General features: G+C 37.6%; 211 protein-coding genes, 19 tRNA genes and 1 riboswitch (1 of these 231 only partly in view). Of the genes, 173 read left to right on the plus strand and 57 right to left on the minus strand.

Translation table 11 applies throughout. The features are described from left to right. The 6 genes from RYX56_RS11440 to RYX56_RS11465 form a co-directional block, all read left to right on the plus strand. On the plus strand, nucleotides 1–778 hold the 3' portion of the coding sequence (locus RYX56_RS11440; RefSeq protein WP_317122181.1) for a sugar ABC transporter permease. The gene continues 65 nt to the left of window position 1, outside the view; the window shows 778 of its 843 coding nt (coding positions 66–843); the start codon falls outside the window, past its left edge; the stop codon is at nucleotides 776–778. A gap of 143 nt (nucleotides 779–921) precedes the next feature. Further along, on the plus strand, nucleotides 922–1,968 hold the full coding sequence (locus RYX56_RS11445) for a LacI family DNA-binding transcriptional regulator (RefSeq protein WP_317122182.1): 1,047 nt from the start codon (nucleotides 922–924) through the stop codon (nucleotides 1,966–1,968). A gap of 158 nt (nucleotides 1,969–2,126) precedes the next feature. Further along, nucleotides 2,127–3,212 (plus strand): AI-2E family transporter, encoded by a 1,086-nt coding sequence (locus RYX56_RS11450; protein ID WP_317122183.1) that lies wholly within the window; start codon nucleotides 2,127–2,129, stop codon nucleotides 3,210–3,212. Between the two features lie 27 nt (nucleotides 3,213–3,239). Further along, nucleotides 3,240–3,605 carry a rhodanese-like domain-containing protein gene (locus RYX56_RS11455; protein ID WP_317122184.1) on the plus strand — a complete coding sequence of 122 codons (366 nt, stop codon included), beginning with the start codon at nucleotides 3,240–3,242 and terminating at the stop codon, nucleotides 3,603–3,605. 101 nt (nucleotides 3,606–3,706) lie between these two features. Next, on the plus strand, nucleotides 3,707–3,847 hold the full coding sequence (locus RYX56_RS11460) for a lmo0937 family membrane protein (protein WP_317122185.1): 141 nt from the start codon (nucleotides 3,707–3,709) through the stop codon (nucleotides 3,845–3,847). Nucleotides 3,848–3,996: 149 nt separating this feature from the next. Further along, nucleotides 3,997–4,980 (plus strand): hypothetical protein, encoded by a 984-nt coding sequence (locus tag RYX56_RS11465; protein WP_317122186.1) that lies wholly within the window; start codon nucleotides 3,997–3,999, stop codon nucleotides 4,978–4,980. Nucleotides 4,981–4,985: 5 nt separating this feature from the next. On the opposite strand, the gene RYX56_RS11470 is transcribed toward RYX56_RS11465, so the two are convergent. Then, nucleotides 4,986–5,120 (minus strand): DUF3941 domain-containing protein, encoded by a 135-nt coding sequence (locus RYX56_RS11470; protein ID WP_317122187.1) that lies wholly within the window; start codon nucleotides 5,118–5,120, stop codon nucleotides 4,986–4,988. A 123-nt stretch (nucleotides 5,121–5,243) separates the two neighbouring features. Here RYX56_RS11470 and RYX56_RS11475 point away from each other — a divergent pair, with 123 nt between their 5' ends. From RYX56_RS11475 to RYX56_RS11490, 4 genes are all read left to right on the plus strand, one after another. After that, entirely contained in the window at nucleotides 5,244–5,516 is a 273-nt protein-coding gene (locus tag RYX56_RS11475; protein ID WP_317122188.1) for a YbyB family protein, read from the plus strand. Nucleotides 5,517–5,708: 192 nt separating this feature from the next. Next, nucleotides 5,709–6,503: an esterase gene (gene yjfP, locus RYX56_RS11480; protein ID WP_317122189.1), complete on the plus strand. Its 795-nt coding sequence runs from the start codon at nucleotides 5,709–5,711 to the stop codon at nucleotides 6,501–6,503. 4 nt (nucleotides 6,504–6,507) lie between these two features. After that, a complete protein-coding gene (locus RYX56_RS11485; protein WP_317122190.1) occupies nucleotides 6,508–7,329 on the plus strand; it encodes a YitT family protein in 822 nt (273 codons plus the stop codon). Between the two features lie 17 nt (nucleotides 7,330–7,346). After that, nucleotides 7,347–7,835, plus strand: a complete 489-nt coding sequence (locus RYX56_RS11490) for a BsuPI-related putative proteinase inhibitor (protein ID WP_317122191.1) — start codon at nucleotides 7,347–7,349, stop codon at nucleotides 7,833–7,835. A 91-nt stretch (nucleotides 7,836–7,926) separates the two neighbouring features. Here RYX56_RS11490 and RYX56_RS11495 read toward each other — a convergent pair whose 3' ends face one another. From RYX56_RS11495 to RYX56_RS11515, 5 genes are all read right to left on the minus strand, one after another. After that, nucleotides 7,927–8,100, minus strand: a complete 174-nt coding sequence (locus tag RYX56_RS11495; protein WP_317122192.1) for a hypothetical protein — start codon at nucleotides 8,098–8,100, stop codon at nucleotides 7,927–7,929. Between the two features lie 15 nt (nucleotides 8,101–8,115). Next, complete coding sequence (locus RYX56_RS11500; protein WP_317122193.1) at nucleotides 8,116–11,103, minus strand: DEAD/DEAH box helicase; 2,988 nt, start codon at nucleotides 11,101–11,103, stop codon at nucleotides 8,116–8,118. Further along, nucleotides 11,096–12,355, minus strand: a complete 1,260-nt coding sequence (locus tag RYX56_RS11505; protein ID WP_317122194.1) for a hypothetical protein — start codon at nucleotides 12,353–12,355, stop codon at nucleotides 11,096–11,098. Before RYX56_RS11505 ends, RYX56_RS11500 begins: the two co-directional genes overlap by 8 nt. A gap of 93 nt (nucleotides 12,356–12,448) precedes the next feature. After that, complete coding sequence (locus RYX56_RS11510) at nucleotides 12,449–12,754, minus strand: AzlD domain-containing protein (protein WP_317122195.1); 306 nt, start codon at nucleotides 12,752–12,754, stop codon at nucleotides 12,449–12,451. Further along, entirely contained in the window at nucleotides 12,755–13,459 is a 705-nt protein-coding gene (locus RYX56_RS11515) for an AzlC family ABC transporter permease (RefSeq protein WP_317122196.1), read from the minus strand. It lies immediately after the preceding gene. Nucleotides 13,460–13,578: 119 nt separating this feature from the next. Between RYX56_RS11515 and RYX56_RS11520 the strand changes: the two genes are divergently transcribed. From RYX56_RS11520 to RYX56_RS11535, 4 genes are all read left to right on the plus strand, one after another. Next, a complete protein-coding gene (locus RYX56_RS11520; RefSeq protein ID WP_317122197.1) occupies nucleotides 13,579–14,145 on the plus strand; it encodes a helix-turn-helix domain-containing protein in 567 nt (188 codons plus the stop codon). Between the two features lie 24 nt (nucleotides 14,146–14,169). After that, the gene (locus tag RYX56_RS11525; RefSeq protein WP_317122198.1) at nucleotides 14,170–15,921 is read left to right on the plus strand and encodes a LytS/YhcK type 5TM receptor domain-containing protein; all 1,752 of its coding nucleotides are present in this window, start codon (nucleotides 14,170–14,172) and stop codon (nucleotides 15,919–15,921) included. Continuing rightward, nucleotides 15,918–16,652 (plus strand): LytR/AlgR family response regulator transcription factor, encoded by a 735-nt coding sequence (locus RYX56_RS11530; protein WP_317122199.1) that lies wholly within the window; start codon nucleotides 15,918–15,920, stop codon nucleotides 16,650–16,652. Before RYX56_RS11525 ends, RYX56_RS11530 begins: the two co-directional genes overlap by 4 nt. A 162-nt stretch (nucleotides 16,653–16,814) precedes the next feature. Beyond that, nucleotides 16,815–18,263, plus strand: a complete 1,449-nt coding sequence (locus RYX56_RS11535) for a carbon starvation CstA family protein (protein WP_317122200.1) — start codon at nucleotides 16,815–16,817, stop codon at nucleotides 18,261–18,263. A gap of 97 nt (nucleotides 18,264–18,360) precedes the next feature. Here the strand turns inward: RYX56_RS11535 and RYX56_RS11540 are convergent, their stop codons facing one another. The 5 genes from RYX56_RS11540 to RYX56_RS11560 all read right to left on the minus strand — a co-directional run bounded on the left by RYX56_RS11540 (nucleotide 18,361) and on the right by RYX56_RS11560 (nucleotide 20,971). After that, nucleotides 18,361–18,960, minus strand: coding sequence for a YkzI domain-containing protein (locus tag RYX56_RS11540; RefSeq protein ID WP_317122201.1), 600 nt, complete (start codon nucleotides 18,958–18,960; stop codon nucleotides 18,361–18,363). A 159-nt stretch (nucleotides 18,961–19,119) separates the two neighbouring features. Then, nucleotides 19,120–19,575 (minus strand): GNAT family N-acetyltransferase, encoded by a 456-nt coding sequence (locus tag RYX56_RS11545; protein ID WP_317122202.1) that lies wholly within the window; start codon nucleotides 19,573–19,575, stop codon nucleotides 19,120–19,122. 148 nt (nucleotides 19,576–19,723) lie between these two features. Then, entirely contained in the window at nucleotides 19,724–19,951 is a 228-nt protein-coding gene (locus RYX56_RS11550) for a DUF3813 domain-containing protein (RefSeq protein WP_317122203.1), read from the minus strand. Next, nucleotides 19,951–20,091, minus strand: coding sequence for a hypothetical protein (locus RYX56_RS11555; RefSeq protein ID WP_317122204.1), 141 nt, complete (start codon nucleotides 20,089–20,091; stop codon nucleotides 19,951–19,953). Before RYX56_RS11555 ends, RYX56_RS11550 begins: the two co-directional genes overlap by 1 nt. A 70-nt stretch (nucleotides 20,092–20,161) precedes the next feature. Continuing rightward, nucleotides 20,162–20,971 carry a Cof-type HAD-IIB family hydrolase gene (locus RYX56_RS11560; RefSeq protein ID WP_317122205.1) on the minus strand — a complete coding sequence of 270 codons (810 nt, stop codon included), beginning with the start codon at nucleotides 20,969–20,971 and terminating at the stop codon, nucleotides 20,162–20,164. A 147-nt stretch (nucleotides 20,972–21,118) separates the two neighbouring features. Between RYX56_RS11560 and ctaG the strand changes: the two genes are divergently transcribed. The 17 genes from ctaG (at nucleotide 21,119) to RYX56_RS11645 (ending at nucleotide 36,859) form a co-directional block, all read left to right on the plus strand. Continuing rightward, a complete protein-coding gene (gene ctaG, locus RYX56_RS11565; protein ID WP_317122206.1) occupies nucleotides 21,119–22,036 on the plus strand; it encodes a cytochrome c oxidase assembly factor CtaG in 918 nt (305 codons plus the stop codon). A gap of 18 nt (nucleotides 22,037–22,054) precedes the next feature. Next, the gene (locus RYX56_RS11570; RefSeq protein ID WP_317122207.1) at nucleotides 22,055–22,645 is read left to right on the plus strand and encodes an SCO family protein; all 591 of its coding nucleotides are present in this window, start codon (nucleotides 22,055–22,057) and stop codon (nucleotides 22,643–22,645) included. Between the two features lie 69 nt (nucleotides 22,646–22,714). After that, a complete protein-coding gene (locus RYX56_RS11575) occupies nucleotides 22,715–22,915 on the plus strand; it encodes a hypothetical protein (RefSeq protein ID WP_317122208.1) in 201 nt (66 codons plus the stop codon). A gap of 3 nt (nucleotides 22,916–22,918) precedes the next feature. Further along, the gene (locus RYX56_RS11580) at nucleotides 22,919–23,248 is read left to right on the plus strand and encodes a redoxin domain-containing protein (RefSeq protein ID WP_317122385.1); all 330 of its coding nucleotides are present in this window, start codon (nucleotides 22,919–22,921) and stop codon (nucleotides 23,246–23,248) included. A gap of 190 nt (nucleotides 23,249–23,438) precedes the next feature. Further along, nucleotides 23,439–24,476 (plus strand): N-acetyl-gamma-glutamyl-phosphate reductase, encoded by a 1,038-nt coding sequence (gene argC / locus RYX56_RS11585; RefSeq protein ID WP_317122209.1) that lies wholly within the window; start codon nucleotides 23,439–23,441, stop codon nucleotides 24,474–24,476. 15 nt (nucleotides 24,477–24,491) lie between these two features. Further along, complete coding sequence (argJ, locus tag RYX56_RS11590; RefSeq protein WP_317122210.1) at nucleotides 24,492–25,727, plus strand: bifunctional ornithine acetyltransferase/N-acetylglutamate synthase; 1,236 nt, start codon at nucleotides 24,492–24,494, stop codon at nucleotides 25,725–25,727. 14 nt (nucleotides 25,728–25,741) lie between these two features. Then, nucleotides 25,742–26,530, plus strand: a complete 789-nt coding sequence (argB, locus tag RYX56_RS11595; protein ID WP_317122211.1) for an acetylglutamate kinase — start codon at nucleotides 25,742–25,744, stop codon at nucleotides 26,528–26,530. A gap of 13 nt (nucleotides 26,531–26,543) precedes the next feature. Next, nucleotides 26,544–27,701 (plus strand): acetylornithine transaminase, encoded by a 1,158-nt coding sequence (gene argD / locus RYX56_RS11600; RefSeq protein WP_317122212.1) that lies wholly within the window; start codon nucleotides 26,544–26,546, stop codon nucleotides 27,699–27,701. Nucleotides 27,702–27,797: 96 nt separating this feature from the next. Next, nucleotides 27,798–28,877: a carbamoyl phosphate synthase small subunit gene (locus RYX56_RS11605; protein WP_317122213.1), complete on the plus strand. Its 1,080-nt coding sequence runs from the start codon at nucleotides 27,798–27,800 to the stop codon at nucleotides 28,875–28,877. Then, nucleotides 28,870–32,016 carry a carbamoyl-phosphate synthase (glutamine-hydrolyzing) large subunit gene (gene carB, locus RYX56_RS11610; protein WP_317122214.1) on the plus strand — a complete coding sequence of 1,049 codons (3,147 nt, stop codon included), beginning with the start codon at nucleotides 28,870–28,872 and terminating at the stop codon, nucleotides 32,014–32,016. Before RYX56_RS11605 ends, carB begins: the two co-directional genes overlap by 8 nt. Next, a complete protein-coding gene (gene argF, locus RYX56_RS11615) occupies nucleotides 31,946–32,995 on the plus strand; it encodes an ornithine carbamoyltransferase (RefSeq protein WP_439108486.1) in 1,050 nt (349 codons plus the stop codon). Before carB ends, argF begins: the two co-directional genes overlap by 71 nt. 64 nt (nucleotides 32,996–33,059) lie before the next feature. Continuing rightward, entirely contained in the window at nucleotides 33,060–33,239 is a 180-nt protein-coding gene (locus RYX56_RS11620) for a YjzC family protein (protein WP_317122215.1), read from the plus strand. A 144-nt stretch (nucleotides 33,240–33,383) separates the two neighbouring features. Further along, complete coding sequence (locus RYX56_RS11625) at nucleotides 33,384–34,130, plus strand: alpha/beta fold hydrolase (RefSeq protein ID WP_317122216.1); 747 nt, start codon at nucleotides 33,384–33,386, stop codon at nucleotides 34,128–34,130. 48 nt (nucleotides 34,131–34,178) lie between these two features. After that, nucleotides 34,179–35,006 carry an NAD-dependent epimerase/dehydratase family protein gene (locus tag RYX56_RS11630; RefSeq protein WP_317122217.1) on the plus strand — a complete coding sequence of 276 codons (828 nt, stop codon included), beginning with the start codon at nucleotides 34,179–34,181 and terminating at the stop codon, nucleotides 35,004–35,006. Between the two features lies 1 nt (nucleotide 35,007). Further along, nucleotides 35,008–35,187, plus strand: coding sequence for a hypothetical protein (locus tag RYX56_RS11635; RefSeq protein WP_317122218.1), 180 nt, complete (start codon nucleotides 35,008–35,010; stop codon nucleotides 35,185–35,187). 270 nt (nucleotides 35,188–35,457) lie between these two features. Next, entirely contained in the window at nucleotides 35,458–36,123 is a 666-nt protein-coding gene (locus tag RYX56_RS11640; protein WP_317122219.1) for a cobalamin B12-binding domain-containing protein, read from the plus strand. Then, nucleotides 36,110–36,859 (plus strand): STAS domain-containing protein, encoded by a 750-nt coding sequence (locus tag RYX56_RS11645; protein WP_317122220.1) that lies wholly within the window; start codon nucleotides 36,110–36,112, stop codon nucleotides 36,857–36,859. The genes RYX56_RS11640 and RYX56_RS11645 overlap by 14 nt, the downstream gene beginning before the upstream one ends. A 51-nt stretch (nucleotides 36,860–36,910) precedes the next feature. On the opposite strand, the gene RYX56_RS11650 is transcribed toward RYX56_RS11645, so the two are convergent. Then, nucleotides 36,911–38,506 carry a peptide chain release factor 3 gene (locus tag RYX56_RS11650; protein ID WP_317122221.1) on the minus strand — a complete coding sequence of 532 codons (1,596 nt, stop codon included), beginning with the start codon at nucleotides 38,504–38,506 and terminating at the stop codon, nucleotides 36,911–36,913. A gap of 340 nt (nucleotides 38,507–38,846) precedes the next feature. On the opposite strand from RYX56_RS11650, the gene RYX56_RS11655 reads away from it, so the two are divergent. The 4 genes from RYX56_RS11655 (at nucleotide 38,847) to RYX56_RS11670 (ending at nucleotide 40,836) form a co-directional block, all read left to right on the plus strand. Then, nucleotides 38,847–39,809 carry a BMP family ABC transporter substrate-binding protein gene (locus RYX56_RS11655; RefSeq protein WP_317122222.1) on the plus strand — a complete coding sequence of 321 codons (963 nt, stop codon included), beginning with the start codon at nucleotides 38,847–38,849 and terminating at the stop codon, nucleotides 39,807–39,809. A 73-nt stretch (nucleotides 39,810–39,882) separates the two neighbouring features. Then, complete coding sequence (locus tag RYX56_RS11660) at nucleotides 39,883–40,077, plus strand: ComZ family protein (protein ID WP_317122223.1); 195 nt, start codon at nucleotides 39,883–39,885, stop codon at nucleotides 40,075–40,077. Between the two features lie 72 nt (nucleotides 40,078–40,149). Continuing rightward, on the plus strand, nucleotides 40,150–40,482 hold the full coding sequence (locus RYX56_RS11665) for a hypothetical protein (RefSeq protein ID WP_317122224.1): 333 nt from the start codon (nucleotides 40,150–40,152) through the stop codon (nucleotides 40,480–40,482). A gap of 66 nt (nucleotides 40,483–40,548) precedes the next feature. Next, nucleotides 40,549–40,836, plus strand: coding sequence for a penicillin-binding protein (locus RYX56_RS11670; RefSeq protein WP_317122225.1), 288 nt, complete (start codon nucleotides 40,549–40,551; stop codon nucleotides 40,834–40,836). A gap of 23 nt (nucleotides 40,837–40,859) precedes the next feature. Here RYX56_RS11670 and RYX56_RS11675 read toward each other — a convergent pair whose 3' ends face one another. Continuing rightward, nucleotides 40,860–41,147: a hypothetical protein gene (locus RYX56_RS11675; protein WP_317122226.1), complete on the minus strand. Its 288-nt coding sequence runs from the start codon at nucleotides 41,145–41,147 to the stop codon at nucleotides 40,860–40,862. Nucleotides 41,148–41,355: 208 nt separating this feature from the next. Here RYX56_RS11675 and RYX56_RS11680 point away from each other — a divergent pair, with 208 nt between their 5' ends. Both RYX56_RS11680 and fabF read left to right on the plus strand, forming a co-directional pair. Next, on the plus strand, nucleotides 41,356–42,291 hold the full coding sequence (locus tag RYX56_RS11680) for a beta-ketoacyl-ACP synthase III (protein WP_317122387.1): 936 nt from the start codon (nucleotides 41,356–41,358) through the stop codon (nucleotides 42,289–42,291). A 42-nt stretch (nucleotides 42,292–42,333) separates the two neighbouring features. Beyond that, nucleotides 42,334–43,569 (plus strand): beta-ketoacyl-ACP synthase II, encoded by a 1,236-nt coding sequence (gene fabF / locus RYX56_RS11685; RefSeq protein ID WP_317122227.1) that lies wholly within the window; start codon nucleotides 42,334–42,336, stop codon nucleotides 43,567–43,569. Between the two features lie 42 nt (nucleotides 43,570–43,611). Here the strand turns inward: fabF and RYX56_RS11690 are convergent, their stop codons facing one another. Next, nucleotides 43,612–44,655: an LCP family protein gene (locus RYX56_RS11690; protein WP_317122228.1), complete on the minus strand. Its 1,044-nt coding sequence runs from the start codon at nucleotides 44,653–44,655 to the stop codon at nucleotides 43,612–43,614. Between the two features lie 398 nt (nucleotides 44,656–45,053). Between RYX56_RS11690 and RYX56_RS11695 the strand changes: the two genes are divergently transcribed. Next, nucleotides 45,054–46,337 (plus strand): acetyl-CoA hydrolase/transferase family protein, encoded by a 1,284-nt coding sequence (locus tag RYX56_RS11695; protein ID WP_317122229.1) that lies wholly within the window; start codon nucleotides 45,054–45,056, stop codon nucleotides 46,335–46,337. A 23-nt stretch (nucleotides 46,338–46,360) separates the two neighbouring features. Here RYX56_RS11695 and RYX56_RS11700 read toward each other — a convergent pair whose 3' ends face one another. The 3 genes from RYX56_RS11700 to RYX56_RS11710 all read right to left on the minus strand — a co-directional run bounded on the left by RYX56_RS11700 (nucleotide 46,361) and on the right by RYX56_RS11710 (nucleotide 50,436). Beyond that, nucleotides 46,361–48,886 (minus strand): CBS domain-containing protein, encoded by a 2,526-nt coding sequence (locus RYX56_RS11700; RefSeq protein ID WP_317122230.1) that lies wholly within the window; start codon nucleotides 48,884–48,886, stop codon nucleotides 46,361–46,363. A gap of 93 nt (nucleotides 48,887–48,979) precedes the next feature. After that, nucleotides 48,980–49,627: a hypothetical protein gene (locus RYX56_RS11705; RefSeq protein ID WP_317122231.1), complete on the minus strand. Its 648-nt coding sequence runs from the start codon at nucleotides 49,625–49,627 to the stop codon at nucleotides 48,980–48,982. A gap of 218 nt (nucleotides 49,628–49,845) precedes the next feature. Next, nucleotides 49,846–50,436, minus strand: a complete 591-nt coding sequence (locus RYX56_RS11710; RefSeq protein WP_317122232.1) for a cell wall hydrolase — start codon at nucleotides 50,434–50,436, stop codon at nucleotides 49,846–49,848. Nucleotides 50,437–50,791: 355 nt separating this feature from the next. Between RYX56_RS11710 and RYX56_RS11715 the strand changes: the two genes are divergently transcribed. Then, nucleotides 50,792–51,598 carry a CAP domain-containing protein gene (locus RYX56_RS11715; protein WP_317122233.1) on the plus strand — a complete coding sequence of 269 codons (807 nt, stop codon included), beginning with the start codon at nucleotides 50,792–50,794 and terminating at the stop codon, nucleotides 51,596–51,598. 107 nt (nucleotides 51,599–51,705) lie between these two features. Then, nucleotides 51,706–52,833 carry a D-alanyl-D-alanine carboxypeptidase family protein gene (locus RYX56_RS11720; protein WP_317122234.1) on the plus strand — a complete coding sequence of 376 codons (1,128 nt, stop codon included), beginning with the start codon at nucleotides 51,706–51,708 and terminating at the stop codon, nucleotides 52,831–52,833. Nucleotides 52,834–52,874: 41 nt separating this feature from the next. Here RYX56_RS11720 and coaA read toward each other — a convergent pair whose 3' ends face one another. After that, nucleotides 52,875–53,825, minus strand: a complete 951-nt coding sequence (coaA, locus tag RYX56_RS11725) for a type I pantothenate kinase (RefSeq protein ID WP_317122235.1) — start codon at nucleotides 53,823–53,825, stop codon at nucleotides 52,875–52,877. A 157-nt stretch (nucleotides 53,826–53,982) separates the two neighbouring features. Continuing rightward, nucleotides 53,983–54,792 carry a PRC-barrel domain-containing protein gene (locus RYX56_RS11730; protein WP_317122236.1) on the minus strand — a complete coding sequence of 270 codons (810 nt, stop codon included), beginning with the start codon at nucleotides 54,790–54,792 and terminating at the stop codon, nucleotides 53,983–53,985. A 166-nt stretch (nucleotides 54,793–54,958) separates the two neighbouring features. On the opposite strand from RYX56_RS11730, the gene RYX56_RS11735 reads away from it, so the two are divergent. From RYX56_RS11735 to RYX56_RS11750, 4 genes are all read left to right on the plus strand, one after another. Further along, entirely contained in the window at nucleotides 54,959–55,414 is a 456-nt protein-coding gene (locus RYX56_RS11735) for a MarR family winged helix-turn-helix transcriptional regulator (RefSeq protein WP_317122237.1), read from the plus strand. Between the two features lie 5 nt (nucleotides 55,415–55,419). Further along, the gene (locus RYX56_RS11740; protein ID WP_317122238.1) at nucleotides 55,420–56,400 is read left to right on the plus strand and encodes a ring-cleaving dioxygenase; all 981 of its coding nucleotides are present in this window, start codon (nucleotides 55,420–55,422) and stop codon (nucleotides 56,398–56,400) included. A gap of 20 nt (nucleotides 56,401–56,420) precedes the next feature. Then, complete coding sequence (locus tag RYX56_RS11745; protein ID WP_317122388.1) at nucleotides 56,421–57,032, plus strand: alpha/beta hydrolase; 612 nt, start codon at nucleotides 56,421–56,423, stop codon at nucleotides 57,030–57,032. A gap of 117 nt (nucleotides 57,033–57,149) precedes the next feature. After that, on the plus strand, nucleotides 57,150–59,303 hold the full coding sequence (locus RYX56_RS11750; RefSeq protein WP_317122239.1) for a DNA topoisomerase III: 2,154 nt from the start codon (nucleotides 57,150–57,152) through the stop codon (nucleotides 59,301–59,303). 64 nt (nucleotides 59,304–59,367) lie between these two features. Here RYX56_RS11750 and RYX56_RS11755 read toward each other — a convergent pair whose 3' ends face one another. Both RYX56_RS11755 and RYX56_RS11760 read right to left on the minus strand, forming a co-directional pair. Then, entirely contained in the window at nucleotides 59,368–59,658 is a 291-nt protein-coding gene (locus RYX56_RS11755; protein ID WP_047973624.1) for a hypothetical protein, read from the minus strand. A gap of 33 nt (nucleotides 59,659–59,691) precedes the next feature. Further along, nucleotides 59,692–59,832 carry a hypothetical protein gene (locus tag RYX56_RS11760; protein ID WP_317122240.1) on the minus strand — a complete coding sequence of 47 codons (141 nt, stop codon included), beginning with the start codon at nucleotides 59,830–59,832 and terminating at the stop codon, nucleotides 59,692–59,694. Nucleotides 59,833–60,001: 169 nt separating this feature from the next. Between RYX56_RS11760 and RYX56_RS11765 the strand changes: the two genes are divergently transcribed. From RYX56_RS11765 to RYX56_RS11780, 4 genes are all read left to right on the plus strand, one after another. After that, nucleotides 60,002–60,877: a DUF2268 domain-containing putative Zn-dependent protease gene (locus RYX56_RS11765; protein ID WP_317122241.1), complete on the plus strand. Its 876-nt coding sequence runs from the start codon at nucleotides 60,002–60,004 to the stop codon at nucleotides 60,875–60,877. Nucleotides 60,878–60,903: 26 nt separating this feature from the next. Then, complete coding sequence (locus RYX56_RS11770; protein ID WP_047973627.1) at nucleotides 60,904–61,122, plus strand: YuzI family membrane protein; 219 nt, start codon at nucleotides 60,904–60,906, stop codon at nucleotides 61,120–61,122. A 96-nt stretch (nucleotides 61,123–61,218) separates the two neighbouring features. Next, on the plus strand, nucleotides 61,219–61,965 hold the full coding sequence (locus RYX56_RS11775; RefSeq protein ID WP_317122242.1) for a DUF3603 family protein: 747 nt from the start codon (nucleotides 61,219–61,221) through the stop codon (nucleotides 61,963–61,965). Nucleotides 61,966–62,340: 375 nt separating this feature from the next. Continuing rightward, nucleotides 62,341–62,916 carry a hypothetical protein gene (locus RYX56_RS11780; RefSeq protein ID WP_317122243.1) on the plus strand — a complete coding sequence of 192 codons (576 nt, stop codon included), beginning with the start codon at nucleotides 62,341–62,343 and terminating at the stop codon, nucleotides 62,914–62,916. A gap of 54 nt (nucleotides 62,917–62,970) precedes the next feature. On the opposite strand, the gene trpS is transcribed toward RYX56_RS11780, so the two are convergent. Next, nucleotides 62,971–63,960 carry a tryptophan--tRNA ligase gene (gene trpS, locus RYX56_RS11785; protein WP_317122244.1) on the minus strand — a complete coding sequence of 330 codons (990 nt, stop codon included), beginning with the start codon at nucleotides 63,958–63,960 and terminating at the stop codon, nucleotides 62,971–62,973. 197 nt (nucleotides 63,961–64,157) lie between these two features. Between trpS and RYX56_RS11790 the strand changes: the two genes are divergently transcribed. Next, complete coding sequence (locus tag RYX56_RS11790) at nucleotides 64,158–65,309, plus strand: MGDG synthase family glycosyltransferase (RefSeq protein WP_317122245.1); 1,152 nt, start codon at nucleotides 64,158–64,160, stop codon at nucleotides 65,307–65,309. A 49-nt stretch (nucleotides 65,310–65,358) separates the two neighbouring features. Here the strand turns inward: RYX56_RS11790 and RYX56_RS11795 are convergent, their stop codons facing one another. Next, a complete protein-coding gene (locus RYX56_RS11795; RefSeq protein ID WP_317122246.1) occupies nucleotides 65,359–66,450 on the minus strand; it encodes a class II aldolase/adducin family protein in 1,092 nt (363 codons plus the stop codon). Continuing rightward, nucleotides 66,447–67,688, minus strand: a complete 1,242-nt coding sequence (locus RYX56_RS11800; RefSeq protein WP_317122247.1) for a zinc-dependent alcohol dehydrogenase — start codon at nucleotides 67,686–67,688, stop codon at nucleotides 66,447–66,449. Before RYX56_RS11800 ends, RYX56_RS11795 begins: the two co-directional genes overlap by 4 nt. Nucleotides 67,689–67,850: 162 nt before the next feature. On the opposite strand from RYX56_RS11800, the gene RYX56_RS11805 reads away from it, so the two are divergent. Then, complete coding sequence (locus RYX56_RS11805; RefSeq protein WP_317122248.1) at nucleotides 67,851–68,729, plus strand: diacylglycerol/lipid kinase family protein; 879 nt, start codon at nucleotides 67,851–67,853, stop codon at nucleotides 68,727–68,729. Between the two features lie 20 nt (nucleotides 68,730–68,749). Here RYX56_RS11805 and RYX56_RS11810 read toward each other — a convergent pair whose 3' ends face one another. Then, nucleotides 68,750–68,893 (minus strand): hypothetical protein, encoded by a 144-nt coding sequence (locus tag RYX56_RS11810; protein ID WP_317122249.1) that lies wholly within the window; start codon nucleotides 68,891–68,893, stop codon nucleotides 68,750–68,752. A 335-nt stretch (nucleotides 68,894–69,228) separates the two neighbouring features. Here RYX56_RS11810 and RYX56_RS11815 point away from each other — a divergent pair, with 335 nt between their 5' ends. Then, nucleotides 69,229–69,783 carry a TlpA disulfide reductase family protein gene (locus tag RYX56_RS11815; RefSeq protein WP_317122250.1) on the plus strand — a complete coding sequence of 185 codons (555 nt, stop codon included), beginning with the start codon at nucleotides 69,229–69,231 and terminating at the stop codon, nucleotides 69,781–69,783. 39 nt (nucleotides 69,784–69,822) lie between these two features. On the opposite strand, the gene RYX56_RS11820 is transcribed toward RYX56_RS11815, so the two are convergent. Continuing rightward, complete coding sequence (locus RYX56_RS11820) at nucleotides 69,823–70,821, minus strand: sodium:calcium antiporter (protein ID WP_317122251.1); 999 nt, start codon at nucleotides 70,819–70,821, stop codon at nucleotides 69,823–69,825. Between the two features lie 346 nt (nucleotides 70,822–71,167). Then, on the minus strand, nucleotides 71,168–71,689 hold the full coding sequence (locus RYX56_RS11825; RefSeq protein ID WP_317122252.1) for an HD domain-containing protein: 522 nt from the start codon (nucleotides 71,687–71,689) through the stop codon (nucleotides 71,168–71,170). A 171-nt stretch (nucleotides 71,690–71,860) separates the two neighbouring features. On the opposite strand from RYX56_RS11825, the gene trhA reads away from it, so the two are divergent. The 5 genes from trhA to spxA all read left to right on the plus strand — a co-directional run bounded on the left by trhA (nucleotide 71,861) and on the right by spxA (nucleotide 75,818). Then, a complete protein-coding gene (gene trhA / locus RYX56_RS11830; RefSeq protein ID WP_317122253.1) occupies nucleotides 71,861–72,505 on the plus strand; it encodes a PAQR family membrane homeostasis protein TrhA in 645 nt (214 codons plus the stop codon). A gap of 128 nt (nucleotides 72,506–72,633) precedes the next feature. Then, on the plus strand, nucleotides 72,634–72,864 hold the full coding sequence (locus RYX56_RS11835; protein WP_317122254.1) for an excisionase family DNA-binding protein: 231 nt from the start codon (nucleotides 72,634–72,636) through the stop codon (nucleotides 72,862–72,864). 32 nt (nucleotides 72,865–72,896) lie between these two features. Beyond that, nucleotides 72,897–74,102, plus strand: coding sequence for a putative glycoside hydrolase (locus RYX56_RS11840; protein ID WP_317122255.1), 1,206 nt, complete (start codon nucleotides 72,897–72,899; stop codon nucleotides 74,100–74,102). 203 nt (nucleotides 74,103–74,305) lie between these two features. Then, a complete protein-coding gene (locus RYX56_RS11845; protein WP_317122256.1) occupies nucleotides 74,306–74,872 on the plus strand; it encodes a GNAT family N-acetyltransferase in 567 nt (188 codons plus the stop codon). Nucleotides 74,873–75,422: 550 nt separating this feature from the next. Then, on the plus strand, nucleotides 75,423–75,818 hold the full coding sequence (spxA, locus tag RYX56_RS11850; protein WP_317122257.1) for a transcriptional regulator SpxA: 396 nt from the start codon (nucleotides 75,423–75,425) through the stop codon (nucleotides 75,816–75,818). Nucleotides 75,819–75,866: 48 nt separating this feature from the next. Here the strand turns inward: spxA and RYX56_RS11855 are convergent, their stop codons facing one another. Then, nucleotides 75,867–76,538, minus strand: a complete 672-nt coding sequence (locus RYX56_RS11855) for a TerC family protein (RefSeq protein ID WP_317122258.1) — start codon at nucleotides 76,536–76,538, stop codon at nucleotides 75,867–75,869. 397 nt (nucleotides 76,539–76,935) lie between these two features. Between RYX56_RS11855 and mecA the strand changes: the two genes are divergently transcribed. The 4 genes from mecA to pepF all read left to right on the plus strand — a co-directional run bounded on the left by mecA (nucleotide 76,936) and on the right by pepF (nucleotide 82,420). Next, a complete protein-coding gene (gene mecA / locus RYX56_RS11860) occupies nucleotides 76,936–77,586 on the plus strand; it encodes an adaptor protein MecA (RefSeq protein ID WP_317122259.1) in 651 nt (216 codons plus the stop codon). Between the two features lie 106 nt (nucleotides 77,587–77,692). Next, the gene (gene cls, locus RYX56_RS11865; protein WP_317122260.1) at nucleotides 77,693–79,204 is read left to right on the plus strand and encodes a cardiolipin synthase; all 1,512 of its coding nucleotides are present in this window, start codon (nucleotides 77,693–77,695) and stop codon (nucleotides 79,202–79,204) included. Between the two features lie 105 nt (nucleotides 79,205–79,309). Beyond that, entirely contained in the window at nucleotides 79,310–80,509 is a 1,200-nt protein-coding gene (locus RYX56_RS11870; RefSeq protein WP_317122261.1) for a competence protein CoiA, read from the plus strand. A gap of 108 nt (nucleotides 80,510–80,617) precedes the next feature. Beyond that, entirely contained in the window at nucleotides 80,618–82,420 is a 1,803-nt protein-coding gene (gene pepF / locus RYX56_RS11875) for an oligoendopeptidase F (RefSeq protein ID WP_317122262.1), read from the plus strand. Nucleotides 82,421–82,485: 65 nt separating this feature from the next. On the opposite strand, the gene RYX56_RS26540 is transcribed toward pepF, so the two are convergent. The 3 genes from RYX56_RS26540 to RYX56_RS11885 all read right to left on the minus strand — a co-directional run bounded on the left by RYX56_RS26540 (nucleotide 82,486) and on the right by RYX56_RS11885 (nucleotide 84,201). Continuing rightward, nucleotides 82,486–82,683 carry a hypothetical protein gene (locus tag RYX56_RS26540; RefSeq protein WP_498064347.1) on the minus strand — a complete coding sequence of 66 codons (198 nt, stop codon included), beginning with the start codon at nucleotides 82,681–82,683 and terminating at the stop codon, nucleotides 82,486–82,488. A gap of 186 nt (nucleotides 82,684–82,869) precedes the next feature. Continuing rightward, complete coding sequence (locus RYX56_RS11880; protein ID WP_317122263.1) at nucleotides 82,870–83,787, minus strand: ClpXP adapter SpxH family protein; 918 nt, start codon at nucleotides 83,785–83,787, stop codon at nucleotides 82,870–82,872. 39 nt (nucleotides 83,788–83,826) lie between these two features. Then, the gene (locus tag RYX56_RS11885; protein WP_317122264.1) at nucleotides 83,827–84,201 is read right to left on the minus strand and encodes a globin domain-containing protein; all 375 of its coding nucleotides are present in this window, start codon (nucleotides 84,199–84,201) and stop codon (nucleotides 83,827–83,829) included. 191 nt (nucleotides 84,202–84,392) lie between these two features. Here RYX56_RS11885 and RYX56_RS11890 point away from each other — a divergent pair, with 191 nt between their 5' ends. Then, a complete protein-coding gene (locus RYX56_RS11890; protein WP_317122265.1) occupies nucleotides 84,393–86,417 on the plus strand; it encodes a molybdopterin-dependent oxidoreductase in 2,025 nt (674 codons plus the stop codon). Between the two features lie 33 nt (nucleotides 86,418–86,450). Here the strand turns inward: RYX56_RS11890 and RYX56_RS11895 are convergent, their stop codons facing one another. Both RYX56_RS11895 and RYX56_RS11900 read right to left on the minus strand, forming a co-directional pair. Continuing rightward, nucleotides 86,451–87,149, minus strand: coding sequence for a lytic transglycosylase domain-containing protein (locus RYX56_RS11895; RefSeq protein ID WP_317122389.1), 699 nt, complete (start codon nucleotides 87,147–87,149; stop codon nucleotides 86,451–86,453). Nucleotides 87,150–87,227: 78 nt separating this feature from the next. Continuing rightward, on the minus strand, nucleotides 87,228–87,812 hold the full coding sequence (locus RYX56_RS11900; RefSeq protein WP_317122266.1) for a CYTH domain-containing protein: 585 nt from the start codon (nucleotides 87,810–87,812) through the stop codon (nucleotides 87,228–87,230). 170 nt (nucleotides 87,813–87,982) lie between these two features. On the opposite strand from RYX56_RS11900, the gene RYX56_RS11905 reads away from it, so the two are divergent. Genes RYX56_RS11905 through RYX56_RS11920 form a run of 4 tightly spaced genes read left to right on the plus strand, consistent with a single transcriptional unit; the run spans nucleotide 87,983 to nucleotide 90,742 of the window. After that, a complete protein-coding gene (locus RYX56_RS11905) occupies nucleotides 87,983–88,372 on the plus strand; it encodes a UPF0738 family protein (RefSeq protein WP_317122267.1) in 390 nt (129 codons plus the stop codon). An 18-nt stretch (nucleotides 88,373–88,390) separates the two neighbouring features. Then, nucleotides 88,391–89,023: a GTP diphosphokinase gene (gene yjbM / locus RYX56_RS11910; protein WP_317122268.1), complete on the plus strand. Its 633-nt coding sequence runs from the start codon at nucleotides 88,391–88,393 to the stop codon at nucleotides 89,021–89,023. A 23-nt stretch (nucleotides 89,024–89,046) separates the two neighbouring features. Beyond that, nucleotides 89,047–89,841, plus strand: coding sequence for an NAD kinase (locus tag RYX56_RS11915; RefSeq protein ID WP_317122269.1), 795 nt, complete (start codon nucleotides 89,047–89,049; stop codon nucleotides 89,839–89,841). Between the two features lie 46 nt (nucleotides 89,842–89,887). Then, a complete protein-coding gene (locus tag RYX56_RS11920) occupies nucleotides 89,888–90,742 on the plus strand; it encodes an RluA family pseudouridine synthase (protein WP_439108490.1) in 855 nt (284 codons plus the stop codon). Between the two features lie 48 nt (nucleotides 90,743–90,790). On the opposite strand, the gene prpE is transcribed toward RYX56_RS11920, so the two are convergent. Continuing rightward, nucleotides 90,791–91,528: a bis(5'-nucleosyl)-tetraphosphatase PrpE gene (gene prpE / locus RYX56_RS11925; RefSeq protein ID WP_317122271.1), complete on the minus strand. Its 738-nt coding sequence runs from the start codon at nucleotides 91,526–91,528 to the stop codon at nucleotides 90,791–90,793. Nucleotides 91,529–91,743: 215 nt separating this feature from the next. On the opposite strand from prpE, the gene RYX56_RS11930 reads away from it, so the two are divergent. Beyond that, a complete protein-coding gene (locus RYX56_RS11930) occupies nucleotides 91,744–93,807 on the plus strand; it encodes a cation:proton antiporter (RefSeq protein ID WP_317122272.1) in 2,064 nt (687 codons plus the stop codon). 25 nt (nucleotides 93,808–93,832) lie between these two features. Here RYX56_RS11930 and RYX56_RS11935 read toward each other — a convergent pair whose 3' ends face one another. The 5 genes from RYX56_RS11935 to RYX56_RS11955 all read right to left on the minus strand — a co-directional run bounded on the left by RYX56_RS11935 (nucleotide 93,833) and on the right by RYX56_RS11955 (nucleotide 95,880). Further along, nucleotides 93,833–94,807: a glycosyltransferase family protein gene (locus RYX56_RS11935; RefSeq protein ID WP_317122273.1), complete on the minus strand. Its 975-nt coding sequence runs from the start codon at nucleotides 94,805–94,807 to the stop codon at nucleotides 93,833–93,835. 126 nt (nucleotides 94,808–94,933) lie between these two features. Further along, a complete protein-coding gene (locus tag RYX56_RS11940) occupies nucleotides 94,934–95,143 on the minus strand; it encodes a class F sortase (RefSeq protein ID WP_317122274.1) in 210 nt (69 codons plus the stop codon). Between the two features lie 29 nt (nucleotides 95,144–95,172). Further along, entirely contained in the window at nucleotides 95,173–95,301 is a 129-nt protein-coding gene (locus tag RYX56_RS11945; protein ID WP_317122275.1) for a sortase family protein, read from the minus strand. A 252-nt stretch (nucleotides 95,302–95,553) separates the two neighbouring features. Then, nucleotides 95,554–95,718, minus strand: coding sequence for a hypothetical protein (locus RYX56_RS11950; protein WP_317122276.1), 165 nt, complete (start codon nucleotides 95,716–95,718; stop codon nucleotides 95,554–95,556). A 15-nt stretch (nucleotides 95,719–95,733) separates the two neighbouring features. Beyond that, on the minus strand, nucleotides 95,734–95,880 hold the full coding sequence (locus RYX56_RS11955; protein WP_317122277.1) for a hypothetical protein: 147 nt from the start codon (nucleotides 95,878–95,880) through the stop codon (nucleotides 95,734–95,736). Nucleotides 95,881–96,376: 496 nt separating this feature from the next. Between RYX56_RS11955 and fabI the strand changes: the two genes are divergently transcribed. Then, the gene (fabI, locus tag RYX56_RS11960) at nucleotides 96,377–97,156 is read left to right on the plus strand and encodes an enoyl-ACP reductase FabI (RefSeq protein WP_317122278.1); all 780 of its coding nucleotides are present in this window, start codon (nucleotides 96,377–96,379) and stop codon (nucleotides 97,154–97,156) included. Nucleotides 97,157–97,200: 44 nt separating this feature from the next. Here the strand turns inward: fabI and RYX56_RS11965 are convergent, their stop codons facing one another. Beyond that, on the minus strand, nucleotides 97,201–97,602 hold the full coding sequence (locus RYX56_RS11965; protein WP_317122279.1) for a hypothetical protein: 402 nt from the start codon (nucleotides 97,600–97,602) through the stop codon (nucleotides 97,201–97,203). A 146-nt stretch (nucleotides 97,603–97,748) separates the two neighbouring features. On the opposite strand from RYX56_RS11965, the gene RYX56_RS11970 reads away from it, so the two are divergent. Then, the gene (locus tag RYX56_RS11970) at nucleotides 97,749–98,105 is read left to right on the plus strand and encodes a DUF1360 domain-containing protein (RefSeq protein ID WP_317122280.1); all 357 of its coding nucleotides are present in this window, start codon (nucleotides 97,749–97,751) and stop codon (nucleotides 98,103–98,105) included. A 46-nt stretch (nucleotides 98,106–98,151) separates the two neighbouring features. On the opposite strand, the gene RYX56_RS11975 is transcribed toward RYX56_RS11970, so the two are convergent. From RYX56_RS11975 to RYX56_RS11985, 3 genes are all read right to left on the minus strand, one after another. Further along, nucleotides 98,152–98,853 carry a hypothetical protein gene (locus RYX56_RS11975; RefSeq protein ID WP_317122281.1) on the minus strand — a complete coding sequence of 234 codons (702 nt, stop codon included), beginning with the start codon at nucleotides 98,851–98,853 and terminating at the stop codon, nucleotides 98,152–98,154. Nucleotides 98,854–98,971: 118 nt separating this feature from the next. Next, entirely contained in the window at nucleotides 98,972–99,643 is a 672-nt protein-coding gene (locus tag RYX56_RS11980; RefSeq protein WP_317122282.1) for a BMQ_0737 family morphogenetic spore coat protein, read from the minus strand. Between the two features lie 912 nt (nucleotides 99,644–100,555). Then, nucleotides 100,556–101,035: a hypothetical protein gene (locus RYX56_RS11985; protein ID WP_317122283.1), complete on the minus strand. Its 480-nt coding sequence runs from the start codon at nucleotides 101,033–101,035 to the stop codon at nucleotides 100,556–100,558. A gap of 157 nt (nucleotides 101,036–101,192) precedes the next feature. On the opposite strand from RYX56_RS11985, the gene RYX56_RS11990 reads away from it, so the two are divergent. The 6 genes from RYX56_RS11990 to RYX56_RS12015 all read left to right on the plus strand — a co-directional run bounded on the left by RYX56_RS11990 (nucleotide 101,193) and on the right by RYX56_RS12015 (nucleotide 107,526). Beyond that, nucleotides 101,193–102,020 carry a BclA C-terminal domain-containing protein gene (locus RYX56_RS11990; RefSeq protein WP_317122390.1) on the plus strand — a complete coding sequence of 276 codons (828 nt, stop codon included), beginning with the start codon at nucleotides 101,193–101,195 and terminating at the stop codon, nucleotides 102,018–102,020. A 138-nt stretch (nucleotides 102,021–102,158) separates the two neighbouring features. After that, on the plus strand, nucleotides 102,159–103,286 hold the full coding sequence (locus RYX56_RS11995) for a DegT/DnrJ/EryC1/StrS family aminotransferase (protein WP_317122284.1): 1,128 nt from the start codon (nucleotides 102,159–102,161) through the stop codon (nucleotides 103,284–103,286). Then, entirely contained in the window at nucleotides 103,276–104,340 is a 1,065-nt protein-coding gene (locus RYX56_RS12000; RefSeq protein ID WP_317122285.1) for a Gfo/Idh/MocA family protein, read from the plus strand. The genes RYX56_RS11995 and RYX56_RS12000 overlap by 11 nt, the downstream gene beginning before the upstream one ends. Before the next feature lie 12 nt (nucleotides 104,341–104,352). Continuing rightward, entirely contained in the window at nucleotides 104,353–105,051 is a 699-nt protein-coding gene (locus RYX56_RS12005) for an acyltransferase (RefSeq protein ID WP_317122286.1), read from the plus strand. Nucleotides 105,052–105,165: 114 nt separating this feature from the next. After that, nucleotides 105,166–106,422, plus strand: a complete 1,257-nt coding sequence (locus RYX56_RS12010; RefSeq protein ID WP_317122287.1) for a nucleotide sugar dehydrogenase — start codon at nucleotides 105,166–105,168, stop codon at nucleotides 106,420–106,422. Between the two features lie 30 nt (nucleotides 106,423–106,452). Beyond that, nucleotides 106,453–107,526, plus strand: coding sequence for a glycosyltransferase (locus RYX56_RS12015; protein WP_317122288.1), 1,074 nt, complete (start codon nucleotides 106,453–106,455; stop codon nucleotides 107,524–107,526). Between the two features lie 19 nt (nucleotides 107,527–107,545). Here the strand turns inward: RYX56_RS12015 and RYX56_RS12020 are convergent, their stop codons facing one another. Further along, nucleotides 107,546–108,208 (minus strand): HD domain-containing protein, encoded by a 663-nt coding sequence (locus RYX56_RS12020; RefSeq protein WP_317122289.1) that lies wholly within the window; start codon nucleotides 108,206–108,208, stop codon nucleotides 107,546–107,548. Next, nucleotides 108,205–110,565: an ATP-dependent helicase gene (locus tag RYX56_RS12025; protein WP_317122290.1), complete on the minus strand. Its 2,361-nt coding sequence runs from the start codon at nucleotides 110,563–110,565 to the stop codon at nucleotides 108,205–108,207. The genes RYX56_RS12020 and RYX56_RS12025 overlap by 4 nt, the downstream gene beginning before the upstream one ends. A 122-nt stretch (nucleotides 110,566–110,687) precedes the next feature. Between RYX56_RS12025 and RYX56_RS12030 the strand changes: the two genes are divergently transcribed. Continuing rightward, on the plus strand, nucleotides 110,688–110,870 hold the full coding sequence (locus RYX56_RS12030; protein WP_317122291.1) for a hypothetical protein: 183 nt from the start codon (nucleotides 110,688–110,690) through the stop codon (nucleotides 110,868–110,870). 54 nt (nucleotides 110,871–110,924) lie between these two features. Continuing rightward, on the plus strand, nucleotides 110,925–111,230 hold the full coding sequence (gene hlpB / locus RYX56_RS12035) for an HNH nuclease-like protein HlpB (RefSeq protein WP_317122292.1): 306 nt from the start codon (nucleotides 110,925–110,927) through the stop codon (nucleotides 111,228–111,230). Here the strand turns inward: hlpB and mscL are convergent. Both mscL and RYX56_RS12045 read right to left on the minus strand, forming a co-directional pair. After that, nucleotides 111,222–111,734 (minus strand): large conductance mechanosensitive channel protein MscL, encoded by a 513-nt coding sequence (gene mscL, locus RYX56_RS12040; RefSeq protein ID WP_317122293.1) that lies wholly within the window; start codon nucleotides 111,732–111,734, stop codon nucleotides 111,222–111,224. The two genes, hlpB and mscL, sit on opposite strands and share 9 nt — an antisense overlap. Nucleotides 111,735–111,845: 111 nt before the next feature. Beyond that, nucleotides 111,846–111,917 (minus strand) — tRNA-Gln (locus RYX56_RS12045). 106 nt (nucleotides 111,918–112,023) lie between these two features. Between RYX56_RS12045 and comGA the strand changes: the two genes are divergently transcribed. The 18 genes from comGA (at nucleotide 112,024) to RYX56_RS12135 (ending at nucleotide 115,693) form a co-directional block, all read left to right on the plus strand. After that, on the plus strand, nucleotides 112,024–113,064 hold the full coding sequence (gene comGA, locus RYX56_RS12050; protein ID WP_317122294.1) for a competence type IV pilus ATPase ComGA: 1,041 nt from the start codon (nucleotides 112,024–112,026) through the stop codon (nucleotides 113,062–113,064). Nucleotides 113,065–113,093: 29 nt separating this feature from the next. Next, nucleotides 113,094–114,104 (plus strand): competence type IV pilus assembly protein ComGB, encoded by a 1,011-nt coding sequence (gene comGB, locus RYX56_RS12055; RefSeq protein ID WP_317122391.1) that lies wholly within the window; start codon nucleotides 113,094–113,096, stop codon nucleotides 114,102–114,104. A 159-nt stretch (nucleotides 114,105–114,263) separates the two neighbouring features. Then, nucleotides 114,264–114,339: transfer RNA gene (locus RYX56_RS12060), tRNA-Ala, on the plus strand. Between the two features lie 10 nt (nucleotides 114,340–114,349). Beyond that, nucleotides 114,350–114,442, plus strand: a tRNA-Ser gene (locus RYX56_RS12065). A gap of 36 nt (nucleotides 114,443–114,478) precedes the next feature. Continuing rightward, nucleotides 114,479–114,555 (plus strand) — tRNA-Met (locus RYX56_RS12070). 4 nt (nucleotides 114,556–114,559) lie between these two features. Continuing rightward, nucleotides 114,560–114,636, plus strand: a tRNA-Asp gene (locus RYX56_RS12075). A gap of 16 nt (nucleotides 114,637–114,652) precedes the next feature. Continuing rightward, nucleotides 114,653–114,737 (plus strand) — tRNA-Tyr (locus RYX56_RS12080). 12 nt (nucleotides 114,738–114,749) lie between these two features. Beyond that, nucleotides 114,750–114,825: transfer RNA gene (locus RYX56_RS12085), tRNA-His, on the plus strand. A 10-nt stretch (nucleotides 114,826–114,835) separates the two neighbouring features. Next, a tRNA-Gln gene (locus RYX56_RS12090) sits at nucleotides 114,836–114,910 on the plus strand. 7 nt (nucleotides 114,911–114,917) lie between these two features. Continuing rightward, nucleotides 114,918–114,989, plus strand: a tRNA-Gly gene (locus tag RYX56_RS12095). A gap of 9 nt (nucleotides 114,990–114,998) precedes the next feature. Further along, nucleotides 114,999–115,075, plus strand: a tRNA-Arg gene (locus RYX56_RS12100). A 21-nt stretch (nucleotides 115,076–115,096) separates the two neighbouring features. Next, nucleotides 115,097–115,167, plus strand: a tRNA-Gly gene (locus RYX56_RS12105). Between the two features lie 15 nt (nucleotides 115,168–115,182). After that, nucleotides 115,183–115,259, plus strand: a tRNA-Ile gene (locus tag RYX56_RS12110). 1 nt (nucleotide 115,260) lies between these two features. Beyond that, nucleotides 115,261–115,335 (plus strand) — tRNA-Asn (locus tag RYX56_RS12115). A gap of 1 nt (nucleotide 115,336) precedes the next feature. After that, nucleotides 115,337–115,427, plus strand: a tRNA-Ser gene (locus RYX56_RS12120). Between the two features lie 11 nt (nucleotides 115,428–115,438). Continuing rightward, nucleotides 115,439–115,513: transfer RNA gene (locus RYX56_RS12125), tRNA-Glu, on the plus strand. 9 nt (nucleotides 115,514–115,522) lie between these two features. Then, nucleotides 115,523–115,598: transfer RNA gene (locus RYX56_RS12130), tRNA-Lys, on the plus strand. 13 nt (nucleotides 115,599–115,611) lie between these two features. Then, a tRNA-Leu gene (locus RYX56_RS12135) sits at nucleotides 115,612–115,693 on the plus strand. A gap of 109 nt (nucleotides 115,694–115,802) precedes the next feature. Here RYX56_RS12135 and yidD read toward each other — a convergent pair. Beyond that, a complete protein-coding gene (gene yidD, locus RYX56_RS12140) occupies nucleotides 115,803–116,039 on the minus strand; it encodes a membrane protein insertion efficiency factor YidD (protein WP_317122295.1) in 237 nt (78 codons plus the stop codon). Between the two features lie 161 nt (nucleotides 116,040–116,200). On the opposite strand from yidD, the gene comGC reads away from it, so the two are divergent. From comGC to RYX56_RS12180, 8 genes are all read left to right on the plus strand, one after another. Further along, nucleotides 116,201–116,506, plus strand: a complete 306-nt coding sequence (comGC, locus tag RYX56_RS12145) for a competence type IV pilus major pilin ComGC (protein ID WP_317122296.1) — start codon at nucleotides 116,201–116,203, stop codon at nucleotides 116,504–116,506. Continuing rightward, nucleotides 116,484–116,951: a competence type IV pilus minor pilin ComGD gene (comGD, locus tag RYX56_RS12150; RefSeq protein WP_317122392.1), complete on the plus strand. Its 468-nt coding sequence runs from the start codon at nucleotides 116,484–116,486 to the stop codon at nucleotides 116,949–116,951. The genes comGC and comGD overlap by 23 nt, the downstream gene beginning before the upstream one ends. Further along, the gene (locus RYX56_RS12155; RefSeq protein ID WP_317122297.1) at nucleotides 116,932–117,255 is read left to right on the plus strand and encodes a type II secretion system protein; all 324 of its coding nucleotides are present in this window, start codon (nucleotides 116,932–116,934) and stop codon (nucleotides 117,253–117,255) included. Before comGD ends, RYX56_RS12155 begins: the two co-directional genes overlap by 20 nt. Then, nucleotides 117,242–117,682: a ComGF family competence protein gene (locus RYX56_RS12160; protein WP_317122298.1), complete on the plus strand. Its 441-nt coding sequence runs from the start codon at nucleotides 117,242–117,244 to the stop codon at nucleotides 117,680–117,682. The genes RYX56_RS12155 and RYX56_RS12160 overlap by 14 nt, the downstream gene beginning before the upstream one ends. Then, the gene (gene comGG / locus RYX56_RS12165) at nucleotides 117,672–118,061 is read left to right on the plus strand and encodes a competence type IV pilus minor pilin ComGG (RefSeq protein ID WP_317122299.1); all 390 of its coding nucleotides are present in this window, start codon (nucleotides 117,672–117,674) and stop codon (nucleotides 118,059–118,061) included. The genes RYX56_RS12160 and comGG overlap by 11 nt, the downstream gene beginning before the upstream one ends. Continuing rightward, nucleotides 118,054–118,554 (plus strand): shikimate kinase, encoded by a 501-nt coding sequence (locus RYX56_RS12170; protein WP_317122300.1) that lies wholly within the window; start codon nucleotides 118,054–118,056, stop codon nucleotides 118,552–118,554. Before comGG ends, RYX56_RS12170 begins: the two co-directional genes overlap by 8 nt. Nucleotides 118,555–118,601: 47 nt before the next feature. Further along, a complete protein-coding gene (locus RYX56_RS12175) occupies nucleotides 118,602–118,790 on the plus strand; it encodes a YqzE family protein (RefSeq protein ID WP_317122393.1) in 189 nt (62 codons plus the stop codon). 209 nt (nucleotides 118,791–118,999) lie between these two features. Then, nucleotides 119,000–119,245 carry a DUF2626 domain-containing protein gene (locus RYX56_RS12180; protein ID WP_317122301.1) on the plus strand — a complete coding sequence of 82 codons (246 nt, stop codon included), beginning with the start codon at nucleotides 119,000–119,002 and terminating at the stop codon, nucleotides 119,243–119,245. Between the two features lie 64 nt (nucleotides 119,246–119,309). On the opposite strand, the gene RYX56_RS12185 is transcribed toward RYX56_RS12180, so the two are convergent. After that, entirely contained in the window at nucleotides 119,310–119,945 is a 636-nt protein-coding gene (locus RYX56_RS12185; protein ID WP_317122302.1) for an MBL fold metallo-hydrolase, read from the minus strand. A gap of 334 nt (nucleotides 119,946–120,279) precedes the next feature. Here RYX56_RS12185 and RYX56_RS12190 point away from each other — a divergent pair, with 334 nt between their 5' ends. Beyond that, nucleotides 120,280–120,459 (plus strand): DUF2759 domain-containing protein, encoded by a 180-nt coding sequence (locus RYX56_RS12190; RefSeq protein ID WP_317122303.1) that lies wholly within the window; start codon nucleotides 120,280–120,282, stop codon nucleotides 120,457–120,459. 42 nt (nucleotides 120,460–120,501) lie between these two features. Here the strand turns inward: RYX56_RS12190 and RYX56_RS12195 are convergent, their stop codons facing one another. Both RYX56_RS12195 and RYX56_RS12200 read right to left on the minus strand, forming a co-directional pair. Then, nucleotides 120,502–121,299 carry a YqhG family protein gene (locus RYX56_RS12195; RefSeq protein ID WP_317122304.1) on the minus strand — a complete coding sequence of 266 codons (798 nt, stop codon included), beginning with the start codon at nucleotides 121,297–121,299 and terminating at the stop codon, nucleotides 120,502–120,504. Beyond that, nucleotides 121,277–122,959: a DEAD/DEAH box helicase gene (locus RYX56_RS12200; RefSeq protein WP_317122305.1), complete on the minus strand. Its 1,683-nt coding sequence runs from the start codon at nucleotides 122,957–122,959 to the stop codon at nucleotides 121,277–121,279. Before RYX56_RS12200 ends, RYX56_RS12195 begins: the two co-directional genes overlap by 23 nt. Nucleotides 122,960–123,170: 211 nt before the next feature. Further along, nucleotides 123,171–123,267, plus strand: a riboswitch (glycine riboswitch). A gap of 190 nt (nucleotides 123,268–123,457) precedes the next feature. On the opposite strand from RYX56_RS12200, the gene gcvT reads away from it, so the two are divergent. The 3 genes from gcvT to gcvPB are packed head-to-tail and all read left to right on the plus strand — an operon-like array spanning nucleotide 123,458 to nucleotide 127,377. After that, a complete protein-coding gene (gene gcvT / locus RYX56_RS12205; protein ID WP_317122306.1) occupies nucleotides 123,458–124,561 on the plus strand; it encodes a glycine cleavage system aminomethyltransferase GcvT in 1,104 nt (367 codons plus the stop codon). A gap of 15 nt (nucleotides 124,562–124,576) precedes the next feature. Further along, on the plus strand, nucleotides 124,577–125,920 hold the full coding sequence (gcvPA, locus tag RYX56_RS12210; protein ID WP_317122307.1) for an aminomethyl-transferring glycine dehydrogenase subunit GcvPA: 1,344 nt from the start codon (nucleotides 124,577–124,579) through the stop codon (nucleotides 125,918–125,920). Further along, a complete protein-coding gene (gene gcvPB / locus RYX56_RS12215) occupies nucleotides 125,917–127,377 on the plus strand; it encodes an aminomethyl-transferring glycine dehydrogenase subunit GcvPB (RefSeq protein WP_317122308.1) in 1,461 nt (486 codons plus the stop codon). The genes gcvPA and gcvPB overlap by 4 nt, the downstream gene beginning before the upstream one ends. Before the next feature lie 35 nt (nucleotides 127,378–127,412). Here the strand turns inward: gcvPB and RYX56_RS12220 are convergent, their stop codons facing one another. Further along, a complete protein-coding gene (locus RYX56_RS12220) occupies nucleotides 127,413–127,790 on the minus strand; it encodes a rhodanese-like domain-containing protein (RefSeq protein ID WP_317122309.1) in 378 nt (125 codons plus the stop codon). A 197-nt stretch (nucleotides 127,791–127,987) separates the two neighbouring features. On the opposite strand from RYX56_RS12220, the gene RYX56_RS12225 reads away from it, so the two are divergent. Then, nucleotides 127,988–128,821 (plus strand): lipoate--protein ligase family protein, encoded by an 834-nt coding sequence (locus tag RYX56_RS12225; protein WP_439108488.1) that lies wholly within the window; start codon nucleotides 127,988–127,990, stop codon nucleotides 128,819–128,821. A gap of 45 nt (nucleotides 128,822–128,866) precedes the next feature. On the opposite strand, the gene dat is transcribed toward RYX56_RS12225, so the two are convergent. Then, nucleotides 128,867–129,700 carry a D-amino-acid transaminase gene (dat, locus tag RYX56_RS12230; protein ID WP_317122311.1) on the minus strand — a complete coding sequence of 278 codons (834 nt, stop codon included), beginning with the start codon at nucleotides 129,698–129,700 and terminating at the stop codon, nucleotides 128,867–128,869. Between the two features lie 428 nt (nucleotides 129,701–130,128). Between dat and RYX56_RS12235 the strand changes: the two genes are divergently transcribed. The 4 genes from RYX56_RS12235 to RYX56_RS12250 all read left to right on the plus strand — a co-directional run bounded on the left by RYX56_RS12235 (nucleotide 130,129) and on the right by RYX56_RS12250 (nucleotide 135,390). After that, the gene (locus RYX56_RS12235; protein ID WP_317122312.1) at nucleotides 130,129–132,687 is read left to right on the plus strand and encodes a vitamin B12-dependent ribonucleotide reductase; all 2,559 of its coding nucleotides are present in this window, start codon (nucleotides 130,129–130,131) and stop codon (nucleotides 132,685–132,687) included. A 107-nt stretch (nucleotides 132,688–132,794) separates the two neighbouring features. Beyond that, nucleotides 132,795–133,820, plus strand: a complete 1,026-nt coding sequence (gene splB, locus RYX56_RS12240) for a spore photoproduct lyase (RefSeq protein ID WP_317122313.1) — start codon at nucleotides 132,795–132,797, stop codon at nucleotides 133,818–133,820. Nucleotides 133,821–133,958: 138 nt separating this feature from the next. After that, entirely contained in the window at nucleotides 133,959–134,384 is a 426-nt protein-coding gene (gene mntR, locus RYX56_RS12245) for a transcriptional regulator MntR (RefSeq protein WP_317122314.1), read from the plus strand. A gap of 109 nt (nucleotides 134,385–134,493) precedes the next feature. Beyond that, the gene (locus RYX56_RS12250; protein ID WP_317122315.1) at nucleotides 134,494–135,390 is read left to right on the plus strand and encodes a patatin-like phospholipase family protein; all 897 of its coding nucleotides are present in this window, start codon (nucleotides 134,494–134,496) and stop codon (nucleotides 135,388–135,390) included. A 14-nt stretch (nucleotides 135,391–135,404) separates the two neighbouring features. On the opposite strand, the gene RYX56_RS12255 is transcribed toward RYX56_RS12250, so the two are convergent. After that, nucleotides 135,405–135,818 carry an SA1362 family protein gene (locus tag RYX56_RS12255; protein ID WP_053073975.1) on the minus strand — a complete coding sequence of 138 codons (414 nt, stop codon included), beginning with the start codon at nucleotides 135,816–135,818 and terminating at the stop codon, nucleotides 135,405–135,407. A 268-nt stretch (nucleotides 135,819–136,086) separates the two neighbouring features. Between RYX56_RS12255 and RYX56_RS12260 the strand changes: the two genes are divergently transcribed. The 32 genes from RYX56_RS12260 to RYX56_RS12415 all read left to right on the plus strand — a co-directional run bounded on the left by RYX56_RS12260 (nucleotide 136,087) and on the right by RYX56_RS12415 (nucleotide 163,179). Beyond that, nucleotides 136,087–136,605 carry a YqhR family membrane protein gene (locus tag RYX56_RS12260; protein WP_317122316.1) on the plus strand — a complete coding sequence of 173 codons (519 nt, stop codon included), beginning with the start codon at nucleotides 136,087–136,089 and terminating at the stop codon, nucleotides 136,603–136,605. A gap of 113 nt (nucleotides 136,606–136,718) precedes the next feature. Continuing rightward, a complete protein-coding gene (gene aroQ / locus RYX56_RS12265) occupies nucleotides 136,719–137,153 on the plus strand; it encodes a type II 3-dehydroquinate dehydratase (protein ID WP_317122317.1) in 435 nt (144 codons plus the stop codon). Between the two features lies 1 nt (nucleotide 137,154). Next, nucleotides 137,155–138,225 carry a M24 family metallopeptidase gene (locus tag RYX56_RS12270; protein WP_317122318.1) on the plus strand — a complete coding sequence of 357 codons (1,071 nt, stop codon included), beginning with the start codon at nucleotides 137,155–137,157 and terminating at the stop codon, nucleotides 138,223–138,225. Between the two features lie 90 nt (nucleotides 138,226–138,315). Continuing rightward, nucleotides 138,316–138,873 (plus strand): elongation factor P, encoded by a 558-nt coding sequence (efp, locus tag RYX56_RS12275; protein ID WP_317122319.1) that lies wholly within the window; start codon nucleotides 138,316–138,318, stop codon nucleotides 138,871–138,873. 113 nt (nucleotides 138,874–138,986) lie between these two features. Further along, entirely contained in the window at nucleotides 138,987–139,268 is a 282-nt protein-coding gene (locus tag RYX56_RS12280) for a YqhV family protein (protein WP_317122320.1), read from the plus strand. 15 nt (nucleotides 139,269–139,283) lie between these two features. Next, entirely contained in the window at nucleotides 139,284–140,216 is a 933-nt protein-coding gene (gene spoIIIAA / locus RYX56_RS12285; RefSeq protein WP_317122321.1) for a stage III sporulation protein AA, read from the plus strand. After that, complete coding sequence (gene spoIIIAB / locus RYX56_RS12290; protein ID WP_317122322.1) at nucleotides 140,213–140,725, plus strand: stage III sporulation protein SpoIIIAB; 513 nt, start codon at nucleotides 140,213–140,215, stop codon at nucleotides 140,723–140,725. Before spoIIIAA ends, spoIIIAB begins: the two co-directional genes overlap by 4 nt. A gap of 28 nt (nucleotides 140,726–140,753) precedes the next feature. Then, nucleotides 140,754–140,960 carry a stage III sporulation protein AC gene (gene spoIIIAC / locus RYX56_RS12295; protein WP_031311554.1) on the plus strand — a complete coding sequence of 69 codons (207 nt, stop codon included), beginning with the start codon at nucleotides 140,754–140,756 and terminating at the stop codon, nucleotides 140,958–140,960. Nucleotides 140,961–140,974: 14 nt separating this feature from the next. Further along, complete coding sequence (spoIIIAD, locus tag RYX56_RS12300; RefSeq protein WP_317122394.1) at nucleotides 140,975–141,367, plus strand: stage III sporulation protein AD; 393 nt, start codon at nucleotides 140,975–140,977, stop codon at nucleotides 141,365–141,367. Between the two features lie 36 nt (nucleotides 141,368–141,403). Continuing rightward, on the plus strand, nucleotides 141,404–142,588 hold the full coding sequence (spoIIIAE, locus tag RYX56_RS12305) for a stage III sporulation protein AE (protein WP_317122395.1): 1,185 nt from the start codon (nucleotides 141,404–141,406) through the stop codon (nucleotides 142,586–142,588). Nucleotides 142,589–142,604: 16 nt separating this feature from the next. Then, nucleotides 142,605–143,246: a stage III sporulation protein AF gene (gene spoIIIAF / locus RYX56_RS12310; protein WP_317122323.1), complete on the plus strand. Its 642-nt coding sequence runs from the start codon at nucleotides 142,605–142,607 to the stop codon at nucleotides 143,244–143,246. Nucleotides 143,247–143,251: 5 nt separating this feature from the next. Beyond that, nucleotides 143,252–143,920: a stage III sporulation protein AG gene (gene spoIIIAG, locus RYX56_RS12315; RefSeq protein ID WP_317122324.1), complete on the plus strand. Its 669-nt coding sequence runs from the start codon at nucleotides 143,252–143,254 to the stop codon at nucleotides 143,918–143,920. 3 nt (nucleotides 143,921–143,923) lie between these two features. Continuing rightward, nucleotides 143,924–144,514 carry a SpoIIIAH-like family protein gene (locus tag RYX56_RS12320; protein ID WP_317122325.1) on the plus strand — a complete coding sequence of 197 codons (591 nt, stop codon included), beginning with the start codon at nucleotides 143,924–143,926 and terminating at the stop codon, nucleotides 144,512–144,514. A 153-nt stretch (nucleotides 144,515–144,667) separates the two neighbouring features. Further along, the gene (locus RYX56_RS12325) at nucleotides 144,668–145,036 is read left to right on the plus strand and encodes a hypothetical protein (RefSeq protein WP_047974096.1); all 369 of its coding nucleotides are present in this window, start codon (nucleotides 144,668–144,670) and stop codon (nucleotides 145,034–145,036) included. A gap of 213 nt (nucleotides 145,037–145,249) precedes the next feature. Further along, nucleotides 145,250–145,732, plus strand: a complete 483-nt coding sequence (gene accB / locus RYX56_RS12330; RefSeq protein ID WP_317122326.1) for an acetyl-CoA carboxylase biotin carboxyl carrier protein — start codon at nucleotides 145,250–145,252, stop codon at nucleotides 145,730–145,732. 20 nt (nucleotides 145,733–145,752) lie between these two features. Continuing rightward, a complete protein-coding gene (gene accC / locus RYX56_RS12335; RefSeq protein ID WP_317122327.1) occupies nucleotides 145,753–147,120 on the plus strand; it encodes an acetyl-CoA carboxylase biotin carboxylase subunit in 1,368 nt (455 codons plus the stop codon). Nucleotides 147,121–147,140: 20 nt separating this feature from the next. Further along, nucleotides 147,141–147,545, plus strand: a complete 405-nt coding sequence (locus RYX56_RS12340; protein ID WP_317122396.1) for an Asp23/Gls24 family envelope stress response protein — start codon at nucleotides 147,141–147,143, stop codon at nucleotides 147,543–147,545. Between the two features lie 204 nt (nucleotides 147,546–147,749). Beyond that, nucleotides 147,750–148,160 (plus strand): transcription antitermination factor NusB, encoded by a 411-nt coding sequence (gene nusB, locus RYX56_RS12345; protein WP_317122328.1) that lies wholly within the window; start codon nucleotides 147,750–147,752, stop codon nucleotides 148,158–148,160. Nucleotides 148,161–148,186: 26 nt separating this feature from the next. Continuing rightward, nucleotides 148,187–149,032, plus strand: a complete 846-nt coding sequence (gene folD, locus RYX56_RS12350) for a bifunctional methylenetetrahydrofolate dehydrogenase/methenyltetrahydrofolate cyclohydrolase FolD (protein ID WP_317122329.1) — start codon at nucleotides 148,187–148,189, stop codon at nucleotides 149,030–149,032. A gap of 11 nt (nucleotides 149,033–149,043) precedes the next feature. Further along, on the plus strand, nucleotides 149,044–150,399 hold the full coding sequence (xseA, locus tag RYX56_RS12355) for an exodeoxyribonuclease VII large subunit (RefSeq protein ID WP_317122330.1): 1,356 nt from the start codon (nucleotides 149,044–149,046) through the stop codon (nucleotides 150,397–150,399). Between the two features lie 29 nt (nucleotides 150,400–150,428). Further along, entirely contained in the window at nucleotides 150,429–150,680 is a 252-nt protein-coding gene (gene xseB, locus RYX56_RS12360) for an exodeoxyribonuclease VII small subunit (RefSeq protein WP_317122331.1), read from the plus strand. Further along, a complete protein-coding gene (locus RYX56_RS12365; protein ID WP_317122332.1) occupies nucleotides 150,677–151,567 on the plus strand; it encodes a polyprenyl synthetase family protein in 891 nt (296 codons plus the stop codon). The genes xseB and RYX56_RS12365 overlap by 4 nt, the downstream gene beginning before the upstream one ends. Nucleotides 151,568–152,280: 713 nt before the next feature. After that, nucleotides 152,281–152,889, plus strand: a complete 609-nt coding sequence (locus tag RYX56_RS12370; RefSeq protein WP_317122397.1) for a hypothetical protein — start codon at nucleotides 152,281–152,283, stop codon at nucleotides 152,887–152,889. A gap of 10 nt (nucleotides 152,890–152,899) precedes the next feature. Beyond that, nucleotides 152,900–154,789: a 1-deoxy-D-xylulose-5-phosphate synthase gene (gene dxs, locus RYX56_RS12375; RefSeq protein ID WP_317122333.1), complete on the plus strand. Its 1,890-nt coding sequence runs from the start codon at nucleotides 152,900–152,902 to the stop codon at nucleotides 154,787–154,789. A gap of 5 nt (nucleotides 154,790–154,794) precedes the next feature. Then, nucleotides 154,795–155,607 (plus strand): TlyA family RNA methyltransferase, encoded by an 813-nt coding sequence (locus RYX56_RS12380; RefSeq protein WP_317122334.1) that lies wholly within the window; start codon nucleotides 154,795–154,797, stop codon nucleotides 155,605–155,607. Nucleotides 155,608–155,750: 143 nt separating this feature from the next. Next, nucleotides 155,751–156,200, plus strand: coding sequence for a transcriptional regulator AhrC/ArgR (gene ahrC, locus RYX56_RS12385; protein WP_317122335.1), 450 nt, complete (start codon nucleotides 155,751–155,753; stop codon nucleotides 156,198–156,200). A 16-nt stretch (nucleotides 156,201–156,216) separates the two neighbouring features. Further along, complete coding sequence (recN, locus tag RYX56_RS12390; RefSeq protein ID WP_317122336.1) at nucleotides 156,217–157,941, plus strand: DNA repair protein RecN; 1,725 nt, start codon at nucleotides 156,217–156,219, stop codon at nucleotides 157,939–157,941. 136 nt (nucleotides 157,942–158,077) lie between these two features. After that, entirely contained in the window at nucleotides 158,078–159,388 is a 1,311-nt protein-coding gene (gene spoIVB / locus RYX56_RS12395) for a SpoIVB peptidase (protein ID WP_317122337.1), read from the plus strand. Between the two features lie 277 nt (nucleotides 159,389–159,665). Next, nucleotides 159,666–160,463, plus strand: coding sequence for a sporulation transcription factor Spo0A (spo0A, locus tag RYX56_RS12400; protein ID WP_317122338.1), 798 nt, complete (start codon nucleotides 159,666–159,668; stop codon nucleotides 160,461–160,463). A 130-nt stretch (nucleotides 160,464–160,593) separates the two neighbouring features. Then, nucleotides 160,594–161,718, plus strand: coding sequence for a putative cytokinetic ring protein SteA (steA, locus tag RYX56_RS12405; protein WP_317122339.1), 1,125 nt, complete (start codon nucleotides 160,594–160,596; stop codon nucleotides 161,716–161,718). Further along, entirely contained in the window at nucleotides 161,711–162,376 is a 666-nt protein-coding gene (locus RYX56_RS12410; RefSeq protein ID WP_317122340.1) for a glycosyltransferase family 2 protein, read from the plus strand. The genes steA and RYX56_RS12410 overlap by 8 nt, the downstream gene beginning before the upstream one ends. Next, the gene (locus tag RYX56_RS12415; RefSeq protein WP_317122341.1) at nucleotides 162,373–163,179 is read left to right on the plus strand and encodes a M12A family metallopeptidase; all 807 of its coding nucleotides are present in this window, start codon (nucleotides 162,373–162,375) and stop codon (nucleotides 163,177–163,179) included. Before RYX56_RS12410 ends, RYX56_RS12415 begins: the two co-directional genes overlap by 4 nt. Before the next feature lie 11 nt (nucleotides 163,180–163,190). Here RYX56_RS12415 and RYX56_RS12420 read toward each other — a convergent pair whose 3' ends face one another. After that, nucleotides 163,191–163,445 carry a DUF2627 domain-containing protein gene (locus RYX56_RS12420; protein WP_317122398.1) on the minus strand — a complete coding sequence of 85 codons (255 nt, stop codon included), beginning with the start codon at nucleotides 163,443–163,445 and terminating at the stop codon, nucleotides 163,191–163,193. Nucleotides 163,446–163,621: 176 nt separating this feature from the next. On the opposite strand from RYX56_RS12420, the gene RYX56_RS12425 reads away from it, so the two are divergent. The 13 genes from RYX56_RS12425 to RYX56_RS12485 all read left to right on the plus strand — a co-directional run bounded on the left by RYX56_RS12425 (nucleotide 163,622) and on the right by RYX56_RS12485 (nucleotide 176,944). Next, nucleotides 163,622–165,673 (plus strand): sigma 54-interacting transcriptional regulator, encoded by a 2,052-nt coding sequence (locus tag RYX56_RS12425; protein WP_317122342.1) that lies wholly within the window; start codon nucleotides 163,622–163,624, stop codon nucleotides 165,671–165,673. A 176-nt stretch (nucleotides 165,674–165,849) separates the two neighbouring features. Next, on the plus strand, nucleotides 165,850–166,944 hold the full coding sequence (bcd, locus tag RYX56_RS12430) for a branched-chain amino acid dehydrogenase (RefSeq protein WP_317122343.1): 1,095 nt from the start codon (nucleotides 165,850–165,852) through the stop codon (nucleotides 166,942–166,944). A gap of 30 nt (nucleotides 166,945–166,974) precedes the next feature. Next, nucleotides 166,975–168,396, plus strand: a complete 1,422-nt coding sequence (gene lpdA / locus RYX56_RS12435) for a dihydrolipoyl dehydrogenase (RefSeq protein WP_317122344.1) — start codon at nucleotides 166,975–166,977, stop codon at nucleotides 168,394–168,396. Between the two features lie 27 nt (nucleotides 168,397–168,423). Next, nucleotides 168,424–169,416 carry a thiamine pyrophosphate-dependent dehydrogenase E1 component subunit alpha gene (locus RYX56_RS12440; protein ID WP_317122345.1) on the plus strand — a complete coding sequence of 331 codons (993 nt, stop codon included), beginning with the start codon at nucleotides 168,424–168,426 and terminating at the stop codon, nucleotides 169,414–169,416. A gap of 15 nt (nucleotides 169,417–169,431) precedes the next feature. Further along, on the plus strand, nucleotides 169,432–170,415 hold the full coding sequence (locus RYX56_RS12445) for an alpha-ketoacid dehydrogenase subunit beta (protein ID WP_317122346.1): 984 nt from the start codon (nucleotides 169,432–169,434) through the stop codon (nucleotides 170,413–170,415). A gap of 13 nt (nucleotides 170,416–170,428) precedes the next feature. Next, nucleotides 170,429–171,739, plus strand: coding sequence for a dihydrolipoamide acetyltransferase family protein (locus tag RYX56_RS12450; protein WP_317122347.1), 1,311 nt, complete (start codon nucleotides 170,429–170,431; stop codon nucleotides 171,737–171,739). Nucleotides 171,740–171,852: 113 nt separating this feature from the next. After that, the gene (locus RYX56_RS12455) at nucleotides 171,853–172,356 is read left to right on the plus strand and encodes a hypothetical protein (protein WP_317122348.1); all 504 of its coding nucleotides are present in this window, start codon (nucleotides 171,853–171,855) and stop codon (nucleotides 172,354–172,356) included. Nucleotides 172,357–172,489: 133 nt separating this feature from the next. After that, the gene (locus tag RYX56_RS12460) at nucleotides 172,490–173,611 is read left to right on the plus strand and encodes a metal ABC transporter solute-binding protein, Zn/Mn family (protein ID WP_317122349.1); all 1,122 of its coding nucleotides are present in this window, start codon (nucleotides 172,490–172,492) and stop codon (nucleotides 173,609–173,611) included. Nucleotides 173,612–173,736: 125 nt separating this feature from the next. Then, complete coding sequence (locus RYX56_RS12465; RefSeq protein WP_317122350.1) at nucleotides 173,737–174,165, plus strand: BrxA/BrxB family bacilliredoxin; 429 nt, start codon at nucleotides 173,737–173,739, stop codon at nucleotides 174,163–174,165. Between the two features lie 141 nt (nucleotides 174,166–174,306). Then, the gene (locus RYX56_RS12470) at nucleotides 174,307–174,666 is read left to right on the plus strand and encodes a hypothetical protein (RefSeq protein ID WP_317122351.1); all 360 of its coding nucleotides are present in this window, start codon (nucleotides 174,307–174,309) and stop codon (nucleotides 174,664–174,666) included. A gap of 80 nt (nucleotides 174,667–174,746) precedes the next feature. Then, nucleotides 174,747–174,821: transfer RNA gene (locus RYX56_RS12475), tRNA-Arg, on the plus strand. A gap of 191 nt (nucleotides 174,822–175,012) precedes the next feature. Continuing rightward, nucleotides 175,013–176,755 (plus strand): PAS domain S-box protein, encoded by a 1,743-nt coding sequence (locus RYX56_RS12480; RefSeq protein WP_317122352.1) that lies wholly within the window; start codon nucleotides 175,013–175,015, stop codon nucleotides 176,753–176,755. A 116-nt stretch (nucleotides 176,756–176,871) separates the two neighbouring features. Beyond that, nucleotides 176,872–176,944, plus strand: a tRNA-Val gene (locus RYX56_RS12485). 121 nt (nucleotides 176,945–177,065) lie between these two features. On the opposite strand, the gene RYX56_RS12490 is transcribed toward RYX56_RS12485, so the two are convergent. Together RYX56_RS12490 and RYX56_RS12495 are read right to left on the minus strand one after the other, a co-directional pair. Continuing rightward, nucleotides 177,066–178,184 carry a site-specific integrase gene (locus tag RYX56_RS12490; protein ID WP_317122353.1) on the minus strand — a complete coding sequence of 373 codons (1,119 nt, stop codon included), beginning with the start codon at nucleotides 178,182–178,184 and terminating at the stop codon, nucleotides 177,066–177,068. Beyond that, nucleotides 178,185–178,394 carry a helix-turn-helix domain-containing protein gene (locus tag RYX56_RS12495; protein ID WP_317122354.1) on the minus strand — a complete coding sequence of 70 codons (210 nt, stop codon included), beginning with the start codon at nucleotides 178,392–178,394 and terminating at the stop codon, nucleotides 178,185–178,187. It abuts the gene before it with no gap. A gap of 507 nt (nucleotides 178,395–178,901) precedes the next feature. Here RYX56_RS12495 and RYX56_RS12500 point away from each other — a divergent pair. The 17 genes from RYX56_RS12500 to RYX56_RS12580 all read left to right on the plus strand — a co-directional run bounded on the left by RYX56_RS12500 (nucleotide 178,902) and on the right by RYX56_RS12580 (nucleotide 197,694). Next, nucleotides 178,902–179,363, plus strand: coding sequence for a hypothetical protein (locus tag RYX56_RS12500; RefSeq protein ID WP_317122355.1), 462 nt, complete (start codon nucleotides 178,902–178,904; stop codon nucleotides 179,361–179,363). Nucleotides 179,364–179,420: 57 nt separating this feature from the next. Then, on the plus strand, nucleotides 179,421–179,831 hold the full coding sequence (locus RYX56_RS12505; protein WP_317122356.1) for a hypothetical protein: 411 nt from the start codon (nucleotides 179,421–179,423) through the stop codon (nucleotides 179,829–179,831). Nucleotides 179,832–179,966: 135 nt separating this feature from the next. Then, nucleotides 179,967–180,110 carry a hypothetical protein gene (locus RYX56_RS12510; RefSeq protein ID WP_317122357.1) on the plus strand — a complete coding sequence of 48 codons (144 nt, stop codon included), beginning with the start codon at nucleotides 179,967–179,969 and terminating at the stop codon, nucleotides 180,108–180,110. A 280-nt stretch (nucleotides 180,111–180,390) separates the two neighbouring features. Then, complete coding sequence (locus RYX56_RS12515; RefSeq protein WP_317122358.1) at nucleotides 180,391–180,720, plus strand: HNH endonuclease; 330 nt, start codon at nucleotides 180,391–180,393, stop codon at nucleotides 180,718–180,720. Between the two features lie 384 nt (nucleotides 180,721–181,104). Then, nucleotides 181,105–184,965 carry an SIR2 family NAD-dependent protein deacylase gene (locus RYX56_RS12520; RefSeq protein ID WP_317122359.1) on the plus strand — a complete coding sequence of 1,287 codons (3,861 nt, stop codon included), beginning with the start codon at nucleotides 181,105–181,107 and terminating at the stop codon, nucleotides 184,963–184,965. Nucleotides 184,966–185,327: 362 nt separating this feature from the next. Continuing rightward, complete coding sequence (locus RYX56_RS12525) at nucleotides 185,328–186,650, plus strand: MBL fold metallo-hydrolase (protein ID WP_317122360.1); 1,323 nt, start codon at nucleotides 185,328–185,330, stop codon at nucleotides 186,648–186,650. Nucleotides 186,651–186,693: 43 nt separating this feature from the next. After that, nucleotides 186,694–186,960, plus strand: a complete 267-nt coding sequence (locus tag RYX56_RS12530; RefSeq protein WP_317122361.1) for a DUF3006 domain-containing protein — start codon at nucleotides 186,694–186,696, stop codon at nucleotides 186,958–186,960. A 108-nt stretch (nucleotides 186,961–187,068) separates the two neighbouring features. Continuing rightward, nucleotides 187,069–191,046, plus strand: coding sequence for a YobI family P-loop NTPase (locus RYX56_RS12535; protein ID WP_317122362.1), 3,978 nt, complete (start codon nucleotides 187,069–187,071; stop codon nucleotides 191,044–191,046). Between the two features lie 553 nt (nucleotides 191,047–191,599). Continuing rightward, nucleotides 191,600–192,550, plus strand: a complete 951-nt coding sequence (locus RYX56_RS12540; RefSeq protein WP_317122363.1) for a sugar-binding transcriptional regulator — start codon at nucleotides 191,600–191,602, stop codon at nucleotides 192,548–192,550. Between the two features lie 70 nt (nucleotides 192,551–192,620). Beyond that, entirely contained in the window at nucleotides 192,621–193,064 is a 444-nt protein-coding gene (locus tag RYX56_RS12545; protein WP_317122364.1) for a transcriptional regulator GutM, read from the plus strand. A 1-nt stretch (nucleotide 193,065) separates the two neighbouring features. Beyond that, a complete protein-coding gene (gene srlA / locus RYX56_RS12550) occupies nucleotides 193,066–193,611 on the plus strand; it encodes a PTS glucitol/sorbitol transporter subunit IIC (protein ID WP_317122365.1) in 546 nt (181 codons plus the stop codon). Nucleotides 193,612–193,622: 11 nt separating this feature from the next. Then, entirely contained in the window at nucleotides 193,623–194,654 is a 1,032-nt protein-coding gene (srlE, locus tag RYX56_RS12555) for a PTS glucitol/sorbitol transporter subunit IIB (protein ID WP_317122366.1), read from the plus strand. A gap of 57 nt (nucleotides 194,655–194,711) precedes the next feature. Next, nucleotides 194,712–195,074, plus strand: coding sequence for a PTS glucitol/sorbitol transporter subunit IIA (locus RYX56_RS12560; protein ID WP_317122367.1), 363 nt, complete (start codon nucleotides 194,712–194,714; stop codon nucleotides 195,072–195,074). A gap of 24 nt (nucleotides 195,075–195,098) precedes the next feature. Further along, nucleotides 195,099–195,881: a sorbitol-6-phosphate dehydrogenase gene (srlD, locus tag RYX56_RS12565; RefSeq protein WP_317122368.1), complete on the plus strand. Its 783-nt coding sequence runs from the start codon at nucleotides 195,099–195,101 to the stop codon at nucleotides 195,879–195,881. Nucleotides 195,882–195,953: 72 nt separating this feature from the next. After that, a complete protein-coding gene (locus tag RYX56_RS12570) occupies nucleotides 195,954–196,619 on the plus strand; it encodes a transaldolase family protein (protein ID WP_317122369.1) in 666 nt (221 codons plus the stop codon). Nucleotides 196,620–196,641: 22 nt separating this feature from the next. After that, entirely contained in the window at nucleotides 196,642–197,319 is a 678-nt protein-coding gene (locus RYX56_RS12575) for an HAD family hydrolase (protein WP_317122370.1), read from the plus strand. Between the two features lie 24 nt (nucleotides 197,320–197,343). Next, nucleotides 197,344–197,694 carry a hypothetical protein gene (locus RYX56_RS12580; protein WP_317122371.1) on the plus strand — a complete coding sequence of 117 codons (351 nt, stop codon included), beginning with the start codon at nucleotides 197,344–197,346 and terminating at the stop codon, nucleotides 197,692–197,694. Nucleotides 197,695–197,888: the final 194 nt, after the last annotated feature.

The raw sequence follows: 197,888 nt of genomic DNA on the forward strand, positions 1-197,888 counted from the left end.
CATCATCATTGGTTATCCATTACTTTGGACGATTGGTTTATCATTGAACCCTGGAACTAGTTTATACGGAGCTAAAATGTTTCCTGAAAATTGGTCATTCACTCACTATGAATGGTTATTTACGAACCCACGTAGTAATTATGTAACGTGGTATAAAAATACATTAATAGTAGCAGTATGTACGTCAGTTTTATCAACTTTTACAGTGGCGCTAGTAGCCTACGCTTTCTCGCGTTATCGCTTTAAGGGCCGCACATACGGACTGTACGCATTCTTGATGTTACAAATGTTTCCAGTGTTAATGGCGATGGTAGCCTTATATATTCTACTTAATACAGTTAACTTATTAGATACGCTTACTGGTTTAATTATCATTTATGTAGGGACTTCGATTCCGATGAATGCCTTCTTAGTAAAAGGCTACTTCGATACGATTCCTAATGAATTAGATGAATCTGCAAAGCTTGATGGGGCAGGGCATTTCCGCATTTTCTTTACGATTATGTTACCACTTGCAAAGCCCATTTTAGCTGTAGTAGCTCTCTTTAACTTTATGACACCGTTTATGGACTTCATTTTGCCAAGGATTATTTTAAGAAGTCCAGAAAACTTTACTTTAGCACTAGGATTATTTAATTTTGTAAATGATCAATTTGCTAATAACTTTACACGTTTTGCCGCTGGTGCGATTTTAATTGCGATTCCAATTGCAACCGTGTTCTTATTATTACAACGTTACCTTGTTACAGGCTTAACATCAGGAGCAACAAAAGGGTAAAACAAGATGCGGTGGGGGGATCCATCGCATTCTCTATGTATCGTTTTAGAATAATCTCATACAAAGCATTGTTCTTGCGTGAGAAGCTAGTTACAATAAGAATAAGAGAAGATGACTGGTAGACTATAAAGGTGGGATTTGATATGGCGGTTACCATCAAGGATGTTGCTAAGCTTGCTAATGTGGCTCCTTCAACCGTTTCTAGAGTAATTGCAAATAGTTCAAGGATTAGTGAACGAACAAAGGAACGTGTAAGAGAAGCAATGGAAGAGCTTGGCTACCATCCGAATTTTAATGCGAGAAGCCTTGTCAATCAACAAACGAATACACTTGGTGTGATTATCCCAAGCTCAGCAAAGATTGCCTTTCAAAACCCATTCTTTCCTGAGGTCATTCGTGGCATTACTTCTAAAGCATATCTTGAAAAATTCGGACTTTATTTATCAACGGGTCAAACAGAAAATGAAATTCTAGAAGAAGTTAGACAGATGGTCCAAAGTCGACGCGTAGATGGCATTCTACTGCTTTATTCAAAAGTTGATGATAAGGTCATTAACTACCTGATTCAACAAGACTTTCCGTTTGTCTTAATTGGCCGACCATATGAAGCTGAAGCTATGAAGGTTAGTTATGTGAATAATGATAATTTAAAAGCTGCAAAAACAGTTACAGAATATTTATTGTTATTAGGCCATGAGCATATTGGATTCATTGGTGGGAATTTAGATTATGTGGTGACAAGAGATCATAAGGAAGGGTATCAACAAGCACTGCATAAAGCAGGGTTTGAATCCAAACAGGAATATATCGTCTACTATGATGAAATACAAGAAGGTGGACAAGAAGCTGTTATTGAATTGATGTCGTTAAAAACGCCACCAACTGCTTTAGTCGTGGCCGATGACTTGATGGCACTTGGAGTGCTTAGAATGTTAGATGAAATGGAGATTTCTGTTCCTGAAGAGATGTCAGTCGTAAGCTTTAATAATGTCATGCTCTCGGAACTATCATCCCCTCCGTTAACTACAGTGGATATTCATATTTATGAATTAGGCTTTCAAGCAACGGATTGCTTAATCAAGAAAATTCATGATCCAAAGCAACCTACAAAAAAGGTTATTGTGCCTCATAAATTCATCAAACGCCAAACTTGTCGTAAGCGTGTTGCGCAGAAGGAAATCAGCTCTTAAGCTGTTCCTTCTTTTTTTATTGTTATAAGGTTTTGAAGTGTTGAATAAGTGGTATATAAGAGGATTCAAATAATGCTTTCATTTAAGTGTTTTATTCAGTATTCTCACAAGGCTATGCTATAATATGACTAAATGTAAACAGGAAGGAATTAGAAAATATGCCTCAAGGTAAAGCATTTCGCGTCGGAATAGGAATTGTATTAATTTTGTTAATCATTTACTTAGGTTCTTTAGTTGACTGGATCTTTAAGCCAATCGTTGTACTGGTTCAAACTCTTTTTGCACCGATTGTTCTAGCGGGTGTATTATTTTATTTACTGCGACCATTTGTGAACCTTCTTTCTAAAAAAATGCCACGTAGTTTATCCATTTTAATCTTGTATTTAACAGCTATAGGGTTAATTACGACTTTAGTCTTAACGGTAGGTCCGGAATTACAGAGTCAATTTACGAGCTTAACAATGAATTGGCCGCAATTTATGAATGAAATTCGTGGCATGATTATTGCCGTTCAAGAAAATGAATACATATCACGTTTCCAGGAAAGTGAAAATTTTTCTCTAGAAGATATAACATCTAGACTTGAGGAATATTTAACTGGACTCATGTCTAGTATTGGTTCGAATGTGGCTAGCTTAATTGGTATTATTGCAAATATTATTATTATCATGATCATCATTCCTTTCATTTTGTTCTACATGCTTAAAGAAGGGGAAAAAGCACCTAATCAAGTTATACGTTTGCTACCTAGAAAGCATCAAAAAGAAGGCGAAAGCATCTTATCAGATATGGATTATGCCTTAAGTTCCTATATACAAGGTCAAATCATCGTTAGTATTTGTGTTGGGATTCTAGTGTATATTGGTTACTTAATTATTGGCATCGAATATCCACTTGTATTAGCGTTAATTGCGATGTTTACAAATGTTATTCCTTTTATTGGTCCATGGATTGGGACGTTTCCGGGTGTCATTGTAGGATTTCTTGATTCCCCCTTTATGGCATTACTCGTAATTATAGTAGTGGTTGTCGTTCAACAAATTGAAAGTAATCTTATTTCTCCACAAGTAATGGGTCGGAAATTGGATATTCATCCATTAACGATTATTTTATTGCTCCTAGTAGCGAGCCGCTTTGCAGGATTACTTGGTTTATTGTTAGCAGTGCCAACGTACGCTGTTGGGAAAGTAATTGTTTTGCATGTATATCGCTTATTCAGATTACGGAATCGCCCAGTGGATTAATAGCACATGAAAGGTATGAGGTGAAAAATGAGTACAGAATTAAATGGAATTAAACAAGTTGGAACAGATGAATTAAAAGCCATGTTAAAGCATGAAGAATCTCCAATCATCATAGATGTTCGTGAGCATGATGAATACGAGGAAAGCCATATAAAGGGAGTACCTCTAGTCCCGATGCATACGATTCCTCAACATTTAGACAACCTTGATCAATCGAAGTCTTACGTGTTTGTTTGTCGTAGTGGGGTTAGAAGCCAAAATGTTGCGTTGTATTTGAAGGATCATGGATTCATGGATGTAAGAAATTACGATGGTGGCATGTTAAGTTGGGACGGAGAGCGTGAGATCGGCCTTGAATGGGTTATCAGGGAAATAAAAGAATTATATCGCTAACTAAGAAGCACTGCGCATATCGGCGCAGTGCTTCTTGATGAGTAATCCTCTTTGTTAAGGACAAACTAAGCTCACCGATTAAAGAAAGGGGGCTTACTAAAATGTGGACGATTTTAATTGTCTTGCTTATTCTTTGGATACTCGGGTTTAGCTTTGAAATTGCGGGAAACTTGATTCACATCCTGCTCGTTATTGCATTAGTACTCTTCATTTTCCGTCTTATCAAGGGTAGGAAGGCATAGTGTACTGATCTGAAGAACTCAGGTATTTCCTGGGTTCTTTATTTTGATTAGCTTGTGAACAAATTGTAAAAAAAGAAGAATGTTGTAGGAAAAAAGGCTCTACTCTAGTAAACTATTGTAAATAGAGAATAATAATAGGAGTTGGGTACATGAAGAGAATGAAATGGTTATTAGCCGCATTCATTATTACTTTTATATACATAGCTAATCCTGTTCATATCGAAGCAACTGAGGAGTCAAAAGTTTGGTTCTATATAGATGGGCAGGAACAAAAGTATGTCGGTGATCCCATCTTGCATAACGGGGAGTGGTGGCTTCCATTACGCCCCGTATTAACAGAAGCTGCTATGTTTAATCCAGAATTAAATGAAGGTTCGATAGATGTGCAAAACATAATGAGAGTGTTAAATGAAGAACGGAGAAGGGCTTTACTTGAGGAGGAGGAAGAGCAACGTGATGAATGGGTAGATCAAACAGAAGAAGAAAAGGAATATGATGAAATTCTCTATTTTTTAGCTCACTTTACTTTAGATTTTATTCAGAACCGTGACGTGATTCGGCTATCAGACGTAGGTACATTGGGTTTTGACCATTATTTCTATGAGGAGCAGCAGGTTATTCATTTAAGTTCCCCTCATTTAATGACGATTGCCAATATTAACCTTGGAGAAAGACGCACTACTGTAAATAGTGTTTTACCAGGTATCCATTGGAACACTGGCTTTGGAGTAAAGGCTGATTATATTGGGTTCTACGGGGATGAAAATCAGTTAACGTATAGAGATCGATATGGGTATGACCGTGTTGAGAAGGCATATGATATTCAAATCGAGATAATCGAGGATAGATTATCCCATATTTTTGTAACTGACTCTGCCTATGAGACTTCAAAAGGAATAAAAGTAGGAGATCGCATGAATGAAGCAATTCGAGCATACGGAAATCAATTTATACGTGAGTCAATTGATGGCAAGCAAGTCGTTATATACGAGGTGGAACTGGGGTCGATATGGTTCATTATAGATGCTGATCAAACAATTGAAAGAATCGGTTTTTGGGATCATCATTTACGTGGATTCGGAGAAATAGAGACAGCAGAGAATGTAACGAATGAACACCCCTCTGCTGAATAATGAATTTAAAGATGATCTGGTTCTTTTGAAGCAGCATGTTTTCCATGACGAGCATTTTCTTCTGCTTGTCTATTTTTCTGAGCATTAATGGCATTTGAATCTTTTTTCTTCTTATTTGCATCACCGGTATGTGACATCATCTCACCCGCTTTCTTAGTTTGAAATTAGTATGTGCAATTTCAACAAAAACATGAATGATGTTTATAATATCGTTATAAGGGAAAACATACACTAACGATTTAGAAAAGGTGGGAGATCATTTTATGAAGAAGCGAACTTTAGTAGCAACTTTAGTAGCAGGTGTAGCAAGTGCAACAACTGTATTGCTGAGAGATGAAGAAAGAAGAGAGAAAGCGAAACGTCAATTCAAGCAAATGTATACGAAAGTGACTAATCAAAGAGCTGAAGAATCACCTGGTCAACCACAAGTCAAAGCAGGACACCCTGACCCTTATGATATAGAAGATAATGAAATGGTCAATGAAGGAGCGCTAACCAGCGTCCAAAAATACAATGAAAAACAACAAAATCAATAAATCAATAAATCAATAAATCAATAAATCAAGAAATCAATATAAAGTCACCAATTTTGGTGGCTTTTTGTTTGTCTAACCTCTTTGAAGGGCAAGGTGGTAGAAAAGGAAACTAAGCTTAAATGTATATAGGATGAAATGTATTGGTAGGGGTGCTATAATTATGAAATCAATTTTAGAAGGAGTTTGATCGCATTGATTACAGTACAAAATGAAACCTTTCGAAACATTCCTACGTTACATGTAGTGAAGGCGAACCAAAAGCAAAACAACGAACTTCCAACGGTCTTTTTCCTTCATGGGTATACAAGTGCAAAAGAACATAATCTACCAATTGCTTATTTGTTAGCTGAAAAAGGCTTTAGAGTAATCTTGCCCGATGCTATCCATCATGGTGAAAGAGAAGGAAGCATACAGGGCAAAAAAAGAGATGCCCTATTTTGGAACATCGTCCTACAATCTATTCAAGAAATTGAATATTTAAAAGAAGAGCTAAAAGAAAGATCGCTCATTCATAAAGAGCGTATAGGGATAAGTGGTACATCAATGGGCGCGATCACGACCTACGGAGCCCTGTCTCAGTATAACTGGATTGATGCAGCTGTTGCTTACATGGGGACCGCTTACTTTCAATCATTCGTAAACGTACAAATTCAGATGCTAGAGGATGCAGGATATCCTTTAGATAAAGATGTGGTAAATAAAACATTACAAAAGCTTCAATCGGTTGATTTGTCACAACGGTTCGAGTCTTTAAATGAACGTCCTCTATTTATTTGGCATGGTGAACAAGATGAGGTAGTACCTTTTGAGTATTCGAATACTCTCTATAAAGATTTGCAACACTATTACAAAGCGCAACCTGAAAATTTAAAGTTTCTAAGTGAGCCTAAAACAGCCCATAAAGTGTCGAGGGTTGCTACGTTAGCAGGGGTTAATTGGTTTTCAGAGCACCTTTTAACAGAACAGGTAAAGGCGACAGTATGGTGATTGAATGATAAATGAATTTAAAAAACTCACAGTCATTATTGTTTCGGCTTTTTTACTTTCGGTTTCATTGAACTTCTTCCTTATTCCAGCGAGTGTATTCGCTAGTGGTTTTACTGGCGTTTCTCAGTTGCTTGCGACACTTTTACCTCTTTCTACCGGTGTGATCTTATTTCTATTAAACGTACCAGTCGCCATTGTTGGTTGGTTGAAGATCGGAAAAAGTTTTACCGTTTATAGTTTCTTAAATGTTGCATTTACGACATTTTTCCTGGAAATTGTTCCTGTTACTAATTACTCTTCAGACATTTTACTTAATGCTGTTTTTGGGGGCGTGATTGCAGCGATTGGTGCTGGGATTACATTAAAAGTAGGGGCATCTACTGGTGGAATAGATATTATTGTATTGATATTATCAAGGCTTAGCGATCGTCCTGTTGGAATCTATTTCTTTTTATTAAATGGAATTATTGTGATTGCTTCAGGATTTTTATTTGATCCTGAAAAAGCGTTGTATACATTAGTTACTCTGTATGTAACTTCGCGAGTCATAGATGCCATTCATACTCGTCATGTGAAACTGACTGCGATGATTGTAACGAAAAAGCCTGAAGAATTACGACAAGCTATCCATGAAAAGATCACTCGAGGAATTACGAGATTACCGGCTAAAGGAGGATACTTGGCCGATGAGAAAGAAGTTCTTATGACGGTGATCACAAGATATGAACTTTACGACTTAAAACATGTTATCGATTCGGTAGACCCTGAAGCATTTACGAATATCGTAGAAACGGCAGGAATATATGGGTTGTTCCGGAAAGAGTAAGGTAAAGGGGGAAGAAGATGAAGAAATTATTTTTTATACTTTTTATAGGTAGTCTGATTGGTCTAGTAGGTTGCGGTCAAACAGTCACAAGTCCAACTACGGAATCGGGTGAAGGAGAAGATGCTACAGTGAATAAAGAATGGGTGGTAGAGGCTGAAGCCGAGCAAAAGGACAAGGACATTATTGTAACGATCCATATTACGAATCAAATGGAAGAAGCAGTGACCTTGGATTTTACTTCAGGACAGAAGTATGAAATTGTCGTAGTCAATGAAGAGGGGTCTGAAGTTTATCGTTTTTCTAACGAGATGATGTTTACAATGGCATTAACCTCGGAATCATTTGAGGTGGGGGAAACGAAGACATACCAAGAAACAATTAATGCCGACGGTTGGTCGACGGGTAACTACACTTTTTATGTAGATGTCACAGCTGCAGCTATCAATGGAGAAGAAACATCTGGAGATGAACAGCTTAAAGCTCAAACTGAACTAACGATTGAATAAGAAAAGAGGACTAAGCAATTTTTGCTTAGTCCTCTTTTTATCTATCTTTTAAGCATGTAGGCCCGTGGAGAAAAGGTTCTCGCTTTTCTTATTATCCCCACTTTTTTTGGGCAGTATGTTGGAGGCTTTGTTTCATTTTTAACCATGTATCTGTTTGGTTTTCAGTTTGTTCTTTATTAATTGAGTGTTCTCTAGGAAGTAAGGGTGGTTTTTTCGCTTTTCCATTCCAGTAACTTTTAAAAGGTTCCTCTAATTTAGTTAACATGAAACTTTGGCTCCTTTATTTAGCTGTCGTGAGTTGAATTAATTCAACGATCTCCTCGTTGGTTAGTTCAGTAACCTGGTTTTCCCCTGCTTGAAGTACTTGATCTGCTAGGGCTTGTTTCTGTGTTAGCATTCGGTCAATTCTTTCTTCAAGTGTACCTGTTGTCATTAATTTATGAACAGTTACATTTTTAGTTTGTCCGATTCTAAATGCCCGGTCAGTTGCTTGATTCTCAACAGCAGGATTCCACCAACGGTCGTAATGAATAACATGATTGGCAGCAGTTAAGTTCAATCCGACTCCTCCAGCTTTTAATGATAAGACAAAGGCCGTTACATTCGGATCTTGTTGAAATCTTTCAATAGCCTCTTGGCGTTTTGGTCTAGTCAAGCTTCCATGAAGAAAGGGAACCTCTTTATAATAGCGGCGTTTTAATTCTTCTGTTATGTGGCGACCCATTTCTTTGTATTGAGAGAAAATAAGGACTTTCTCATTCTTTTGATGGATTTGATCAATTAAGTCAAAAAGCTCATCCCATTTTTTTGAGTCATGTTGGTGAACATCATCTGTTTTTAGAAATTGAGCTGGGTGATTACAGATCTGTTTCAATTTCGTCAGACTTTTTAATATTAAGGCTCGTCTTTCAAGTTGCGATACTTGTGTAAGCTTTGAAAGAATATCATCAACGACTGCTTGATAAAGTGCTGCTTGCTCAACCGACAAACTTACTTTATGAACCAGCTCGTGTTTTTCTGGTAATCCTAATTGCAGTACCTCATCTGATTTCTTCCTTCTAAGGATAAAGGGATAAATTAGCTGCTGTAACCTCTTTAGGCGATCTTGATCTTGATCACGTTCAATAGGCTTTATAAAGGAGTCTTGAAAATGTCTGAATGACCCTAAAAAAGAAGGGTTTAAAACATCTATTAAAGACCAGAGTTCTTTTAAGCGATTTTCAATGGGTGTCCCTGTTAATGCTAATCGATGCGTTGCCTTAATCTTTTTGATCGCACGTCTTTGTTTCGTATCGACATTTTTGATATGTTGAGCTTCATCTAAAACGAGTCCATTCCATGATACTTGTCCTAAAAGCTCCACATCTCTTACTGCTAATTGGTAAGAAGTTAAAATAATATCCCATTCAAAGTAGGAAGAGTCTTCTAAATCAGATAAGCGAGATTGCCCATGATGCACAAATACACGTGCTTCAGGAGCAAATTTTTCACACTCTTGCAGCCAATTATAAATGAGAGAGGTCGGACAAATTAATAAAAAGGGCTTACGCTGAGACTTAGGTTGACTCTCTAGTGTATGAAGCATATAAGCAATAGTTTGAATAGATTTACCTAAACCCATGTCGTCAGCTAAACAGCCACCAAATCCAGTCCTTCTTAATTGGGCAATCCATGAAACACCTTGATGCTGGTAAGGGCGTAATTCACCTTTTAATAATTCTGGAAGAGGGACGAGAGGTGGTACTTGATTGTATAAGGTCTCTAAAGATTTTTGAAGTGTTTCTCCCCAAGTGACATCCCATTCAATATCAAGTTCTTCTAGATCTAGATCCTCTGCTTCTTGATCCAGTTTAAGTGCTTCAAAGTAGGTTGCTTCATTTAAATGGTTCTGCAAATAGGATTGAAGTTTTGTCGCCAATTTCGGGTCCCAACTAATCCATTCCCCATTGGCATATATAAATGGTTTACTCCCTTTAACAAATTGCTCGAATTGTTCGGCGCTTAGCGTTGAATCACCAATGGCAACTTCATATGTGAATGAGGCTAAACTTTGCCAATCTAATAATGGTTCGCTTGAAATCGTTTGATTGATCCCTTCCATCTTTAAATCGACTCTCATCTTTTTCTTTTCTTTCAACCATTTAGGTACAATGAGGTGAAAGCCGATTGATTTTAATAAAGGGTGGTGAGAAGTGAAAAGTTCATAGGCATATTCAGCTTCGAGTTGAATGGTTGGTGAGGAGACAGTTAATTTTTCAAGTACAGGAAGACGCTGTCTCAGTTCTTCGATGTCTTTTTTTAGTTGACTAATTGGATTGCTCCTCCAAGGGTGTTCGCCACGTTCTAATTCCTTCATCTCAATGATTTGACTAGGAGAATGACGATCAACCACACACAAAGCGATACTCCATTTGCCATTTTCAGTATCTGGCTCTAAAAGGGCAATTGCTGATTTGAAAGGTTCCACTTTGACTGTGCCAAGGCGCTGACCAAAAGCTTGATCGGATAAGTGGATTTTTGTATTTTCGGAATGGGCCAGTGCCTGAATAGATGGTTTAAGATCTTCGTCGACAGTGTCTACCCACTCTTGGTGAATACGCTTTGATTCAGGATCATTAAGTAGCGATCGAACGGCTGCATCACTAACTTGGTCAATCACATATATCAATTCATCTCTTGTCGTATACGTACTTGTTTTTGATTGGATGTAAGCTGTTGTCGGTCTCAATGAGAAACTTACAGTAGGAAGTGCCTTTAGCCACTCATTCAAACGAAAAGAATTCAATTTCCATTCTCCATTTGGCTTTGGTTGTATGTCCCCTCTTATAATAGAGGCTTTAATATCTTCAAATATTTCTAACCAATAGATAAAGTCCTCAGATAGCTCGATATCCTCTTGTGATTTCCATGAAGAGAATAGCTCCCATTGACTGATGACTTCATTAATGGTTAGGACGACACCTTCAATTGGAAATGAGTAAGTTTTCATCTGTTCTTGAGCTTGATAAATAGTCATTTTTCCTACAGGTGAGACAAACTCACGTTGACTTAGTGGAACATCTATTACTGCTTTTTCCATATCAACAAATGTTCCATAAAAACTAGTTGGATCATGTCTGAATAAAGCAAGCTTTAATTCAAAAGCAGGTACAAGAAAAGGATATTGGAAGCTGACAATTTGATCAAACTTGGAACGATAAAGCTTCTCTGCCCAAAGGAAAAAACGTCCTTCAAGCCAACCGCAATGTAACATGATTCGTTTATTCAATCGCTTTCAACTCCTCAACAAAAGCTCGATACGTACGGTATTGTTTTTTCATTTTAGCTAGGTAATGGAAGAATCGTTCACGCTCATCTAATTGATCATACACTGTTTTTAGAATACGAATGGAGGCGACTGCAGCCTCGTAGTGAACCCGTGATTTTTTTTCCACTAATCTTACGACAAACTGGTGATGAATTGGTTTTGCAAGACTAGGGTGATGGTCTTCAATTTGCTTTAATAGCTTTTTCTTTTCCTGATGAAGCCGTAGTGGATCATGTTCGTGAATAAGGAAATAATTAGCTGCTTCCTCGTACCTCTTATATTCGTTTAGAATTCGTATATATGTAAGAGTCGATTCTGATTGATGAAGCGTTTTTTTCAGTTCCTCTGTTAATTCATCAATTAATGCCTGCTGTTCTTCAGCTGGTACATGAGTTAGTAGTGACTGGAAACGTTGAAAGCTAGGTGATAATAACCACCGTTTCCAAATGGCATTTAATTCATGAGTTGATTGACGCAAAGAGGCTTGCATTTCATCGGCTATTCCTTGTAAAGACCCGTACCCTCTTTCTCCACGATTAGGGAATAAGAACGTTAACCATTGTTGAATGGTTTGCCAGCGTTGCCGTTTTTTTAAACAAAGAAAATGAGGCGTGACTTCTTGCTGACTAACAGGAATCTCTTTTTGTAAGAGAGCAAGAGCCTTGTCCTCTTTTCCTATTAACAATTGGATATAACTGTATGAGATTTTCGTTGATCTAGCATAATCTTGTTTTTGAAATGCTTCTTCTAAAAATTCATTCATTTTTTCTAGTTGCCTTGGTGGAACGATATCTGCTAATTTTTGTACTAAATAAGGCCAGGGAGATTTTGTTAGATATGCATCGTATACATAATAGAAGAGAACCTGTTCTAGTATTTGGTTATACTCTTTACTCTCTGGGTCTAATCCTTTAATAAGATCAGTGATTTCGTCTAACAAAGAAGAGAAAAATTGAGAGAAACGTCTTTCATATTCGTCATGTGTATTAAATTGAATAGCTAATGATAAGATCCCTTTAATATAAACAAGTACTTGTTTAATGTGAGTTGTGTGAGTTGGATGACCAATATGTTCTTTAGTATCCATCACAATTTGTTCAATTTGACTCTTGGTGAAATATCTCGATGTGACGAGCTTTTTATAGGTGGAAATCACCTGTTGCTCCAATTCTTTTTCTAATTGAGTTTCTGTATGTTTTGGAAAGTGGTTCACCCATCTTCACCCCATTTCATTCTAATGAGCATTCTTTTATTGTATCGCTTTAGACAACAGAATGAAAGGGAAGAGGGGAGGAAGGTGAAGGAGTTAGAAGAATATGGTTAATGTCATCAAAATAAGGATGCTACTTAAAACAACAATAATTAAATTAGCACCAAGATATGCAACTAGAATGGCAGTGAGGGCACCAATTAAACTGAAATAGACATTCTCATGGGCAGTTAAAATCCCTGGGAAGATAAGTGCACCTAGTGCTGCATATGGTACATTTCTTAGAACCGCTTGAAGCCACGAAGGAAGTGGAAGGGTATCCATGAAAGTAAGTGGGAGCATTCGCGGGATATATGTAACAATAGCCATGCCTGCTATTAATAGAAACATTGTAGGTGACATTTATGAATCTCCTTTCTGAGGGAGAATATATTCAACCGCAAGTGAGGCGAATAGAGTAGCTAAAATAATGGACCACCCACTCGGTAGCATAATGGAAAATAAGCTATTTAAAACAGCGGCACTAGAAGCTAAGATAACGACTTTCCTTTGTTTTTTTAAGGATGGCATTAACAGAGCAATGAACATTGCATACAAAGCAATCGCCATACCTTGTTGAAGGGAATCAGGCAGAGCAGAACCTACCACGTAACCGACACCCGTATTAAGAACCCAACTAAAATAAGCCATAATAGCTACACCGAAAATAAACCCTGTTTTTACTCTCCCTTCCTGGGTTGACGTGACCGCAAAAACTTCATCCGTTAATCCAAAAGAGTAGCAGGCTTTTATTACAGGGTGAGCATCTTCTACCCGTTCATTCACCGAAGCGCTCATTAGTAAATGCCGGATATTTACAATAAATGTTGTAAAGATAATTTCAAAAGCCCCCGTGCCAATTGCTAGTAAATTTAGGGCCATGTACTGAGCCGCGCCAGCGAATACAAACATACTCATAGCCATAGCTTCTATAAAAGTTAAACCAGTACCTTTTGCTAACAACCCAAACGTAATAGCTGCGGGTAAATACCCAATTGCTATACTTGATCCAGCTAGAAGTCCGCGTGAAAATTCAGTTTTTTGATGAGTTAGTACAGTTGAAGCCATTGTAATCTCCCCTATTTAAGAATTGTCATGGTACACTTATTACAAGATGACATCTTAAATTCGTATGTAATAATATATTATTGTATGCTATAAGATACAAATACACAAGGAGTTTTTAAATGGAAAAAGAACAATTATCAAAGTTAATCGGAGCCAGACTCAAATCATTAAGAGCCGATCGTGGCTATAGTCTTGATCAATTATCTAAATTAACAGGAGTAAGTAAACCGATGCTTGGCCAAATAGAAAGAGGAGAGTCAAATCCAACTGTCGGGACTTTGTGGAAGGTCGCAAAGGGCTTGAACGTTTCATTTACTTCCTTTCTAGAGGAGGAAGAAGAGGATGTTACGGTTGTGAAACGAGAAGAGATCGAACCATTAACCGGTCATGATGAAGGATTTAGTGTGTATCCACTTTTCCCTAAGCCTTTGGATAAACCATTTGAGTTATTTTCATTTACATTAGCTCCTGGTTATACCTATTGTTCAGATCCTCACCAAAAAGGGGTAGAGGAGTATTTAATCGTGGAAGAAGGAAACTTAGAATTACTAGTTGGGAAAAATTGTTACCAATTATCAAAAGGACAAGCTATTCATTTTAGAGCAGATGATATTCATAAGTATAAAAATCTAGAACATGAAAAAAGCTGTATTGTAACAATGATGATTTATTACCCAACACAATAAAAAAATAAAAAGGGAGTGAGCCCGATGTGGGAATTGTTACTTGTCATGCTAGAGCGACTTGGAATTATCGTTACAGTTGCCTTTTTGGTTACTCGCTTTCGTTTTGTACGTAATATTATTGAAGAGAAAAATGTTTCTACCATTCAGCGTGTTAATTTTATTTTGATGTTTGGTTTGTTTGGCATTATCGGGACATATACAGGGTTAACGATTAACGCAGAAGAAGGCGTCTATTCAAGATGGACTCTTTCTTTAGCGGATGATGAGGCGATTGCGAATGCTCGTGTCATTGGCATTGTTATTGCCGGGCTTTTAGGTGGATGGAAAGTAGGGGTTGGTGCAGGGTTAATTGCTGGTATACACCGTTACACTCTAGGTGGATTTTCAGCCCTAGCTTGTGGAATTTCTACTGTCTTAGCTGGTTTAATCGCAGGCTATTTTTTTAAGAAGTACCGTAGGCGTCGAGTGGTCTCATGGCAGCTTGCCTTATCGATAGGGATGTTAGCTGAAACGGTTCAGATGCTGATTATTTTAGTCATTGCCAGACCATTTACTGATGCTTGGGCACTCGTATCGAGTATTGGTGTACCAATGATTATTGCTAATGGAATAGGTACTGCTATTTTCATTCTTATAATCCGAAACGTCATCAATGAAGAAGAACGGATGGGCAAATTTCAAGCTGAACGTTCCTTTAGATTAGCCAATCAAACTTTAAAATATATGAGGAAAGGTTTGTCTAGTGAATCAGCAAAAGCGACATGTTCTATTTTATATAAAGAAATAGATGTTGCAGCCGTATCTATAACGAATCACAACACAGTGTTAGGATACGTAGGAAGCGAGAAGGGAAATGAAGATAAGGCAATTAAAACACTTGCTACAAAAGAAGTGCTTCAAACGGGTGAATTAAAACTAGCTAATGAGTCTGATATGATTGGTCTTCACGTAGAACAGCCACTTCGAGCGGCTATTATAGCCCCGCTAATTCAAAATAATAAACCGATTGGAACGTTGAAGCTCTATTTCCAATCAGAAAAAGAGAGAACACCGACTACTGTCGAGCTTGCAAAAGGGTTAGCTGAATTATTAAGCGAGCAACTTCAATTAGCCTATGTCGATGATCAACTGGAGCTAGCGAAACAAGCAGAAATCAATGCTCTTCAAGCCCAAGTTAATCCACATTTTTTATTCAACGCATTAAATACAATCGTTTCGTTAATTCGAACAGATCCAAATAAAGCAAGAAAATTACTCATCTCACTTTCACGCTTCTTTAGGCAAAATTTAACAGGTATACAAGCTAGGGAAGCAACAATTGAAGAGGAGTTAAATCATGTAAAGGCTTATTTGCAAATTGAACAAGCTAGATTCAGTGATCGATTACATATTCAATATGAAATAGATGATAAGGTGCTTGGATTTCTTGTTCCGACAATGACATTACAACCGATCGTTGAAAATGCCATGAAGCATGGGTTAAAAGATAAGATAGGCAGAGGCGAAATAACGATTAAGATAAAGAAGAACGCTGGTCAAGTATGTATGAGTGTAGAAGATAATGGAGTTGGAATAAGTAATGTAAGACAAAGCGAGTTATTAGAAGAACCTGTTCAATCAAAAACTGGTACAGGGATAGGCCTTTTTAATTTAAATAAAAGACTTGAAATGATGTATCAAGATCAATTTGACATTAAGATAGACAGTGAGGAAGAGAGAGGAACTGTGTTTACTATATGTTTGAAACATATGGTCAGAAAAGAGGTACGTATATGAAAGAAATTAAAACAATCATAATAGATGATGAACCTCATAGTCGAGATGAACTACATCATCTACTTAGTGAACATAAAGATATCAATGTGGTCGCAATGTGTGAAGAAGCCCAATCAGGCCTATTAGCCATTATGGATAAAGAACCAGATTTGGTGTTCTTAGATATCGACATGCCTAAAACAAATGGACTTGAATTAGCCTCTTCGCTTTCAAAATTAAAAAAGAAGCCTAAGGTTGTATTCGCTACAGCTCATGAACATTACGCTGCCAAAGCCTTTCGTGTCCAGGCTTTCGATTATTTGCTGAAGCCATTTGATGAGGATGAATTAAGTGGAACTCTTAAACGTTACCGAGAGCAATGTCTATCAAGTACAAAGGATAAAGAGCCTACTAGTAAGATGCTTACTCGTCTTGCTATAGATGAGAATGATAAGATCCATTATATTGATCCCCTTTCTATTTTATATATGGCAAGAGAAGAGCGGGAAACCGTTATTCGTACGAAGGATAAAGAATACCGAATAAGAACGGCTTTAAAAGAATTAAAACAGAAGTTAGCAGGATATCCATTTGTTCAAACGCATAAAAGTTACATCATCAACATCGCTGAAATAGATGGCTTAATTCCATGGTTTAACGGTGCTTATCAAGTGAAGCTAAAGGGAATAAAGGATGAGGTTCCTGCTAGTAGAACTTATGTGAAGACATTAAGGGAGCAATTAGAGTTATAGGAGGATTCTGAAAGTTAATAAACTTTTTAGCCAGAAGAATGCATCTTAAAATTAATAAAAAGCATGTCAGTCCTATATTTCGACATGTTAAACCGCTTACACTCCGTTTCTTGTGCCAAGCTGATACAATAGTCACAAGAAAACCTAAAGAGGTGAGCAGAAATGATAACGTTTGCAATATCAATTATTCTTTTAATTATAGGTTATTTCACATATGGAAAGTTTGTTGAACGGGTATTCGGAGTTAAAGAAGAGCGACCAACACCCGCATACTCACAGCAAGACGGTGTCGATTATGTACCGATGGGCACAAAACGAAATTCACTGATTCAATTGTTGAACATCGCTGGGGTTGGGCCGATTTTCGGACCAATAATGGGTGCTCTTTATGGGCCTGTAGCGTTTTTGTGGATTGTACTTGGTGCCATTTTTGCCGGGGCTGTACATGATTATTTAACAGGAATGATATCTATACGTAATAAGGGAGCGCATTTGCCTGAACTTGCAGGGAAATTCCTCGGAAAAGCAATGAAGCATATTGTGAATGTATTCTCTGTATTACTTCTATTACTAGTTGGAACCGTTTTTGTAAGCGCTCCAGCCTCATTAATTGATAGTATTGCTCCTGGCTGGGTAACACTAGGAATGATTATTGCGGCCATCTTTATCTACTATGTCATTGCAACGATGCTTCCAATCGATAAAGTGATTGGGCGCGTGTATCCAATCTTAGGCGCATTACTTTTAATCAGTGCTTTAGGTATTGGTGGAAGTTTAATTGTCACTGGCGCACCCATTCCTGAATTGACGTTAACAAACATGCATCCAGAAGGATTGATGATTTTTCCTTTATTATTCTTAACGATTTCATGTGGTGCATTATCTGGTTTCCATGCAACACAATCACCGATCATTTCTCGTACTACAATGCGTGAGAAAAATGGACGTAGCATTTTTTATGGAATGATGATAACTGAAGCAATTATTGCGATGATTTGGGCTGCAGCTGCTATGAGCTTATTTCACGGAACAGATTTAAGTGCATTACTTGCAGCAGGTGGTCCAGGGGCAGTTGTAACGGAAGTTTCTATTACGATGCTTGGAGCAATAGGAGGGACTTTAGCCATAATTGGTGTCATTGTTCTACCAATTACTTCAGGAGATACAGCTTTCCGTAGCGCTCGAATGATTATTGCAGATTACTTTAAAATTGGTCAGAAGAAAGTGATGAACAGATTTTATATTGCACTTCCTATGTTTGCAATTTCAATGTATTTAACGACGATTAACTTTGATATTTTATGGCGTTACTTCTCATGGGCTAATCAGTCTACAGCAATGATTGCCTTATGGGTTGGTGCAATGTATTTAATTTTAGCTCGTAAATTGCATTGGATTGCCAGTATCCCAGCGGCGTTTATGACAATGGTAACGTTAACTTACATTGCGAATGCACAGATTGGATTTGGGTTATCAATAGAAGTTTCTTACATTGTCGCAGCAATTGGTACAGCTGTTGTTATTGTACTGTTTGCCATAACTGCTAAAAAGCGTCTTTCGATGAATTTAGAGATTGATGAAGTAGTTGAGAATCATCATTCAGCGGCATAATTAAATGATGAGTTCCCGAAAAAATGCAAGCACTCAATCGAGATGTGCTTGCTTTTTTCGTTGCTTAGTGGCAACGGATTAAATTTTAGGAGGATGCTTACAATAATTGTTCTACTTGTTTTCGTCTTTGGAGAAGTTTTTTAAGCCTTCTTTTATGAGATTCTATTTGCGAATCATCTTGGTCAAGTAATGCCTCGTGAAGTTCCATTAATACATAATCAATCTCTAAATTCATCATATTAAAAATAGTTTTAGGCTCAAGGGATTTTCCATCATCTTTGTATTGAATCATAGATCCATTTCGATTCATCATTACTTTTTCACTCCCATCAATTTCAATCATAGATTCAATGTCACCGGCTTGATACGACGTAATGTAGAGAGGACCTTCAGTTACACGTTTGACAATAGCGTTTCCACGTTCACGTTGAAGTAATTTCTCAAGAGCACTGGCTAGGACATCATCATAAATGTGAAGACACTCGGCAGAAAGCGTGAGAAATTCTGTGTTGCGAATGAAAGGAAGTTCATGAACGGAGTCCTCAAGTTCAATCAACAGATAGATCGTCTTAGAATCGTATCGCCAAAACAGTGAATAGTGGTGACTCATCATTCTTTTAATAAATTGATGGAGTGCTGGCTTAGTTAGCTCAATGTATACATCTGAAAATTCAACATCAACAAACGCTTCTCTCATTATTGTCCACACTCCTTCGCGAGCTTGCGGTAACCAATTTTTAAGGTTGCTACATCATATGTTGAATAGTCAGAAAAAAGAAGCAATTAGCCCAGTTTCTCCATAAATGGGCGTAGGTGAAAATACAAAAAAACTGATAGGAGTCATCCTCCTATCAGTCTAAAATCGAAACCCATATCGTTTTGAAATAATGTCATAAAAACCTAGTGAATTATAGAGAGCTTTTGTAGCTTCATTGTTGATGCCGGTCTCAAGTTCGATCCCTTTAATCTTCTCTTGCTCAGCCCAGTAAATAATTTTGAGAAGTAATTTTTTGGCGATACCTTGATTCCGGTGTTCTTTGTGCACATATAAATCGTTTAACCATATATAATGTCCGCCCTTATCCATGCTAATCCCGACATTAAAAAAAGCTGCGCCAACAAGCATATGATTTTTTTCAGCAACAAAGATATGAGCTTGTGAGCCATCTTTTAAAGCTAGTTTGATAGAAGACAAAAGTTGTTCATAAGGATTAGGTGCCCACATTGATTCCATTTGTCCCATTAATAAGTCAGCAATCCGATGTTGCAATTCATCATCTGCATCTTTTGATATTTCATAAACCTTAACCATGATCCGCTCCCCCTGCACATTAATACGTGTTTGACCACTATAGCGTAACATAAAAAAAAGAAGGAGAATAGTAGATAGATAGTTGGTTGATTGCGTTAATTAAAAAAAAGAGCACTAATTGAGTGCTCTTCTTTCACTAGGTGATCATCTATTCAAATTGACCCATAGTGGTCAGGTTATGAAGCTGGGATTGCATCTGACCAAGTTGTTCCTGTTCGGCTGTACTTGAGTGGTGGAAAGCTGAATTTAATGCATTTTTCGCTCGTTGAATTTCTTTTTGAACGGCTTCTCTTTGAATATCTGTCTCAGCAGCAAGCGCAAGCAATTCTGCTCTGGCCACTGCTTCACGCGCTTCTTGATAGAGCATGTTCCCCATTAGCGATCACCTCGCTGCTGGTTTCTTTCCTGTGATTGCTCTTTGGATTTCATGCTTGTTAAACCTTCAGTTTCATTTGCAGGTTGTACAGCATCCTTACCTTGTTGAATTGCTCGTTTTGAGCGTGAATGTTTACTCATAACTATCTCTCCTTTGGCCATAAGAATTCTGTCATAACTTGTCCAAAGAAGGCGTTATTCATGCAATTTATTATAGATTTAATGCCTCTTCTAAATATAAGGCAATACCATCTTCTTCATTTGATTTCGTAGTTGTATTAGCTAACCTCTTTAACTGGTCGATTCCATTTTCCATGGCTACACCTTGACCAGCAAATTCAATCATTTCAAAGTCATTATCCTCATCACCAAATGCGATGATTTTTTCACGTGGGATTCCGTAAAATTCTGATACTTTCTTCAGGCCTACAGCTTTATTCATTCCAGCTTTAACAATCTCAATCACATTCCAAGGAGCGCCCCATGTACGTTGGTCGATCACTTCGGCGTGAGCATCTTTTATCAGGTTACGTAATTGTTTTTCATTTGAAGCATCAGGATGAATTAAAATGGCAGTAGGATCGTCCTGGAGGATATGTAGTAAATTCCCGTGATCGACTGGACTTGTTCCTGCTGTAAATGTGTCGACAAAGACTTTATCGAAATAGCGTAAATAGTAATCATCAATGATTTCTACCATAATATTACTCACATTAAATGCTTCACATGTTTCAATAACAGTTTTGGCTGTTTTTAAATCGAGTGGTGAGTGGTGCGTACCGAAACTAGTGTCATGTGGGTGGTGGACAAAAGCCCCATTAAAATTCACCATTGCAGTATCAAGATTTAATTCTCTATAATATTGCATACTTGCACGGTAAGGGCGACCTGTAGAGATCACAACGATATGACCTGCTTGTCTTGCTTTTTTAATTACTTCTTTTGATCGTGGTGAGATCGTCTTTTTGTCTGTTAATAAAGTTCCATCAAGATCTAGAGCTATTAAGTGTTTATTTGTCATTATTTTATCTCCTTACTTATCTTTAATAGGTAACAAAATGTCCTTATTCCTCCAAAAAAAAGATCGTCTTTCTATGATATAGTAATCATGTATACAGTACATGCTGTTACTAAATACATTAAAACTCCATAAAGGAGGAAGCACGCGATGGAAGTATTATTTGAGAGCTTTGGTTTTCGTGCACTTTGGACACCAGAGTTGATCATCGTTCTTCTAGTAGTTGGCGCCATTTATACTTATATTGTAACTAAAGGGCGTGTTCACTTTAAAGATGCTGCACCAGTGGCATTAAGGAAAAAAATATATTTCATCCTCGGGCTAGTTGCCTTATATATAGGGTGGGGAAGTCCATTATATGTGGCAGGTCATATTATGATTACATTTCATATGACTCAAATGGTATTTGCTTACTTTGTAGCAGTACCGCTATTCCTTTTAGGCACGCCTAAATGGATATTTACAGCCATTATTGATAAGTTTAAGCACACAATGCTTGGTCCCATGTTTAAAGTAGTATGGAGTCCTATTATGGCTTTATTCTTATTTAATGGACTGTTCTCATTGTATCATGTCCCATTTATGTTTGACACGTTGATGCAATCGGAGCTTTTGCACAGTTTATATCAACAATTCTTATTTGTAGCAGCTACACTTATGTGGTGGCATATGCTTGCACCGGTCCCGTCCACATCTCAGCTATCCGATTTAAGAAGGATTGGCTATATCTTTGCAAATGGAATTCTAATTACACCAGCTTGTGCATTAATTATTTTTGCCCCAGAGCCGCTATATCAAACCTATACAAACCCAGCAGTATGGGCCTCAGTTATGGCCTATTGCCTACCTGCAGGAGCGGAGGTTCCTATGTCCATCTTTAGTGGGCCTAATTCTTTTGCTTTCCTCGAGACAAGAATGGATCAGCAATTAGCGGGTGTATTAATGAAAATCATGCAAGAGATAACGTATGGGATTACAATTGGTTATGTGTTTAAGCAGTGGTTACAAAAAGAGAAACAACAAGATGGTGCATTAACAATTAGTGATATTCCTGTTCCAAAAACTTAAGCTAGAAAGAGGATTAAAATGAAAAAGTGGATTGTAGCAGTAATGAGTATGATTTTACTATCAGGATGTGGTTGGTTATACGAAATGGGAGGGAGTTCAGAATATGACATTTCTGAAGCGAACCTAGAAGTTCCACCATTTGAATTTACAAACCAAGAAAATGAACCTTTTGGAAAAGAAGATCTTGAAGGGGACTATTGGCTAGCGAATATGATTTTTACCCAATGTCCTTCTGTGTGTCCAACAATGACACCGAATATGCAACGATTACAAGATGCTATGCTTGAAGAAGGGGTTGAAATGAAATTTATTTCCTTTACTGTAGACCCTGAGCAAGATACACCAGAAGTTCTTCATCAATATGGAACAAATGTAGGTGCAAACTTTAATTACTGGAATTTCTTAACAGGATATCATCAAGATGAGATAGCAGAGCTAGCTAAAGAAGCATTTGCCACAATTGTGGCCGATGTAGAGAATAGTGATGATATTACGCACAGTACCAGGTTTTATTTAGTAGATCCGGATGGTGTAGTTATTCGACAATATGATGGCATGCAGAGTGATCAATCGGATATCATTGATGACATGAAATCAGCAGTGAACTAATCAAATTATTTGACGGTTGTTCATTCTTTTCATACACTTTTAGCAGGTCCTTTAATGGAGGTGAAAGAAATGAAAAAATGGCTTCACCACCGCACCTATTTAGTGATCCTTAGTGCCGTATTTATTTTAATTGCGCTTTCTGCATGTGGAACAAATGAACCAGGTGGGGCGAATGATGGTCTAACACTTGTCAATGAAGATAATCAAGAGATCCAGTTGACGAATAAAGATCGTGCGACAATCTTATTCCACTTTACTGAAGTTGGTTGAGGAATTTGTCAGCAGCAACTGGTTCAGTTGCAGGAAAATATTCACTTGTTTGATGATATCGATGCAGATCTATATGCGATAAGTGTTGATAGTCCAAGTAATCATAAGCAACTAAAAGAAGCAGGCGCATTCACATATTCTTTCTTAACAGATTCTTCTTTAGAAGTGTTAGATCATGTGAATATGAAGAATGATCAAATCTCTTATCGAGGTGTAAGTATTCTCGATAAAGATGGTGCGTATGTGTATCACGAAATTAACGATTTATGGGGCGAGCAGATTGAAGAAACATCTGCAAAGATTCATGAACAGATTAAAGAATTAAATGATTGAGAATAGACGCGATGACTAATCGCGTTTTTTTGTGCTTATTTTTCTATTTCTACCTCATCAGAAATAGGAAATGGGTAAAAATTTAGATAAATTAAAAATAAAATAAAAATACAGTTGAATTTATTTTTATTCATATTTATAATGGGTAACAAGATAAAATTGCGTGAAGCGGAAATGGAGAGAATGGATTGTGAAGATTGGAATTATAGGTGCTACGGGGTATGGTGGAGCAGATTTACTTCGCTTACTTTGGCAACACCCAAAAGTCAGTGAAATCATCACGTATACATCCTCACAGCAAGATTTGCATATTCATGAATCGTATCCACACTTAATATCGATTTATGAACAAAAATTAGAAGAATTGAACGCAGATAAAATTGCAGAGGATGTCGATGTTGTTTTTCTTGCTACTCCTCCAGGCGTATCCAGTGAATTGTCAGCGACACTTGCTAGGAGCGGAGCACAAGTGATTGATTTATCAGGAGATTTGCGTTTAGCTAATCCTGCTATTTATGAAGCGTGGTACAAACGCCGAAGTGCTCCAGTCGAATTATTAAATAAAGCGGTATACGGTTTAACGGAGTTGAATCGAGATCAGATTAGGCAGGCAAAGATTATTTCGAATCCGGGCTGTTACCCTACGGCAACGTTACTGGGATTAGCTCCTTTGATCAAAGCACAATTAGTTGAACCAGAATCCATCATTATTGATGCAAAATCTGGAACATCTGGTGCAGGGAGATCTCCATCGTTAATGACACATTTTAGTGAGATGAATGAAAATTTTAAAGCGTATCAAGTGAACACTCATAAACATGTTCCTGAAATTGAACAAGTATTGCATTCATGGAATGAACAGATTGACACGGTAACGTTTCAACCCCACTTAGTGCCGATGGTTCGAGGGATTATGGCTACGATTTACGCCAAATCTACTAAACCGCTTACTGAAGATTATTTACGTAAACTCTATCAAACTAGTTATCAAGAAGACAGGTTTGTACGAATAAGACCGAGTGGCTTGTATCCAGCTACGAAAGAAGTTTATGGTAGTAATTTCTGTGATATTGGCATCACATATGATGAAAGAACAGGGCGTATAACCATCGTTTCTGTGATCGACAATGTGGTAAAAGGTGCATCAGGTCAAGCAATACAAAATTGGAACGTGATGAATGGTTGGGATGAGTCAACAGGATTGAATGTGGCACCAACCTATCCATAAAAAGAGGTGAACCGGATGAAAATGATCAGTGAAATAGAGCAGGTAACAAAATTAGATGAAGGAGGAATAACTACTCCAAAAGGTTTTCAGGCAGTTGGGATTCATACAGGTGTCAAACGGAAAAGAAATGATCTTGGAGCCATTACAAGTGAGGTCCCTTGCAGTGCAGCTGCAGTTTATACGCTAAACAAAATGCAAGCTGCACCCTTGAAAGTGACACAGGATAGTATTGAAAAAGAAGGTAAAATTCAAGCTCTTGTTGTTAACAGTGGTAATGCCAATGCTTGTACGGGAAAAAAAGGATTAGCAGATGCATATGAAATGAGACGCTTATCTGCAGAGCATTTTGGGCTTGAAGAGCACCTAGTAGCAGTCACTTCTACTGGTGTAATTGGTGAATTTCTACAAATGGATAAAATATCTGAGGGGATTAAGCAGCTTTATCCACAAGCTACTGCTGAAGCAGCCTATGATTTTAATCAAGCCATTTTAACTACAGATACGATGCAAAAACATACATGTTATCAGACTGACGTGAACGGGAAAAAAGTAACAATTGGTGGAGTTGCAAAAGGTTCGGGGATGATTCATCCGAATATGGCTACCATGCTCTCTTTTGTAACGACTGACGCTGTGATAGAGCCAGATGTCTTACAAGGAGCACTCTCTCAAATAACGAATAAAACATTTAATCGAATTACAGTGGACGGGGATACCTCTACTAATGACATGGTAGTTGTCATGGCTTCAGGTCTTGCTGGTCACACTTCTCTAACACCAGAGCACCCAGAATGGGATTCCTTTTATCAAGCATTAGAAGAAACATGTGAGGATCTTTCAAAGCTGATTGCGCGTGATGGTGAAGGAGCTACGAAGTTAATTGAAGTGCAAGTCTCCGGTGCTAAAAATGATGAGGAGGCAGGGATGGTTGCCAAACAGATTGTCGGTTCCGACCTAGTGAAATCTGCAGTCTATGGAACAGATGCAAACTGGGGACGTATTATTTGTGCAATTGGCTATAGTGATTGTGATATTAATCCAGATGCGATTGATATTGCTATAGGTCCGATTCAAACATTGTCTCAAAGTAGCCCCGTTTCTTTTTCTGAGGAAGAAGCCACTGCATATATGAAAGACAGTGATACGGTAGTGATAGCAGTAGATCTACATGTAGGAGACGGTTTTGGAAAAGCTTGGGGATGTGATTTAACATATGAATACGTGCGAATAAATGCGGGTTATCGTACATGAGGGAGAGAGAAAAGATGAAAGAACTCATTGTCATTAAATGTGGGGGGAGTACCCTTGATCAACTCACTTCTTCTTTCTTTAGATCCATTATCGAAATGAAAAACAGTGGCAAGAACATCATAATTGTACATGGTGGGGGTCCTCATATTAATCAAGTTCTAGAGCAAATGAATGTAGAATCCACTTTCGTAAAAGGTCTAAGGAAGACAACAGAAGATGTACTAGAAGCTGTTGAAATGGTCTTATGCGGTAAAGTAAATAAAAAATTAGTGACTTCCATTCAACAAGTTGAGGGACTTGCGGTTGGATTATCAGGTTGTGATGGAAAGCTACTAACGGTTAGACCAGTAGATCAAGAGAACTTAGGTTTTGTTGGAGAGCCAACGGACATTAACACTACACTAATTGATTCTTTACTTGCTGAAGGGTTTATCCCAGTCATTGCGCCAATTGGAGTAAATGAAGAAGGGACTCATTATAACGTGAATGCAGATAGTGTTGCGGCGGCGATAGCCAATGCGTTTGGTGCTCATGAATTGGTTTTTGTAACGGATGTTGATGGAATTCTTCAAGATGATCACCTTCTTCCTAAGGCTTCTTGCGAGGAGATTGAACAATTAATTACAGATGGCACGATCTATGGTGGGATGATTCCAAAAGTAGTAGCTGCAATGAAAAGCTTAACTGGAAACGTTAAATCTGTTGTCATTATGAATGGTGAATCAGATCAATCTTTATATGACGGTGAATTAATAGGAACAAAAATCTTCAAGTCTGAAAATACTCAACATGTAGTGATGTAAAGGAGGAATTGTAATGAGCGCACTATTTCCTACATATGCAAGATGGGGAATTCATCCTGTTAAAGGTCAAGGTGCTGAGCTTGTCGATGCATCTGGAACTACTTATTTAGACTTTGTTGCAGGAATTGCTGTATGTAATCTTGGTCATTGCCATCCAAAAGTCAATCAAGCTCTGAAAGATCAAGTGGATAAATTGTGGCATGTATCTAATTTATTCGAGATAGAACAGCAAGAGAAAGTTGCAAAATGCTTAACTGACAATAGTGTAGCCGATTATGCATTTTTTTGTAACAGTGGGGCAGAGGCAAATGAGGCAGCTATTAAGCTAGCGAGGAAAGCGACTGGGAAACATAAAATTGTATCATTTCAGAAGAGTTTCCATGGTCGTACACTAGGCAGTATGTCTGCTACTGGTCAGGAAAAAGTGCATGAAGGATATGGCCCCTTATTACCTGAGTTTACTTACTTACCTTTTAATGATGAGGAAGCTCTTACAAAGACAATGTCAGAAGATGTCGCAGCAATTATGGTAGAAGTGATTCAAGGTGAAGGTGGCGTGGTGCCGATGACTCCATCATTTGCACGCCATATCAGATCGATTTGTGATAAGTATAATTGTTTACTAATTATAGATGAGGTGCAGACGGGGATTGGTCGCACAGGAACTCTTTTTGCTTATGAACAGTATGACTTAGTACCAGACATCATCACACTAGCTAAAGGACTCGGGAATGGCTTTCCAGTTGGGGCATTACTTGGTCAAGAATCGTTAGTTGATTACTTTCAACCTGGAAGTCATGGGTCAACATTCGGAGGAAATCCACTAGCAATGGCAGCTGTAAATGCTGTATTAGAAGAAGTAACAAATGATTCATTCTTACAATCGATAAAAGAAAAAGGGGAATGGTTAATTAAGCAACTAATTGAACTGAGCAACGAGTTAGATGAAATTGTAGAAGTTCGTGGCATAGGGTTAATGATTGGGATTGAGTGTAAACATGAAGTAGGCCCTATGATTGCATCCTTAAGAGAAAAACACTTACTCGTTCTCCAAGCAGGACCGAATGTGATGAGGTTGCTTCCTCCATTGATTGTTAAAGAAGAGCAGTTAAAGCAAGCTCTGCAACTAATCTCGAACGTATTAAAAGCTAATGCAACAGTGGTTAAGTAAAGAACTAATTGTGGTAACATGGTCTTTTTTTTAAAGTCTTAATGAATAAAAATACTAAATAAAGAATATAAATTCGTTTTGGGGTGGAGGGGTTTCATGAAAGGCTATATAGTACTTGAAACAGGAGAGATATTTGAAGGGGAACTGTTAGGAGATCAAAAGCAGGTACATGGAGAAATCGTCTTCTTTACAGGAATGACGGGCTATCAAGAAGTGATGACTGACCCGTCTTTTAAAGGGCAAATGGTCGTGTTTACGTATCCGTTAATAGGTAACTATGGAGTGAATCATCTGGATCATGAAAGTAAGCATTCGCAAGCTGCAGCTATCATTGTCCATCAATTAAGTAATCAAGGTTATCACTATGATGCAAACAATACTCTATCTGATTGTTGTAAAGAAAACGGAACACCACTTTTAACGGGGGTGGACACACGAGCGATTGTGAAACGAATTCGTGAAAAAGGTGACATGAGGGCGATTTTAACGACAGATTTAAAAGATGTTGATTTTACGATCATTCCTAACTTAGCCGATCAAGATGTTGTGGCAGAAGTATCTATACCGAAGAAAATAGAACTTGGATCAGGTGATCATCATATTGTCTTATTAGATTTTGGTTACAAAAAATCAATTGTCGATCAGCTTCTTGAACTTAAGTGCAAAGTGACAATCATGCCATATGATTCATCATTTGAAGAAATTGAGGAGATGAAACCAGATGGAGTGTTGTTATCTAATGGTCCAGGTAATCCGAAGAAATTAACTGATTTACTCCCAACGATTAAAAAGATTGCCATACGTTTTCCCACCCTTGGAATCTGTTTAGGGCATCAATTATTAGCTCTAGCATTTGGTGCGGATACGGAGAAGTTGCGTTTTGGACATAGAGGAGCTAATCAACCAGTAATAGATTGTGTGACAAATAAGGTCTATATGACCTCACAAAATCACAGTTATGTTGTAAAGCCACAATCATTAGAATATACCGGTTTCAAACCGAAATTCATCAATATAAATGACCAATCGATTGAAGGGTTACTTCATAAAGAGTTGCCAATTATCACACTTCAATTTCATCCAGAAGCACACCCTGGACCTAGTGATAGTGCGCATTATTTTACCGATTTTATAGAGATGGTAGAGAAGAAAGGGAGAGAGAAGACATATGCCTAAACAAGAACAACTTCATTCTGTGCTAGTCATTGGATCAGGTCCCATTGTGATCGGCCAGGCAGCAGAGTTTGATTATGCAGGCACGCAAGCATGTCTTGCACTTAAAGAAGAGGGGATCAAAGTAATCCTCGTTAATAATAATCCAGCAACCGTTATGACAGATGAGGCATGTGCTGATGTCGTTTATTTCGAACCATTGACTGTTAATAGCATTAAGCAAATTATCGACAAAGAAAAACCAGATGGTTTGTTAGCGACATTAGGAGGCCAAACGGGATTAAACTTGGCATTGGCTTTACATGATCAAGGCATTTTAGATGAGTATGATGTTGAATTACTGGGTACACCAATTGATTCTATTAAAAAAGGTGAAGATCGAGAAGCATTTCGAACATTAATGAATGAACTAAATGAGCCAGTTCCAGAAAGTGACATAGTCAATACAGTTGAAGGTGCAATTAGGTTTGCAGAGAAAGTAGGATACCCGATTATCGTTCGCCCTGCTTACACATTAGGGGGAGCTGGAGGGGGAATAGCAAGTGATGAACCAGAATTGTTACGAATTATTAAAGGTGGGTTAGCGCTAAGCCCAATTAACCAATGCCTGATCGAAAAGAGCATCGCTGGCTTTAAGGAAATTGAATATGAAGTGATGCGCGACGATAATGATACATGCATTACGATTTGTAACATGGAAAACATTGATCCTGTTGGCATACATACAGGAGATTCAATTGTTGTAGCTCCTTCGCAAACGTTAACAGACATAGAGTACCAAATGCTACGGTCAGTCTCAATAAAGATTATTCGTGCATTAGGAATAGTAGGCGGCTGTAACATTCAATTTGCGCTTGACCCTTATAGTAAAACGTACTATTTAATCGAGGTAAATCCACGTGTTAGTCGTTCATCAGCATTAGCTTCAAAAGCAACTGGATATCCAATTGCAAGAATGGCGGCTAAGCTTAGCATCGGATATCAATTACATGAATTAATTAATCCTGTGACTGGACACACGTATGCAAGCTTTGAGCCAGCCCTTGATTATGTAGTGGTGAAGTTCCCGCGTTGGCCTTTTGATAAGCTTGTCCATGCAGAGCGTCAGCTTGGAACACAAATGAAAGCAACAGGAGAGGTAATGGCAATTGAACGGAATCTTGAAGCTGGTATTCAAAAAGCTGTAAGATCGCTTGAAATTAAAGTAGAGGGATTAACATTACCGATCCTTAAAAAAATGACTGAATCGGAGCTATGGGAGCTGGTGATAAAGGCTGATGATCGTCGCTTTTTTGCCATTATGGAGCTATTAAGAAAAGGAATATCGATAAATGATGTCCACGAGGCGACTCAAATTAACCTCTTTTTCTTAAATGCTTTTCACAATTTAGTTGTCCTAGAAAATCAAATAAAAAATAACACCTTAAATTCTGTTACCAAAAATGAATTAAGCCTATATAAAACGAACGGTTTTCAAGATTATTGGATAGGAATGATGTGGGGGGTGTCTGAGTCAGCAATTAGACAAAAGAGAAAACTTTTCGGCATCGTCCCTCGTTATAAAATGGTCGATACCTGTGCTGGTGAATTTACGGCTTCGACTTCTTATTATTACTCAAGTTGGAGTGGGGAAGAAGATGTTGAACTGACAAAAGATAAGAAGAAAATCATCATTCTAGGCTCAGGACCTATTCGTATAGGTCAAGGTATAGAATTTGATTATTGCTCAGTTCATGGCGCACTAAGCCTTAATCGCTTAGGATATGAAGCGATTATTATCAATAATAATCCTGAAACGGTAAGTACCGATTATGCTACTGCAGATCGTTTATACTTTGAGCCTCTAACTGTAGAAGATGTATTAAATATTATCGACCTTGAACAACCAGAGGGTGTTGTCGTGGGACTAGGTGGCCAAACTGCCATCTCTTTAGTAGAAGGACTCGAAAAAGCAGGTGTGCATATATACGGCACAACCATTAAGACGATTGATCAGCTTGAGGATCGCGGGAAGTTTTATGAATTTATGAATGAAGTGAATGTTCCACATATCCCAGGAGTTACAGCAGAAAATAGCCAAGAAGCTATTCAGCAAGCGATTGATATTGGTTTTCCGGTTTTAATTAGACCTTCCTACGTCATCGGCGGGCAGGGGATGATGATTGCCACTTCCAAAGAAGAATTAGAAGAAATTCTTGCAGTTAATCATCATGATTTAGCGTATCCAATACTAATAGATGCTTATTATCCAGGGGTTGAATTAGAAGTTGATGTTTTAACAGATGGTGAAGACGTCTATATTGCCGGTTTATTTGAACAAGTTGAAAAAGCAGGTGTTCATTCTGGAGATAGTATTGCTGTGACACCTACCTATTCAATCTCAGATTCAACGAAAGAGTTGATCTTACAGTATACAAAGCAAATGGCTAATGGCATGAACTTACGTGGGATTTTCAATGTTCAATTTGTACATTATGAAGGAGCTTTATATGTGATTGAGATAAACCCGAGAGCCTCACGAACGGTTCCCATTCTCAGTAAAATTAACGGAGAACCATTAATTGAGTACACGATCGATCTCTTATTAGGGAAGACGTTAAAAGAGATTACCCAAAAAACCGGATTTGCTCCTACACCACCCTTTTATACGGTGAAGGCCCCTGTGTTTTCTTATCAAAAGCTCTCAGGTGTTGACCCAATCCTAGAGGCTGAAATGAAATCAACAGGTGAATTAATCAGTATAAGCTCTGACTTAAACGAGGCATTCAAAAAGACATTTGAAGCTTTAGAAGGTGGGTCTTCTTTTGTTGGGGCGAAGGGAACAATATTTATTGAAGTCGATGCGTCTTATCTTCAGCAATTTGAGAAATACAAACAAGTGCTTCTAGATGAGGGCTTTACAATCATTGAAGATGAGTTTGACCAGTGGATTCATTCAAATGAAGCTGCACTTCTCATAAGTCTACCAAAAGCAGGCTATAAAACAGGTATGGATAAACGTATTGAAGCCTTAAAACAACGTGTCGGTGTTATTACAGAGCTAACAACGTTAGATGTGATGTTAAGAGGAAATGAATCAACGTCTAGTCATTTGTTATCCATTGAGGAATGGAGAGCTAGAACGAGTGAGCTCGTACAATAAACAAGTAAAGGTAGTGTTGCAAGTGAGTGGTCAAATAGTATATAAAAAAACGAATCTTAAAGGAAGAGATTTTTTAACCTTATTAGATTATACTCCTGAAGAAGTGAATCAACTACTAGATGAAGCGATTCAACTAAAGAATGCGACAAAAGAACAGCCTATAAAGCCGATTCTCTCAGGAAAATCATTAGGAATGATCTTTGAAAATGCCTCAACGAGAACACGCGTCTCATTTGAGGTTGGAATGACCCAATTAGGAGGTCATGCTCTTTTCTTAAGCCCAAGAGATTTACAAATTGGCCGAGGTGAACCCGTACAGGATACCGCTAAAGTTTTATCGCGTTATGTAGATGCCATTATGATTAGAACCAATTCTCATGAAATGGTAGAAGAGATTGCTGAACACGCAGATGTTCCTGTTATCAATGCATTAACGGATGCCTTTCATCCATGTCAAGGGCTTGCTGATCTATTAACGATTAAAGAGCATAAGCCAGGAGCTCTTAAATTAAAATTAGCCTATGTTGGTGATGGGAATAACGTTGCCCATTCCCTTCTTGTTGCAGGAGCCAAGGTGGGTATGGATGTTTCTGTTGCCACTCCAAAAGGCTATGAAGTAGATCAAGAAATCTTTAAAAAGGCAAGTGAAGCAGCAAAGGAAACGGGAGCGATTTTAACTCAAACGACTGACCCTGTTGAAGCAGTAGAAGATGCAGATGTTATTTACACAGATGTATGGGCTAGTATGGGGTTTGAGGCAGAGCAATCAGAGCGAGTAAAAGCATTTCTCCCTTATCAAGTAAATGAAGCCTTAACGGCGCATGCTAAACCCGATTATTTATTCTTACATTGTTTACCTGCTCACCGCGGCGAGGAAGTCACGGCTGATGTAATTGACGGAGGTCATTCTGTAATTTATGATCAGGCAGAAAATCGACTTCATGCCCAAAAAGCCATTTTAACTTCAATACTTTCGTAAAAAAGTGAGCACCACTCATGATTCTTCTTAATCTGGAAACTCTAAGGGAGAAGGAGGGATCATTATGGGTCAAAACAAACAATTTGATCATGGTCAAAAAGCGCCTAACAATGGTATTTATGTTGAAATTGGTGAAACAGGCAGCATGGTTCAAAATCCAAAGTCAGTAAAGCTTGAAGCTGGGGACACATTTCCGGAAAACACAAACCACAATCGAAAGTGGACTCAAAAGCCCAAGCCATAATAAAAAAAGCAGCAAGTACGGACATATGTCTATACTTGCTGTTTTTTTGATAAAAAGAATATCATCATTTGTCTCATTCCGTTTTCTTTAACATATGCATAGGGTAATAAGAAAGTATCTTAAAGGAGAGGAGAGGTTGATAATATGTTATTAAATGAAACCTTCTTTAAAATTGAAAACCAGTGGAATCTCCTCTTTTTTCCTGAGAGACCAAATGGGTTTGCAGTGTTAATTATTGGAGAGCATCCAAAGAGTGTAGAAGCGGATACAAGTATTTGGCATCAACATCCTGAACGGTTTTCTTTTATACATTCTTTACTAAATGAAGGCTATACAGTCTTCACCTCTGAATTATTTGGTAAGCATTGGGGAAGTAGTCGTGCGGTTGATTATATGGAGCAGCTGTATCATTTAATTTATAAGCGTGCTCTTTTAAATAAAAAAGTTCATCTTATTGCAGAAGGAAGTGGAGCCCTTGTCACTCAAGCACTTCTTAAAAGAAGGCCCGAAGTCATTCGTTCTGCATTTTTTATTAATCCTTGCATGTATCTAGACGCATTTGCAAAGCAAGAAGAGCAGAACAAGCTTTATTATAAACGCTTCATACGCGAATTTTTGACGGCACATGGTTTATCACAAGACGAACTAGATCCTTCATTATTTAAAAGACAGCTTTCTTTAAATGAACCCAATGAATGCCCACCATTGCATATCATACATGATGTCACAAATAAACGGTATCCCTTTGAACAACATAGTCGACCTTTTACAAAGGAATGTGAAGATAATAACATTCCAATCACCCTCAGTTTACATGGAGGTAGTAAAAGCTATTCTTCGTTTATCCATCCGGCACTAAAGTTTTTTAAGAAAACTGAAATGAAACTGTAACTCCTCTTGCCCCTAGGTCAAGAGGGAAGATACATAGGAGGGATACAGATGGAACGTGTTTGTGTCACAGGTGCATTAGGTTTTATAGGATTTCATTTATGCAATCGACTGTTGAATGAAGGAATCGAAGTGATTGCTGTAGATCATTTACAAAAAGACCGTACACTAGAAGAGGAAGAAATGGAACTTAGAATGGGGAGGAATGCCCAATATCATTTGCATAAACTAACATTGGATTCACTTCATACTATAAATGATTTCAATAAGATCGATGCAATCTTTCATATAGCTGCAAATGATCAACAACTATTAAAAGAAACAACTGAATCAGAATTAGCTATGATCGAAAAAATGATAAAAAAGCTTCCTGCAAATACGAGGCTCATTTATGTATCCAGTACAGAGGTGTACGGAGATCAAGAAGGAGAAATATCAGAATCAGCTACTTTAAGACCAGACACACTATTAGGTAAGCATAAACAAAAAATGGAAAAGAGTATTGCTCAGTTTTCAATGGAACAGTCAGTTGTATGCTCGATCGTACGAATGCCAGTAGTGTATGGACCTTGGCAACCAGAACATGTAGAAAAGGTCGATTATAACAGGGCCATCTATATTTCAGATGCAGTAAATGGTCTTATGTTAGCGGCTATGAAAAAAAAGGGAAATGAGGTTTTTCACCTGCCTTCCTTTTTTGATATTGATTGTTCAGAGCAACGTCCACAATCTTTAGAAGGTTCTTTTTTATCGACATCTAAGTCAGAAAATCAATTAGGATATAAGCCACAAGTTCGGGTGAAGGAAGGGCTTGCCAAATATAACGAGCATGTGAAACAATGGCTAAAGCAATGTGAGTTTCAAAAAGGAAGTGGCTAAGATGGAATTATTTCGCTCATTTATGGGTATCATTATTTTTGCACTTTTTGCTTTGACTTCTTTTTTTATAGGTCAGATGCTATTCGGATTAACTGATGGCATAAGCGTGTTAATAGCGATTGTGATAGGGATTGGTGCTGAAGTGATTTACAGACGATTAAGTAATAAGAGGAACGATTAAAACAAAGACTCCTATTAAAAAGAGTCTTTTTTATTTTGTAATGTATGGTTAAAAAGAAGAAAAAAGAGGTTTGGCTTTATTTAGAAGAGGGTTTGCTTCTTTTTTTTTTACAACTATGACATAATAGAATGATATTAACTGAGAATAAATGATTCCTAGTGGGTTAAATCTTATTATTCGCATCTACTCATGACCCTAGACGAAAACTTGATAGAGAATAAAGCACCTTTTTATTCAACCTAATCGAGCATTAAAAGAGGTGAAAGTAGAATGCACAAAATGACTACATTATTCGTTCACGCCTTGTTATCAGGTGATCAGTTTGAAGCTTGGAGAATCGTCCAAATGTATCAACAACATAAGAATAGTAGCTTAGACTTGTATGAGGATCTAATTACTCAATCAATGAGAGAAATCGGTCATCTATGGGAAACGAATCAAATTACTGTAGCAGAAGAACACTTAGCGACATCTACTTGTAATTTTATCCTTGCTTATCATCATTCAAAACGAACGTCAAACATTCTCTATATGACAGAGCGACCCAAGGCGATGTTTTTATGTATTGAAGAAGAGCAGCATGACATTGGATTGAAGTTGACTTCTCATTTGTTTGAACAAAGTGGGTGGAGTACCAAGTTGTATGGAGCAAACCTTCCTTTAGATGCTTTATTGGATGCTGCTCATGAATGGAAGCCTGATATCATTGGTTTATCCATTTCGATTCCTTATCATTTAGTGAATCTTAAAAAGTACGTATCTCAATTAGAAAATATAGAACACCAGCCAACTGTGTTGGTAGGGGGGAGATTAGTAGAGCAATATGATTTATCTGCACATTGTTCAAACAAAACCCTACTTATAAAAGATATCAAGCAGCTAGAAGAGTGGCTACTAAATAATTCTGCTGGAGTGAAAGTGAATGTTCAACATTAAATATATACCTGTTCCATATCTTATTTTTGATCGTAGCCTTAAAGTCATTGAAACATCAGAGGATGCTGATAAACTATTCCCCCATTCATTAACGGTAGAAGATTTAATTGATGAAGGTAGTAGGAATAAATTCAAACATTTATTAGGGGGTAATGAACGACAAGAGTGTGAGCTAGTTTTAAAAACGGAAGAAGTCCCTATGGCTCTCTTCAATTGTTCCTTTCAATGGAGAGGCGATGCATGTCATATGGTCTGCATAAAAAAAAATAGTGACATTGAACGTCTTGAAGAGTTGGTTAAACAACATAGTAAACGTCTAGCTAATACAAACTTTGAGCTATTAGAGAATAAGGAAAGCTTAGAGAACTCGATCATGAAAATAAAACAACTCTCAGCTCCTTTTATTAAAATTTCCAAAACGACTGGTGTTGTGATGCTTTTTGGGGAATTAGATAAAAGCTTAATTGAAGTTAACCAAAACGTATTATCGGAAAGAGCGTTTAAAGGTGAGTATGAACAGATACTATTCGATTTTAACGGAATTGGAGAATTTGAAGAAGGTGGAATTGAGGCATTTTGTTATTTGCTTCAACGACTGCAAGTAATGGGTATTGATTCAAGTGTAATAGGATTAAAACCCAACCAAGCCTTTCACTTTAATAGACAAGGAAAAGAGCTTCAAGCATCTTTTAAGACTAACCTACATGACGTGATTCACACCTATTTAAGTTCATAAGAAGAAAAAGGATGGCTCTTTGCAGCCATCCTTTTTTGTTTGTTTTTTTACTTAAGATTGAGATTTATAAAATGAGTTTTCGTAGAATTTAATATTTGGATATTTGTCGATGGCTGTTCTCATTTGGAAGTCATTATCAAAGAGGGCGACCATTCGGCCATCACGGTCTGTAACGAGATTTCGTTGCATTTTTTTAAACGTATTCATCTCACTCTCTGGTCCATCCACCCATCGTGCAAAGGAATAAGGAAGACGCTCTAATTGGATATCTGCATGATATTCATTTTTTAGACGATGTTCTAACACTTCAAACTGCAGCACACCAACAACTCCGACAATTTGTTGTTCACTAAAACGATTGAATGTCTTAAATAATTGAATAGCGCCTTCTTCAGTTAATTGTTGGAGGCCCTTCTCAAATGACTTATGCTTTAGAGCTTCTTTTACAGAAATAGCCGAGAAATACTCTGGTGAGAAGTGTGGCATCTCATCAAATTCAAATTCTTGTCCTTCAACTAATGTATCACCAATTCTAAACGTACCTGGATCAAAAAGTCCGATAATATCACCAGCGTGAGCCTCATCAACTATACTTCTACTTTGGGCTAAAAATTGTGTAGGCTGAGATAGCTTTAAATTCTTACCAAGCCTTACGTGCTTTACTTGCATTCCTCGTTCGAATTTACCAGAAGTAATTCGTAGAAAAGCAACTCTGTCACGGTGAGCTGGATTCATATTAGCTTGAATTTTAAAGATAAATCCCGAAAAGTCTTTATGGGTAAGGGGGTCAATGATCCCCTTTGTACTTTCACGAGGTGTAGGCCATGGAGAAAGTTTGAGCATATGTTCAAGGAAAGTTTGAACACCGAAGCTCGAAATCGCACTACCAAAAAAGATTGGTGTTAACTCTCCATTTTTTACTTGATCAAGATCGAACTCATCTCCTGCGACATCTAAAAGCTCAAGTTCTTCTCTAAATTGAGCAACAAGGTCTTCGTCGTTTATTGCTTCATCTAGTTTAGGATCATCTGGTCCTGATAATTGAATGACATCAATATCTTTAGGGTTTTTAGGATTGTACAATTCAAGCTTCTTATTATGGCGGTCATATACACCAGTGAAGGATTGCCCCATACCTATCGGCCAACCCATTGGGTAAGAACGAATACCTAATAAGTCTTCTAATTCCTCCATCAATTCAAATGGATCTCGTCCTTGGCGGTCAAGTTTATTCATAAATGTAAAGATCGGAATTCCGCGCATTTTACATACTTTAAATAGTTTCTTTGTTTGAGCCTCGACCCCTTTAGCGGCATCAATTAACATGGTTGCAGAGTCAGCAGCCGTTAATGTTCGATACGTATCTTCACTAAAGTCCTCATGTCCAGGTGTGTCTAATATATTTACATGATATCCGTCATACAAAAACTCAAGTACGGAGCTTGTAACAGAAATACCACGTTGTTTCTCAATTTCCATCCAGTCACTCATAGCGTGTTTACTATTTTTGCGTCCCTTTACTGTTCCAGCTTCGCGGATAGCACCACCAAATAAAAGCAATTTTTCAGTAAGAGTTGTTTTACCAGCATCCGGATGGGAGATGATCGCAAATGTCCGTCTCGATTGTACGGCTTGGTTTTCGTTCATATTGAATTCCTCGTTTCTTCAAATCAGTATCATTTCATTATACCAGTCTTATGGAGGGGATTCATCCATTAAAAAGAGTTGTATGAGCCAATAATGTTTGATCCTACTTAATAACTATTTATTTTCCAGGCTGAAATAAGAGAGTATCTTACAATTTGATTACAAAACGAAAGATATAACAAGTTTGGCAGGTGTTTATAATAAAAATAACGAATACTAACTTGTCCAAACCAATTAGGTTAAACTAGGACTTTTATAACGTATCTTTAAACGAAGCAGAAAAAAATCTCTGAATGTTTTATACTATTTTATAGTGGGGATTTATCAGGAGAGTGCCAACATGCATATTCAACGATTGCTTATTTTAATATTATTACCATTATTTATGTTTGTTATGGGTTGTTCAAGTGAAGCAAGCGAACCAACTTTAGACGGTGTGGGATTATTAATTGAAGATACAATTGATGATCAAGGGTGGAACAGCAAAGGGTATCAAGGTCTATTAAACATTCACTCTTCTTTGGATGTGCATGTAGACTTTAGAGAAGAAGTAAATTCAAGATACGATGTTATTTCAGCAACCAACGCTTTTATTGATCAAGATATTAATTTGATCTTTGGTCACGGACATATTTTTGCTGAGTATTTTTCGGAGATAAGTGAGGACTATCCAAGTATTCACTTTGTTAGTTTTAATGGTGAGGTGAATGGCGACAATGTGACGAACCTAGAGTTTGATAGTTATGCGATGGGTTTTTTTGCTGGTATGGTTGGGGCAGCTAGTACGCAATCAAATCATATCGCGGCTATAGCTGCATTTCCATGGCAACCTGAGTTAGAAGGTTTCAAAAATGGTGCTATACATATGGACCCAAATGTTGACGTCACAATTAAATATGTAGAAGATTGGACCGATGTAGAGAAGGCTTTAGATTACTTTGATCAATTAAAGCAAGAAGGAATTGATGTTTATTACCCAGCAGGGGATGGATTTCATGTGGAGGTCATTGAGCAAGTAAAGCATGAAGGGCTTTATGCTATTGGATATGTAGGGGATCAATCTGATCTAGGAGAAGCAACGGTTTTAACGAGTACAGTCCAGCATGTTGATCAACTGTATGAACTGGTAGCTCAACAATTTAAGGCAGGTGCCCTGCAGCCCGGAAATCATACATTTGATTTTTCAGATGGCGTGATCTCTTTAGGAAGTTTTAGCCCTCAAGTCCCGACTGATCTCAAAGAAGATATTGAAGAGGCTATAGATGCATATATCCGAAACGGTACCCTTCCAAATGAAGAGTAAACGCGTCCTCCTTGCTTTCCTTATCTACTCATAGTAAATTTAAAGGTGAGTCTAAGAATGAAGAGGTGGAATAATGAATAATCAAGAACAAAATATGAAATTTATGCAAATCGCAATGAAGCATTTACCAGAAGGAAAAAAAATCTTAGATGATAAAGGGATCGAGCTAAATATGGACGATCTTCAACCGATGCTTGAACTACTGTTAAACGTTATGTCTGAAGCATATGAACTTGGAAAAGAAGAGAGTATGGAAAATAAATCATAAATCTAAATAAATGAAGAGGCTCGCCTGAATGACTAAGGTTTGAGCCTCTTTCTATGAAAAGGAGAGAGACTATTGACAAAAGAAGAAAAGCTACAAGCATTTGCTGATAAAATGAAGGAAGGATTTAAACTCGTTTCTGAAAAGAGAAATGAGGAGGCTATTGAAACGCTGAAGCCATTTGTAGAGTTGATGAAAAAAAGTGGTGGAGAGCATATTCGTTTGTATGTTCATTATAGTCTAGCTCAAATTCGCACGGGTGATTTTAAAGGCTTTTTAGAAACGTATGAAGCAGTTAAGACTATGAAAGCCAAAACAGAAGAAGAAGAGAGATTAAAAGAACAATTAGACGGTTTTTTTACTGAGCTTATGGAACAGCTCGGGAATGCTTCAGGACAATCGGAGTGAGGACACGCTCAAAAAGAGACTACCTTCCATAGGATGTAGAGAATCTATGTGAAGGAGTTGGGATGGATGAACTATCAGCCTTACCAGCCATATCAACAAATGGCCCGTTCAGGTCATGGGCATCATCATGATCAGCGCTATTTCCCTTTTATCCCGTTTTTGGGCGGATTAGCGATTGGTGGCTTGTTGTTTAATAATTATGGTCGACCACCCGTTTATTATAGCCCGAATTATGGACCTAATTTTGGCCCGAATTATGGTCCTGGTTTCGGCCCGAGTTATGGACCTAGCTACGGACCTAATTATGGTCCAAATTTCGGTTCGAATTTTGGACCTGTATACTACTATCGTTAAAAACAAAAAGAAAGCGACAACCGTTATGCGTTGTCGCTTTCTTTTTGTTCATCATTTTCGATATTTTTTGAGGGTGGGGCTGACGTATCTGTTTGTTTTTGTTGTTGAGTGAAAAACGTAGTGATGACCCCCATGAATGGAGCAAGTTTTTCTAATGTTGGTGCAACTGTTTGAACAAGTGTTAAAATTTGTTCTAATTGAGTAGGTGGTGCCTTTATCTCCTCTTTTTTTGGAGCGGGCTTAGGGGGTGCTCCAAACATGAGTTGGGAAAAAAGATCTGTTTGTGGTTCTTCACGATTTTTGTCGCTCATATTGATCCTCCTTACTACAAAACCAAGTTGACTCTTTATTAGTGTATGGGCCAAACCCCTTTTTTGTGTTCAAATAATCGCCCGTTTTAAAGTGGGACGGAACAATTACATCTAGACAGATATATATTGATAAGATAAAATTAGTAGTAGGTACTAATAATAACTCGTAAATAATTGAATTTTTAAATAAAGGGGGATTCAATGCATGGTGAGAGCTGGGATTTATGGTATGGGGAGCTATATTGGAAATCAACTAGTGACAAATGCAGATTTTGAAAAGAAACTTGATACTTCTGATGAGTGGATTAAAACTCGTACAGGAATTGAAGAGCGTCGCTTCGCTACAGATGATATTGATACTTCAGATATGGCTTTTGAGTCGGCACAAAAAGCTTTAGAGCATGCAGGAGTTTCAGCAGAGGAGATCGACTTAATTTTAGTCGCTACAGTGACACCAGATATGGCATTCCCAACAGTCTCTTCTTTAATCCAAGAGCGTCTTGGTGCTAAAAAAGCAGCTGCTATGGATATAAGTGCTGCGTGTGCTGGTTTTATTTATGGATTGGCAACGGGGCAGCAATTTATTGAAACAGGAGCATATAAGCATGTGCTCGTTATCGGGGTTGAGAAACTATCTAAAGTAACGAATTTCTCTGATCGTAATACGGCTGTCCTTTTTGGAGATGGTGCAGGGGCCGCTGTTTTAGGACCGGTTTCAGAAGGTAAAGGGCTTCTAGCTTTTGAACTTGGAGCTGATGGTGCTGGTGCAATGCATATCAATAAAAAAGGTGATTTCTTAGAAATGAATGGCCGTGAAGTGTTTAAATTTGCCGTAAGACAAATGGGAGAATCTTCTCTTTCAGTCCTACAAAAAGCTGGCTTAACGAAGGAAGATGTTGATTTCCTCGTTCCTCACCAAGCAAATATCCGTATTATGGAAGCTGCTCGTGAACGTTTAGAGCTTCCTATAGAAAAGATGTCAAAGACCGTACATAAATACGGTAACACTTCCTCAGCTTCTATCCCGATGGCTATGGTAGATGAGTTGAACAGTGGTAAAATTAAAGATGGAGATATTCTAGTCCTTGTAGGTTTTGGTGCAGGATTAGTATGGGGATCGGTTGCCCTACGTTGGGGACGTTAATAGTATAAAATAGAATTAGTTAAAGAAAAGGAGAGAATCGTTGTGGAAAAAAGACGTGTCGTAGTTACAGGTATTGGTGCAGTAACACCACTTGGATTAAGTGCAGAAACAACTTGGGAAAGAGCGATTCAAGGAGAGTCCGGCATTGGTTTATTAACTCGTGTGAACGCTGAGGAATTTCCGATGAAAGTAGCAGCAGAAGTAAAGGATTTTGATCCTAGTGAATTTGTGGATAAAAAAGAAGCTAGAAAGATGGATCGCTTCACTCAATTTGCAGTTGCTGCCTCTCTTATGGCTTTAAAAGATGCTAATCTTGAAGTGACTGAGGATATTGCAAATCGTGTAGGTGTATGGATTGGATCTGGGATAGGTGGAATGGAGACTTTTGAACAGCAATTCCGTACGTTTATTGAAAAAGGACACAGACGAGTTAGTCCATTCTTTGTGCCGATGTTAATTCCTGATATGGCTTCAGGGCAAGTATCGATTATCACAGGAGCAAAAGGCATTAACTCATGCTCGGTTACAGCTTGTGCCTCAGGAACGAATTCAATTGGTGATGCCTTTAAAGTTATTCAGCGCGGTGATGCCGATGTTATGATCACAGGTGGGGCAGAGGCTCCAATTACGAATATGTCAGTAGCAGGTTTCTGTGCTGCTAAAGCTGTGACGACAACTGATAATCCTGAAAATGCTTCACGTCCATTTGACGCAAATCGTGATGGTTTTGTAATGGGTGAAGGAGCTGGGATTTTAATTCTTGAGAGTCTTGAATCAGCTGAAAAGCGTGGTGCTACGATCTATGCTGAAATCGTTGGTTACGGTGCAACTGGTGATGCTCACCATGTGACTGCTCCTGCACCTGAAGGAGAAGGCGGAGCTCGTGCGATGAAACAAGCCATCGAGGATGCAGGATTAACTCCTGAAGATATTGATTACATGAATGCACATGGAACAAGCACCCCTTACAATGATAAGTTTGAAACAATGGCTGTAAAGACCGTTTTTGGTGAGCATGCAACTAAGCTTGCTATTAGTTCTACAAAATCTATGACGGGTCACTTACTTGGTGCTGCAGGAGCGATAGAATCAATCTTTTCTGTCAAAGCCATTAAAGAAGGGGTTATCCCTCCAACGACAAATTATGAAACCCCTGATCCTGAATGTGATTTAGATTATGTACCGAATGAAGCGAGACACCAACAAGTTCGAGCTGTATTAAATAACTCACTAGGGTTTGGTGGACATAACGCTACTCTAGTATTTAAACAATATTAGAGAAGTGAAAAGCTCATTGCCGCTATAGGCAATGAGCTTTTTTTACAAGTTTTTCCCGTCTTCATCTTCTGTTTGTGAGTCATTTGCAAATCCTTCTGAAGTGTTAGAGAAAAATGAATTTATTGCTTCACGATTCTTTTCGAAATCAAGCTCTAAAACGGATCCCGCATGACTGTAGTATTCATCATAATATCCATCTTGAACAGGAATACGTAATGTATCGATATCATCTACTGGGTTCAACAAAAAATCACGACCAAGACTAAGTAATCTAGTTGTTTTGATATTCGTATCTAAATACGGTTCAATTGAACCGATCAGACGAGGAACGCGAGTGATACCGGAAACCGATAATACTTCATCTTTGATATGAGAGATCATTTCTTGTTGACGTTGAACACGCCCAAAATCATTATTAGCATCGCTTCTAAACCTCACGTAATTTAATGCTTCCTTACCATCAAGTTTTTGAAGGCCTGGTTTGAAATTTATCTCTGTACTCCCTGAAGAGTAATACATTGGATCTTTAACATCAACTTCTATGCCACTTGGGGCAACTGTATCAACTACTTCCACAAATCCATCAAAATTCACCATCGCATAATAGTGCAGGTCTAAACCGAAATTATGTTCTATGGTTTCACGCAACAAATCAGGTCCGCCTAGAAAGAAGGAAGCATTAATTTTATTATCACGATAACCTGGAATTTCTACATACGTATCACGCATGATAGAAGCTAATTTAGCATCACCATTTTTAGGGTCATATTGAGCAACCATAATTGTATCTGTTCTTGCTGGTTCATCATCAGCAGTATCCACGCCGATTAAGAGTACATTAATTGGTTCATTATTTTCAGGTTCTTTGGATTGGAATTCTTGTTCTTCCCTATTTTCCGTAGTTGTATTTGTGTTTTCAGATAAATTTTGATTTGCATTACTTTTACCCATTTCATATTGAAGTACAGCGAATGCAGCGGTCGAAAGAAATAGGAAAGAGAAAAGTAAAAGGAAAGAGACAAATAATTTCTTTCGCTTTCGAGGTCTGCGTTTACGTCGCACTGATCGTTTCGTTCGTGTGTCCACCAAAAGTCCTCCTATCTAACAATAAAGAGCAATTAAATCATTCTCTATTCTCTGATTGTTTTCATGCCCTTCATTATATCAGATTGTATTTGTATCGCTGTGGAAATTTATCGAAATTTGTGGAAAACCGTCATTAATCCTAGTTATATTTACTTTACAGATTGGGATTATTTTCGTGTGTGGTTTCTTTGGATTCGTAAATAATAATGAATGAGACTAAATAATGATAGAAAAGTTAGACAATGCTGAAAAGTATTACTTTAATCTGGAGATAAAAAAGAAAGATGATTGTCTTGGTTACAAGTGTAGAACGTAGTATTATTATTGCTTGAGGGGATTCAAAACATAAGATGAAATATTGGGGAATTCTTTCTCGATAGGATGTAGGAGGATTAGTCATGAATGTGCAAGACCTATATAATCAAAAACAAACTGCAACTTCCTTGGAAGCGGTATCAGTTATTGAACCACGTGAAGATATCATTGTACCGTTAGCGGTAGGCGAGCCACCAGCATTGATGAAGGCTTTGGCTGACCATGATGGATTGGAAGGGAATCGACTGTTTCAAATGTTGTCTCTTCATCCAGTCTTATCGTTAGACCCATCTAAAGTTAAAATTATTTCGATGTTCTTAAATAAAGATGAACGAAGAGCGTTTTACGATCATGAAGTAGATCTTTTACCTAATCATTTTTCAGACCTACCAGAAATTTTGAAAGAGGCGACAAATGACCAAGTCATTATGGCTACAGTATCGCCAATGGATGAAGAAGGCTATTTTAGCTTAGGAACAAATTGTGATTATGTTGCGCCCTTATTAAAGGAGGCAAAACGTATTATTTTAGAAGTGAATGAAAATATGCCGAGGACGTATGGTCTAAATCGTATTCATATATCGCAAGTAGATGCCTTATATGAACATCACGTTGAGTTGCCAGCGACACCTGAAATTCCTCTTCGTCCTGAAGATGAAATCATCGGGAAAACCGTAGCTGATCTTATTCAAAATGGAGACACTTTGCAAATCGGATTTGGAGCGATTCCAAATGCGATCATGAATTTCCTAAAAGATCATCGAGATCTCACCATTTTTACAGAAATGATTCCAGATAAAGTAGTGGATTTATTTGAAAGTGGAGCAGTTTCTAATATGTCTAATCCACTACATAAAGGAAGTATGACAGCGACTTTTGCTTTTGGCACAAAAAGATTATATGACTTTATGGACCAAAACAAACAGGTGCAAATGTATCCAGTGGACGAGACAAATGACAGCCGTTTAATTTCAACGATTCCTCAACTCGTTACAATTAATGCCACGATTGAAGTTGATTTTCTAGGGCAATGTAATTCTGAATCCATTAGCGGAAGGTATTATTCTTCGACGGGTGGTCAAGGAGATTTTGGTATAGGTGCTCGAATGGCTAACGGAGGGAAAGGTATTATTTGCCTCCATTCAACGACTAAAGGTGGGACGATATCAAAAATAGTCCCAACTCTTGCAAAAGGTTCAGTCGTCTCAACTTCAAAAAATGATGTTGATTATATTGTCACTGAATATGGGGTTGCCAGATTACGTGGAAAAACAATACGTGAGCGTGCACAAGCGCTCATCAATATTGCACATCCTAACTTTAGAGATGAATTAATAACACAAGCCAAAGAGATGGGTTATTTATAAAAAAATAGAAGCTAGCCGTAGCATTAATGGCTAGCTTCTATTTTATTTACTTCTTTTAAAACCCATTCGACAGCTTCATTTTTTGTTAAGAGACTCTCTTCGATTTGTTTACTCTCAAGCGACAATAGAAGCTCCCGAAACGAAGGTCCTGGCTTTAAACCAAGCTCAATGAGGTCATGGCCTGTTAATAAAGGAGTAAGCTCACGGCGCTTCTTTAAATAAAGCTGAAGCGTTGCTTGATGTGGGTAGAGCGGATCTAAGCTAATAAATTCTAACACATCATCTTTTATACCGTGTAAGAGTTCGTGCCAGTCATTTAAACGATTAGTGGAGTCTAATTGTAAGGCTCGAAAGCTTTTAAGACCTTCTACATATGATTTTGATTTAGCAGTGGTTATGAATGAAGTGATGAGCGTTTCCCAACTTGATAAAGGAAGACAAAGAGCTAAAATGACTTCGAAAACATCTACATTAGGTTTGGTCAGAAGGTTTTCTACATGCTTCCAAGAGGATTTCCTTGGTTGGTGACCAAAGAGTGTATTCCATACATTTAGATCTTCTAACATTTTATATGGAGTCAGGTCTGCTGCTTCCTCATGAATTAAGAATAATTCATGGAGTAATCTTGTTTGGCTTAACTGACCAAGGGGAGTGGCGGCTTCTTTTGCTAACCTTGCTGTCTCCTTATCCAGATTGTAACCAAACCTAGTAGCAAAACGAACAGCACGAAATATTCGAGTCGGATCTTCAACAAAACTCATAGGATGTAGGATTCTAATTTTTTTGGCTTTAAGATCTTTAAGTCCTTGGTAATCATCTAACAGTTCTCCAAAAGAATGTTCTGATATGGATAGAGCCATTGCATTGATCGTAAAGTCTCGCCTTGTTAAATCTTCATGAATATTTGAAGCTTTCACAGTAGGAAGTGCAGCTGATTCCTCATAATACTCCGTTCGACAGGTGACGATGTCAATTTTTAAATGATTCTCAGTAGTCCAAGTTGCGGTACCGAAAGTTTCATGAGGATTGACTTCTCCTCCATATGTAGCTGCAAGAGTTTGAGCAAATCCAATACCATCTCCTTCAATGACGACATCAACATCTTCATTTGGACGCTCCAAAAATAAATCTCTTACAAATCCCCCAACTAAATATGCTTTAACTCCAAAACGATCTGCTTCTTTTCCAATCAATGAAAGCAATTGATATTGTTCGCTGTCAAGAGTGCCTTTCAGTTTTTCAATCAAGTCTGACTTGGAGTCTTTAAGGTTATTCTTCTGTAAGTGACTAATGATGTTTGATCTTGAAACAATTCCTACTACTTTATCATCTCCCATAATAGGGATACGACCAATGTTGTGAGTCATCATGTCCCGTTGGATTTCTTCCATTGTTGCTGTATGTGGAAGAGTGATAATATCTCGTGTCATATAGCCTTTGATGGGAGCATGTCCATAGCGATGGTGCATAGCTTTGTCTACATCTCGTCTAGAAATGATTCCAACGAGTTGGCTATCCTCATTTAATACCGGAAATCCTGTATGTCCAAAACGAATCATCGCTTCTTTGGCATCAGAGATTTTCTCATCTTCACGGATCGTTTTCACTGGTGAACTCATAATATCTTCCGCTAATACAGCCTTTTCGATAATAGTAGCTAACTGCTTTCGCACGGTTGCTACCGATTCCTCAAGTGTGGCATTTTTTAACATAGCAGAGGCTGCTTGTGTATGCCCACCGCCTCCTAAATTTTTGATGAAGTTTTGAAAGTTTATACGTGAGGAACTAGCACGACATACGATATGTACATGTTTACCCATTTTCACGATGACAATGATGCCATCTGCTGCCGAAGATGTATCAAGTAATTTTTCAGTTAAACTTGATAAGCCATTTTGAAAACGATCTTGCTCGTAGGAAGCAATAATAATATGTAGTCCATCTAGATAATGAGTGGTTTGAGATTTAAATAAGGTGTTAAATAATTGTTGCTCCCCTTCAGTTAATACAGGTGTTACAAAGCGATTGACTATTTCAATATCTAAGCCGTTTTTCATTAAAAATGCAGCAGCTTCAAAATCCCTTGAAGTCGTGGAATGAAACGTGAAATTTCCTGTATCTGAATACAAGCCTAATCCAAATAAATTAACCTCATCTTTTGTTAGTGAAAGGTTCTTATTAATAAGATGCTCTATTAATAGAGTAACAGTTGCACCTACTTCTTCAATTTGATGGTTGGTTTGATAGGTGAAAGGAGGGTGGTGATCATAAATTTTAATAGGAACGTCGTCAATAAGCTCATCAGTAGGTATCCCTGTACGACTAATTGAAGCCACATCGACTAAGATTAACGTAGTAACAGTATCCCAATGAACATCTTGATAGGAAGAAAACTGAAAAAGGTCTCGATAAATAGCCATATATGGTGTTACACTGCGGTCGAGCTTATCTGAAATCGCTAGAATGGCATCAGGGTATAGCTTTTTAGCGGCTATCATCGATGCAATGCCATCAAAATCAATATTTTGATGTGAAAGAATAACCTTCATGTCCATGCTCACTCCCTAGTTTTTCCTTATTGTATCAAACTTTTTCGATTAGAGACATAGAGCGAGCGATTACACACAAAAAAAGAGAGGCACTTATAGCCTCTCTTCAATCAATAGCCCTTTTTCATAAATCGGAACTTTGTCATACGGATTACTGTGTGAACGGGCAGCTTCTTTATCCCGCAAAATGAATTGATATTGTTCTAAAATCTGCTTCATAAAATCAGATATAACTTCTGATTTTAAACAATCATTCGAATCCTTTAGCTGATTAAATCTATGCTCATTGAAAGTTAATAAATAATCTTCGTTTTCAACTATACCATTTAATTCTAAACTTTCTGCAAATTCATCATAAACTTGATGAAGACGCGCAGTATATTGATCACATGTAAGTTGATCTGAATGTTTTAAAGTGAGAATAAGCTGATTATAGCTTTTAATGAATTTAATAAAGAGTTCTTTTACTTCGTTTACTTGTGGTTCATTTTCAGGTTCATCCTCAATGGATTTAGGTTGTTTTTGAATCAATGAGGAGGTTTGGGATCTTAGTTGTTTTTCATAGTAATAATCAAAACTACTAAGGTGGTTTTCAGTTGAGTGTTTTGTTGGATTCTTAGTTGGTTCTATTTTTTCTACTGGAGTAATAGGGTTGACTCCACTTGAATTAGACATTTTATTGACAAAGCTTGTATGAATTCGATTTGCTCGAAGTGAACTCACTTTAGATAATCGGCTCATGCGAAACACCACCTTATCTGTTTCTTATTATGTATATTCTAGGTTATGCCTCTTATTCCCTCTCTGCATCGTTCTAATCCAAAAAAACTACGTATGATAGAAATAAGTTTAAAGTCATGCAACTTAAGCCTATGTTAATGGAAGAAATGTAAAGTTGCTTTAAGGATATGTAAATAGAAGCCAACACTTTGAGTTAGTGTTGGCTTCTTATTGATTGTTTATTTAGCAAAGACATGTTTTCCAATCCGAATTGTTTCTGTTTGCGTGCCGATCCAATGGTTTGTTGCGATTTCAGGATTATAAAAATAGATCGAGCCTTGACTATTGCCTTGGTAAGCAATCGCTTCTTGGACAGCATCTTGAGCTTCTTGATCGGCAGCTTGGTCAATCATACCATTTTGAACAGGTGAGAAAGCATAATGACCTGAAGGTCCTATTTCGTTAATAACTTCTTTAATTGAATTAGGGAAGTCGGTATGATCAACACGATTTAGAACCACAGTTGCCACCGCTACTTTTCCTGCATAGGGTTCACCCTGTGCTTCAGCATGAACTAAACGAGCTAATAGTTCACGTTCTTCGCTTGAAACGGCTGCAGGTATTTGCAAAGTCTCTCCTTCTGAGATAGAAGCTGACTGTTTGTTATTTAATTGTTTAATCGCTTCAGTAGAAACGCTATAATCTTGTCCTAATTGATAGAGTGTATCTCCAGTTTGTACAGTGTGACTGTGAGATGCAGCTTGTGCTAAGTGAGTGCCAGTAAGGGAAAGAGCGATTCCTGCACAAGCAGTAATGAAAAACTTCTTCATTGAAAAAACCTCCTGTTTTCTAAGCTATTTACTAAACTAGCAAAAAAAATTGAACATTACTCCCTGAAATCTTTTCCAATCTGCTTGAAAAAGGAGTGAAACCTTTTAGGTATCAGCCTCAACTCGCTTTTTTACATTTCTGTAACGAACCTTGTGTAAATCTATAAAAATATGAATAAAAGAATAATACATATCCATATGAAGAGCTTTTTTTCCTTATAATATAAGGGTTCTTGGGAAGTGTGAAGAAGTTTGATTATACAATTATATGCATGATTTACCATAGGATCGTGATAGATTCTATGCTAGGATTTTGATGTACCAAAAAAACAACTACCTTCAAGGAGGCATTTTCATGAAGAAATTTCTTGTAACAACAATCGCAGCTGCAACAGTTGCAGCAGGTTTTGCTGGATCGGCTAGTGCAGCTGAACAGCCAAATAAAAATGTATACACTCAAAAGCACGTGATTGCACTTAATGGTGCAGATCAAGAGTCTATTCAAAAATTATTAGATCAAGTGAAACAATCTAGTAATCTTGAAGACTTGTTAAATCAATGGAATGTAACACTTCCAGAATTGGAAAAAGAAATCAAAGCTGAACAACCAGCTCCAGAACAAAAGGTTGAAGAACCAGCAGCTGAACAACCACAAACAGAAGAACCTAAAGAAGAAGCTCCAACACAAGAAGAGCAACCGGAAGCACAACCGGCTCAGCCTGCACCACAACCTGCACCATCGCAGCAACCTGAGCAAAATGCAGAGCAAAAAGCTGAAGGTTTAACTGCTGAAGAGCAACAAATGGTAGACCTAGTAAATGAAGAACGTCAAAAACAAGGTTTAGCTCCTTTGAAAGCAGATCTAGAATTAACAGAAGTTGCACGTGTTAAAGCTCAAGACATGATTGATAACAATTATTTCGCACACCAATCTCCAACTTACGGTTCTCCGTTTGACATGCTGAATCAATTTGGTGTCCAGTACAATACAGCTGGTGAGAACCTTGCTGGAAACCAAACTGTAGAGGCTGCTCATCAAGCACTTATGAATTCTGACGGTCACCGTGCAAATATTCTAGGCGGTAACTACACTGAAGTAGGAATCGGAATTGTTGATGGTGGTCCTTATGGTAAGATGTTCGTTCAATTATTTAAAGGGTAATGTAGCCATTAGATAGTCTGCTAGTAAGAACTTGGTCATGTGGCCAAGTTCTTTTTTTAAAGGGAAACTGGAGGGTAGGCTTTCATGGATAAAAGGAGGAAAAATAAGTGAGCAAGCTAAGCAACATAAATGGTACAAACATCTTGTTCTTTTTTACTATTATCTTCTTTATGATGTCTTTTCACCAAAAAACGAATGCATCTACGAAGGTAGATATAGAAAGTGAAACAGCGATTTTGATAGATGGAACTACTAATGAAATTCTTTGGGAAAAAGATAGTGAGAAAAAGATGTACCCTGCAAGTGTAACTAAAATGATTACAGCAATTGTAGCCATTGAAGAAGGGAATCTACATGATGTGGTTACCGCAAGTGAAGATGTAATGGATGTGATAGGGACACGGGTCTATTTGTTACCGGGTGAAGAAGTGAGTATGTTGAAGCTTATTCAGGGACTTATGATTAACTCTGGAAATGACGCAGGTCTAGCCATTGCTGAACATATAGATGGCAGCGAGGAAGCTTTTGCTAAAAGGATGAATCGATTCGTAAGAGAAGAAATTGGTGTCACTAATTCTAACTTTACCAACCCTCATGGTCTTTTTGATGAAGAGCATTACACAACAGCGCATGATCTCGCTTTAATCACACAATATGCAATGGAGAATGATACGTTTAGAGAAATTGTACAAACAAAAGAGATGGAGTGGATTGGAGAGGGCTGGGAGACAACGATTTACAACCATAATCGAATGTTATGGGAGTATGAGGGTGTAACAGGAGTGAAAAATGGATTTGTTCAACGCTCTGGCTTTACACTTTCTACAGCGGTTGAACGTGACGATACTGAATTAATTGCTGTCACTTTAAATGCACCCACATCCCAGGCATCCTATCATGACATGAAGATGTTATTTGATTATGGATTCGATACGTACAAAACCCATACGCTTAGTGAAGAAAAGCAATTCAAGGATGAGACTGGGCAGAAATATGAGCTGTTGAGCGATGTTTATTTTGTTACTAAACAGGAGGAAAGAATAGAGTATGATGTAACAAGTAAAGGCATGCTAAAAGTAAGAGGCGAGGGTGATAGGTTAATCAAAGAAGTTCAATTAGAACCACATCAGAATGAAACAAAAGTCGTACCACTCGTTGAACAACCAACTGAGCAAGGATTTATTCAGTGGCTGCTTCAATTTTTTCCTCTGTTTGTAAATAAGGTGTCAAATTAATTAAAGTCGAGCGCTGAAGGGAATTCAACGCTCGGCTATTGTTATTTTTTCTTTACTTGAATCTCTTCTACTTTATGCCCTTCGCCTTTTTTTAAGATCAGGTCTGCACGATTTTTAGTAGGTCTAATGTTTCTTTCAAGATTTACTCCATTAATACTTTTCCAAATATCAGTGGCAAAATGAACGGCCTCTGTATCCGATAAATGTCGATAACGATGGAAGAAGGATTCTGGCTGTTGAAAGGCTGTATTTCTTAGTAATTTAAATCTTTCAATATACCAGCTTAAAATGTTGTCTTCTTCAGCATCTACGTAGATCGAAAAATCAAAGAAATCGGAAACGAACATTTGAGGGATTTTTTTGTTTTTCTTATTCACTTGAAGCACATTGATCCCTTCGACGATCACTACATCTGGTTCCTCTACAATTTGTTTTTCAGTAAGTCGGTCATACTTAAGATGAGAATAAAGAGGAGTTTCAATGTAAGCGGAACCAGATTTCAAATCTGTAAGAAAACCAAGTAAGCTCTCAATATCATAACTTTCAGGAAATCCTTTACGCTTCATTAACCCACGTTCTTCTAAAATGGCATTAGGATAAAGGAAGCCATCGGTTGTAACAAGATCTACTTTCGGCTTTGTAGGAAAGCGAGAGACGAGAGCTTGAATAAGACGTGCAGTCGTACTTTTTCCGACTGACACACTGCCTGCGATCCCAATAACAAATGGAACTTTTTTGGTTTTCTTTTGGAAAAATTGATTCAAGTCATTGTGTAGATGATTTGAATGTTTAATATGCATGTATAAGAGCTCTGATAATGGCAAGTAAATATCTTGAACTTCTTCTTTTGAGATAGTCTCATTTAAGCCTTGGAGCTGTACTCTTTCTTCAGCTGTTAAGGAAATGGACGTTTTATCCGATAGATCCGCCCATTCTTTTCTCGTAAAAGTGGTAAAAGCAGATGGTCGGGAAATCATTTGGTAGGTAGTCATGATTGTCTCCTTTTCATACCGACGAATGTTACGTACTATTGTACACCATTCATAGGGAATCGATAAGGATCAATTTCATTTTGTTAAAAATGTAGAAAAAATCGCCAGGCTTCTTGTATGAAGTCTGGCGATTTCTGAGTGTTGAAAATATGACCATTTAGCGGGCATCTTCCCAGTAGACAGGACGGTTATAATGAGCATAAAGCTTTGCTTCGTATTCTCTCGTAATCGGTGCATCAGAGGTGAATTCAGGTGCTTGCTCAATCAATTCATTATCAAGATCAATCGTGATGGTATGCTCGCGCCAATTAACATCTTTTAACCATTCAATTGAAACTAGAACTAATTCTTTATTTAGAAATCCACCAACATTTACTACAAAATAGCGTATTTTCCAATCTTCATCATCAATGACACAATCATGGATTTTACCGACTTCTCCACCAATGGAGTGAACTTTATAGCCTTTAATATCCTCTACGCTTACAAGTAATTGATCTTCACCGTATTGATTATCTCGTGCTTGGTTAGCATCAGCTTGTACGCCAGGATTAGAATCACGAGGTCCATCAGGATTAAAAATAGGCGGCATCATTGGAGCATGAGCTTGAAAGCCGGTCATATCTCTTCTTGTAGCTGCACCGGCCCAATAGCCTTCCCATCCGTAATATGAACTTAGTTCTTGCTCATACTTTCTTGTTATTGGTTCGTGGGACTCAGGTTTTGGACTATCCTTGATTTGGTCTTTCGTTGCATGAACAGCTATTCGCTCGTTTGAACGATCCACTTCCTTAAATGAGAGCGGACTTAAAAGTACTTTGCCTCCAAAAAACCAAGTTCTTGTATCCCCTACAAAATAGCGTATAGTAGCTGTGTCTGAATCAAAATAAAAATCATCTAATGAACCTAATTCACCATCGCTAGCTAACATAGAATACGATTTTAACGTTTTAGCACGTAACAACATCCAATCAGCCCTCTCTATTATTCTGAATTTGTTCTTACTTGATAAGTTCCCGAACAGCGCTTTATTAAACATCTAGAATTTTATCTAGGATATAAAATAGTTGAGCAGAATTCTTTACTTTTAATCAGTTTAGTACTAAACTGATGCTAGTTAGGGGGGGGTAAAAGTGGTTAATCAATCAAAACATCAAGAAAAACTGAATTTATTGATCTGGTTTCGCCTGGCTCGTTTGTACCATGCAAGTATTCGCTTATCCAATCAACATTTAAGTCAATGGAACTTAACTACCTCTCAATTTGATTTACTCGTACAAATTGGTACGCATCAACCTTTATCACAACAAGAATTAGCAGAAAAGCTTTTTGTGACGAAAGGGAATATTACACAATCGATCGTAAAACTTGAAAAGTTAGAACTAGTCAAAAGAGAACAAGAGTGGAGAACAAAAATTCTCCGTTTAACCAAAAAGGGGGAAGAACTTTTTGGAGTAGTAGTGCCTAAGCAAGAACTATTTCAAGCTTCTCAATTTGAAGGTCTAAATAAAGAGGAACAAAAGGAATTGCTTAGATTGTTGAAAAAAGTGGAAGTGCATAATACTAAAACAACATTTATTAAGGAGTGAAAAACATGACTAGAAAACCATTAAAAGGCCAGCATCATGTTTCAGCTATTACAGCAAACGCAAAAGAGAACTATCGTTTTTATACAGAGATCTTAGGGATGAGATTGGTGAAGAAATCCATTAATCAAGATGATCCATCTGTTTATCATTTATTTTACGCAGACGAGCGCGGCAATCCTGGGACTGACTTAACTTTTTTTGAAATTCCTCATGCAGGTCAAACGTATCCTGGAACAAATAGTATTACAGCTACCTCATTACGGGTGCCTAATGATGCGGCGCTTGATTATTGGAAAACTCGCTTTACTGAGTATGGTGTAGAGTATGATGAGATCACTAGACATTCTGGAAGAGCTACTTTATCGTTTAGAGACTTTGAAGGGCAGCGCTTAATTTTAGTTTCAGATCAACATGACATTGGCGTGAAGGGTGGAAAAGCTTGGGAAGATAGCCCTGTTCCAGTGGAGCATGCGATTTATGGATTAGGTCCAGTGACTCTAACGGTATCTCGACCAGACTTAACGGAAAAAGTGTTAACGTCTATTATGGGCTTTAAGGAAACGAGACAATATGCGCCACTTGAGGAAGGTCAAAAGCCTGTTCGAGTATTTGAAACGGGAGATGGTGGATCTGGTGCTGAAATCCACCTTGAAGAGCGTCGGGACCTTGATCGTGAGCGTCCAGGTAGAGGAAGTGTACATCATGTGGCATTTCGCGTAGAAGATGAAGAAGACATGCACAAATGGGTAGAGTATATTAAAGAAATTGGTATACCGAATTCGGGATTTGTTGAGCGATATTATTTTAGATCTCTATACTTCCGTGAGCCAAATGGAATTCTTTTTGAATTAGCAACGGATGGTCCTGGATTTGAAGGAGATGAGTCTTTTGAAACGTTAGGGGAACGTTTATCTCTTCCACCTTACTTTGAGGATCAACGTGCCGAAATTGAAGCGAAATTAAAGCCGCTAGATACAAAACAATAATGAGATAGGAGGAATCTATGTTGAAGCATATTTTTAAGGAAGCAACAGAAGAAAATCTGCCTACTTTAGTATTACTGCACGGTACAGGTGGGAATGAAGAAGATCTCTTACCACTTGCAGATATTATTGCTCCAAAAGCCGCTGTATTAGGGATTCGTGGAAATGTTTTAGAAAACGGGATGCCAAGGTTTTTTAGAAGACTTAGTGAAGGAGTCTTTGATGAAGAGGACCTGATCTTTCGCACGAAGGAATTGAATGAATTTCTTGATGAAGCCGCAGAGAATTATCATTTTAATAGAGAGAATCTCGTGGCCATCGGTTATTCAAACGGGGCAAACATTGCAGCTAGTTTACTTTATCACTATCAGTCTTCACTGAAGGGTGCTGCCCTTTTCCATGCTATGGTGCCAAGAAGGGATGTTGAGATACCGTCTGCTAATGAGGTCCCTATCTTTATAGGGGCAGGTAAACTTGATCCGTTAATCCCGGCTAAAGAAACGAAAGAACTTATTGATGACTTGAACCGAGCAGGAGCAAATGTAACAGAGTATTGGGGTGAAGGTGGCCATCAGTTAACAAGGGATGAAGTAATCGATGCTAAAAGATGGTTTGAAGAGAACTTTATAAAGTGAAATCGAGCATACAAGGTTGATATACCTTGTATGCTTATTTTGAATGAAAATAGGAGTACGGATGTTCCCTTTATTCGGTGTTTTACGTTATACTTGTTCTAACAAGGGGGAGTATAAATGAAGTTAATTATTGCGGAAAAACCTGATCAAGGAGCAAAGCTTGCAGCCCCTTTTCCATCAAAGAAACAACAAGGTTCGATTGAAATAAAGCCTTGCGCCACCTTTCCACGTGGAGCATTTGTCACGTGGGCTGTGGGACATCTTTGTGAGCTCAGACCCCCGGAGCACTATCATCAAAAATGGAAAGCATGGAAGCTTGATACCTTGCCAATATTGCCAGAAACGTTTGAATTTCAAGTAAGTAAGGGCAAGTATAAACAGTTTCAAGTGGTGAAAAAGCTCATTGGAAATCCGGCTGTTTCTGAGATTATTATGGCAGGGGATGCAGGACGAGAAGGGGAATTGATCGTTAGGCTTATTATTGAACAATGTAAGTCCACTAAGCCGCTAAAAAGATTATGGTTGTCGTCCTTAACGAAGCAAGCTGTAGAAGAAGGTTTTCAGCATTTAAAATCGGAACAAGAAACACGTCCTCTTTATTATGAGGCGTTAAGTCGTGCGTGTGCTGATTGGATGATCGGAATGAACGCCTCTCGTGCGTATACCTTACTTTTAGGTGAAAAAGGGATAAATGATGTCTTTTCAACTGGACGTGTTCAAACACCAACTTTAGCATTAATTGTAAAGAGAGAAAAAGAAATAAAAGCATTTAAATCAGAACCTTTTTGGGAAGTAAAGGCAACCTTTCAAATGGAAGAAAAAATCTATGAGGGGACTTGGCATAAAAAAGGTGAAACAAGAGTACAATCGGCTAAACAAGCACAGCAAATAGCTCAATTTTGTGAGGGGAAATCGGCAGCTGTAACGGCAATCAAGGAAGAGAAAAAACGTTACCAACCACCGTATTTATATAATTTATCAAGCTTACAAGCAATGGCAAACAAACGATATAAATTCTCGCCAAAAAAGACATTGGACGTTGCTCAGAAACTATATGTGAAAGGATATATCTCTTATCCAAGAACAGACTCCAGCTTCATTACCAAAGGAGAAGCTGATACCTTTTCTACAATTTTATCTAAATTGGCTCAATTTAAAGAGTATCAAGCTTACTTTCCCTTACCGATTAAAAGCTTAAAAGCAAATCGGCGATATGTAAATGATCAAAAAGTGAGCGATCATTATGCGATTATCCCAACTGAACAAGTGCCAAATGTTGAAAAGCTTACAGGTGAAGAGAGGAAAATTTATGACCTTATTGTACGATCCCTGCTTGCAGCGCATGAACAAGAAGCAATAATAAGTCATAGTCATATTGAAACAACGGTAGAAGACCGGGCAACTTTTCAATCGAAAGGAAAGCAGATGCTTCAAGAAGGATGGCGTAAGGTTATTTACAATGAGTCGAAAAATAATCAAGATGTCCTCCTTCCACCACTCTCTAATGGTGAAGAAGGAACGGTTGTGAAATCCATTGTAAAAGAAAGTATGACCCAACCACCAAAACGTTACACGGAAGGTCAACTGATTACTGTAATGAAAGCTGCTGGAAAGTCGATTGAAGATAAAGAGTTAGAGAAAGTATTAATGGAGGCTCAAGGACTTGGTACAGAGGCTACAAGAGCTGGAATTATATCGATCCTAAAAGATCGTGGTTACATGATTGTAGAGAAAAACATTGTATCTCCTACTCCTAAAGGGTGCTTATTAATAGAGGCTCTTGGCTCTAGTATTCTTGCTTCTCCTGAAATGACAGCAAAGTGGGAACAACGCCTAAGCGAAATTGGAGAAGGTGTTGCTTCTTCACAGGCATTTATGGAACAAGCAAAAAAGCTATCTATTCATTTGATTGATGAAGCCGCATCGCAATCTAAGAATTGGGATTTTACTCAGTTTGATACATCTTCTATACAAAGACGACCTTTTAAACAAAGAAGTAAAGGAACTAAAAAGGTAGTTGGGACCTGTCGCTTGTGCAAAGGGGAAATAGTTGATAGGGGAACGTTTTATGGGTGTTCAAATTACAAAGCTAAAAAATGTGCCTTTACCTTATCTAAAACGTTGTTGGGTAAAAGGATGACGGAGCCAATTATAAAATCTTTACTTGAAAAAGGGAAGACAAACTCAATCAAGGGCTTTAAAAAAGGAGAGCAATCGTTTGATGCTGTTTTGACCATAACGAATGAAGGAAAGATCAACTTTGAAAAATGATATAGTTACAAGCAGAAAGCCCCTCCTTGAGTGGGGCTTTTTCATTGTTCTTGGACTAGTATGATTATTTTTTTCGATTCATGAATGCATCTATCACGTCCCCAAACGGCATCTCACTTACTTTGTCGATAATCTTTTCTAATTGTGTTTGTTGGCGAAGATTGCCTTGTAAGACAATCTCCACATTTTGTTCATTATCGACAAGTACCGCTCGAACGGTCAGGGCATTCGTAGCTAAAGCGGCAATAACTGCAATTTGTTGGGGGGATAAATTATAGGATTCTTTTTTTTGATTATTATTGTTATAACCATTCTGACCATGATTGCAATTATAGGGGCCGTTCTGTCGATTCATATTGATTACCACCCATCCTAGCCATTGTGAAGATTAACCTAAGAGGATGACATCTTCAGTTAGTGAACCAGAACTAGTAGGGATATCTTTACCAATACCTAAGGCAAAATAACCAAACAAAATGGCTGCCACTATAAAAAGTATTGTCCTCCGTGCTTCCTCTTGGTCGGACATAACTTCACCTCCATGCCCATGATTCTTCTTACATCTTATGAAAAGGTGGGCAACTAGGTGCATAATGACTTCCCTATACTATGCATAGCAAAAATAAAAGAGTAATTTTCTTCTATATGCGGAATCATTTTTTCTAGTGGCAACATAGTGTAGTAATAGAGAGGGTGTGATGATGATTGGTGTTGTAAGAACGGACAAGTGGTTAAACCATTATAAAGGTGAATGGGCGAACCGACTCACTTTAGAACAGAAACAACAGTGGCATCAGAAAATGCTGATCGCTCCCTTACAGCCGCTATTCAAAAACGCAGAGTTCTCACTGCAACGACATTTTATTCATTTAGGTCTCATTTCTCCTCATGAAGACTGTGAAAAGGTCACGAAGCATTTTATTGAACATCATTATTGGGCGATTATTTCAGAGCATTTTCACAGTTTAAAGAAAAAATGGAAAGCTCCAGATATTCCTATATATATTTTGCCAGCTAGTTCAAATCAAGAAACGATTAAAAACCTAGGAGGTAAGAATGGACTGACTGTAGATAATGCAATCATCCTATTTCTCGATGAAGGATTGTCAGATGCAGAATTAAAAGCAATGATCACGCATGAGTTCCACCATCGATTTAGACTTTTTATCACGAAGGAAAAAGAAGAATCGATCTCTCTATTAGAATCGATGATTATGGAAGGACTCGCGGAATTAGCTGTTCAAAAGGAAGTGGGGGAAAAGTATATAGCCATTTGGACGAATATTTATAACATAGAAGAAATGATCCCATTGTTTCAGCAGTGGATAGAGCCTCATTTGTTTACCAAAGGAAGAGGGAAACATCTTCATTATTTGTATGGTGGTGGAATGAATGATGTGCCCCGATGGCTTGGTTATTGTTGTGGATATCATATTGTTCAGTCGGCACTAAGGCATTTTAAAGGGAGATCGATAGAAGAACTTACCACTATAAAATCCGTAGATTGGCTCAAGGCATCTTGTTTTTACAACTATGTGAGGGGGCGTAAGGATGGAACAAGTAAGTTTATATGACATTGCAAAGAATGGTGGGGGTGAATATGGTTAGGATTTTCATTATGTTGGTTGGGTTTGGATTTGCTGTTGCAGGAGGTGTTAGCTTACTCGCTTATTTAAATATTTTAACTCTCGGATATGAGTTCTCTTATTATATGCATTTCATCGCAACGAGACCTGAGCTGTATTTATTTATCATAGGGGTGATAATGGTGATTGGGTCTTTGGCTATCCCTGACCGAAGAGAACGAAAAAATAAATAGTTGAGAATATGGAATCAATCTACAGAATGTGGAATAAACTACCTTAAGCTTGCCCATACTGTGGATACAAATCGTTAACAGTAAGGGGGGCTTTATATGGTTCATATTAGGGACGTATGGGTCAATTGGTTTGAAGGGGAAGAAAACGGTTATAATGTGTGTGATTTTTTTGAATGGCGAAGTGATGATCGAATTGAAGTTCTCGATCAAGCAATCTTAGTAAAAGTCAGTCAGGAATTATATGATTATATTGAAAACCAATTAACAGATCTACCTGAAGATTTACTTGAAGCTGTGCATCAACAAAGTTATTTAAGAAAGAATATGTCACGTATTCAACTTGATTACTGCTTTATTGCCACAGATGGAAAAGGGATTATTGCTGTTGACACCATGGGCTACAAAACACCGATCCGAAAAAGTCGACTTACCCCAAGACAGGATCAAATTGTCTATGAAATGCTTGAGCAAAATGAATTTGAAACATTTGAATTAATTGAACGTCATGAGCAAAAGGAATATCATATCCTTTCACCTGACCCAGATGAGATGCGCGGGCTGACTCGTAAAGAACGTCAACTCAAACAATTATTATATATGGCGCTTGATCAGCTTTATCATTCAGGCCATGATGCTGAAGTGCGTTATTGGTATACAGAATGGAACCCACGCGACTATGTTCGTATTCAAATGCTATCAAGGGATGAAGCATGGCATGAATTATATAATGAAGTTAAAGGCGGCTGGTCACCACGTCACCATCACTTGTGTGAATCAATGGTCAAAGGACAAGCCTTTTTTGAAAAGTTATGGGAACTTGAGCATGGCGAGAGTGTAAAGTAACTTAATTTATGTTCATCAAGTGAACCATTAGATTCTCACATTTACAAGAAACATCAACTCTCCTATAATAAGTAGGAAGAACGAATATATGGGAGGGGTAACGATGGACGGTTTTGCGTATTTAGTCATGCAAATTCTAACAATTGTACTTCTAGTTGGTACATTAGGTTTATCATTTTTTGTGGGTAAGATCTGGAAAAAGAATAACGGGTATTAAAATAGAAAGCGGACGAGCATATTCGTCCGCTTTTTATTTTGATCATGTGGAAAACAGAAGATAGTATATCTCATTTCAATGTAATAATTGACAAAAAATAACAGTTAGATAACTTAAATAATGATAAAAATGACAAATATAGGGTTGGATTAGACATTATGAATGTATTTAAAATGTGTCAGGCCTTCTTACTAATGACTTTTCTAATAGTTGTTTCAGCTTGTAGCAGTGAGGAAACATCTACTACTGAAGAATTGGACGAAGGTCAAGAAGTGGTTCATGAGGAAATGGAAGAGAATGAAGAGAGTTTAGAAAGTGAAGAAGGAACTGATTCACAAGCTGTAGCCCCTTCTGCTGTGGAAGAAACTGTTTCATTCACTCGCATTAGATGGACGTTTGGCTCTCCTAATAGAAAGCCACATGCAGGAATTTGGTTATATACAGATGAGGACCATCCAAGTGAAAAAGCAGACACATTTGACTTTGAGGAAAGCGATTATTTGCTTTACCAGGTAAGTGATGAAGAATTACGCGGACATGATTTACATGCAAAACGCATTGTTCTTGAGGAAAATGACACTGCAAAAATTGTAGTTGAGATCTTTTCCGAACCTAGCGATAGCGATGAATACTTAGAGATGCCAAGGCAATATTTAGAAGTTGAAAAGGATGTATTAAGAGGAAAGAGCTTTAATGTTGAATTAGAAGACGGTACCCCTCTTAGCTTGCAATAATAAAAAGCAGCATGGCCATTAGTTGGCATGCTGCTTTTTCTATCGTCATAAATATTAACGTTTCTTTCTTCCAAGGCCCATTGCTCGTTCAGCTTTTTCAACCATTTTTGAGGCCACAAAATTTGCTTTCTCGGCACCTTCATCTAGAATGCGGTCTAATTCTTCAGATTCTATCAGTTCATTGTAACGTTGTTGAATCGGTTCTAGTGTTCGTACAACAACATCAGCTAAATCTTGTTTAAATTCTCCGTAACCCTTACCTTTATATGCTTCTTCTAGTTCTTCAATTGATTTCCCTGAACATAAGGAGTAGATTGAAAGCAAGTTTGAAACAGCGGGCTTTTCCTCTCGGTTAAAGCGAATATCACCATCAGTATCTGTAACAGCACTTTTAATCTTTTTAGTAATAGTGTTCGGAGCATCTAACATGGAAATATAACTTTTAGGATTAGGGTTTGATTTACTCATTTTCTTTGTAGGGTCATTTAAAGACATAATACGAGCACCTACTTTTGGAATGCGCACTTCTGGTACAGTGAAAATATCATTGAATTTTTTGTTGAAGCGTTCAGCTAGGTCTCGAGTAAGCTCAAGGTGTTGTTTTTGATCTTCTCCAACAGGGACGATATCAGTCTTATAAAGTAAAATATCAGCAGCCATCAATGGCGGATAGGTTAATAATGAAGCAGAAACAGCTTCTTTCCCGTCTGACTTATCTTTAAACTGCGTCATTCTCTCTAGTTCGCCAATATAAGCAACGCATTGCATCATCCAACCTAGTTGTGCATGTGCAGGAACCTCTGATTGTATAAATAAAGTTGCTTTATGGTGATCAATACCGACTGCTAAATAAAGAGCAGCTAGACTGCGAATATTCTCTCGTAATTTTAGCCTATCTTGAGGAACCGTAATCGCATGTTGATCGACAATACAGAAATAACAATTTGCATCATTTTGCATCTCAACAAAATGTTTCATGGCTCCTAAATAGTTTCCAAGTGTTAACGTCCCACTTGGTTGAATACCTGAAAAAACCGTTTTCATATGGCACAACCTTCCTTATCTTAAGCATTGTTTAGTATGTAGAGTATTTTTTAATATTAAAATCATAACAAATTGTTCCTTAAAATCCTAGTCGATTTCTTCATCAAGCTTTTCTATACGCATGTTCTCAGAAAAAAAGTAAACAATATAGAGGATAGATAGGGTTGGAATAGAGACGAGAGAGGAAGTTGTTTGAAATGAGTCATATTACAATTTTTTCAGCTTCAATTGGGAGTGGGCATAATGAAGCGTCTAAAGCGCTAAAAAAACAACTTGAAACCAAAGGGCATAGTGTGACTATTGTTGATACATTTTATGCTATTCATCCCCTTCTACACAAAGTTTTTTTTGTACTTTACTTAAGTATGATAAAAAGAGCCCCGAACTTATGGGGGCGCTTATATAAGTATGGAGCTGATTATTCTTGGTTTTTAATAATGGATAAATTAGGTGGTTTTTTTTGTGATAAATTATATTCCATTATTTCTGAACAGAACACCAACATCATGGTTTCTACACATCCCTTTGTAACAGCTTTTCTTTCGAACTTGAAAAAAAAGCATTGCTTACATATCCCACTCTATACTGTTATAACAGACTTGGATTTGCACCCGGGTTATATTCGACCTGAAATAGACGCTTATTTTACAGGGGCGCCAAATTACGAAGTATTTGCTAAAGAATATAACGTTCCTTGTGCAAAATTTCATTTTACAGGAATACCAATAAAGACGGTTCCAGATCCATTACTCTCTCGGTATCAAGTTAGAGAAAGACTAGGGTTAGTGCCCAATGAAAAAACAGTGCTATTAACTGGTGGTGGACTAGGTCTAGGAAAGTATGTTGAAATTATTAAATCATTAGAAGGTTTGAATAGCCCTGTTCAGTTAGTGTGTATGACGGGAGTCAATAAAAAAATAACCAGGAAGGTTAAATCTATTGTGAGTAAACATAGAATACACGTTCTTGAATTCACAGACCATTTTATTGATTATCTTCGCGCAAGTGATGTGATATTGTCGAAAGCAGGGGGGTTAACAATGTCTGAAGCACTTGCTTGTGAAACCCCAATTCTAGTTTACAAACCTGTACCAGGACATGAAGAAAATAATGCTACGATTTTGACGGAGATGGGGACCGCTATAAAAGCAGATAAATTATCGGATATAATTGTCTTACTTGAACGTTTACTATTTGATCATTCTTTTTATAAGAGTCTTGTTCAAAATGCTAAAAAAACTAAAACGCCACATGCTGCTTCTCATATTGCAAATGTAATCACGAGCATGCCATGTTCAAGAGTAATGCATATGGAGGGGTTGCACCCCCCTCATTTAAGAAAACCATAACCTATTCCTAAATAAGGAGTAGCAGGTTATGGTTCTTTACCATCGGTCTTTAATTCATAGGTACTTGTCGTTGAACTTTACCTTCAATACGTTGAAAGATATTCTCAAGAGAAGGACCTGTAATAGTTAAACCATGATTTTTAAGTCCGATTATAGTTTCAGCAGGATTATCTGCCTCACGAACTAATTGGGCCACAGTTTCAGCTAATTCAAGGGTGCCACAAGGATAATTTATTTCGGTTGCTTTTACATCATCCATCCACGCATGTATGTGTACAATTGCGCCAACTTCTGGATGTTCTTTGTATATCATCCAATGCTCAATCGCATCAACTGAAGCTCTTTTAGGTTTAACATTGGGAGGGATGCTAACCTCCATTTGATTTGCATCACTGTTGTATCCTTTAATGTAGAGGATATCTTTTCCAACATCGTTCATATTAGATTTATCGATACCACTTGCACTCATCCAAAAATGATTTTGGTCAGAGCGAGCACTTAAATTTCCATAACTTAGCCCCCCGATACCGTAGAGTTTATTTAGATGTCGCATATCTCTTTTATTTAAATAATGTTCAAGAGGGAAAGGAGCAGGAAGTAAATCCATCTTATCTAACCTTTTGCCAGATTTGCTAAGTGCTTCAGTGACATGATCTCCGTTCCACTTGTCAGATGGTAAGTCTTCAGCAAATCCATTATCAATAACCAATTTAGAAGTGGATAGAGGTTGCAGGCGTTGAAAGATTTTCATGAAAAAATCTTTTTCCTCCTCGCCCCTTTTATATTGAATAGAATAACAACCTTGCTCTGGCGTGAGAAAATGGATATCGACTTGCTCATCTCGATGATTTATATACATAAGGTGGTTAGCTAAAGACCTAATTAGGAACGGATACACTTCTTTAAAGATATCATAGGGTGCCCCTTTACTTTCAAGTACAGCTACCACAAATGTTGCTTGTGCTTTACGGCGATATGGTCTTACATTATCCTCATCTAAAAAATGAAAAACGAGCTTTATTTGATTATCAGAGGGATCCCTAAATACAAAATTTCTTTCTGTAAACGTAGAGATTATTCCATCAGATAACCACTTTAAAATGGAGCTGGATGGAGAAGAACTAAATGTGAAATTATTCATAAGGTACCTCCGATTTGCTTATCATGATCAAAAACTACTTTCATTACGTTTATTTTTCTTTTATTTGAGATTGTATGAAAAGCACGTTTATATTCTTGTAAAGGAAATTTATGTGTAATTAACGGAGAAAGGTCAACACTTCCTCTTTTCATAAGTTCTATTGAAATGTCTAATGAGTCCATTTTTTTCCCTTCAAACTCATTCGTACTATACGCAAAACAACCTTTTATGGTTAATTCGTTTAACCAGACCGTTGTCCAATCAATTTTTTCAATCATGCCAGCCAAGCCCAATAACACTACTTTCCCACCACTATGTGCAAATCTGAGAGAATCGTTAATGCTCTTCTTTTTCCCCACACATTCATAAACAATGTTAGCGCCACCTTGTATAACTTCATCACCAATAACGGGTTTTAGGACTTCGGCATTTAATATTTCAGCAGTCTCATTAACATATGAGTGGTTTAGTTGAACTACATGATCAACCTCATACAATTTAGCTAACTCTCCTTGGAATGAATGTTTAACGAGAATGGTAATGGAACACTTAAGTCCTAGAGCTCTTATCGCAGCTAATACAGATAATCCAATTACCCCAGCTCCAATAATCAACACCTTATCATTATCTTTTGGAGGATTTCTTAATACAGCATGTAAAGCACAACTGAACGGTTCAACCAAAACCCCATTTAGGTCATCCACTTCATCAGGTAAAATTTTGATTTGGCTTTTGTGAGCAACTAAATAAGGACTCCAGCTACCACCTGTGTTACGACATGCACCAATTAGTAAGCCAGGCTCAATCGACCCCTTGGTTTTATGAAGGCAGAGACTTTGGTCACCGCGCTTGCATGCTGAGCAAAGCTCAACATTCCTACTTTCACAAGACAGAACCGGATTAACAACAACACGTTGCCCTTTTTCTAAAGACGTTACATTCAATCCTAGTTCTGATATTTGTCCAACAGCCTCATGCCCTATTGTAAAAGGAAAGGATACATAAGGGGACGTAGAGGGACTGTCGTGTAAGTACAATAGATTCATATCACTGCCACAAATCCCACCATACTTCACTTTAACTTTGACCCAATCCTCATTTGGTAATGTAGGCTCTACTGTGTCATTCCACTTTAAACAAGAAATATGGGTGTTCCAGTAAGTAGAGGGGATCCACCTTCCTAACAATTTTGATAGGATGTACTTTGGTATTTTAAAGTCAAATTGTAGTGCCTCCACAATAAAACCTCCTTAGAAAGCAAATCTTGAGCTTGACTTTAATATATCCCTCCATAAGATAATTATGTATATGGTTACCAAAATAAAGGATTATTTGGTAGGGAATAGATAATCTAATAATAGGAAACGATGTATCTTACATGAATACAGGAGTGAAGTAAAATGTTCATATTTGTTGTAAATAAAAATTCAGGTAAAGGAAATACCTTGAAAGTTTGGGATGAAGTACAACTCTATTTACAATCAAAAAAAATAGACTATCAAGTATTAGTCACTGGGTCTAAAGAAGATGTACTACAATTAAGGACACTAATAAAGAATGTTCATACTAAAATAAGTGGAGTTATAGCATTAGGAGGGGATGGTACAAGTCAAGAAGTAATAAATCAATTGGTTGGTACAGAATACCCATTTAGTGTAATTCCCACTGGTTCAGGAAATGATTTTGCTAGAGCACGAGGAGTAGATAGAAACTTAAGAAGAGAAGTTGAGCGCATTATAGGAGGGCGTCAAGAAAAGATTGATCTAATGAAAGTGAACAATAGGTACTGTCTAACCGTTATAGGTCTGGGATTTGATGGGATGGTTGCACAAGTTACAAATCAAATGCGATTTAAAAAATGGTTTGGAAGCTTGTCTTATATTTTAAGTGTGTTCAAAGTATTACGGACCTACAAACCATCAAGTGTTAGATTAACTATAGATGGGGAATATATACATTATGATAAGGTTTGGTTAATCGCAATCGCTAACTATCCTTATTATGGAGGTGGTATGAAAATTTGTCCTTATGCCACAAGTCAAGATGGGCTAGTAGATATATGTATTGTACACGGGTTATCTAGATGGAAGTTACTATTACTGTTTCCTTCTGTATTTAAAGGGGGGCATGTGAAGCAGAAAGGGGTTAATATGATTCAAGGAAGGGAGATTATTGTAAATTCTGATAAGCAATTAATCATACATGGTGATGGGGAGATCATTGGGTCAACACCCATCACTATTACGATTGAGAAGAATGCTTTAAATATAATCTCCTAATAAGGGCTATACTCTTTCTGTTAGTTTGAATTAATATTTGCTTTTAATTTAGAACCGTTTTTTGGAGGTTCCTTGGTTAATTTACATTCTTCGTATTCAAGGAGAAAAAGCAACTCGACAAGTTCATAGAAGAAGTGTTTTACTTTGTTCAGGATATCATTCATGTTTAAGCCCCCTGTTTCAATGATTAAGTTTAATATAATCAAAATAGGCCGAAAAAATACACCTAAACGCTTGAAGATTAATTCATTCTTTTTCTTTCACGTAAACGTAGGATCCACAAGAGGATATTAATACTTGCTAAAATAAAAAACAAAATACTGGTTTCTTTATTATTCATATAAGCTGTAAAGACGTAAATAGCTAATAAGATAATGAAAATTAATTGGAAGGCTTGTAGCTTGGTTATTTTCTTTCACTCCCTTCGCATCATTCTAGTTAAATGGACATATTCTACATTATAGCAACCTTGTCAGAGAAAAAGAAGGGAGGACAAAAGATGACGATACGCCAAGCTTTTTTTAGAAGCGCACTTATCATTATCCTTTGTTCAGTCGGATTTATGTACAGTCAATCAGATAGTGTATTTAAACAAGTAGAAGAGGCGGTTGCCGCATCTGTTAAAGAAGGGGTTCAAGTAGGGAATGAAGCTACGTCATTTGAACTTACCACTTTAGGGGGAGAGACGGTTGCCTTAAATGATTATCACGGTACACCAGTAGTCATTAATTTTTTTGCAACATGGTGTCCACCTTGTCAAGAAGAAATGCCTGTCATTGTAGAAATGGAAAAAAGATTAACCAATCAAGGAGCTAAATTCATAGCGGTAAATATGACAAGTCAGGAAACGAGTAAAGCAGAAGTTACTCCATTTCTAAAACATTTTGGTGCAAACTTTGATGTCCTCTTAGATGAATCTGGCGATGTGATGAATACGTATCAAATTATTGGCATCCCAACAACGATTGTTATTGATGAGAATGGCATTATTGTCCAACGTATTAATGGAGGGCTTTCTTATAGCATGATGGAAGACCTTTATCTATTTAGATAAGAAAAGAGAAGGGGCCCTTGTAGGAGGGCCTCTTCTTCATTATTGGACAAAGATTAAATAGGAGGAAACAAAATAGAGAGCAATTAACACAATTGATGGTAGCGCATAACGAAACGTTGATTCAATTGGCTTTCTAACTAAAGAATATAGGACAACCACACATAAGATCCCAACACCGGCCGCGGTTATTTGGTGCACACTTGATATCGATGCAATGATGGAACCTTTTTGATAAAAGATATCTGATGCACCTAATATTAAAATGTTGAATAGATTACTACCAAGAATAGAACCAATAGCTAAATTATAGTTTCTTAACTGCAAAGCCACTAACACTGAAACGGCTTCAGGTAAAGAGGTTGTAGCAGCAATGAGAAAGCTACCAACAAAACTTGATCCGAGACCAGTAACAACAGCAATCTTATCCCCTGAAACTGTTAGGAGTGTGCCAGCCCCCATAATGACGAAGGCAGCAATAATGAACCCGATAATCGCTTTTTTTAGTGAGATGGCAGAAAAATCATGTTTTGATTCTTCCACCTCTTCGACAGGTTCACTAGGCTTACTCGATTGTTTTTTAGAAAGGATGGAGATATACCACACACCAGCCCCATAAATAGCTAGTAAAATCCACATATCAACACCTATACCAAGGAAGGTGATATCGATTCGAATCGTAAGTGCCAGCAGCGCAACGATTGCTAGTAAAAGTCCAAGGCTCGCTGTATAAAAGTGGGAATGGTGAGCATGTCTAAATATCTGCTCTTTTCTAAAGTACAAATCAAAGCATGCAATAATTAACAGGTTAAACATATTACTACCAAATACATTTCCTACTGCAATATCAGGGTTATCTAGGACAATAGCTGAAACACTTGTTGTGACCTCCGGTAACGACGTTGCACCTGCAAGAAAGATTGTACCAACCACCATACCGCCAAGCGATGATTTTTCACCGATTGTATCAGCATATGTGGAGAGCTTGATTGCTGAAATAACAGTGACGATTGCAGCAAGTAAAAACCAAACAAAAACCATACCTCATACCTCCCTAATAGTCATACCGCAAGTAAAACGGGATGATTAAAACCATAATCGATTGCTAAAAGCACAAAAAAAGACCTTTTTATGAGAGTTTGCCCAATAAAACGAACTCTCATAAAAAGGTCTTGCGTACTTTGTATATACAAAGCTCAATGAACCGAGTGGAATATCCACTGTCATGACGACTCATTGACCATAGTGGTCGCTACTCCCCTTTTTAGGGATGTTACATATTTAATTCCATTTAAATGTAGCATGAGGAGGGAATGCCGTCAATTATTTTATTTTAAAAAGAAATGAGGAAAGGTAAACGTAGGAGTTAACCTTTCCTCCTCAAGACTTAAGTGGTTTGAGATAGAGCTCGCTCCACTTTTTCGTCTAGTTCTGATAACATCTTTCTTGCCCGTTGGTCTGAAATGGTTCTGTAATGGTGTTCGCCGCTAGGTTCCTCATCCGCTTCATCTGCAAGAGCCACAACCTGTTGTAGAGGATTTAGATGGAGTTCTCCTTGTGGCAAATAGGAATCGGTATGAAGGAGGATAGCTAAGGCAATTTCTTTCGCTGATTGAGGGTGTTCACCTAAGCGTATAAGTAATTTATGTGCTCTCTCAGCCCCCTTGATTGCATGTATATCATTTTGTTTATACAAATTATAATCCCATTTGCCATTACGATACCAAGTGTAGTGACCTATATCATGAAGAAAGGCAGCTTTTGTTGCGAGGTCAGGGTTCACATTGTAGGTTTCAGCTAATTTATAGGCATGGAAGGCACAAGCAATTGCATGGGCCATACCAGAACGTTTAACAAATTTTTGCGTGATGGGATGATCAAAAAGTTGAATTAATTTGACATGTCTCATAGAACGAGCTCCTTTCGAGATGGAATATAATCTTACAAGTGAAAAAAGTATTTTTTCTATTATATAGAGCTCCTAGTAAGGTTGCAACGATAATGATACAGATTGTTCATTATTCTTTTACCCTTTTCTCTGTTATAATAAAGCAATTATTAGAAATTAAGGGAGTGAATTATGGGCACAACACATACATTTTCAAAAAGCGAAGAAATTGCAAATGCGGTTACTCACGGAATCGGTGTATTATTAAGTATTGCAGCCCTTGTTTTATTAATCGTATTTTCTAGTCTGCATGGTACAGTCTTGCATGTAGTTAGTTTCACAATTTATGGTGTAACGATGCTTCTCCTATATCTTTCGTCTACAATGCTTCATGCACTGCCACCTGGAAAAGCAAAAAATGTATTTGAAATAATGGACCATGCATCGATCTATTTATTTATAGCAGGGACCTATACTCCTATATTATTTATTGTCGTTCAAGGAGCGCTTGGTTGGACGCTATTTGGAATAGTATGGGGACTTGCAACGTTTGGAATCGTCTTTAAAGCTTATTTTGTAAAACGTTTTTTGTTTCTCTCAACATTGTTTTATATTTTAATGGGATGGCTTGCTTTGTTTGCGATCAAACCAATCATTGAAAATTTAGGATATACTGGGCTTATCTTTCTGATCGGAGGAGGCCTTTGCTATACTATAGGAACCATATTCTATGTGTGGAGAGGGTTTAGATATCATCATGCAGTGTGGCACTTGTTTGTGCTAGCAGGGAGTGTCTTGCACTTTTTCCTCGTGTTGTTATTTATTCTGCCACTTTAATTTTAAGGTCGTTTGACGTACAGTCATTCGACTTTTTTTGTACAAATAAAAAAGATAAGATGATTTTTAGGCTCAAGGGTGACATGAGTGAAAGGGAGACGTTATACTTCTAGTTGGGAGGACTAGACATGTATGTAAATAGTAAGGAATTAGCAGATTATTTAGGTGTCACTTTGCAATATGTCCTAGAACAGGTTGGAAAAGGTAATATTAAGCCGGTGCATGATGGGGAAGAGTATTTGTTCAATAAAGAACAGTTTACTTGGTATAAGGAGCAACTTGATTTAAAGAGAAAGCAAATCGCACACGAGCTTTCTGAGCCTTTGCCTGATGATTGGGATGCCAAAGATGAAGACTAATACATAAGAGAGAAGAGAAAGGCTGTGGGATTGTGAAGAAAAGAACACTTTTACTTTTCGTATTGCTAATAGGTTCGTTTTTATTTGTATTATCACCAGTAATCGCTGAGGATTCAGAGAAGAGTCCTGCGCGTGATCATCAAGAAAAAGTAGTGGAACGCACCACTCTAGAGCTTCCTGAGCGCCTTACTCGTTTTGTTTATGATTCTGGGTATCATTTTGATTATCCTGAAGATGGAGTAAGAGGAATATATGTGACTGGAAATTCAGCTGGTGGAGAACGATTTGAATCTTTACTTGAGTTGTTAAATACAACGGATTTGAATTCAATGGTTATTGATATTAAGGAAGATCATGGTTATCTTACATATCGACCTGAAGAAGATTCTCCTTTCTATGGGATCTCTCAAAACTTTATCTCTAATCCTGACCAAATGATGGAAACGCTTGAAGAAAACGAAATTTATCCGATTGCAAGAATTGTTGTATTCAAAGATTCCGTTTTAGCTGAGGAAAGACCAGATTTATCTTTCACTGATAATGGACAAGTTTGGAAAAATGGTCGTGGAGAAGCTTTTGTTAATCCATTTTTAAAAGAAGTATGGGATTACAATATCGACATTGCTGAAGAAGCAGCAAAAATGGGTTTTGAAGAAATACAATTTGACTATGTACGCTTCCCTGAAGGGTTTGAGCATCGAGATGAATCGTTGGGTTATTCTGTAGGAGAGTATGAAGGTGGGGATGGAGATAATATTCAAAAGCGAGTATCTGCCGTTACTGACTTTGTAGCTTATGCAAGAGAGAGATTGGCCCCTTATGATGTTGATGTCTCTGTAGATATTTTTGGATACGCAGCTACAATCTCTGAAGCTCCGGGAATTGGTCAAAATTTTTCGAAGATCTCTGAAAATGTAGATGTTATTTCATCGATGATCTACCCAAGTCACTGGACACCATATTTTGGGATTGACAAACCAGATCTTTATCCATATGAACTAACGAAAGAATATGCTAAAGTAGAAAATCAAGTGTTGGGCGCTCTAGAAGAACCTCCTGTATCTCGTCCATGGATTCAAGATTTCACTGCTCGTTACTTAGGTGCAGGGAATTATTTGGAATATGGGAAGGATGAGGTAGAGGCGCAGATTAGAGCATTGAACGAAGAAGGCATTAATGAATTTTTATTATGGAATGCATCCAATCGCTATACTGAAGGAGTTAACTACAAGCCTTAATGAATCGAGCACCCATAACGGTGCTCTTTTTTGTAATAGAGAGTATAGACTAGGAACTTAGATGTATTCTATGGGAAAAGGGTTTAACAGCGGATTTCTTTACCATGTCAGGTTATTTTACAAAAGAAGCTATAATGTGCGAGTTTAAGCTTTGTTAAAAGAGGAATATACTATAAGAAGAACAATTTACGGAGGTCATAACATTGAACTGGTATGAAAAGCTTAATAAATATTTTCCTGTAGAAGAAATGAAGTCAAGAGAGCATATGGAATTATTATTAAAAGAAAAAGCAGATATTTACCATAAAGATGAAGGCCCTAATCATGTTATGATGTATGTAGAAACGGATGACTTCTCTTTTGTCGATTATTTATTCGTTTCAAAAGATGCCAGAGGCCAAGGCTTGGGAAAGAAGCTTCTCAATCAACTTAAAGCAAAAAACAAGCCGATTATTTTAGAAGTAGAGCCAATTGATTACGAAGAAACAGACACAGAGAAACGTCAACGCTTTTATAATCGTGAAGGGTTTAAACACGCAGAGTCGATCGGCTATCGTCGTCGTTCACTTGCAACGAATGAAGTGAATGAACTAGAAATCCTCTATTGGTCACCTACAGATGAATCTGAGCACAGTATTTATGAAAAAATGAAGCATACGTATGAAAATATTCACACTTACAAAGATAAAGAACTTTATGGATCTTCATATGAAGACGTTGACCAAGTGCTTACTTACAAGCAAGAGGATGATGATCAACCGACTGTGTGAGTGAACTCAAGACGCCAAGTGAAGGATGGTGTTTTAGATGAAAGGTTCACAAAAGAACAAATTAAAGAGAAGAAAAAGGGACATGGTGAAGGATTTCTTGAAAAAAAATCTTAAAAATTGGAAGGGTCGACCAAGCAGAAAACCAATGACTCATTCTAAACGTACACCTGCCTCTTAGTAGTAATAAGTTATGAAGCTATGTACAAAATGTGCATAGCTTATTTTTATATGAAAAGACCGAAGAAATCTCTTGAAATTAAAATGTCTACTTATAATGTGTCAATCTTGTGACAACTAAAGCATGGAGACAAAGTTCATCGTATAATAGACTAAGTAAACCTAAATGTTTAAAAACTTTAGGTTTAGCTTCTAAATAGTAGGGGTAAAGAAACACTGTGTATAAGTAGCTTTCATCAATGTTTAACAAATGTACAAAAAAGATTAAACTTTACCTATACAAGAAAGAAATATTGTATTATAATGGATCTATAAGACAAATATCAACAATCTTCATCAATAGATCTCAATTCTGGAAGGAGAGGTCCACACGATGGTTACTTTATTAACTTCACCTAGTTGCACATCTTGTCGTAAAGCAAAAGCATGGTTAGAGGAAAATGACATTCCTTTTGAAGAGCGTAATATTTTTTCATCTCCTCTTACAGTAGAAGAAGTGAAAGAAGTAGTACGTATGACTGAAGACGGGACAGATGAGATTATCTCTACAAGATCTAAAGTATTTCAAGAGTTAAATGTTGAGCTTGAAACACTACCACTTCAAACTTTATTTAAAATTATTAGTGATCACCCCGGCTTACTTCGTCGTCCGATTATTTTTGATGAAAAGCGTCTACAGGTTGGTTACAACGAAGCGGAAATTCGTCGTTTCTTACCGCGTAAAGTTCGTTCTTTTCACTTGGAAGAAGCAAAACGACTTGTTAATTAATAAAAAACCTTCTAGTTCACTTTTGATAACTAGAAGGTTTTCTTTGTTTTAATGTAAATTTGCTCTTTGAAGGCGCTGATTTGATAACCATCCTACTAATAGAACACCAATAATAACGATTAATTGGAAGGCGATTGAAAATGATGGATGGTGAATAAACAAAGGAGAGAGCATTTGTTCATGTTTAATCATACGTGTTGCTGTAAAGGCTAAAATACCTGCACCGACGTAGATGATAATGGGAAATCGATCGAAGGCTTTTAAGATAATTTTACTACCCCAAATGATAATGGGTACAGAAAAGATTAATCCAATCATCACAAGAGTAGTATCCCCGTGTGCCGCTCCGGCCACAGCAATGACATTATCAAACCCCATGACAAAGTCAGCTATGACAATTGCTTTAATCGCAGTCCATACATTCGTTCCTCCATCGATAGCAGTCTCTTCTTGATGAGATGCTAAAAGAGAATAGGCAATATAAATTAAAAGCGCACCGCCTATAGCCAATAAGAATGGAATTTCTAATAACTCCACTGCTACTACTGTGAGGAACATTCTGATTACCAATGCTAAGGTAATTCCTAAGATAATCGCTTTGTTTCGAATAGAAGGATTAAGATACCTACAAGCAAGTGCAACAACGATTGCGTTATCTCCTCCCAATATAATATCGACACCAATAATTGTCCCTAACGAAATGAACCAATCTAATTCCATTTTTTATATCAGCCCCTACACCGTTAAACAATTCATAATTTACCTTGACAACTCATAAGTTGATCTGTAACAATGAAAAGTCATACTAGAATTAAAGCTTGTCTAAAATCCCTATAGAAAACGTATATTTAAGAAAAGCAAAATATATGAATGGAAATTTACCTAGCAGTATGAACAACGATGCTTTTTTCTGAAAAATCTTAGAAAAATAGGTTTTTAGATTTCCATTTTGAGCTGATATGTCATAAAATAAGAGAAACAGATAATAAGCTCTTAATGTATAACAACATATTTGGTTATTCTATTGTTAAGTGGGGCAAGCTGAGTCGATAAAAAAATGATGAAGGCAGGCTCAATTAATCTGTTTAAGTGAAGTTTGATAGGAGGGAGAGCGAACATGGACATTGAACGCGTGAATGATACAACAATTAAATTCTTTATAACGTATAAAGATATTGAGGACCGGGGATTTGACCGAGACGAGATTTGGTATAATCGTGAACGTGGGGAAGAGCTCTTCTTCGAAATGATGAATGAAGCAAGTGACCGTGACGAATTTGAATTAGATGGACCATTATGGATTCAAGTTCATGCATTGGATAAAGGATTAGAAATCGTTGTAACCAGAGGGCAAGTTACTGACGGAAATGTAAAGCTTGAAATTCCTGTGAGCCAGGATAAAGAAACTCGTGATGAGAATATGGTCGACTTGATGACCGGTCATTCAAGTGAAGAAGACCTTGATATAACTGATCAGCTTGAGCTAGTCATTGGCTTTGCAGATTTTGAAGATATGATTTCTTTAAGTCACAATTTCTTTATCGATGATCTAGAGAATGAACTATATCATTTCGAAGGACGTTATTATTTACATGTGCTATTTAATGACGAACAATATAACGAAGATGAACAAGATGACATGCTAAGTCAAATGCTTGAATATGGATATGAATCCGACCTTTCAATTTATCGTATGCAAGAATATGGGAAAGAGATTATGCCTGAATTTGCGCTTAAAAATTTAAGAAAACACTTTCCAAAAAAGTAATCAATTAAGCCGATTTCATAGGAAGTCGGCTTTCTTTAATAGTTGAAAATGTTAAAATTAGGTTATCTTTAATGAGAAAGCTATTTTAATGTCATGGGAGATTAAAATGAAAAACCGTTTAAATGTTCTAGCTTTTTTTGCCGTAATTTTGGTCATTCTATACATATCAAGAGGACTTTTGCAAAATTGGATGGTAGGAACTCTTAGTGTTGTATTCACGTTATCAGTAATCTTTATTGGAATTATTATCTTTTTTGAAAATCGTCACCCTACTAAAACCTTAACTTGGTTACTCGTATTAGCCGCTTTTCCAGTTATTGGTTTTTTCTTTTATTTAATGTTTGGTCAAAATCACAGGAAGAGTAAGCGCTTTTCAAAAAAGGCAATTGAGGATGAACGAGCATTTCAAAAAATTGAAGGCCAAAGACAATTAAATGAAGAACAATTGAAAAAAATGGCTGGCCATCAACAGTTATTATTTAGACTTGCTCATCGACTCGGTAAAAATCCTATCTCTTTTTCAAGTGAAACCAAAGTATTAACAGACGGTAAGGAAACGTATGCTCATATTTTACAAGCCTTGAAAATGGCGGAACATCATATCCATCTTGAATACTATATTGTGCGTCACGATGAGTTAGGGAATCAAATTAAAGACATTTTGATTGCAAAGGCGGAGGAAGGGGTTAAAGTCCGTTTCTTGTATGATGGCGTTGGGAGCTGGAAACTTTCAAAAGCATATGTTCAAGAGCTAACAGAGGCAGGAGTCGAAATGGTTTCCTTTTCGCCAGTGAAATTACCTTTCTTAACCCATGCTATTAACTATCGAAATCACCGTAAAATTATAGTGATTGATGGCGTTATTGGCTTTGTTGGTGGATTGAACATTGGAGATGAATACCTTGGAAAGGACTCTTATTTTGGGTACTGGAGAGACACGCACCTCTATGTGAGGGGTGAGGCAGTTCGAACGCTTCAATTAATCTTTTTACAAGACTGGCATTATCAAACGGGGGAGACGATATTAAATCAAACGTATCTTTCTCCATCTCTTTCTATGACAAAAGGGGATGGTGGTGTACAGATGATTGCAAGTGGACCAGATACAAGGTGGGAAGTAAATAAAAAATTATTCTTTTCCATGATTACATCGGCGAAGAAATCGATTTGGATTGCAAGTCCTTATTTTATCCCTGATGATGATATACTCAGTGCTTTAAAAATTGCAGCGTTAAGTGGAATTGATGTGAGGATCCTCGTACCTAATCGTCCTGATAAGCGCATTGTCTTTCATGCTTCTAGATCCTATTTCCCTGAATTACTTGAAGCTGGAGTGAAGGTATATGAATACAACCGTGGATTTATGCATAGTAAAATCATTATCGTTGATCATGAAATAGCTTCAATCGGCACATCAAATATGGATATGAGGAGTTTTCATTTGAACTTCGAAGTGAATGCATACTTATATCGCACAAGTAGTGTCACAACGCTCGTTAGTGATTATGTCTATGACCTAGAACATTCTAATCAAATTAATCACTCGTTGTTTGAAAATAGACCGTTCTTTCATCGCCTTATTGAGTCTACCTCGCGATTATTGTCACCTTTATTATAATCAAATCAAAAATCTCTCTTTAAAATAAGGGAGATTTTTTTGATGGTTTTAAAGGGAAAGCAGTGTAAAGTGTCGAAACTTATCTATATTAGGAGGTGTAACCACTTGCTCACTGCAAAATTAAAAGATGGTTCTTTAATTTCAATGGCAGATAGTTGGAGCTTTGAACAGTTAATTGAAATGAGAAAGGATGTATTGTTTTATTGTCCATGTTGTACGTCAGAACTTCAATTAAAAATAGGTTTAAAAAAACAATGGCATTTTGCTCATAAAAAGAATGCTCTATGTACAATCCAAGGCGAACCAGAATCGCTATACCACCTTAAAGGCAAGAAGCAGTTGTATGAATGGTTAAAGAATCAAGGGGTTAAGGTTGCACTTGAAGTCTATTTACCGCTGATTAGACAAAGACCAGACATATTATTTAAGGTAGGAAGTCAACTGTATGCATTAGAATATCAATGTTCTCCGATCGATCACTCTCAACTCGAAAAAAGAACGCGAGGGTATGAACAGCTTGGAATTATACCTATCTGGATATTTGGTGGTAATCGCTTAAAGCGGTTGGGGGCCAATGTTTTTTCAATTAAATCGTTTGAGTGGTATGCAAATACAATCCAAAAATCATCTTCACCGACAATCCATTACTATTGTTCAGAACAGAGTAAATGGATGAGTCTCTATCACACAACTCCGTACTCCTCGACAAAATATTTAGCTAGTTTAATTGAAACCTCCTCATCTTTATTTCCACTATCCAATCTCCTCAGGCAACCAACTTATTCTCTTCCTTCTTACGAGCATTGGCTATTTGTTAAAAAGAATTGGCGTTACGTTCAACCCACACCCTACCCTTCCAAAACACAACGGTTCTTTCAACAATTATTGTATTATCATCACTTGTCACCTTCTCAATTTCCAATTGAAGCTGGATGGCCGAGCTCTTCCCATTGCCTCATCGAAACTTCTCCACATATTTGGCAAAGTTATCTTCTCTTTGCTTGTCTTCTTCAAAAGCCCCTTCATCAACCAATCACCCTTACCTCAATTCAAGCTTGTTTTCTGAGGAAAGAATTGTATAGATGGTTAAAACTAAGACCTTCCTATCATCCCTCACTCATTGAAGATGCCATTTTAGGGTATGTTACTTTTTTAACAGAAATAGGATTTCTCAAAGAAATTTCAAATAAGCCTAAGACATATGTCAGACAAAGAGATCTAGAGGTGCCAAAGTCAACAGAAGAAGCCATAAAGCTCGACCGTCAATTAGCCAATCTCTGTTCAGAGCAGATCTTTGCCAAATAGTAATTGCAGAAAAAGAGAGGAAAACCTTTTAATATGGCGAATAGTTTATATGGTAGGGTAAGGGAAAAGCCCTTACTATCGATTGGACCATATTTGGAGGGATAGAACTTGGCAAAGCAGCGTTTAAAACGAGAAGAAGTACCTGAACAAGCAAAGTGGAATCTTGAAGCAATTTTTAATACAGATGATGAATGGGAAAGTGAATTTCAAGCTGTAAAGGCACTATATCCCGAGATAACTTCATATAAAGGAAAACTTGGTGAGTCTGCAGAGTCTTTATTTAAAGCACTTCAAAAACAAGATGAATTAAATGAGAGACTCAATAAGTTGTATACGTATGCTCATATGCGCAATGATGAAGATACAGCCACTTCTTTCTATCAAGGGCTACATGATCGAGCGATGGGGCTGGCTGCACAGGTTTCTCAGGCAGTGTCGTATATGACTCCAGAGTTATTAAGTTTAGACGAGAAGCTCATTATGCGATTTGTTGATGAACATGAAGGACTTAAAAAGTATGAACAGCTGTTAGAGGAATTGAGTAAGGAAAGGCCTCACGTCTTAACTGAAGCAGAAGAAGCGATATTAGCTCAAGCAAGTGAGGCATTGCAAAGCTCAAGTCAAACGTTTGGGATGCTCAATAATGCAGATCTAACATTTCCGACAATTAAAGATGAAGATGGTGAGGATGTTGAGATCACTCACGGACGTTTTATCTCATTGTTAGAGAGTAGTGATCGCTCAGTTCGAGAAAATGCGTTTAAAGCTGTATATAGAACGTATGGTCAGTATAAAAATACATTTGCACAAACATTGAGTGGTCAAGTAAAACGTGATTTGTTCTATGCAAATGTTCGTAAATACCGTTCGTCACGAGAGGCAGCTCTTAGTCAAAACCATATTCCTGAAGTAGTCTATGATCAATTAGTTGATACAGTTAATAAACACTTACATCTCCTTCATCGCTATGTCAAACTACGTAAAAAAGTACTCGGTGTAGAAGAGTTGCATATGTATGATCTATATACACCGTTAGTAGCAGATAGTAAGATGAAGGTGACATATGAGGAGGCTAAAGACCTTGTCATTAATGGGGTTGCTCCTCTAGGAGAAGACTATGTCAATATCCTTACTGAAGGTTTTAGTAAACGCTGGGTGGATGTAGAAGAAACAATTGGTAAGCGTAGTGGAGCCTATTCTTCTGGAGCATATGGTACAATGCCTTATATTTTGATGAATTGGCAAGATAATGTTGATAATTTATTTACTTTAGCTCATGAATTTGGGCATAGTTTACACAGTTATTATACTCGTAAGCATCAACCATTTGTCTATGGGGATTATACGATTTTTGTAGCAGAGGTTGCCTCGACGTTAAATGAATCTTTATTAAATGATTATCTAGTTAAAACAACGACCGAAAAGAAACAAAAACTATATTTACTCAATCATTTCCTAGAAGGGTTTAGAGGAACGGTCTTCCGTCAAACGATGTTTGCTGAATTTGAGCAGCAAATTCATGAACTCTCAGCAAAAGGTGAAGCACTTACACCTGAGTTATTAACAAATACGTATTATGAATTAAATAAGAAATATTTTGGAGAGGATATGATAGTGGATGAAGAGATTGGCCTAGAATGGGCACGTATACCTCACTTCTATTACAATTTCTATGTTTATCAATATGCTACAGGTTATAGTGCAGCTGCTGCTCTATCTAAACAAATCCTAGATGAGGGTGAACCTGCTGTTGAGCGTTATTTAAACTTCTTAAAAGCAGGTAGCTCAAATTATCCGATTGATGTACTAAAAGAAGCGGGAGTCGATATGACATCTGCTAAGCCGATTGAACAAGCGTTGAGTTTATTTGAAGACACGCTGGATGAAATGGAACGTCTGTTAGAAGAATAAAGTTGAAAAGCCTGAAGCTCTGTAAAAAAAGAGAGCTTCAGGCTTTTTATCAACTATAAAATTGTTCAACGGAAGCCTTTAAAGCGATTTTGTTTAAGGGAAGGACTCAGCGTAAAAAGAATAGATATGAAAAGAAGAGGTGCAGCAAGTAATAGAGGGAACATATTTAATAAAGCTAATACGTACAAGTAAAAAGTTATTACAATAAAAACAATACCTATTAATCGTTTTACCTTATTCAAGTCAATCCTTCCTTTCTGCATTTATTTTATTCATATGTACTTTCGTAAGGTTTAAGACAAGTTTTTACACATATGACGATCTGATGAACGATCAATGATAATCATTGTCAGAGGAATTAGAGTTTGGTATTCTAGACATGTGAAACAAATCACATTCTCTCCCCCCATAGAGGATGAAAAAGAGCGTCTGCTTAAGACGCTCTTTCATTACACACTCATATATCTCCAAAACGTTCCATACTTAACAGGAACTGCTTCAACTTTTTGCTGGAGCTTTAAAAGTTTGAGTTGTTTTTCTGCTTCTTCTTCTGTTAAATCAAACACCATAGCTACTTCAATCGTGGCTACGAAGTTGTAGCGTTCTAAAAACTCTTCTATTGAAATTGGCGCTGCTTTTTTAGGTGGATGCCCTAGTAATTCCTCGATCATTTGTACATAAACGTGATAAGGATATAAGCCTGTAACACTAATCCCTTCTTCATCGGCATTATTGTTAAAAAATACAAATGTGGGTACGACTTCAACACTCATTTCATTTGTTGTTTTAATATCACATTGCAGAGCTTTTTTCGCCAGTGGTGAATCGAGATCCTTTTTAAATTCCTCTAGGTCAAGTTTAGCAGACTTGGCACACTTCATAATGATTTCATCTTCGGTGATGTTTTGCTTTTCAAGAAACAAGTATTCACGAAGTTTTCTTAAAAAACGAGCTCCAGCACGAGGACCTTGAAGCTCGGCTGCTTTAATCGCTATAGATGCTTTATAAGGTGAGGACCATTCATGCTCTAACCATACATCTCCGTCACAAGACATACCTGTTTCATTTGAAATTTTCTCCCAAATAGCAGCTAATTCACTTTTTCTAGCTAGTCCTTTTTTTGTTTCTTGGCAGAAATTCCAAGCTTGGAGCCGACCTGCGACTAAAAACCTAATTTTAAAATAGGCACCATATTCCACTTGCAATTTCTTGAAAATGGGTTCGAAAGCCCAGCATTCTGCACACAGAGGATCAATAAATGTATATACTTCAAGGGGTTTTCTATTAATTTGAAAAGGATGCTCAGGATCCAGACCACAAATGCCTTGTTCGTTATCACAAGTTGATTGAAGCTCTTTTGGTTTCAATGGTCATTCTCCTTTCTTTGTTACAGTTTTTCCTTCATTTTATTGGTTGACCATGTGGTAAGCAGTCATGGTTAAACGTTCCATTATATACTCTCGAATTAACCCCGTTATCTCTAGATCATCCATAGATTGATTCATACATGCTAACCAAGCATCTGCTTGTGTGTTAGTGATTGTAAAGGGCATATGCCTAGCTCTTAACATAGGGTGACCATGTTCTTCAGTATAATAAGTTGGGCCTCCGAGAAATTGGGTTAGAAATTGTTTTTGTTTACGAGCCGTTTCAGTAAGGTCATTAGGAAATAACGGAGCTAGGTCCGGGTGCTTTGCTACATAGCTATAAAACGTATCGACTAACTCCGAGAGAACAGCTTCTCCACCAAGGGCTTCGTATGGGCTTTTTTGAGTAGACATATTTCTCGCTCCTTATAAGTTCAGCATTTCTAATATTAAAAAGGTATAGCGACTTTTCTCTGCGTTACTGTTACATATTGTAGCAACCCTAGAGAAGATGGGCAAATAATCTGATTGACGATCATCTATTTTATAAAAACAAAAAAGTGAAAAAGTTTGATAAACTATAAAGGATTGGATGGGAGGTTTTAATGGTGAGTAGGACGTTATATACAGTGTGTCCTCATAATTGCCCCGATACTTGCGGTCTTCAAGTGAATGTTTCAAAAGGGAAGGTCGTGGCTGTAACTGGCCAAAAGGATCACCCTGTTACAAAAGGTTTTATTTGTGAAAAGGTAAGACATTACCCCGAGAAAGTACATTCATATGAACGGATTAGAAAACCTCTAAAACGTGTTGGAGACAAGGGCAAAAATGAGTTTATAGAAATCAGTTGGGACGAAGCGCTCTATGAAATTTCAACTAAGCTCAAGGAAACTCATGAACGTTATGGGGGGAGAAGCATCTTACCATATAGTTACAGTGGGACAATTGGTGTCATACAAAATGCGAGTATGGATCGTCGTTTTTTTAATCGCTTAAACACCTCGATTATTGACCGGACCATCTGTTCAGCTGCAGGTAATGCTGCATTTACCTATACAATGGGGGATCAGGTTGGTCTTGATCCAGAAGATACTAAGGATTCAGCTTATATCATCATATGGGGGACCAATACGATCTTAACAAACATTCACCAGTGGATGTATATAGAAGAGGCGAGAAAGAAAGGAGCAAAACTAGTCGTTATTGATATTGAACGTACAGAAACAGCCCAAAAAGCTGATTGGTTTATTCAACTTCTTCCGGGTACCGATGCTGCACTTGCTTTAGGCCTCATTCATGTCCTTATGGATGAGGGATTAATCGATGAAGCATTTATAGAGGAACAGACAATCGGCATCGATGAACTAACCTATCGTGCCAAGGAGTATACCCCTGAATATGTGGAGCAGGTTACAGGTATTCCTGCTGCGCATATTCGCAAGCTAGCTAGAGAGTATGGTTCATCCAAAGCTTCTTTTATCCGAATTGGTAACGGTCAGCAGCATCATATAGGTGGAGGGATGAGTACTAGAGCGATCTTATATTTACCTGCACTAACAGGCGCATGGCAGTATCCCGGTGGAGGGGCGATTTACTTTAACTTATTACAAGGGAAAGTAGATAGAACTGAACTTGAGCAGCCAGATCTTAGAACTGAAAAAGCAATGGTCGTAAATATGAATCTTCTAGGCGAAGCTCTACTTGAAAAAGCAGACCCTATTCGATTGTTATTTGTCTATAATAGTAACCCAGCATCCGTTACTCCAGATCAAACAGCTATTTTAAAAGGGTTAGGAAGAGAGGATTTAGTTACGATTGTCCATGAGCAAACAATGACTGAGACGGCTAAATATGCTGATTATGTTTTACCTGCAACTACAGCAATGGAACATACTGATCTATATAAGTCTTACTGGCATCGTTATTGGCAAGTAGGCAGGCCTGTAATATCTCCTATTGGCGAAGCACTTTCTAATACGGAATTATTTAGAAGGTTAGCTAGAGCTTGTGGATTTACGGAAACATGTTTTAAAGATACTGATGAAGAACTAATGAGGCAAGCCGTTTCATCAAAGCCAAGTGAATGGAAAAATGATTTGTTTTCGGGAAGAGTAATGAAGTGGGATCCAGAAGATAGAGAACGGGAAGAAGTTGAGCCTTGGGTGAAAGGGACATATTCTACTCCATCTGGAAAAATTGAATTCTATTCTGACAAGATGAAGGAAGTAGGTTTAGATCCTCTTCCTCATTATGCTACAGTAAAGCCAAAAAAAGATCATTTATGGCTAATTACTTCTCCACACCGGCGAGGGTTGAATAGTCAATTCCTTTACCAATTCTATCCTGAAAAAGAAAAGCCTTTTGCTATCATTCATCCAGATATCAGTAAAAGATACCAATTAACTGAAGGTGATTGGATTGTTTTGTACAATAATAAGGGTGAAATTAAGGTGAAAGTGAAGATTGATCAAAAAGTCTTTCCGTCCGCTATTATTGTAAGAGGAATATGGCCTTTTAAAGCATTTCAAGGTAAAAATATGAATAGTTTAACCTCAAGTCAATTATCTGATTTTGGAGGAGGAGCGACTTTCTTTACAACATTTGTCCAACTCCGCAAAGTGGATAACTAATACCCCAACCATTTGGTTGGGGTATTAGTTATTTTAGGCATTCAAAAACGTGTTATATACTTTTGGAACGTACGCTTGAGTTTCTTTAAAGGGCGGAATCCCTTTATAGCGATCGACATTACCTGGACCTGCGTTGTAAGCGGCAAGAGCTAGCTTGATGTCTCCGTCATATTTATCAAGCATTTGACGTAAATATTTTGCTCCCCCGTTAATGTTTTGGGCTGGGTCTAGCATATTATCAACCTTTAACATACGAGCCGTTGCAGGCATTAATTGCATCAATCCCGTAGCCCCTACATGACTCTTTGCTTGTGGATTGAAATTAGATTCATGCTTAATAACCGAGTAAATGAGTTTTGGATCAAGATTGTATTTTTTGGCCGCAGCTTCAATCAGGTGAGCGAACGGAGCTTCCTTACCCGCAAGTTGAAGAGGCTTATTCGATTCACTTGAGGGTGATGCTGTACTACTTTGATTTTGAGTTGTTGTTATTTTATGTGAGCTACCAGTTGAAAATGTTTGCAATGCTAAATAACGTTCTCTTAATGAATCATTTATAAATAAGTGACTATTTTTTGTTCGTTGAGTATTATCACTAGTTGATGAAGAAACTTCATGCTGAAGTATGGTCGAGAAAAGAGCTCTTAAAGAAGCAGAACTACTTTGACGATCTCCTGAAATGTTCGTTTGAAAAGGGGAAGAATGTACAGAGCTTAAAAAAGATATGTCCATCATTTGACCTCCGTATTAAAATCTATCCTAACTTTACCAAATAAAACATGTAGTAACAAACCTTTTTTTCACGACGATTCAGTCGTTTAAGGCTTGTTTTCGTTCGAAAAAGCGTTGGACTTTATTAGGTGTAGGAACTTGTTTAATTCCATTCTCGGAAAATAAGCTCTCAAGCGAATGTGTAGCATGCTCAAGCGAATTGCCTTCAAACTCGATTTCATAATCAACTTGTCCTAAATATGTACTTTTATCAAAGCATAATGCTCCATTTTTATAGTCGCATTCTAGTCTCTCTGTTGTTAACGTTCCAAGGTAGCTTAATGTTGCTGGGTTAATGTCAAGTTCCTTTAATTGGTGCATGACTTCACCCCTAGGAATATCACCCTCCTTAATCGCTCTATCTACTTCTAGTGAGGAAAGGGTTTGATGCGTTTCCAGTAAGCCATCTTGGTAAGGTTCTTTTAATGTAAGAGTAAACGTATTATTTTTTTCTCGAATTCTAAGTGCTGACTTGGCTTGTTTTAATGCTTGATCAGTTGTTTCAAAATAATGATTTTTTTGCATGACTGCTTGTTTCATCGACTTATTTAGAAATTGAAGTAACTGACTAAATGCCGGTTCATCAACGAGTGATTTTACTTCTATTTCAATTTCCTGTGTCATGGGAATTTTCACGCCCTTTTTTTATGAGATTATGCTATTATCTCATAGCTTGGAAACAGGCTCAATCATCGATAAAATGAAAAAGGCTTCTTATGGGAATGACCATTAAAAGTATGATAAACTATTGGTTGAATAAAGTTTAGGAACGTGATTAATGTTGGAGGGTTATCATGCAAAAATTAAATGTTACTGAAATTAATAAGACTGATGAGAAGTATGTGGTCGCGTGTAAACACACATTGAGTGAAGAAGAGATTCAAGGAATCAAAGCGGGGGAAAGGATGCTCGTCGATTCTGATGGTTTGGCATTTGTTTACATACTAGAAGATGCGTCACAATTTTATTATCTTGCGTTTGAACAAAATTCTTGGTCTGAACTGTATGAGGCTTATAAAACAGAACTGCTATTAGTAGTGGAACTTGGAAATAACAACCTTATTGAATTGTCCCAATTACATGCTGAATTAGACTTTTTACTGGAAAATATTGAAGGCAATAGCAATTACGGAGAAGAACTTGAAACTGCAGTGCGGGAAGTGTTTTTAAAGACTGTTGAGTAGAGAACGGATGGTGATTGAATGAGCGATTGGGGCACTTTTTTAATGCCTTATAAACAGGCAGTGGAAGAATTGAAGATCAAGTTAAAAGGTATCCGCGAACAATATCAACGATCATCTCATCACACCCCAATAGAGTTTGTTACGGGAAGGGTCAAGCCAATATCAAGTATTCTTGACAAGGCAAAACGCAAAAATATACCACTTAATGAACTTGAAGATAATATGCAGGATTTAGCTGGCGTACGGATTGTGACTCAATTTGTAGAGGACATCGAGACCGTAGTAAAGTTGATTCGCACTCGTGGAGACTTTGAAATCATTGAAGAACGTGATTATATTATTGAAAAAAAACCAAGTGGCTATCGTTCTTACCATTTGGTACTCCGTTATCCGGTGCAAACGATTGAGGGAGAGAAGAAAATTCTTGTTGAACTTCAAGTGAGGACGCTCGCAATGAACTTTTGGGCTACAATTGAGCATTCCTTAAATTATAAATATAGCGGGGAAATACCCGAAGATATAAAGATACGTTTAAAAAGAGCGGCCGAGGCTGCTTTTAAGTTGGATGAAGAAATGTCGATTATTCGAGACGAAGTAAGGGACGCACAAGAGATCTTTATTCAAAAGCAAGAACAAGGAAGAAAGCTATAGTGAGAGGGAAGGAATGAATATGAATGAAATTTACTGTCACATCGCGCGGGGATGATCTATCAAATACTTTGCAACAGCGCATTAAACGTTACTTGCTAGACTTTGGGTTAGTGTACGATGTAGAATCTCCCGAGATGGTGGTGACGGTGGGTGGAGATGGTACATTACTTCAAGCCTTTCATGATTACAGTGAGCGTCTTGAAGATACAGCATTTGTCGGCATTCATACAGGGCATCTAGGTTTTTATGCAGACTGGGTTCCTGATGAAGTCGAAAAATTAGTTATTCATATTGCAAAAACTCCTTACCAAATAGTTGAATACCCTCTACTCGAAGTGGTGATAAGGCATAAGGGAGAAAGCAAGTCTGAGCGTCACTTGGCTTTGAATGAATGTACGGTAAAGAGTTTAGAGGGGTCGCTTGTAAGTAACGTTGAAATAAAAGGCGATACTTTTGAAGTGTTTAGAGGAGACGGATTATGCATTTCTACACCTTCAGGAAGTACAGCATATAACAAAGCTCTTGGAGGGGCTATTTTACACCCTTCGCTTGCATCGATCCAAATTGCAGAGATGGCTTCTATTAATAACCGAGTGTATCGTACAGTAGGCTCTCCTCTTGTTTTACCACAGCACCATACCTGTTTATTAAAACCACTTAATGATGTTGATGTTCAGGTGTCAATTGATCACTATACACTTGATCATAAAACAGTAAAGTCGATTCAATGTCGTGTCGCTGAAGAAAAGATTCGTTTTGCAAGATTTAGACCATTTCCTTTTTGGAAACGGGTAAAGGAGTCCTTTATCGGTGAGTAACAAGCAAGTCAAAATAAACTGGTCTGTGTCTCCAAAAGAGGATGGGATGTTATTGCGTTGTTTTTTAAGAGAGGTTAAAGGACTTTCAAAAAAAACGTTAGCTGACATTAAATTTAAAGGTGGATTCATTTTTCTAAATGGAGAAGAAGTAACGGTTAGAACGACTGTGTGTACAGATGATGAAGTAGAGATTCATTTGCCAGAAGAAAAGAAAAGTGAGTCGCTTAAGGAAGAAGTCATCCCTTTTGAAATTTTATTTGAAGACGACCATATGTTAGTAATTAATAAGCCTCCTGGCATGCCAACGATCCCATCGCGGCAGCATCCATCAGGCACATTAGCTAATGCAGTAATGGGGTATTACCATAAGGGAAATATCTCTTCGACATTTCATGCAGTAAATCGATTAGATCGTGATACTTCAGGATTGCTCGTTGTCGCTAAGCATGGGTTTGCTCATGATCAGTTAGCAAAAGCGCAAAAAGCGGGGAAGTTAAAACGGTTTTATAGAGCGATTGTTGAAGGTTGTGTACAGCCTTCAACTGGTACTATTCATGCACCTATTGGAAGAAAGCCCACAAGCATTATCGAGAGGATGGTCACTCCAAATGGTCAAGTGGCCATTACCCACTATAAAGTGATAGCGAGTAATGAACACTTCTCAGATGTAGAGGTCGATTTGCAAACAGGTAGAACACATCAGATTCGTGTCCATTTTGCTCATCTTCATCACCCATTAGTTGGTGATGAGCTCTATGGTGGTGAAACTGCTCTATTGAATAGACAGGCACTACATTGTGCACGGTTAGAATTAATTCACCCTTTTACTGGGTATAAGCACGTTTTTGTCTGTCCTCTTCCACAAGATATAAAGATGGTAAAAGAAGCAGCCTGCTTATAATAGCGGCTGCTTCTTTACTGTAGGCTGGTTCAGGACATTCAAAACACCTTACTCAAAAGAGCGAAATTTCTCTGGTATATAGGGAAGGGAAGAAGAAACGTGAAAGGTCTCAAGCTCAGGGTATCTTAAACTAGTTAATTTCCCTCCGAATACACAACCTGTATCGATGTTTACCGTCTGATGAATAAATCTAGGTTCCTTAACTGGGGTATGCCCATACACAACTAGTGCTTCTCCGTAGTAATGCTTTGCCCAGTCTCTTCTAACCGGTGTACCATCAGGGTTTTGTTCCCCTGTAATATCACCGTACAGAACAAATGTCTTAATACGTTTATTGACATCTCCTATATCCTTTGCTTGAATACCAGCATGGGCAATCACAAGCTTTCCTCCGTCCAAAACGTGATAAAGAGGAGATTCTTCTATTAATGATATAAATTGAGTGCGAATCTTATTAAATTCGTTTTTAGGTAAAGCTTCTAGTTCAGCAACGGTTGTTTCTAAACCATGCTTTTGCTGCACTTTACGTCCAAGAAAATAACGATATAACTTATCACAATGATTCCCTGGTACATAATACGCTTTTTGATCCTGTACTAGGCTGTAAACAAGTTTGATGACATCTATAGAATGAGGCCCTCGATCCGTTAAATCTCCAACAAAAGCAATTTTTCTTCCTTCAGGGTGTGAATAACTCGTACTTGTTTTTATATAACCTAATTGAGAAAGGAGCAAAATTAACTCATCATAACATCCGTGTACATCACCTATACAATCAATTTTCATTACTATCACTCCAATTAAGTGCCGATTTTTATGACAATGAATGTATTTTAGCATAAATCCTTCCTAGAGAGATAAGGATATACTACATGTATAAAAAGGTTAAAGGTAAAAAGGTTAAATTGTAAGGGTATTCATTTAGCTTGCTCGTTGACAGTTGTTCTCTTGTTTCTTTAAGATGATAAAGATACTAAAATTGATTAAAAGGTGTGCTTATTTTGTTTGAACAACCCGTGACGAATCCCGTCCTTATATTTGCAATAGCCATGGTCATATTCTTGATTGCTCCTTTAATCATGGCAAAGCTTCGTATTCCCGGTATTATTGGTTTAATCTTATCAGGTGTTATTATCGGACCTAACGGATTAGGCATGTTAGATCGTGATCCGACGATTGTGTTATTAGGTACGGTTGGTTTACTTTATATCATTTTTATAGCTGGACTTGAAATTGATTTAGATGGATTTAAGAAATACCGTACGAGAAGCTTAACCTTTGGGACGATGTCATTTACGATTCCATTTATACTCGGTACGTTCGTTGTATATTTACTTGGATATTCGGTTGCTGCAGCGATTTTGCTTGGGTCCTTACTCGGCTCTCATACATTGCTCGCTTATCCGATTGCGAGCCGTATCGGTATTACTAAAAATAAGTCTGTTACCACTACTGTAGGTGGGACAATTATGACCGATACGTTAGCTCTTCTTATTCTCGCGGTCGTAGCAGGAGCAACACAAGGAGAACTCACAGCTAATTTCTGGTTTATCCTGCTCATATCCTTAGCTCTTTATGTAGCCGCAGTGCTCATTTTAGTTCCAATCATTGCAAAATTTTTCTTTCGTACTTTAAGTAGTGAAGGAGCCCTTGAGTTTATCTTTGTGATGACCGTCCTTTTTGTATCTGCCTACTTTGCAACAATTGCTGGTCTTGAACCAATTATTGGTGCGTTTTTAGCCGGACTTGCATTAAATCGATTTATTTCTGAGCAAGGAACATTAATGAACCGTATAAAATTTGTTGGGAATGCATTATTTATTCCGTTCTTTTTATTATCGGTTGGAATGTTAATGGACATACGAGTACTTTTATCTGATCCCACGGCTTGGCTAATGGCCACAGTTGTTGTCACATTGGTTATTGGAGGGAAATTCTTGGCTGCTTGGATTGCTGGGAAACTTTATCGTTATTCATCCGATGAAATTAAGCTGATGTTTGGATTATCGATTCCTCAAGCTGCCGCTACTTTAGCTGCTACCCTTGTAGGCTATGATTTAGGATTATTTAATCAGGCAACTGTAAATGCCGTTATTGTCATGATACTTGTTACTTGTATGATTGGTCCTTATATGGTTGAGATATATGCTCGGAAAATTGCGTTAAAAGAAGAGCAACGTCCGTATGAGCCGTCATTAGCACCGCAAAGAGTATTAGTTCCTGTTGCTAATCCGAAAACAATGGAGTCTTTATTAGAGCTTGCTTTTATTATTCGTGGTCCTTCGCAGGAACCTTTATACACCTTATCTGTTGCACAGGGTCAAGGGGAAGAAGCGCCGGAAAAGATTGTAGAAGCGGAAAAAACATTAGGGAAAGCAGTGAGTTATGCGGCTGGTGCAGAGGTTCCAATCCAAATGCTGACAAGAGTTGACCCTAATATTTCATCAGGTATGATACGTGCGATGCAAGAATCACGCATTACTACAGCGGTGATTGGATGGAATGGAAAACTATCTACACCGCAAAGGATATTTGGTAGTATTTTGGATCAATTATTAGAGCGAACAAATCAGATGATCTTAGTTTCTAAATTAGGGCATCCTTTGAACACGACGAAGAGGCTAGTTGTTATTATCCCTTCAGGTTTTGACCATAAAAGAGCAGCCTATGAGTCGATTCGAACAGCGAAGCAATTGGCTAGTCAGATAGGGGCAACTCTAACAGTTTATGTCATTCATGATACGATCGGTAGTTATGAATCGATGTTTGAAAAAGTTAAGCCAGATGTTCAAACTCAAGTAGTAGGAGTTCCATCTTGGAATGAGTTGCATCGTTCATTTATGCCGATATTAAGAAAAGATGATCTTGTAGCGGTTTTGAGTGCTAGAAGAGGGTCACTTGCATGGCATCCTCAGTTAGAGCGTTTACCTAGAATTCTAGCTGTTGCAAAGCCTGAGAGCTTCATTATGATTTATCCACCTGATAAAGATCCTGTAGACTTACGTGGTTCAAGAGGGACTGATGTGCCCCGTACAGTATTGTCTAATAAATCGTACGAAGAATGAGACTAGGCAAACCCTATAAGTTTGCCTAGTTCTTTTTAAGAAATTGTTGAATGCTAGAGATAAACTCTTTAGCTCTAACTTTATTGGTGTGCTTAGTTTGAATAAAAGTATGACCGTTTTCAGCAATTTTCCTACGTTCTTCTTCATTTTTCAGATAATATTTTGCTTTGTTATAAAAATCTTCAGTGTTACAGGAAATAAAGTTTTCTCCATCTAGAAACCCTAAATCTAAAACATCCTGGTTTGGTTCAGCTAGAAGCAAAGTATTACAACCTAAGACTTCAAAGTATTTTAATACTGCAAATCCACCTAATTCACTCGTACATCCACAAGTGAAAAACATTTTGGAGCGATTGATTTCTTTAGCATAAGTTTCGTTTATTAAAATACTACTGGATTCTTGAGCATTATGACCAGGGTGAGGGTGAAAAACAAATCCCTTTTCTAAGCGCATTTTTTGAAGTACAGCATCTCTAAATAAATATCTTCCTTTTAAGGGTTTTACTCTCAGTTCCTCTGACCATACTAATCCCATTAATAAATAGTCTATTGTTTTGGGTTGTTTCCAATCTTTAATGATATCTGGATTGATTGACCATGGTAGCCATACCAATTTATCATGGAATTTTGGGAAGACCTTTAAAAAGGGATTTTTACTGGCTGAAAAGATGAGATCAATTTTATTATTCTTAAAATAAGCTAGCCTTTTGACGTTATCCCAGTGAAGATCAATCACATAGCAGCCTTTAGGGATATTTATTTTATCTAGACCCGTGATTTTGGGAGCGAGGGCATAATTCCAAGCAATATCATAATGAAAGATAAAGTCGGGTGAAAACTTAAGTTGCTCGAGGACATCATTGATATCTGCGTCTTTATGCCAATACTTAACGTTGGCGAATTCTTCGATGGCATTAATGATATCCATTTTGATCTTATGTTTTGGGTGGGTGATGTGAAAATTTTTAATTAATATTAACACATTTAATGGTTTGTTCATTCATATTACACCTCTTGTCGATATGAAGTAGGTCTTTATTTAATATGTATATGTAAGAACATCAAGAGTGGGTCGCCTAATAGCATAATTAAAATAAAGTAAAGGGACTACTGCAATAAGCCCCTGTTACTGTGTTTTAGTTATCTGATTTTGCAGTACAACAAGACGCTCTCTATGAGTTCGCTCCACTCTATCAAATTCTCCAGTACACGTTATGAGGTTCAGTCGTTTAGCAGATGTATAGCCAAAAATAGTTTCGATTGGCGCATCATCATAAGGATAAACTGCCATATTTATGCCTGAAAAAGTCATTTGTTCACCGTTCGCACCAGTCAATTCAACTTGATCTCCTATAGAAAGTTTCTCTATGTCAAAGAAGATTGCTGGTCCGTTCGGCTATCAACATGACCTGCTAATACAGCATTTCCTTGATTACCTGACTTTGGATCACGATTAAACCATCCGACTTCAAAATCATCTTTAGGTACATCCATATGACATTTCTCATTTAAACCCACTATGTGCCTCTACCTCAATTTTAGGAGTTGAGATAGGAGTGGGAATTAATGAGGAATTGATTTGTGTGATAGGAGTAACATCTTGCTGTTTTGATTGGGTGAGATCCTCATCTAAAGAGGAGTACTTGAATTTCGGTCATATTAAATTCCTCTTGTACTCATGAGAAGATGTTATTAGGTGCACAAACAACCACAGTGAATAGCCCTAGTAAGAATGAGAAAAGAGAATTATGCTTCTTGCTTACGTCGAAAGTTAAGAAAGAAAAGAGCTGCACCAAATGCTAATGCTCCAGCAAATAAGATAAGTAAGACTCTAGTTGTAGTTGAAATACCACCCATACCTGTTGCAGGCATTGCATCAAGAGACATGTCACTTAAAATCAGCTCCCTCAACAACTACATCTCCATTTAAAATAACATCATCTCAGGTGCATCTGGTGAATCATGAGCAACACGTACTTTGACATCTTCCTCTGAATGATCTGCTGCAAAACCTGTTGCTTTAAATGATAATGTTAATGCCCCAACTAATGAAAGTAAAAATCCGTTTCTCAACTAGTTTCATTTCCTCATGTATGGTTATTTTTAGTTTGAATCCACTGCTTTGAACCGGGATGAACAAAAATGACCAACCTTTTCAATCATTATTTAATTTTTTTTTATGCTAATGTACAAGGTGAAGTTTATCCCCCCCTTAAAACATTCTGTCAAAACATTAACTCTTTTCTTTGAAATAGTTAATAAGTCCTAAATGTTAATCTGATTTAATAAGGGTATGTTATTAGGTAAGGAGGGATTAAGATGGAACCATTAATTATTTGTCCTAAATGTCATAAGAGCAAAGAAATTAGACATCTGCTAACTGCTCAATCGAATCAAAATGTGATATTTGAGTGCCCAAATTGTGAGTTTACCCTACGAAATATAGAAACAAAGAAGGGATAAGTTAATGATTTGTTGAAAGAGATAGAATGTGGTACCAAGTAGGGGAGAGGTATGATATAATAATTAGTACTTGGTACTAATAACTACCTATAACGGAGGAGATTTCATGATTCAACTTTCATTAAAAGATCGTACATATGTTGTAATGGGTGTTGCAAATAAAAGAAGTATCGCTTGGGGAATTGCTCAATCATTAGCAAATGCTGGAGCGCGATTAATTTTTACATATGCAGGGGAAAGACTTGAAAAAAATGTTCGCAGTTTAATGGAAACACTCGAGCGTGAGGACCATTTGATTTTACCGTGTGATATCACAGATGATTCTGAGATCGAAAAAACATTCAATGAAATTAAAGTAGAAGTAGGAACGATTCATGGTCTTGCTCACTGTATCGCCTTTGCCAACAAGGATGAACTAGAAGGAGAATACTTAAATACCACTCGTGATGGATTCTTATTAGCACAAAATATTAGTGCTTATTCACTTACAGCTGTTTCTAAAGCTGCACGTCCTCTTATGTCAGAAGGGGGCAGTATTGTAACATTAACGTATCTTGGTGGAGAAAGAGTCGTTCGTAATTATAACGTTATGGGTGTGGCTAAAGCATCTCTTGATGCTAGTGTGAAGTACTTAGCTAATGATTTAGGAAAAGAAAACATCCGTGTTAATGCGATCTCAGCAGGCCCAATTCGTACTCTAGCCGCTAAAGGGATTGGTGGATTTAATGATGTTCTTCGTGAGATTGAAGAGCGTGCACCTCTACGTCGCACAACTACTCAAGAAGAAGTTGGGGATACGGCTCTATTCTTAATGAGTGATCTTTCTAGAGGGATTACAGGGGAATTACTTCACGTCGATAGTGGTTACAACATTCTATCCCTATAATGGAGAAAGCAAGCATCTAGTATGAGATGCTTGCTTTTTTTAATTTACCTAGGTTGTTGTTGACTTCCAAATCCGATCGGCCCTGATGAACCAATACCCCAGATCCACCATGGAAAATATGGGGGTCTAGGACGTGGTCGTGGTGGCCTTGGCCCAGGACCCGGTTGAGATGGCCGGGGTGGAATTGGTCCATAGTAAGGAGCAATTCCCACTAGGTCACTGTTATGAACTTGGATAAATTGAGGCTGATAGTATGGAGACTGGTAAATAAACATGGATACCATTCCATTGCGCGGGTTAAAGTCTGTAACATAAGCGACTACTTGACCATAGCCTGGAATAGCTGTCGTAATCCATTGACCTACATACTGGCTAATAACACTTGGTGGTAAAAATTGCACAGATGGTTGTTGACGAAAATGATCGTCTGAATAGTAATAATGCATCTAAGCACTCCTTTCAAGCTTATAACACTTTATATAGTAGCCTATGTAGATTTTGAGAAAGGGTGTTTGTCTCTAAAATAAAGTGATCATTACTGCTCAATTCGGCGTATGTATAGAGAAAAAGGGTGAGGGATGTGTTTAATTTTATGACGGAATTAACAGGATTTGAATTTTTATTGCTCTCTTTAGCTGTTTTTAGATTTACACACTTAATTGTTTTTGATAGCATTACAGAATTTATGAGGAGCCCATTTATCGAAATAACAGAAGAAGAACAAGAAGGAGGGGAAGTGTATTACTATATCTCTAGCCGAGGAACTGGCATAAGGAAATTTGTTGGGGATGTGTTAAGTTGTTACTGGTGTACAGGAATATGGGCTTCTATTATCATATTTACTGGATTTATTTGGTTATATGATTTTATGATTTTTCCTGTATATCTGTTAGCAATTGCAGGAGTAGCAGCGATAGTAGAAACAATACTAAAGGCTATTAAGAAGTAAATAGATTTAGCACTTATCCAGCAGGAGGATAGGTGCTAAAAAGATATTAATGGAAATTAAATATTATTTTATTGTTTGACGGTTTCCCCTCCGGCATTTCTTCACTATATACATAACCTTGAATTACTAAATTTTTTTCTATTTGATGACTTGGTAATAAAACCTCAAAATTGAAGGTAGATAACGTTGTGTTGCCTAATAAAATATCTGAATTAGTAGGCTTTAACCAATATCTACCTGTTTTTTTTGCTTCTTTCTGTGATGTTCCCTCTATAAACGCCCATATTTCTTCAAGTGTGTCTTCTTCGAGTAAAAATTGAGAGGATGAGGATTGTTTACTGTGCTGAATCTTTCCGGATAAATTTGCATATTCAGGCTGATTAAACTCTAAGCAAATCACTGGGGAGTGAATTGATTGAGTTCCAGTGTTGACTATCGTGAACAGACCTTTAATAATAATATGTTCTTCTTCATTCTTTCTTTTGGGTATGATAACTGAATATGAAAAAAAACTATGAAACTGAAGATTCAGTTCAGCATTTGATTGATTGTTAGGTAAAATTTCAGCATTTTCTTGTATTTCTGATAATCGTTTCATTAAAGATTGAATAGATTCCTTTTGATTTTTGATTTCATTTTCTTGACGTTCAATAATTTGTTTCGAACGGATGACCTCAGACCTGTAGTGAATTAATTTTTGTTGAAGTTGAACTTCTTTATCCGAAGTAACTTTAGATGAACGAACCATTTTATCCCTCCTAAAATGCTTGTGTTATATAACTATGTATTGATTATGAACAAAAGAAGAAAAAATCGAGCAGGGAAGCGATTAAGCTTTTGCTCGATTTCTCTAGGGGCGGTCTTATTTATTTGCAGTTTTTACCTGGAAAGATAAGTGGGCATTGAGGTGGCGATTTTTCAGGTCTGCAAACAACAATATCACTAATTGGAAACTCATTCCGTGGTTTGCAGTATGCCCCTTCAATCTCTAATTTAACAAAGTCTGTTGCATGAACGTCTAAACAGAAGTCAATATCAATATTTAAATGAGCTGTATCGTTGCAGCAAATTAGTTCTGCGTCACATTCCCCTTCTAGTACTCGTGCATACACACACGTACCTTTTGGTGCACAGAGAAAAAAGGTCTGGGTCGTGCAGAAGTCAATGACTCTAGATTCACTTACACATTGTTTCCCATCAAAAATAAACACTTTTACTTTTCCTGATACAAGTATCTTTACTTTATGGAGTTTCACTTCTTCTCCACTAGGAAGAGTTACTTCTATTTTTTGGCGACCATTCGGTTGGATAATCTCCTTTGCTTCAAGACATTGCTCTAGGACTTTACATTCTGTAGTGATGCCTGGGTTTTCTTCTAGAAAATCACATAAACCATCTTCCAAAAGGTCCCTGCTCTCACCGAATAACTCTTCTAGCTCTTCACCGCAAAAAGTTTTTGTTTGAATATCTACTGGTCGAATGACCCAGTCAAAGACTTTTTCTGCATTGATACACAAGTTGTGTTTTTTATGACTCATCATTGTACCTCCTATTTTTTTACCCTACTTTAATTTTTTGATTATTTAAGTGGGTATTCAGACTACTGTATAGTATGACAGCCCGCTAAATTTGTGATTTTTTATTTAATTGATTGTTAGAAAACAGGCGAATGCATAATTGGAATCGGTAAATAGGCCAATGCCTAGACCATTTTCTTAGATTAACATAGTGTATTTATAAAAAAGAAAAGAGGAGTCTATTATGGAGCGTGGGAAGAAGAAAGAGTTCGTAAAAGGTAAAAAGGAAAAAAAGAAAGTTGAAAAGGTTGTAAAGGAAAGAATATTCAAACGAAGAGAGGAAAGAGTTGATGATTCCTCTTGTTGTTCGAGAAAATATGTAGCTAAATAACAAAACTCCCTGCTCTGATCTCACCCCTGTAAAGTAGACAGCTAAAAAAGAATAGCAGCTAGCGCGCATCGATGTTCTATTGGTGCGCGTTTGTTTATTTGTCTTGACCTGCTTTCCTCCCCCGCCAGATTTGGATACCGCTTATTTAAGTAATCTACCTGAGCTTTCAAATAGTCTCATTCTTCTTCCACAGACTTAAATTGTGTTCTCGTCCGCGTCCTTTAAGTGGATTAGATACCCCAAATCGAATGTCAAATGACTCACCCGCTCTCCACTTTTCACCCATACTTTAAGCTGAGAACAATGACGAATCCAAAAGTCATCAGTAGCTTGTGTATAACTTACAGATCCACTTACATATTTCATTACAGCCTTTAATTTGAAGTCATTTGTATACTAACGAAAGGTTTGCCCTTTTTTTCCATTAGAAAATCCCCTCCAAGTCTCATTCTCTAGCCTCATCATATCTGAGGTTTTTTTCGAATGTCTCCTTAAAGGGGATAATATCACTATGACAGCTTTTTTGGGGGAATATAATTTCGCTAGTCCTTTTTGTGTTGCTTAATAATTTCATTGAACCAGTGCGGTGTGCCCGCTTCTTCTTGTTCATTTGTTTCAACTGAATCATTTTCAGCAGGCTTCGGAACAGACTCCTCACTACTCTCCTCTACTATATTCATCTTTTTCAATTTATCTGCTTCTTCTAACCATTGTATCTTTTCTTCTTTAAAAGCATCTAATGTCGTTGCGTGCTTTTTTTCTAATTCTAGAAACTGTTGCTTGACACTCATCAATTCTTGTACTATCGCTTGTTTCTCATTTATGTGTGTTTCTTTTATTGCTTGCATTTCCGAATGTAGTAATTTGTTCTTTTCTTGAAGCTCATCAATGAGGCTGTAATGGTAATTGTTTTGGTATTTATCAACCTCTTTCTTGTATTTATTAAGTTCAGATTGGGTGTAAATGAGACGTTGTTGTAATTGAATGGGAGTTAATTTAGATAACTGCTGTTGCTTATTCAAGAAAATCTCCTCCTATTTATAACAGACATTTACACAAACATATGCTTTTTAAGGAATAAATATGTGAGATGTTCAATGAAACTGGTTATAAATACAGGCGTTTTTTTCATTGCTTAATAACATAGAGAAGACTAGATAAAAGGAGGTTATTATATTGATGTTTTTTGGACGCAATAAGTGTTGTTCTAATCAATCTAGAGCTAATTGGAACTGTTGTAGTAACTCTGCGAGTAAACGAGGGAAAAGAGGGAAGCGTGGAAGGCAAGGTCCTCCTGGTGCTCCCGGTCCAACAGGTCCAGCAGGAGCAGATGGAATAGATGGAGCAATAGGTCCAGCAGGTCCAACAGGTCCAGCAGGAGTAGACGGAATAGATGGAGCAGTAGGTCCAGTAGGTCCAACAGGTCCAGCAGGAGTAGACGGAATAGATGGAGCAGTAGGTCCAGCAGGTCCAGCAGGTCCAACAGGTCCAGCAGGAGTAGACGGAATAGATGGAGCAGTAGGTCCAACAGGTCCAGCAGGTCCAACAGGTCCAGCAGGTCCAACAGGTCCAGCAGGAGCAGATGGAATCGACGGACCAATAGTAACAGCTACTTCTGGTTTTGCAAGTAATACAGAAGGTACGATTATTACAATTGGTCTTGGAAGTGCTCCGATTCCTTTACCTAATGCTCAAAACTTATCTTCTGATATTACACCAAATGCAACTAGTACAGAATTCACAGTAGAAACTGCTGGTCGTTACTTCATATCATTTAATGTAAGGTTGACTGCTGCTCTTTTACTTGGAGCGAGGTTAGTAGTAAACGGTGAGCCGCTTCCGCAAGGGACACTAGATGCCCTTTTAACAGTAAGTTCTTTTACTGGAGATGTGATTATAACTCTACCAGCAGACTCGACCATCTCTTTAGAGCTTTATGGGTTATTAGAAGTTGTAACTTTGCAGGACGGAGCAGGAGCGACTTTATCAATTTTAAGGTTGGAGTAAAAAAAGTGTGAGTGAGGTTTCTGATTAATAAAGCAGAAACCTTGCTTATTAGCAGAAGTGTAATAGACATTCAATGCTGGAAGTTTAAGCGATACCAGCTATCTTTATGGAAAAGTATGAATTTAAGGATGTGGAAGAATGGAAGAGCATATTTCATTAATACATGTTGATAGGCAATTTCAAAGCATAAAAAGGGAAGTACTTGCATCCATTGAGAATGTGTTAAATAGCGGACAATATATCTTAGGAAAAGAAGTAGAACAATTTGAATTAGAGGTTGGTCAATATTTAAATACTGCCTATTCAGTCTCTGTAGCAAACGGTACAGATGCACTTGTTTTGAGTTTGAAAGCATTAGGAATTGGTAAGGGAGATGAAGTGATCACCACACCATTTACTTTTTTTGCAACTGCAGAAGCAATATCTAGAATAGGGGCAAAACCCGTTTTTGTTGACATCGATCAAGACTCATTGAATATAGATGCTTCCTATATTGAAGCGGCTATTACTTCAAGAACAAAAGCAATTTTACCAGTTCATTTGTTTGGTCTGTCATGTGACATAAACAAGGTATGTCAAGTTGCAAAGAAGCATAATTTATTTGTGGTCGAAGATGCTTGCCAAGCCTTTGGAGCAACTAATCATGAGTTAAAACTTGGTACAGTAGGAGATATTGGTTGTTACTCATTTTTCCCTACAAAAAACCTTTCTTCTATAGGGGATGGTGGGTTAGTAGTGACAAACAATGAAGAGATTGCAAGAAAAATTAAAAAGCTTAGACATCATGGTTCCACAAGGAAATATTATCATGATGAGATTGGATACAATAGCCGATTAGATGAAATACATGCAGCTATTCTCCGTATTTGCTTAAAGAAAATTGATTTATGGAATAGTGTACGAATTAAACGAGCTAAGAAGTATCAATCACTAGATGGGATAAATGGAATGAAAACCCCTAAAATCCCAGCTTCAAATGGGTCACATATTTACCATCTTTATTGCATAGAACACGATCATAGAGATGATTTAATGGATTATTTAAAGCAACATAATATAGCAAGTGGGATTTATTACCCGATTCCGCTTCATTTACAAGAAGTGTATAAGAACCTTGGATACAAAAAAGGTGATTTTCCGGTATCTGAACAAAAGGCTGACGTGCTATTAGCTCTACCAATGCACCCTTTCCTTTCTGATGAAGAGCAAGATAGAGTAATCAAGGTTCTTCAGGCATATAAGGAGCCTGGTAAAGATGACGATTAAAGTTGGTATTATTGGTTGTGGACGTATTGCTCAAAAACATGTGAATACGATTAATAAGTTAAAGGGTGTTAAAATTACAGCTCTTAGTGATATTTCAGTAGAGAGCATGGATAACTTACTTTTAAGAATCCAGTCATCAAGCGAACAAAAGATAGCGACCTATTCTTATTATAAAAGTCTCCTTCATGATTCTAACGTTGATTTAGTCATTATTTCGACCATCTCGAGTTTACATGCAGAAATGACTAAAGAAGCGCTTTTAGCAAAAAAGCATGTTCTAGTTGAAAAGCCTTTAGCACTTACACTCGACCAATCAAGGAATTTGCATCAGCTTGCCAATCAATGTGGTAAGAAATTGTTTGTATGTTATCAACTCCGTTATATAAAGACGATTTTGATGATTAAAGAAATGCTTAACCAAGGGCTATTCGGAGAGCTTTATTATGGTGCAATCACAATAGAGATTAACCGATCTGAACATTATTACAAGGAGGCGAATTGGAGAGGCAAATGGGATTTAGATGGAGGTATGCTTATTAATCAAGGAATTCATCTAGTTGATTTGTTAGTTTGGTTTTTAGGGGATGTAGTTGATGTTGATGGATGTCTGATCAAGAAGAATGATTCAAAAGAAACGGAAGATGCGGCAATGGGTATCTTTACTTTTAAAAGTGGCGCTAAAGGGATCCTTCATGCAAATACTATAACCTTGCCTACTAACATCGGTTACTCTATCAGGCTTTTTGGTGAGAAAGGAACTGTAGCTTTAAAGGGTACTAAATTACAAGAGATTGAACGTTTTGAGGTTGAGGGTGTAACTCTAACACAAGAAGAACTTGAAACCTGGATAGAAGATCAAAATGAACATACTAGAATGTATGAGGCAGTCATAGACTCCATACAAGGTAACGAGCAACCATATGTAGTCAATGGGAAGGAATCTGAGCGGGCATTAGAGGCTATCTTTGCTCTGTATCAATCAGCTATTGATAAAAATAAAACGTACTTACCGCTATCCACATTCGAAACGAGTTGGATGAAAGGTAAAATATGAGGGGGAGTATGATTGCATATTCATCAAAGTGCTAAAATAGGATCGGACACTAAAATTGGCGAATATACTATTATCGAAGATGGAGTAATTATCGGGGACCACGTTGAAATCGGTCATTATTGTATGATCAAAAAAGATACAGTGATCGGTAGTGATGTGAAAATTGGGGATTTAACTATTCTTGGTAAAAGTCCTAATTCGAATAAGAAGATGGCTCGTAAACCAAAGGGAACACTTCCACCCTTGGAAATTGGAAATAATGTGATAATTGGAAGTCATGCTATTTTATATAGAGGTTCCATAGTAAATGACGGTGTTCTTATTGCTGACCAAGTAAGTATGAGGGAACAAATCAATATAGGCACACATACAATTCTCGGCAGACAAGTGATGGTAGAACCTAATACGAGTATTGGGTCTTATGTAACTATACAAACAGGTTCTTATATTACGGCAGATACAACCATTGAGGAGCGTGTATTCATAGGACCTTGTTGTTCGATGTCTAATGATAAATACATGGCTACTGGTAGAGGTATTCATAAAGGTCCCACAATAAAAGAACAAGCGAAGATTGGTAATAATGCTACTTTGTTACCTGATATCGTAATTGGGAAGCAATCTGTTGTTGGTGCGGGTGCGGTTGTGACAAGAGATGTGCCGGACAATATGACTGTAGTTGGTAGTCCTGCACGCGAAATAAAAATGTAATTATAGATGAATCACCATTTTTAAGTAGTTGTGTGAGTATCCAGATCCCTTCTTCTCTCTCAAACATACTAATACAAGAGTATGTGAAGCTTTGGAAAAAGGAGAGGGAGAATTTTGAAAAGAAAAGTAGGAATTATTGGGCTAGGTTATGTTGGATTACCTTTAGCCATGTTATTTCATTCAAAAGACTTTAATGTCATAGGGATTGATATAGATCCATTTAAACTAAGTGAATACAAAAAAGGTAAATCTTATCTTTCAACGATTACAAATGAAGAAATGACTGCACTAAGAAATACGGCAACCTTTTCTTTTACAGATGATTTTTCAGCTATAGGAGAGGTGGATGTGATCATATTATGTGTTCCTACGCCATTATCTGAAACTCATCAGCCTGACTTAACGTATATACAAGCTGCACTTAACGCCGCAACCCCGTACATTAAAAGAAATCAAGTTATCATTTTAGAAAGTTCAACTTATCCAGGTACTACAGAAGAAGTTATTAAACCAACTCTTGAGAAAATGGGAAGAACCGTTGGAGTGGATATCTTTTTAGGTTATTCTCCAGAACGTATTGATCCAGGTAATCAAACGTTACCTTTTGAACAAATACCAAAGATTGTTAGTGGAGTTACCGAGGCATGTTTAAATCAGGTGGAATCGATTTATGAAAGTGTTTTTGAATCACTAGTGCCGGTCACTTCACCAAAAGTTGCAGAAATGACTAAGCTAGTGGAAAATACCCAAAGATTTATTAATATCTCTTTTATCAATGACATAGGGAGGCTTTGTCATGTAATGGATATAGACATATGGGATGTAGTGAAAGCAGCAAGTACGAAGCCATACGGATTCACACCATATTTTCCAAGCGCTGGTATTGGAGGGCATTGTATTCCAGTAGATCCCTTATATCTAAAGTGGAAAGCAGAGCAATTAAGGTTGAAAACGCCATTTATTGATTTGGCGAAGAAAATAAACGATGAGCAGCCTCGTTACGTAGTGAACAGGATAACCCACCTTTTAAAAAGGAATATGGTAACCCCTCAAAGTAAATTACTGCTTATTGGTTTAACATACAAACCTAATACAAATGATGTCCGTGAATCAAGTGCTATCACTATTTTTGAAGAATTGGTCTCAGCTGGATATCTAGTCTCCTATCATGATCCGTATATTGAAAATATCACTATCAATAGGGAAGAAAAGAAAGCGAGCAGTTTGGATAACTTAGGTGACTATGACTGTATAGTTTTACTCTGCAACCATTCGCAACTAGATTATCAAAGAATCCTCAATGAAGCTCAATTAATTTTTGATACAAGGAATTGTTTTGAAGACAATTATTCACATGTTTACCGACTCTAAGTATTTTCCCTTGCTTAAAAAGGAGGAAAAATGGTTACAATTAGCCTCTGTATGATCGTAAAAAATGAAGAACTATTATTAGCTAGATGTTTAGATTCTGTGGTAGACCTTGTTGATGAAATAAACATAATAGACACAGGGTCTACTGATAACACTGTTCAGATAGCGAAAGAATATACAAACCGAGTGTTCTTTTATAAATGGAATGGAGATTTTGCTGCTGCGAGGAACGCATCATTTGATCATGCCACCAAAGATTATATTTTATACCTTGATGCAGATGATGTAATTGAGAAGAAAGATCAACTGAAATTAAATAAGCTTAAAGAGACATTGGATCCCTCGGTTGATTCGGTTTCCATGTATTATCATGCGGGTTTAGATAATTATGGTAATGTCACCTTGAAGTACCGTAGAAATAGATTGGTAAAAAGAACGAGGAATTTTAAATGGTGTGGAGATGTTCATAATTATTTAAAGGTCCATGGTACTATTATTCATTCCGATGTAGCGATTACTCATAAAAAAGAAAAACACTCAGTCAGTCGAAATCTTGATATCTATCAAAAGAAAATTGAGCGTGGGGATACCTTTTCTGCTAGAGATCACTTCTATTATGGCAATGAACTAAGAGAAAATAAAAAATTTAACCGAGCCATCAAGGCATATGAATCTAATATAGCTTCTGAAGATGGATGGAGTGAAGATAAGTTCTTCTCATGTATTTTCAAAGCGGATTGTTTTAAAATGCTTGAGCAGCCAGAAGAAGAACGAAAAGCTTTGATTGAATCTCTTCAGTTTTCTAAAAAAATTCGCCCAGAAATGAGCTGTCGCTTAGGGGATTATTATTTAAGGAAAAAAGATTATGCATCAGCCATTGTCTGGTATAATGAATCATTATCAATAAGGACGGATAGTAATCAATGGAGCTTCAGTTTTCCGGCTTATTCATCTTGGTACCCACATTTGCAATTGTGTGTATGTTATTACAAGCTTAAGCAATATCAACAAGCGTTTGACCATAATAAAAAAGCGTCCATTTATTTGCCTGACCACCCAAAAGTTATCTACAACCATGAGTTGCTTGCAAGGATAATTGAATGATTGTAAGGGAAGGAAGGGGTTAGCCCCTTCCTTCTTCAAGTGTGCCATTCCATTCGTTGTGAAATTGATCAAGGAACTGTTCCATAAACTGATGGCGCTCTTTGGCTAATGACCTCCCTGCATCAGTGTTCATCAAGTCCTTTAGCTTTAGTAGTTTCTCATGAAAATGATGAATGGCAGATGAATTTCCATTTCTATATTCATCTAGCGTCATCGATTCTCTAGTAGGTAAGCTGGGATCATACATCGGTTGACCTTTACTCCCGGAATATATAAATGTACGTGCAATTCCAACTGCCCCTAATGCATCAAGACGATCAGCATCTTGAACAACTTGACCTTCAATAGTAGCCATCGGTTCTCCGTTCCCACCTTTAAAGGACATGGAAGTAATAATAGATAAGATATGATCAATCGTCTCTTTATCTAGTTTTCTTTCGCTGAACCAAGCTTTGATAGCCTGTAAACCGCCCTCTTCACTTTCTACCACTTTATCATCTGCCAAATCGTGAACAAGGGCAGAAAGGGTAACAACGACAAGGTCAGCGTGCTCTTTTAGGGCCAATGCTTTTGCTGTTTTAGTAACACGTTCTATGTGATGCCAATCATGACCTGTATGCTCATTCCATAATTGTTCCCTCACCCATTGGGTGGTTGCTTCTATAATATCTTGATGTTTCATCGTAACCCTCCTGATAACGTAGCACTTCTCTTTTTTTGCTGTGTTTGAGCTAAGCGATTCACTTCACGGACAAATCGCGAAGGATGTGCTCGTTTTCCCCGTCTCATCGTAGGGACTGAGATGGATAGTGACGTTTCAGCTCTTGTCATCGCCACATACATCAATCGTCTTTCTTCTTCTAGTGGTTTATCATTTCCTTCACGCCAAGCGTCTAAGGCATAATCATGTGGGAGGGACCCCTCAACTGCTCCAAGTATATAGATATGTTTGTACTCTAATCCTTTGGCTCGGTGAATGGTTAAAAGTTGAACAGCTTCACTATTTACAGGTTGCTTCTTTGCTTCTTCTTGTTTCGCAATCATATGGTCAACATGCTCAAGGAACGATTCGATCGTAGTGTGTTGTCTTGCTGAAACTTTTAAGTCGCGTACATCGTCTGAACCGCGTTCTAGCTTATTTCCTTCGTTTCCTTGTTTCTTAAGATAATCCTTTAATCCCATTTCCTGTTCAATAAAACTGATGGCATCTTCAGGCGTTTTCTTTTTGATTTGTCTAAATTGATCCGGAAGCTTTTGTAATTTCTTCTGTTGAAAGGACTGTAGCCCACTTAAATGGGTAAGAGCTTCAACAAATGTACAGTCTTCTGTAATCGTTAATGCTTTTAAATCTTGTAACACCTGTTGCTTCAAAAATAGCGCACCAATTAGGTCTTGGATTGCTTGTCCATTATCTGGGTTTAAACTAAGGCGGAGATAGGCAAGCACTTTACGAACCGTTTTTCTGCGATAAAAAGAATCACCATCATTTTCAATTGAAAAAGGGATGCTTGAGGTAACCATGCGCTCAAATAAAGCCCGTGAGGTTACATTCGTGCGGAATAGTATTGCAAAATCGTTAGGGTTTTCCCCTTTTTCTATTCGGCTCTTAATATCATTGACGATCATCGTTGCTTCTTCCTCTTCATCATAAGGATAAAAGAGTATAGGTGGAAGTTCCTCTGTATATTGAGCAAATAATTGTTTGTTAAAACGAGTCCGGTTCGTTGCAATCACATTATTTGCAGCTTGGACGATTGGGTGATTGGAACGATAATTCTGATTAAGGATGACTACTTTTGCCTCTGGGTAGGAAGAAGTAAATGAAAGGATATAATCAGGGTCACTGCCGCGAAAAGCATAAATCGATTGATCATCATCCCCAACTACACAAAGGTTTTTAGATGGATTTGTAAGTAGGCTGATAAGTTCAACTTGAACCTTATTTATATCTTGAAATTCATCGATTGAAACGTATGAAAAACGTTCTTGGTATCGTTCTAAAAGCTTTTGATTAGTGCTCAGAAGATCATAACAACCGATTAACATATCATCAAAATCAAACAATCCTTTTCTTTGTCTCATTTCTTCATAACGTTTATACAAATAGGCTGCACGCTCTTCCCAAATGTCTTGAGGTTTGATTTGGCTTGGGTTTTGCATATGGTTTTTCCACCAACTTATTTGAGTCAGGGCTTGATCATAAGCAAATTCTTTTTCATCTAAATGAATTTCGCGTCCCGCTTCTTTTAGCATCTGGTCTCTTTGCCAATCCCATTTTAATAAGTGGGTACTATTCCATTGTTCCGGACTATGATGCATGAGCATTCTATAGAAGATGCTGTGGAAGGTTCCTACGACCAATTGTTGCAACATTTGACGATTTAGACCTGGGTAGATCGTCATCCGCTCTTTCATTTCCTTTGCTGCTTTGGCAGTAAAGGTGACTAAAATCATTTCTTTTGGTGAATAATCTTTCTCAGTGAGCATATATGCTGCTCTTGTTGTTAAGACACGCGTCTTCCCACTTCCAGCTCCCGCTAAAATTAACAATGGCCCCTCCGTCGTAGTAGCCGCCTGCCATTGTTGATCATCTAATAATATATCCTGCTCTTTTAAAGAAGCTCTGTAGCCGGTCAACGATTCATTTTTCTCCTTTTTAGTAAGAGGGAAAGGGGGTATCGCTTTTACGTTTTCAGGACCACGCCACGGGTCATCAGCGTGTATTTCAGATGTAGAAATCGATCTTCTTTTTGGCATACTAAAGCCATTTGTATTAGTTACAGGAAGTAGCTCCTTTGGTTGTATCTGTTTTTTTATCAAGCTTTCTTCATAGGCTAGAACTTCTTTTTGACAATCAAGAGTAGTGGTGGGGTGGATGAATGATGGAGCATCATAGATCCCTATATGAAATCGCATTGGCTCACCACAATGCATACAAGTTGTCTCTTGACGAATACTAGCATTATGAAATTGTTGCCATTCACTTCTGTCAAGTGATGGAATGTGAATAATTTTTTGTTTATATAAAGCTGTTTTCAAGTGGGAGCCTCCTAACTTTAAAAATCATAAACGAATTAAAATACCTTTCTATCCTAGCAGATTTCATGCTAAAGGTGGGCTGATTTTAGAAAAGACATCATCATACGTAAGGAGGAATTAGAATGATTACTTTTTTTTCTGCAGGAATCGTTGTAACACTGCTATCCCTTTCTTTGTTTGGTTACGGTTGGATAATAGGACAGGAATTTTTGTTCGGTCCATTCATCGCTTCGTTAATAGGGTTAAACTTCCTTTTCATTACCTACATCCAATATAAACAAATGAAAGAGGACGGAAGTTTATAGAGGTTAAGAGAGGGTAGAGGTCCGATATGAAATAAAGGTGAAGGAGCTATTTCGATGAAGAAACAGCGTGTCGGGACATGTGAACTTTGCGAGAGGGTAAATGTAAAATTAACGATTCACCATCTGATACCGAGAGAGGAAGGTGGGGCTCATTTAGAGAAAGCTCAGCTATGCATCCCCTGTCATAAACAAATTCATGCCTTGTACACGAATACAGAAATAGCCATTCGATTGACGACCATTGATCGTTTAAAGGATGACGAGCAATTAAAGAAATTTATAAGATGGATTAAGAAACAACCTTCTACTACTTTAATTCGCATTAAAAAGTCTAAGGAAAGGCGATGGAAATCAAAGTGATTTAGATCGCCTTTTTATCGTTGTTTTAAGAGGAGATGGCTTTAAAGCATTCAGTCGTCTAGCTTCTAATTCAGAGGTGCAGTGCGGACATCTGGTTGCTTTATAAGCAATTGATTTAAAGCAAAAGGAGCAAAGCTTTGTTTTCATATCAATCAATGGATCTTCATTAGGTCTTCTTATTTTATTCATTTGTCTTACAAATAAAAAAAGGATAAAAGCAACAATCATAAAATGAACGATGTGATTGAGGAAGGAACCATAATTAAGCATAGGCACCCCAGCAGCTTCAGCTTCTGAAAAGGTGTCAAAGCGACGATTTGATAAATTAAGGTATAGATTAGAAAAATCAACTTGTCCGAATAACACGCTAAATGGCGGCATGATCACATCATGCACTAATGATTCTACAATTTTAGCGAAGGTTGTGCCGATAATAACGCCTACACTCATATCAATTACATTTCCACGAACTGCAAACTCTTTGAATTCTTGTAGGATCTTCATATATACATCACCCAGCTAACATAGGAAGTTTCTATAGCCTATGCAAAAAAAATGACGACATGATTAAAAAGGAGGACATGAATGATAAGATTCATGTCCTCCTTCGGTATACTGGGCTAGCTGGATTCGAACCAGCGCATAACGGAGTCAAAGTCCGTTGCCTTACCACTTGGCTATAGCCCATCGCTCTGTACTTATAGATTACCCTGATTGCAATTTCCTATACAAAAATGATAAAGGATTTTTTTAACACATGTCGAATAACAAGGGAACGAAAGGAGTGATGTGATTGTATGAAGTTGAAAAAATAAGTGCAGGGCTCATTAATGAAGCCGTTGGATTTTTTGCTTCCGATATCCATCTAGTTCCAATTGATCAAGCTTGGCTCATCCAATTGCGAATAAATGGCAAGCTATATGATTTTAAACAAATTCCACTCATCCTAGGTGATCGATTAATGGGCCACTTAAAATACACATGTGGCATGGACATAGGGGAGAGGCGCTTGCCTCAAAGTAATTCTATGACCATCGAAGTGAAACAGCGCTTATATAATTTACGATTATCCACTCTGCCCACACGATCTAAAGAAAGTCTAGCTATTCGAATTCTCCCTCAAAGCTCCGCTCAACCATTATCCACCCTTCCTGTTCTCTACTCAAATCGTTCCACATTGAACAATATTACTGCCTTGCCTTATGGATTGTGTTTAATTGCTGGTCCAACTGGATCTGGTAAAACAACGACCCTTTATGCTTTATTAGATGATATTTTATTGAAGCATCATAAGAAAATTATTACCATTGAAGACCCTGTAGAGAGGTCCTTACATTCACTCATTCAAATTGAAACCAATGAAAAAGCTGGAATATCATTTGAAGTAGGCTTGAGGGCTGCTTTGAGACATGATCCGGATGTTCTGATGATTGGAGAAATACGTGATGCAGCTAGTGCAAAGTTGGCTGTGCGTGCAGCACTCACTGGACATCTTGTTTTTGCTACTATTCATGCGAACAATAATTATTCTGCACTCTTAAGGTTACGTGAATTTGGTGTTTCAGCACATGACATAAAGGAAGCGTTACAATCGGTTGCTATGCAATATTTAGTAAATGTCAAAAGCTCTGAAGGAGATGAAGGTGTCTATTTTGGAGATGTTCGAATTAATAAGAGAGCAGCCTTATACACATTTGATAATCGATTGCACATTCATCAAATGATTGAATCAGGTCATACTCGAAAGCTTAACACTTTACCTCACCAAGCTAGGAAGGCATGGGCTCTAGGCTTCATTGATCGAGAAGAGCTAGAAAGAGGGTGGAAGGGGTGATAGGGCTATTTAAAAAACATTCAAACCATATGTCTTATGCAAAATGTTTTCGTTTACTAGGAGTATTGCTTAAACAGGGATATTCGATGGAAGATGCTCTTTCCTTTATGCTTATTCACCAGCCGATCGTTATAGTAGAAAGGCTCAGTGAAGTGAAACTAGCTTTAAAAAGTGGTCAAGAAATTCATAAAGCTTTTTCTCTTTTACCGATACCTAAAGACATCGTTTCCTTTCTTTATTTTTATCAATTCCACGGTGATGTAAGTGATGGCTTTATTCATGCAGGTACTTTATTAGAAAAGCGTCTTCAAACAACACAACAATTATTTAAATTAATGCGTTATCCTATTTTGCTTATTTGGATTTGTCTAGTGGTCCTTTTGGTACTACATCAATTTGTAATTCCTCACTTCAATTCACTTTTTTTGTCAATGCAAGGAGAGCCCCCATTACTTACAGTGATGGTACTAAAATTTTTAGTTTTGATGCCATATCTTGGCTTTGCCCTTCTTTTATTTACACTGAGTGGATTAAGTTATTTTCTTCTTTTTAAGCATAAGTGGTCACCAAAAAGGCGTGTGGAATCCTTATTGAAGATTCCTTGGTTGTCTGCTTGGGTTAAACAGCTATGTACCTACTTTTTTTCTCTTCAAGTCGGACGCTTACTTCGATCCGGTACCTCTCTTCAAGACGCATTGAATATTTTCGAGCAACAACCTCATCTACCTTTTTTTCAACAAGAAGTGATTTCAATAAAAGTAGAACTTCAACTTGGTAGGCCTTTTTATGAATTAGTCAGAGAAAGAGATTATTTTTTAAGAGAACTTTCGTTTGTGGTGGAAAACGGAGAACGGACAGGGCATTTAGGAAGCGACCTCGATAATTTTAGCGGAATTATTTATAGTGAATTAGAAGAAAAGTTAAATAAGATAATGGATTTCTTGCAACCAGTTATTTTTATTGTGTTAGGAGCTTTTATTTTTATTTTATTTTTAGCGATTATGCTGCCGATGTTTCAAATGATCGGGACATTGCAATAAGGATCAGAGAAGGTAGGACACAAGCCTTTTTAATGAAAATAATTTTTTTTGTAAAAAAGGCTTGTGTTTGTATGTTGTTTCATGGTACATTATTAATCGTCGCTGGTGAACAAAATTCACCATACAGACAAGCCTTTAAGATATAGCCTTTTACATAGGGGGGCCTTAGCTCAGCTGGGAGAGCGCCTGCCTTGCACGCAGGAGGTCAGCGGTTCGATCCCGCTAGGCTCCACCAATTATATAGCGGAGGAATACCCAAGTCCGGCTGAAGGGATCGGTCTTGAAAACCGACAGGCGGGTTAAACCGCGCGGGGGTTCGAATCCCTCTTCCTCCGCCATATTTATTTAAATTTTATTCTATATGTATCTAACGTCGCGGGGTGGAGCAGTTCGGTAGCTCGTCGGGCTCATAACCCGAAGGTCGGAGGTTCAAATCCTTCCCCCGCAACCAAAATGGTCCGGTAGTTCAGTTGGTTAGAATGCCTGCCTGTCACGCAGGAGGTCGCGGGTTCGAGTCCCGTCCGGACCGCCATTTTAAAAATTATAGTGGAGGGGTAGCGAAGTGGCTAAACGCGGCGGACTGTAAATCCGCTCCCTCCGGGTTCGGCGGTTCGAATCCGTCCCCCTCCACCATTTATAATTATGGCGATTGTGGCGAAGTGGTTAACGCACCGGATTGTGATTCCGGCATTCGTGGGTTCAATTCCCATCAGTCGCCCCATTTTTATTTTTGGGCTATCGCCAAGCGGTAAGGCAACGGATTTTGATTCCGTCATGCGTAGGTTCGAATCCTGCTAGCCCAGCCATTTCTTTGCGGAAGTAGTTCAGTGGTAGAACACCACCTTGCCAAGGTGGGGGTCGCGAGTTCGAATCTCGTCTTCCGCTTAGTCTCTAGCGCCCTTAGCTCAGCTGGATAGAGTGTTTGACTACGAATCAAAAGGTCGGGAGTTCGAATCTCTCAGGGCGCACCATTTGAAATTTAAAAGAAACATGCGGGTGTAGTTTAGTGGTAAAACCTCAGCCTTCCAAGCTGATGATGTGAGTTCGATTCTCATCACCCGCTTTTTATTTTTTTCATGGGCCTGTAGCTCAGCTGGTTAGAGCGCACGCCTGATAAGCGTGAGGTCGGTGGTTCGAGTCCACTCAGGCCCACCATTCCACAGTAGCTCAGTGGTAGAGCAATCGGCTGTTAACCGATCGGTCGTAGGTTCGAGTCCTACCTGTGGAGCCATGGAGAAGTACCCAAGTGGCTGAAGGGGCGCCCCTGCTAAGGGTGTAGGTCGCGTGAGCGGCGCGAGGGTTCAAATCCCTCCTTCTCCGCCACTTTTAAGTATGGCCCGTTGGTCAAGCGGTTAAGACACCGCCCTTTCACGGCGGTAACACGGGTTCGAATCCCGTACGGGTCACCATTTTAGTTAGAGCCATTAGCTCAGTTGGTAGAGCATCTGACTTTTAATCAGAGGGTCGAAGGTTCGAGTCCTTCATGGCTCACCATATATTTTAATATGCGGGTGTGGCGGAATTGGCAGACGCGCTAGACTTAGGATCTAGTATCTTATGATGTGGGGGTTCGACTCCCTTCACCCGCACTTTTAAAAACTTGTACTCATTATGAGTACAAGTTTTTTTGTTACTTTTAACGTTTTATAAAATAGGGTTCCTCCTATAGGAAGCTAGCTATACACTAATTATGTTTAGCTAGCTTTTTGACGTCTCTTTTTCTTTTTCTGGTACATAATCAATTCCACCTGGATGAAAAGGGTGACACTTACTTAATCGTTTTATCGTCAAGTAGACCCCTTTAAGTGCGCCAAACCGTTGAATTGCTTCAATGCCGTAATGAGAACATGTAGGATAGAAGCGACATGTTGGAGGCTTTATCGGTGAAATGAATTTTTGATAGATACGGATGAAAAACAATAATAAATTTTGCAACTGAAAAAACCTCGCTTTTTTTGAGATGAAGAAGGAATTTGTTTGCTTGATGTCTAATTATAGCAAACAATGACAAAAGAAAGGAGGGAAGGAGCTTTAAGATTCCTCTATGTTCTTCATTCAGTTTCCCGCAAGATACCCTATCCCCGAGGTGATGCCAATTGAAAAAGTATTTATTTAATCAAAAAGGATTTACACTTGTTGAAATGTTGGTTGTTTTAATGATTATTTCGATCCTCTTATTAATTGCTATTCCTAATATGACAAAAAATAATGATGTTGCGGGCTCAAAAGGGTGTGAAGCCACTATAAAACTTCTTCAAACACAAGTGCATGCTTATGAAATTGAAGAAAATGCAAAACCATCTACACTCCAAGCTCTTGCAGATGAGGGCTATACTGAGACGACAACATGTCCTAATGGAGAACAACTAAAGCTTGAAAATGGTAAAGTTGTTTCCGATTAATAGGCAATCCTCACAATCTGGTCATACGTTGACTGAATTACTTGTCACTCTTTTAATCTTATCAATCCTCTTATTACTACCCATCATTTTTCTTCCCAACTCCTGGAACAGTTATAAAACAGAAGAAGTAGCTAAACAATTTAAAGAAGACTTACTTCTAGCCCAACACTTAGCGATGGCACATGGACGCACAATCGAAGTGTCAATAAACCAAACAGGGAAAGAATACATCATTCGAGGTACTTCCAACGATATTCTTTTACGACGATCTTTTATGGATGAAACAATGATTTTTCACTCCAGTAGCCTTCCACTTACTAATATTAGATTTTTGTATAATGGAAACCCGATGTATTCTGGAACGATGTTATTAGAAGTGGGCGGGCATACGTACCGGTTTACCATTCTATTAGGAAAGGGGAGAGTTGATTATCGGAAATTCTAAAGGGTTCACGCTAGTAGAAGTGATGATGTCCTTCCTGCTATTAGCAATATGCTCAATGGTGATCCTGCCTGCATTTTTGGTTGTATATAATGAAAGGTTAACTCTTAAACAAGAGGAGAAAGTCCTTCATCATCTTCAAGAATTAATTCAACTCTATTTAGTGGATCAACCACCGATTGAATTAGATTCGTGGGTTAAAAAAGAAGAATTCACAGATCCTGCCACGAATGTTTACCTCGTTTGTTTATCTTTTGTTGGTGAAAATAAACGGGATTACAAGAGGTGTCTGCATGCTAAAAGATGAAATGGGCTTTACGTTACTTGAAAGCTTAATTGTTATTAGCCTCCTTGTAATCATAATAAGTCTTTTTCCTCTTATGACAAAGCTGATCGGTTCTTCAAAAAATTTTGATACTCATGGACAATTTGAATTAATGATATTTATGAACCAGTTAAATGATGATCTGCTAGAATCTGTTGAGATGCGCGTTTTGGACAAAGAATTAATCCTTATAAAAGGAGATGGCCGTGATATTAGTTATCGACATGTAGAAGGCATGCAAGTTCGGCGGTTTGCAAAAAATACAGGCTATGTTCCCATGCTTTTTCGGGTTGAATACTTTCAATGCGTAAAGGATTTACCCCGCCTAAGATGCGATGTGAAGCTAATTGATGGTCAGGAAGCGAGTCGTGTGATGATGCCTATGTATGGGGTTAGGGATGAAGAATGAACGAGGATTTGTGTATCCCATCGTTTTAATATTGTGCACCCTTTTACTGTTTGGTTTTCTAACTCATACAAATATCTATCTACAAGAAAAGAGGTTTATTGCAGAACAAAATCATATAATCCAATTAGATTCATACTTGCAAATGAGTATAGTGGATTTTTTAGAGGAGGTAAGTTCTAACGGAAACTCTTCAACATTTTCCTTTTCATATGATGGTGGGGTCGTTACACTTGTAGTAGTGACTAAAAACGAAAGTGAATGGCATGTAGCGATGCGAGCGACTCTTAAGGAGCCTTCTCGTACTCGAAATGCGCAATTTTATTATGATCCTAATCATCATGTGATAAAGGAATATTGGGGGGTATCAAGGCGTGAATGAGAAAATTTATCTTACAGGATTTATGGGTTCTGGAAAAACGACTGTAGGCCAAGCCTTAGGGAAGGCGATTGGCTATCAAGTAATTGATACGGACCAATGGATTGAGCAGACCTACAGGACGTCTATTTCGACTATTTTTGAAGAAAAAGGGGAGGACTATTTTAGATCCCTTGAAACAGAGGCACTTCGCAATCTTTTGAATAAAAGAGCTATTATTACGACTGGGGGAGGAATTGTAGTACGTGAAGAAAATCGACAAATCATGAAACAATCAGGTAAAGTCGTCTTTCTTGATTGTGAAATAGAAGAAGTGATTCGCCGTACTTCAATGGATCACTCTAGACCATTATTAAAACAAAAAAACAAAGAACAGATTTCAGCAATGTTTAAGGAACGGCTTCCCTTTTATAGAGAGGCTGATATTCAGATCGACACAACCGGTAAGTCGATTCTAAATTTGGTTGAAGAATTAAAATCACTTATGCTTAAGTAGATTGAAATATGGTCATACTAAAACGAATAATCGTTGAGGTGATGATCGTGTCATTGAATGACTATGTAAAGTTTTTAACACAACAATTTGTTTTAAAGCTTGATCAACCAAAAGAAGTTAGAAAAAAAGAGAAAGCTGCAAAGAAAGCAGAACGTCCTCCATTTGCTTATCGTACTTTTGGAATTGTACCACTAGCTATCAGTCTGTTTTTTAAAAAAAGAGCATCAAAAAAATAGGCAAAAATCACCAAGTAATTAAAGTGAATCTTGATAAATATGTTAGTAAATGTCGTTTTAAATCCATGTGACACACATTTGCCACTGATCAAGCATTTACAATCAAAGTTTATCTCGTATATAATAAGTTTGTACTCTATAATTAGATAACCAGCATTATGACTTCCAATTGACGGATAGTGATTGCAAAAGAAGGAGGGAGTAAGCAAATGGAGCGCATGTATCGTGTTTTAGCTTTCTGGACAGGTATCTTCTCAGTCTTGTTCTTTGTTGGTGATATGCTTAACATGGCTTTGCTATTCTTTGCCCAAACAGGTGCATTGTTAGCACTAAGCTATTTAAACTTATCAGAACGTGTGTATATTTACATTTTTGGTGCGTACTTAACGATTTTCTTCGTTGGTTTTACGTACTATTCAACTTTCTTATTAGTACCAAGTTTTGGAGGTCACTAGGATCTTCGGTACATATACACACAAAAGAACGTTGCTCCGTATTGGAACAACGTTTTTTGTTTGCTTAAAATCCGGATAAGAAAGGGTTTTCATCCATTTCTTCTCCTATTGTTGTTGTAGGACCGTGTCCTGATGCGACGGTAGTTTCTTCGGGTAACTCTAATAATTTTGAATGGATACTTTTTATTAACTGTTCGTGGTTTCCTCCGGGTAAATCAGTTCTTCCGATACTTTGTTTAAAAAGAGCGTCTCCTGAGAACACGATACCTTCTGAAGCAAGATAATAGGAGACACTACCTGGTGAGTGACCAGGGGTGTGAAAAACCTCGAATGTAAACTCGCCGATATGTATGGGGTCTTCAGTAGTTAAAAGATGATCAGCAGGTTGAGTTGAAATAGCAGCATCACCTAAAAAGCGTGATGAACCATTTTTATTGGGGTCTGTTAACCAATGCTTTTCTTCTTGATGGATGTATACAGGGCAATTGAATGCATCTCGTACCTCATCTACTGCACCGATATGATCAAAATGAGCATGGGTTAATAAAATTGCTAACGGTTTAATGGATTGATCTTTTAGCCATTTAATAAACTCAGGTCCATTACCACCTGGATCAAAAATAACAGCTTCTTTATTTTTATTCATTAGTACGTATGCGTTTGTTTGCAATGGCCCTAGTGGGATTTGTGTCCAGTTCATTTTATCTCCTCCGTCTTCCTTTTCTCATACTATCACCTTTATCTTACTATCTTCTATCAGATGTTACAAAGGTATGCTCATTTTGTTATCGACTTAAAACGTTCACAGGTACCAATTTTTTTGTCTGTAATTTTCCTTGCTTTTTGAGTATACTGAAGGTAAGAGGGTGAAGCTTATAAGAAACCTTTACTCAATCGGATGATTTTTTGTTCAGTGCTTTTTCGCTATTGTACCGTGTTAAGCTTAATATCCTCTTGTTTGAGGACATGGTTTTGTTTATAATAAGATGTACAAACTGGGTACTGAGTTACATACATAAGGAGGGTGAGACCATATGTTTTTAGCAATTACTTTTCTATTAGTAGCGATCCTTTCTGCAGTAGGAATTGTGCGCGAAATGCGTAGAAAGAACTTCTTTGCAGTAGGTTTTGCTGCATTATCACTTGCTGTATTTGGCTGGTTCTCAGTCATGACTATTATCTCAATCGTCGCTGGTGGCGGCGCAACAGCTTAATGAAAAAACTCCCTTATCTATCCGATGAGGGAGTTTTTTTGTTTAGTGGAAGACTTGTTGTTGTAAATAAAAAATTCCACCATTAATGATCTCAACGATAATTTTAGGTTCATATTGTTCGGTGAGGGCCTGTTTTTCTAACTCATAACTCTCAGGTTTTTCATCATATTCTTCATAAAATTTCTCGAGTAAGGCAAGATCTGCTCCCCACCTGTTCATTGCATCCTCAGCCCAAGTTGAATCTTCATTTTCAGCATACGTTTGCACCATTTTCTGTAAGCGAATAATCCCGCTTTTAGGTGTGATGAGTGGTGATAAAGTAAAACAATAATCTGGAATTGTTGATTTTAATTGTTTTCCTTGAATTGAATCATAAAATCCTGGCACGATTTGACCATGAATTAAATTAAGACCAAGAGATAGAATGACGTCTTTCTTTCGATCACATTGAAAAGATACTTTGGTATTTAGACATAACCATGGTTGAAGGGGTGTCGAAGTATGTCCTTGAATAGGAACTTGTTCATACAACCTAATAAAACCGCCTAACGTTCTAGTCGAAGCAAATAATTGATGAAGGCGAGGAGATCCAAAATGAATCGGTTCTCCCCTTAGATCCTCAGGAGCATTTGCTTTGTCAGTAATAAAGGTAACTTGCATTGGGTTAGGTGTACCGCCAGTCTTTTCTAAATAATGCCAATAAAAGGGTCGATTCATTAATAATTTATCAAGCTCAATCGAGAGCTGAATGGTTAAGTGGGTGGATGAATTTTCAAGGACTGAGCTATCATTTGCAATAAAATAACGTTCTAGGAAATTATGAATTTGTTGCTGTTGCATCGAGCTCATCACCTCCATCATTTTCTTTCTCGCTTGCTGCTTCGGTCATAATAGCGGCAAGGTGATCTAATTTTATTTTTACTTCTCCATCAGAGTCTGAGTGGACGATAATATCTTTTACATGTTCTTCAATTGAAGGAAGATCAATCCTCGTTAAGATTTCATCGAGTTCACCGATAACTGCTTCAAACAAATGGATTTTCTCATAAAGTAATTTTAAGATATGTTGTTCGACGGTGTCTTCTACAGCAAAATTATAAATGTGAACATCATTTTTTTGTCCGAGTCGATGGATACGGCCTATACGTTGTTCGATTCTCATTGGATTCCACGGCAAATCAAAGTTTATTATATGACTACAAAACTGTAGGTTAATGCCTTCTCCACCTGCTTCTGTGGCAATTAATACCTGTGCATGAGATTCAAACAATTGTCTCATCCAATCTTTTTTTCCTCGTTTAAATCCGCCTCTAAATGGGACAGAAGATATACCATTTTGTTTTAAGTACCATTGGAGATAAAGTTGGGTTGCTCGATATTCCGTGAAAATGATGACTTTATCATTAATGGATTTTACCAGCTCCAATGCTTTTTCTGCTTTTGCATGTCCATCAATTTCACCGATCATGTTAAGCAGTTTTTCAGCTTGTGGGATGGCCCGGTCTTCTTTGTGAGCTTTCTCAATCATATTTTTTAATGTCATAAAAGCAGCTTCACGACTACTACAAATTTCTCTTTGGAGTGTAATCAAAGAAAAGTGGCTAGAGTCCCCTTTAAGAGTTTGCAAAGCATCGTAGAATTCACGTTCCTTTTGACTAAATGTGATAGGAATCGTTTCTACGACTCTTTTAGTCCACTGAATACCTGTTTCTTCTCTTCTATTACGGACCATTACTTTACTGACCAGCTCTCGAAGTTTTTCATCGTTTTTCGGTGAGCGCTTATTCGATCTAAACTCTTTTTCAAAACTAGAAATATCACCAAGATGACCCGGTTTTAACAGAGAGACAAGGTTAAAGATTTCTTCTAGTTTATTTTGTACGGGAGTTGCCGTTAATAATAAACAAAACTTCTTCTTAAGGTTGCGAATAAATTCATAGTTTTTTGTTTTTGGATTTTTGAGTTTATGCGCTTCATCAATAATAATAAGGTCATAGGATTGGCTCATCACTATATCTCGATGGGGTTGCCTTTTAGCCGTATCAATTGAGGCCACAACGACATCACATTGTTCCCACACATACGTTTTCCGTTGAGGGGTGGCTGGAATAAAAAACTTTGTGTTAAGCTCGATTGCCCACTGAGAAACAAGAGAGGCAGGCACAAGGATTAAAGCTTTTTTCACAAGTCCACGAATCATATATTCTTTTAAAATTAGACCCGCTTCAATTGTCTTCCCAAGCCCAACTTCATCAGCGAGAATCGCTTTTCCATTCATCTGTTCAATTACTGTATTAGCAACTTCTATTTGATGAGGGAATGGACTTAATTGTGGGAGATGGTTAGGAGCTATGAGTCCTTGGAAAGCTGGAATCGTTTGATGTTGCTCAGCTTCATAAGCTAAACGCGCTAATTCCCAACTAGCAAAGGGACCATCTTGATCTAGGCGTTCAAAAAATTGTTCTTGCCAATCATTGTCAAATTGAATGTCGATTTTCATGTGTTGTACATCCTTTCCTAAAAGAAACTATTGCACCTTTTGAATCGTCTTGGTAGGATATGAGTAGAAGAAAACAGACAATTCGTCGAATTCTGTAAGTTATATTAAGATAATGTATGAATAAATTAGATTTATGACTTTCTTTTCTAGTATGTACCAATTAAAGATAAAACATGAAAAACTGTTCTAATAAAAGTAAAACGATCAGCGGATGAAGGTAGGGGGAGAGACTGTGCGATGGTTGCGCAGCGCCGAAGGAGCAAGCAAAAGTTGCGAATCTCTCAGGCAAAGAAGACTCTTACGGGACGCAGCTCTGGAGAGTGCTCTATAAAAATAGAGCCACCTACGAAGACAGTTCTATTTAGAACGAAACTTTCTGGTTAAAGGACAGGGTTATACATTCATTGTATAACTCTGTCTTTTTTTGTTTATTTATAATCACTTATTACGTTTGAAATTTCAGAATAGTGTAGGTTTTTGAAATAAAGGAGGAGAAGGATGACGACATTAAAACGTACCCCGTTATTTGAGCAATATGCTGAGGCTGGAGCAAGAACAATTGATTTTGGTGGTTGGGATCTTCCGGTTCAATTTTCTAGCATTAAGGAAGAGCATGAAGCTGTGCGTACCCAAGCAGGTTTATTTGATGTATCTCATATGGGAGAAGTTGAAGTGAAAGGTGAAAATGCACTAATTTATCTTCAAAAGATGATGACAAACGATGTTAGTAAGCTTGTTGATAATCAAGCTCAATACACGGCTATGTGTTATGAAAATGGTGGAACAGTCGATGATCTATTAATCTACCGTAAATCAGAACATGACTACTTGTTGGTCATTAATGCCTCTAATATTGACAAAGATGTTGATTGGTTGAAGCAACATCTCATAGATGGGGTAGAGGTTACAAATGTATCTGATGATATGGCACAGTTGGCGATTCAAGGCCCGAAGGCAGAGGAGATTCTCCAATCGCTTACAAAAACAAACCTAAACGAGATTCGCTTTTTCCGTTTTCAAGATGAAGTGAATGTCGCTGGGGTGAGTTCACTTGTTTCTAGAACAGGTTATACAGGTGAAGATGGCTTTGAGATCTATTGTTCATCTACTGATGCAGTAACGCTTTGGAAAAAGATTCTAGAGGCTGGTGCAGAGTCAGGATTAGTACCTTGTGGACTTGGTTCTCGTGATACGTTGCGTTTTGAAGCTAAACTACCTTTATATGGGCAAGAGTTAACAAGTGAGATATCGCCACTTGAAGCCGGAATTGGATTTGCAGTCAAATTAACAAAAGATGAGGACTTTATTGGTAAAGAGGCGTTGAAAAAACAAAAAGAAGAAGGATTAAAACGTAAGCTTGTAGGGGTAGAAATGATCGATAAGGGTATTCCACGTACCGGATATGAAGTGTTCGTAAATGAAGAGCGTGTTGGATTTGTCACGACTGGCACCCAATCACCTACGTTAAAGAAAAATGTCGGACTAGCCATTATTGATAAAAAACTTACTGAGGTTGGTACAGAGGTTTACATTCAAGTGCGTAAAAAGAGATTGAAAGCTGAAGTTACTCAAACACCATTTTATAAGCGTCCGAAAGCATAAGGAGGATATGGCAATATGACAAACCGCTATTTACCAATGACTGAGCAGGATCAAAAAGAAATGCTAGAAGTAATCGGAGCAAGCAGTATTGAAGAACTATTTTCAGATATTCCTGAAGGGATCAGGTTCAAAGGTGAACTTGATATTCCAAAAGCACTAAAAGAACCTGAACTAGTCCGGTATTTTCAAGGATTGGCTTCTAAAAATACTTCTCTTAAGCAAAAGCCTTCTTTTCTAGGGGCTGGAGTATACGAGCATTATATCCCTTCAATTGTTGATCATGTGATTTCTCGTTCGGAGTTTTATACAGCCTACACTCCTTATCAACCTGAGATCTCTCAAGGTGAACTTCAGGCAATCTTTGAATTTCAGACGATGATTAGCGAACTAACTGGGATGGATCTTGCTAATTCATCCATGTATGATGGACCGACGGCTTTAGCAGAAGCTGCGATGATGAGTGCTGGTCAGACGAAGAAAAAAACCATTCTTGTTTCCAAGGCTGTACATCCAGAAGCAAGAGAAGTATTGAAAACGAATGCGTACGGCCAGCGTTTAAATGTCATTGAGCTTGATGTGGTGAACGGTGTAACAGACGTAGATGGGCTAAAACAGGCTTATAATGAGGATACAGCTTGTGTAATTGTTCAGTACCCTAATTTCTTTGGCAACTTAGAACCACTAGATAAAATTGAGGAAATTACCCACTCAGACAAGTCAATGTTTGTTGTTTCAAGTAATCCACTTTCTCTAGGTTTGTTAAAATCACCAGGCGATTACGGGGCAGATATTGTGATTGGGGATGCACAACCATTTGGAATTGCTCCACAATATGGTGGACCTCATTGTGGTTATTTTGCCACTACCAAAAAATTAATGAGAAAAGTACCGGGGCGTCTTGTGGGTCAAACAACGGATGAAAATGGTCAACGTGGATTTGTATTAACCTTGCAAGCGCGTGAGCAACATATTCGTCGTGAAAAAGCCACGTCTAACATCTGCTCTAACCAAGCACTGAATGCATTAGCAGCTTCTGTCGCTATGACATCTCTAGGAAAGGCTGGTATGAAAGAAGTTGCTTATCAGAATCTCCAAAAAGCAGCATATGCCAAAAAGCAATTAAAGGAAAATGGTATCGAAGTTTTAGAGAGAGCACCATCTTTTAATGAGTTTGTTATAAAGCTTCCTAAAACAGTCGAAGAAGTAAATAAAGTGTTACTAGAGAAAGGCTTTATCGGTGGATATGACCTAGGTATTGAATATCCAGAGCGTAAAGGCCAAATGTTGATTGCAGTAACTGAAGTCCGTACAAAAGAAGAAATCGATCAATTTGCAAAAGAATTGGGGGCATTAGTATGAACAACCAAGACCAGCCACTCATTTTTGAACTAAGTAAGGAAGGTAGAATTGGCCATAGTCTACCAGATCTTGATATTCCTGTGGAACCATTAGAGAATTTATTACCTGATGAATATATCCGGAAGGAAGAAGCTGAGTTACCGGAAGTGTCCGAGTTGCAAATTATGCGTCATTACACAGCTCTTTCTAAACGTAACCATGGAGTGGACTCAGGTTTTTATCCACTCGGTTCTTGTACAATGAAATACAATCCTAAAATCAATGAAAATGTAGCACGGTATGAGGGACTTGCATATGTTCACCCTTATCAACCAGAAGAACAAGTTCAAGGCTCACTTGAATTGCTATATGATTTACAAACATCCCTTGCAGCTATCACAGGTATGGACGAGGTTACGTTACAACCAGCAGCAGGAGCGCATGGGGAATGGACTGGACTTATGATGATTCGTGCTTTCCATGAAGCAAATGGAGATACACAACGCACGAAGGTGATTGTGCCTGACTCTGCTCATGGAACAAACCCTGCATCAGCTACGGTTGCTGGATTTGACTCCATTACTGTACGTACGAATGAAGAAGGCCTTGTTGATTTAGATCACTTGAGAGAAGTCGTAGGTCCTGATACAGCGGCCCTAATGTTAACAAACCCTAACACGTTAGGTTTATTTGAGTCCAATATTGAAGAGATGGCCTCTATTATTCATGAAGCTGGAGGAAAGCTTTATTATGATGGAGCAAATTCAAATGCGATCTTAGGTATTGCAAGACCGGGGGATATGGGATTTGATGTTGTTCATTTAAATCTCCATAAAACATTTACAGGGCCACATGGTGGTGGTGGTCCAGGATCTGGGCCAGTCGGAGTGAAGAAAGACTTAATTCCATTTTTACCTAAACCAGTACTTATTAAGGCAGACGAAGGTTTCCGCTTTGATTATGATCGTCCACAATCTATTGGAAGGGTAAAGCCTTATTACGGAAACTATGGAATTAATGTACGTGCTTATACGTATATTCGAACAATGGGACCTAAAGGGTTACGTCAAGTTTCAGAGTATGCTGTATTAAATGCAAACTATATGATGCGTCGTTTAGAGCCGCATTTTGATTTACCTTATACACAGCACTGTAAACATGAATTCGTTATTTCTGGACGTAGACAGAAGAAATTAGGGGTTCGTACACTAGATATGGCAAAACGGTTACTCGATTTCGGTTATCATCCGCCAACGATCTACTTCCCATTAAATGTTGAGGAATGTATGATGATTGAACCAACAGAAACAGAATCAAAGGAAACGCTAGACGAATTTATTGATGCTATGATTCAAATTGCTAAAGAAGCAGAGGAGACACCTGAAGTTGTTCAAGAAGCACCGCATCATACGGTCATTAGCCGTTTAGATGAAACAACAGCAGCAAGAAAACCCATTTTGCGTTACCAAAAAGCGTAAAGAAAGAGGCTGAGATATCTCAGCCTCTTTTTATCTTATTTCTTTTTGATTTTCCCCGTCCACTTCTTGAAGCCACCTTGTAGATGGTAGATTTCTTGTACACCGCGCTTTTTCTTTAAAAACTGAGCAGCTTGTCTACTTCTAGCTCCTGATTGGCAGTATAGGTAAACAGGTTGGTCGACACGTACTTCATTCATACGTTGGCGCATTTGGGACATTGGAATATTACGGGAGCCAAGAATATGACCGCCCTCGTATTCACGTGGTTCACGAACATCGATTAGCTGCGCTTTGCGATATCCTTTAATAAAATCCTCTTGCGTTAGTGTTGTTAAGTATTTTGGCGTATAGAAACGTTTAAATACTGCAAAAATAACAAGCGCTAGTAGTATGAGCCATAAGTAAATCATCATAAATCTCCGTACACTCCTTCTGCATAGACAATCATTCTAGTTAAATTATAATCATCTCATGCTCATTTAGCAATTGCATTATAACAATCTCTCTAAAATGGACACAGTTTAAACAGTCAATCCACTTGGTTCTTTTCTATGGTTTTGTTACACTTAGTTGGAACTTTGACGAATGAATATAGAAAGAAGCGATGGATATGAACGAAACATGGCGTTTTATTGATTCAGGTAATTGTTCACCTGCTTATAATATGGCTTTAGATGAAGCATTACTTGAATGGCATAGTAAAGGGAAGATTCCCCCAACGATTAGGTTTTATGGATGGGACCCGGCAACATTATCAATTGGCTATTTTCAAAAAGTAGAAAAAGAAGTAAATATGGAAGCAGTTAAGCAATATGGATTAGGGTTTGTCAGAAGACCGACCGGTGGAAGAGGGGTCTTGCATGATCAAGAACTTACATATAGTGTAGTCGTTTCAGAAAAACATCCTGCGATGCCTGCAACTGTAACTGAGGCGTATAGAGTGATTTCTGAAGGGATACTTGAAGGTTTCAAAAAAGTAGGACTTGATGCTTACTTTGCAGTTCCTCGTACGGATGAAGAAAAAAATGCACTTAAGAACCCACGTTCAGCGGTGTGCTTTGATGCCCCGTCTTGGTATGAGCTTGTAGTAGAAGGACGTAAAGTCGCTGGAAGTGCCCAAACAAGACAAAAAGGTGTTATTTTACAGCATGGTTCAATCATTTTAGATATTGATGAGGACAAGTTGTTTGATCTGTTTAATTATCCAAGTGATCGGGTTAGAGAGAGAATGCAGAGGAACTTCAAAAATAAAGCAGTAGCGATTAACGCTTTAAGAGAAACACCTTTAACGATGGACGAAGCGAAACAAGCATTTCATTATGGTTTTGAAAAAGGGTTAAACATTACTTTAGAGCCCTATACTTTAACAGCAGAAGAAGATGCTGAAGTATGGGAAATTGCAAAAACTAGATATGAGCAAGATAGTTGGAATTACCGTAAATAACAGGAAAAGGCCCTGGAGAAAATCCAGCGCCTTTTTTAATGGTCGTTATGAAATAAGGTTATTAAATGCTTCTTGTAATTTCTTTGTCAGTGGCCCTACATGTATGGATGCATCGACGTCACCTTTTATGGAGCGAACGGGCGTAATTTCCATTGTGGTGCTTGTAATGAAGGCTTCATCCGCTATAGCCAAAACATCTATTGGAAAAGCTTCCTCTACAACGTTTAATCCAGCTTGTTTCGCAAGCTTAATGACCACTTGTCTTGTAATCCCGTTTAAGATTAGGTTTGTTGCAGGATGGGTATAAAGTGTTTCATCTTTGATAAGGAATAAGTTTGATGAGGAACCTTCAGTGACCGTTCCATCACGGTGCATAATCGCTTCATGACAGTCTTGGTCAGCGGCCTCTCTTTTCGCCATAATATTTCCTAGTAGGTTAATGGTCTTAATATCACAACGAAGCCAGCGAACGTCCTTTGTAAGCCACAAGTCAATTCCATTTTGCATAACTTCGTGTTTGCGATCAAGTGATGCAACATATCCAGTGAGGACGGGAGAAATTTCCCGAGAGTAGAGGTGATTTCGGTCTTGGACACCTCTAGTGACTTGAAGGTAAACAATACCTGTCTTTAATTGGTTTTTTGAAATTAATTGGTTAATCAGACTAATTAATGTTTCACGGCTGATAGCGAGATCCATATCTAGCTTTTTTGCACTTTCATAAAAACGATCGAGGTGTTCTTCTAAGGCAAAGGGTGTTCCGTTGTATGTACGTACCACTTCATAAATCCCGTCACCAAAGTGGTAACCTCGATCATTAAAATCAATACTAGCTTCATCACGTTGTAAAATATCATGTTGTTTCAGCACATAATCCATAGGTTAAACCTCCAGCTAATGTTTTTCATTTCATCTAAACATTGTCTTCATAATCTGAACATCATAAAAAAAATTTGTCAATCTTTTTTTATGTTTTTGTCGAATCAAGCTAGATGAAGACTTTGACTTGATTGGTTTTTTGGCAACAAAGAAATTGGTTCAAATTAACGGGGAAATCGAATTGAATATCTGTTAAACTCATATATGCTTGCTTTTTTTGGCTGTTTCAAGTTTGACAAATTAAATTAAAAACGAATCTAACACAATATATAGTGTTTATTTTCAAAAAAGGAGTACTATATATTGAATACGGGTAAAGAGTTGTGGTAGACTTACCCAAGAATATAATTCTTAGAGATGGACATGCATCAAAAGCTATTCCATTTGCAGACATTTGAAAAGGATTGAATATAAAGGAGGAGTCATGAATGGCGATGACGATGACAAACGTGATGCGTGTCAATGTTGATGCACTAAATGAAGACATTGCACAATTCTCACAAGTTCATCCAATAACAGAAGACATGCATATTACAAAAAAAGGTGTGTCTAGACTTGTGATGCTTGACCGTTATACATTTAAAGATACAGAAAAGAAGACATTAAAAGAAGGAGACTTCGTTGTTTTAACGGTTAAAGCAGATCCTAAATTTCCTGCAAGAGGCTATGGCTTTGTTGTGGAACTAGATTGTGAACAAAATCAAGCGAAAGTATTAGTGGATGAAGAGTTTAGAGGAGTATTAGAGGGAGAAGAAGCGGAAAGTGGGTTAGTGACGCGTTCACTAGACACAATTGAAAAGCCCCTTGAATTGTTCTATGAGCAAATCGCTAAACGGAATGCAACTGGGCTTGCTTCAGTAGAAGAAACCGCTGAGAGAAGACAACAATCATATGAACAATTCTATCAGGAACTTGTTCATATGAATTTCATACCTGCAGGACGTGTTCTCTATGGTGCAGGGGCAGAGACAGATGTAACATACTTTAACTGTTATGTAATGCCATTTGTAAAAGATTCTCGTGAAGGGATCTCAGAGCACCGTAAACAAGTGATGGAGATTATGAGTCGCGGTGGTGGTGTCGGAACGAACGGTTCTACCTTGCGTCCAAGAAACACGCTTGCACGCGGAGTAAACGGGAAATCTTCTGGTTCTGTTTCGTGGCTTGATGATATTGCAAAACTGACTCATCTAGTAGAACAAGGTGGGTCAAGACGTGGAGCGCAAATGATTATGCTCTCAGATTGGCATCCAGATATTTTAGAGTTTATTATTTCTAAAATGCAAAACCCACGTATTTTACGTTTCTTATTAGAGCAAACAAGCGATGAGCAAATCCGTCGTTTAGTTAAGGATAAATTAAGTTTTACACCACTTACTACCATTGAAGAGTCCATGTATCAAGGAATCGTCAATTTCAAGACAATAGAAGGTAATGGTGGATTCGACCCTAAAGTGATCCAAGAAGCAGAGGAAAAGCTAATCACAGGGGGCACATATCAGGTTAACAACCCAGAATTTTTAACGGGTGCGAACATTTCAATCACCTTAACAAAAGAATTTATGGAAGCTGTTGAAAATGATGAAGAATACGCTCTTCGTTTCCCAGATGTAGAAAACTATTCAGCAGAAGACATGAAAACATACAATGAAACTTGGCATGAAATTGGAGATGTGCGCGAATGGAAGAACATGGGATATGGCGTTCGTACGTATCGTCTTATCCGTGCCAAAGAACTTTGGAATCTCATTAATATTTGTGCAACGTATAGTGCCGAGCCAGGAATTTTCTTCATCGATAATGCTAATGACATGACGAATGCCAAAGCATACGGTCAAAAAGTAGTAGCAACGAATCCGTGTGGAGAACAACCGCTTGCTCCATTTTCAGTTTGTAATTTAGCTGCGATTAACTTAGCTGAGATGGCGGATAAGGAAACCAAAACAGTGAACTTTGATAAATTAAAGCGTACTGTGGAGGTAGGCGTACGTATGCAAGATAATGTTATTGATGCTACACCTTATTTCCTTGAAGAGAACACAAAGCAAGCTAAAGGTGAGCGTCGTGTCGGGCTTGGTGTCATGGGGCTTCATGACTTATTAATCTATGCAGAAACAGTATATGGCTCAGAGGAAGGCAATAAGCTTGTTGACCAAGTATTTGAGGCCATTGCCGCTACTGCTTATCGAACAAGTATTGAGTTAGCAAAGGAAAAAGGAAGTTTTCCATTTCTAGTTGGAAAAACAGATGAAGAAACAAGTAAGTTAAGAGAAGCATTTATTAATACGGGTTATATGAAGAAAATGCCTGAAGATATTCGTCAAGGCGTGCTTGATTATGGTATCCGTAATTCTCATTTACTTACTGTTGCTCCAACAGGAAGTACAGGAACGATGGTCGGTGTTTCAACAGGACTTGAACCGTACTTCTCCTTCTCTTACTTCCGTAGTGGCCGTCTTGGAAAGTTCATTGAAGTGAAAGCTGGAATTGTAGAAGAATATTTACAAAGAAATCCAGAAGCAAGCGCTGATCAGCTACCAGAGTGGTTTATTTCAACGATGGAACTTAATCCAGAGGCGCACGCAGACGTTCAGTGTATTATTCAACGTTGGGTAGATAGTTCTTTATCCAAAACCGTTAATGCACCCAAAGGGTATACAGTAGAACAAGTTCAAGGTGTATATGAGCGTCTATACCGTGGTGGAGCTAAAGGGGGCACGGTGTATGTAGATGGTAGCCGTGATGCCCAAGTACTTTCATTAAAAGCTGAAGACAATAGTTTTGATCAAGTTAAGACAACAGAGCAGGTTCCAGAAAAAAGTAAAGTGGTCCTTATTGATACCATTTCTGAAATCAGATCAACCAATGTAACAATTGGATCGGAAGTTGGGAATACTTGCCCAGTTTGCCGAAAAGGTCAAGTAGAAGATCTTGGTGGATGTAATACATGTACAAGTTGTGGTGCACAACTTAAATGCGGATTGTAATTTTATATAAAAAAAGATGGGCATGTTGCTCATCTTTTTTTTGTCCTAAATAATGTCATCATGTTCTCTTGTCTTTTGTACATTCTAAAAAAAAAGGAGGAGAGATAATGAAACCATTCTCACCACAACTTGTTTATTTTGAACCAGGAGCACTAAATTACCCTTTAGGTAAAACATTGAAAGAAAAATTTGAAAAGATGGATGTTGAAATTAGAGAGACGACTTCCCACAATCAAGTAAGAAATATTCCAGGAGAAAACGATCTACAGAAGTATCGTAATGCTAAATCAACATTGGTTGTTGGTGTTAGAAAGACTTTAAAGTTCGATACATCCAAGCCTTCAGCTGAATACGCGATTCCACTAGCTACAGGCTGTATGGGACATTGTCATTATTGTTATTTGCAAACAACACTTGGAGATAAACCATATATAAGAACGTATGTGAATTTAGATGAAATTTTCGATGCAGCTGATAAGTACATAGAAGAGCGAGGAACTGAAATTACTCGGTTTGAGGCAGCTTGTACATCAGATATCGTTGGAATTGACCATTTAACACACTCGTTAAAGAAGACGATTGAACATATAGGACGAACGGATAATGGACGCTTACGTTTTGTGACAAAATACAACCATGTCGATCACTTGCTTGATGCAAAGCATAATGGGAATACTCGTTTTCGATTTAGTGTGAATTCTGATCATGTTATTAAAAGCTTTGAACCCGGGACCTCTTCTTTTTTAGAACGAATTGAAGCTGCTGGAAAAGTAGCTAAGGCAGATTATCCTTTAGGATTCATCGTAGCGCCTCTGATTTTACATGATGATTGGGAGAAGGGTTATTTGGATTTATTTGAACGTTTAGAAGCAACTTTGCCTCATTATGCTAAAAAGGATTTGACCTTCGAGATGATCCAACATCGATTTACTAAAACGGCAAAGCGTGTCATACAAAAACGTTACCCGAAAACTAAATTAGAGATGAACGAGGAAGAACGTAAGTACAAGTGGGGGAGGTATGGAAGAGGAAAGTATGTCTATAAGGATGAGGAAGCCGGCCCCTTAAAAGAGACCATACAAACCTATATTGAACGTTTTTTCCCTGAAGCTAAAATTGAATACTTTACGTAAGTGACCCAAAGTTAAGGTATAAAGAACATTGTCTCATGCTCCCCTTCTGTAGTAATATAGAAATGATGGATAATGTACGAGTTGACGGTGGGCAAACGCGTCTCTTACGTGTTTGTTGATTAATTGGAGGGGACCCTTATGCCGACACCTAGCATGGAAGATTATTTAGAGCGAATTTATATCTTAATAGAAGACAAAGGGTACGCTAGAGTATCAGATATTGCAGAGGCACTGGAGGTACACCCTTCTTCTGTAACGAAAATGGTACAAAAGCTTGATAAGAGTGATTATCTTATTTATGAAAGATACAGAGGATTAGTTTTAACCGCTAAAGGGAAAAAAGTTGGGAAACGTCTTGTGTATCGACATGAATTATTAGAGGATTTTATGAAGTTAATTGGTGTTGAAGCAGAGCATATTTATCAAGATGTTGAAGGGATTGAACACCATCTCAGTTGGGATGCGATTGATCGAATTGGTGATCTGGTACAATTCTTTCAAGAAGACGAGCGCAGAATTGAGGCATTGAGAGAAGTACAAAAAAAGAATGAGGAAGAACAATGACCATAGCCATTTGCTATGGTTGTTTTTTTATGTAGATTCATTTACTCATTTTATTGGAAAGAACCAAGCAGGTTCCTACATAAGGTAACGTAGTGGGGGGATGATCATCATGAAGATTGATGGTGTGTTTGCAGGTGGTGGAGTGAAAGCCTATGCGTTCGTAGGTGCGCTAGATGTAATGGAGGAAAGAGGGTATGAATTCACTCGAATAGCTGGTACAAGTGCAGGTTCTATCGTGGCTGCCTTAATTAAAGCTGGATATACAAGCAAGGAGCTCCTTTCATTACTGAATGAATTAGATATCGAAGCATTCAAAGATGAGCGCATGTCTTGGTTACCCTTTCCAGTTGCCAAATGGATTCATATGTATTTTAAGCTAGGCATTTATAAAGGGGATGCTCTTGAAGCTTGGCTAAGTTGTGTTCTTCAAAAAAAGGGAATTAAAACATTTGCGGATCTACCGAAAGACTCACTTCGCATCATAGCATCAGATCTATCTCAGAATCGATTAATTGTACTGCCAGATGACTTACCCTTATATGGACAAATACCTGAAAAGTTTTCTGTGGCAAGGGCCGTGAGAATGAGTTGTAGCATCCCATTTTTTTTCGAGCCTGTAAAAATTTACGATCGAACAAAGAATGGAGCACGTTCCTATGTAGTGGATGGCGGGATCTTAAGTAACTTTCCGATGTGGTTGTTTATGGACGGTAAGACAAAGAAGTGGAGACGACCTGTTATTGGGTTTCAACTCTCTCCTTCACTTGATCAAGTACAACCAAATGATATAAAAAATGCGATTGCATTATATAGAGCATTGTTTGACACAATGACAAAGGCACATGATACGAGATATATTGCAGCAGATCATGCTAAAAATATTGTATTTATACCTGTAATGGATGTCAGTGCAACGGATTTTGAAATGTCAGAACAGGAAAAAGAAAAATTGATGAACCTTGGACGCATAGAGACTGAGCAATTCCTACGAGGATGGCGCTATTAAAAAAGAATCGAGCTTTAAAAGAGAGCTCGATTCTTTTTCTTATTCTTTTTTCCTTCAATAACAGTAAAATTGTGTTCAGGTCGTTTTTTTATAGGTGATTTAGGAAGTGGAGATTTTTTCTTTACTGCAGTACCACTTGTTGATCTGAAGAATGATGCATTTCTAGGAGATGTAGGTCTACTAGCTGTACTGGTACGCTTTGCTTTTTTTAGTTGTGATCGACTCGGTCCTTGACGCTTCGGCCAAATACTCGTTCCAAAACGTTTAGCAAGATAAAGACGATACAAGAAGAAAATGACGGCGACAAAACCGGCGATAAATAAGACTCGCGTTAACAACCCGATCGGATTGTAAATCATTTGATAACCCAGTCCAATAACAGCTAAAGCAACGACAGCTAAAACAATCATCTGCATAGTACGTTGCATACGAGCTCACCTCCATGAAAAAGTAAATAAGATCATGATGAAACTAACGACAGCATGTAATTTCTATTCATTTCCCTTTAGGGAGGATTTTCAAACAATCGTTATATGTTTTATTCTACACGAATTGTCTTAATTCCTCTATTGTAAATCCATCACCCTTACATTCTACACAAATAAAAACCTATTCATTCGACTGATTTGGAATTTCACTAAATTTTTGGATGAAGCGTTTATTCCTCTGGACATACTAGGGATGGAGGTGCTATGAATGGAACAACGTGAACAGCTAGAACAACATGAAGCAGAACAACAAATGTCTTTTCCTACAAAAGTGGTATTAATCGGATTTTTTGGTGGGCTGATTTGGTCGTTAGTTGGTTATTTTGCCTTTTACTTTAATTTTATTCGAGTAGGTCCGGCACTCGTATTTATGCCATGGGCTTTTGGAGGATGGAAAGAAACCCATCTTGGACAATGGTTAGGTGTACTAGTTATTGCCATTTTATCAATTGGGGTAGCATTTTTGTATAAAGCTATTTTACAAAAAGTGCTGAGCGTATGGGCGGGTCTCGGTTTCGGCTTGATTTTATGGGGACTCGTTTTTTATGTGCTGAATCCATTCTTTCCTGGGTTGAAATCCGTTCAGAATTTAGATTCAAATACGATCGTAACCTCTATTTGTCTCTATCTATTATATGGTGTCTTTATTGGCTATTCAGTTTCGTATGAATATGCGGAACAACATCATGGTTTATCTGACAATCAGGAAGATCCTAAAGAAGACTAAATATTTTGTACAAACCCTGCTAACTTCTTCCTATAATCCATTGGGAAATGTTACACTTAATAAGAAGTAAGCTAAACGCGGGTATATCGTGTCATAAAAGTGAGGGGATTTGTATGAAACGTTTTATTGTGATTAATGGACCGAACTTAAATCGCTTAGGTAAGCGGGAACCATCAGTATATGGTCATGAGACGTTAGGGGACCTAGAAGCATTATTAACAAAAACAGCTATTGATTTAGAGGTTGAAGTAAGCTGCATGCAGTCAAATCACGAAGGGGAATTAATTGACTGTATTCATCGTTCGGTTGATGAAGCAGATGGTATTATTATCAACCCAGGTGCCTTTACTCATTATAGCTATGCTATTCGTGATGCAATTGCCAGTGTTGATTTACCAGTGATTGAAGTTCATATCTCCAATGTTCACAGACGTGAGGCGTTTCGTCACCATTCCGTTGTATCACCTGTGACAAAAGGTCAAATTGTTGGGTTGGGATTATATGGTTACGTCCTAGCTTTAACCGCGCTTGCAAAAGGAGAGGAATAATATGAAACGAGTTGAAGCGTTAAGAGAGCAATTGAAACATGCAGAAGTAGATGGCTTATTAATTACAAGTGCTCACAACCGTCAGTATATGACAACGTTTACTGGAACGGCCGGAGTCGCGATAGTAACACAATCAGCAGCCGTTTTTATTACAGATTTTCGTTATATGGAACAAGCCCGAGAACAAGCAAAGGGATTCGATATTGTTCAACATTCAGGACCTATTTTTGAAGAGGTAGCTAAGCAAGTAGAGTTATTAAAGGTTAAGACATTAGGATTTGAACAATCACAACTTACATATGAAGCACATCAGCTCTATAGCAAATTCATTGAATCAGCTACACTTATTCCGGTATCTGGCTTAATTGAGAAACTTCGCTTGATAAAAGATTCCGCTGAAATTAAACTTATTTCAGATGCGGCTGAAATAGCGGATGCTGCGTTCCAACATATTACAACATTTATCCGCCCAGGCCTATCAGAGCTTGAAGTTTCTAATGAACTTGAATTCTTCATGCGTAAACAAGGCGCTGCGAGTTCTTCATTTGATATTATCGTAGCTTCAGGTTATCGTTCTGCTCTCCCTCATGGTGTGGCAAGTGAGAAAATCATTGATAAAGGAGAACTCGTTACTCTAGATTTCGGTGCTTATTATAAAGGATACTGCTCAGACATCACAAGAACACTTGCTGTAGGTGAAGTGAGTGATGAATTAAAAACTATTTACCATACCGTTTTAGAAGCTCAATTACGTGGTATGGAAGGAATAAAACCTGGTATAACTGGGAAACAAGCAGATGCTCTTACTCGTGATTATATTACAGAGAAGGGTTATGGTGAGTATTTTGGACACTCAACGGGTCATGGTCTAGGAATGGAAGTACATGAAGGGCCTTCCCTTTCTGTTAAATCAGAAACGATCCTTGAACCTGGAATGATTGTTACGGTAGAGCCAGGTATTTACGTTGCGGGTGTCGGTGGTACAAGAATTGAGGACGATACACTAATTACAGAGAATGGAAATCAATCATTTACTAAGTCTACAAAAGAACTTTTAACTGTTGGGGTATAAAATCTACAGGAAACTTTGATTCGGCTATGGTATAGTAAAGATTGTGATTGCCCACTTTAGAAAAAGGTGGAAAGATGGAGGAAGATAATTATGATTTCAGTAAATGATTTTAAAACAGGATTAACAATTGAAGTTGACAATGGAATTTGGCAAGTCATTGATTTCCAACATGTAAAACCAGGTAAAGGAGCGGCATTTGTCCGTTCTAAGCTTCGTAACCTACGTACGGGAGCTGTTCAAGAGAAAACATTTCGTGCTGGTGAAAAGGTTTCTAAAGCCCATATTGAAAACCGTCGTATGGCTTATCTATATGCTAGTGGAGACATGCACAATTTCATGGATAATCAATCATTTGAACAAATTGAATTACCCACTTCTCAAATTGAGCATGAACTTAAATTTCTTAAAGAGAACATGGAAGTTCAAATTATGTCGTACCAAGGTGAAACTCTAGGAGTAGAAGTTCCTAATACAGTTGAACTTGAAGTGACAGAAACAGAGCCAGGTATTAAAGGCGATACAGCTTCAGGCGGAACAAAGCCTGCAACACTTGAAACAGGCTTAACCGTTCAGGTTCCATTCTTTATTAACCAAGGCGACATTCTTCTAATCGATACACGTAGTTCTTCTTATATGTCAAGAGCATAATAAAAAATAGTAAGACGAGCACACTTGATCAAAAGTGTGCTCGTCTTTTTTTGTTCTGAATTGGCATAAGATCTCATAGGTTGTACAAAGCGAGCTATGCAGAGGTGAAGAAGTTGAAAACATGGTTTTTATCAATAGAAGCTGCACTTTTGGCTATGGTTGGACTAAGATTTCTCTCTGGTCTTATTGAAATTTCAGCAGCTACTATAATGTTGAAGTTAAATAGTGTTGAAAAGGCAGTGGCCATTAATGCCATGTTAGCCATTATCGGACCTACTATCTTTATTTCTTCCATACTAATAGGGCTAACTGGTTTATCCGATCGGTTGTCGGTGGGGAAATTTCTTTTCATAGGAGCAGGGGTCGTATTGATATTAATTGGACTTCGTAAATAGAGAGGGGGGAGAGTTGTGCTAAAAGATATTCTACCAGTTGTGTCACAACCGATTCGAACAATTCTACAACAACTTCCTTTGGCTATTAAGGAAGATATTGAAGAAATTCGTATACGCATCTCTCGCCCGCTTGAAGTGATTGTTCATGGTAAACCTTATTATCCAGAAGAAAATGGAGCGATGTACATTGTCGAGCCTAAAGATGGACAACAGTTATTAAGTCAGTTAAGTCAACATTCACTTTATGCGTTTGAAGAAGAAATGAAGAAGGGTTTTATAACCATTCGAGGAGGACATCGTGTTGGTCTTGCAGGAAAAGTCATTCTAGAAAAAGGTGAAGTAAAAACCATTCGCGATGTTAGCTCCTATAACATTCGAATTGCTAGGCAAACAATTGGAGTCGCAGAACGTTTAGTTCATGATTTGTATGATGGTAGATGGCTTAATACGTTATTAATTGGTCCTCCTCAAACAGGGAAAACAACCCTGCTTCGTGATTTAGCAAGGTTAATTAGTGAAGGTGTTGCAGTGAGGCAGATTGCTCCACTGAAGGTAGGGATTGTCGATGAACGTTCTGAAATCGCTGCAAGTATGAGAGGAGTTCCGCAACATCATCTAGGAGCAAGAATTGATGTGTTAGATGGTTGTCCGAAAGCAGAAGGAATGATGATGATGATTCGTTCAATGAGTCCGGATGTATTAATTGTAGATGAGATAGGTAGAAAAGAAGATGTAATAGCGATTCAAGAAGCTACTCACGCTGGGGTCAAAGTTATGACCACAGCACATGGTTTCACCTTAGAAGATGTTCTAAAACGGCCTGCAATCAGTGAATTATTTCAATTTGGTGCATTTGATCGTTGCATCGAGTTAACAAGGACAACAAAGCCAGGAGTTGTGAAGAGGGTCCGTCGAATCAACGAGAAAATGACGGTGAAGTATCCATGAAATTGCTAGGGGCACTTCTTATCATCATTGTCACAACAGCGGTCGGGTTTGAGTTAGCTAGGAGATTAAGTGAACGACCAAGGCAACTAAGGCAGTTGAAAGTAGCTATCCAATCTCTAGAAGCTGAAATCTTATACGGCTTGACCCCTCTAGCACAAGCTTCTAAGCACTTAGCTAAACAAACGCCAAAGCCCATTTGTTACTTGTTTGAACATTTTGCATACAAGCTAAAACAAACGGAACAACCTGCTTATGTTGCTTGGGAAGAAAGCATAAAAGAGATGTGGTCGCTCACTTCCCTTTTACAAAATGAACAAGAAATCCTTAAGCAATTTGGTCAAACGCTTGGCCAACATGATCGCGAACAGCAACAAAAACAAATTAAATTAACGCTTGCTCATTTAGAAAGAGAAGAAGGGGAAGCAAGAGACCGCCAGCATCGCTACGAACGAATGGTCAAAAGTTTAGGATTTTTAACAGGATTACTAATCGTTATTTTACTGATGTAATAGTAGCGGTTTATAGGAGGAGGAGAACATCGTGTATGATGTGAACACGATTTTTCAAATCGCAGGAATAGGAATAGTCGTTGCTATGATTCATACCGTATTAAAACAAATGGGAAAAGAAGATTGGGCTCACTGGGTAACATTAATTGGATTTGTGGTTGTCTTATATATGGTTGCAACCATTGTTGATGACTTGTTCCAGAAAATAAGGACTGTTTTTTTGTTTCAAGGTTAGGGAGGTGAGTTGCGATTGATATTATTCAAATTGTGGGCCTGGGACTAATCGCAACCTTCCTTGCCCTTGTAGTGAAAGAACAAAAGCCGATGTTTGCCTTTTTGTTAACCGTGTTCGTTGGCGTAGTTATTTTTTTATTTTTAGTAGATGAAATCACTAAAATTATAACGATGCTCGAACAAATCGCAACAAATGCCCAAATTAATATGGTTTATTTACAAACTATTCTTAAAATAATCGGCATTGCCTATATTGCCGAATTCGGTGCTCAAATTGCAAAGGATGCCGGACAAGCTGCAATCGCTACTAAAATTGAGCTTGCGGGAAAAATTCTCATCTTGGTAATGGCCATCCCCATACTCACGGCAGTCATTGAAATGGTTTTAGCATTGCTTCCTACATCATAATCCATAGAAATAATACAAGAAGGGAGGGATGAGATGATGAAGCAAACCATATCAACCATCCTTCTTCTTACCCTGTTTTTACTACTACCAATGGATGCGCATGCTGAATCAAACGGGGAGGAACCAGTTGATGAGAATACCTTTGTGGAAAAACAATTAGAAATGTTGCAACTTGATGAAATTAGAAGCTACTGGGAGGAGATCTCGACAGAGTATGGTGGGTTTTTACCTGAGAGCCAAAAAGGAAGTTTTCTAGAGTTTGTAAAAGGAGACAAGCAGTTTTCCTTTAAAGAGTGGGGAATTGGACTTGTGCGTTATCTGCTTCATGAATTAATTGTGAACGGCAAACTACTCGGAACGCTCATTTTACTAACCATTTTTTGTATGATTTTACAGTCGCTCCAGAATGCTTTTGAACAACATACTATAAGCAAAGTGGCTTATGCGATTACGTACATGGTCTTAATGATCATTGCACTAAACAGCTTTCATGTAGCCATTTCATATGCCCAGGATGCCATAAATAACATGATTCACTTTATGATCGCTCTCCTCCCTTTACTATTAGCAATCATGGCGGCGGTTGGTTCCATCACATCAGCAGCTTTATTTCATCCGCTGATCATTTTTCTAGTTCATACGAGTGGATTATTAATTCAATTTATTGTTCTTCCTTTATTATTCTTATCGGCTGTGTTGGGGATTGTGAGTACATTAACAGATCATTATAAAGTGACGAAACTAGCAAATTTTTTACGAACGATCGCAGTTGGTGCTCTTGGTGTCTTCTTAACCGTCTTTTTAGGTGTTATTTCTGTGCAAGGGGCGTCTACAGCTGTCGCTGATGGAATTACAGTACGAACGGCTAAATTTATCGCAGGTAACTTTGTACCAGTCATAGGACGGATGTTCACTGATGCAGCAGATACGGTTATGAGCGCTTCTTTATTACTCAAAAATACAGTAGGAATAGCAGGCTTAGCCATACTACTCATGCTTTGTGCATTTCCAGCGATAAAAATTTTATCTTTAGCTATTATCTTTAATTTGTCAGCTGCCATCTTACAACCATTAGGTGGAGGCCCCATAATTGAATGTTTATCCATCATCGGAAAGGCAGTCATCTACGTTTTTGCAGCGTTAGCCATTGTATGTTTAATGTTTTTCTTAGCGATTACCATTATGGTAGCAGCTGGTAATCTATCCTTCATGATCAGGTGAGAGAAAGGGGTCTGTCATGGATTTCCTAACAAGCTGGATAACCAATATCATACTTCTTATCTTATTGGCTACTATTTTAGAGCTAATGATCCCGAATTCAGTTTTGCAACGTTATGTGAAAATGGTTGTAGGGTTATTATTATTAGTCATGATTTTGCAGCCTTTATTATCAATTTTGACAAAGGATGTCGACCAATGGCTTGTTTCGATTACTCAACATTCAAACCAAATGGAAAAGTCGCTGGAAGATGAAATAAATTTACAAAAAAGTGATATAGAGCTCGGACTTCGTGCATATATTTCAGAACAGATGGCTGTCCAATTGGAAAATGAAGTGAAAGATACGTTAAGGGAGCAACATGATGTGTCTATCGCTCGGGTGGAAGTAAAAATGGCTGAGTCGGTTAATCAGACGCCGACTGCAGAGGACGTAGAAGAGGTCATTGTTCATTTACATGAATTTGGGAAAGAAGTCCCTAGTGACCAAGAAAATAACGCGGTATCTCCGGTCAGCGTTGTGAAGATTGATACGACTCGACCCATTCCACAAGAAAGTGTAGAGGTAAAGATGGATCTATCCTCGATACGTACCTTTCTTTCAACCAATTGGGAAGTTCCAGAAGAAATGATTTCGCTAGCGTGGGAAGGAGGGGAATAAGCAGAATGAGTCAACATGAACAGAAGGATCGCCAATGGTTAAGTAAAATATTAAAAAAGCCAGATGCAGGTCAAAAAAAGCGAAAATTACCTCTCCATTATGTAGTTCTTATCGGATGTGTGGGAATTGCTTTAATGATTGCTGGTAACCTTCTAACCAACCAACCAATGGATCAAGCACAATCCTTACCTGTCTTTAACGATAAGGAAACAGAGGAAGATACCGAAGTATTTGGTAGAAACGAAAAACCTGAACCTTATTCGATGGAAGATTACGAGATGCGCTATGAAAATCAATTACGCGACACGCTAGAGCAAATTGTTGGTTTGAGTGACGTCTCGGTGATGATTAATTTAGCTGAATCCGAGCGAAACATCTATGAAAAAAACATCAATGCTAGACAACAAAATACGAATGAAACGGATCGTGAGGGGGGGACGCGAACTGTTGATGATGTCACTAAAGATGAACAACTGGTGATTGTACGTAGTGGTGACAAAGAAGAGCCGGTCCTTGTAGCAAAGGAAAAGCCAACAATAAGAGGCGTCTTAGTTGTTGCTGAAGGTGTAGAAAATGCACAAGTGAAGTCTTGGGTGATTGAAGCAGTTAGTCGAGTTCTAGATGTACCATCTCACCGAGTAAGTGTCATGCCTAAAAAAGTTGAGGAGGAATAAAGAATGGTCTTGAAAAAACAAACAGTATGGTTGTTAACAATGCTTAGTTTAATTGTGGTATTATCTGCGTATTACTTAATGACACCGGGGCAAACAACAGTTGATGTAGCATTTGTTGAGGATCAAGAAGTAAGTGAGGGACAGCAGGAAACTGGGGATTCGGAAGATGTCGTGGTCAATGTTGTCGAAGAGTTTGAAACGGTTGATGAGGCTGGAGAAGACATTGGTACAGAAGTGAATTCAATGAGTGGTAGTGAATTTTTTGCGACGATGCGCATGGAGCTTCAAGAGAATCGCGATCGTATGGCAGAAGAATACACAAAAGTTCGTGCAGCTAGCGATGTGCCTGCTGATAAAGTAGTAGAAGCACATGAGAAGAGCATGGAGCTACTAGCATTATCTCAACAAGAATCAATGCTTGAAACATTAATTAAAACAAAAGGATTTAATGATGTACTTGTTATGTCTGAAGGTCAAGAAGTTAAAGTCATTGTGCAAGCTGAAGAATTAACAGGGGCCCAAACAGTTGAAATTATGGATATGGTAACAGATCAACTTGGAAATGGAAAAAGCGTGGTCGTAAGTCACGAATAATAGTAAAGACATCAGCTACTAATCTAGCTGATGTCTTTTTGTTTGAAATGAATGTTCTAAAGAAAATAGATTGAACATCGTCAAAGAGGTGCAATGAGAAGGTGAGCATGATATAATACGACAATGTAACTTGAATATGAGGAGCGATTTTACATGGAATGGACGGATTTAACAGAAGGTGCCAAGGCGGTACTTGAGCAAACACGCAACCTGAAAAATGATAATATCCAAATTGTTGAGTTTGAAATTGGGTTTGAACAACATGTCGATAATGAGGAAGGTCATTCATATACGGTATCAATCCAAGAAGAAGACTATCAAAACTTAAAAAAATATACTCAAGAAAATGAGTACGGCGATAAATTCCACATGGCTAGAAATAAAGATATTGTTAAAATTATTCTTCTAGAAGATGGGAAGATTCCTGAGAACCTTTCAGAATTCCCTGTATTCCGCCAATACAAAAAAGAGGCGCTTATTACAGAAGAATCAGAATCTCAAACAGAAAGTGCTCCCGAATAAACCATCTAAAAACTCTTTTATTCTAAAGGATAGAGGAGTTTTTTTGTTTGCGGCGAATACATTCCTGTATTATCAGAACAATCCCGCAAATTGAAGAACTTGTAAGGGAGGATCTTGAAACGGTATGATATAATATAAATGATACTATGTAACAACATGCTTCACCCTTTAAAGTGATGTGAGGGTGCTAGTAAGAAAAAGGAGAGTACATATATGTTAAAGGTACAAGAGATCAAGGAATTAATTCGTGCAATGGACCAATCTAGTTTAGATGAAATGAAATTTGAACAAGAAGGAACAAAGATTGTTCTTAAAAAACAAGTAGCTGAAGCAACGACAGGACAAGCTACTGCACCAACGCCAGTAACAGAGGTGAAACCAGCAGCACCTGCAAAGGTAGAAGCGGCTGAGCAAGCACCTAAACCGGTTGCAAAAGAAACGAAAGAAGAATCAAACCTTCATACAATCACTTCACCAATGGTAGGTACTTTTTATTCTTCGCCTTCACCTGATGCAGATGCATACGTAAAAACGGGTGATTCGGTTGAAGAAGAAACAGTGGTTTGTATTGTTGAGGCAATGAAATTAATGAATGAGATTGAAGCAGAAGTAACAGGTAAAGTGGTCGAAGTGCTAGCTCAAAATGGAGAGCTCGTAGAATATGGACAACCATTATTTGTCGTAGAACCTAGCTAACTAATAGGAGTGGGGATAGTATGATCAAAAAATTATTAATTGCCAACCGAGGAGAGATTGCGGTTCGAATTATTCGAGCTGCTCGTGAAATGGGTATTGAAACCGTTGCCATATATTCAGAGGCTGATAAGGATGCTCTGCATGTACGTTTGGCTGATGAAGCTTATTGTATTGGGCCGACACCATCAAATAAGAGCTATTTGAACTTTACTAACATTATGAGTGTTGCTACTTTAACTGAATCTGATGCGATTCATCCTGGATACGGCTTTCTAGCTGAGAATGCTGATTTTGCTGAAATTTGTGCGGCTTGCAAAGTGACTTTTGTTGGTCCAAGCCCACAAGCTATTAATAAAATGGGAACAAAAGATGTAGCGCGAGATACGATGGAACAAGCAGGTGTGCCTATCGTTCCTGGTTCAGACGGGATCGTGGAGGATGCTGAAGCGGGTATGAAAGTTGCAGATGAGATTGGCTTTCCAGTCATTATTAAAGCAACAGCTGGTGGTGGAGGTAAAGGAATTCGAGTTGCTCGCACACCAGAAGAACTAAAAAAAGGAATGAACATTACTCAACAAGAGGCAGCAACTGCTTTTGGAAATCCAGGCGTTTATATTGAGAAGTATATTGAAGATTTCCGCCATGTAGAAATTCAAGTTCTTGCTGATAACCATGGTAATGTGGTTCACTTAGGTGAACGCGATTGTAGTATTCAGCGACGATTACAAAAATTACTAGAAGAAACACCATCTCCGGCCATCTCACCTGAAAAGCGTGCAGAAATGGGAGAAGCAGCTGTTGCAGCAGCAAAAGCGGTTAATTATTCTGGTGCTGGTACAGTTGAATTTATTTATGATCATAATACAGGCGAATTTTATTTCATGGAAATGAATACAAGAATTCAAGTTGAGCACCCTGTCACTGAGATGGTTACAGGTGTTGATCTAATCAAAGAACAAATACGTGTAGCAAGTGGGGAAAAGCTATCCTTTACTCAAGAAGAGGTAACGTTTAATGGCTGGTCGATTGAATGTAGAATTAATGCTGAAAATCCTTCTAAAAACTTCATGCCTTCACCAGGGAAAATTACAAGTTATTTAGCACCTGGTGGATTAGGTGTTCGTATTGATTCAGCGGTATATCCGGGTTACGTTATTTCACCATTTTATGATTCTATGGTTGCCAAAGTCATTACGTATGGTGCAACACGAGAAGAAGCTATCGGCCGTATGAAACGTGCGTTAGCTGAATTTGAAATAGAAGGGGTAGAAACAACGATTCCTTTCCACTTAAAGCTCCTTAATCATGAAACATTTGTATCTGGAGATTTTAATACAAAGTTTCTAGAAGAGCATGATGTTATGGGAGTTAAAGCAGTTACTAAATAAATGATTTGGAGGAATGGATGATGAATGAAAATCACATTCTAGAACTTGAAGATCAAAAATCTGAGCTTGGAACAGTTGAGATCTCACCTGAAGTAATCGAAGTTATTGCCGGTATTGCTGCCTCAGAAGTTGAGGGTGTAGCGACGATGCGTGGGAATTTTGCAGCAGGTGTGGCAGAAAAGCTTGGCCGCAAAAATCATGGTAAAGGCGTGAAAGTAGAACTAGATGAAGATGGGATTACTGTTGATGTCTCAGTTGTCATCTCTTATGGCGTTCAAGTGCCAGAAGTGGCAAAGTTGATTCAATACAATATCAAACAAGCCCTACAAACAATGACTGCTATTGAATTACAAGCAGTTAATGTTCATGTTGTAGGAGTGCAATTTGAAACAACAGAAGTTATCGACACTGATGCACTTTCATAGTTTCTAGGAAGAGCGACCAAGATCCATTTCTTGGTCGCTCTTCCTCATTTACTGCTTCATTAATAAAAATATTTATAAATCAAAGGAAAGAATATTGTGAAAACGAAGATTTGGGTAGACTAAATTCTAGATTGTTCTGTTTTCATGAAAGGTGTTATGCTATTATCAACATATATTAATGACTTATAAAGGGGTAAGAACTGAATGAATCGAAGAGTGGCACGATTACGAGCAGCACAAGCGCTATATCAAATGGATTTAACTAATTCGGATATAGAAAGTGCGATAGAAAGTGTATTAGATGATAACGAAGAACAAAGTGAGTTTTTTAAACAGTTGATCTTTGGTACAACAGAAAAAATAGAAAAAATTGATGAAACAATTTCAGCAAATCTAAAAGGGTGGACAATTTCTAGAATGGGGCATGTGGATCGAGCAATTATTCGCATGGCGATGTTTGAGATGCTTGAAGTTGAAGATATTCCTGTAAATGTAACATTTAATGAGGCGATTGAATTAGCCAAAGCTTTCGGTGGAGAAGAGGCTGGAAGGTTCGTAAATGGAGTTCTCTCCAAATCAATTGAAACATTAAACCTAGATCGTAAAAGAAATTAAAGACATCTATTAAGGGAGTGGAAAACATGAGCGCAGCATTATTGAATGGGAAAGAATTAGCAGCTAAAAAAAGAGAAGCAATGAAAAAAGAGGTCTCAGCTTTAATTGAAGGTGGGACAACTCCCGGACTTGCCGTTATTTTAGTAGGTGATAACCAAGCTTCCCAAACATATGTAAGGTCGAAACAAAAATCATGTGAGCAAATTGGTATTCATTCGGTTTTAATCAAATTACCAGAAGAGACAACAGAAGCAACATTACTCACTGAAATTGATCGCTTAAATGAGGATCCTACAATTGATGGCATCCTCGTTCAACTACCACTCCCTCCACAAATACAAGAAAGAGCTGTTATAGAGAAAATCACACCATCAAAAGACGTCGATGGTTTTCACCCTATAAATATTGGGAAAATGATGACTAAAGATAAGACGTTTCTTCCATGTACGCCATATGGCATTGTTGAAATGCTTAAAGAAGCGGATATCACGATCGGTGGTAAGCATGTAGTTGTGATAGGACGTAGTAATATTGTCGGCAAGCCAGTGGGACAATTACTTCTAAATGAAGATGCAACTGTTACATATTGTCACTCTCGTACAAATGACCTTGCTACCTTTACAAAGCAAGCAGATATTTTAATTGTGGCGATTGGTAAAGCGAAATTTATTAAAGCTAGTGATGTCAAAGAAGGCGCCGTAGTTATTGATGTTGGCATGAATCGTGAAGATGGAAAATTATGTGGGGATGTTGATTTTGAGGAAGTGAAGGAAGTAGCTTCTCATCTTACTCCTGTTCCTGGCGGGGTAGGACCAATGACCATTACAATGTTGCTTGAAAATACGATTCAATCAGCAAAAGACCGTACATAAAGGAGGTCTTTATGAGCGTAAAAGACATTGTCTCAGTATCGCAGTTAACTCGATATATAAAAGGATTAATGGAACATGATCACATTTTGACGGATGTGTGGATTCGTGGTGAGATATCTAATTTTAAATTACATAGTCGCGGCCATATGTATTTCACTGTTAAAGATGCGCAATCACGAATTCAAGGAGTCATGTTTGCTGGTCATAATCGTTATTTGGCTTTTAAACCTGAAAATGGAATGAAGGTTCTAATACGTGGTGAGATCAATGTATACGAGCCTTATGGTCAATACCAACTTTATGCTAAAGAGATGCAGCCAGATGGTATCGGAAGTTTATTTTTAGCCTATGAAAAATTAAAGAAGAACTTGGAAGCTGAAGGTTTATTTCAAGAAGAGCGGAAAAAGCTGATTCCACGTTTCCCTAAAAAAATCGCCATTGTAACCTCTCCAACAGGGGCTGCGATCCGTGATATGTTAGCAACTGTTAAGCGAAGATATCCTCTAGTACAAATTACCCTTCTGCCAGTGCTAGTCCAAGGGGAAGACGCTCCAGCATCCATTGTTCATGCCATTAACCAGGCAAATGCAATTAATCAGTTTGATACTTTAATTGTTGGTCGAGGCGGAGGGTCTATTGAAGAGTTATGGGCATTTAATGATGAAGCTGTTGCTAGGAGTATTGCTCAATCAACCGTTCCAGTCATTTCAGCTGTAGGACATGAAACGGATTTCACAATAAGTGATTTTGTAGCTGATCTTAGAGCACCTACCCCAACAGGAGCGGCAGAATTAGCTGTACCGGATGTAGGAGAATTACTTCAAACAAAACAAGCGTTACATAACCGTCTCACTCGTCAAATGAAGCAGCAGGTAAATGATTATCATTTACAGCTTACCCGACTCAATCGTTCATATGCCTTTCGGTATCCAGGCCAACTTATTAGGCAGAAAGAACAAGAGCTTGATACACAATTAGAGAGATTACGGAGAAGTGCAGATAGGCTAGTTACCGATAAGATGAAAAAGCATCAACAACTTGCAAAAGACTTAAAGAGGCTTCACCCTAAGCAACAACTCAACCAGGCAAAAGAGACTCTTGAGGATAAAAAGTTGCGTCTGAAGCGAGTGGTCATGCAACAGCTTTCTTCAAAAGAGCAACGCTTTAAACATGTACTTAGTGAGTTGAATTTAGTTAGCCCACTAAGAATTATGGAACGTGGTTATAGTCTAACGTACCAAGAAGGTAGTAGAGAGTTAGTGAAATCTACAAAACAAGTAGAAGTAGGGTCGAATGTGGAAGTGCGGGTGACAGACGGCATTATTTTTTGTCAGGTTGAAGATAAAAAGTCAAATCAAGATTCGTAGAGCAGAGTTTGTGAAATGGAGGAGTTAAAATGGCAAAATCAACAGAAAAGAAAGTAGATGAACTTAGCTTTGAAGACGCAATGGAGCAGCTAGAAGTAATTGTAGAAAAGCTTGAACAAGGAGATGTACCCCTTGAAGAAGCAATCTCAATGTTTCAAGATGGCATGCAACTTTCAAAAGACTGTCATAACAAATTGACGAGTGTTGAAAAGCAAATGGATCAAATTCTTCATGCAGATGGTGAACTTGAGGAGACTGATTTTCAGGAGGAGGAAGAGTGAACGAACAATTAAAACAGTTAGTTACTGAATACAAACAGTTAATTGACACAAAGCTTCCTTTTCATATCGAAAATTTAAAGACTCCCGATACATTAAAGCAAGCGATGATTTATTCATTAAATGCTGGCGGGAAGCGAATTCGACCAGTTCTATTACTAGCTACGTTAGATGGGTATAATAAGCCTGTAGAAGATGGCCTTGACTTAGCATGTGCGATTGAAATGATCCACACATACTCTCTTATTCATGATGACTTACCTGCAATGGATGATGATGATACTAGAAGAGGACAACCTACAAATCATAAAGTTTTTGGTGAGGCGATGGCTATATTAGCCGGAGATGCCCTACTTACATATAGTTTTGAATTAATAACTAAAATGAATTGTGCACCAAGTGAGCCTTCAAAAGCCCTTACTCTGATTAGAGAACTTGCTCATGCAAGCGGACCAGAAGGTATGGTGGGTGGTCAAGTTGCAGATATGGAAGGCGAAAATCGTATGTTAAGTGTTGAAGAGCTTGCAGCCATCCATCATCATAAAACAGGTGACTTGCTTGCTTACTCTATTTTAGCAGGCGCTATTTTAGCAGATGCAAGTGCAGAGGACTTAGAAAATTTAAGGAAATTTGCGATTGAGTTAGGTTTATTATTCCAAATCAAAGATGATATTCTCGACGTTGAGGGAGAAGCAGAAAAAATTGGTAAGCCTGTAGGAAGTGATGATGGCAATAATAAAAGCACATATCCTAGTTTACTTGGGCTAGATGGGGCAAAAAAAATGCTTGACGTGCATACTATAAAAGCAAAAGAATATCTTAGTAATGTAACCATGAATAAAGAAAAGCTTCTTGCTTTAACGGATTATGTCATCAGTCGAGACCATTAACTGGAAAGGTCCGGACTTCTTTTCCATTGAGCTTCTTATCTAGTACATGTTATAATGATGAATACCGAGAGTGGTGCAGTATTCTAGTCAGTCCTCCATACTTGAAGGCGGGGCTAAAAATCCGCCAAAGGGCACATCGATGAAGCTCCTTGTCTTGGCTTGAGGCGCCCAGCTTTGGGTCTTGATTGGGAGAAAAGGTAGTAGGGCGATCCACAAAGGCATGTGGGCGATGACCCTCCTACTGTGGAGGCCTTTTGTTCATGCCATGTTAGAACATGGTTTTAAGAGCAAAAGGTATGAACCTGCATAGGCAAACTAGGGAGTTTGTCTGCAGCGTAGCCTGCCTTGAGTGGAGTCAGAGGGGATTATGGATATGTGTTCTCTTCATTGTCGGCCAACAATGAGGAGTTCTTACCATATGAAATCTGCTCTGCAAAAGAGGATAAAAGAATGGCTCGGGACTGTTGAGGAAATCTCCTAGACTGTTCGATAGACATTTAAAGAGGATTACAGTGTAGACTAAGTGGTAATCTAGTCTGGCGTTTGGTGACAGCGCTAAATTCAGCATAATGGGAAACCACCATTGCGGCGACGCGTGGGGCTGAGTTGGGAAATCCTACTAGACCTAAGCTACAGAGTTTACTCTTTAAATGACCACTCCATTATTATATGTTAGATACATAACTGAGTATAAAGGTGATACAGATACGAATATGAAACCTCTATTGAAATCGATACATTGGAGTTTGGGAATTGCCGTTATCACACTAGTGTTAGCGGCTATTTTTTCAGTTATATCCACGTTTGTTTTGAGTGGAGTAACTTGGGCTGTAGGAATGATCATTGTTCTTATTATTGTCTTTTTTGGGGTGTTTTTTGATACAATCGGTGTAGCAGCGACAGCTGCAAGTGAAAAGCCCTTTCATGCAATGGCATCAGAGAGATTAAATGGTGCAAAGCAAGCAGTCCTCATTACACGGAATGCAGATAAATTCGCCAACTTCTGTAATGATGTAATTGGTGATATTTCTGGTATTATAAGTGGTACAGCATCGGCGTATGTCGTGCTGCAATTGTCTATTCAATTAGGGTATGGTGAAACCTCAATCCAACAATTTTGGGTTTCCGTCTTATTTACAAGTGTTATAGCAGCTTTGACGGTAGGTGGAAAAGCCATAGGCAAAACGATTGCTATCCATTATGCAACCCCGATCATTTACCAAGTAGGTAGATTGTTGTACCTTTTAGAGGTAAAATTAAATATAAAAGTTTTTCAAAGCAATGGAAAAAAACAAAAAAAAGACAAAATGACACGAAAGTGAGGGTTTCTGCATGAAGCTAGAAGAATTTAAAAACCCGAGCGTATTAAAAAATTACTCAAAACAAGATATGGCTGATTTAGCAGAAGATATTAGAAGCTTTTTAATTGAAAAGCTTTCAGTAACTGGTGGACATCTAGGTCCTAATTTAGGCGTGGTTGAATTGACATTAGCGCTTCATCAGCTATTTGAAAGTCCTAAAGACAAGTTTTTATGGGATGTAGGGCATCAAGCATACGTTCATAAGATCTTAACTGGACGAGCAGATCAATTTGATCAATTAAGACAGTATAAAGGTTTATGTGGGTTTCCAAAACGTAATGAAAGTGAGCATGATGTCTGGGAAACTGGTCATAGCTCAACATCTTTATCTGCTGCAATGGGTATGGCTGTAGCTCGTGATCTTAAGGGAACCGATGAAAACGTTGTCGCAATTATTGGGGATGGTGCCTTAACGGGTGGTATGGCTCTTGAAGCGTTAAATCACATCGGTCATGAACAAAAAGATTTAATCGTCGTGTTAAATGACAATGAAATGTCGATTGCACCAAATGTAGGGGCTCTTCATAGTGTACTTGGACGATTAAGAACAGCAGGAAAGTACAAAAAAGCTAAAGAAGAGTTAGAACAATTAATCAAAAAAATCCCAGCTTTTGGTGGAAAAATTGCAACGACTGCTGAGCGTGTTAAGGATAGCTTAAAATACTTACTAGTCTCAGGTATTTTCTTTGAAGAAATGGGCTTTACATATTTAGGTCCTGTTGATGGTCACGATTTAGATGACCTTAAAGAGAACTTATTATATGCCAAGAAAACAAAAGGCCCTGTATTGATTCACGTTCTAACGAAAAAAGGAAAAGGCTACGAGCCAGCTGAAAATGATGAAAAAGGAACATGGCATGGTTTAGGACCTTATAAAATTGAATCAGGTGAAGTAGTGAAAAAGCCAGGGCCTCCAAGTTATAGTGGTGTCTTTGCTGAAACTCTTAAAAAAGTAGCTAGAGATGATAAGCGCATTGTGGCAATCACAGCAGCCATGCCAGGCGGTACAAAACTTGATGTGTTTGCTAAAGAGTTCCCTGATCGCATGATTGATGTTGGAATTGCTGAACAACATGCAACGACGATGGCTGCTGGTCTTGCCACTCAAGGGATGAAGCCTGTGTTTGCAGTCTACTCAACATTTTTGCAGCGTGGATATGATCAAATTGTTCATGATGTATGTCGTCAAAACTTAAATGTGTTATTTGCGATTGATCGAGCTGGACTAGTTGGTGCTGACGGAGAGACACACCAAGGGGTTTTTGATATTGCTTATCTACGACATTTACCAAATATGAAGATCTTAATGCCAAAAGATGAAAATGAATTACAGCATATGATTTATACAGCCACTCAATACAATGACGGTCCTATTGCGGTACGCTACCCTAGAGGAAATGGGTACGGTATAAAAATGGACGAGACATTAAAGGTACTACCTATTGGTAAGTGGGAAACACTTCACGAGGGAAGTGAAGCCTGTATCTTATCATTTGGTACAATGCTACCAGTTGCACAAGAAGCAGCAGATCAATTAGCATCTCAGGGAATTTCAATTAAACTTGTGAATGCAAACTCAGCAAAACCGTTAGATGAAGAATTGCTTCATGAAATAGCAAAAGCAAATATGCCAGTTCTTACACTAGAAGAAGCATGTGTACAAGGCGGATTTGGAAGTGCTGTACTTGAGTTCTTCCATGATCACAAGTACCATTCTATGCAAGTAAAGCGTATGGGAATTCCTGATGAATTTATTGAGCATGGCAGTGTAGGGCAATTATTAGAGGAAGTTGGTTTAACTAGTGCTGGAGTTGTTGAACAACTAACGACTATGTTGCCAAGAAAACGACAAAGGGCGTAAGACGAATGGCAAAAAAAGAACGTGTAGATGTTCTCCTGGTAGAGAGAGGTTTACTTGAGACTCGTGAAAAGGCAAAGCGATCGATTATGGCAGGTCTTGTCTTTACAGGAACAGAACGGATTGATAAAGCTGGGTTGAAAATCGATTCAGAGGCTCCATTAGAAGTAAAAGGAGTGGTGATCCCCTATGTAAGTCGAGGTGGATTGAAACTTGAAAAGGCCATTAAAGTTTTTAATTTAGACTTAAAAGACAAAGTGGTTCTAGATATTGGTGCCTCTACGGGTGGATTTACAGATTGCTCTTTGCAAAATGGTGCAAAGAAAGTATATGCGCTGGATGTAGGTTATAATCAATTAGCTTGGAAGATCCGTCAAGATGAGCGTGTGATTGTAATGGAACGTACAAACTTTAGGTATGTAAAACCTGAAGATTTAACAGAAGGTCTTCCTCAGTTTGCTACCATCGATGTATCGTTTATCTCGTTAAAAATCATTTTACCTGTGTTGAAAACGATGTTAATGCGTGGAGGAGAAGTAGTTGCTCTTGTAAAACCGCAGTTTGAAGCAGGGCGCGAGCAAGTAGGGAAAAAAGGGATTGTACGTGAGCCTTCTATCCATAAAGAAGTGCTAACAAAAATGACTTCATTTGTACAAGCAGAAGGATATAACATCGAAGGAATTGACTTTTCTCCCATTCGAGGGGGAGAGGGCAATATCGAATTTTTAATGCATTTAAGTTATGAATCAGATTCTTCAAGCCCATTGAGTCATTTACCTGAAGCAATTGATGAAATCGTCAAACGAGCTCACGAGCAATAAAAGCTATCCAAGAAAAAGAAGGGAGATATTCCTTCTTTTTCTTTTGATTAAAGCGTTAAATATCAGGAAATTAAGGGTACTAGTTGTATAATCATTCAAAGTTGTGGATAATGAAGATAAACGGATAGAAATAGGTGGTAACGATGAATAAAGGGCAACGTCATATTAAGATTCGCGAGATCATAGCGAATCATGAAATTGAAACTCAAGATGATTTAGTTGAACAACTTAGGGCAGAAGGATATTCCATCACTCAAGCAACAGTTTCAAGAGATATAAAAGAATTGCATTTAGTGAAGGTTCCTATGCTTGATGGGCGTTATAAATACAGTTTACCTGCAGATCAACGATTTAACCCCTTACAAAAGTTGAAAAGAGCATTAATGGATAGTTTTGTCAGCATTGATCGTGCAGATAATATGATTGTTATGAAAACTCTTCCCGGAAATGCAAATGCGATTGGTGCTCTAATTGATAATTTAGATTGGACTGAGATCATGGGGACCATTTGTGGCGATGATACAATCTTAATTATTTGTAAGCATAAAGAAGAGGGACCGGCAGTAACAGAGCGATTTTTAGAGATGTTGTAAAGGTGGGTGGTGTGAGATGTTAATTGAATTATCAATCAAACATTTTGCAATCATTGATGAATTAACAATTCCCTTTGAAAAAGGCTTAACTGTATTGACCGGTGAGACGGGAGCTGGAAAGTCAATCATCATTGATGCAATTGGGTTATTACTTGGAGGTCGCGGCTCAGCGGAATTTGTTCGTCATGGAGAAAAGCGAGCAGAGATTGAAGGGCTTTTCAGTATTGAAAGAAGTCATCCTATTGTAAAAAAAGCAATAGAATTAGGTATTGACGTTCAAGATGACATGTTTGTACTCCGGCGTGATATTACAGCTCAGGGTAAGAGTATCTGTAGGGTGAACGGAAAATTGGTTACACTTGGTATATTAAGAGAAATAGGTAGTGCTCTTGTTGATATTCATGGACAACATGAACATCAAGCTCTTCTTCAAGCTGAGCACCATCTGGGCATGCTCGATAGTTATGCGAAAGATCCGTTAGGAAATACAATGACGGAATATAAGCAGCTGTATGAGCGGGCTAATCAATTAGAAAAGCAAGTTAAACACCTAAGCCATAATGAACAAGAGATGGCACAAAGAATTGATTTGCTTACATATCAATTAAATGAAATTAATGAAGCTAAACTTGAACCTGATGAGGATCGTTCTTTAGCAGAGGAACGATTTAAGCTAGCTAATAGTGAAAAGCTTTTTCAATCACTAAAGGATAGTTATGCCAATTTATATGGGGATGGCAAAGGATTAGATTATTTAATGAATGCGATGATACATCTTGAAGAAGCTGCATCTGTTGATAAAAACTTACAATCCTTACATGAATCGATAAGTAGCTGTTATTACGTAATTGAAGAATCTACATATGCGATTCGTGATCAAGTGGATAGCGTTGAATTTGATCCAAACCGTCTAGATTTTATTGAAGCTCGTTTAAACGACATTCAACTTTTAAAGAGAAAATACGGTGAAGATGTTGAAGAAATATTAGAGTATGCATCTAAGATCGAAGAGGAGCTTGATACCATCCTTCATAAAGATGATCGAGTCCTACAATTACAAAAAGAACTTGATATGGCATGGCGTGATCTATATGTAGAAGCTAAAGCTATTACGAATATACGAAAGAAAGCTGCAGAAAAGCTGACAAAAGCCATTCATAAGGAACTAAAAGCGTTGTATATGGAAAAAACAGTGATGGAAATTCGAATAGAAGATCGCACGCCTACTAAAAATAGCCCGATGATTGATGGCAAGTCAGTCTCGTTTGGCCTCGATGGAATCGATCAAGTTGAATTTTACATCTCCACAAACCCTGGCGAGCCTATGAAGCCACTTTCAAAAACAGCTTCTGGAGGAGAAGTTTCAAGAATTATGCTTGCTCTAAAGTCTATTTTTCAAAGTCATCAACAAATTACTTCTGTTATTTTTGATGAAGTGGATACAGGGGTTAGTGGGCGAGTCGCACAAGCAATTGCAGAACGAATTCACTCAATTGCAGTAGGATCTCAAGTTCTTTGTATTACACACCTACCTCAAGTAGCAGCCATGGCAGATACTCATTTATACATTGCTAAATTTGAAAAAAGTGATCGTGTTAAAACGTCTGTAACTCCACTTGAAGTCAATCAAAAAGTGGATGAATTAGCTCGGATGATATCAGGCGTTGAGGTGACTGATTTAACAAAACAACATGCAAAAGAGTTACTTGAACTTGCAGAACAACTAAAGGAACCAGTATAACAATTATGTCTTGAAAAGCTAGCCAATTGAGGGTAGCTTTTTTCTTTTGCGAGCTGTTATAAATGTTCTTCTAGAAGGCAACATTAGTAATACAGCCATCATGGAGGTGTGGGCTAGAGCTAGGAGAGTGAAGTGAGTGAGAGGCGATGCAGTAAGAAAAATGATTGGAATAGGATGTCTTCTGTTTCTTCTTAGCTTGGGTTTTCAAACAGCTCTAAAGGAGTGGATTGCAATTCCAACATCCATTACCGTATTTGAAGGAGAAGAAACAACACTTTATCAGACAAGTCAATTTAAGGGTGCAGTACCTGTAATGAGTAACCAACCAAATGTAGCATTTTCATTGAAAAATGAAGATCAAGGAAATGAAGTAACTATAACCGGAAATGAAGGCGGGCAAACGGAGCTTAGCATGGAAGTTGCCGGGTTTCCTGTAAAGCACATCGATGTTAATGTACTTCCAAAAATTGAAGTTATACCTGGTGGACAGTCAATAGGGGTAAAACTGAATACTGAGGGAGTCCTTGTAGTTGGACATCATTTAGTTCAAACAAAAGATGGCGATGAATCACCTGGGGAAGATGCGGATATTTTAGTCGGTGATATGATTACCCGCATTGATGGTCATGATATACAACGTATGAGTCAAGTGGCTGAATATGTACAAGCTGCGGGTGAGGAAGAGCGGGCTCTAACGATAACAATAAAACGTGACCAACAAAGTTTTACAAAGGAATTAACACCTCTAAAAGCACAAGGGGAACATTCGTATCGGATGGGATTATATATAAGAGATTCAGCAGCAGGAGTTGGGACATTGACTTTTTATGATCCGATTTCCAAAAAATATGGTGCGCTAGGTCATGTTATCTCAGATGTTGACACTAAAAAACCAATCGTAGTTCACGATGGTCAAATTATACGATCTTCTGTAACAGCTATTGAAAAAGGTAGTAATGGGGATCCTGGTGAGAAGCTTGCGAATTTTTCGCAACAACGCGATATTCTAGGCTCAATTGAAAAAAATAGTCCTTTTGGAATTTTTGGGACACTAGCTAAAGATTCGATCAAGAATAATATTCATGATGAAGAAATGCCAGTTACCCTATCGAGTCATGTGAAAGAAGGTCCGGCGAAAATTCTAACCGTAGTAAATGGTGAGGGTGTAGAAGAATTTGACATTGAAATTGTCAGTTCAGTGCCACAAAAACAACCAGCTACAAAAGGAATGGTTATAAAAGTAACTGACCCTAAATTATTAGAAGCAACAGGAGGCATTGTTCAAGGAATGAGTGGAAGTCCTATTATTCAAAATGGAAAACTAATTGGGGCTGTGACTCATGTTTTTGTCAATGACCCTACGAGTGGATATGGTTGTCATATTGGGTGGATGCTGCAAGAAGCTGGAGTCTTAGATCAAATTCAACAAAAAGCCAAAGCGAGTTAACATTCGTTTTGGCTTTTACTAATTACCTTTTTTCTAGAAAATATGGGGGACTTTATTAGCAAGGTATGATAAGCTGATTATAGAAATAAAGATTATTCGACATTTGAAGAAGTAGTAACTGATTAATTATCGAATATGGTCGAAAATAGGAGCAAAACTTAGCAAAACTAAGTAAAACAGAAAAGAACGATAATTTCACAAAAAATAAAAAGGATTATCACACTCGTTGTCGAAAATGTAACTATGACAACATTACAGGAATCAAGGAGGTTGTATTGTGCAAAAAATTAAAGTGTGTATTGCTGATGATAATCGGGAGCTAGTACATTTATTAAATGAATATATTTCATCTCAAGAAGATATGGAAGTGGCTGGTGTTGCTTTCAATGGACAAGAATGTCTATCTTTGGTCGAAGAAGAACAACCAGATGTGTTGGTATTAGATATTATTATGCCCCATCTAGATGGATTAGCAGTGCTTGAGCGCATGCAACAAGCCGGGTTACGAAAAAAACCGAATATCATTATGCTGACGGCATTTGGACAAGAAGATGTAACGAAAAAAGCGGTGGATCTTGGGGCTTCATACTACGTCCTTAAACCATTTGACATGGAAGTGTTAATTTCAAACATCCGTGATATTGGTGGAACGAAGCGTTCATTTGTTCAAAAGTCATCGAGCTCTTTTTCTTTTGCACAATCTAATCATGCAGATAGAGGTTTTAACCTTGATGCGAGTATTACAAATATTATCCATGAAATTGGTGTGCCTGCGCATATTAAAGGGTACATGTATCTCCGCGAAGCGATTACGATGGTATACAATGACATTGAGCTACTAGGATCAATTACAAAAGTACTCTATCCAGATATTGCGAAGAAGTTCAATACGACAGCTAGTCGAGTTGAACGTGCCATTCGTCACGCTATCGAAGTAGCTTGGAGTCGCGGGAACATTGAATCGATCTCGAGCTTGTTCGGATACACGGTCAGTCATACGAAGGCAAAACCTACAAACAGTGAGTTTATCGCAATGGTTGCTGATAAACTACGCATTGAACATAAGGTGTCTTGAAAAAGTAAGAATCAAGGACCTAGCAAATAACCGTAGCCTGCACTTGCAGGCTACGGTTTATTGTGTTTTCTGCTGGTATTTTTTCTAGAAATGCTCATACTAAGACAAACGTATGAGAGAGGGTTATGTGATGAGTAAAGTAATAATGGGACAGATTTATGAGCATAAACAAACTAAAAAATTAATTCATCATATTCCAAAGGGAGCAATTGCCTTTGTTTGGCATGAAGACCTCGATTGTGTCTCGGTAAATGGTTTAATTGATTGCGGAGTTAAAGCTGTTGTTAACGGATCTACCTCAATGACCGGAAGGTATAACCATTCAAACGTTCTTACCTTGCTTGAGGCGGGTATTTCTGTATTCGATGTTGTGAATTTAAAAGCTAAAGATGAAATTCTTGAGGGTGAAGAGGTTCTGATCATTGAAAATACACTTTATATAAAAAAAGAAGGTGAATTTTGTGAGTTAGCTATGATAGCTCCTTATGATGAGGAGGTTATTTTTCAATTAAAAGGGTTAGCCCGTGCTTCATATGCTCAACGCTTTGATGATTTTCTATCGAATACCATTCAATATGCCAAAAAAGAACAAATGAAATTTATCCATAACCCCACCTTACCGAATGAGTTTGAACAATTGAATGAAAAAGAAGTAGTAATTGTCGCAAGGGGTGGCAATTATGAAAAGGATTTAGCGTATTTAAAGAAATCATTTGTAAAACAGAAGTTAATCATTTTAGCTGTTGATGGGGCAGCTGATGGCTTGTTGAAGATGGGTATGAAACCAGACTTTATTATCGGAGACATGGATTCAGTTAGTGAAGAATCATTAATGTGTGGCGCGATATTAATATGTCATCAGTATCAAGATGGTCGCTCACCTGCAAGTGAAAGAGTAGAGAGCTTAGGTTTGCCGTTTCAACTTGTTTCTTTAATCGGTACTAGTGAGGACATGGCCATTCAAGCGGCCTTTTGGTCAAGGGCGAAACATATTTATTTGGTAGGATGTCGCTTCGGGATGAAAGACTTTCTTGAAAAAGGAAGAGATGGAATGGCATCTAGCGTATTAACACGTATTCAAGCAGGCGATTGTTTGACCGATTTAAAAGGGATTCATAAGCTCAAACAAAATCGAACATTTGCATCACCTAGATGGCTAAAAGAAACTGAGCAATCACTGAATGAAGTAATTGGAAAAGTATTGATTGAAGGAAAAGGATGGCTACGGAAAAAAGGAGCCTTACGACATGAATGATGTTTCAGTTATTATTCCTGCCTATAACGAGGAGGCAAGAATTGAACATACAATCAAAGCGATTCGTCGTATACCAGGAATACATGAAGTGATTGTCGTTAACGATGGGAGCGTTGATGGGACGAGTAGGATTGCTCATCTCTATGCAGATGTTACCATCGATATAGAAAAAAATGTTGGTAAGGGGAATGCGCTTTTAGTAGGATGGAGAATGGCTCAAGGTGAGTTGATCGCATGCGTAGATGCAGACCTAGAGGAAACCGCTAGTGAGTTAGAGAAGTTGATTGTTCCAATTAGAGAAAACCGAGCAGACCTAGCTATATCTACGATTAAAACAGGTGAAAAAGCAGGATTTGGCCTCGTGAAAAGGCGTGCACAAGCGATTGTTTATAAATATACGGGAATGAATGTTATCTCCCCATTATCAGGACAAAGGGTATTTCGTCGTAAATGGTTAACTCTTCTGCTAGAACAAGAGTATAGAGGGTTTGGAGTAGAAATTAAAATGACAGTGGATTTTATATTAGCAGGAGCAAAAATAATCGAGGTGGAAACATGTATGGCTCATCGAGAAATGGGAAAATCATTTGCCGGATTTTATCATCGATTCAAGCAATGGGTTGATATTGAGCGACATATGAAAGTGGTGCGAAAATGATTGTCTTATTACTTACCATTCCTCTTATCGCTTATATCAGTATGATTGCCTTTCGCACATTAGGATGGACGGTTATTAATTATGAAGGTTACTCCGTTCCTTATAGTCTAGGTTCAGTCATTTTGTACGGATATGCCACTTTTAGTGTGATCGTGCCAAGTGAAATGTCTTATATTGCTTTTTCATATCCTGCTCTTATGTATGTAGTTGGAATCTGGATACTTGGGTTCATAGATGATCGATACGGGTCAAAGGAGCCTAAAGGTCTAAAGGGGCACCTCTATTTTTTCTGGAAAAAACGACTCCCAACTACCGGTCTAATAAAATTACTAGGTACATTTACTCTAGCACTACTTTTTGTCTATTACCTACAAGTAACTTCTTTATATGAAGCTGTCCGCTATTTCTTGTTATTAAGCTGGATGCCTCATATGATGAATTTATTCGATACAAGGCCACTTAGGGTGTGGAAGTTGTCAACTTTGATTATTGTCCCGATGTTATTAAGTTATCCTGCTCCTGCTTTCTTTCTACTCATATACGGGCTTGCAATTTATTATTTGTTATTTGTCCTTGAAGGTCATCGTCAAGCACTACTGGGTGATAATGGATCGACCACAATGGGTGCTATTATTGCTTTGATGTTCATTCAATTTTCTCCCCCTTCTGTTCAGTGGGTTGTCCTATTCTTTGTGGGGCTAATGATTTTTATTGCAGAAAGAATTTCATTTTCAAAAGTAATTAGTGAATCTGGGTTTCTACGGTGGATAGATGGCATTGGTGTCCCCTACCAACAAAAATAGACGAGAAAACCTTATTTCTTAAGGCTTTCTCGTCTTTTTTTAAATCGTGGAGCAATTTTCCCGTTTTTCTTATCTCTATAAAAGATAAAGCCGCCAATAAAGCTTAATCCAGCTAAAAATAAGATGAACCCGACAATAAATTGAATCGATAAATTCGGATAAGGTGTATTAACCAAAGTAAATATGGTATCTCGCATAAGTTTAATGCCATAACCAGCAATAACGGCTGGAATGACCATTATCATTAAAGCAATAAATCGTCCCATCATCAATCCTCTTTCATTAGTCTGCCTCTGTTTATCTAATAGTAACGGAAAATGGGCTTCTTGTACATGATGGAGGTTGCATGTTCTTCACTTTTACGTAATAGTGGATAATAGAGAAAACGTTTTAATTAATATATTTTTATACGCACGACTGTCTTAGAATGAGGAGGGGTTGTATGAAAAACGTACTTCTTATCGGTGCAGGAAGAGGAGGCACAGCTCTTTTACACATGCTTTTAGAGATGGAACATATCGAAGTGTTAGCTGTTGTAGATATAGATCTTCATGCTTTAGGAATAGAAGTAGCGAAAAAGCATCAGATTAAAACAAGTCATAATTGGTTAGATCATTACACAGAGGAAATCGATATTGTATTCGAAGCAACGGGTCGAAATGATGTGTTGCAATCTTTAAGAGAGCATGTAAAGGAAGGCACGACGATTGTTCCTTCACGCATAGCAAGATTATTTTTTACTTTACTTGAAGAAAAAGATTTCTTGATCCAAAAGTTGAATCAACAGTCTTCTATTCAAGAAACGATATTGAATTCGACACATGACGGAATGATTGCTGTAAATGCAGAGTCACAAGTTTTGTTTTTTAATCAAGCAGCCTCTAAGATGTCTGGCATTCAATCAGAAGATGCAATAGGGGTTCATATCCAAGAAGTACTTCCAAGTAGTGGGTTACCAAGAGTAATAAAAAGTAAAAGAGAAGAACATAATCGTACGCAACGTTTTGAGAACGGTACCACAATCTTAACTACCCGTGTGCCGATGTTTGAAGAGGATCGTTGTATTGGTGGGCTTGCGATATTTAAAGATGTCACTGAAATCGTTGAAATGGCTGAGCAAGTGACCAATCTAAAAAGTATTCAAACGATGCTTGAAGCCATCATTCATTCATCAGATGATGCGATTTCGGTTGTAGATGAACATGGAAATGGGATCATGATCAATCCCGCATATTCCCGTTTAACCGGACTTAAAAAAGAAGAAGTGATTAATCAACCAGCCACTGCTGACATCTCAGAAGGAGAGAGCATGCACTTGCGTGTATTAGAAACGAGAAAGGCTGTTCGTGGTGTTCCGCTTAAGGTTGGTCCAAATAAAAGAGATGTCATTGTGAATGTTGCCCCTGTGATTGTGGATGGTGAAATTAAAGGCAGTGTGGGTGTGCTTCACGATGTATCAGAGATAAAGTCGTTAAATCGTGAACTAAAGCGTGCTAAACGATTATTAGAATCACTTAAGGCAAAGTATTCATTCGATGAAATCGTGGGGTCCTCATCAGAAATGCAAGTGGCGATTGAACAAGCAAAAATTGCTGCTTCAACTCCAGTAACCATTCTTTTACGTGGTGAGTCTGGAACGGGTAAAGAGCTATTTGCACATGCAATACATAATGAAAGTAACCGAAGAAGCTTCCCTTTTATTCGGGTTAATTGTGCTGCATTATCAGAAACTTTATTGGAAAGTGAATTGTTTGGGTATGAAGAAGGTGCTTTCTCAGGAGCCCGTCGTGGAGGAAAGAAAGGATTGTTTGAAGATGCGGAACAAGGAAGTATTTTCTTAGATGAGATAGGAGAACTTTCAAGCAATATGCAAGCAAAACTTCTTCGTGTCCTTCAAGAAAAAGAAATTGTAAGAGTTGGCGGAACAAAGGCGATTTCAATCGATGTAAGAGTAATCGCAGCAACAAATGTTCATCTTGAGCGAGCCATTGTAAAAAAAGAGTTTCGTGAAGATCTATACTATCGACTTAATAAAATGCCCATCTATATCCCGCCGCTAAGGGAGCGAGTAAATGACCTCCATCAATTGACTCAGCATCTCCTTACTAAATTGAATCAAGATTACGGGCGCTATGTTCACGAACTTACCAATGAAGCTCTTCACTATTTAAAGGCTTATCATTGGCCAGGAAATGTGCGAGAGCTTGAGAATGTACTGGCTCGAGCGATGATTTATATGGAAGCTGGGGCTACAAAGATTACCAAGCAACATTTACCTATATTAAACGAAAAAGTACAATTACCCTCTCCAAATGAGAGAATGGTGAAGGTTGATGAAAATAAAACGTTACAAGAAATGATGGAAGAGTATGAGAGAAACGTTCTCAAACAAACCATTGAACAATGTGGAGGAAATAAAACTGCAGCTGCTAAGCGATTAAATATATCGATACGCTCTTTGTATTATAAATTGGATAAAGCTAATATTGATTAATATTGCATGCAAATAATTGCGTGGTATGATAAAATTTGCATGGTTGGCTAAATGTGAAAGCTGTAAAGTGAAGAATAATCAACCAAAAATAGCTGTATTAGGTTGGCACAGTTTTTGCAATACTAATATGTAGTATGAACAAATGAGGTTTCATTTGTATTTGAGGAGGATGTAAGATGCAACTTTTTAAAGATATGGAATTTCACGACTATGAACAAGTCGTAGTATGTCAAGATAAATTATCAGGCCTAAAAGCCATTATAGCCATTCATGATACAACACTTGGACCAGCTCTAGGTGGAACTAGAATGTGGATGTATGACACAGAGGAAGATGCGTTTGAAGATGCACTACGACTAGCTCGTGGAATGACATATAAAAACGCTGCCGCTGGATTGAACCTTGGTGGTGGTAAAACGGTTATTATTGGAGATCCTCGTAAAGATAAGAATGAAGAAATGTTCCGTGCATTCGGGCGATATATTCAAGGATTAAATGGACGTTATATTACGGCAGAAGATGTTGGGACAACCGTTCAAGACATGGACATTATCCATGATGAAACGGATTATGTAACGGGCATCTCACCAGCATTCGGCTCTTCTGGTAACCCATCTCCTGTAACTGCATATGGCGTTTACGTTGGGATGAAAGCTGCTGCTAAAGAAGCATTTGGTTCAGATGACCTCTCAGGTAGAACAGTGGCTGTTCAAGGTGTCGGGAATGTTTCCTATAATCTTTGTAAACATCTTCACGAAGAAGGTGCAAACTTAATTGTGACAGATATTCATAAAGAGTCAGTTGATCGAGCTGTAAATGATTTTGGTGCAAAAGCAGTTGACGTAAATGATATTTACGGAGTAGAGTGTGATATTTTTGCACCATGTGCACTAGGTGCCATCATTAATGATCAAACGATTCCACAATTGAAAGCAAAAGTTATTGCTGGTGCTGCTAATAATCAACTGAAGGAAGAACGTCACGGAAACTTAATTCACGAAATGGGCATTGCTTATGCACCTGATTATGTAATCAATGCAGGTGGAGTTATTAATGTCGCTGATGAATTAAATGGATACAACCGTGAGCGTGCCATGAAAAAAGTAGAAGGTATTTACGAAAATGTAGCAAAAGTATTTGAGATTGCTAAACGTGATCACTTACCAACCTATAAAGCTGCTGATCGTATGGCTGAAGAAAGAATTGAACGTATGCGTCGTTCTCGTCGTCAATTCCTTCAAAATGGACATAGCATTATTTCACGTCGATAAAATTGAGTTTGAAATAAAGGAGTGAATAGGATGGCTGAAGAATATGATCTTGTCATACTAGGTGCAGGGACTGGCGGTTACGTCGCCGCCATCCGTGCTGCTCAACATGGCTTGAAAGTGGCTGTAGTTGAAAAAGAAAAGCTTGGTGGCACCTGCTTACATAAAGGATGTATCCCTAGTAAAGCATTACTTAGAAGCGCTGAAGTATATGAAACAGCCAAACGTTCAGATGACTTTGGTGTAGTAACAGGTGATGTATCACTTGATTTTTCTAAAGTACAAAAGCGTAAGGATTCGATTGTTGAGCAATTACATCGCGGAGTTCAACACTTAATGAAAAAAGGTAAAATTGATGTATTTGAGGGAACTGGCCGTATCTTAGGACCTTCCATCTTTTCACCAACTCCTGGAACCATTTCTGTTGAAATGAACAATGGGGATGAAAATTTGATGTTGATCCCACAAAACGTTATTGTGGCAACAGGTTCATCTCCTCGAACCTTACCAGGTCTTGAAGTGGATGGGAACTATGTATTAACATCTGATGAAGCTCTTCAACTAGAAAGCCTTCCCCAATCAATCATTATTGTTGGTGGTGGTGTAATTGGGATCGAGTGGGCTTCTATGTTGAATGATTTTGGTGTTGAAGTAACTGTCGTTGAATATAGTTCTACAATTCTTCCGACAGAAGATAAAGATATTTCAAAAGAAGCAACGAAAATATTAAAGAAAAATGGTATTAAAATCGTAACGGATGCTAAGGTGATGGCTGATACTTTAGAAAAAGGTGATAGCGTTTCCATTAAGGCTGAAATCGATGGGAAAGAAGAAACATTTACTGCGGAGAAATTACTTGTTTCTGTAGGTCGTTCTGCAAATGTGAAGGATATTGGACTTGAGAACACTGATATTATCGTTGAAAATGGTGTTATTGAGGTTAACAACTTTTATCAAACAAAAGAATCTCATATCTATGCAATTGGCGATGTAATTGGTGGTTTGCAACTAGCTCATGTTGCTTCTCATGAAGGAATTATAGCAGTTGACCATATGGCACGTAAGAATCCTGAGCCAATTGATTATGATACGGTTTCAAAATGCATTTACAGCCATCCAGAAATGGCGAGTGTTGGAATCACAGAAGATGAAGCGAAAAAGCGTGGTCACAACGTTAAAATTGGTAGCTTCCCATTTAAAGCGATTGGTAAAGCGCTTGTATTCGGTGAAACCGATGGATTTGTCAAAATTATTGTTGATGCAGATAATGATGACGTATTAGGAGTCCATATGATTGGACCGCATGTAACAGATATGATTTCAGAAGCTGCACTTGCAAAAGTACTTGATGCTGCTCACTTTGAGATCGCGCACACCATTCACCCTCACCCAACACTATCCGAAGTCATTGGTGAAGCTGCATTAGCAGTAGAAGGGAAAGCGATACATTCGTAATATACTTCGTTTAAAGGAGGAAATATAATGGCTGAAAATCGTCATCAATCATTAGGCCTTTCCGATGAAAAGGTGCTAGAAATGTATGAAACGATGTTACTTGCTCGTAAGATCGATGAGCGTATGTGGTTACTTAACCGTGCTGGAAAAATTCCTTTTGTAATTTCTTGTCAAGGACAAGAGGCTGCACAAGTAGGCGCTGCATTCGCCTTAGAAAGTGATAAAGATTACATCTTACCTTACTACCGTGATATGGGTGTGGTTTTAACCTTCGGAATGACGGCAAAAGACTTAATGCTCTCTGCTTTTGCAAAAGCTGAAGACCCTAACTCAGGTGGACGTCAAATGCCAGGACATTTCGGCCAAAAGAAAAACCGTATTGTTACAGGGTCATCTCCAGTTACGACTCAAGTTCCACATGCGGTCGGAATTGCACTTGCTGGAAAAATGCAAGGAGAGGATTTTGTAACCTTTACTACATTTGGTGAAGGTTCATCTAACCAAGGTGACTTCCACGAAGGTGCTAACTTTGCGGGGGTTCATAAATTGCCTGTCATTTTAATGTGTGAAAACAATAAATATGCGATTTCGGTTCCGATTGAAAAACAATTAGCTTGCGAGAAAGTATCTGATCGTGCAATCGGTTACGGTATGCCAGGGGTTACAGTAGATGGAAACGATCCACTAGCTGTTTATGCTGCAGTGAAAGAAGCTGCTGAGCGTGGACGTAATGGTGATGGTCCATCATTAATTGAAACGGTTTCGTATCGATTAACTCCGCATTCTAGTGATGACGATGATCGTGCATATCGTCCTCGTGAAGAAGTAGAAGAAGCGAAAAAGCTTGATTCCATTCTTACATTTGCACAATATTTACGTGAAGTAGGATTGCTGACAGATGAGTCTTATGAAGAGATGGAAAAACGAATTGCTAAAATTGTTAATGAAGCAACGGAATATGCTGAAAATGCACCATACGCTGATCCGGAAAGCGCAATGAATCACGTATACGCAGAATAGAGGGGGGGATTTCACATGGCAGTCATTTCATATATTGAAGCTGTTACATTAGCGCTTAAAGAAGAGATGGAGCGCGATGAAAAAGTATTTGTTCTTGGTGAGGACGTTGGTGCACGTGGAGGAGTATTCCGTGCAACGAATGGTCTTTATGAGAAGTTTGGAGAAGAGCGTGTAATTGACACACCTCTAGCAGAATCAGCGATTGCTGGTGTAGGAATTGGAGCAGCGATGTATGGTATGAGACCTGTTGCTGAAATGCAGTTTGCAGATTTTATAATGCCTGCTGTTAACCAGATTATCTCTGAAGCAGCAAAAATTCGATACCGCTCAAACAATGATTGGAATTGTCCCATTACAATCCGTGCACCTTATGGTGGTGGAGTTCATGGAGCACTGTACCACTCACAATCAGTTGAAGCGATTTTTGCTAGTGTTCCGGGACTAAAGATTGTAATGCCTTCAACTCCTTATGACGTAAAAGGCTTATTGAAAGCAGCAATCCGTGATGAAGATCCAGTTCTTTTCTTTGAACATAAACGTGCTTACCGTTTGATTAAAGGAGAAGTTCCTGAGGAAGATTACACACTTCCAATTGGTAGAGCAGATGTAAAACGTGAAGGTGAAGACATCACAGTTATTACATATGGCCTTTCTGTTCATTTTGCTTTGCAAGCAGCTGAACGCCTTGCTAGTGATGGCATTTCCGCACATGTATTAGACTTACGTACCGTCTATCCGCTTGATAAAGAAGCCATTATTGAGGCGGCAAGTAAAACAGGTAAAGTGTTGCTTGTTACAGAAGATAATAAAGAAGGAAGCATTATGGGTGAGGTTGCAGCTATTATTGCAGAACATTGCTTATTTGATCTAGATGCACCTGTTCAACGTCTAGCAGGACCTGATGTCCCGGCGATGCCTTATGCTCCTACGATGGAGAAGTATTTCATGATTAACCCAGATAAAGTTGAAAAAGCAATGCGAGAGCTTGCAGAATTCTAATCGGAGGGATCCTATGGCTACTGAAATTACAATGCCACAGCTTGGCGAAAGTGTGACAGAAGGTACGATTAGTAAATGGCTTGTTCAACCAGGCGATAAAGTAAATAAATATGATCCGCTTGCAGAAGTGATGACGGATAAAGTAAACGCAGAAGTACCATCTTCATATACAGGTACAATTAAAGAATTACTAGTGAAAGAAGATGAGACGGTAGAAGTTGGCGTTGCAGTTTGTACAATTGAAGTAGAAGGTGAAGACTCTGCTGAATCAACTGAATCAACTGAGTCGACAACCAAGACAACTGAACCTGCAGACTCTGCACCAAAAAACGAGCAAACAGATACATCTCAAAAAGCTCGTTATTCACCAGCCGTACTAAAAATGTCTGCAGAGCATGGCATCGAACTTTCACAAGTTAAAGGTAGTGGCAAAGGCGGAAGGATCACTCGTAAGGATCTGCAAAAGATTATCGATAATGGTGGTCAGACGAGTACTCCAAAAGCAGAGGAAAACCCTGCTTCAGAAGCAAAGTCTGTGGCAAAAGCTCCTGCTGTCTCATCAGCACAAACGCAAGTACCAGCTACTGAAAAAATAGATATCCCAGTTGCACAAGGTGATATTGAAATTCCAGTTTCAGGTGTACGCAAAGCAATAGCTGCTAACATGGTGAAAAGTAAGCATGAAGCTCCACATGCATGGACAATGGTTGAAGTCGATGTAACAAACCTCGTTCATTTCCGTAACAGCGTGAAGGGTGAGTTTAAACAAAAAGAAGGCTTTAATATTACATTCTTGCCATTCTTTATTAAGGCGACAGTTGAAGCATTGAAAGAATTTCCACAATTAAACTCTATGTGGGCTGGCGATAAGATTATTCAGAAGAAAGATATCAATGTTTCAATAGCAGTTGCAACAGACGATGCTCTTTATGTTCCTGTTATCAAGCATGCTGATGAAAAATCGATTAAAGGAATTGGTCGTGAAGTTCAAGAGCTTGCAACAAAGGTGCGTACAGGTAAACTATCTGGAGCTGATATGCAAGGTGGAACATTCACAGTGAATAACACAGGCTCATTCGGATCTGTACTATCTACGCCAATCATTAATCATCCTCAAGCTGCGATTCTTTCTATTGAGTCAATCGTAAAGCGTCCAGTGGTAGTTGAAAGCCCAACAGGAGACATGATTGCTATTCGTAGCATGGTCAACCTTTGCTTATCACTAGACCATCGAGTCTTAGATGGACTTGTTTGTGGACGATTCCTGGCACGTGTGAAAGAAATTTTAGAAAATATGACAGAAGAAACAACATCAATTTATTAATGAGTAAAGCCAGAAAGAAGTTTTCTCTAAAACTTCTTTCTGGCTTTTTTTACATTTTTCATCCTTTTCTCGTACATACTACAACTAAGAAAACGGGAAAGGGTGACTAAATAATGAAGAAACTACATGGTTTATTTATCGTGGCACAATTAGTTAGTGTGTTAGCCTTTATTCAGCAGCCACTCATAGATAGTGTTAGTGCAGAAGAAAATATTGTAGCACAAGAATGTGATTGTGATAAGCATCACACAAAGCACAAAGAATTTCATCAGTACATGCGCATACACAAAGATTTTTATTACGAATTGCTTACAGATAAATATGCACCAGAGCAAGCTGAACAATGGAAGGACATTCGCTCTGAGCGTGATCTCTTATTAAAGAAACTCACTGAAGCAAAAAAGAGAGGAGAGCTTCTGCACGGAGATGTGAAATCAAAGGAGTGGATGGAGCAGCACCATTTTCTGCAAAAGCAATTAACAAAGGCAGTAAAAGAACGGGATGAAAAGAAGATAGCAGAGGTACTTCCACATGTATTTGCTCATTATGAAGCACTAAACAATGAGTTTCAACAGCGAGTAAATGCCTTATCAGATACTCAAACTGAAGAAGAGTAAAAGCTGTGCCTATGCACAGCTTTTATTTTGATTAATTGTTGTTCAAAATAAAGAAGAAACCTTTACAAATCGTAGTAATTCCGATATAATTCATAATCGTGATAAAACGTAATCGTTACGAAAGGGGTACGTCATGAATTTTAAATCTAGTTTATTTGCTTTTATGCTTGTATTATCATCTTTTCTAGCTGCTTGTGGGGGGCAAGATGAAGCTGGAGATTCTAGTCAAACAGAAGGCACAGAAGAAGAAAGTTCAGAAACATTAGAACTCTATACTACCATTTTCCCTTTAGAGGATTTTGCTAATAAAATTGGTGGAGAGTATGTGAATGTAACAAATATGGTTCCAGTTGGAGCAGACGCTCATACATTTGAGCCGACAGCACGTCAAATGATTGAAGTGGCTGAAGGAGATGCGTTTATTTACAATGGAGCTGGCCTGGAAGGGTTTGTTGATGCTCTTATTAACACAGTTGAAAATGAAGATGTAGCTATCGTTCAAGCTTCAGAAGGCATAGAACTAATTGATTTTGATCAAGATAGCGCACATGGTCACGAGGAACACGATCATGAGAACGAAGAGCATGGTCATGAAGAAGACGATCATGAGCATGAAGAGCATGGTCATGAAGAAGATGATCATGAGCACGAAGAGCATGGTCATGAAGAAGACGATCATGAGCACGAAGAGCATGGTCATGATGACGAAGATCATGATCACGCACATGATCACGATGAAGATCCACATGTGTGGTTAGATCCAATTCACTCCATTACACTAGCTGAGAATATAAAAGCAACTTTAATTGAGTTAATGCCTGAGCAAGAAGAGTATTTTACTACAAATTTTAATCAAGTGAAAGAAGATCTCGAAGCATTAGATAATGAGTTTCAGGCTATGGCTGATGAGGCGAACAAAGATACATTTCTCGTATCTCATGCGGGATATGGCTATTGGGAAGAACGCTATGGTTTAAAACAAGTCGGTATTTCAGGACTTTCACCAACAAATGAACCATCTCAACGTCAACTACAAGATATTATTCATTTTGCGAATGAGTATGAAATAAATTACGTACTGTTCGAACAAAACATTACACCAAAAGTTGCACAAGTGGTTCAAGATGAAGTAGGAGCAGAAGCATTATATTTACACAACCTTGAAGCACTAGTAGAAGAAGATGTACAGAATGGGGAAGACTACTTTAGCCTTATGACTAAAAATATCGAATCCCTCCGTACAGCACTTCAATAAGATTTGTCATGAAGCTGGTGGGCTGAGTCTCACTGGCTTTTTCTATCTATACTTTAAGTAGTTTATGTTGTTCATTGGATAGGGAACAGGTACAATGGAAGAAACATATTTAGGAGGTTCTCGTTATGCAACAATTTAATTTTTATATGAATGACGTAGTAGAAATTGCACGGAAAGAAATGGTTGAAGCTGGTTACAAAGAATTAAAAACACCTGAGGATGTTAATGGTGTAATGAATGAGGATGGCACGACTTTAGTAATGGTTAACTCTGTGTGTGGATGTGCAGGCGGTATTGCACGCCCAGCAGCTGCATATATGAAGAATTATGAAACGACACCTGATCGGTTTGTAACGGTATTTGCAGGTCAAGATAAAGAAGCAACAGCAACAGCTCGTGATTATTTCAAAGGGTATGCTCCTTCTTCTCCATCGTTTGCCCTTTTAAAAGATGGAGAAATTCAAATGATGGTAGAAAGACATGAAATTGAAGGTCATGAGCCAATCCAAGTCGTTCAAAAACTTGAGAAAGCCTTTGATCAATATTGTAAATAAACAACTAGAAAACAGCTGTAGCTAAAGCTTCAGCTGTTTTTGTTTCCACTTTTACTGTTAAGCTTAATCTAAGAAATGGTTTCGCTTCCCCCCATGAAATATGCTATAATAGGCCAGAATAGAAAAAGGAGTTGGCATGACATGCAATCATTATATGATCAAATACAAGTATATCTAAATATGGAAGAAGAAATTCCATTTAAGGAATTCAATAGTTACTATCAAAAGGTGATCAAAGAGCTAGGAAATTCTCATGAGCAATTTGATGAGGAAACACTTTGGAAAGCCTTATTCATCGTTGAGAATGTAATGTCTAACGCTGAAGGTCGTGCAAAAGATACAAAAGGCAATGAAGCGAAGAAATACGCAAAAATGGCTCAGCGTCTTCAATTATGGGCGAAGAATTTTGCAACCCGTCTAGGACAAGCTGGCTACACTGAAGATGATATTAACGAACGCTTTAATACAATGTTTGAAGAAGGCGCAGCTGCAAATTCTTAAGGCGATAATGTTTAAAAAGGGGAAAGTCTTGACAACTTCCCCTTTTATAAGCTACATTATATGATGTTGTCTTATATCTAGCGCCTATGGTGAAAGGGATATCATACGAGATTCCGATTCTCGCGTTGCAGGTTCGAGTCCTGCTAGGCGCACCAATAATTACATAACAACCACTTCTAGTCGACTCTAGAAGTGGTTTTTTTTATTCCTATAAGCGTGTAAAGGGAACTTTTAATAGGAAAAGAGGAGTTTTCATTCAAGTGGCGAATTTTATCTAGAAGCAGGAATAAAAAGATAAAAATGTAACCACAACATAGTTTAGGAGTCAAAGATAGGAGGTGGAGAGATGAGCGTTGTCTTACAAGGAAAATGGAACCTAACCGTGTTTAAAGAAATGGTTCTAGGTTCATCTTCTCCTACAGTACTCTGTTGCTGGAGGGAATCAAATCAGGAGCTAGAATTGATTTGTGTAAATGACGTGACAAAGGAATGCTTATTAAAACAAAAATTAACGATAAATGATTTAAAAGAATTAATCTATGCATTCGCACCTACGAATTTTTATGATAAGGCTGAATGGAGTGGGCAGTTTACATTTCCAAATGGCTATTGTTCGATGGAAGCAAACTTATTATTTCGCTCAAAAGGAGAAAGGTACTATCTTCTCTATTTAAAAGAAGATCCTACATTAACAGAGCCTGCTTTAAGTCTTCACGATGTTTTTAATCAAAATGATGATGCAATATTTCTCCTCAACCAAGATGGTTATTTTGTTGATATGAACAAAAAAGCAGAGGAATTGTCTGGTTTAAAAGGAGACGCATTTAAAGGTGTTCATTATGAACAATTGCTTCTTAGCGAGGAACGAATGCGTGTAGCAAATCATTTTGAGAAAGCGTTTGCTGGAGAGGTACAGGTGTATGACGTAAGTTTTAGAAGTCAAAGGGGTAGCCTTTCTTTATCAATTATAAACATTCCTCATATTGTTGATGGGGAAATCATAGGGGTCTATGGAGTAGCAAAACAAAAAGAGATCCCTTGTGACTTCGATGAATTAGCTCTTATCATTCAAGATAAATACAAAATAATTGTTGAACATTCTTATGATATTATTTGTTTAACAGATAAGGAAGGACACTACCTATTAGCCTCTAATTCGTATTTACCGGTGCTTGGTTATGAGCCTTACTCATTAATTGGAGAATCTGTACTCGTCTATATACACCCAAGTGATCATAAAAGAGTATTAGAAACATTTGAAGAAATGGTTCGGACTAAGCTACCCTCTGAAGCGGTCATTTATCGAAAGCTTCATGCGAATGGGTACTATCAATATTTAGAAGGTAAAGGTATGCCGATTATTTTATCTGATGGAGAAGTGGTCTCATTTGTTTTTATTAGTCGAGATATAACAGATATAAAAAAGCGAGAGGACTTGCTACGACGTTCAGAGAAGTTAGCTTTAGCAGGAGAGCTAGCAGCGGGCATAGCCCATGAAATACGTAATCCGTTAACAACATTGAGAGGCTTCTTTCAATTAACAGAAAGCCAATTAGAACCATATCGAGAAGTCCTTATGGGAGAACTTAATCAAATAAACGATATAATAGAAGAGTTGTTACTTGTTGCAAGGCCTAGAGCAATAAGTGAAGAACGTGTAGATATAGCTCAATTAGTTGAATCATGTGTAAGGGATATCTCGACTGAACTTCATCTTAAAAATATTCAATTAGAGATCCAAATGGTTCACGAAGCATATGTAAATTGTGTGCCCCATCAATTAAAGCAAGTATTTATCAATCTCTTTAAAAATGCAATTGATGCGATGAGCAATGAAGGCAAACTTATGATCATCTTAAATAGAGTTAATGATACCATCCATATTGCTATCAAAGATAATGGAAAAGGAATGGATGAAGAAGAGTTAGCGAAGCTAGGAGAGCCGTACTATTCAACAACGATAAAAGGAACTGGCATCGGGTTAATGGTCTGCTACAAAGTGATTGAAAACCATAGAGGAGACCTCTCTATTCATAGTGTACAAAATGAAGGCACAGAAGTAAGTATTCAATTACCAATAGTAAAATGACTAACCGCAATGATCGTGATTGCGGTTAGTCACCACTTTAAGCTGGCTTTAAAAAAAAGTAATTGACAATCCCATAGTAATACAGTAAAGTAATAAGTGTCGTTAATACATAACATGATCCGTTAGCTCAGTTGGGAGAGCGCCACCTTGACAGGGTGGAGGTCACTGGTTCGAGCCCAGTACGGGTCATACCGTAGAACCCTTGGTACACAAGGGTTCTTTTATTTTTGTATGACTAAAGATCACTACTGAAAATGGATTTTGATACGAAATTGATACGAATGATTTTTTTGATACGAAATGATACGAATTAATTCGAGTTATAAAAAAGCTTACCGAATTGTTCCGCAGTATCCTTTTGTAAGTTAGGTAAGAGGTGGCTATAGGTGTCTAGTGTTATTCGTACATTAGCATGTCCAAGTCGTTCAGATACGATCTTAGGGTTAACTCCTTGCTTTAGCATTAGACTTGCATGAGTATGCCTTAGATCGTGAAAACGTATCTTAGGTACATTTGCTTTTTCAATGATTGAATAAAAGGACCTCAACAAATTCCGTGGCGATAATGGAGTACCAACGCTTGTACGGATTACTAAATCAAAATCCTCATACACTGAACCACTACTCAACTTTTCTAACTTATAAAGCTTTTTAAGAGCAAGCAGTTGATTCATGGTATTCTGATCAATTGAAATTCTTCTGTTACCTGCATCTGTTTTAGCTCCAGCTGAAAGCTCTTGGCCACGATGTGATAATGTTTGAACGATTGAGATTGTACCGTTTAGTTCATCAATATCTTTCCAACGCAACCCAAGTATTTCTCCTTGGCGCATTCCGGTTGTTAACGCCATTAAAAATGCATAATAGTAGCGAGCTCCGTTAGCTGCTTTTAGAAATGCCTTTATCTGATCTTCATTCCACACTTCAACTTCCCTTTTTACCACTTTAGGTGCATCGATTAATTCAGCTGGGTTTTTCATAATCATTTCCCACTTAACAGCTTTTGAAAGTGAGTCTTTAATGATCGTGTGTACTTTCCTGAGGTTCTCATCTGAAAGTATTTTGTTCTCTTTGATTTCATTGTAAAGTGACTGGATATCCCTTGGACCGATCTTACTTAACTCCAGGTGACCAAGAGAAGGGAGAAGATGGCTATCTAGTAAATACTTATAATTGTTATACGTGCTCTTCTTTACGTTAATCTTCTTATCCTTCAACCAACTCTCCATAAACTCGGAATAAAGCATTTTACTTGGCTCGATATAAGTGCCTTTATTGAATGCATCTTGCGCTTCTACGAGGGCAGCTTCAGCATCCTTTTTGGTCTTGAATCCTCTTTTAACTTTCTTCTTATATTTTCCGTTCTCTTTATAGTTGAGGGCGTAATACCATTTATTCTTTTTAGCGTTCTCATCTTTATAGACTGGCATTTATTTATCACTCTCCACATATTCAATAATTTCATTAGGCTGAACGCCAAACCTTTTGCAAAGCTTGTCCAAGACTTCCATAGAAACGTTTTGACCTTTACCCATTCTAGCAAGTGTCGTGCTAGACATTTCTAATTCCTCTCTTAATTGAGTTTTTGTCATATCCTCATCCAATAATAATTTCCATAAAGGTTTATAAGAAAATGGCATGTTGTTCTCCTTTGTAAATAATTTTATGTAATTATAAAATGAAATGTTTACATTTGTAAATAAATAATTGACTAAGTTCTGTTTTTATCCGTAAATTAAACTTATATATTACTGTTGCAGAGCTGATCACGACTATAAAACCGTGGTAAATTTATATTATCGAAAATGGTTCAAGAAGCAGCTGCTATTGATCGTTCGATAAGCAAATGGATCCTGCAGGTTCATTTCTAAGTTTTATTCTTGACGGTGGGAAAGACCACAAATGAATTGATGAGTGTACATTATGTACCGAGTTTGGCATCTGCTCTTTTGAGTGGGTGCTCTTTTTTATGAATAGACAAAAGCAACTGATGGCCCAACTGGGAGGGAGTCGTGTCAAAGGGGGAAGCCTGATAAGCTTGCCTGGCTATGCACCTTCAGTTGTTTTTATGTGTTTGTAAAAATAGGTAATATGTTGCAGGAGTTTGCCACCTTTTGCCGAATTGTTAGGTGAAAGGTGGAGGTATTATGAATGATTTAGAAAGAAAAAAATTTATCAAGCATCTTGAGAATGATGATGAACTACAGATAATAATTAGAACGCATTTATATATAGAATCTCAGTTCGCTTCATTTTTGAAAAGAGCGTTAATTAACCACAAAGTTTTGAATTTAAACAAGATGAGTTACCATAATAAATTGAATCTGTGTGTAGCGCTCGGTTTATTTGATGAAGCTCACTCATCATCCTATAGAGAATATAATACTCTTAGAAATAAAATTGCTCACAATTTAGATTACAAAGTTAGTCAAAAGGACTTAATCTCAGTAAAAAAGGCAGCTGCAGAGTGGGAGGGTCTTTCAGGAGTAGTAAACGAATTCAAATTAATTGACGGCAATAATTCCTTAATTAACGATTTAAAAGTCTTATCAGCTTCGCTATTTGTCTTTTTGCGCGGTCTAGTAGAAGAAAGAAAAAGAGATTATTGATCAATCCATTCGGGTTGGTCTTTTTATTATTCAAAAAATACAAAGGAGTGTTGCGACATGACTGAAGAGTGTAAGTCGATTGAAGTAGAGCGCGGAACTGTGTTAAGTATCGAAGGTTCGAATTGGGTGGTGGAGAAGACTGATTTAACCCTTGCTGAAATGAGCGGAAGCTTGAGTTTGAGGTGGGTAGGAGTCAGTGGACCAGAGTCGGAAACAATGGATGAAGATAGTCCAGTAATAACTATTGATGTCAGTGTAGAGAGCAAAGACACTTTAGAAGAGTTGAAGGCAATAAGAAAGGAAGCTAAGAAAGCTACAGTTGCGTTATATCAGTTAAAGGCAGCACAAAAAAGCATCCAACCTGATAAGGGGAAGGTATTCTGCGAAGGTGGTAAAGTAAGTAGGGCAGCAGTTAAAGAATTGCGTGCGGGTGAAGAGATCGTTGCGAGAGTGAACGATCATGAATAAAGCCAAACAGAAACGACTAATTAAATGCATAGCTGCAGCACTACTGATCTTCTTCGGTGGTGCTTTTTATGATGCTGTTATTGAGTTGCCTTTAAGGTTAAGAGATTACACTCTAATAGGCTAGGTGGTGATCGTATGAGTCTATCCAGTCATGAGGCCAAGAAGAAGCGTAGGCGTAGGAAGAAGAAGAGGCAGCAGGAGCCTAACTACCAGGAGCTTATGGGTGTGTATCGTGATACCTATAAGCGTGGTAAAGGTGGTGCTATCAAGAAGAGATAGGCGTACTGTACTACAGGTGGTGTACAGTATAGTGTTATCCCTTGGTATATATGGGTTATAGCGTTTAGTGTACTGCAATTGGTGTACACCTTAACTGTACTGCAGGTGGTGTACAGAGGTGTACTGCAGGTGGTGTACAGCTGAAATAGTTTCTTCATTAGAGCGAGATCGCTAAAGAAAACATAAAGAAAACATTAAAGAAAACATGTAGAGAATCTAGCAAATAGTTATTCGCTAGTGTTTTTTTGTTTTTAAATTCTTTTGGTTAGAAGTGATTGAGATGTCAGTTGAATACAAGACAGAAGAACAGAAGAAGAAATTCTATCGCTCGAAGTCTTGGGAAGAAATCAGACAAGAAGCACTGGAACGAGACAATTATGAATGCCAAGAGTGTAAGAGACAAGGACGAGTTCATGTTGATTCCAAGAAAGAAGAAGGAAAAAGAAAATCAATTGAGCTCAATGTCCATCACAAATACGAGATTGAATATTATCCGAAGCTTGCTCTTGTGTTAGACAACCTTGAAACACTTTGTCTTAACTGCCATAACAAAATACATGGAAAAGGATTCAAGAAAAAGAAACCTAAGTGGGATGATGAGAAATGGTGAGACCCCCCGGTGTGAATATCGAAAAAGTTTGAATGTGCCGGGGACCGGCGAGGGGGGTCTGCTGTCCAAAAAAATTAAAAAAACCACTATTATATTAGGGGGTGCAAAAATAGAGGGGGGTTAAAGCCCCTACCCCCTTTGGAAACCCGTAAGTAGGGAAAGTTAACACTTTCTATCCGGTCGCTCCTTGCGTCGCTAGAGGATACCAAAGGGGGCCACCCAGTGTAAAGGCACCGCTTCGCTTAGAACTAGTAATTTCATATAAAAGGTAGTATTAACATGACAAAAATATGTAAGCTTGGTAAAGTTAACCGAAGGACTCATTTATTAGAATCTATACAATTGAAATGAGTGTCTAAGTTTAATATCAGGAGTTGGATAATAATGAGCGAACATAAATTTTTACCTGATCAACACCATTTTGAACATATTAGAAAGAGGCTTTGGTCAGGTAGAGAGTATGGAAGTGTCTCAGTAATGGTTGGTTCAGGGTTTAGTTTAAATGCAGATAAAATATCAAAGAAAGCAAATTCATTTCTATTGTGGGGAGAACTTGTAGATTTAATGAAAAAAGATTTATATCCTGGTGAAGATAGAGAAGGAGGCTATTCTACGAGTGATGCATTAAAGCTTGCAAGTGAGTATGAATTAGTATTTGGTAGGAAATCTCTTGAAGACCTCCTAGTAAAAGCTCTTCCCGATGAAAATTATGTACCAGGAAGACTACATAAATTATTCCTTTCATTACCATGGTCAGATGTATTTACAACAAACTATGACACTTTGCTAGAGAGAACTTTACCATTTATCCATGATAAAAAGTACGATGTTGTTTTAACCGCTTCCGATCTTCCCAGTCAAACTAAACCGCGAATAGTGAAGTTACACGGAAGTTTTCCTTCTCATAGACCATTTATCATAAGCGAAGAAGATTATAGAACCTACCCCAAAAAATATGCTGCGTTTGTAAATACTGTTCAACAATCAGTTATGGAAAATACGCTATGCTTAATTGGTTTTTCTGGCGATGACCCTAATTTCCTAAATTGGATTGGATGGGTACGTGATAACCTTGGCAGCGATACGCCATCTATCTATTTTATTGGTTTTATAACATCGACTCAAAGGAGAACTTTAGAATCTAGAGGGATTATCCCGATAGATTTATCACCCTTATTTCCTAAAGTGGAATTTCCTGGTGTTTTAAGATACCAAAAAGCCTTAGAATGGACTTTATTAAATTTAAAAAATGGTAAAACTCCAGATGTTATGAGCTGGCCAAGTTCATTTAAAGTTGTCTATGATAAACCAAGTGAAGGATTACCGTATATTCCTAAAGGTCCGACTATATTAACTGACTTGGGGGAAAGGAGACCTCAAAAAACAAAACTAGAAAGAGAAGATCTGCTTCTCATTTCTCAGATGTGGAAAAACAAAAGACTTGAGTACCCTGGGTGGGTAATTGCTCCAAAAGAAGCTAGGGATAAGATATGGAATTATACTGATGAATGGATAGATCCAGTATTAAACTCTCTAGAAGAACTCTCTTTGGATGAACAACTATTTATGCTATACGAATTAAATTGGAGAATTGAAATTTCTTTAAGACCTCTATTTTTAAATTGGGTAGATAAGATCGCACCTGTCATTAAGTCGATTAATCCCTTTGTAAATAAACAAGAAGGCGATTGTAAAGAAGTAGTATTAAGTCCACTTAAAGAACCTAAGCAAAATATTGACTGGTATGCTATTCAAGAATGCTGGGTGGAATTAGCTTTTTCACTTGCTAGAGTTTCAAGAGAAGATCAAGATCGTGATCGCTTTTTTTTATGGATGGAAAAATTAAAACCAGTTTTAAGTCAAAGTACTGAGTGGTTAGCCATGTGGTATTATGAAAAATGTCTATTTTATTTAATTAATTTTGATCAAAAAAATATTTTAGAGGTGCTAGAGGAATGGCCTGTAACTGACGAGCTTCCATTTTGGGAGGTCAAACGTGCATCAGTACTTGCAGAGCTAGGTGAATTAAAGGAATCAGAAAAGATAGGAGAGGCTTCTTTAGCTAAAATACGAATGAGAATTAAAGCAAATAAGGTTGATTTTTCGCTTTTATCTCAAGAGGGTTGGACAATGGTTCTGTTAAAAGCCTTAAAAGATAGTCGCTGCTGGGATAGGGAGGCTTCAAGCCACTATCGTGATAGATGGGCTTTGCTTAGCAAGTATCATTGTAATCCGTGGCAAGAAATTGAGATTCTAAGTTCGATACTTAAATCTTCTGAACCAGATACTTCACCTACAAAAAGAACTTCAAAAGGTTTTGATCCAGGCACTATAACACAACATTCCTCTCTGGGGGAAAGAAATGTAGACAAAATTCACTTGGCGTTTTCTTTTTTAAAGCTAATTGATAATGCGGGGATTCCGATAATAATTGGAAATGTAGGAATGTTTACAAATCAAGTAATTAATTGTGCCAAGTGGATTGAACCTTATTCACCTCTTTGGGCCATTAGTTTTACAATTAGGGCAGAAAAAGAAAAGGAAATAGCTAAATGGTTTGATCGCATTCGTGTGGCGAATTTAACTCAGGATGAAGTTAATCACTTTTACAGTTTATTTCTAACTTCTCTCGAGCAGGGATTAAATAATACAAATAGAGATAGCTTTTCAAGGAGACATTTAGGGAATTTACTCCAAATAATGTCCAGAATTAGTTTTAGATTTTCAAGTGAACAACTTAATCAATTATTCATCATTGGAATTAAGATAGTTCAAGCTAAACATCTACGTTACGATCATAATCTTTATCGTCATCTAAATTATTTATTTAGGCGGATCTTATTCGCAATGAGTGATAAAGAAAAAGTTGAAGTTATACCCGAATTACTTAGTTTTCCGTTACCTGGCGAAGGTACAGTGCAAGAAGAGAATGAGTTTATTGAACCATTCTATTTTATTAATTGGTCAAAAGATTTTAAGTTAAATCATAGTTTTGATAATTCATCTTGGTCAGTTCATATAAAAAAATTAATTAAAGTAGCTTTTGAAGGTACAAAAGAGGGAAGAGCAATGGCTGTTATGAGATTAATAAAGCTTCACGATATAGGTGGTTTAACTATTGAGGAAAGAGAGGAGCTTGCCCGTGCTCTTTGGTCAAAGACAGATGAGGCAGGTTTCCCAAAAGACATTAATTTTTATAAATCCTTATTTCTAAAATTGCCTCAATTAGAAGAAGGGATGGCAAAAGAGAGATTAAAAAAGTACTTATTAACAACTGATTTTCCATATATTTTTCACAGAAAAGGAAAAGCTGAAGAGGTAAAAGGGAGTGGTATATCTTATTCGGGTGCAACTGATTTTGAGCATTATATGTATGACTGGATAAGTAGTAAGGGGCCATTAGTTAATAACGAGGAATTAGATAAATATATAGACTGGGAAGAAAAAAACATAATTGAATTACTAGAAAAAGTAATTCACTGGTGGAAAGTTGAAAAGAGCGATTTATTGAATTGGAATACTAGCATTATACCTACTCATCCTAAAAAACATGTTGAACATGTAATTATTTTATTACAACGTATCATTATTCCAAAGCTTAGAAAAGACGATAGAGGGAGCAAGTGTAAGGTTGTGCAATTACTGAATGAGATGGAAGAGTCCGGTTTTTGTATCCTGCCTATATTACCAGCGACTTTATATATCGATTTATTTAAGCCCGAAGAAATATTTAAAAGACTAAGTGTAGGGCTAAATTCAATTGATGATTATACTGTGCGGTCTTCACTGATAGGCATAGAATATTGGTTGATTAGTGAAATTAATGACTGCATCTCCTCGGTGCCTAAAGAATTAATAGACGATTGGATTTATAAGATCTATAGTCGTAGACAACCTTGTTTAGATGTGGCAATAAATAAACTTATAAGCTCACTCAATAAATTCCCGAATTTATTGAGTGAAGTCCACAGGGGTTGGCTCAGTAACGCACTAGAATTTTTGTTAGATGAGACTGACCTCTCTATTCTTAAAGATAGAGAAAAGGGATTGAGATATTTACCGATCTCAGAAGACAATATCCCTGAGTATAGAGCAGTGTCTTCTAAACTTGCGCATAGCCTATACCAAATGTATACAATTCAAGAAAGAGAGATCCCTTCAATAGTTAAGAAATGGAAAGAGGTTTCTGGAAGTGATCCTTTACCTGAAGTGAGAAAAATATGGGAACAGAGTAGTATGCTTTAATATTGTTTTCTTATTGTAAGAAGAACTTTCTTTATAAGCGAAGATTAAATTAACAGTTTAGTGCTTCTTACCATATTGATTCTTGCAGATCCTTTTCAAAACCCTATCTAAGGTTAATCGAATACCTATGGCCAGAGAATGAACAATTCAAAGCAATTTAATAGAATTAAAGAAGTATGTGCTTGTCACACAAAGAAAGACCTTTGTTGACCTAACCACCACATAGCCGGATCTGGAATGATGTCAAGGGCGACCGCAGGGAGAGCGAAGCTTGTACCCTTGACTTAATGGAAGAGGAGGCTAGACTTCCATTGGTCAACAGAAGGTTTACTTTTGTATTTATGTTTGAAGGGGGAATTCGTATGCGGGATAAAACTTTAATCTTTCTACTCAGCATAATAGCATTACTAACCTTTACAGGATGTAATGACAGCCAGGAGACGGTAATTGCTGATGAGGTCGAAGTAAATGAAAGTAATAATGATCATGATGAACTTAGTGATGATAATGCAGTAGAGAATGAGTCTGATAATGACACCGATAATGTAGAGACAGGCATTGAAAGTGCTGCTAATGAAAACGAGGAAGAAAATGAGGTTAATACTGAGGAAAATCCAAGAGATGGACCAGAAGCGGTAGAAATAGATGACCTAGAGTTATTAAAGGTCCATTTTATTGATGTGGGACAGGCCGACGCCACTTTATTTGAGTTTTCATATCAAGGTGAGGATTTTAAAATTCTTTTTGATACAGGTAATTGGAATCGTAGTGATGTCATTAATTATTTAAATAGTTTAGGAGTCCAAAGCATTGATATTGTGGTCGGCTCACATCCTCATGCAGATCATATTGGCCAGTTAGATAGAGTGGTTACTGAGTTTGATGTAGGGGAGGTATGGATGTCTGGAGATACCAACACCTCACAAAATTATCAAAATGTAATGGATGCAATTGAATCAAGTGGTGTTGAGTATCATGAGCCACGTGCTGGTGAAATCTATGATGTTGGACCTCTGGAAGTAACTGTACTTAATCCAGCGAGCGTTAATGGTAACTTAAATGAAGGGTCCGTAGCTCTTCTATTTAAATATGGTGAAACTTCATTTATTCTCACTGGAGATGTAGAAGCTCAAAATGAACAATCAATTTTAAGTCGTGGATTCGATCTTGATGCAGATGTATTGCAGCTTGGGCATCATGGTTCTAATACATCTACTACTGAACCATTCCTAAATGCGGTTAGCCCATCCATTGCTATTGTATCAGCAGGAGAGAATAATCAATATGGACATCCACATGATGAAGTTATAGCGCGCGTTACTAATGCAGGCGCAGAGATTTATGCCACATATAAACATGGGACAATTATAATAGAATCAGATGGACAATCTTTAAATGTTCTAACGAAAGAAGATGGAACAGTATCGCCAGCATCTTCTAGCCAACAAAATAGTTCAAGTGAACCTGCAACTTCGGAACCTATTGAAAGTGAAGAACAAGAGGAGGATCAACCTACACCGACTGCTAGTGAGGATGGTTCATGTATAGATATTAATTCTGCTAGCTTATCAGAGCTTGAAGGTATTAAGCACATTGGACCGGAGAGAGCAGAGGCTTTAGTTGATTTAAGACCGTTTAGCTCAGTAGATGATTTAACAAGAGTAAGTGGAATTGCTGCAGGTTAGCAGATATTAAAGCTGAAGGAAAAGCTTGCGTGAGGTGATAAGGATGAAGGTTAACGGAGTGTTAGATCGAATTGAAGATGGAAAGTATGGAGTTATTTTAGTCGAAGAGCATGGTAAGGAGTATGTGGTAAATAAAGAGCTGCTGCCTGATGGAGTTAGCGAGGGTGATTGGTTAACTTTGCTTGTTGAAGAAGATGAAGTACAGAGTGTTGAGGTTGATCGAGAGAAGACTGATAGTGTGAAGAAGAAGGTGGAAGCGCAGGTTAAGAGGTTGAGGAAGAGGAGTAAAGGCAGTAGGTTTAAACGTTAGAATGTTTTGGGGGAATTTAAACTTAATCTGATTATCTTTTTATCGTTAGAAAAGCGTATTTTATTCTTAAAAACATGAAAAATTATTAATGGGACAGGAGGAACTATTTTGTCAGAAGAATCATTTGAAATTGAATTAGAGAAGTTAGAGACCCTAACACCAGATAAGGATTATGACGAGAAAAAGATTAACTATATAAGTACAATTGATTGGGCAATTAAGAATGATGAAATACAGAACATAGCAATTACTGGAAGTTACGGTTCGGGAAAAAGTAGTATTATAAACACTTTTATAGAAAGACACCCCAAACAAGAAGAAATTATTGATATTTCTGTAGCTAGCTTTAACTCTGAATATAAGAATAAATTAGATATAGAGTTAGATGAAATGGGAGAGAGTAAAAATAATATCACGGTTGAAAACCTTTTAGAACAATATATAATGCAACAGATGTTTTATAAAGTCTCACCTGCTAAGATTCCACTTTCGCGATTTTCTAGGATAATTGAAAAAGAAAGTATAAAAGCATCTGAAATATTCTACTCTATTATATTAATTTTATTAATTTATATCTTTTTTAAATATAATATCATAGATTACTTCATATTGGATTTTATAAATGAATGGAACTATTTACAGGTAGGAACATATTTCCCCCCATTAATACTTATAGGTGGATTTATATTTGTGGTTTGGAGAATTAATGAGCTTACTTCTCTGTTTAGAAATATAACATTGAGGCGGTTAGAAGTTGGTAGCGCAGCGATCGACATTACCCCCAAAGAAAGTCCGTCAATTTTTAATCGATATATTGATGAATTAATCTATTTTTTTAAAAGTACTGAATATAGAATTCTAATATTCGAAGATTTAGATAGGTTTAACAATTTGGAAATTTTCGAAAGGTTAAGAGACTTAAATAATCTATTAAATAATAATGAAGAGCTAAAAGATAGAAAAATAGTATTTATATATGCTTTAAGAGATGATATTTTTTCTTTTGAGGATACAATGGATGAAGCTCAAAATCGAACAAAATTTTTTGACTTCATTATCCCGACAGTAAAGATCGTTAACTCTTCTAACTCAGAAAATATTTTGCTGAAGAATTTAGGGGGGGACAAAAACCATAATATTTCGAACCAGCTCATTCAGGCTACGTCTTTATACATTAATGACATGAGACTACTTAAAAATATATGTAATGAATTTTATATTATGAAAGCAACTCTAAATAACAATTATTTAGATGATTCAAAAATTTTTTCAATGACCATATATAAAAATATTTACCCTAAAGATTATATACAATTGTTAAATAATCAAGGTATCTTATTTGATATATTTAATAATAATGACCGCTATTATAATAACGTTAGTGAAGATATTAAAAATAGTATTGAAGATTTGCGACAAGTTTTAAGTAATATTCCAAACGAAATAGCGGAAACAGTCGAGGAGTTAAGGTATTTATTTCTTCATAGACGCAATATAAATGATAATAACCTAAAAATTAAAGTTAAAGGCACAAATAAGACCTTTATTTTTTCAAATGTAAAAGGTTTTGAAGATTTCTTAGACTATATAATTGAGTATAGAAAAGAGAATGCTAATATTACTTTAGTTGATGTAACTCGCAACTTTAATAACTCAGAATTTTCGCTTGAAGATTTTGTTACTATTAATGGTAAATTCTCAGATATATCCATTAGTTATAAATCAGTAAAAGTTAAGCTAGGACAAAATAAAGAAAAGATACAAGAAAAAATAAAATCTGGTGAAAGAGAATTATATCATATAAAATCCTTTTCTCTTAATGAGTTATATAGTAGATATAAAGCAAAAACAGGGATAAATTTCTATGAGAGGGACTTACTTAGGTATTTGGTAATTGATGGATGGATAGATGAGAATTACAATGACTATCTCACTTATTTTTATGAAGGTGTTTTACCTAAATCTGATATTGATTTTACAAAGTCTTTCTATACAGGTGATTTTAAGAAGCACGACTATAAACTGAAAAATGTGCCCAGGTTATTGAAAAAGATTCCTGGTGAAAAATTAAATAGTAAAGGTGTATTTAATTATTACTTCTTAAATTATTTATTCAGTAAATGGAATTCAAATATTACTCATTCAGATGAGGAGAGAGCTAAAAGAAAGATAGTTAGTGAATATATCGATGATAATGTAATAGAATTAATTTGCTTTCTTAATGAATATGTCGGTGAGAAAGATAATTACTTATTAGTTTCGCAATTAATAAAGAGCTTAGAAAAAAGCAAATCAATAATATGGAAAGAAATTATATCTAACGGGAGTAATGAACTGGATTATATCAATGTATTTATAGAAATGTTTAATAAAGAAGAGTTGAGTTCCTTTAATCATTGCTCAGTAATTACTCGGTATATTTCTGAAAGCTCTTCTTTTTTAAAGTGGAAGAATATACATGAGGTTAAGGATTGGGGAGAAAAATTAGAATATATAGGAGTAAAGTTTATAAAGTTAGAACATGAAGAAAACATAAATGCATTAGAAATAATTACAAGGCTGGGACTGTATGAATTAAACTTTGATATGTTACAAATTATTCTCGGTAACCCTATACAGATAACCTATGAGCATGTTGAGAAAAACAGTGCTAACGTTGCCGAGCGGATCGAAGAGGAAATGGATAACTTTGTAAAGGCATTAGTTCATCAGAGTAACTATATAGAAAGAGAAGAGTATCTTATCAGGCTGTTAGATCATCCGGATGTTGAGAATGAAAATAAGAAGGAACTTATAAAAAAATGGGACGGGTTATTAAGAGATCTTGAGGAAATTAAAGAAGAAGAATTATTAGCGATGTTTATTTCACAAAAAAAGGCTGAACCAAATTGGAATAATATCCTGCATTATTTAAGATCATTTGGTAATAGGTCAATTAAAGGGTACGAAGAATTAATCTCTTTTATTACTTATAAATCTAATATAGAAGTATTAAGGGATAAATATAATGACTTAACTCTTTCGGAACATAATAAAGAACAATTAAAGATGTTCAATGAATTATTACTTATAAGCCCTCATTTAAATAGAGGAGAAATTGAAAGGTTATTATTTTTCTTAACCCCTAGCAATAAGGTGGATATTGAATTGCTAAATATAGATAGAGTAAGAACCCTAGTTGAATTTAACTTACTAGAATTAAACCCAACATATTACAAAACTATATTAGATCAATTTGAAGACATTAAATTAGCTGCAACATATCTTAATTTCTTTGTAAAGGATAGACTTATCGATGTTATAAGCATGCCCCTGAATTATGATGTATTTTATGAAATCTTAAAGAAGGTCGAAGCGGAATATCTCATTGATATAATAGACACCACTTTAAATAGAGACTTAGATTTTGATGTAGATAAAGAAATTCTTATGATAATTTTAAACCGTGTTACCTCAAGTGAAATTAATAATAATAAGTTATTTAATATTTTACTGACCAGTTCTTCCGTTACTAATGGTGGGAAAATCTTCTTATTAGAAAATCATTCTAAATTAAATATTCAAATCACTAGTGATGCAGCTGATTCGATAAGCAAAATTATGAGCTTAATAAATATTAGTATGCGGAATGATCTGCTAGAATCTATCTTGAATTCAGCCCTAGTAGATGATGAGGTTATAGAATCTAGTTTAACCGAATATGTAGATCAAACTGAGTTTATAGAAGATAGTGTTTTTTCCCTTATAGCTAAACGTTTTTACGAAATTGGACGGATAACTTTAGAAAAAGATACTTATCTCAGACTTCTTAAAAAATCTAAGAATGAAAGGATAGTGGCTAGGTTATTACTCATTGGTATAAATCAGTTCAATATTAGAGATGAAGATTACTATAATCTAATGAGCTCGTTAAATACAAAGCATAAACAACTCTCATTAAATGGTGAAAGAAATAAGACTCTAACATATTTTGAGGAAAACCTCGAACTAATAAGATATTTAGCTGATGAGAGAAAATATGTAAGTTCGTTCACAGAGAATGATGAAAAAATCACCTTTAATGTTAGCAGAAATTTTAATAATTGATTAAAGGTATTTCTTAGGTGGGAGCTTCTTTATTCTACATTGTTTTATATCTCTGCTCTCTAGCAAGGAAGAGTTCAAGACGTTTAATGAAGCGTTTAATAACTACATTTGACCATATCCGAAATTTCAACTTAATGAATAAGGATGTTTAAAGAGAAAAGCAGCCTCCAGTACTCCCTATAATATCTATTGTTAAACATTTTTAAAATGGTTATTAGCGTAAATGATAACCCACAAAAAAGTTGGCGGTATGGCCATATGTAAATAAAAAAAGATTGCCATGTATTAAGCTGGCAATCTTTTTTGTGCGCCAATATTTAAAATTATACATTAACCTTTCTAGGTTGTTATCTTGGCTTAAATATTAAAGAAATACTTTGCTTATAATTTTCTGAATTAGATTTAAGAAAGACAAACCAAAAATGTATTGACTCAATTATCAGAAAAGTCTATACTAAAGCGGAGCACAGATGACTAACTGTTGCACATATGTGCAAAATAATTATTGTGCATGTGAACTTAACATATTAAAGGTTAGATAGGAGGCTGGGTAATGTCTAACTGGGAAGAAAGACGTTTACTTGTAAAAGTTGCACAAATGTATTACGAGGAAGACATGACTCAAAATGAAATATCTAAGGAACTAGGGATATACCGTACAACAATTGGAAGAATGCTGAAAAAAGCACGAAAAGAAGGCATTGTGCAAATTCACATAGATAATACTTCTTATGAAACTTTCGAATTAGAAACAAAAATAAAAAAGGTCTTTCAGCTTAAAGACGTAATTATTGTTCCAAATAATAATCACGATTCTGACGAAAAAAGAAAAGCTGCACTTGGTTACGCCACATTAGAGTTGATGAATCGAATTATAAAAGATGATGATACAGTTGGTTTTGCTTGGGGGAAAACCTTGGGAAGTATGATTGAACAGCCCATGGAATACAAGCCAAAAAAGGTTGATTTTGTACCGTTAGTCGGAGGTCCTGGAACATTAGATAGTAAATACCATGTAAATACAATTATATATAATGTTGCAAATACTTTTGGTGGCTCATCTCACTTTATAGATGCTGCTGCGGTTGTTGAAAAAAAAGAAACTAAAAACGATATTGTTACTTCTAATTTCTTTAAGAAGATCCTGGACATGTGGCAAAAATTAAATATTGCAGTAGTTGGAATTGGTGCCCCACTCGCATCATCGAATATGATTTGGACAGGATTTTATGGTGATAAGGAAATAGATGAACTTAACAACTTGGACGCAGTAGGTGATATATGTTCGAGATTCTATGATATTAATGGTCAGGTAATAGAGTCTGAAGTAGCAGAAAGAACTGTAGCCATTGAATTAGACCGGTTAAAGGAACTTGAATATTCGATTGGAGTTGCGGAATCGGCAAATAAAGTACCATCTATTTTAGGCGCTTTAAGAGGTAAGTATGTCAATGTTCTAATTACCAATGAAAGTACAGCAGAAGAACTATTAAAAAAGATCTAACTTTTTGGAGTTCAATGTAAACGTAATCAATTTTATAAATAGACAGTTTTGAGGTACTGGAGGTCAAACAATGTTTATCTACTTAATTATTTTAGTTGGGATAGCATGGCTTGTTCAAAGTTTTTTAGGTTTTTTTCAAATTAAAAATTTTAATAAAAATTTCAGCTTTTTAAGACAAAAAGGAAGAGTCGCGATCGGAAGAAAGAGAGGGTTATTTAAAGCTGGTACAGTCGTTCTTATTGCTATTAACAATGGTAATAAAATAATAGAAGCGAGAAAAATGCAAGGGGTTACGGTGTTTTCACGCGTGAAACCTATGAAAGGATTAGATGGCAAAGACTTGCTTAAACTCACAAAGCAAGACTTGCAAATATATGATCAATTGACAGTTGCTGCAATTCAAGATGCAGTAGCAAACGTCAAGATTATTTCTAAGGGAGGTGAGATCCCTATCCAGAAGAGTTTGTTCGAACGTTTAGCACAAAAAATAACTTTAAAAAGAGGGGTGAACTAGTATGGAATATATTACTATGTTAGCTGATGGTTTTATGGGTTTGTTTGAACGAGGTGGCGAGGTATTTGTTGATCTTGTCACAGGTATTGTTCCTTTATTAATTTGTTTGCTCGTTGCAATGAATGCGGTTGTTCGTTTAGTTGGGACAGAAAGAGTAGAACGTCTTGCAGCGAAGTCAGGGAAAAATGTTATTGCTAGATATCTATTCCTACCTGTGTTTGGTACGTTTTTCTTTGCGAATCCAATGACACTGTCATTAGGTAGATTTTTACCAGAAAAACACAAGCCAGGTTATTATTCAGCGGCATCATTTTCTTGCCATACACACAACGGCTTGTTTCCACACGTAAATCCAGGAGAGCTATTCGTATTTTTAGGAATTGCATCGGGAATTACAGCGTTAGGACTACCAATTGCAGAGTTAGCAGTGATGTACTTTCTAGTAGGTGTGGTTACCAATTTTATGCGTGGTGTGGTTACTGATTGGACAGTGGCGTATGTATCAAAACAACAAAAAGTTCAACTAAAAGATACAGTCGATCTATAGGGAGGCATAAAATGTCAAAATACAATTCAGCTATTGTTCATGCGGGCCCCGGTGGTTTTGGTGGACCATTAAATATTATTGTAGATGAAAAGAAAAATAAGATTGTCTATATTACAGGTGGTAATCAACCAGATATTGCTCAAAAGCTTGCAGATATAACAGGTGCAGAGTTAGTTGATGGATTTAAAACAAAGGTACCAGATGATGAAACAGCTTGTGTCATTATTGACTGCGGTGGAACATTACGTTGTGGAATTTATCCTCAAAAGAGAATTCCAACCATTAATATTATGCCGACTGGACAAAGCGGACCATTAGCAAAATTTATAACAGAAGATATTTATGTTTCAGGAGTTAAAGTTAATAACATTGAAATGGCGAATGATGAAGTAGCAGCTGCAAATGCACAAAAAGAAAGCGCTTCTGTCAGCGAAACAGAAACGCAAGAGAATAAAACTAAACAATATAAGTATAGCACAGACAAAAAAATTAGTGAACAAGAGAAGCCTAAAGGAATAATGGTTAAAGTGGGAATGGGTATAGGGAATTTTACTAGTACCTTATTCCAAGCAGGTCGCGACACGATTGATACAGTCTTAAAAACGATCCTTCCATTTATGGCATTTGTCGCAATGCTTATTGGGGTTATTTTAGAAACAGGTATTGGTGATTTATTTGCTAACTTCCTATCGCCATATGCAGGGTCTTTACCCGGATTATTACTAATTTCATTAGTTTGTTCGTTCCCGCTTTTATCACCGTTTTTAGGACCAGGTGCAGTAATTGCTCAAGTTGTTGGTGTGTTAATTGGTACTGAGATTGGTCAAGGAAACATCCCGCCACAACTTGCATTACCAGCCCTATTTGCAATCAATTCACAGGCTGCTGCAGACTTTATCCCTGTAGGTTTAGGCTTAGCGGAAGCAGAACCCCAGACTGTTGAAGTTGGCGTTCCGGCAGTGCTATATTCTAGATTCTTAACCGGGGCACCAACCGTATTTGTAGCTTGGTTAGCAAGCTTTGCAATCTATACGGATTTCTAAGGTAAATAACAAGCATATTACCAATATAGAAAATATAAAAACAAGCAGGTGGAAGATATGAATAAAGTTTATTTTACAAATGTAACAAGTATCGGCCCTATGGCTCCTACTTTTTATGCAGATAAGATGATTATTCTTTTTAAGAGTGATGCACCAGAAGAATTAAAAGAATTTTGTATTGTTCATGAGAAGAATGAATTAAACGATGAAGTAGCCGTTGGAGATACATTCAAAATAGGCGAAATGGAGTACAAAGTAACAGCGGTCGGAGATGCTGTTAATAAAAACCTACGTGATTTAGGCCATATCACGATTAGATTTAATGGGAGTACGGAAGCGGATCTACCAGGTACCCTTTGTTTAGAAGATAAAGATATTAAAGAAATTAATGAGGGTGAGACACTTGAAATCGTCAGATAAAAAGAAAGTAGGAGTGGAGAAATTATGAGCCGATTACAAAATGTTGCAATTGTGGCAGGGGGAGGCCAAAATTTAGGGGAGGCACTTTCTCATCGTTTGGCTGAGGAAGGGTATAACGTAGTCGTAGCAGATCTTAATGAAGAAAACGCAATGACTGTTGCTGCAGATATTGAATCAAAGTTTTCTAGTAAAGCAGTTGGTATCAGAGTAGATTTAACAAATGAAGCAGAAGTAGCGTCTATGGTTGAGGAAACAGTTGCTGAGTTTGGTCAGATCGATCTATTAGTCTATAATGCAGGCTATGCGAAAAGTTCAAAAATCACTGACTTTGAATTAAATGCTTGGGAAGCATCAGTCGCTGTAAATTTAACAGGATACTTCTTATGCGCTCGTGAAGTTTCCAAAGTAATGATTGACCAAGGTTTCGGTAATATCATCCAAATCAACTCTAAGTCTGGAAAAGTAGGAAGTAAGCACAACTCTGGTTATTCTGCTTCAAAATTTGGAGGAGTAGGCCTAACACAAAGTCTAGCATTAGACCTTGCGGAACATAATATTCGAGTAAATGCTATCATGCCAGGAAATCTTCTCAGTTCTCCTATGTTCCAAAGTTTACTACCTCAATATGCAAAAAAACTTGGAATTCCTGAGAATGAAGTAGAACAAGTCTATATTGACAAGGTACCACTAAAGCGCGGTTGTGAGTATGATGACATTGCAAATGCTGTAATTTTTTATGCTTCGGATAAAGCAGCATATTGTACTGGACAATCAATAAACGTTACTGGTGGTCAAGTAATGTTCTAAGACAATAAAAGTCATTATGTTGTTAAAACATAATGGCTTTCTTCTATTAATAATTTAAGGAGGGGAACTTTTATGAAGATATTAATCGATTCAGCCAACATTCATAGTATAAAACAGTTATCCGATTATTACCAAATTGAAGGGGTTACTACTAATCCTACGATTCTAGCAAAGGAACAATCGGATTATCTTCAACAGTTAAGAGAAATTCGTCAATTAATCGGTGAGAATAAAATGCTTTTCGTTCAGACTATATCTGAAAATGCTACAGATATAGTCGAAGAAGCAAAGAAGATTATTTCTGAAATTGATGAGAATGTATATATTAAGGTGCCTGCAATTAGAGAAGGGTATAAAGCTATGAAAGAATTAAATCAATTGGGGATCGATACTTTGGCAACAGCTATATATACAGCTCAACAAGCTCTGATGGCTGCAAGGTGTGGGGCGGCTTATGTCGCTCCATATGTAAATCGTATTGATAATGTTTCCGGTGATGGGATTAAGGTTGTTTCAGAGATTATCGAATTATTTATTACACATCGATTAAAAACAGAGGTCTTAGCAGCAAGTTTTAAAAATGTTAATCAAGTGCACAAATGCAGTTTAGTAGGGGCACAATTTGTTACAGCTAGTCCAGACATCATTGAAGAACTTCATTTCCATCCTTGCTCTGAACTTAGTGTTGACCAATTTACTATAGACTGGAAAGAGCGCTTTGGTAAGCTTACAATTTAACATAATTATATGAGGTGAAGAAATGAAAGGGATAATATTTGATTTTGATGGCCTTATTTTTGATACAGAGACTCCACTTTATGAAGCATATCAACAGTTATTTAAAGAATATAATGCTGAATTACCACTTGAAAAGTTTGCTCAAATTGTAGGGACTGGACTAGATGAGTTTCACCCCTATAGATATTTGGAAGAACTGATTGGTCAACCTGTATTAGATGAAGATTTAGATCTGAAAATAGAGGAGTATCGTATGGAGGTATTAGGTGACGCCGACCTTCGAAAAGGAGTAAGAGACTATTTAGATCAAGCTAAACAACTAGAATTGAAGATCGCTTTGGCTTCTAGTTCTGAGCGAAGCTGGATTGATAGATGGTTAGCTCATCATAAAATTGACCACTATTTTTCAATCATCCGGACGAAGGATGATGTGCACAAAATTAAACCAGACCCAGAACTTTATGAACAAGCGGTGAAAGGGCTTGGGCTAAAAAAAGAAGATGTTTTGGTATTTGAAGATTCATTGAATGGATTAACTGCTGCAAGAAGAGCAGGTCTTTCTTGTGTTATTGTACCAAATCCAATCACTTCTCAGTTGCCGTTTGAAGATTACCAGTATAGGTTAACCTCCATGGAGGATATAGGGCTGGTTGAATTAATAAGAAATCTTAACGACAACCAACATATCCAGGCGCAGTGAGTAATCAGTTACGCGAGAAGGATATTGTACTCAGCATTTCATGGTGATATTGAACTGAATAACGATAATTTAATATCGCTGCGCGGCTTTAGACCGGATGAGATCGTTCAAGTATGCATAGATTCAGCACAGCTGAGTTTGTTCGACTTAGACAAAAAGAAATCGGGTGTTCAGATATTTAATGATAATATCAAACAGGTCATGTTGAAAGAAGAGAATATGAAGGTAGAAGAGGATTTAACGGAAGGTATTGAAATATTCGATGGTGACATCCCATTGCAGGATGGTAATTATGTGGTGGAGGAATTTAGGATATTAGAGAATATAAGAAATATAAAGAAGGTTTTGCACGTTCAGTGCAAGACCTTCTCTTAATGGGAGGTATTAATAATACCTTATGCCTTAATAGAATGGTGACCAGGAATATTATAAAGGTCATAAGCGATAGAATGGTGACCAGGGATATTATAGAGATCAAAAGCAATGGAATGATGACCAGGAATATTATAAAGGTCATAAGCGATAGAATGGTGACCAGGGATATTATAGAGATCAAAAGCAATGGAATG

Origin of the sequence: Alkalihalophilus lindianensis, assembly GCF_032843265.1 — a bacterium.
In the GTDB taxonomy this organism is placed as follows: domain Bacteria; phylum Bacillota; class Bacilli; order Bacillales; family Bacillaceae_D; genus Alkalihalophilus; species Alkalihalophilus lindianensis.

Excerpts from the sequence above, each read along its gene's own strand:
- RYX56_RS11445 (WP_317122182.1), top strand. The coding sequence starts at position 922 with ATGGCGGTTACCATCAAGGATGTTGCTAAGCTTGCTAATGTGGCTCCT.
- RYX56_RS11450 (WP_317122183.1), top strand. The coding sequence starts at position 2,127 with ATGCCTCAAGGTAAAGCATTTCGCGTCGGAATAGGAATTGTATTAATT.
- RYX56_RS11455 (WP_317122184.1), top strand. The coding sequence starts at position 3,240 with ATGAGTACAGAATTAAATGGAATTAAACAAGTTGGAACAGATGAATTA.
- RYX56_RS11460 (WP_317122185.1), top strand. The coding sequence starts at position 3,707 with ATGTGGACGATTTTAATTGTCTTGCTTATTCTTTGGATACTCGGGTTT.
- RYX56_RS11465 (WP_317122186.1), top strand. The coding sequence starts at position 3,997 with ATGAAGAGAATGAAATGGTTATTAGCCGCATTCATTATTACTTTTATA.
- RYX56_RS11470 (WP_317122187.1), bottom strand. The coding sequence starts at position 5,120 with ATGATGTCACATACCGGTGATGCAAATAAGAAGAAAAAAGATTCAAAT.
- RYX56_RS11475 (WP_317122188.1), top strand. The coding sequence starts at position 5,244 with ATGAAGAAGCGAACTTTAGTAGCAACTTTAGTAGCAGGTGTAGCAAGT.
- RYX56_RS11485 (WP_317122190.1), top strand. The coding sequence starts at position 6,508 with ATGATAAATGAATTTAAAAAACTCACAGTCATTATTGTTTCGGCTTTT.
- RYX56_RS11490 (WP_317122191.1), top strand. The coding sequence starts at position 7,347 with ATGAAGAAATTATTTTTTATACTTTTTATAGGTAGTCTGATTGGTCTA.
- RYX56_RS11495 (WP_317122192.1), bottom strand. The coding sequence starts at position 8,100 with ATGTTAACTAAATTAGAGGAACCTTTTAAAAGTTACTGGAATGGAAAA.
- RYX56_RS11510 (WP_317122195.1), bottom strand. The coding sequence starts at position 12,754 with ATGTCACCTACAATGTTTCTATTAATAGCAGGCATGGCTATTGTTACA.
- RYX56_RS11515 (WP_317122196.1), bottom strand. The coding sequence starts at position 13,459 with ATGGCTTCAACTGTACTAACTCATCAAAAAACTGAATTTTCACGCGGA.
- RYX56_RS11520 (WP_317122197.1), top strand. The coding sequence starts at position 13,579 with ATGGAAAAAGAACAATTATCAAAGTTAATCGGAGCCAGACTCAAATCA.
- RYX56_RS11525 (WP_317122198.1), top strand. The coding sequence starts at position 14,170 with ATGTGGGAATTGTTACTTGTCATGCTAGAGCGACTTGGAATTATCGTT.
- RYX56_RS11530 (WP_317122199.1), top strand. The coding sequence starts at position 15,918 with ATGAAAGAAATTAAAACAATCATAATAGATGATGAACCTCATAGTCGA.
- RYX56_RS11535 (WP_317122200.1), top strand. The coding sequence starts at position 16,815 with ATGATAACGTTTGCAATATCAATTATTCTTTTAATTATAGGTTATTTC.
- RYX56_RS11540 (WP_317122201.1), bottom strand. The coding sequence starts at position 18,960 with ATGAGAGAAGCGTTTGTTGATGTTGAATTTTCAGATGTATACATTGAG.
- RYX56_RS11545 (WP_317122202.1), bottom strand. The coding sequence starts at position 19,575 with ATGGTTAAGGTTTATGAAATATCAAAAGATGCAGATGATGAATTGCAA.
- RYX56_RS11550 (WP_317122203.1), bottom strand. The coding sequence starts at position 19,951 with ATGGGGAACATGCTCTATCAAGAAGCGCGTGAAGCAGTGGCCAGAGCA.
- RYX56_RS11555 (WP_317122204.1), bottom strand. The coding sequence starts at position 20,091 with ATGAGTAAACATTCACGCTCAAAACGAGCAATTCAACAAGGTAAGGAT.
- RYX56_RS11560 (WP_317122205.1), bottom strand. The coding sequence starts at position 20,971 with ATGACAAATAAACACTTAATAGCTCTAGATCTTGATGGAACTTTATTA.
- ctaG (WP_317122206.1), top strand. The coding sequence starts at position 21,119 with ATGGAAGTATTATTTGAGAGCTTTGGTTTTCGTGCACTTTGGACACCA.
- RYX56_RS11570 (WP_317122207.1), top strand. The coding sequence starts at position 22,055 with ATGAAAAAGTGGATTGTAGCAGTAATGAGTATGATTTTACTATCAGGA.
- RYX56_RS11575 (WP_317122208.1), top strand. The coding sequence starts at position 22,715 with ATGAAAAAATGGCTTCACCACCGCACCTATTTAGTGATCCTTAGTGCC.
- argJ (WP_317122210.1), top strand. The coding sequence starts at position 24,492 with ATGAAAATGATCAGTGAAATAGAGCAGGTAACAAAATTAGATGAAGGA.
- argB (WP_317122211.1), top strand. The coding sequence starts at position 25,742 with ATGAAAGAACTCATTGTCATTAAATGTGGGGGGAGTACCCTTGATCAA.
- argD (WP_317122212.1), top strand. The coding sequence starts at position 26,544 with ATGAGCGCACTATTTCCTACATATGCAAGATGGGGAATTCATCCTGTT.
- RYX56_RS11605 (WP_317122213.1), top strand. The coding sequence starts at position 27,798 with ATGAAAGGCTATATAGTACTTGAAACAGGAGAGATATTTGAAGGGGAA.
- carB (WP_317122214.1), top strand. The coding sequence starts at position 28,870 with ATGCCTAAACAAGAACAACTTCATTCTGTGCTAGTCATTGGATCAGGT.
- argF (WP_439108486.1), top strand. The coding sequence starts at position 31,946 with ATGAATCAACGTCTAGTCATTTGTTATCCATTGAGGAATGGAGAGCTA.
- RYX56_RS11620 (WP_317122215.1), top strand. The coding sequence starts at position 33,060 with ATGGGTCAAAACAAACAATTTGATCATGGTCAAAAAGCGCCTAACAAT.
- RYX56_RS11625 (WP_317122216.1), top strand. The coding sequence starts at position 33,384 with ATGTTATTAAATGAAACCTTCTTTAAAATTGAAAACCAGTGGAATCTC.
- RYX56_RS11630 (WP_317122217.1), top strand. The coding sequence starts at position 34,179 with ATGGAACGTGTTTGTGTCACAGGTGCATTAGGTTTTATAGGATTTCAT.
- RYX56_RS11635 (WP_317122218.1), top strand. The coding sequence starts at position 35,008 with ATGGAATTATTTCGCTCATTTATGGGTATCATTATTTTTGCACTTTTT.
- RYX56_RS11640 (WP_317122219.1), top strand. The coding sequence starts at position 35,458 with ATGCACAAAATGACTACATTATTCGTTCACGCCTTGTTATCAGGTGAT.
- RYX56_RS11645 (WP_317122220.1), top strand. The coding sequence starts at position 36,110 with ATGTTCAACATTAAATATATACCTGTTCCATATCTTATTTTTGATCGT.
- RYX56_RS11650 (WP_317122221.1), bottom strand. The coding sequence starts at position 38,506 with ATGAACGAAAACCAAGCCGTACAATCGAGACGGACATTTGCGATCATC.
- RYX56_RS11655 (WP_317122222.1), top strand. The coding sequence starts at position 38,847 with ATGCATATTCAACGATTGCTTATTTTAATATTATTACCATTATTTATG.
- RYX56_RS11660 (WP_317122223.1), top strand. The coding sequence starts at position 39,883 with ATGAATAATCAAGAACAAAATATGAAATTTATGCAAATCGCAATGAAG.
- RYX56_RS11670 (WP_317122225.1), top strand. The coding sequence starts at position 40,549 with ATGAACTATCAGCCTTACCAGCCATATCAACAAATGGCCCGTTCAGGT.
- RYX56_RS11675 (WP_317122226.1), bottom strand. The coding sequence starts at position 41,147 with ATGAGCGACAAAAATCGTGAAGAACCACAAACAGATCTTTTTTCCCAA.
- RYX56_RS11695 (WP_317122229.1), top strand. The coding sequence starts at position 45,054 with ATGAATGTGCAAGACCTATATAATCAAAAACAAACTGCAACTTCCTTG.
- RYX56_RS11700 (WP_317122230.1), bottom strand. The coding sequence starts at position 48,886 with ATGAAGGTTATTCTTTCACATCAAAATATTGATTTTGATGGCATTGCA.
- RYX56_RS11705 (WP_317122231.1), bottom strand. The coding sequence starts at position 49,627 with ATGAGCCGATTATCTAAAGTGAGTTCACTTCGAGCAAATCGAATTCAT.
- RYX56_RS11710 (WP_317122232.1), bottom strand. The coding sequence starts at position 50,436 with ATGAAGAAGTTTTTCATTACTGCTTGTGCAGGAATCGCTCTTTCCCTT.
- RYX56_RS11715 (WP_317122233.1), top strand. The coding sequence starts at position 50,792 with ATGAAGAAATTTCTTGTAACAACAATCGCAGCTGCAACAGTTGCAGCA.
- coaA (WP_317122235.1), bottom strand. The coding sequence starts at position 53,825 with ATGACTACCTACCAAATGATTTCCCGACCATCTGCTTTTACCACTTTT.
- RYX56_RS11730 (WP_317122236.1), bottom strand. The coding sequence starts at position 54,792 with ATGTTGTTACGTGCTAAAACGTTAAAATCGTATTCTATGTTAGCTAGC.
- RYX56_RS11740 (WP_317122238.1), top strand. The coding sequence starts at position 55,420 with ATGACTAGAAAACCATTAAAAGGCCAGCATCATGTTTCAGCTATTACA.
- RYX56_RS11750 (WP_317122239.1), top strand. The coding sequence starts at position 57,150 with ATGAAGTTAATTATTGCGGAAAAACCTGATCAAGGAGCAAAGCTTGCA.
- RYX56_RS11755 (WP_047973624.1), bottom strand. The coding sequence starts at position 59,658 with ATGAATCGACAGAACGGCCCCTATAATTGCAATCATGGTCAGAATGGT.
- RYX56_RS11760 (WP_317122240.1), bottom strand. The coding sequence starts at position 59,832 with ATGTCCGACCAAGAGGAAGCACGGAGGACAATACTTTTTATAGTGGCA.
- RYX56_RS11765 (WP_317122241.1), top strand. The coding sequence starts at position 60,002 with ATGATGATTGGTGTTGTAAGAACGGACAAGTGGTTAAACCATTATAAA.
- RYX56_RS11770 (WP_047973627.1), top strand. The coding sequence starts at position 60,904 with ATGGTTAGGATTTTCATTATGTTGGTTGGGTTTGGATTTGCTGTTGCA.
- RYX56_RS11775 (WP_317122242.1), top strand. The coding sequence starts at position 61,219 with ATGGTTCATATTAGGGACGTATGGGTCAATTGGTTTGAAGGGGAAGAA.
- RYX56_RS11780 (WP_317122243.1), top strand. The coding sequence starts at position 62,341 with ATGAATGTATTTAAAATGTGTCAGGCCTTCTTACTAATGACTTTTCTA.
- trpS (WP_317122244.1), bottom strand. The coding sequence starts at position 63,960 with ATGAAAACGGTTTTTTCAGGTATTCAACCAAGTGGGACGTTAACACTT.
- RYX56_RS11790 (WP_317122245.1), top strand. The coding sequence starts at position 64,158 with ATGAGTCATATTACAATTTTTTCAGCTTCAATTGGGAGTGGGCATAAT.
- RYX56_RS11795 (WP_317122246.1), bottom strand. The coding sequence starts at position 66,450 with ATGAATAATTTCACATTTAGTTCTTCTCCATCCAGCTCCATTTTAAAG.
- RYX56_RS11805 (WP_317122248.1), top strand. The coding sequence starts at position 67,851 with ATGTTCATATTTGTTGTAAATAAAAATTCAGGTAAAGGAAATACCTTG.
- RYX56_RS11810 (WP_317122249.1), bottom strand. The coding sequence starts at position 68,893 with ATGAATGATATCCTGAACAAAGTAAAACACTTCTTCTATGAACTTGTC.
- RYX56_RS11815 (WP_317122250.1), top strand. The coding sequence starts at position 69,229 with ATGACGATACGCCAAGCTTTTTTTAGAAGCGCACTTATCATTATCCTT.
- RYX56_RS11820 (WP_317122251.1), bottom strand. The coding sequence starts at position 70,821 with ATGGTTTTTGTTTGGTTTTTACTTGCTGCAATCGTCACTGTTATTTCA.
- RYX56_RS11825 (WP_317122252.1), bottom strand. The coding sequence starts at position 71,689 with ATGAGACATGTCAAATTAATTCAACTTTTTGATCATCCCATCACGCAA.
- trhA (WP_317122253.1), top strand. The coding sequence starts at position 71,861 with ATGGGCACAACACATACATTTTCAAAAAGCGAAGAAATTGCAAATGCG.
- RYX56_RS11835 (WP_317122254.1), top strand. The coding sequence starts at position 72,634 with ATGTATGTAAATAGTAAGGAATTAGCAGATTATTTAGGTGTCACTTTG.
- spxA (WP_317122257.1), top strand. The coding sequence starts at position 75,423 with ATGGTTACTTTATTAACTTCACCTAGTTGCACATCTTGTCGTAAAGCA.
- RYX56_RS11855 (WP_317122258.1), bottom strand. The coding sequence starts at position 76,538 with ATGGAATTAGATTGGTTCATTTCGTTAGGGACAATTATTGGTGTCGAT.
- mecA (WP_317122259.1), top strand. The coding sequence starts at position 76,936 with ATGGACATTGAACGCGTGAATGATACAACAATTAAATTCTTTATAACG.
- cls (WP_317122260.1), top strand. The coding sequence starts at position 77,693 with ATGAAAAACCGTTTAAATGTTCTAGCTTTTTTTGCCGTAATTTTGGTC.
- RYX56_RS26540 (WP_498064347.1), bottom strand. The coding sequence starts at position 82,683 with ATGCAGAAAGGAAGGATTGACTTGAATAAGGTAAAACGATTAATAGGT.
- RYX56_RS11885 (WP_317122264.1), bottom strand. The coding sequence starts at position 84,201 with ATGTCTACTCAAAAAAGCCCATACGAAGCCCTTGGTGGAGAAGCTGTT.
- RYX56_RS11890 (WP_317122265.1), top strand. The coding sequence starts at position 84,393 with ATGGTGAGTAGGACGTTATATACAGTGTGTCCTCATAATTGCCCCGAT.
- RYX56_RS11895 (WP_317122389.1), bottom strand. The coding sequence starts at position 87,149 with ATGGACATATCTTTTTTAAGCTCTGTACATTCTTCCCCTTTTCAAACG.
- RYX56_RS11900 (WP_317122266.1), bottom strand. The coding sequence starts at position 87,812 with ATGACACAGGAAATTGAAATAGAAGTAAAATCACTCGTTGATGAACCG.
- RYX56_RS11905 (WP_317122267.1), top strand. The coding sequence starts at position 87,983 with ATGCAAAAATTAAATGTTACTGAAATTAATAAGACTGATGAGAAGTAT.
- yjbM (WP_317122268.1), top strand. The coding sequence starts at position 88,391 with ATGAGCGATTGGGGCACTTTTTTAATGCCTTATAAACAGGCAGTGGAA.
- RYX56_RS11915 (WP_317122269.1), top strand. The coding sequence starts at position 89,047 with ATGAAATTTACTGTCACATCGCGCGGGGATGATCTATCAAATACTTTG.
- RYX56_RS11920 (WP_439108490.1), top strand. The coding sequence starts at position 89,888 with ATGTTATTGCGTTGTTTTTTAAGAGAGGTTAAAGGACTTTCAAAAAAA.
- prpE (WP_317122271.1), bottom strand. The coding sequence starts at position 91,528 with ATGAAAATTGATTGTATAGGTGATGTACACGGATGTTATGATGAGTTA.
- RYX56_RS11935 (WP_317122273.1), bottom strand. The coding sequence starts at position 94,807 with ATGAACAAACCATTAAATGTGTTAATATTAATTAAAAATTTTCACATC.
- RYX56_RS11945 (WP_317122275.1), bottom strand. The coding sequence starts at position 95,301 with ATGGATGTACCTAAAGATGATTTTGAAGTCGGATGGTTTAATCGTGAT.
- fabI (WP_317122278.1), top strand. The coding sequence starts at position 96,377 with ATGATTCAACTTTCATTAAAAGATCGTACATATGTTGTAATGGGTGTT.
- RYX56_RS11965 (WP_317122279.1), bottom strand. The coding sequence starts at position 97,602 with ATGCATTATTACTATTCAGACGATCATTTTCGTCAACAACCATCTGTG.
- RYX56_RS11970 (WP_317122280.1), top strand. The coding sequence starts at position 97,749 with ATGACGGAATTAACAGGATTTGAATTTTTATTGCTCTCTTTAGCTGTT.
- RYX56_RS11975 (WP_317122281.1), bottom strand. The coding sequence starts at position 98,853 with ATGGTTCGTTCATCTAAAGTTACTTCGGATAAAGAAGTTCAACTTCAA.
- RYX56_RS11980 (WP_317122282.1), bottom strand. The coding sequence starts at position 99,643 with ATGAGTCATAAAAAACACAACTTGTGTATCAATGCAGAAAAAGTCTTT.
- RYX56_RS11990 (WP_317122390.1), top strand. The coding sequence starts at position 101,193 with ATGTTTTTTGGACGCAATAAGTGTTGTTCTAATCAATCTAGAGCTAAT.
- RYX56_RS11995 (WP_317122284.1), top strand. The coding sequence starts at position 102,159 with ATGGAAGAGCATATTTCATTAATACATGTTGATAGGCAATTTCAAAGC.
- RYX56_RS12000 (WP_317122285.1), top strand. The coding sequence starts at position 103,276 with ATGACGATTAAAGTTGGTATTATTGGTTGTGGACGTATTGCTCAAAAA.
- RYX56_RS12015 (WP_317122288.1), top strand. The coding sequence starts at position 106,453 with ATGGTTACAATTAGCCTCTGTATGATCGTAAAAAATGAAGAACTATTA.
- RYX56_RS12020 (WP_317122289.1), bottom strand. The coding sequence starts at position 108,208 with ATGAAACATCAAGATATTATAGAAGCAACCACCCAATGGGTGAGGGAA.
- RYX56_RS12030 (WP_317122291.1), top strand. The coding sequence starts at position 110,688 with ATGATTACTTTTTTTTCTGCAGGAATCGTTGTAACACTGCTATCCCTT.
- hlpB (WP_317122292.1), top strand. The coding sequence starts at position 110,925 with ATGAAGAAACAGCGTGTCGGGACATGTGAACTTTGCGAGAGGGTAAAT.
- mscL (WP_317122293.1), bottom strand. The coding sequence starts at position 111,734 with ATGAAGATCCTACAAGAATTCAAAGAGTTTGCAGTTCGTGGAAATGTA.
- comGB (WP_317122391.1), top strand. The coding sequence starts at position 113,094 with ATGTCTTATGCAAAATGTTTTCGTTTACTAGGAGTATTGCTTAAACAG.
- comGD (WP_317122392.1), top strand. The coding sequence starts at position 116,484 with ATGGTAAAGTTGTTTCCGATTAATAGGCAATCCTCACAATCTGGTCAT.
- RYX56_RS12160 (WP_317122298.1), top strand. The coding sequence starts at position 117,242 with ATGCTAAAAGATGAAATGGGCTTTACGTTACTTGAAAGCTTAATTGTT.
- comGG (WP_317122299.1), top strand. The coding sequence starts at position 117,672 with ATGAAGAATGAACGAGGATTTGTGTATCCCATCGTTTTAATATTGTGC.
- RYX56_RS12180 (WP_317122301.1), top strand. The coding sequence starts at position 119,000 with ATGGAGCGCATGTATCGTGTTTTAGCTTTCTGGACAGGTATCTTCTCA.
- RYX56_RS12185 (WP_317122302.1), bottom strand. The coding sequence starts at position 119,945 with ATGAACTGGACACAAATCCCACTAGGGCCATTGCAAACAAACGCATAC.
- RYX56_RS12190 (WP_317122303.1), top strand. The coding sequence starts at position 120,280 with ATGTTTTTAGCAATTACTTTTCTATTAGTAGCGATCCTTTCTGCAGTA.
- RYX56_RS12195 (WP_317122304.1), bottom strand. The coding sequence starts at position 121,299 with ATGCAACAGCAACAAATTCATAATTTCCTAGAACGTTATTTTATTGCA.
- RYX56_RS12200 (WP_317122305.1), bottom strand. The coding sequence starts at position 122,959 with ATGAAAATCGACATTCAATTTGACAATGATTGGCAAGAACAATTTTTT.
- gcvT (WP_317122306.1), top strand. The coding sequence starts at position 123,458 with ATGACGACATTAAAACGTACCCCGTTATTTGAGCAATATGCTGAGGCT.
- gcvPA (WP_317122307.1), top strand. The coding sequence starts at position 124,577 with ATGACAAACCGCTATTTACCAATGACTGAGCAGGATCAAAAAGAAATG.
- gcvPB (WP_317122308.1), top strand. The coding sequence starts at position 125,917 with ATGAACAACCAAGACCAGCCACTCATTTTTGAACTAAGTAAGGAAGGT.
- RYX56_RS12220 (WP_317122309.1), bottom strand. The coding sequence starts at position 127,790 with ATGATGATTTACTTATGGCTCATACTACTAGCGCTTGTTATTTTTGCA.
- RYX56_RS12225 (WP_439108488.1), top strand. The coding sequence starts at position 127,988 with ATGAACGAAACATGGCGTTTTATTGATTCAGGTAATTGTTCACCTGCT.
- dat (WP_317122311.1), bottom strand. The coding sequence starts at position 129,700 with ATGGATTATGTGCTGAAACAACATGATATTTTACAACGTGATGAAGCT.
- RYX56_RS12235 (WP_317122312.1), top strand. The coding sequence starts at position 130,129 with ATGGCGATGACGATGACAAACGTGATGCGTGTCAATGTTGATGCACTA.
- splB (WP_317122313.1), top strand. The coding sequence starts at position 132,795 with ATGAAACCATTCTCACCACAACTTGTTTATTTTGAACCAGGAGCACTA.
- mntR (WP_317122314.1), top strand. The coding sequence starts at position 133,959 with ATGCCGACACCTAGCATGGAAGATTATTTAGAGCGAATTTATATCTTA.
- RYX56_RS12250 (WP_317122315.1), top strand. The coding sequence starts at position 134,494 with ATGAAGATTGATGGTGTGTTTGCAGGTGGTGGAGTGAAAGCCTATGCG.
- RYX56_RS12255 (WP_053073975.1), bottom strand. The coding sequence starts at position 135,818 with ATGCAACGTACTATGCAGATGATTGTTTTAGCTGTCGTTGCTTTAGCT.
- RYX56_RS12260 (WP_317122316.1), top strand. The coding sequence starts at position 136,087 with ATGGAACAACGTGAACAGCTAGAACAACATGAAGCAGAACAACAAATG.
- aroQ (WP_317122317.1), top strand. The coding sequence starts at position 136,719 with ATGAAACGTTTTATTGTGATTAATGGACCGAACTTAAATCGCTTAGGT.
- RYX56_RS12270 (WP_317122318.1), top strand. The coding sequence starts at position 137,155 with ATGAAACGAGTTGAAGCGTTAAGAGAGCAATTGAAACATGCAGAAGTA.
- efp (WP_317122319.1), top strand. The coding sequence starts at position 138,316 with ATGATTTCAGTAAATGATTTTAAAACAGGATTAACAATTGAAGTTGAC.
- spoIIIAB (WP_317122322.1), top strand. The coding sequence starts at position 140,213 with ATGAAATTGCTAGGGGCACTTCTTATCATCATTGTCACAACAGCGGTC.
- spoIIIAE (WP_317122395.1), top strand. The coding sequence starts at position 141,404 with ATGAAGCAAACCATATCAACCATCCTTCTTCTTACCCTGTTTTTACTA.
- spoIIIAF (WP_317122323.1), top strand. The coding sequence starts at position 142,605 with ATGGATTTCCTAACAAGCTGGATAACCAATATCATACTTCTTATCTTA.
- spoIIIAG (WP_317122324.1), top strand. The coding sequence starts at position 143,252 with ATGAGTCAACATGAACAGAAGGATCGCCAATGGTTAAGTAAAATATTA.
- RYX56_RS12320 (WP_317122325.1), top strand. The coding sequence starts at position 143,924 with ATGGTCTTGAAAAAACAAACAGTATGGTTGTTAACAATGCTTAGTTTA.
- RYX56_RS12325 (WP_047974096.1), top strand. The coding sequence starts at position 144,668 with ATGGAATGGACGGATTTAACAGAAGGTGCCAAGGCGGTACTTGAGCAA.
- accB (WP_317122326.1), top strand. The coding sequence starts at position 145,250 with ATGTTAAAGGTACAAGAGATCAAGGAATTAATTCGTGCAATGGACCAA.
- accC (WP_317122327.1), top strand. The coding sequence starts at position 145,753 with ATGATCAAAAAATTATTAATTGCCAACCGAGGAGAGATTGCGGTTCGA.
- RYX56_RS12340 (WP_317122396.1), top strand. The coding sequence starts at position 147,141 with ATGAATGAAAATCACATTCTAGAACTTGAAGATCAAAAATCTGAGCTT.
- nusB (WP_317122328.1), top strand. The coding sequence starts at position 147,750 with ATGAATCGAAGAGTGGCACGATTACGAGCAGCACAAGCGCTATATCAA.
- folD (WP_317122329.1), top strand. The coding sequence starts at position 148,187 with ATGAGCGCAGCATTATTGAATGGGAAAGAATTAGCAGCTAAAAAAAGA.
- xseA (WP_317122330.1), top strand. The coding sequence starts at position 149,044 with ATGAGCGTAAAAGACATTGTCTCAGTATCGCAGTTAACTCGATATATA.
- xseB (WP_317122331.1), top strand. The coding sequence starts at position 150,429 with ATGGCAAAATCAACAGAAAAGAAAGTAGATGAACTTAGCTTTGAAGAC.
- RYX56_RS12370 (WP_317122397.1), top strand. The coding sequence starts at position 152,281 with ATGAAACCTCTATTGAAATCGATACATTGGAGTTTGGGAATTGCCGTT.
- dxs (WP_317122333.1), top strand. The coding sequence starts at position 152,900 with ATGAAGCTAGAAGAATTTAAAAACCCGAGCGTATTAAAAAATTACTCA.
- RYX56_RS12380 (WP_317122334.1), top strand. The coding sequence starts at position 154,795 with ATGGCAAAAAAAGAACGTGTAGATGTTCTCCTGGTAGAGAGAGGTTTA.
- ahrC (WP_317122335.1), top strand. The coding sequence starts at position 155,751 with ATGAATAAAGGGCAACGTCATATTAAGATTCGCGAGATCATAGCGAAT.
- recN (WP_317122336.1), top strand. The coding sequence starts at position 156,217 with ATGTTAATTGAATTATCAATCAAACATTTTGCAATCATTGATGAATTA.
- steA (WP_317122339.1), top strand. The coding sequence starts at position 160,594 with ATGAGTAAAGTAATAATGGGACAGATTTATGAGCATAAACAAACTAAA.
- RYX56_RS12410 (WP_317122340.1), top strand. The coding sequence starts at position 161,711 with ATGAATGATGTTTCAGTTATTATTCCTGCCTATAACGAGGAGGCAAGA.
- RYX56_RS12415 (WP_317122341.1), top strand. The coding sequence starts at position 162,373 with ATGATTGTCTTATTACTTACCATTCCTCTTATCGCTTATATCAGTATG.
- RYX56_RS12420 (WP_317122398.1), bottom strand. The coding sequence starts at position 163,445 with ATGGGACGATTTATTGCTTTAATGATAATGGTCATTCCAGCCGTTATT.
- RYX56_RS12425 (WP_317122342.1), top strand. The coding sequence starts at position 163,622 with ATGAAAAACGTACTTCTTATCGGTGCAGGAAGAGGAGGCACAGCTCTT.
- bcd (WP_317122343.1), top strand. The coding sequence starts at position 165,850 with ATGCAACTTTTTAAAGATATGGAATTTCACGACTATGAACAAGTCGTA.
- lpdA (WP_317122344.1), top strand. The coding sequence starts at position 166,975 with ATGGCTGAAGAATATGATCTTGTCATACTAGGTGCAGGGACTGGCGGT.
- RYX56_RS12440 (WP_317122345.1), top strand. The coding sequence starts at position 168,424 with ATGGCTGAAAATCGTCATCAATCATTAGGCCTTTCCGATGAAAAGGTG.
- RYX56_RS12445 (WP_317122346.1), top strand. The coding sequence starts at position 169,432 with ATGGCAGTCATTTCATATATTGAAGCTGTTACATTAGCGCTTAAAGAA.
- RYX56_RS12450 (WP_317122347.1), top strand. The coding sequence starts at position 170,429 with ATGGCTACTGAAATTACAATGCCACAGCTTGGCGAAAGTGTGACAGAA.
- RYX56_RS12455 (WP_317122348.1), top strand. The coding sequence starts at position 171,853 with ATGAAGAAACTACATGGTTTATTTATCGTGGCACAATTAGTTAGTGTG.
- RYX56_RS12460 (WP_317122349.1), top strand. The coding sequence starts at position 172,490 with ATGAATTTTAAATCTAGTTTATTTGCTTTTATGCTTGTATTATCATCT.
- RYX56_RS12465 (WP_317122350.1), top strand. The coding sequence starts at position 173,737 with ATGCAACAATTTAATTTTTATATGAATGACGTAGTAGAAATTGCACGG.
- RYX56_RS12470 (WP_317122351.1), top strand. The coding sequence starts at position 174,307 with ATGCAATCATTATATGATCAAATACAAGTATATCTAAATATGGAAGAA.
- RYX56_RS12480 (WP_317122352.1), top strand. The coding sequence starts at position 175,013 with ATGAGCGTTGTCTTACAAGGAAAATGGAACCTAACCGTGTTTAAAGAA.
- RYX56_RS12490 (WP_317122353.1), bottom strand. The coding sequence starts at position 178,184 with ATGCCAGTCTATAAAGATGAGAACGCTAAAAAGAATAAATGGTATTAC.
- RYX56_RS12495 (WP_317122354.1), bottom strand. The coding sequence starts at position 178,394 with ATGCCATTTTCTTATAAACCTTTATGGAAATTATTATTGGATGAGGAT.
- RYX56_RS12500 (WP_317122355.1), top strand. The coding sequence starts at position 178,902 with ATGAATGATTTAGAAAGAAAAAAATTTATCAAGCATCTTGAGAATGAT.
- RYX56_RS12505 (WP_317122356.1), top strand. The coding sequence starts at position 179,421 with ATGACTGAAGAGTGTAAGTCGATTGAAGTAGAGCGCGGAACTGTGTTA.
- RYX56_RS12510 (WP_317122357.1), top strand. The coding sequence starts at position 179,967 with ATGAGTCTATCCAGTCATGAGGCCAAGAAGAAGCGTAGGCGTAGGAAG.
- RYX56_RS12515 (WP_317122358.1), top strand. The coding sequence starts at position 180,391 with ATGTCAGTTGAATACAAGACAGAAGAACAGAAGAAGAAATTCTATCGC.
- RYX56_RS12520 (WP_317122359.1), top strand. The coding sequence starts at position 181,105 with ATGAGCGAACATAAATTTTTACCTGATCAACACCATTTTGAACATATT.
- RYX56_RS12525 (WP_317122360.1), top strand. The coding sequence starts at position 185,328 with ATGCGGGATAAAACTTTAATCTTTCTACTCAGCATAATAGCATTACTA.
- RYX56_RS12530 (WP_317122361.1), top strand. The coding sequence starts at position 186,694 with ATGAAGGTTAACGGAGTGTTAGATCGAATTGAAGATGGAAAGTATGGA.
- RYX56_RS12540 (WP_317122363.1), top strand. The coding sequence starts at position 191,600 with ATGTCTAACTGGGAAGAAAGACGTTTACTTGTAAAAGTTGCACAAATG.
- RYX56_RS12545 (WP_317122364.1), top strand. The coding sequence starts at position 192,621 with ATGTTTATCTACTTAATTATTTTAGTTGGGATAGCATGGCTTGTTCAA.
- srlA (WP_317122365.1), top strand. The coding sequence starts at position 193,066 with ATGGAATATATTACTATGTTAGCTGATGGTTTTATGGGTTTGTTTGAA.
- srlE (WP_317122366.1), top strand. The coding sequence starts at position 193,623 with ATGTCAAAATACAATTCAGCTATTGTTCATGCGGGCCCCGGTGGTTTT.
- RYX56_RS12560 (WP_317122367.1), top strand. The coding sequence starts at position 194,712 with ATGAATAAAGTTTATTTTACAAATGTAACAAGTATCGGCCCTATGGCT.
- srlD (WP_317122368.1), top strand. The coding sequence starts at position 195,099 with ATGAGCCGATTACAAAATGTTGCAATTGTGGCAGGGGGAGGCCAAAAT.
- RYX56_RS12570 (WP_317122369.1), top strand. The coding sequence starts at position 195,954 with ATGAAGATATTAATCGATTCAGCCAACATTCATAGTATAAAACAGTTA.
- RYX56_RS12575 (WP_317122370.1), top strand. The coding sequence starts at position 196,642 with ATGAAAGGGATAATATTTGATTTTGATGGCCTTATTTTTGATACAGAG.